We start from the raw sequence: 225,559 nt of genomic DNA on the forward strand, positions 1-225,559 counted from the left end.
CGGTAACTTCGCGGGCCTCGTCCAGCGTGCCGAGCGCGCTGAGGTCGAGGGTACTGGCGGCGGGCTCGGGCATCAACTTGAAGCCCGGCTGGGCGCTGGCCAGTTCGGTCATGACGGGAGCCAGCAGGCCGGTGAGGGCCACGGCGCTGTCCAGTTCGTACCAGGCGTTCTTGCGCACGCAATTGGTCAGTCGCACATGCACCGAAAACTTGAGGAAGTAGGCCAGGTCCGGGTGGTAGAGCGTGCGCACCGAAGACGTGGGGTAGAGTGTCAGACCTTGTGGGCCGAGGTATTCCATCAGCCCTTGCGCCTGCGCACGCTTCACCAGCGGATCGGCGAGGATACGTTTCACCTCCCAGGGGTGGCAGGGGTAGAGGTCATCGCGACCGCAGAGCTGCTGCAGGGTGGCGCGAGGGTCCTCGCCCAGGTGGCGCACCAGCGCCGGGTTGACGCGGAACCAGTGCAGGGCGAAGCAGGCACCGACCTCCGGCGAACAGGCCAGCAGGTCATCGATGGAAACGCCTTCGCGGCTCTTGGGGGTCGGGTGCAGGGCATGGCCCCAGACCTGATGTTGCTCCGAGCGCAGCAGGCTGTCATCCGGCTGCTGGTTGGCGGGCACGGCGTGGCGGAGGAAGGTGCGGGTGATCTGCAGGCTGTTGTCGATCTGTTGTACCAGTTCGCCATGGCGCTCGGCACTGGTCAGCGGGGCGAGCATCAGGCGCGCCAGCTCCAGGGCACCTAGAGAGCGCCAGCCGTGGCCGTTGCCCTTGAAGTAAGGCGTGCTGATGAAGCGGCAACGGCCGAGCACGCTGGTGCGGTCGGCCAGCAGGGCCAGGCGTCCGCCCGGCAGTCGGATGGACACCCGCTGGCCGGCGAGCTGGCGCAGGCTCATGGGCAGGTCGTGGTCCTTGGCGTCGAGGCTTGCCTCGCCTCGGGGCAAGGCGTATTCGCGCAGGTAGCAATTGATCAGGCATTCGATGGCGTGGCGCTGGGCGTCGCCGTCGAGGGCGCGTTCGTGCAGGGAAGCCAGGTTGATCTCGAGGGTCATGCGGTTATCTCCCGTGGAGCGATGAGCAGGGGGCGCGCCAGTACTAGCGCCGCGAAGGCGACCAGGCCGGCGACCAGGAAGGGGGAAGCAATGCCGCAGCTCTGACTGACCAGCCCGGCCGTGACGCCAGCCGCGGCGCCGGCCCACTTGCCGCTGGAGTCGTACCAACCGAACAAGCGCCCAGCGCTGCCGTTGCGGCTGCGCTGGCTGAGGCAGCGGTGCAGGCCGACGAAGCCGAGCAGCATGCCGGTGCCGCTGAGCAGCCGCAGGGCGAACAGCAAGTCGGGCTGGTCGCTCCAGAACTGCAGGGCGTTGGTCAGGGCCAGCAGGCCAAGGCCAGGCAGCAGCAGGTTGGCGGCCTGGCGCTGGGCCCAGGGCAGGGCCACCAGGTAGACCAGGTGCGGCAGGCTGTAGAGCAGGCCGATGAGGGCGTCGTTACCCACGCCCAGGGCTTCGCCGTAGGGCACGAAGTAGGGGAAGGTCACTACCATGGCGAAGCTGAAGAGGAACTGCACGGCGAGCAGCCGTGGCAGGTCGTTCGGCAGCTGGTCGGGCCATTCGTCGCCGTCGCCGTCGCTGGTGCGGGCCTGGCGCCGTGGTGCGTCGGCTGGTAGCGGCAGGATCAGCACGAAGGCCAGCAGCGGCAGCCAGGCCAGCACGCGATAGAGCTCAAGCCCCATGCCGCTGGCGGTGAGCAAGCCGAGCAGGATCGGTCCGCTGATCATCGCCAGGCGTGCCGAATACTGCGTCCAGTTCAATGCGCGGGAGAGGCTGCCGTCCTTGAGCTGGGTGGCCAGGTAGGCATTGGAAGCCGCCATGGCGCCACCGAAAGTGCCCTGGATCATCAGTGCCAGTACGAACACCGTCAGGTTGGGGCTGAAGCCGGCCAGCAGGAAGCCGGCACAGAGCCCGGCGTGGGCGCGCAGCAATGACAGGCGACAGCCGTGGCGGTCTGCCAGGTGGCCCCATAGTGGCGCCGCCAGGGCAGTGCACAGGGTCGGCAGGATGAACAGCACGCCGATGCTCCAGCCCGGCGCATCCGGCGCCAGGTCGGCGAGGATGCGAGGCAGGTATAGCGGAATGCCGAGGGCGGTGAAGGCCGAGAGGTAATGGCCGAGCAGGACGCTGGCGATCAGTCGTTGCGGCATGGTTGTGCCTCCAGCAGGAAGTTCGCTGCGCTGTAGCCATAGAACTTGTTGATGTCCTGGGCACCGGACTGCGCCTTGCTGAACAGGCTGCCGGCACTCAGCAGGTACTTCACCGGCAGCGTCGGACTGTCGAGCAGGAAGCTTCGGGCTTCGGAGCAGTCCAGGCCTTCGCGCTCCAGCTGTTCGAGGCAGCCAGATAGGCGCTGGCGCAGGGTGGCGTAGAGCGTCTCGCGCGGTGCGAGGCTGGCATCGGCGATGGCTTCCAGCGGGGCGACGATGTTCAGTTGCAGGGTGATGGTGCAGAACATCTCCGCCAGCGGCTGGTAGCCGGCCACGCGGATACGCTCATCGCGCAGCTCGTCAGGGCGGGCGGCGAGGTCGGGGCAGGCGTGGACGAAGCGTTCAGGCCAGAGGCGCGCGGCGTCGTTGTCTTTCATCAACAGGCGTAGCGGTTGGCCGGCCTGGTGGATCAGCACGGCGTTCTGCTGGTTGGCTTCCAGGGCGATGCCGTAGCGCAGCCACAGGCGCAGGTGCACATGCAGGAGCAGGTCGAGGTAGTCGGTCAGCCAGGCGTGCAGATTGCCGTCGTGGAACCGCTCGACAACCGCTTCGAGGAACAGCCGGCCATCCGGCATCGGGCTGGCCAGGGCGGCCACCGGCACAAGGGTGGTGGCCGTCAGTTCAGTCGGGTAGCGGCGCACGATGTAGGCCAGGTGCCGCAGTTCGGCAGCATGCCCGCCATGCTGTTCATCGACGTGCAGGTAGCGCTGGCCCAGCGCCGGGTCACGCTCAGCCAGGGCTTGCAGTGTTGTCTGGAACCAATGGCCGTCGTACAGGGTGCTGGGCTTGATCAGCCGCAGGTTACGCGCGCCGAGGGTGCTGACCAGTAGCGGCAGTTTGATGTGGCAATGCGGCTGCTCCACGCACATCACCGTGCGCACGGAAAGCGTCGGCTCCACCAGCAAGGCGCTGCGTGGGGCCTTGATGACGCCCGCCGGCAGGCCATGTTGCTCCAGCATCGGCCAAGTCAGCGGGTGGATCGGCAGCAAGGCGTGGCTGCTGGCCAACCGCTCGTCCAGGCCGACGTCGCTGAAGCTCGGCCAGTGGGCAGGCGGCGGGCTGCTGAGGCTGAGTTTGCCTTGCGGCACGGCCAGCCAGTTGAGGGCGAAGCGCGGGGCGAACTCCGGGGCGTAGCCTTGCAGCGCGGCGGAGTCGAAGCCGCTCTTGGCGCGGGCGGTGGGGTAGAAAGGATGGTCGAGGTAGCTTGCCAGGCGGTCGATGCCGAGTAGCCGCTGGCCCCAGGCCGGTTCATCGAGGACGCCGGCAAGGCGGCGCGCCTGGGCCTGGTAGGCCTCGCGGCAGAGGCCGCGGTGCTGCGCGGCGCAGTTGGCCTCATCGCGATAGGGGGTGAAGAGCGCCAGGCTCTCGGCGTCCAGGCCGTGGCTCAGGTGTTCGAGCCAGCGTGGGTAACCCTGTTCGAAGCGTGTTTCGCCCTGCTGGCAGCAGAGCCAGGTATCGCCCCTCGCGCTCCAGGCTTGCAGCGGGCCACCGCGGCGCAAGGGCAGCCACAGCTCGCCGCTGCCAAGGTGGGTGATGCACAGCCAATCCGGCGCGGGCGCATCTGGCCAGTGCGCGGCCAGCTCAGCCGGCAGGCGGCACACCTGGCCCTGGCTGAGCAGGCCACGAATGTCTTCGCGCAGGCAGCAGTCTATGATTCGTTGGCCGATTGCCGCCTGGTCGGCGCTCATGGTGGCGCGGTTCATGCCAGCACCCAGCGCAGATCGACGAGGGTGGCGGCGAATTGTGCGTCCAGGCTGGTGGCGTCGGGGGCGATCAGGCGCAGGACGCCGATATAGTCCTTGTTGGAGTGGCTGAGTTGGATGTCGTCACCGACCTGACGTAGGGCGCGGTAGTCGCTCCAGTGACCGTCGTGCTCGTGCTGGAAACTGTCGGTCGCCTGTGCGAGACGCCCGGGCTGGCCGGCGACCAGATAATGCACCAGGGCCTCGGCCTTGCCGCTTTCGGCATCGGCCAGCGGCTCGCCCAGATGCAGGGCGAGGATGCGGTCGAACCAGCCTTGCGGGAGCAGGCGGTCGAGGAGAAATTCACGACCGTCGCCGATGCTGCGGTAGTTGATTTCCACCAGCACCGGGCCTTCTTTGGTGAGGATGAACTCGCTGTGGCAGACGCCGAAGTTGATGCCGAAGGCGGCCACCTGGGCGAGCGCGGCAGTACGGTGGGCGCGGCTAAGCGCGCCGTTCCAGCGCGCGGCCAGCTCAACGAAGTGAGGCGGCGGCGAGAGGGTCACGTCGAAGCCGCCGATGGCTTGCAGGCGTTGGCCGTCGCCGAGGGTTTCGAGGGTGAACAGCGGGCCTTCCATATAGGCCTCCAGCAGCAGGGCGCGGTCGGGGTTGTGCTGCCAGAACTGTGCGCAATAGGTGGCCAGTTCGCCGGCGTTGTGGCACAGGCGCACGTCGAGGCTGGCTACGCCTTCACGGGGCTTGGCCACCAGCGGGAAGGGCACATCGGCAGGCACTGCGCTGCCTGCGGTGAGGACGTGGAACCAGGGGCCGGGCAGGCCGAGGCATTGGAGTCGTTCGCGCATGGCGGCCTTGTTCTTGGCGGCGTAGCACAGGTGCCAGTTCTTGCCGGGGCAACCGAAGGTTTCCGCCACCAGGGCGGTGGCGGTCTGCAGGTGGTCGCTGTTGGAGAACACGGCGGCTGGGCGCAGGCCATGGGCGTTGATCAGCTCGACCACAGCGAGCGGGTTGAACACATCGCACTCGAGAATTTCCAGCCCCTCGGCGGGGTGGCCGGCTGCGGCAAGTTCGCGCCTGTGCTGCTGGGCGTGGTCGCTGATCAGCACCACGGGCAGTCCACGCTTGCGCGCAGCGGGCAAAAAGCCCTCGGTGATGGCGGGGTGGGCGATGTGGGTGAGGATCACGAGTGGGCGTTGCATGTAGGGCCTCCTGGGCAGCAGTCGTCCCTCCGCGAGGAGCGGACGCCTGGATATCAATGCGCGTGAGCGCGGGTCAGAAACGGTGGTGGATGCCTTGGGTGAGGACTTGGGGCTTGCTGGCCTTACCCGGCATTTCGTCCTGGTTGGGCATGGGGTGTGAGGGGGAGGTCCCCTTCCACGGTAGCGAGGAAGAGGCTTGGAGTGTTGAGGCTGGGGTGCAAGGCAAGCAGGTTGTTTTTTGTTTTCATCCGGAATACCTCAAAGCATCAATGGGCGATTTGCAGGCTGGCCAGGCGAGCTTTGAGGGCACTGTTCAGCAGGCCGCGGTCTTCGCCGGCCAGATAGCTGCGGATGCCCCTGGCTTGCCAGTGCTGGTGTTGCTCGGAGGTACGCGGATTGGCGCAGAACGGAATTCCAGCGGCCGTGCAGTGCGAGGCCATTTCCTGGAGCGCTTCCCAGACCCGGGGGTGCGTCGCGTCGGGGCCCAGTTGCAGGTCCAGGGCGAGGTCGAGGGCGCCCTCGAGGACCATGCCGATGCCGGGCAAACGGAGAATTTCGGGCAGGGCCCGAAGCCCGGCGGCGCTTTCGATCATTGGCACGATGGGCCGGGCCCGGTTTGCCAGTTCGATGTATTGCGGCAGGGGCAGGCGGCCGAAACCGGTCACGCGGCCCCCGGTGATGCCGCGCCGGCCCAGTGGCGGGAAGAACGCCGCTTCCACGGCGCGGGCGACCTCTTCGGCGCTTTCCACGCGCGGCAGCACGATGGCTTCGGCGCCGGCATCCAGTGCCCGGCCGATCAGTTTGGTGTCGACTTCCGGCACGCGCAGCCAGGGCGAGATGCCGGCCGACTCGCAGGCGCGCAGGCAATGCATCAGCTCATCGCCGGAGCGCAGCAGGTGTTCCATGTCGAGGATGACGAAGTGGTAGCCCGCGAGGGCGATCATTTCGCAGAGCAGGGGGGAGGGAACCGAGTTGAGCAGGCCGTAGGCACTTTCACCTTGATCAAGCCTGGCGATTACAGGTGATGTCCGAATCATTCGCCTCTATCCGTAAGAAAAATCGTTAGCGAATGATAATGATTGTCAATCAAATGTAAACGCATTTTTCTGGGACGCTGGTCTCGGAATGGCCGTCCTTGAGCGGGCGTCAGATCTGGAGGTTGAGGTTCTCCTGCGATACAGGTGAGATCCGGCTCGCCGCAAGGATGCGTCGAGCCGGCCTGCGCGCGCGCCGGGCGCCTAGGTCACCTGCAGTATCCGCATCATCTCGTGGTCTTCGTGGGAGAGGATGTGGCAGTGCCAGACATATTGTCCTCGCTTGTTGAAACGCGCCTTGATCCGCACCACCTGGCCTGTGGGGTTGCCCGACTCAGGTTCGGGGTTGCCGGGAAGGGCCGTGACCATGTCCTTCGGCGCCGCCTGGAAGTATTCCGGGCCGACCGGCGCGGCGGAGAAGTGCTTGATGAAGGAGATTTCCGGTGCCTCACCCATCATGCCGTCGTGCTGCGGAATCATCTGCGAGCCGGTGACCTGATACTCGAACACTTGCCGATCCAGGATCTCGAAGTTGACGAGGTGCAAATGGACCGGGTGGGCGTCGGCGGTGAAGTTGTAGATCTCCCAGACCTCGGTGCCGTCCAGGCTCGGTAACTCGGTTGTTGGTTGGAACCATGCGTAGGCGGTGGCGACGTTCGTGGTGTTGAGGTTGCCGGACTTGACCGTTCCCAGCAGCGGCTGCAGTCGCCCGAACCCGTCATTGCCCTCGAAGAGCGCCACCCTGCGAACGGTGGCGCTACCGGATACGCCTGCGTAGTCGGGCAGGAGCTGGGGTTGGAAGTTATCCGCCACGCCGGACTTGGGCTTGACCACGTCGAAGGCCATGACCCGGTCGGTCTGGCGGTCATCGAACAGATCTTCCGGGGCCAGGTCGGCACCGAAGGCCCCACCGAAGGGTGAATCCCCGCCCAGGTTCTTCATGATCACCCGGCTGCCGAAGGGTACCTGCGAGAAATCGAGTACGAGGTCGTAACGGCCGCCGGGCTCGAAGACCAGCGTGTCGGTCTCGCGTGGTGTGCCAAGGCCCTGGTCGCTGCCGATCACCCAGAAGGGCAATGGCGCGCCGGCACTGGAATGATTGGGGTCGGTGACGTTGGCGGCGACGGCTACGAACTGGAGCACCATGAACCGCGAGTCGCAGCCATTCACCAGGCGCAAGCGATAGTGGCGCGGCTCTACGTTGGCCTTGGGCCAGATCTTGCCGTTGACCACGATGTGGTCGCCGAAGAACTCGGCGAGCGCGGTGGGGCCGCCGTTGGGGAAGTGCTCGGGTGGCAGGATGACGCCTTCGCCAGTGATGAAGTCGTCGTAGAACGGGTCGCCCGGGAAGGCGGGATAGAACAGCGCGCCTTTCTCGGTGAACATGCGGTCCTGGACGAGGTAGGCCAGTTCATAGGGATAGGCGGGAAGGCCCAGGGGGTTGCTGGACAAACCGGTATCGAACTGGTCGCGAATGATGTACTGGCCGGCAAGGCCCGCGTAGACATTGAGGCGGGTAATGCCCAAGGCATGGTCGTGGTACCAGAGCTGGCAGGCCGGCACGGTGTTGTTGTAGCGGAAGTGGTCGGTGAAGCCACCGGGGACGAAGTCCCACTGCGGACCGGTTACCTCGCCACTGGGGCTGTAGAAGAACTCGGGGTTGCCGTCGAACTGGAAATCACTATTGGCGCCGTGGAGGTGGGTACTGATCGGTACGCCGTTGTTCTTGATGCTGAATGCCCGGTAATCGACACCATTGGCCGAGTTATCCCCGTGCAGCGAGTAGCACCAGTGCACGTTGGTATCGAGGGGCAGCAGGTGACTCTTGCTGCGCAGTTCGTTGCTCCAGCGAACCAGCGCCTCTTCCGCTCCCCCCGCCGAACTGTTGACCACCTGGATCGTCTGGCCGGGCCAGCTCACGGTTCTTGAGCCGTAGCCCCAGACCCGCGTCCACAACTTCTTGCGAGTCGATGGTTGTATCAGGCCAGTCTGTTGCTCGGTTTCAGTGATCCGGACGTTGAAGTTCGGGTTCATGGCCGGCTGGCCACCGACACTGAAATCCTTGAACAGAAATGCTGGATCCAGCGCGTTTGGTGCCAACTCGACAAATTTGGGTTGCAGCGCTGGGTCGCTCAGCAAACCGACGTTGGAGAAAAATGCGGCCGCCTGCGCACGGCGCAGAAAGGGATGGCTGGGAAGTATTAGCGCACCTGCGGCAAGCGCGCTGTATTGAAGAACCCGACGCCTTGAGATCATGTTCTGTCCTCCCCAAATTGAGGGATCGGAGGGAAATAGGGGCCCTCTCGAATGGAAGGGCGACTGCACTATCACGCCGCGCCAGCGACCCAAAATTTGATGTAGATCAATCCAGAGGGGCCATGGAGAGCAGCTACCCGATAAGCCCGCGCAATTGTGGGATGGATGGTCTGGATACCCCAGGGAATACGCTCATCCTGCTAAGGGTTTGCGATCAGAAGGGGGCTCACGACCCTGCCAGACCGCCTCGCCGTTCAACGCCTGGGCTTTGCCAGGCCTGGGGGCGTCCGTCGGTATGGCTGTTGCCTGTGCGATCCATGCGCTGGATCGTCGCGACGAGAGTGTCGGTCTTGCGGTCTGGTGGGAGAGGACTGGATGGTGTGCTGACCGAAAGGCTTGGCTGGCCGTAACGGATGGCTACATTTGCCCCGGTCGGGCCTGCGCCACCAGCCAGCCGACCAGCTCTTGCAGTTCCGAGCTGGGGGCGAGGCGGTCAGGGTAGACCAGGAAGTAGGCACCACCGGTAGGTACCTTGAGGTCGAAAGGCGCCACCAGGCGTCCGCTGCTGAGCTCCTCGCCAATCAGTGCCCAATCACCCAGGGCAACGCCGGAGCCCTGGGCGGCGACGGAAAGGGCCAGGTCGAGGGTGTCGAAGTGATGCCCGCCTCCCAGGTTGTCGAGTGTGACGCCTGCGGTCTGCAGCCAGGTTTCCCAGTCCTTCTCGTCGCGCGTGGGGTGTAGCAGCGTGTGCCGTCCAAGGTCGGCCGGCGTGTTCAGTGGTAGTGGGCCGGCGATGAGTTGGGGGGCGCAAACCGGGATCAGTGCCTCATCGAACAGGCGATGGGCCTCGACAGCGCTGCCGGGGTCGTTGCCATAGACCACGGCGGCGTCGAACTCTTCGCGACGGAAGTCCACGCCGTACTGCACAGTTGTGGTGAGCTCGACCGGTACGTCCGGACGTTCCGCCTGCCACTGCATCAGGCGGGGCAGGAGCCAGCGCATGACGCAGGTGGGCGCCTTGAGCTGCAGGGCCTTGCGCTTGGCGCCAACCTGTTCCACGGCCTCGTCGATCAGGCTGAAGACCTGCTGGATCCGCGGGTACAGCTCGCGCCCCTGTGCCGTAAGGCTAAGCCCGCGTGCCTGGCGCTGGAACAGCGGATAACCCAGGTGGCTCTCCAATCCGGCGATCTGTCGGCTGACGGCGCCCTGGGTGATGTGCAGCAGCTCCGCAGCACGCGTGAAATTGCAGCACTGCGCAGTGATCAGGAAAGTGTGCAGGGCAGGCAAGGGCGGGAGACGTTTCATGGGCGCTCAGGTATGAGTTGAGGACATGGCTAGTATGACGAATTTTGCCTTGTCATGGCCGCCGGCGGGCGGGTCCAATTGTGCAATCCGATCCCCCGGTTTCTGTCCCGCGATGCTTTGGGCGCGCAGGTGGCGATGGTGCGGACCTATCAGCTGAACGCATGGAATAACGCAATGCAAAACACGCTTCCGACCTTCAACGATCCGCTCACGGGCGTTTACATCAACGGCCAATGGCTGGCTGGCGGCGAATGCCTGTCGGTCGTCAACCCCACCACCGAGATGCTGCTGGCGAGCGTCGGCAGCGGCGATGCAGGCACAGTCGATCAGGCGGTTCGGGCAGCTGGCGAGGCTTTCCCGGCCTGGGCGGCGCGCTCGGGAGCAGAACGTGCCGCCTGCCTGCGGCGGATCGCCGAGGGCGTGCGTGCGCGCCGCGAGCGGCTGATCCAGTTGCAGTCGTGCAACAACGGCAAGCCGTTGGCCGAAGCGGGGCTGGATGTGGATGACGTGATCGCCACCTTCGAGTACTACGCAGGCCTGGCCGAAGCCCTGGATGCCGCGCAGGACCGCCCGGTGGAGCTGCCCAGCGAGGACTTCGCTGCACGCCTGCGTCGCGAGCCCTGTGGCGTGGTAGGGCTGATCGTGCCGTGGAACTTCCCCATGGTCACCACCGCCTGGAAGCTGGCACCGGCCCTGGCGGCGGGTTGCAGCGTGGTGCTCAAACCCTCCGAGGTGACGCCGCTACCGGAGCTGGAGCTGGCCAGCATCATCCATGACAGCGGCCTGCCGACAGGGGTGTTCAATCTGGTGTGCGGCACTGGCCTCGCGGTCGGCGCGCCGCTGGCCTCCCACCCGCGCGTGGCCAAGGTCTCCTTCACCGGCAGCAACGCCGTCGGCGTGCAGGTGATGCAGCGCGCGGCTGAAACAGTGAAGGGCGTGAGCCTGGAGCTGGGCGGCAAGTCGTCGTTGTTGGTGCTGGCTGATGCGGACCTGGAACTGGCGGTGGAGCTGGCCTGCGGTGGTGCCTTCTTCAACGCCGGGCAGATGTGCTCGGCTACCAGCCGCGTGCTGGTGGCGGAACCCCTGGTGGCGGACTTCCTGGCGCGGGTCAAGGCGCGTGCCGAGGCGATCCGCGTGGGTGATCCCTTCGTGGAAGGCGTCGAGATGGGCGCACTGGTGAACCTGGCGCAATACCAGCGCGTGTGTCGCCATATTGAACGCGGCCTCGAAGCGGGTGCGCGCCTGGTGTGCGGCGGTGAGCGGCCAGAGGGCCTGGAGCAGGGCTACTTCCTGCAGCCAACGGTGTTCGCCGACGTGCCGAGGGACTGCAACCTGTGGAATGAGGAAATCTTCGGGCCGGTACTTTGCGTGCGCAGCTTCGCCAGCGAGGCGGAGGCCATCGAACTGGCCAACGACAGCGAGTTCGGCCTTGTGGCCAGCGTGGTCAGCACGGATGCAGCAACTGCCGAGCGTGTGGCCAATGCCCTGCAGGCGGGCATGGTGTGGATCAACTCGCCGCAGGTGATCTTCCCGCAGACCTCCTGGGGGGGGTACAAGCAGAGCAGCATCGGCCGTGAACTTGGACCCTGGGGGCTGAGCGCCTTCCAGGAAATCAAGCACGTGGTGCGTGCGGTTTGACGGCGTATCCCCTTTCCGGCCAGGAGAGGGGCTGGTACGGGGGGCGCTTTGCTGTGAAGGCGATTTCAATCGCTAAGCAGACCTGCCCGACGGAGCCATGGGGGCGCTGCACGCCGCTTAGCGAATGAGTTCGCCCCCACAAATAACAGCATGAAACCTCCCCAAGCCGCCTTCGGGCGGCTTTGTCATGTCTGGGCATGAAGCCATGCGTTTTGAACATGGCTCCAATGACGATTTTTCGATTGTTGCGGCCACCCGCGGGTCGCAGGATGAGCCCGCCGGGCACCTACCCGCCGCCAAGACATACAAGAACAAGAGGAGTCCTCGATGGGCGATCATGATCTGAGCAGAAGAAACTTCATCAAGACCGTGGGCGTTGCCTCGGTTGCCGCAGCCACCCTGTCCATGCCCTTCATCCGGGCCAGCGCCAGTGATACACGCTTCCAGGGCAAGACGTTGCGCCTGCTCACCTGGTCTGACGACACCGGCCTGGCGGCGCTGCGCAATATTGCCGCGACCTTCGAGGCCAAGACCGGGGCGAAGGTGATTGCCGACCGCACCGGCAGCACCTCCGAGATGGTCGCCAAGCTCAAGGCAGGCGGCGATCGCCCGCAGTACGACATCATCACCCTGGCCGGCGTGGGCGCTGAGGGCCTGGCCAGCGCCGGGCTCTTGGAGAAGCCTGATCTCAACCGCATCCCCAACCTCAAGGACGTCCCGGCGCAGTACCAGACTGGTGCCAATGGCCACGGCATCGGCTACCTGCTGTGGTGCAACAGCCTGGTCTACAACACCCGGACCGTGAAAGAAGTGCCGGACAGTTATGCCGCGCTCTGGGACCCGACCTACGAAGGTCGCCTGTTCCTGCCGCCGCCGAACTGGACCGAGGCCATGGACCTGATCATCATCGCCGCCAAGCTGGCTGGCGGTGACGTGCACAACATCGAGCCGGGCTTCAAGAAGCTGGAGGAGCTGAAGGACCGGGTGATGACCCTTGGGGAAAACCCCAACCAGATCGCTGAACTGTTCCGCACCAACTCGCTGGACATGGGCGGCCTCTATGCCCCGGCCTTCTTCCCCAAGCAGATCCGCGACCCTGCCTACAGCCTGGGCGCCACCTTCGGCATGAAGGAAGGTTTCTACACCGACCTGATGCTCTCGGTGATGCCCAAGCACCGTCCGGGCGACGATGACCTGGCTTACGCCTTCCTCGACCATTCGCTCGACCCACTGGTGCAGGGCAAGATGGCCGAAGACATCTTCAACGGCCCGGTGAACGCCAAGGCGATCATCTCTGCCGAGGCGCGCAAAAGCCCATTCATCCTCACGCCGGAGCAGATTGCGGAGAAGGCGATCATGCACGACAACGCCTTCCTCGCCACGGTCCACGACCAATGGATTCGCCGCTACACGGAAATCTTCTCTTCCTGATGCTGCCACGGCGCACGCCGTGATTCGCCCTGCGCGGACGGCCACTGGCCGCCTGCCAGGGTGCGTGGAATCCCTGTTCTGACGAGACAAGAGATATGGAACACACAGATCTGACCCATCCGGTCGGCGCGGCCCCTGTGCGCGTGGCCAAAGGGGTTTCCCCGACGACACGGGCCTGGCTCTTTCTCACGCCGTCGATGCTGTTCCTCGCAGTGCTGGTGGCGGCAAGCCTGCTGGTGCTGCGCATGAGTATCGGCGTCAAGGGCGCCGAATGGAGCGGCTTCAGCCTGGCCAGCTATGCCCAACTGCTGGAACCCTACTACCTGAAATCCCTGCTGCTGACCCTGCGTCTGGCCTTCTTCAGCGCGCTGATCGCGGTGGCCCTGGCCATTCCGGTGGGCTACTGCATGTCGCGGCTGCAGTCGCCTTTCCTACGTCGGGTATTCCTCGCTGCGGTGCTGTTGCCGCTGCTGGTCAACCTGCTGCTGCAGAGCTACGGCTGGCTGGTGATCCTCGGCCCGGCGGGCATGCTCAACCAGGCGTTGATGGGCCTGGGCCTGATCGATCGACCGGTGATGCTGCTGTATAACCAGACCGGCGTTCTGATGGGCCTGGTGCAGACGGCCTTCCCCCTGGCGGTGCTGCCAATCGCCAGCGCCATGCGCGGTGTGGCGCGCAGCTATGAAGAGGCCGCCGCCACCCTGGGCGCCAGCCGTTTACAGGTGTTCCGCCAGGTGGTGCTGCCGATGAGCCTGCCGGGCATCTTCACCGGCGCCACCCTGGTATTCGCCTACAACGCCAGCAGCTTCGTGGTGCCACTGCTGCTCGGTGGGCGCCGAGTGCCGATGCTGGCGGTGATGGTGCATGACCAGATCGCCCCGCTGATGAACTGGCCAGCCGCTTCCGCCGCGGGCGTGGTGCTGATTGTCACCACCTTGGCGATCATGGCCTTCTCCGAATACGTCACCGGCCGTCGCCGGCGCATGCTGGAGGCTTCGCAATGAGCATTCCATTCCGCTCCCGGGCAGCCCTGCCGGGCGAAACCGGTCGTTTCGTGATGTTCGTCTCCGGCGCTGTCCTGCTGCTGGCGGTGCTGCCGATCCTGACAATGATCGTGATGTCCTTCAGCGGCGCGTCGAACCTGGATTTCCCGCCGTCGAGTTTCAGCCTGCAATGGTACGAGGCGGCCTGGCGCACTTTCGTTTCGCCCGATGCGAGCGATGTGCTGAGCCTCGGCCAGGCGCTCGGCACCAGCCTGCTGGTGGCCTGCCTGACCATGGTGTTGGCAACCCTGATCGCGGTGCCGGCGGCGTACGCGCTGACCCGCTGCGAGTTCCGTGGCAAGGCGGTGGCGCTGCAACTGATGTCGCTGCCACTGGTGTTCCCCATGGTGGTGCTGGGCTTGGCCCTGCTGCTGGTGTTCGACAGCCTGCCGTTCCACATGGATACCTCGCGCTTGGTGATCGCCCACGTGATCCTGGCGCTGCCCTTCGTGGTGAAGAACTGCACCGCGGCCATGGTTTCCATCGGCACCGAAGTGGAGGAGGCCGCGCAGATGCTCGGTGCGCCGCCGCTACGGGCGATCATCGACGTCGTGGTGCCGCTGATGCGCTCGGGGATCCTGGCAGGGATGCTGCTGGCCTTCATCGTCTCGTTCAACGAGTTCACGGTGACCTACTTCCTCTACAACATCGACGTGATGACCGTGCCGATCTGGATGTACAGCCGCACCGTGTCGTCCCTCGACCCCACCGTATTTTCCTTTGCCGTGCTGATTGTGCTGATCGACTTCGCCCTGATCTGGGCGCTGGAGAAACTGGTCGGCGACGGCGGCGTGTCCTTCTGATTTGAGGTGAAGCATGTCTGGACTGATTCTGAAAAACGTCGAAAAACACTACGGTTCCATCTGCGCCGTGAAGGACGTCAACCTGCACCTGCCGGAGGGCAAGCTGGTGTGTTTCCTCGGCCCGTCGGGCTGTGGCAAGACCACGCTGCTGCGCATGATCGCCGGGCTGGAGAGCCTCAGCGCCGGGGAGATCTGTCTGGACGGCCGCGACGTCAGCCATACCCCGGCGCACCAGCGTAACTTCGGCATGGTGTTCCAATCGCTGGCGCTGTTCCCGCACATGACGGTCGGGGAGAACATCGCCTATCCGCTGCGCCTGCGGAATGTACCCAAGGCAGAGCAGCAGGCACGCGTGGCCGAGCTGCTGCAGCTGATCCAGTTGCAGGAAATGGTCGACCGGCCGGTCTCACGTCTCTCCGGTGGCCAGCGTCAGCGCGTGGCAATTGCCCGCGCGATTGCCGCGCACCCCAAGTTGCTGCTGCTCGATGAGCCGCTCTCGGCGCTGGATGCCAAGCTGCGCGAGTCGATGCAGATCGAGATTCGCCAGCTGCAGCAACGTTTGAACATCACCACCATCATGGTCACCCACGACCAGCGTGAGGCCATGACCATGGCCGACCTGGTAGTCGTGCTTGGCGAGCACCGTGTGCAGCAGGTGGGAACGCCGATCGAGATCTACCGCAACCCCGCCAATGAGTTCGTCGCTGACTTCATCGGCACCGGCAATATCTTCCCGGCCACTGCGATGGGCAACGGCCGGGTCAGCCTACCGGGCGGCGCGGCTTTCCAGGCGCCGACCGGCAGCGGCATCCAGCCTGGCGCTCTGATCAAGTTGCTGGTGCGTCCTGAGGACTTGCAGTTGTCCACAGCCCAGGCCAGCGGCGCGAACAGCGTGCCGGGCACGGTGACCTTCGTGCGCGACATAGGCGCGACCATCGAAACTACCGTTGACTGCTCAGGCGTCTCGCTGACCGCCCTGACCACACCTTGCCAAGACATCGGCCTGGCCATCGGCAATTCGGTGTCGGTGACCATTCCGGAGCACGCGTGCCGAGTGATTTCGGCGTGATGGGATGAGCCTTGGTGATTGGCCGTCAGCGATGGTGGGCGCACACTGGCGGGCGAGTCCGCATAGGGAGAATGGAAAATGAACCTTCTATTGGAAAACCGTAGCGCGCTGGTCTGCGGCGGCAGCTCGGGCCTGGGCTTCGGCGTCGCCGAGGCGTTGGCGAAGGAGGGCGTGCGCGTCTGCCTGGTAGCGCGCAACCTGGCCAAGCTGGAAATGGCCGTGGAGCGCATTCGAAAGGCAGGCGGCGATGCCCAGGCGGTGGCAGTGGATCTGAGCGACCTCACCGCGTTGGACATGGCCATCGAACAGGTGGTGGCGGCCATTGGTGCGCCAGACATCCTGGTGGCCAACAACGGAGGCCCGCCACCGGCCGATGCGGTGGACTTCGATCCGCGTCAGTGGCACCAGCAGCTCGACGCCATGCTGCTGGGCACCATGGCGCTGACCAAGGCCTTCCTGCCGGGCATGCGCCAACGCCGCTTCGGCCGCATCCTGATGATTTCCTCCACCAGTGTGGTGGAGCCCATCCCGGGCCTGGTGCTGTCCAGCTCATTGCGGGCGGCCCTGGCGAACTGGGCCAAGACGCTCTCGACGGAGGTTGCTGCCGATGGGGTGACGGTGAACACCTTGATGCCCGGCTCGTTCTGGACCGAACGCACCGAGTCGCTGCTGTTCCGTGCGGCAGAGCGCAGTGGCACGCCGGTGGCGACCTTGATGGCGGAGGAACAGGCGGCGATCCCGGCCGGACGCTACGGCTCCCCCGAGGAGTTCGGAGCGGTGGCGGCCTTCCTCGCCAGCCCGCTGGCCAGCTATGTCACCGGGGCGCTGATTCCGGTGGATGGTGGGGTGCTGAAGGGTTGAGCTTCCAGCGCCCCTCTCCCTCTGGGAGAGGGGCCGGGGGTGAGGGATGTCTCAGGCTTGCTCATACGCGCCAGCCTGAAACCAGTCAGGCATGCCTGCTCTCTGTGGGAGTGAACTCATTCGCAAAGGGCCGCAAAGCGGACCCTTGATCACCAGGCACAGGACGGCTCAAAGCTATCCGCTCGCGCCATGCTCCACATACGCTCGTAGAAGTCCGCCTCGATCTTGTCCTCGAGCAGGTCGCCCGGCTTGAGGAACACGTGGAGCTGGGAAAACAGGCGGATCTCCTTATCCGACACGCGTCGCACCAGATGGCGCGGCTCCAGTTGCGCAGGGTGCTCCAGCCCGGCGGCGGCGAGCATCTCCGCCAGGGCCTTGAGCGTGTTGCGATGGAACTGCTGGACGCGCTGGGCCTTGTCCGGCACCACCAGGGCGCGCTGGCGCAGCTCGTCCTGGGTGGCCACACCTGTCGGGCACTTGTTCGTGTGGCACGACTGGCTCTGGATGCAGCCAATGGCGAACATGAAACCGCGCGCCGAGTTGGCCCAGTCGGCGCCTATGGCCAGCACGCTGGCGATGTCGAAGGCGCTGATGATCTTGCCGCTGGCACCGATCTTGATCTTGTCGCGCAGGTTAAGCCCAACCAGCGTGTTGTGCACGAATAGCAGCCCCTCGCGCAGCGGCACGCCAATGTGGTCGGTAAACTCCAGCGGTGCGGCGCCGGTGCCGCCCTCCTTGCCGTCGACCACGATAAAGTCGGGGAGAATGCCGGTTTCCAGCATGGCCTTGGCGATGCCCATGAATTCCCACGGATGGCCCAGGCAGAACTTGAAACCCACCGGCTTGCCGCCGGACAGCTCACGCAGTTTGGCGATGAACTGCATCATCTCGATGGGTGTGGAGAAGGCGCTGTGGCGCGAAGGGGAGATGCAATCCTCACCCATGGGCACGCCACGGGTCTTGGAGATTTCCTCGGTGACCTTGTGCTTGGGCAGGATGCCACCGTGGCCGGGCTTGGCGCCCTGGCTCAGCTTGATCTCGATCATCCGCACCTGCGGGTTCTGCGCCTGAGCGGCGAAGCGCTCGGGGTCGAACTGGCCGTCGCTCGTGCGGCAGCCGAAGTAGCCACTGCCTAGCTCCCAAACCAGGTCACCACCATTTTCGCGGTGGTACGGGCTGATGCTTCCCTCACCGGTGTCGTGATAGAAGTTGCCCAGCTTGGCGCCGCGATTGAGCGCGCGAATAGCGTTGGCGCTGAGGGAGCCGAAGCTCATTGCCGAGATGTTGAGCACCGAAGCCGAATAGGGTTGTGTGCACTGTGGTCCACCCACGGTCACACGAAAGCTCGATGAGTCGCTCAGCGGAGCAGGGCGCATGGAGTGGCCAATGAATTCGTAGCCGGCCTGGTAGACGTCGATCAGCGTGCCGAACGGCTTGTCGCCGCCCTGGTTCTTGGCTCGCGCATACACCAGCGAACGCTGGGCGCGGGAGAAGGGCAGGCGGTCGTCATCAGCTTCCAGCAGGTACTGGCGGATTTCCGGGCGGATGCCCTCCACCAAGTAGCGAATGTTGCCAAGGATCGGGTAGTTGCGCCGCACTGCGTGGCGGGTCTGCAGCAGATCGAAGACGCCGATCAGGCTGAGCACTCCTGTGAGCAGGGTGAAGGGCCAGACCCATTCATGACCGGTGAACGGGAGGCTGAATAGCGTGAACAGCACGCAGAGGGCGAAAAAGGCATAGCGGCTGAGTAACGACAGGCTCATTCGAACTCCTTGTTTGCAGGTACCGGCACAGCGTAGGCCGAAGTGGCAGGTTATGCCTTGCCACGGCTCAAGGTGGCCAGTTTCGGCGTAGGAATGTGCCGCGTTAAAGCTCCATCTCCCTCTGGACGAGGGCGGGGTGAGGGATGTTTCAGGCTGCTCGAACCATCATAGGCAGGCCTTCGGCCAGCTTAGCGAATGAATTCGCCCCCACAGGTGGTTTCAGCTTCGGCACGGACAACCCCTCTCTCGTTTATGGGAGCGGGTTGGCGTACTGGGGGCGAGCACTGCCCAGGCGCATGCTGCAATCGACCACGGCCTGCTCATCGGCCTGCAAGCGCTCAGGCAGGAAGTCGCGGAGAAACTCCACCCAGGTCCTGATCTTGGCATCGAGAAACTGCCGCGACGGGTAGAGCGCATAGATGCCGAGCGGAAACAGACGGTGGTTGGGCAGCACGCGTACCAGGCTACCGTCCTGTAGCCCGCTGCTTGCCGAGTAGACCGGCACCACGCCGATACCGATGCCGGCCCTGATGGCCTCGGTCATGGCGTCGGCGGTGTTCACCTGGAAAGGCGTCTGATTGACGCTGACTTGCTCCTGGCCATCGGGGCCGTCGAACAGCCACTTGTCCAGCGCCATCACGTTGTTCACCAGGCGCAGGCAGCGGTGCTTGGCGAGGTCCGCGGGCTGGCGGGGAGCGCCGTGTTTTTCGATGTAATCAGGGGACGCGCAGAGCACGCTGTAGGTGGTACCGAGTTGCTTGGAAATGAACCCTGAGTCGGGCAGCTCCTGGGCGATCACCACGGAAATGTCGTAGCCCTCGTCGAGCAGGTCAGTGATGCGGTTGGCCAGGGTCAGGTCGAAGCTGACGTCTGGGTACTTCTCGCTGTACTGGGCGATGGCCTTGATCAGGTAATGCTGGCCGATGCCGGTCATGGCATGGACCTTGAGGTTGCCCACCGGCCGGGCATGGGCCTCGCTGGCCTCGGCCTCGGCTTCTTCGATATAGCCGAGGATCTGCTCGCAGCGCAGCAGATAGCGCTGACCAGCCTCGGTGAGCGCGATGCGGCGCGTGGTGCGGTGCAGCAGGCGGGTGCGCAGGTGGGTCTCCAGGGTGGCGACTGCTCGGGATACATAGGAAGTGGTGAGATCCATGCGCTGGGCAGCGGCGGTGAAACTGCCGGTTTCTGCCACGCAGACGAAGGCGCGCATGTTGAAAAGGATGTCCATGGAGGGTTCCGGCCCGGGAGGGGTGCGAATTTTGTCACGAAGTATGTCAGGGATTATGGCTATTTCAGTACACAATCATTCATCTATTCGTCTGCTTATCCTCGGCTCGGGCTGACCCTAGAATCGCCAGCCTTCCCGGCTCCGTAGCCTTTTCCGGCAGGAGCCGGGCTTCCCCCAGCATTCAGGATCTGCCGCAGTGCTCCGCAATCCCCGGCCCGCCTTCGCCCGTGCCAGCCTGTTCGTCGTTGTTTCGCTCCTCACCGCTTGTATCGATAGTCAGGGCATCGCGCCACAGGCCAACCGCCTGGAGGTGCAGCAACTGGACCCCGCTTCCGCCATCCGCAGCGTCGAGCGCGAGGCGGCCTGGCCAGACGCCCAATGGTGGCGCGTCTACGCTGATCCACAGTTGGATGGCTGGATGGATGAGGCCCTGGCGGATAGTCCCAGCTTGGCCTTGGCGGCCGCTCGGGTACGTCAGGCCCGTGCCCTGGCTGGGACGGTTGAGGCGGCGGAGTCGCCCCAGGTGAATCTGGAGGCCAACCTGCAGCACAAGCGTTGGCCCCATGACTTCTTCTACGGACCCGGCGAGCTGGCCCGTACCACCACCTGGAACAACACCAGCCTGCTGGGTTTCAGCTACGACCTGGACCTCTGGGGGCGTGAGCGCAGCCGCAGCCACCAGGCGCTGGACCTGGTTCGCGTGGCGGTGGCCGAGGCGCGAGTGGCCGCGCTGGAGCTGCAGGGCAACATCATCCGCAGCTACATCCATCTGGCGCTGCTCTTTGCCGAGCAGGACATCGCCCAAGCCAGTCTTGCGCAGCAGGAACAAATCCTCCATCTGGCCGAGCAGCGCCTGCGCGATGGCATCGGCACGCGCCTGGAGATCAGTCGTGCCGAGGCGGCGCTGCCGGAGACTCATCGGCAGATCGATTCACTGAACGAATCCATCGCCCTGGTCCGCCACCAACTGGCGATGCTGGCTGGAAAGGGGCCGGCGGAGGGTGAGCGCCTGCTGCGACCGCGCCTGGCCCTGCAACACTTGCCTGGCCTGCCGGCGCAATTGCCGTTGGAGCTGCTCGGGCGTCGCCCGGACCTGGTGGCCAGTCGCTGGCAAGTGGCAGCCGAGGCCCGTGGCATCGAAGTAGCCAAGGCCGGCTTCTACCCCAACATCAACCTGCTCGGCGGACTGGGCACCAATGCCACCCAGGGCTCCATGCTCGACTTCCTGCGCTACGACAAGATGACCTACGGCCTCGGCCCGGCACTCAGCCTGCCGGTATTCGACGGTGGATTGCGCCGTGGTGAGCTGGGGGCTGCCGCTGCCGGTTATGACCTGGCGGTGGAGCATTACAACCAGACCCTGCTGCGTGCACTGCAGGAAGTGGCCGACGCTCTGGTGCGTCAGGCGTCGTTGCACCAGCAGCAACAGCTTGCCGCCGAAGCGGTAGCGGCTGCGCAAAGGACCTGTGACCTGGCGCTACTGGCCCAGCAGCGTGGGCTCACCAGTTTCGACACCGTGCTGGAGGCGCAGCCGCTGCTGTTCCAGCGCCAGCTCAAACAGCAGCAGGTGCGCGCCGCGCAGCTCAGCGCCCAGGCCGATCTGCTGCTGGCCCTTGGCGGGGGCGTCTTGCCCGAACCCGGCGGCCCGTCGGACGCGAGCCTGGCTCCGCGTGAACCCGCGTTGCGTTTCTTGCCCAAACCCTGAGGACTTCCCATGGCGTCAACCTTCAAGCGCGCGTTGGCCGAGTGGGCGCGCAACGATGGCCTGACCTGGGCCTTCATCTTCAAGACCTTGCTCACGGCCTTCCTCGCCCTGTGGCTGTCCTATCGTCTGGAGCTGCCGCAGCCGGGCACCGTGCTGGTGACGGTGTTCATCGTCATGCAACCGCAGAGCGGCCAGGTCCTGGCCAAAAGCTTCTACCGCATCATCGGCACTCTACTGGGGCTGACGGTGATGGTGGCGTTGATCGCTCTGTTCAATCAGGAGCGGGTGCTGTTCATGCTCAGCCTGGCGATATGGATCGGCCTGTGCACGGCAGGCGCCGCCCGTTACCGCGACTTCCGCGGCTACGCCTGCGTGCTGGCCGGCTATACGGCGGTGATGATCGGCCTGCCGGCCACCCTGCACCCGGAAGGCGCCTTCATGCAGGCGTTGTGGCGGGTACTGGAGATCACCCTGGGGATTCTCTGCACCGGGCTGGTCAATGGCCTGATCCTGCCGCAGTCCACCCGCACTGACCTGCGCAACACTTTGCACGGACGCTTCCGCGATTTCGCCGCCTTTGCCTGCGAGGGGCTGGCCGGGGGCCTCGATACGGCGCGCTTCGACGCTGCCAATGCGCACTTCGCTGCTGCTGCCGTGAGCCTGGAGAACATGCGCAACGCCACCGCCTTCGAAGATCCGCACATGCGCATGCGCAGCGGCCGGCTGGCACGGCTGAACAACGAGTTCATGGTGCTTTCCACGCGCTTTCACGGGCTGCACCAATTGCTCCGTCGTCTGGCCAATGAGACGCCCCGTGCGCCGAGCCCGACTGTACGAGCGAGCTCTGCTCGCGAAAGCGCCGAGCCGCAGGAGTTCGCCAGCAGAGCTGGCTCCTACGAAGAGTCACAGAGCGGAGTTGCAGTGCTCGACGCCCTCGCTCCCTGCCTCGCCGAAGTGGCCCGCCTGCTGGCGCCCCTGCGTGACCGGCTGACTAGCGAGGCTGATGCGTCCGCCCTGGCCCAGCGATTGGAGACTTGCAAGGTGGAACTGATGCAGCTGATCCGCACCGGTCGCGCGCAACTGGTCATGCAACAGCCGAGCGAGGCCCGGGCGCTGGACTTCGACACCGCCGCCGAGCTGCTCTATCGCTTCGTCGATGACCTGCACAACTACGCCCAGACCCACGCTTCACTATTGGAACACCACCATTCCCGCGAACAGTGGAAGGAGAGTTTTCGGCCCCGCGCCAATGCCGTCGCCGCTGCAGTTGCGGGGCTGCGCAGCAGCCTGCTGATCCTCGCCCTGAGTGCGTTTTGGATGGCCACCGCCTGGCCCAGCGGTGGCACCTTCGCCATGACCGTCGGGATGGTCTCGGCGCTGGCGTCGTCGTCGTCCAATCCCCGGCGGCTCTCCGCCCAGCTCGGCCTTGGCGCGCTGGCCGGCGCCTGCCTGGGCTTTGTGATGACCATCTGGGTGCTGCCCTGGCTGGATGGCTTCGCGCTGCTCTGCTGTGCCCTCGCTCCCGTGGTGGCGCTGGGCGCCTTCCTGCTCTCGCGTCCACAGTACGCCGGCGCCGGCCTGGGCCTGCTGGTGTGGTTCTGTATGATTTCGCTGCCGGCCAACCTGACCCTCTACGACCCGCATCGGGTGATCAACGAGTACCTCGCCTCGCTGCTGTCCATGGGGCTGGCCACCGTGGCCGCCGGCGTGTTGCTGCCGCCGAACCGGCGCTGGCTTTGGCGGCGCCTGGAGCGCGATCTGCGCATGTGCGTGGTGCAGGCCGTGAGCGGGCGGATGAAGGGTTTGGTGTCGGGCTTCGAGAGCGGTACCCGCGACCTGCTGAACCAGGCCTATCTGTATTCGGCGGGGCGGCCGGATGTGCAACGCCAACTGCTGCGCTGGATGTTCCTGGTGCAGGAGGTGGGCCATGCGGTGATCGAGCTGCGCCTTGAGCAGGCACGTTTGCCGGCGCTGTCCTGCTATGCAGAGCACATGCACTGGCGCAACGCGATCCGTGCCATGGGCCGGGCGCTGGTGCGGCTGTTCATTCAACCATCAGAAGCCAACCGCCAGCGCGCGTTGGCCGCCGTGGAGCAGGCCATCGACAGCGTGCGGAGCACCGCCGAGCCCTGTGCCCCGCAGTTCGAGACCTCGCCCCTGCGGCGCCTGCAGAGCTACCTGCATTTCATCCGCACCTCACTGCTCGACCCGCAGACCCCGCTGCGCGATGCAGCGGTACCCGCCCATTCGCAAGGATTCGCCCATGCCACGTGAGATCGCCCTGCACGGCGTCTACATGCCGAGCCTGACCCTGCTGTTCCTCTTGGCCCTGGTGCTGGGTTGGGGGCTGGACCGATTGTTCGCCTGGCGCGGCCTGTACCACCATGCCTGGCACCCGGCGTTGCTGCGCGTCGGCCTGTTCACCTGCCTGTACGGCGCCCTGGCGCTGACCATCTACCGTTGAGATTTGCCATGTCCCTGAAACGACTTCTCAGTGTCGGCGTGACCCTGCTGATCCTCGCCCTGGCCGTTTTGCTGGTGCGCACCTTGTGGCTGCACTACATGGATTCACCCTGGACCCGCGACGGTCGCGTGCGGGCGGATGTAATCAATATCGCTCCGGACGTGGCTGGGCTGGTAGTGGAAGTGGCGGTGCGCGACAACCAGCGGGTAGCGGCGGGCGACCTGCTGCTGCGCATCGACCCGTCCCATTATCAGGTGGCGGTGCAAGAGGCCGAGGCGCTGGTGGCGGCGCGCAAGGCGGCGCTGGACATGCGCAAGGTCAACGCTGATCGCCGTGCCGATATGGACGACCTGGTGATCTCCCGTGAAAGCCGCGAGGACGCCGGCCACCTGGCCGCCGCCGCGCTGGCCGAGTACCGCCAGGCCCTGGCCGCGCTGGATGCCGCACGGCTTGATCTCGATCGCACCGAAGTGCGCGCGTCAGTGGCGGGTCACATCACCAACCTCAATGTCTACAAGGGCGACTTCGTCCAGCGCGGCGAAGCCAGCATGGCGCTGGTGGATGGCCAGTCCTTCTATGTCAACGGCTATTTCGAGGAAACCCGCCTGCCGCACATCAAGGTCGGCGATGCGGCCGAGTTGCGACTGATGAGCGGCGAACGTCTAAGAGGCCATGTCGACAGCATTGCCCGGGGTATCTACGACCGCGACAACCCGGAAAGCCGTGAGCTGATCGCCGACGTGAACCCGACCTTCAATTGGGTACGCCTGGCCCAGCGGGTGCCGGTACGTATCCACCTGGACGAAGTGCCCGATGGCGTGCTGCTGGCGGCGGGCATGACCTGCACCGTGGTGATTGGTGAAGCGGGCAACGAGCCGGAAACTTCCGGCTTTCTCAATGGATTGTTGTTCGCCCAGTAAAGAGTCCTTGTTTTGTTTGCGCCTGTTTTCCGATAGAAGCGGAACTTAAAATAGTCCTGCCTCCCACGATGAGGCGACGCTGCCGTAACTTCACCTTGCTTGGGTGTTGCGTTGTACCTTCGGCCAGCTTGTGGAGAGCTGGCCGAAGTTTTAACTGCCTACCATCGGGAATCACTTCAATGAAAGCCTTCGCACTGCTGGCGCTCGCTGGCATGTCTTCGCTCGCCTTCGCCTCAGAGTCGCTGGAAACCGCCGTGGCACAAGGCACCGAAACCGAGAAGTACCATTACGGGATGAAACTGGATGTCGCCAAGGTCATTTCCCGCAGCGACACTTCCACGGCCTGTGGTGTAGTTCCAGCCCATATCACGTATGAAGACCACCAAGGCAGAGTTCATCGCTTGGAATATATGGTCTTTGGTGAGGGTTGCAGTAACGGTTGATATGGTTGTTCGTGAATGAATGCCTGGCTGATTGAAGTCGGGCGTCGTTGTTTATGGGGATGCAATAAGTCGCTGGTGACCTATTGTGGGCGCGCTTCTAATCAAGCTTCCTGCGCCTTGAGGAACAAACTGAACAACTCTGACTGTGATTTGATCCCCAGCTTGCTGTAGATGTGCTTGCGGTGGACCTTCACCGTCTCCGCCGAGATGGCCAGCTTGCGGGCAATCTCCTTGCTGGAGCAGCCGCTGAGCATCAGTTTGCCGACTTCCAGCTCGCGAGTGGTCAGGGTGCTTTCCACTTGCAGGCCGACCGCTTCGAGTTTTTCCTGCCAGGCCGGTGCAGGGGGCGGCGGGCTGGCCATCAGCTCCTGTTCGAAGGCCAGGCGCTGACGCATCAGGCCGGCGACCCAGGGCTGGATCAGCCCGAGCAGAGCGAGTTGGTCCGAAGTGAACGGCTGTTTCGAACCCAAGGACAGGCACAGCGTGCGCTCACCCTCCAGCGGCACATTCAGTTGCACCTCGTCCGCCACCACGTTCAGGCGGAAGTAGCGCTGGTAATAATCGGTCTGCTCGAAGCATTCCGGGGCCACGTCGGCCAGGCGGAACAGGCCGCCGACATGGCGCTCGCGGCTGGCGATGTAGAACGGGTCGAGCTGGAAAAGGCCGCGCAGGTAGTCCTGGAACAGCGGGTCGGGGCCGCCGCCGGCGCCCGGGCATTCGGCGAATACCTGCGGCCGGCTGCTGCTGAAGAGCAGGACCACCCAGCTGTCGAACGGCACGTATTGTTCCAGCAGGCGCACCAGGGCTATCCAGAAACCAGGGCGGTCCAGGCTTTCGATCAGCCGGCCGACGGCCTGGTGCCAGGCGATATCCTGCAAAGTGAGACTCATGCTTCTACCCCCGGTGGGTTACCACGCTCGCGTAATTACCCGCTGGCCGATGGCGCGACATACTCGAACCATCCCAGGGCAGGTGTCGTGCATTGTGACGCCAACTTGCCCGCTGACAAGAACAAGGAGCATCCATGAAGGTCGAACTCGTCCAACTTGCCGGTCGTGACGGCGATACCGCCTACAACCTCGAGCGCACCCTCCAGGCCATTGCCACCTGCGCGCCGGACACCGACCTGGTGGTGTTCCCGGAAACCCAACTGATGGGGTTTCCAACCGCCGGGAACGTCCATGCCGTCGCCGAGCCGCTGGATGGTCCCAGCGTTCAGGCGGTGCAGCGCGCCGCTCGCGAACGCGATGTGGCCGTGGTAGTCGGTGTGGCCGAAAACGATGCGGGCACGTTCTACAACACCACCGTGCTGATCACCCCTGAAGGCATTGCCCTGCGCTACCGCAAGACCCACCTCTGGGCCTCGGATCGCGGGGTGTTCACGCCGGGTGACCGCTATGCCACCGCCCTGTGGAAAGGCATCCGCGTTGGCATCCTGATCTGCTTCGACATCGAATTCCCTGAGACCGCCCGCGCGCTCGGCCAACTGGGTGCCGAGCTGATCATCGTCACCAACGGCAACATGGACCCGTACGGCCCCACCCACCGCACCGCGATCATGGCTCGCGCCCAGGAAAACCAGGCGTTCGCCGTAATGGTGAACCGGGTAGGCGAGGGTGATGACAACCTGATCTTTGCCGGTGGAAGCGCGGTGGTCGATCCCTTCGGGAGTCTGCTTTGCGAGGCCGGGCGCGGAGAGTGCCGGCAGATAGTCGAACTCGACCTCGACCAACTCAAGGCTGCCCGCATGGACTACCGGTACCTCGATGAGCGCCGCTTGAGTCTGCCGGGCGAGCGCATCGAGCACACCGATGGCCGCCGCGAGCTGCTGATCCCTTGACCCCGACGCTTGGCCGCCCGTTCGCAGGGTGGCCGCCTGATGCTTCATGCCGACTTCGGCTCTGCCACAACAACCAATAATTCGGAGTAGCAGTAATGGCTCACCTGCAGCGCACCTTGTCGCTCGGGTCGGTGGTGCTTTTCGGCATCGCCTACATGACCCCGATCATCGTCCTCGGCACCTTCGGTATCCTTGCCGACACCACCGGCGGCTTGGTTCCGGCCGCCTATGTCGCGGCCTCCCTGGCCATGCTTTTCACCGCCCTGAGCTATGCCCGAATGGCCGCTGCCTTCCCGGTCGCCGGTTCGGCGTACAGCTATGTGCGCAAGGCTATCAACCCGAAGCTGGGCTTTCTTGCCGGTTGGGCTGTGCTGCTGGACTACCTGTTCCTACCCATGGCCATCTGGCTGATCGGCGCCGCCTACCTGCATTCGGCGTTTCCGGCAGTGCCCCAAGCCATCTGGGTGCTGGCTTTCATCGGTGTGACCACGGTCATCAATGTGGTCGGGCTGCGTCTGGCGAAGAACATCAATGGCGTGCTGATGGTCGTCCAGTTCCTGGTGCTGATCGCCTTCGTGGGGCTGTGTGTGCATTACGTGCTGGGTGACGCGAGCAAACCGCTGTGGTCGCTGGAGCCCTTCCTCAAGGAGGGGATGCAGCTGCCGCTGATCATGAGCGGCGCAGCCATCGCCTGTTATTCCTTCCTCGGCTTCGATGCGGTGAGCACCCTAACCGAGGAAACCCGCGAGCCGCGCAAGACCATCCCGCGAGCCATCCTCCTGATCACGCTGATCGGTGGGCTGATCTTCATCGCCACGTCCTATTTCGTGCAGCTGGCGCACCCGTCGGTCGAGTTCCAGAGCACGGATTCGGCGGCCTATGAGATCGCCCGCAACATCGGTGGCGATGTGTTCGTGTCGATCTTTCTGATCGGCCTGATCGTCGGTCAATTCACCTCGGGCCTGTCGGCCCAGGCCAGCGCCTCGCGCCTGTTGTTCGCGATGGGCCGTGACGGCGTCCTGCCGCAGTCGGTGTTCGGGCGGCTGAGTGAGCGCTTCGGTACCCCCGTGGGCAGCATCGTGCTGTGCGGCGGGGTGGCCCTGTTGGCGCTGCGAATGGACGTGACCACCTCGACGTCTTTCATCAACTTCGGCGCCTTCCTGGCCTTCACCCTGGTGAACCTGTCGGTGATCTTCCACTACTGGCTGGGTGGCGAGCGACGCGGCCTGCGCGAACGGGTGCAGTTCCTGCTGTTCCCGCTGCTGGGCATGGTCGCGACGTTGTGGCTGATGGTCAGCCTGGATCACTTGGCGATCATCCTCGGCCTGACCTGGCTGGCGCTGGGAGTGATCTACCTCGGCTGGCTCACTGGCGGCTTCCGCCGCCAGCCGCCGGAGCTGAGCTTCGAGGAGGCTTGATCTGTTGATAACCGGGCAGGCCATCGGCCTGCCCGGTGAATGAATTCACCCTCACAAAAGCCGGCGGTTTGCTCGCCGCGCTGCGCTCACTCCTTCCACGTCTTTTCCTGTCCTGTCCAGACGCGTTTACTGCTACCTGGCACGGGGCGATCGCACCCGTTACACAGGCTGCTTCAGGCCTCTCCGATAGTGCCTTTCGGCACTATTGTCGCTCCAGGAGGGGAATCCCAAGATGGCTTCACGCGCCCCATGGTGGGTTGTGTCAAACCTCAACGGATTTCAACAAGGATAAGAACATGAGTGAGTCTGTAGTCGATCAAACGATGTGGGACGGTAGCCTGCATGTGAACCTTCCTGGCACATTTCTCAATCGTCCCCGCATCAAAGCGGATGCCGAGGCGCTTCGCCACGCCGGCGCGAGTGCGGCCTTCGTGGGCTTTCCCTGGGATGGCACCTGCATCAGCCGCACCGGCACCAACTTCGGTCCGCGTGGCTTGCGTGAAGCCAGCGAGCAATTCCTGACCTACAACTTCCAGTCCGGTATGGATTTGGCCGATGAATTCAACATCGTCGATTGCGGCGATGTCCCGATCGTGCCAGGCAACTCCGAACGCACCCAGTCTCGTGCCCAGGAGATGATCGCCGCTCTGCTGGAAGCCGATGTCATGCCAATTATTGGGGGCGGCGATCACTCCATCACCATCGGGCCGGTGCGGGCCTTCACGCAGAAATATCGCCGCTGCGGGATGATCCACTTCGACACCCACCTGGACACTGCCGAGGACGTCGGTGGTGAGACGCTCAATCACTGCTGCCCGATCGCCCGTGCGGTGGATGCCGGCATCGACCCGAAGAACATCGTCACCATCGGCCCGAGTGGCTGGATGAACCCCCGCTCGGAACTGGCCTATGTGCGTGACAAGGGCATCAACCTGTTCACCCTCGAGGACGTCTGGCGCCTCGGGGCGGAAGAGGTTGGCCGGCAGGCGGCCGAGTTGGCTTCAGCGGGAGTCGATGCGGTCTACCTGACCATCGATATCGACGTGATGGACGGCGCCTATGCCCCAGGCACCGGTGTCCCGACCCCCTGCGGCATGACGCCGCGAGAAATCCTCGGAATCATCGCGCAGTTCTCCCGGGCGCCGTTGCGCATGATCGATATCGCCGAGGTTTCTCCGCCCTGGGACCCTTCCGGGATCACTTCGCGCCTGGGCATGCGGATCCTGCTGGATGCCATGGCGGCAGCGGCACTATCCCGTCGCCAGTGAATGCCTGCGGCTCTGGCCCATCGGAGCCTTTATAACAACAAGACAGACCGGCATGGTGTTCCCCATGCCGGCGGGAGCACAACCGTGCCTAGACATGCAGATGTGCAGGAAGGGGCCAACGGCCCAGACGAGGGAAAACTCCTGCGCGAACTGACCCTCTCTTCAACCTTCTCGCTGGCGTTCGCGTTCATCTCGCCGATCGTCGCGCTCTATTCCATTTTCGGCCTCGGCCTGGCTGATGTCGGCCCCGCATTCTGGTGGGGGCTGATAATCGCGATGGCGGGGCAATTTCTGGTTGCCCTGGTATTTGCGATGCTGGTGTCGCGCTTTCCCCTGGAGGGCAGCCTTTACCAATGGTCCAAGCACCTGATCGGGCCTCGCTATGGCTGGTTCGCTGGCTGGACTTACATCTGCACACTGACCATCACGATGGCGGCTGTGGCGCTAGGCGGGGCGAGCTTCCTGGCACAGCTGCTGGGGCTGGACCCGGAGTCCAGGCTGGTCAGCGTCTTTCTGGCGCTTGGCCTGATTGCGTTTGTCACCTGGGGCAATACCAGCGGTCGCAGGATGTTCGCAGCGATCGTCTGGCTTTGTATCGCGGCCGAGGTGATCGGTTCGGTAGGTGTCGGCGTGCTGTTGCTGGTCGAGTTCCAGGTCAATCCACTGAGTTACATCCTGCCGAGCGCGGACCTGTTCGACAGCATGGGCACTGGCCTGGATGGCTTCTTCAGTTCCAAGGCCGCCTTGGCGATTGCCTATTGCGGTTGGGCCTTCCTCGGCTTTGAGAGTGCTGGGGCGGTGGCAGAGGAGGTCAAGCACCCCGAGCGCGCAGTACCGCGTGCGATGCTGCTGTGCATGGCGGCGGTCGGCAGTGTGGTGGCGTTCTCGTGTCTGAGCCTGATCCTGGCGATTCCGTCCTTGCCGATGGCGGACGGTACCGATCCTGTCGCGGGCATCCTGGTGCACCACCTCGGCCCGCTGGCCTATCGGGGAATGCTGGTGCTTTTCGTCATAGGTTTCCTGGCCTGCATGCTGGGCATCCAGGCCTCGGTCTCCCGAGTCATCTGGGCGTTCGGCCGTGATCGGCAATTGCCGCGTGCCGACTGGCTATGCCGTCTGTCCGGGAGCGACCAGTTGCCGGTCAATGCCATCCTGCTCACAGGGGCCTTGTCCACGACCCTGTTCCTGCTTTCGTTCACCAACCTTTATCCGATCCTGCTGAACTTCACCATTTCGGGCTTCTATATCGCCTTTGCGTTTCCCCTGGTCGCCGCGAGCCTGCATGTGCTGAATGGGCAATGGTGCAACGGTCCGTTCAGCCTGGGCCCGCTCAGCGCACCGCTGATCTGCGTGTCGACCGCCTGGGTGCTGTTCGAGACGCTGAATATTGCCTGGCCACGCTACCCGAACATTCCCTGGTATGAGAACTGGGCAGTGCTGCTAATGGTGAGTTTCCTCGGCATCGTGGGCGGCTTGTTGCAGCTGTGCATGCGGCGTAACGTTGCGCCATTGACCGGGGCCGGGCTGCAGACAGGACGCCCGTCTTAGGGCTTATTGGCGAGCAGGCGCATGACGACACCAGCGTGTATCAGGGGGGACGAGGTCGGAGTGGTTGCCCAGATCATCTCGGCGATCGGCAGCGAGTCCTTCTATGAGCGCCTGGTCGGGCTACTGAGCGGATTGATCGATTGCGAGCGACGGCTGGTGGTCAAGTACAGCCGTTTCGCCGCCCCCGAGTTGCTGGTCAACGCGTCGCTGGACGCGGCGGCGATAGAAAACTACCTGAGCAGCCTGTATCGCCTGGACCCGCTGCTCAGGCTCGTCGAGAGCGGCAATGTGCCGGCGGTGACCTCATTCGATGAGATCCGCACCGTGGATCCGGCCAACGCCTTCTTCGATGAGATCTTCAAGTCCGGTGAGATTCTCGACGAACTGGCGATCCTGTTGCCCAGTCCCGGACATGCCTACATTGCCCTGTGCTTCGACCGCCAGGCGCGTTGCTTCACCACCACCGAGCTGGCATGGATGCGCCGGCTTTACCCGATCCTCGTCGACGCCCACGCGGCACATATCCGGTTCGCGATCCAGGGGCGCTTGGGTTCGCTCTTCGGTGATGGTCAGGTTGGGGTGGCGGTCGTTGCCCAAGACGGTGGGTTGGTCTATCGCAACACGAATTGGTCGAGGCTCTGTGGCGAATTGGCCGAACAGCAACTCATCGACACCGCCCTGGCCATGCCGGAGCGCGCGCCGGTGCGGCTGGAGGAGCGCATTCTGCACTGGGAGATGTCGAGCATCGATCATGCGCAGATTCGCGCCTGCCGCATCATCTTTGCCGAGACTGGCAGTGCGGGTTACCTGAAGCGGGACGCCAAGGCACCCCTGCAGGGCTTTTACCAGCGCTATGAGCTGAGCCCCCGCGAGTGCCAGATCGTAGAGAAGGTGATGCGCGGCTACTGCAACAGCAGCATCGCCAAGAAGCTGGGGCTGAGCCCGGGAACTGTGAAGAACTACAAGCAGCGGCTTTATTACAAGCTCGACATCACCAGTGAGCGGGAGATCTTCTCGCTGTTCATGCAGTACCTGTTCGAAGAGAGTGACCCGGTGGCCGCTCCCGTAGGCGCGGCGTCGGGCGATTTCTCCTAGCGCGCCGCACTCACCCCTTCCAGCGTGGCGAACGAGGTGTCCTTGGCGGTGAGCAGGAAGTCGCGCATGAAGGGCGCGTCGAGCATGTCAGAGCGGATGGCGGCGTAGAGCGTGGCGTAAAGGCCTTTCTCGCCAAGGCGCTTGGCGGTCACGTAGCCGCGAGAGCTGTATTCGTGCAGCGCCCAGTTGGGCAGGCAGCAGACGCCACGACCGCTGGCCACCAGTTGCATCATCATCACCGTGAGTTCCGAAGTGCGCACCTGGGCGGGCTCGACGTCGGCGGGTTCGAGGAAGCGGGTGAAAATATCCAGTCGGTCGCGCTCCACTGGGTAGGTGATGAGGATTTCCGTGGCCAGGTCCTCCGGCATCACGTAGGCCTTGCCGGCCAGGCTATGCTGGTTGGCCACTGCCAGCAGCGCTTCGTAGGTGAACAGCGGTACGTAGGTGATGCCAGCCAGGTCGATCGGGTCGGAAGTCACCACCAGGTCGAGGTCGCCACGGGCCAGGGCCGGCAGTGGGGCGAAGGAGAAGCCTGAGGCCAGGTCCAGTTCCACTTCCGGCCAGGCATCGCGGAACTGGTCGATGGTCGGCATCAGCCACTGGAAGCAGCTGTGGCACTCGATGGCCATGTGCAGCCGCCCGGCGGTGCCGCCAGCCAGGCGGGCAATATCGCGCTCGGCGCCGCGAAGCTGCGGCAGCACGCTGTCGGCCAGTTGCAGCAGGCGCAAGCCGGCGCTGGTGAAGCGCACGGGCTTGGTCTTGCGCACGAACAGTTGCATGCCGAGGCGTTCCTCCAGTTCCTTGAACTGGTGGGAGAGGGCGGACTGGGTGAGGTGCAGTCGCTCGGCGGCTTCCACCAGGCTGTCAGCCTCGCGCAGGGCGTGGAGGGTCTTGAGGTGGCGCAGTTCGAGCATTGGAGGTTCTCTATGAATAGAACTTGAGATCAACACGAATATGTTGAGTTTGTCTCAAGTGCCTGCCGCTGTCGACAATGGGCGCCATCACTTGCATGGAGTTTCAAGACATGGCCCTGTCCCATTCCCTCGGTTTCCCACGCATCGGCCGTGACCGTGAACTGAAAAAAGCCCTGGAAGCCTTCTGGAAAGGCGAACTGGACGAGGCCGGCCTGCGCGCCGTGGGTCGTCAGCTGCGCGCCGAGCATTGGCAGTTGCAGAAGGATGCCGGTATCGATTTGCTGCCCGTGGGCGATTTCGCCTGGTACGACCAGGTGCTGACCCACTCGCTGACCTTCGGCGTGATCCCGGAGCGCTTCCGCCCGGACGCCGGCCAACCGACCCTGCAGACCCTGTTCGCTATGGCCCGAGGTGGTGTTGGAACGAAGAGCAGCAATAGCTGCTGTGGCGGTGCCCATGCGCAGCCCCTTCTCGCAGAGGAGCTCACCAAGTGGTTCGATACCAATTACCACTATCTGGTGCCGGAGTTTACGGCTGATCAGTCGTTCTCCCTGAGCTGGCAGCAATTGTTCGAAGAGGTCGAAGAGGCCCATGCGCTGGGCCACAAGGTCAAGCCGGTGCTGATCGGCCCGCTGACTTATCTCTGGCTGGGCAAAGCCAAGGGCCAGGCGTTCGACAAGCTGGACCTGCTGGAGCGCCTGCTGCCGGTGTATGGTGAAATCCTCCAGCGCCTGGCCGCCCTGGGCGTGGAGTGGGTGCAGATCGACGAGCCGATCCTGGTGCTGGACCTGCCGCAGGATTGGAAGAACGCCTTCGAGCGGGCCTACAATCTGCTGCAGCGCGAGCCGGTAAAGAAGCTGATCGCCACTTACTTCGGTGGCCTGGAGGACAACCTTGGCTTGGCCGCGAGCCTGCCGCTTGATGGCCTGCACATCGACCTGGTGCGCGCGCCCGAACAATATCCGACCATCCTGGATCGCCTGCCGGCCTACAAAGTGCTGTCCCTGGGCGTGGTCAATGGCCGCAACGTCTGGCGCTGTGACCTGGACAAGGCCCTGGCGGTGCTGCAACACGCTCACGACCGCCTGGGCGAGCGCCTCTGGGTGGCGCCGTCCTGCTCGCTGCTGCACAGCCCGGTGGACCTCGCTCGTGAAGACCAGCTGGACGCCGATCTGAAAGGTTGGCTGGCCTTTGCCGTGCAGAAGTGCGCGGAGGTGGCCGTGCTAGCCCGCGCCCTGGAACAGCCGGAGTCGCCCGAGGTGCTGGCGGCCCTGGCCGCGAGCCGTGCGGTGCAACAAGATCGCGCTGCCTCGCCGCGTATCCACAAGCCCGAAGTGCAGGCCCGCGTCGCGGCCATCGGCCCACAAGACAGCCAGCGGCCTTCGCCGTTCGCCGAGCGCATCGTCAAGCAGCGCGAGCGCCTGCAATTGCCGGCGTTCCCGACAACGACCATCGGCTCCTTCCCGCAGACCGCGGCGATCCGCCTGGCGCGTCAGGCGTTCAAACAGGGCAAGTTGTCGGAGGCTGAATACATCGAGGCCATGCACAGCGAAATTCGCCATGCGGTGGAGATCCAGGAGCAACTGGACCTGGACGTACTGGTGCATGGTGAAGCCGAGCGCAACGACATGGTCGAGTATTTCGCCGAACAACTGGACGGCTATGCCTTCACCCGCTTCGGCTGGGTGCAGAGCTACGGTTCCCGTTGCGTGAAACCAGCGGTCATCTATGGCGATCTGAGCCGTCCGAAGGCCATGACCGTCGAGTGGGTCCGCTATGCGCAAGGCCTTACCAGCAAGGTGATGAAGGGCATGCTGACGGGCCCGGTGACCATGCTGATGTGGTCTTTCCCGCGCGAAGACGTATCGCGCGAGGTGCAGGCGAAGCAACTGGCGCTGGCCATTCGTGGCGAAGTGGTGGACCTGGAAGCCGCCGGCATCCCCATCGTGCAGATCGATGAAGCCGCCTTCCGTGAGGGCCTGCCGTTACGTCAGGTGCAGTGGAAGCATTACCTGGACTGGGCCACCGAGGCCTTCCGTCTCTGCGCCTCCGGCGTGCGGGACGAAACGCAGATCCACACCCACATGTGCTACAGCGAGTTCAACGATGTGGTCGAGTCCATCGCCGCCATGGATGCGGACGTGATCACCATCGAAACCTCGCGCTCGGACATGGAGTTGCTGGAGGCCTTCGAGGCCTTTGCCTACCCGAATGAGATCGGCCCGGGCGTCTACGACATCCATTCGCCACGCGTGCCGGATAGCGCCGAAATGGCCGGCCTGCTGCGCAAGGCGGCCGAGCGCATTCCCGCCGAGCGGCTTTGGGTCAACCCTGATTGCGGCCTGAAGACCCGCGCCTGGCCGGAGACCGAGGCGGCGCTGGTGAACATGGTGGCCGCGGCGCGACAGTTGCGGGCGGAGTTCAACTGCCGGTGAGGGGGAGGGGCCGCGTTGCGGCCCTTTGCGAATGAACTGGATGCATCTCTTGTAGGAGCGAGCTTGCTCGCGAAAAGGTCGGGTTCGCGAGCAAGAACTCGGCGTCCCCCATGCTCCTACAAGGCTCTCAGCCCCGCCGCGCGCTGCTCGCCAGGTCATCGAGAAACGCCTGGAGGATCGGTGGTGGCGCAAGGCCGCGTCGGGTGATGGCGTCGAAGGACGCCAAGGGGCGCAGGCGGTCGGGCAAGAGTGGGCGCATGTCGCCGGTTTCGACCCAGCGGGCGGCGAAGTGGCAGGGCAGGAAGCCGAGGTAGGCACCGGAAATGATCAGTATCGCCAGGGCTTCGATATTGTCCACGGTGGCTGCAGCCTTGCTGGCACCCACCAGCTCCAGGTCGCTTTGCTGCATGAAGCCACGGGCGACGATGCGTGAGGTGGCGATCTCTTCCAACAGACGCTCAGGCCTGGCCTTGCTCGAATAGAGCGGATGGTGCCGGCCACAGTAGAGCCCGAGCGCCTCTTGGTACTGCGCTGAGTAGTTCAGGCCCGGCACGCGAAAGGGGAAGTGTCCGATGGCCAGGTGCAGACGGCCGTCGAGCACTCGTTCCTCCAGCTCGGACGGCGTGCCGACATAGACGCTCAGATGTACATCGTGCCCGCGCGAAACAAAACGCTGGGTGGTGGCAGGCAACGGCGAGTCTGGGTCGGTGATGGTGGTGTCGATGATGCCCAAATTCAGGGTGCCGCTGATGTTCTGCTTGAGCACATCGGCGTCCATGCAGAAGGCTTCCACCGCCGACAGCAGGCGCTGTGCCGCCTCGTGGATCGCCACGCCCTGCTCGGTGAGGCGAAAGCCACTGCGCCCGCGCTGGCAGAGCTTGACCCCGAGGCGTGCCTCCAGTTGGCTCATCTGCTCGCTGATGGTGGACTGACCGACGTTGAGCGCGGCCTGGGCCGCGGAAAAGCCACCGCACTTGACGATAGTCTCGAAGACCCGGAGCAGTTTCAGGTCGACGTCATAGAGTTGGATCACCGCAACCTCCCGCCTTTTTTATTAATCGGTAATTGCCGATTTTTGTATCTGATATTTTGCATTTTACCCATGTGAAACTGGGGGCATAGTCGTGTCAACGGTAGCCCGATGCAAGGGCTGCCTCGCCGAATCCATAACAACAAATCGGAGGCGCATCATGGTGCCTTGGCATGGCGACACCACCTCTCCCCAATGCGGCCGCGTCGAGCCTCGACCTGCCTGCAGCCCGCTGATTTGTGCGGCATTCCTGCCGACTCCCGATCTCCATTCACGCTTGATCCAACGCCAGTGACGGTCGATCCGACCCTATCTGGCGCGGGAGCGTCTGGCCTGACTTTTCCACCACTCGACGAGTGCACGACCAAGAGAATGACGATGGACACCACAATCAAAAGCTACCTGCAGCAGTACGGCGTATCCGAAGCCACTCAGCGTTTTCTTTCCAAACCCCAGAAGATGTTCATTGGCGGGGCCTGGCTGGATGCTTCCGACGGCGGCACCGCCGAGGTGATCGAGCCTTCCACCGAGGGTGTGCTCGGGCGCATCCCGATGGGCACCGCGGATGATCTGGACCGCGCCGTGCAGGCTGCCCGCGCGCAGTTCGACGGTGGTGCCTGGCGTCTGCTCAAGCCGCTGGAGCGCGAGCGCCTGCTGCATCGCCTGGCCGACCTGATTGAGGCCAATGCCGACGAGCTGGCGGAAATCGAATCGATCGACATGGGCAAGTCCGTGGCCCAGGCACGCGCTGTGGATATCCAGGGCACGATCGACACCTTCCGCTACTTCGCTGGCTGGGCCAGCAAGATCCACGGTCGTACCGTCGAGCCGTCCCTGCCCGGCAACTATCTGGCCTATACGCGCAAGGAGCCGGTGGGCGTGGTCGGCGTCATCGTGCCGTGGAACTTCCCGCTGCAAACCATGGCCTGGAAACTCGGCGCGGCCCTGGCAGTTGGCTGCACTGTGGTGGTGAAGCCAGCCGAGCTGACCTCGCTGTCGGCCCTGCGCTTCGCGGAGCTGGTGCAGGAATCCGGCATTCCGGATGGCGTGGTGAACATCGTCACCGGGCGCGGTAGCGTGGTTGGCGCGGCCATGTCCAGCCATCCGGGCATCGACAAGCTGAGCTTCACCGGCTCGACCCCGGTCGGCTGCACCGTGGGCAAGGCCGCCCTGGACCAGATGAAGCGCCTGACACTGGAACTGGGCGGCAAGTCCCCGGTGATCGTCTTTGCCGATGCCGACCTCAAGGCAGCGGCCCAGGCGGTGGCCAATGGCGTGTTCTTCAACTCCGGACAGGTCTGCGACGCCGGTACTCGCGCCTATATCCACCGCAGCGTCTACGAAGAGTTCCTGCGTGAGCTGGCGGACTACACCGCCAGCCTGAAAATGGCTCCGGGCCTGGACGGAGACTGCTTCATCAGCCCGCTGGTGTCGCGCCAGCAGCAGGAGCGAGTGCAGGCCTACATCGAAACCGGAAAGGCCGAGGGGGCGGAGGTCTACTTCGGCGGAGAGGCTGTCGAGGGCCCGGGCTTCTTCGTCCAGCCGACCATCTTCGCCAACTGTCGCAATGACATGCGCATCGTCCAGGAAGAGATATTCGGCCCGGTGCTGGTGACGGCACCGTTTGATGACGAAGAAGAGGTCGTGGCGCTGGCCAACGATTCACCGTTCGGCCTCGCCGCGGCGATCTATTCCAACGATCTCGGTCGCGTACACAACCTGATTCCGCGCCTGCGCGCAGGCTCCGTGTATGTCAACGCGCACAGCACGATCGACCCGTCGATGCCCTTCGGCGGCTACAAGCAGTCGGGCTACGGCAAGGACCTCGGGTCGGAACAGCTCGAATACCTGCTGGAAACCAAAGCGGTCTGGATCACACTGCCCTGAGGAGCAGGGCGGATACCTGCACCGGCGCCCCGGCGTCGGTGCTCATTGGTTGGGATGCATCGAATTTCAATAACAAGAACCCTCTGAGGTGATGCCCAGATGAACAGCGAGCCCCACATTCAACGCGCGCAAGACCTGGAAAGACGCATACGCGTCTACGAGCAGATGGAGGAAAGCAAGGACTGGCCGGGGGCGTTGAACGCCGTCGACTACACCGCAATGACTCTGATGACGCTTGTGCTGGTCATCGGCTTCTACGTCTGGGGGTACTGAGCCATGGCCAATCACGAACCCGTTAACCACGCCCTGGAAGCGGAGCGGGGTGATACGCCTCTGCTGCCCTCTGAGCGGATGTGGGGCTTCTGGGAGTTCACCTACGCCAACTCGGCCTTGGCCATCGCCACCTGGGCGTTCCTCATCGGTGGCGCGACGGCCCTGTTCGTCGGGCCCAAGGAGGGGATCGCGGCGATCGTCATCGGCAACATCCTTGGCGTGCTACTGGCGACCTTCTCCACCTGCGTGCCTTGTGGCAAGTACGGGACGGAGCAGTTCACCTTCCTGCGCAGCATGTTCGGTGGCAACGGCAGCCGCCTGGTCTATGTGCTGGCCGTGGTGTTCCTGACCATGGGCTGGCTCGCGGTGCTGGGGCTGATGTTCGGCCGTTCCATCGACGGGCTCACCGGGCTGCTTTCAGAGCACAAGACTGATCCCAATGGCTGGATAGTGCTGGCTTCGGGCTTCTTCGCGATCCTGCTGACCGGCATCGTCGTTGCCAAGGGGCCGACCTCGATCAAGGTGTTCAACACCATCGTCGCACCGGCCTTGATCGTGATCATGGGTGTGATGCTCTACATGATCCTCAGCAAGCACTCCTTCGCCGAGCTGATGGCGCTGCCTGCCCTGGATGCGCCCTTCGATGACAAGCGCGTCAACTTCATGATCGCCGTCGAGGTGAACATGGCGGCAGGCTTCTCCTGGTGGCCGTACATCGGCAACCTGGCGCGGCTGTCGAAGGACCAGCGTACGGCGTTCTGGCCGAACATCATTGGTATCTTCGCTGCGGCTTCCCTGGGTGAGGTAGTTGGCCTGCTGGCGGCATCCGCACTCGGCGACAGCGACCCGACGGTGTGGATGACGCACATCGGTGGCCTGACTTTCGGGGTGATAGCCCTGGGCTTCGTGGCCTTCGCCAACGTCACCAGCATGATCAACATCCTCTACACCTCCATCGTCGGCCTGCGCCAGCTCGCCGGTCGGAAGCTGCGGGAGATGAGCTGGGAACTGCTTGTGGTGCTGTTCTGCATTACGCCGATGGCGATCGTGCTGTTCGCGCCGGGTATCTATGACGGGTTCTTCATCTTCCTGGTCTGGACCTCCGCCCTGAACAGTGCCCTGGCCGGCATCGGCATCGCGGATTACTTCTTCCTGCGTCGCCAGCGCCTGAACCTGCGCCACCTGTATGCGTCGGAAGGGGTTTCCCCGTTCCGCTTCTGGAAGGGTTTCAACCCCATCGCCCTGGTGGCGCTGGTAGCGGGATTCGTCATCTACGTGGTGGTGTTCAACCCGCAGACCCTGGCCAATACCACCTTCTTCACCTTCGCCACTGCTTCACTACCCTCTTGCCTGCTGGCGGGTCTGGTCCACTACGGCCTGACCCGTGCTCTGGCGAGCCAACTGGGCTGGGGAGCGTACCCAAAGCGTGATGACAGCAAGAGCGAGGCACTGGGCCTCAATGCAAAGGGTTACAGCAATGAATAAGCGCTACGACTACATCATCATCGGCGCCGGTTCGGCCGGCTGTGTACTGGCCAGCCGCCTGACCGAAGACGCCGGCACCTCCGTACTGGTCCTGGAATTCGGCGGCAGCGACCGCAGTGTGCTGATCCAGATGCCCAGTGCCTTTTCGATCCCCATGAACACCAAGAAGTACAACTGGCGCTACGAAACAGCGGCTGAACCCCATCTCGATGGCCGCCGCCTGCATTGCCCTCGCGGCAAGGTGCTCGGCGGTTCCTCGTCGATCAACGGTCTGGTCTACATTCGCGGCCACGCTTACGACTTCGATGAGTGGGAGTCGCTGGGGGCCAAGGGCTGGGGCTACCGGAACTGCTTGCCGTATTTCAAACGTGCCGAAAACTACAAGTTCGGCGGCGATGACTACCGCGGCGCGGACGGCCCGCTCAGCACCAACAACGGCAACAACATGCAGAACCCGCTGTACGGCGCCTGGGTGGAAGCCGGCGCACAGGCCGGCTACATCAAGACCGACGATTGCAACGGCCATATGCAGGAAGGCTTCGGTGCCATGCACATGACGGTGAAGGACGGCGTACGCTGGTCCACCGCTAATGCCTACCTGCGCCCGGCCATGCAGCGGCCGAACCTGACTGTGGTGACCCACGCCATGACCCGGCGCATCCTCCTCGACGGCAAGCGGACCGTTGGCGTCGAGTATGACTGCGGTGGCCAGACTCACACCGTGTACTGCAACCGCGAGGTACTGGTGTCGTCCGGGCCGATCGGCTCGCCGCACTTGCTGCAACGCTCCGGCATCGGCCCGGCGGCGGTCCTGAAAAAGGCCGGGATCGAGGTCAAGCACGACCTGCCGGGCGTGGGCGAGAATCTGCAGGATCACTCGGAAATCTACATCCAGTACGAATGCAAGGAGCCGGTGACCCTGAACAGCAAGATGGGTCTGTTCGCCAAGGCACTGATCGGCCTGCGCTGGCTACTGTTCAAGGACGGCCTGGGCGCCAGCAACCATTTCGAGGCGGGCGGGTTCATCCGTTCCGAGAAGGGCCTGCGTTGGCCGGACATCCAGTTCCACTTCCTCCCCGCGGCGATGCGCTACGACGGTGACAAGCCGTTCAAGGGGCATGGCTTCATGGTGCTGACTGGCCCGAACAAACCGAAAAGTCGCGGTCATGTGCATGCGTTGTCGGCCGATCCCTACGAGCATCCGGAGATCCGCTTCAACTACCTGGAGAGCGAGGAAGATCGCGAGGGCTTCCGCCGCTGCGTGCGCCTGACCCGGGAGATCATCGGCCAGCCGGCCATGGACCGTTACCGTGGCGTAGAGCTGGCGCCCGGGCCGCAGGTGCAGACAGACGAGGAAATTGACGCCTTTGTCCGCGCCAACATGGAAAGCACCATGCATCCATGTGGCTCCTGCCGCATGGGTGAGGACGACATGGCGGTGGTCGATTCGGAATTACGCGTTCGTGGGCTGCAAGGCCTGCGGGTCATTGACTCTTCGGTGTTCCCCACCGAGCCCAACGGCAACCTCAACGCACCCACCATCATGCTGGCGGAGCGCGCCTCGGACCTGGTCCGTGGACGCCGCACGCTGCAGCCGGAGGATGTGCCCGTCGGTCTTGCGGCCAACTGGGAACACTCGCAGCGGACCAGCGCACCCAAGCGCCAGGTCGGGGTCTGAACCCTACCGGAAGGGAGCCGGCCAATCCTGGTACGGCCCCTTCCGTTGACCTCTGTTGACCGTTCGGCACCCTTCATCAAACTGTCACGGAACTGTGTCAGTGCGAACGCAAGGAATTCATCAGAATCGCACTTTACTGGGGTTTTGCGTTCTGGATTTCCGACATGCGTGTGTTGATCTTGCTCCTCGCGCTCATTTGCGGCCTGCCTTCCTTTGCGTCTGCTCGATGCGACGTGACCACTCCGACCGAGATCGTCGACCTGGGTGAAGTGCGCCTGGCCTACCAGAGTGTGGGTAGCGCCCGGGACCCAGCGCTGCTGATGATCATGGGGCTGGGTGGCCAGCTGATCCATTGGCCCGATGAGGTGGTGGAGCGGCTCTGCGAGAGCGGCTTCCGGGTGATCCGTTTCGACAATCGCGACGTGGGGCTGTCGGCCTGGACCGGTTCGCCACCAGCGGCGAACCTGGCCTACGAAGTGCTGCGCTATCGCCTAGGCCTGCCAGTTGCTGCGCCTTACGGGCTGCGCGACATGGCCCGTGACTCCTTGCGCCTGCTGGATGCGCTGGGTATCGAGCAGGCGCATGTGCTGGGTGCCAGCATGGGCGGCATGATTGCCCAGCACGTGGCGGACCTTGCGCCGGAGCGCGTGCTCAGCCTGACCTTGGTGATGACCAGTTCCGGCGCCCAGGGCCTGCCGGCGCCAAGCCCGGCATTGTTGGAGCTACTGGCACGGCGCGAAGCACCGAGCCGCGAGGTGGCCATCGAGCAGCAGGCCGACCTGCTCGCCGCCCTTGGCAGCCCCGACGTGAGCGACGACCGTGTTTCACTGCGAGAGCAGGCCGCGCGTTCCTACGACCGGTCCTTCAGCCCGGAAGGGGTGCAGCGGCAGTTGTTGGCCATCCTCGCCGAGCCCAGCCGGGTAGAGTTGCTCAACCGCCTCAAGGTGCCGACCCTGGTCGTGCACGGCACTTCCGACCCGCTGCTGCCGGTGATGCATGGCGTGCATGTGGCGGCGCATATCAAGGGCTCGGAACTGAAGCTGATTCCAGGCCTGGCGCACCGCTTTCAGGATGCGTTCAAGGAGCCTTTGCTGTCAGCTGTGCTGCCCCACCTGATGGCTCATCGTCAGCTTGATGGACATTGGGCGCGGCTTTGAAACGGCCGGATCGGCGGCGCTGGCCTTTGTGAATGAACTCGCACCCACAACAAGCGGATTCCCAATTTGCTCGGATTGCTCCCGCTCCCTCTGGGAGGGGCTGGAGTGAGGGCGAGTGGACTGGCCTGCGGTTCGTCAGCCCGGAGGATCACGCTTCACCGATCCACCATCGCGGTTCGGATCAGGGCTTGCGGTTGATGTGAAAAACGATGGCGGCCGGTGCTCTCAGGCCGCATCCGCCCGCGGTCGACGCGGGTACTCATCTTTCAGGTACTGCGCCAGCCGCGCCTTCTGTCCGGCAGTCATGAACAGGCCGAGTTTGGTACGCCGCCAAAGGATGTCGTCGGCGCTGACGGCCCATTCTTCCTGACACAGGTAATCCACTTCGCGGGCATAAAGACCTGCTCCCAGATCCTCGCCGAGGTCCGCCTGTTCGTGAACCCCGCGGAGCAGTTGCCAGGATCGGCTGCCATAGAGGCTGGCCCAGCGACGGAGGAGGCTGGTGGGTAGCCAGCCGAAGCGGGTGCCGAGAGCTTCGACCAGGGCGGCTCGGCTCTCCATGTTTTCCCCGCCAGGCAGGGGCGCCGTTTCCGTCCAGGGGGGCGTGGCATCTGGGAAGTAGGGCGCCAGCTGCAGTAACACGGCCTCGGCCAGCTTGCGGTAGGTGGTGAGCTTGCCGCCAAACACCGAAAGCAGCGGTGCTTCGCCTGGATGGACCGAAAGTGCCAGGGTGTAGTCGCGGGTCACCGCTGACGGGTCTGCGGACTCATCGTCACACAATGGCCGAACGCCCGAGTAGCTGTGGAGGATGTCGCGCTCGCTCAGTTGTTGCTTGAAGTGACGGTTGACCACATCCAGCAGGTAGTGAATTTCCTCCGGTGTGATGGCCACCTTGGCCGGGTCGCCCCGGTATTCCCGGTCGGTGGTGCCAATCAGCGTGAAACGCTCCAGATAGGGGATAGCGAAGACGATGCGCCGATCCTCGTTCTGCAGGATGTAGGCCTCTTCGCCCTCATGCAGGCGCGGCACTACGATGTGGCTACCCTGGATCAGTCGAATGCTGTAGGGCGCTTTTTGCCTGAGGTCGTCCTCGATGAAACGGGAGACCCAGGGGCCAGCGGCATTGACCAGGGCGTGCGCGCGTATGGACAGCAGGCTGCCGTCGGCGCGCTCGAGATGGATATGCCAGAGGCCCTTGCTGCGCCGGGCGCTGATGCAACGGGTTCGGGTGTGGATGTGCGCGCCATGCTCCCGTGCGGCCATAGCGTTGAGTACCACCAGCCGCGCATCGTCGACCCAGCAGTCGGAGTACTCGAAGCCTCGGCTGATATTGGCGTGCAGGGGGCTGCCGGCACCGAATCGCAAGGCTCGGGAGGCTGGCAATTTCCTGCGTTTGCCAAGATGGTCATAAAGGAACAGGCCGACGCGGATCATCCAGGCTGGTCGCAGGTGTGGGCGGTGCGGAAGCACGAAGCGCAGTGGTTTGACGATATGCGGTGCCTTGGCCATCAGTACTTCGCGTTCGGCCAGGGCCTCGCGTACCAGGCGAAATTCGTGGTGCTCCAAATAGCGAAGCCCACCATGGATAAGTTTGCTGCTGGCGGAAGAGGTATGTTCGGCTAGGTCGTGCTGTTCGCAAAGGAATACCGAAAGCCCGCGACCCGCAGCATCGGCGGCGATGCCGACACCATTGATGCCACCGCCCACAATGGCCACGTCATAGACTTCAGCAATGGGCGAAAAGGAGTGGTTATGGTTCATGGCGCGACACCGAGTCGGAAATGAACGTTCAATGTTCGTTTCCGAAAAAAGACTAGCCGAGCTCTCATGTCTTGACCAGCCCGCTGTACCCGCCGACGCCGGACGGTCATGAAAGATTCATCGGTGGTGAGCCAGTGTCAGACTCGCTCGAACTGGACCTTGTTCTCTGCCATCAGGCGAGCCAGGGCAGGGGAGGGTTGGTGGTCGGTGAACAAGCGATCCACCAGCGAAATGGGGCCCAGGCGCACGACGGCGTTGCGCCCGAACTTGCTGGAATCAGCAGCAAGGAACACCTGGCGAGCGTTGTCGATGATGGCCTGGGAGACGCGCACCTCCTGGTAGTCAAAGTCCAGCAGACTGCCGTCTTCATCGATGCCACTGATGCCGACCAGCGCGTAATCCACCTTGAACTGTTGGATGAAGTCCACGGCGGCTTGGCCGACGATCCCCCCGTCGCTGCGTACCGTGCCACCGGCTACCAACACCTCGAAGTCCGACTTGTCACTGAGTTGGGCGGCCACATGCAGGTTGTTGGTGATGACCTTGAGGCCCTTGTGGCCCAGCAGCGCCCGGGCGATGGCCTCGGTGGTGGTGCCGATGTTGATGAACAGCGAGGCGTGGTCGGGGATATGGGCGGCCACAGCTTCGGCGATGCGCTGCTTCTCTTCGCGCATTTGTCCGGCACGCATTACGTAGGCGGTGTTCTGGATGCTCGAGGCTTCGCTTGCCGCCCCGCCGTGGGTGCGACGCAGCAGGCCGCGTTCGGCCAGCTGGTTGATATCGCGGCGGATGGTCTGTGGCGTCACGGCGAACGCTTGGACCAGTTCGTCGATGCTGACGTAGCCTCGATCACGGGCCAGGTCGAGGATATCTTGCTGGCGTGGGCCAAGGTTCATACGCTCTCCCGGTTCTCGCTCTGGCTGGCTGCGCGGCATTATATCGATGGGCTGTGAAGCCACCGATTTTCCGCTAAGGTACGTCAAATCTGTAGCAGGATTTTCACAATCGAACATGACTCCCGCCATCGATCTGCTGAAGAAAGCCAAGGCTGAGCACAAGGTGCACAGTTATACCCATGACCCCAAGGCCCCGTCCTATGGACTGGAGGCTGCGGAAAAGCTCAACCTCGACCCGGCGCGGGTATTCAAGACCCTGCTTGCCGCCACCGAGAAAGGCGAGTTGCTGGTCGCTGTAGTGCCGGTGGCCGGGAGCCTGGACCTCAAGGCGCTGGCCCATGCCGCCGGCGCGAAGAAAGCCGAGATGGCCGACCCTAACCAGGCACAGCGCACCACCGGTTACCTGGTGGGCGGCATCAGCCCGCTGGGGCAGAAGAAGCGCCTGCGGACCTTCATCGACGTTTCCGCCAAGCAGTTTCCGAGCATTCATGTCAGCGCCGGCCGACGTGGCCTGGAACTGGAACTCAGTTCAGAGACCCTGGCGACCTACACCCAGGGCCAGTTCGCCGCCATCGGCCGCGAATGACTCACCCCTCATAACTAGGAAGGTCTCCATGGCCCATTACCTGCTTGCCATCGACCAGGGCACCACCAGCAGCCGTGCCATCGTTTTCAGCGCCCAGGGCCTGCCGGTGGCACGTGCCCAGCAGGAGTTCAAGCAGTACTTCCCGAAGGATGGCTGGGTGGAGCATGACGGTGAGGAAATCTGGTTGACCACCCTCAAGGTCTGTCGCGAGGCCATTGAGCAGAGCGGGTTGAACCCCGCCGATATCGCCGCTATCGGAATCACCAACCAACGCGAGACCACCCTCGTATGGGATGCCGTGACCGGCACGCCGATCCATCCGGCCATCGTCTGGCAGGACCGCCGAACGGCGGATTACTGCACGGATCTCAAGGCTGCGGGGCATGAAGCGGACGTCGCTGCGAGGACCGGATTGCTCATCGACCCCTACTTTTCCGCTACCAAGCTGCGTTGGGTATTGCAGAATGTGCCCGGCGCCCGCGAGCGCGCCGAGCGCGGCGAGCTGCGTTTCGGCACAGTGGACTCTTTCCTGCTCTGGCGCCTGACCGGCGGCAACGTGCATCGCACTGATGCCACCAACGCGTCGCGTACGCTGCTGTTCAATATCCACAGCCAGGAGTGGGACCTAGAGTTGCTGCGACTCTTCGAGATTCCCGTCAGCCTGATGCCGGAAGTGCTGGACTGCGCCGCCGAGTTCGGCCACACGGATCCGGCGCTGCTCGGTGCCAGTATCCCGGTGCGGGGCATGGCGGGCGACCAGCAGGCCGCGCTGATAGGCCAGGCATGCTTCGAAGCGGGCATGGTGAAGAGCACCTACGGCACCGGCTGTTTCATGATCCAGAACACCGGCGAGAGACCTGTGGCCTCGCGTAACCGCTTGCTGACCACCGTCGGCTACCGTCTGGACGGCAAGGTCACCTACGCGGTGGAGGGCAGCATCTTCGTCGCTGGGGCTGCGGTGCAGTGGTTGCGCGACGGGATCAAACTGATCAGCCATGCCCGTGACAGCGAGGCCCTGGCCGAGCAGACCGGTGATGCCTGCGGCGTCTACCTGGTGCCGGCCTTCACCGGCCTCGGTGCGCCTTACTGGGACCCGCGCGCACGGGGCGCCATTTTCGGCCTGACCCGTGATACCGGCATCAAGGAAATCGTCACCGCAGGCTTGCAGTCGGTCTGCTACCAGACCCGCGATCTGCTTGAAGCGATGCGCCAGGATGGCGCCGCCGCGCCCAGCGCCTTGCGCGTGGACGGGGGCATGGTGGAGAACAACTGGGTCATGCAGTTTCTTGCGGACATCCTCGGGGTCTCGGTCGAGCGTCCGGAAGTGACCGAAACCACTGCCTTGGGTGTGGCCTACCTCGCAGGATTGCAGGCCGGTCTCTACCAAGACCTGGACGAAGTTGCCGGCCACTGGCATCGGCAGCACCGATTCTCGCCACGCATGGCGGACACCCATCGGCAGAAGCTCTACGACGGCTGGCTGGATGCCGTGCAGCGAGTGCGCAGCGGCGGTTGAGGGTAAAGCGACGGGCGGGGCGGCAGGCAATGGCTGTCGAGCAGCGGTGTTTACGGGACGCCGCTCTCTGCTTGGCGCTGGCTTGCCTGTGCGCATCTACCTAAGTGCCCGCCCTGCAGCGTTGTTCGAGGCGGGCTTGAAATGCAGGCAGCAGTCAGGCCGGCTGGACTAAGCTGTCTTGTTCGGAAAAGGCACAGACTGTACGGCAGCTGGCCGGGCATGCTCTGACATGATTGGCCGCACACTATCGAGGAGCTGTGACCATGAAGCTCGAATTTCATCAAATCGACGCGTTTACCCAGCGCCCCTTTGCCGGCAACCCGGCCGTGGTCTATCGCCTGGACGCTTGGCTGGACGATGCGCTGATGCAGCGAATCGCCGCCGAACACAACCTTTCCGAAACCGCCTTCCTGGTCAAGGAAGGCGCCGTGTGGCGAATCCGCTGGTTCACCCCGAAAGCCGAGGTGCCACTCTGTGGTCACGCTACCCTGGCCAGCGCCCACGCGTTGTTCGAGGTGTACCAGGAGCCGGGCGAGCGCCTGGAGTTCATCAGCAAGTCGGGTGAGCTGCGGGTTAGCCGTGAGGAGGAGGGGCGTCTGGCCCTGGATTTCCCTGCGCAGGTGCCTCATCCGGTCGCGGTGACCGTAGAGCTGGAGCATGCGCTGGGCATGGCGCCTGTGGCGGCCCTTGGCGCCAACCTGCTGATGGTAGTGCTGGAATCGGAGCAGGCTGTGCGTGAATGCACGCCGGATTTCAAGGCCTTGTCGAAGTTGCCCTGGCAGGGCGTGATTGTGACAGCGGCAGGTATGAAGCACGATTTCGTGTCGCGCTTCTTTGCACCTGTGATCGGCATTGACGAAGATCCGGTGACGGGCGCAGCCCATTGCAGCCTGATCCCCTACTGGGCCGAGCGCCTGGGCAAACGCCTGCTGCGTGCGGAGCAGTGCTCGGCACGCGGCGGAGAACTCTGGTGCCGTCTGGATGGTGAACGGGTGAGCATTGCCGGTCACTCGGTGCTGGTGGCCAGTGGTCGACTCTGGATCTAGCCGAAGTGGAGTGGGAGACCGGGGCCGCAGTGATGCGGCCCTGTGCGTTTCAGACCGCGCTGCTGAAGCGGCGGACGCCGGATTCCGAGGGTGAGAAGTGTGCGGCAACGCTGCCTGGGGCAGGAAACACCACCAGATGGTCAGCGGCTACGCGAATGCCAACGTCTTGGCCCGGCAGGTGGTCGGCATGACTGGGGAAGATCGCTTCCAGTTGGCTCCCAGTGGGTAGCTGCAGACGATACAGGGTCGCAGCGCCCAGGAATGTCTTGCCGATGATGCGTGCCTTCAGCTCGCTTTCAGGGGCCGGCACGATATCGTCCGGACGGAGCAACACGTCCACGGCACAGCCTTGCGGCAGCGTGTAGGCACGGTTACCGCGGATCACCCCGAGTTCGGTTTGCACCGCATCCGCCGAGACCAGTTGGCCGCGAATGAAGTAGCCCTGGCCGACAAAGCTGGCGACAAAGGGCGTGAGCGGCTCGTGGTAAAGGTTGAATGGCGTATCCCATTGCTCGAGGCGGCCGGAGTTGAATACGCCGACATGGTCGCTGACGGCGAAGGCTTCTTCCTGGTCATGGGTGACCAGAATGGCACTGGTGCCGCGGGCCTTGAGGATGTCACGCACCTCATGGCTCAGCCGCCGACGCAACTCGCCGTCGAGGTTGGAGAAGGGCTCGTCGAGCAGCAGCAAACGGGGCTCCGGGGCCAGGGCTCGGGCCAGCGAGACACGCTGCTGCTGGCCGCCGGACAATTCGTGCGGATAGCGCTGGGCCAAGTGATGCAGCTTCACCAGCTCGAGCAATTCCCCGACCTGTTTGTCGCAATTCGGCTGCTTTCGAATGCCAAACGCAACGTTCTCGGCCACTGTCAGGTGAGGGAATAGGGCATAGTCCTGGAACACCATGCCGATTCGACGCTTTTCGGGCGCAAGGGTGAACCCCGCCCGCGAGATGACTTGGTCGGCGAGCTGGATCTCGCCTTCCAGCACCGGCTCGAAGCCAGCGATGGCGCGCAGGGTGGTGGTTTTGCCGCAGCCTGACGGGCCAAGCAGGCAGCCGATATCGCCGGCGTTGAGGTGCAGGTTGAGTCCCTGCACCACGTGCTGTTCCTGATAGCCGCAACTGAGGTTGCGCAAACTGAGCAGCAGTTCGTGATTCATGCGCTATGGGTATGTTCGACCAGCATTTCGAGCAGGGCTTTCTGCGCATGCAGTCGGTTTTCCGCCTGGTCCCAGGCTACCGAGCGAGGATCGTCCAGCAAGTCGACGCTGATTTCCTCGCCCCGATGCGCCGGCAGGCAGTGCATGAACAGCACGTCTTCGGCGGCCAGGTCGAGCAGGGCCTTGTTGACCTGGAAAGGCGCGAACAGGGCCAGGCGCTGAGCAGCTTCTTCTTCCTGGCCCATGGAGGTCCAGACGTCGGTGCTCACCAAGTGGGCTCCGGCGACGGCCTCACGCGGGTCGCGGACGACCTTGACGCGATCACCAGCCTGGGCGAGGAGGGCCGGGCTCGGATCGTAGCCTTCGGGGCAGGCGACCCGGAGCTGGAAGTCGAACTGGATGGCCGCCTCGATGTAGGTGTTGCACATATTGTTGCCATCGCCGATCCAGGCAACGATCTTGCCCTGGATGCTGCCACGGTGCTCCAGGAAGGTCTGCATGTCCGCCAGCAACTGGCAGGGGTGCAGATCGTCAGAGAGGCCGTTGATCACCGGCACTCGGGAATGGGCGGCGAACTCGGTGAGCTTGCTGTGGGCGAAGGTGCGGATCATCACCGCATCGAGCATGCGGGACATGACGATGGCGCAGTCGCTGATCGGCTCGCCACGGCCCAGTTGGGTGTCGCGGGGCGAGAGGAAAATCGCCTGGCCGCCCAGCTGGATCATCCCGGCTTCGAACGAAAGGCGAGTCCGGGTCGAGGCTTTCTCGAAGATCATGCCCAGCACACGGCTCTTGAGGGGCTCATAGCGCACACCTCGATTGCGCAGATCTTTCAGTTCTGTGCCTCGACGGATCAGGCTGTTCAGCTCCTGGGGAGTGCAGTCCATCAGGGAGAGAAAATGCCTAGCGCTCATGGTTACTACCTTTCTTATATGCCACTGGCCGCGTGTCCTGGCCGGGTGATGCGGATAAAAGCAGACGGGACGGCGGATAAACGCCGGAACGATTTTGGGGGAAGGCGCGATCTTATAAGGAAATGTCGCACCATGCCAACAAGAGGCGCATGAGGCGCGGCTTTGCGGGGTGTTGCGGGATTTCCTGAACCGATTTCGTACCAACTTCCTGTTTTCCAGCTTCTGCAGTTCGGTCAAGTCCGACGTGGAGTTGAACTATTTCGCATTGGCGGAAAGCAGCATTTGTACACCGGCCCGGAGCGCCTTGGCAATCGAGTGAAATTCTGCTGATCACATAGGCCCTTATATGGGATTGACCGTGGTGGGCGAAATGGGGGGCGGCAAATCGGCTGGAAGCTCGTGGAGGTAACGAGGGGCCGATAGAGACGTTTCCGGATGGGATTTCGGAATCCATGAACTGATGCTGCGCGGCTCGCGTTGCTAGGGGACTGCGTCTCCCAAAACTGGGCTGGTTCCGGGGACGCGGCATCCGCATAGGGATATCCAGCGGAGCCGGCCATAAATGCAATCGATCCATGGAGATATCGATGAAGAAGTTCCTTATGCCCGCCGCCCTGGTTGCTGCAATCGCGTCCTTCACCGGCTGCAGCAGCGACAACGTCCGTCAACCGACCTCGCCGTTGAATGGCAGCGCCGGAACCGACCTGAAGGCAGATGTTACGGTGGGTGAGACAATCACCGGTCAGTCCCAGGTGAACATCCTGTTCAGCTTCCTGCAGTTTGGCGGTGACTCCAAGTTCGCCGACGGCGTTGCCTACGGCGGCGCTTCGGGTGGCCTTCCCTTCGGGCCGGATCCGATTGCCTCGGTCAAGTCCGCTGCGGCTTAGAAGGCCGTGAAGTCCTCGGGAGCCGACTTGATCGTTGCACCTCGCTATGAGATCAGCGTTCAGGACTATTTCGTGTTCAAGAAAGTCAGCGCCAAGGTGACCGGTAACAAGGGCACCATCAAGTCGATCCGCTAAGGCGACAGACGAATCGGCAGGCGTGATGCCTGCCGATTCATGAAGCTGGCCCTGCTGGCGAACTACGTCAGTAGCCTCCATAGTCTTTTTCTCGCGACCCGACCGGTCGTCTGGACCAAGATCACGAGGCCTGGCCATGACCAAGACCCTTCACCACCGTGCGTGCCATCTCTGCGAGGCCATCTGCGGCCTGACGATTGAGACTGAAGACCAGCCAGACGGAAGCCGTCGCATCCTCTCCATCAAGGGGGATGCTCAGGACAGCTTCAGCCGTGGTCATATCTGCCCCAAGGCCGTGGCCCTGCAGGACATCCAGAATGACCCCGACCGCATTCGTCAGCCCATGCTCCGCGCTGGCAGCGAATGGCTGCCCATCGAGTGGGACGAGGCCTTTGCCCTGGCGGCCGAGCGCCTGGCCGATATTCAGTCGCGCCATGGCAACAACGCTGTAGCTGTCTACCAGGGCAACCCCAGCGTCCACAACTATGGGTTGATGACGCACAGTAACTATTTCCTCGGCCTCTTGAAGACGCGCAGTCGCTTCTCGGCCACCTCCGTGGATCAGTTGCCCCATCACCTGACCAGCTTGCAGATGTATGGCCATGGTCTGTTGATCCCGATTCCTGACATCGACCATACCCAGTTCATGCTGATTCTGGGCGGCAATCCCTTGGCGTCCAACGGCAGCATCATGACCGTGCCTGATGTGGAAAAGCGCCTCAAGGCGCTGCAAGCACGGGGCGGCAAGCTGGTCGTGGTGGACCCGCGTCGCAGCGAGACTGCCGTGATGGCCGACCAGCACCTGTTTGTTCGGCCGGGCCAGGACGCAGCGCTGCTCTTTGGGCTGCTCAATACCCTTTTCGAGGAAAATCTGGGGCGCACCAGTCATCTGCCGACAGAGGGGCTGGAGGTGGTGCGCAAGTCCATCGCCGCGTTTACGCCCGAAGCCATGGAGCGGCGCTGCGGGATTCCAGCGCAGCAGATTCGTCAGCTGGCCCGAGAGTTTGCCGCCGCCGACAGTGCGGTCTGCTATGGCCGCATGGGTGTGTCCACCCAGGTTTTTGGCAGTCTTTGCCAGTGGCTGATCCAGCTGATCAACCTGGTGACCGGGAACCTCGACCGTGTAGGCGGGGCCTTGTGCACGGAACCCGCCGTGGATCTGGTGGCCAGCACTTCAGGTGGGCACTTCAACCGCTGGCAGAGCCGGGTATCCGGCTTGCCCGAATACGGAGGCGAGCTGCCGGTGGCGGCCCTCGCGGAAGAGATGCTGGCGCCTGGCGAGGGGCAGATTCGTGCGCTGGTCACGGTCGCCGGCAACCCCGTGCTGTCCACGCCAAACGGGCGGCAGCTCGAACAGGCCCTCGACGGGTTGGAGTTCATGCTCAGCATTGACCTCTACATCAACGAAACCACGCGGTACGCCGACCTGATCCTCCCGCCGACGGCGCCGCTGGAGCACGAGCATTACGACACCACGTTCAATGTCTTCGCTGTGCGCAACGTCACCCGCTTCAATGAGGCGGTGCTGGCCAAACCGGTGGGCGCTCTTCATGATTGGGAGATATTCGTCGGACTGGCCAAGGCTTTCGCGGCGAAAACGGGGGCCGCGCTCAAGCCCACGTTAGCTCCGGAGCAGATGATCGACCTGGGGCTGCGGGCAGGAGCCTATGGCGATAGGTCCGAGCTCGGGCTTTCGCTGGCGCGCTTGCGCGACTATCCACATGGGATCGACCTTGGTCCGCTGAAGGCCAACCTCGGCGGGCGGCTGAAAACAACTGCTGGCAAGGTTGAAGCAGCGCCGATGATTTTCCTCGATGACCTCCAGCGCTTTTCTGCTCAGGAGATACCGAAGGAGGGCGAACTGGTCCTGATCGGACGCCGCCATGTCCGCAGCAACAACTCCTGGATGCACAACTACCACCGCCTGGTTAAGGGCAAGCCGCGGCACCAGTTGCTGATGAATCCCCGGGATCTGGAGTCTCGTGGCCTGGTCGACGGACAGCGAGTGCGGGTGCGATCACGCGTTGGCACGATCGAGGTCGAGGTGGGCGCCAGCGACGATATGATGCTGGGCGTCGTCAGTCTGCCTCACGGTTGGGGCCATGCGCGGCCCGGTGTGCGCATGGCGATTGCCAGCGAACAGCCCGGGGCCAGCGCCAACGACCTGACCGACGAGCGCCAGCTGGACGCCGTCTCGGGGAACGCGGCGCTCAATGGCGTGCCGGTTGAAGTCGTGGCTGCATGAGATGAGGGAAGACCGAGCGACAGACTCGGCTTTCCGATACAATGCCGCCATCCAGCCGACTCGACAGTCGGAAAGTTCAGCTGAGGTGCCCAATGGATATCATCGAAACCATCAAAGAGCAGATCGCCAACAACACTGTCCTGCTGTACATGAAAGGCTCGCCGAATGCACCGCAGTGCGGCTTTTCCGCCCGCGCCGCGCAAGTCCTGATGGCTTGCGGTGAGAAGTTCGCCTACGTCGACATCCTGCAGAATCCGGAGATTCGTGCGAACCTGCCGAAGTACGGGAACTGGCCGACTTTCCCGCAACTGTGGGTAAGCGGTGAACTGGTTGGCGGCAGCGACATCATGACCGAGATGTTCGAGAAGGGTGAGCTGCAACAACTGATCAAGGATGCCGTGAGCCAGGCCAGCGCCTGATCCGTCCCCTGATTGAAATAGCCTCGCGAAATGCGGGGCTATTTTTTTGTGGGCCTAGGACGAACCGGCGAGGCCGCCTTGACCAATAAGAAGCCCCGCAATAGCGGGGCTTCTTATTGGGGACTGATTCATTCGTCCATCTGCGACTGCAGGTAGTTTTCCAGGCCGACTTTCTCGATCAGGCCCAGTTGGGTTTCCAGCCAGTCGATGTGCTCTTCCTCGGACTCCAGGATCTCTTCCAGCAACTCGCGGCTGCCGTAGTCGCCGACGCTTTCGCAGTAGGCGATGGCGGCTTTCAAGTCAGGCACAGCGTGCTGTTCAAGCTTGAGGTCGCAGGTCAGCATTTCCTTGGTGTTCTCACCGATCAGGAGTTTGCCAAGGTCCTGGAGGTTAGGGAGGCCTTCGAGAAAGAGAATGCGCTTGATCAGCTTGTCCGCATGCTTCATCTCGTCGATGGACTCTTTGTACTCGTGCTCACCCAGCTTGTTCAGACCCCAGTCTTCGTACATGCGGGCGTGCAGGAAGTATTGGTTGATCGCAACAAGCTCGTTCCCGAGGATCTTGTTGAGATGCTGGATGACTTTCTTGTCGCCTTTCATGTGGAGTCCTGCCGTATGGAAGTAGGGAAACCATTGGATTCTGGTAGCCGGTAGTCATCCTGTCAAATCTAAGCTATTGAAATTTAAGTGAATTTGAATGTGAATAAGAACGTTTAAATTCCACATTTGACCAGTAAATAGTTGAAAAATAGGCATAAAAAAACCGGACGCCAAGTCCGGTTTTCGTGTGTGCCGTTGATGTCAGGCGACCGCATAACTCGCTGGATAAGCGAGGGCTGCCTGGCTGCTTTGCACCTCGGCCAGCGTTTCTTTCACCACTTGCTTGGCCAGGCAGGCGCACTTGCCGCACTGAGTGCCTACTTCAAGCGTATTACGCACTTCACGATAGCTGCAGCAGCCCTCGTAGATGGCATCGCGAATTTGACCGTCAGTGACACCTAGACAGAGACAGACGTACATGGCGACTCAAGGCTCGGTAGTGATTTGATGGGAGCGATACTAATAGTAATGAGAATGATTGTCAAAACAATGATGAAAGGCCCGAGTTAGACAGTGCCGAGACGGAACTATCCGGCGGGTTTCAGGCAATGGCCGAGAAGTCGAAAGCGGTGGGCGCTGCCGTAAACGGGAGTGTATGATTGCGGGTCCTTGTGTTCCCGGGTGTCATCGCGTGGCCACATTCAAGGGCCAGGCTTTGTTCCCGACCTTCAACTTATTCCTCATGACAACAGGAGACATGGAATGAGCGTACTCGTAGGCAAGCAGGCTCCGGACTTCACCGTCGCCGCGGTACTGGGCAATGGCGAAATCGTAGAGAACTTCACCCTGTCCTCGGCCATCAAGGGCAAATACGGCCTGGTGTTCTTCTACCCGCTGGACTTCACCTTCGTATGCCCGTCCGAGCTGATCGCTCTGGACCACCGCATCCCCGAGTTCCAGGCCCGCGGCGTGGAAGTGATCGGCGTGTCCATCGACTCCCACTTCACCCACAACGCCTGGCGTAACACCCCGGTGGACAAGGGCGGTATCGGCCCGGTCAAGTACACCCTGGCTGCTGACATGAAGCACGACATCGCCAAGGCCTATGACGTCGAGTCCGAAGGTGGCGTGGCTTACCGCGGTGCTTTCCTGATCGACAAGAACGGCGTGGTGCGTTCCCAGATCGTCAACGACCTGCCGCTGGGCCGTAACATGGATGAGCTGCTGCGTCTGGTCGATGCCCTGCAATTCACCGAAGAGCACGGCGAAGTCTGCCCGGCCAACTGGAAGAAAGGCGATAAAGGCATGACCGCTTCGCCGGAGGGCGTTGCCAAGTATCTGGCCGAGAACGCCAGCAGCCTGTAAGGCTCTGCGTCAACCGCCGAAGAAAAAGCCCGGCTGATGCCGGGCTTTTTCATGTCTGGGTTTTTCCTAGGAGCGAGCTTGCTCGCGAATGTTCGCAGGCAAGCGGGCTCCTACGGAAGACGTGGCGGGATCAGTCGTAATCTTCCATCCAGCCGCCCATCTCCTTCCAACGGTTGACGATGCCGCAGAACAGCTCGGCGGTCTTCTCGGTGTCGTAACGGGCTGAGTGCGCTTCGCGGCCGTCGAACTCGATGCCAGCGGCCTGGCAGGCTTTTGCCAGGACAGTCTGGCCATAGGCGAGACCGGCCAGGGTGGCCGTGTCGAAGCTCGAGAACGGGTGGAACGGGTTGCGCTTGATGCCGGTACGCAGAACTGCTGCGTTGAGGAAGCCGAGGTCGAAACTGCTGTTGTGGCCGACCAGGATCGCCCGCTTGCAGCCGTTGGCCTTGATCGACTTGCGCAGGCCACGGAAGATTTCGGTCAGCGCGTGCTCCTCGGTTACCGCCATGCGCAGCGGATGATCCAGCTTGATACCGGTGAACTCCAGTGCTGCCTGTTCGATGTTGGCGCCTTCGAATGGCTCGATGCGGAAGAAATGCGTGTGATCCGGGTAGAGAAACCCTTGCTCATCCATCGCCACGGTAGTCGCGGCGATCTCCAGCAGGGCATCGGTGGCGGCGTTGAAGCCGCCGGTCTCGACGTCCACCACCACGGGCAGGTAGCCACGGAAGCGCGCAGCCATGGGATGGCGCGGCCCGGCTGGAAAGCTGACGTCGAGTTCGTCTTCGTACAGGTCTTCGCTCACGCTTTGTCCTCCAGCAGGCGCCAGCGCAGCGTCTCGCCAGCGCGCAGCGGAACTACGCTTTGCTCACCGAGGGGCAGGGTGGCGGGAGCGGTCCATTCTTCGCGAATCAGGGTGATGTGGTCGGTATTACGCGGCAAGCCGTAGAAGTCGGGGCCATGCATGCTGGCAAAGGCTTCCAGTTTGTCCAGCGCGTTACGCTGCTCGAAGGCTTCGGCATAGAGCTCGATAGCCGCATAGGCGGTGTAGCAGCCGGCGCAGCCGCAGGCGGCTTCCTTGGCGTGCTTGGCGTGTGGTGCCGAGTCGGTGCCAAGGAAGAACTTCGTGCTGCCACTGGTGGCCGCGGTGAGGAGGGCTTCCTGGTGCACGTTGCGCTTGAGGATCGGCAAGCAGTAGAAGTGTGGGCGAATGCCCCCGACCAGCATGTGGTTGCGGTTGTACAGCAGATGATGGGCGGTGATGGTGGCCGCGACGTTGGCCGAGGCGCCATTTACGAACTGCACCGCATCGCTGGTGGTGATGTGCTCGAACACCACTTTCAGCGTCGGGAAGCGTTCGACCACGCGACGCAGATGCTCGTCGATGAACACCTTCTCACGGTCGAACACGTCGATTTCGCCACGGGTCACTTCGCCGTGCACCAGCAGGAGCATGCCTACTTCGGCCATGGCTTCCAGGGCCGGGAAGATCTTGTCGATGCTGGTGACGCCGGAGTCCGAGTTGGTGGTCGCTCCCGCCGGGTAGAGCTTGGCTGCATGGATGAAGCCAGAGGCCTTGGCCGCGCGGATGTCCTCGGGGCTGGTGCGGTCGGTGAGGTAGAGCACCATCAGCGGTTCGAAGCGGCTGCCGGCGGGGCGGGCGGCAAGTATGCGCTGACGGTAAGCGTCGGCTTCTTCGGCGTTTCGAACAGGGGGCACCAGGTTGGGCATGATGATGGCGCGGCCGAAAGTGCGGGCGGCATCTGCGACGGTATGGGCCAGCACGGCACCATCACGCAGGTGGATGTGCCAGTCGTCGGGACGCAGGAGGGTCAAACGGTCGGACATGAGGGGCTTCCAGGCGGGCAGAACTCGTCGTGCATGCTACCGGAAAAGGCAGGCAGGGGCACGCCACGCTTGCGCCGCCGGGTATTTGGGCCTCAAGTTTTGCCCGTTGGCTCCGATAGCCCTCTGGAGTGCCGATTTTCTCCGTGGAGCCCGCCGTGCGTCAGCGCTACCTCGTCCTGCTCAGCTTGCTCGCCAGCCTGCCGGCCATGGCCATTACGTTCCAGACACGCCTGGAGAAGGTGGAGTGGAAGGTTGAAGGGGACAAGTTCGAGTGCCGCCTGTCGCAGCCCATTGCGGATTTCGGGGCTGGCGAGTTCGTGCGACGCGCCGGTGAGCAGGCGACGTTCCGGCTCAAAGCCCGGGAGCGTTGGCTGGGGGTAGGCTCCGCAACGCTCCTCGCGGCCGCGGCACCCTGGCAGCCCGGGCGAGGTGATATCAATCTGGGTGTCGTCAGCGTGGGTTCCGGCGAGGTGCCGTTCAACAGCTCACAGCAGCAGGCTGGGCGCTTGCTCACCGGTTTGCTGGATGGGCGCAGCCCCGTTGTGCGCCATCGGACGCTGCAGGGCGGCGAGTCCGTTGAGGTTCGCTTGCTGCCAGTGAAGTTCAAGCTGGCCTATCAGGAGTATCTCGCTTGCACGGCCAAGCTGTTGCCGGTCAACTACGACCAGATCAAACAGGCCCAGATCGGTTTTCCGGATGGGGGAGTCGATCTCGATGCCATGGGGCAGGCAAAGCTGGAAATCATCCTCGACTTCATCAAGGCAGACCCCAGCGTGAACCGCATCGAAGTCGACGGGCACTCGGACAATAGCGGCAACCGCCTGACCAATCGCGACCTCTCCCGACGCCGGGCGCTGGCGGTGCTCGACTACCTGAAGGCCAATGGCATTCCTGGCGACCAGATCGTCATGCGCTTCCACGGCGAGCGTTACCCGCTTGCGTCGAACAGTAGCGCGGGCAACCGTGCGAAGAACCGCCGGGTAACCATCCAGCTGTCCCGGGTGGAGGTACCCGCACAAGCGCCGACAGCTGCTACCGAGGCCTCACCGGCACAACCTGCGGCGCCAGCCACTGATGCAGCGGCGGTGCGCGCTGGCGCAGCCCCGACTGCCGTACCAACGGCCGGGGCAGGCGGCTGACTCAAGTCGCGCCCTCGACATAAACTGTCGCCTCGTCGTCATAAGCTGTCGCGCCTCTATAATTTGGCCGCCAGGGTCAGTAGAATCACGGGTTTTTCGTACAACCCCCGTGGAGTTGATGGCATGGCGGACGTAAAGAAGGTTGTCCTGGCTTATTCCGGTGGCCTGGACACCTCGGTGATCCTCAAGTGGCTGCAAGATACCTATAACTGCGAAGTGGTGACCTTCACCGCTGACCTGGGTCAGGGCGAAGAGGTCGAGCCGGCCCGCGCCAAGGCTCAGGCCATGGGCGTCAAGGAAATCTACATTGACGACCTGCGCGAAGAATTCGTCCGCGATTTCGTCTACCCGATGTTCCGCGCCAACACCGTTTACGAAGGCGAGTACCTGCTGGGCACCTCTATTGCCCGTCCGCTGATCGCCAAGCGTCTGATCGAGATCGCCAACGAGACCGGCGCCGATGCCATCTCCCATGGCGCTACCGGCAAGGGTAACGACCAGGTACGTTTCGAGCTCGGCGCCTATGCGCTGAAGCCGGGCGTCAAGGTGATCGCTCCCTGGCGCGAGTGGGACCTGCTGTCCCGCGAGAAGCTCATGGACTACGCCGAAAAGCACGGTATCCCGATCGAGCGTCACGGCAAGAAAAAATCCCCGTACTCCATGGACGCCAACCTGCTGCACATCTCCTATGAAGGCGGCGTGCTGGAAGACACCTGGACCGAGCACGAAGAGGACATGTGGCGCTGGACCAAGTCTCTGGAAGCCGCGCCGAACACCCCGACCTACATCGAGCTGACCTACCGCGCCGGTGACATCGTTGCCATCGACGGCAAGGAAATGACTCCGGCCCAGGTGCTGGCCGAGCTGAACCGCATCGGTGGCGAGAACGGCGTTGGCCGCCTCGACATCGTCGAGAACCGCTATGTCGGCATGAAGTCTCGTGGCTGCTACGAGACCCCCGGCGGCACCATCATGCTCAAGGCCCACCGCGCCATCGAGTCCATCACCCTGGATCGCGAAGTCGCGCACCTGAAAGACGAGCTGATGCCGAAGTACGCCAGCCTGATCTACACCGGTTACTGGTGGAGCCCGGAGCGTCTGATGCTGCAGCAGATGATCGATGCCTCCCAGGCCAACGTGAATGGTGTGGTGCGCCTGAAGCTGTACAAGGGCAACGTCATCGTGGTTGGCCGCAAGTCCGACGACTCTCTGTTCGACGCCAACATCGCTACCTTCGAGGACGATGCCGGCGCCTACAACCAGGCCGATGCCGCGGGCTTCATCAAGCTCAACGCCCTGCGCATGCGCATTGCTGCGAACAAAGGCCGCAAGCTGTTCTGAGCTGACTGATGTAGGAGCGAGTTCCGCTCGCGAAGCTTTTGCTTTTACCCCGGTTCGCGAGCAAGCTCGCTCCTACAGGCACAACCCCGGCCACGAGCCGGGGTTTTTCTTTTAGCCAATGAGGAGAAGAACGATGAGGTTGCTGCATACCATGCTGCGTGTCGGGGATCTGGACAAATCCATCGCGTTCTATACCGAAGTGCTAGGCATGACCCTGTTGCGGCGCAAGGATTACCCGGACGGCCAGTTCACCCTGGCATTCGTCGGCTACGGCGATGAGGCCCACAACAGTGTGATTGAGCTGACCTACAACTGGGGCGTTGACAGCTACGAGCTGGGTACCGGTTACGGCCATATCGCCCTGGAAGTGGCGGACGTCTACAAGGCCTGCGAGGACATCCGTGCGCGCGGTGGCAAGATCACCCGCGAGCCGGGCCCGATGAAGCATGGCAGTAGCATCCTGGCCTTCGTGGAAGACCCGGACGGCTACAAGATCGAACTCCTTTCGCCGTCGCGCCAGGACTGAGCGAACTGCTCACACTGGATAAAGAAAAGCCCCGCGAAGCGGGGCTTTTTATTGTTTCTCGATTACAAGTCGAAATCGTAATCGGAGAGTTGCTTCTGCAAGCGACGTTCTTCGAGGTAGTTGTCGATGATACGGCGCTTGGTCAGGTTAGTCTTGGCGTTTTCCACTGGGGCTTCGCCGTCTTCAGCGTCTTCCGAGACGAAGTCTTCTTCGATCTCGATTTCATCTTTGCCGGTGCTCATCAGGATCACTCCACAATACGAGGCGCTATTGGCGCACCTTATAACGGCAAAGTTGGGGGTGGTAAAAAAGATTTTTTCAATTGCCCGAAGGGTCAAATAAATAAAGATTCAATCGTCCGAGGTCTTTGTCTTGAACTCGCAAAGGTCCTCGATCCGGCAACTGCCGCAGCGGGGCTTGCGTGCCTGGCAAACGTAGCGGCCATGCAGGATCAGCCAGTGGTGTGCATCCAGCAGGAATTCTTTTGGCACAAATTTCACCAACTTCTTTTCCACCTCCAGCACGGTCTTGCCCGGAGCGATGCCGGTGCGGTTGCTGACCCGGAAGATGTGCGTGTCTACGGCCATGGCCGGCTGCCGGAATGCCGTGTTGAGCACCACGTTGGCGGTCTTGCGACCGACACCCGGCAGGGCTTCGAGGTCTTCACGGTTGTCCGGCACCTGGCTGCCGTGCTTCTCGATCAGCAGGCGGCAGGTTTCGATGACGTTCTTCGCCTTGCTGTTGTAGAGGCCGATGGTCTTGATGTACTCCGACAACCCCTCGACGCCGAGGGCGTAAATGGCTTCCGGCGTGTTGGCTACCGGGTAGAGCTTCGCCGTGGCCTTGTTGACCCCGACATCGGTGGCCTGGGCGGAGAGGATTACCGCGATCAGCAGTTCGAAGGGCGTGCTGTAGGCCAATTCGGTTTGAGGGTTGGGATTGTCTTCGTGCAGGCGGCGGAAGATTTCGAGACGTTTTGCGGCGTTCATGGGCGATTGGAGTACGAAGCTGAAAGGGTGCGCCAAATTGCAATCAGGATACCCAGCAGGATAAATCCACCAGGGGCCAAAGCGAACAGCGGAATGCCGTCGGCACCGAAGTTCAATTGCCAGCCGAGGGCGATGGGCCCTAGCAGCCAGTCCAGGTGGGCGAACAATCCGGCGTGGCCGAGCACTTCGCGTAGACAGCCGAGCAGCAGCGCCAGGAGGGCGAAGATACATCCGGCGCGCAAGGTGCTGGAGGGGGCCTGCGCCAGTTGCAGACAGGGGAGTGCGAGCAAGGCCAGGAACGGGCCGAGGCTGCGGTGCAATTCGAACGCCCAGGCTTGCATCAGCAGGTCGATCAGGCTGACCAGCAGGGCCGTCGTCAGCAGCACACCCAGCCAGTAGGCGGGGCCGTCGAGATGGCTGCGCAGCGGAATCAGCAGTAATCCGAACAGCGCGGTCAAGGGCAGGCCGGCCAGGGCCAGGCCAAGGCCCTTCACGGCCAGGTCGCAGGCACCGACCAGCGCTGCCAAGCCCAACAGGCCAAAGCCAGTTTGCCGGGGGGTCATGGCGTGGGCTCCTCGGTGGTAGCCAGCAGCCGATCACGGTTGCGCTCGAAGAACTGCAGCGCGAGCTGGATGGCGGTCACGACTGCGCGGGAAGTGATGGTGGCGCCGGCAATCTCGTCGAATTGGCCCTTGTCGGCCTTCACGCGCCATTCCTGGTTCGGGTAACTGGCAAGGGAGTGGCCGTTGAAACTTCCGAGCCAGCTGCTCCTGGCTGCTTCGATGCGGTCGCCGATGCCGGGCGTTTCGCGGTGGGCTAGCACTTTCACGGCCAGCAAGCGGCCATCTGGGCGAATGGCCAGAAGCAGCTGGATCGGGCCTTCGTAGCCTTTGGCGCGGGCTTTCAAAAGCACGGCGCTGGGCGAGCCTTGCCGGGTAGCAAGCCAGGCAGCAGGCGGCTCGGGACTGCCCAGCAGCTCGGCGGCTTGAATGGCGATGGGGCGGGCCAGTGGGTGGTTGTCGTAGCTGCCGGGCGGCAATAGGTCGAGCAGGGCGCGCTCGGCGGCGGCTTGCCGCTCGGCTTCGATACGCCCACCGAGTGCCTGCTGCAGGCCGATCAGGATTGCCATGCCGAGGATGGCGATCAGCGCGAGGAGGCCAATCTGCCGGGCGCTCATGGCTGCGCTCCAACGGTGCGCGAGGTGGTGCGTTCGAGCAGCGGCACCAGCAGGTTCATCAGCAGCACGGCAAAGGCCACGCCGTCTGGATAGCCGCCCCAGGAACGGATCGCATAGACCAGCGCGCCAACGCCGATGCCGAACAGCAGGCGCGCGCGGTCGTCCGATGGGCTGGTGACAGGCTCGGTGGCGATAAAGAATGCGCCGAGCATGGTAGCCCCGGTGAACAGATGGAACAGCGGTGAGCCATTGGAGTCGGAACCGCTGCCGTTCCAGCACAACAGACTCAGGACGAAGAGGCTGGCCAGCGTGCCGGCGGGGATCTGCCAGCGGATGACCTTGCGCTGCAGGAGCAACAGGCCGCCTGCGAGGAAGGCGAGGTTGACCCATTCGCTGCCGCGTCCACCGATTCCGCCGAAGGCCGGGTGCCCGGCGAAGAGCTCTTCGACCGTCAACCGGTTGTTGTGCTTCAGACTGTCCAGGGCGGTGGCTTGGCTCCAGCCGTCAACCAGGCCGCTTTCAAGGCCGAAGACATGCTGAATCGAGGCCCCCAGCCCCGGATGGTGACCGGGTACCGGCCATTGGCTCATGGTTGCAGGGAAGGCGACCAGTGCGAGCGCGCAACCGAGCATGGCCGGGTTGAAGGGGTTCTGGCCGAAGCCTCCGAACAGCGCCTTGCCGAACAGGATGGCGAAGGCGCAGGTGCAGACCGTCAGCCACCAAGGTGCGTAGGGTGGTAGCGTCAATGCCAGTAGAGCGGCGCTGACCAAGGCGCTGCCCTCGGCCAGCAGTGGCTGGTTGAACAGCGATTGATCGGCCTGGACCGATTGGTGACGTAGACGACGTACCAGCGCCTCGCAAGACACCGCGGTGACGATGGCGATGAGCAGTTGCAACAGGCTGCCCCAGCCGAATTGCCAGAGCAGGGCCAGGAGGCCGGGAAGGCAGGCGAGCAGCACCCACTGCATGCTGGGGCGCGGGTCGAATGCCGACTTAGTCACAGCCACTCTCCGGTCTGTGCATTGGGCCAGAACGCACGATCAGCGCTGTTCACTGAGCTGCCGTTCAGCGGTTGCCAGGCGTTCGCGTGCCTGGGCCAGCAACTGTTCGTCGACATCGGCCTGGCGCTCCAGTTTGCTGACCTCCGCACGGGCGTAGGCCAGCTCGGTTTTCAGCGCTCGCAGTGCAGGGTCGATGGGGCGCTTTTCGATGCGCTGTAGCTGCGGTACGGGTTTTCCACTGGCGTCTTCTGCCGTGTGCAGGGCTTGCTCTGCATCCGCCAGGGCCTGGCGCAGGGCGACCAGCTCCGGCTCGGTGGCGCCACGCTGCTCGGCACTCTTGAGTTCGGCACGGCGGCTGGCCAGGGCGATCTTGGCTTGCTTGAGGCGTGCCTCGCCTTCACTGGGCAAGGCACTGGTCGGTTGGGTAGCTTCCAGGCGTTGCTGGGCCTGGTCGACGATGCGGCGCAGTTCCTCCAATTGAGCCAACTGCTCCGCGGAGGGGGCGTCGCCGTAAGCTGTCTCGGCCTTGCTCAGCTGTGCGCGGGCCATGGCGGCAGCGATTTTTGCCTGCTTATGATGGGCATCGTTGGTGACCGGAGCCGCCAGGGCGGCCTTGAGGGCAGCTTGCGCCTTGTCGTTGGCAGCTCGCAGTTCTGCCACCAGGGTTTCCAATTCAGCGGTGCCGTAGGCTGCCAACTGCTTTTCGGCCTTGGTCAGGGCGACCTGGGCCATGGCGGCTTCGATCTTCAGGCGCTTCTGCTGGTCGCTCAGTGTTGTGCTGGTGGCTTTCTGTGCCTTGACCCGCTCTATGGCAGCCTGCACCGGATCGGCGGGAGCTGCCGCTTGCTGGGTCTGTACCCGGACCGCTCGGTTGGCACGGGCTGCGCGCTCGGCCTGCCTGCGGGCCTCATCTCGCTGCAGGCGTGCATTGTGGGCTTCAAAGCGGGTGCGGAACTGGTCGGCTCGCTGGCGCTGCGCCACGGCTTCCGGCTCGGCTAACGGCAAGATGTCGATGCAATCCACAGGGCAAGGCGCCACACACAGCTCGCAGCCGGTGCATTCGTCTGTGAGGACGGTATGCATCTGCTTGGCTGCGCCGACGATGGCGTCTACCGGGCAGGCCTGGATGCACTTGGTGCAACCGATGCACTCGGCTTCGCGGATGAAGGCGATCTGTGGCGGTACCGGCCCGTTGGGCGCATCCAGGGGCAATATCGGGACGTGCAGCAACTCGGCCAAAGCCTGGATCGTGGCGCTGCCGCCTGGCGGGCACTTGTTGATCGCCTCACCTTGGGCGATGCCTTCGGCGTAGGGCTTGCAACCTGGGTGGCCGCATTTCCCACATTGGGTTTGTGGCAGCAGGGCGTCGATGCTGCGGATCAGGGCTGCGTCATTCATGTAGTGCCGAATCCGTTGAAACCAAGGAAGGCCAGCCCCATGAGTCCAGCGCAGATCAGCAGCATGGGCGTGCCTTTGAAGGGGGCGGGCACATCGGTCTGTTCCACCTGCTCAAGCAGGTCATCGAATAGGGTGAGGGCCAGCCAGAAACCGAGACCGCCACCGATGCCGAGGCCTAGGGCATGCCAGAAGCTGTTGGCGCTGGCCAACAGCATGGCGCCAAGGGTCGCACCGTTGCCCAGCAGTAGTGGCCAGAGGCCGTTACGGGGCAGGGTTGGGCGTAGCTGAGCGAGCAATTGCAGGGCCAGCCAGGCGAGCGGTGCCAGCAGTGGCAGGAAGAGGAACAGGCGCAACGCTCCCAGCTCCAACGGCGCCAGCAACAGGCGATCGAGCAACCAGGCCAGCGGCACGGCCGACACCAGCATGGCCGCGCTGGCCAGTGCCAGGGCCGGGCTGCGCGGGTGGCGCAACGCATCGGCGCCCAGCGGCAAGCCGAGGAGCAGGTTGTTGACCAGCGCTGCGCTGAGCAGCGTGAGGATTAATTCGATCATGGCCGCGCAGGAGCAGGAGCAAGGCCTCGGGGTGAGGCAGGAGGTATGAGGGCAGTCTAGCTCGCAGGAGCGGCGAGGCCGCTCCTGCCGCTTGGCTTACTTCACGCGCTGGCCCGGCTTGGCGCCACTGTCGGGGCTCAGCAGGTAGATTTCTTCGCCTCCAGGGCCGGCCGCCAGGACCATGCCTTCGGAAACGCCGAACTTCATCTTGCGCGCTGCCAGGTTGGCGACATAGAGGGTCAGGCGACCTTCCAGCGTGCTCGGGTCCGGATAGGCGCTCTTGATGCCCGAGAATACGTTGCGCTTGGCATCGCCGATGTCCAGGGTCAGGCGCAGCAGCTTGTCTGCACCCTCGACGAACTCGGCTTTCTCGATCAGGGCGATGCGCAGGTCGACGGCGGCGAAGGTATCGAAGGCGATTTCAGCGGCCAGCGGCTCCTTGGTCAGCTCGCCATTGCCCTGCACGGCGGGGGCGGTGTTCTGGGCGGCGAGGTCTTCCTTGGAGGCAGCAATCATGGCGTCGATCTTCGCGGGCTCGATACGGGTCATCAGCGGGTTGAACGGGTTCAGCTGGTGGTCGGCCAGCAGCGTCTCGTGGTCGGCCCAGGTCAGCGGGGCGACGTTGAGGAAGCCCTCGGCGGCGGCGGCCAGGCTCGGTAGCACCGGCTTGAGGAAAATCACCAGTTGGCGGAACAGGTTGACCCCGGCGGCGCAGACAGCCTGCACCTCGGCCTGCTTGCCTTCCTGCTTGGTCAGGGCCCAGGGCGCCTTGTCGGCGATCCAGGCATTGGCGCGGTCGGCCAGCGCCATGATTTCGCGCATGGCGCGGGCGAAGTCACGGTTCTCGAAGGCGTCGGCAATGCTCGGGGCGGCTGCCTTGAAGTCGGCGAACAGCTCGGGGGCGGCGTTATCCGCCACCAGCTTGCCGGCGTTGCCCTTGTGGATGAAACCGGCGCATCGGCTGGCGATGTTGACCACTTTGCCCACCAGGTCGGAGTTGACCTTCTGTACGAAGTCCTCGAGGTTCAGGTCGAGGTCATCGACGCCACGGCCGAGCTTGGCAGCGTAGTAGTAGCGCAGGTATTCCGGGCTCAGGTGGTCAAGGTAGGTGCGCGCCTTGATGAAGGTGCCGCGCGATTTGGACATCTTCTGGCCGTTCACGGTCAAGTAGCCGTGCACGTTCAGCGCGGTCGGCTTGCGGTAGCCTGCGCCTTCGAGCATGGCCGGCCAGAACAGGGCATGGAAGTTGACGATGTCCTTGCCGATGAAGTGGTACAGCTCGGCGGTCGAGTTCTTGTTCCAGTAGGCGTCGAAGTCCAGCTCCGGGCGGCGTGCGCAAAGGTTCTGGAAGCTGGCCATGTAGCCGATAGGCGCATCCAGCCAGACGTAGAAGTACTTACCAGGCGCATCCGGGATCTCAAAGCCGAAGTAGGGCGCATCACGGCTGATGTCCCACTCTTGCAGGCCGGCGTCCAGCCATTCGGCGATCTTGTTGGCCACCGACTCCTGCAGGGCACCGCTGCGAGTCCACTGCTTCAGCATGGCGTCGAAGTTCGGCAGCTTGAAGAAGTAGTGCAGTGACTCCTTGAGCACCGGGGTGGCGCCGGAAATCGCCGACTTCGGGTTCTTCAACTCGGTGGGCGAGTATGTGGCGCCGCAGGATTCGCAATTGTCGCCGTACTGGTCTTCAGCGCCACATTTCGGGCAGGTGCCCTTGATGAAACGGTCGGCCAGGAACATCTGCTTTTCCGGGTCGAAATACTGAGTGACTGGACGGGTGCCGATGTGGCCGGCTTCACGCAGCTTGGTGTAGATGCTGCTGGAGAGGACGCGGTTCTCTTCCGAGTGGGTCGAGTAGTAGTTGTCGAAGTCCACCAGGAAGTCGGCGAAGTCGGTGGTGTGCTCGGCGCGGACGTTGTCGATCAACTGCTCGGAGCTAATGCCTTCCTTTTCGGCGCGCAGCATGATGGCGGAGCCATGGGCGTCGTCGGCGCAGACGTAAATGGCCTGGTTGCCGCGCATCTTCTGGAAGCGCACCCAGATATCGGTCTGGATGTACTCGACCATATGCCCGAGGTGGATGGACCCGTTGGCATAGGGGAGGGCGCTTGTCACAAGGATTTTGCGGGGCTCGGTCATGGTGCTCGGCTACCGGATACGAAACGAAGGGAAGTCGGCAACTATAAAGGTCCGGCGCGAATTTTTCATCCGTGCGCGTCCCAGGCGTCGGGCGGTCGGTTAGGATAGCCACCTGTTTCCAGGCGGCTTGAAACCGTCGCGAGCGAACGCAAGGCAAGGCAAAAACAACTGAGGAAGCGGAATTTACGTTTGTAAATGAGCATGCCGAGGTTGTTTTTAACGCCGCATCGCCGAGCGCAGCCGGTTTCATGCAGTCTGGTTTGCTCGGTCTTTATCTGGAGTCCCACCATGAGCACCCTTTCCCGCGCCCTGGTCGAAGCTACGCTGCGCCAGTTCACCGATCCCCATCTTGACCAGGACCCAGTCAGCGCCGGTTGCCTGCGAGAGGTCGATATCCAGGGCGGCAAGGTCCGCGTGCGCCTGGAACTGGGCTATGCCGCCGGACTGTTCAAAGCCGGCTGGGCGCAGATGCTGAAGATGTCACTGGAGAACCTCGACGGCGTCGACAGCGCCGAAGTGCAGGTGGACTGCGTGATCGGTGCGCACAAGGCACAGGAGCAGGTGCCGGCCCTGGCCAACGTGAAGAACATCATCGCCGTCGCTTCCGGCAAGGGCGGCGTGGGCAAGTCCACCACCGCCGCGAACCTGGCCCTTGCGCTGGCCCGTGAAGGTGCACGTGTGGGCATCCTCGACGCCGATATCTATGGTCCCAGTCAGGGCATCATGTTCGGCATCCCCGAAGGCACCCGGCCCAAAGTGCGCGACCAGAAGTTCTTCGTACCTATCGAGGCCCATGGTGTCCAGGTGATGTCCATGGCTTTCCTTACCGACGACAACACGCCGGTGGTGTGGCGCGGCCCGATGGTTTCCGGTGCGTTGATCCAACTGATCACCCAGACCGCCTGGGAAGGCCTGGACTACCTGGTGGTGGATATGCCGCCGGGCACTGGCGACATCCAGCTGACCCTGGCGCAGAAAGTGCCGGTGGCCGGCGCGGTGATCGTTACCACCCCGCAGGACCTTGCTTTGCTGGACGCCAAGAAGGGCGTGGAGATGTTCCGCAAGGTGAACATCCCTGTGCTGGGTGTGGTGGAGAACATGGCGGTGCACATCTGTTCCAACTGCGGCCATGCCGAGCACCTGTTCGGTGAGGGCGGCGGCGAGAAGCTGGCCGCCCAATATGGTGTCGATTTGCTGGCATCGCTGCCGCTGTCCATGGCCATCCGAATGCAGTCCGACGGCGGCAAGCCCACCACCATCGCCGACCCGGCAAGCCAGATCGCCATGATCTATCAGCAGATGGCCCGCTGCGTGGGTGCGCGGATCGCGCTTCTCGACCAGGCCGCCACTGCCATGCCGAACATCACGATCAGCGACGACTGACGGCCCGGCCATCCGGCGGGGCCTTTGCCGAGGCTTCTGCCGGACTGTAAGATTCGCCGTCAATTTTCAGCCCCTGACAGGACAGCCGCCATGAGCATCAAATCGGACAAGTGGATTCGCCGCATGGCACAGGAACACGGGATGATCGAGCCGTTCGTCGAGCGCCAGGTGCGCGGCGCGGACGAGAGCCGAGTGATTTCCTATGGGGTGTCCAGCTACGGCTACGACGTGCGCTGTGCCGACGAGTTCAAGGTGTTCACCAATATCTATTCCGCGGTGGTGGATCCGAAGAACTTCGACGAGAAGAGCTTCGTCGACATCAAGAGCGACGTCTGCATTATCCCGCCGAACTCCTTCGCCCTGGCCCGCACGGTCGAGTACTTCCGCATCCCGCGTGATGTGCTGACCATCTGCCTGGGCAAAAGCACCTATGCGCGCTGCGGCATCATCGTCAATGTCACGCCGCTGGAGCCGGAGTGGGAAGGCCACGTGACCCTGGAGTTCTCCAACACCACCAACCTGCCAGCGAAGATTTACGCCAACGAAGGCGTGGCGCAGATGCTGTTCCTGCAATCCGACGAGGCTTGTGAAGTGTCGTACAAGGATCGCGGTGGCAAATATCAGGGGCAGACCGGAGTTACGCTGCCCAAGGCGTGATGCCCCTGTAAAATCAAAAAGCCGGGCTCGATGCCCGGCTTTTTTTGCCTGTTGGTTTCCCTCACCCCCCAGCCTCTCTCCCGGAGGGAGAGGGGCGTTCTATCGTACCGAGTTGGGGTCTGATCTAAGTCTTGCTTCGCATAAGCCGGAAGAACTGACGGGCGTTAGGCACGAGTCACTCCTCTCCGTTCAGAGGGAGGAGCTGGGGAGCGGGCGGATCAGGGCACCAGCGGCAACATGCGCTTGTGCTGGCTGTTGTCGTAGGTGCGTACGATGGTGGCGTAAGCCTCCGGGCTGACGTCATGGCCATGCAGGAAGGCGTCAATCTCGGCGTAGGTGACGCCATGGGCCTCCTCGTCGGGCTTGCCCGGGCGCAATTCTTCCAGGTCGGCGGTGGGCACCTTGTGCACCAGGGTGTCCGGCGCGCCCAGGTGGCGAGAGATGCTGCGCACCTGGTTTTTCACCAGGCCACTGAGGGGGGCCAGGTCGCAGGCGCCGTCGCCGAATTTGGTGAAGAAGCCCATCACCGCCTCGGCCGCGTGGTCGGTGCCGATGACCAGGCCGTTGTTGGCGTTGGCAATGGCGAACTGGGCGACCATGCGAATGCGCGCCTTGATGTTGCCGACCACGAAGTCGCGGCGGGCATCGGTCAGGTGGTTGAGGTGGGTGACCTGCTCGCTGAGGCCGAGCACGCTGTCGGCAATGTTCACCGTCTCTTCCTCATCGGCGCGGATGAAGTCCATCGCGATCTGGGCGTCGTGCTCGTCGTGCTGGACGTTGTAGGGCAGGCGCACGGCGATGAAGCGGTAACCGTTGTCGCCCGTTTCTGCGCGCAGTTCCTCGACGCTTAGCTGGGCCAGGCGCCCGGCGGTGGTCGAGTCGACACCGCCGCTGATGCCCAGCACCAGGACTTTCAGGCCAGAGTTGCGCAGGCAGCCTTTGATGAAGGCCTTGCGGCGTTCGATTTCTGCTACCAGGGTGGCTTCGTCGGCGAAGGGCGGAACCACGTCCAGGGCGGTGGCGATCTCTTGCTGGCGATTGGTGCTCATGTGGGGGTCCTTGCTGGGTGACGCTGACGCGGAAACATGATTCGGATAAGCGATAAAGTGTACGTCGCGGTAATCATGGCCAGGGCAGCCGATGATGAAACGGGAGGATGCGGGAAGGGCTCGACAGGCGCAAGGGCAGCGCGCAGGCGAAAAAATAGGCGCCAGTTGGCGCCCAGGAGCAATGAGCAATGCTTAGGGTCTGAGTCCCTCGTTTCGGCAAAGTTCAATGAGTGATATAGAAAAGCCATCATTGGCTCAGGTCTGCATCCCTGGATGCGCTTGGAGGTGCGAATGAACTCGCCCAGCAGCCCTTTGCGGGCAAAAGAAAAGGCGCCCGAGGGCGCCTTGAAAGTGTGATCTATGGAATAAGTCCACTGGATAGGATCAAAGCGACAGCGGGAAGTTCCGCCGCCACTCGATCATTTCTGTGGAGTCAGCATCAGCCGTTTGGTGCCATAGACGGAATCGAGGTTCTGCGACTGGAAGGGGAACTTCATGTAGCGCGCTTTCAGCCAGGCGTCGATACCGTCGGCATAGTGAGGGCTGGCTGGGTTGCCGGACTGGCCTGAGCTGTTCACGCCGAGCATGGGTTCCGGCTGGCCGAAGTCGACGATGATGCGCATCGCCGGGATCAGCCATGTGTCGAAGTTCTGGCCCCAGTGGTAGGCGGAAACGTTCAAGGTGCTGTGATCGCCGCCGGCCGGATAGGGGCCACGGTCGAGGTAGCCCTTGATGGCACTGATGCTGGCGCGCTGGCTGCTGCTCATGTAGGGCGCCAGGCGGGTGCTCTCGGTGGCCCAGGTGTAGCTGTGCAGTTTGCCCCACTGCCAGGCCTTGCGGTCGGCGCCCAGACGGCCTTCGACAAAGGTCACGGCGGCAGCCAGACTGCGGGCCAGGATGGCTGCCTTGTCTTCCTTCTGCGAGGTGTTCACATCATCCCAGAATGGGCTGTCGATACGGCCCAGCAGGTGGTCGGCCTGGGCCGAGTAGGACAGGTCACCAGCCTGGATCAGGGCGCGCCAGGCTTGACTGGTATCCGGGCCCAGTTCGTCGAGGAAGGTCTGCCGTGCGCTTTCGTGGAGGAAGGCGCTGTAGAGCGCCGCGTCGGCGGAGGTGGGGCTTAGGCGACCGTCGAAGGCCAGCAGCCGGTCCAGCGCTTCGCGGGCTTTGGCCTGTTCTGCTGCCGGCAAGGCGGCTATGGCCGTTTTCAGCGGTTGCGCCATGCCTGGGTCCTGGAACATGGTCTTGAGCTTGGTGGCAAAGACTGTGGTCTGGTCGTATTGCATGGCAATCATGCTTTGCCAGTCGTGCTTGCCGCCGCCAGCCAGCTCGGCGATGCGCTCAGCGCGCTCCGGGTAGTACCAGGAGCTGGACAGCTGCACGCCGTAACCCCCCTGAACGGTGCGGTGGTTGGCAGTGCCCAGCCAGCCTTGCATCGGGTCCTGGTCGTACGGGTGCAGCATGGGGTCTGCGTAGCCGTCCCAATCGTAGCGGCTGTCCCAGCCCGGGGAGGGCAGGAGGCCTCTGCCTTCGCGGCGGTTCGGGTAGCGGCCGGAAACCTGCCAGGCAATATGCTGCGCGTCGGCATAGAGGATGTTCAGGCCAACGGCGCGGATCGCGCGCGTGGCCTCGTGCGCTTGCTCGACGGATTGTGCGCGGGACAGTGCGAAGAAGGCGTCCAGCGATTGGTCCGTTTCGAATTGGCTGGTTTGCAGCGCGATGCCCAGCCCGCTTTTGACCTCCAACGGCTGCAGCGGGTGCTTGCGTTGGCCAAGTACCGAGTTGAGCAGCGGACCGTGGCGGGTCTCGTAGATGACCTCGCGTACTGGCCGCTGGCCCTTGATGAAAAAGGTTTCCACGCGCTCGACAGTGGGTTGCCATTTACCATCGGCGAGGTAGTAAAGACGATTGCCCTGGCGCTGCAATTTCTCCAGGAACAGGTCCTGGTTGTCGCCCATGACCATGGTCATGCCCCAGGCCAGTTTGCCGTTGTAGCCAGCGACGATGGCGGGTACCCCGGCAATGGACACGCCGGCGGCCTGGTATTTCGGCGAACGGATCTGCACGAAGTTCCACATCGACGGCATGGAGAGCGGCAGATGGGTGTCGTTGGCCAGGACGCTGCGGCCTGTGCGGCTCTTCTGCGGGGAGATTGCCCAATTGTTGGAGGCAGCGACGCCCAACATGTTGAGCGCGGCGATCTGCCCGGTGGTGTCGCTGACAGCGGCCAGGCCGGGGATCTGGCCATCTAGTGGCAGTCCCTTGAGCTTTTCCGCTTCCTCGAAAGGCAGCGGCTCATCCGGGTAGATCGGAGTCAGCCAGGCGAGCTTGTCGGCACCGACTTTCTGCGCCATCACCAGGGCGGCGATCTCTTCCTGCAAGTTCACAGACAGGCCAAAGTTCAGCAGGGTGAACACGAGCACGGAGTCTTCAGGCTTCCAGTAGGCCGGGCGGTAGCCGGATTCAGCCAGATCCATCGGAAGATTGTCGCGGTAGCGGAATAGGTAGGCGTTCACGCCGCGCGCATAGACCGCGAAGAACTCCTTCAGGCGAGGCGAGGCGTTCTTGTAGAGGATGTCTGCGCTCTTACGCAGGTTGACGGCGCGCATGAAACGGTCAATTTCCAGGGCGCCAGGGCCGACCATCTCCGACAGGCGCCCCTCCGCCATCAGCCGCAGCCCAGCCATTTGGCTGAGACGGTCCGATGCGTGAACGTAGCCAAGGGTGAAAAGCGCGTCGTGGAATGTGGTGGTCTCGATCAGCGGCATTCCCAGCGGGTTGCGGCGGATCGATACGCTTTGCGCCAGCCCCTTGACCGGCTGGAAGCCACTGGTTGGAGGCAGGCTGCTGGAATAGCGGCTGTCCAGCCAGGACTGGCAGCCGCTGAGCCCTATCATGGTGCCAGCAATGGCGGCGACGCAAAACCGGGAAATAAGGCGCTTGAGGGCTGGCGAAGCCATGGAACGGACTCTCCTGAGAGGGCGCAAAGGTTGAAGCGCGCTACGTTAGTGAGCCGCCCCGCGCCGCGCAAGCGCCGTCCGGCTTACTTTTTCGTGGCTGCCGGGTTCACCTGGGCGATGAGGTCGTAGGCACGTACGGTCGCAGGGCGTGCCTGGATCGCTGTGAACCAGCGCTTGAGATCGGGGAAGTCATCCAGGTTCTGCTCCTGCCACTGGTGCGGGACGATCCAGGGGTAGATCGCCATGTCGGCGATGCTGTACTGCTCACCCGCTGCGAATGGACGATCGGCCAGGCGTTTGTCGAGCACGCCATAGAGGCGCGCGGTTTCTTTCACGTAGCGCTGGATGGCGTAGGGGATCTTCTCCGGGGCGAAGCGGTTGAAGTGGTGGTTCTGACCAGCCATCGGGCCCAGGCCACCCATCTGCCAGAACAGCCATTGCAGGCATTGCTGGCGGCCACGCAGCTCCTGCGGGATGAAGCGGCCGGTCTTCTCGGCCAGGTAAAGCAGGATGGCGCCGGACTCGAACAGGGAAATCGGTTCGCCGCCATCGATGGGCTCGTTGTCGATGATCGCCGGGATGCGGTTGTTCGGGGCGACCTCCAGAAAGTGTGGCTGGAACTGCTCGTCCTTGCCGATGTTGATCGGGTGGATACGGTAGGGCAGGCCAGCCTCTTCAAGGAACAGGGTGATCTTGTGGCCGTTGGGAGTAGTCCAGTAGTACAGATCGATCATCGATGAGGCTCCTGGTTTGTGCCATCCGAAAACGAACAGGCCCGCACGCGGCGGGCCTGGTGAAGGTCAGGGCACTCAGGCGCCGTGGCACTTCTTGAATTTTTTCTGGCTACCGCAGGGGCAGGGGTCGTTGCGGCCCACTTCCTTCAGCGGATTGCGCACCGGTTCCTGGTGGCCGTGATTGCAGTGAGGGCCGTGTACGTGGTGATCATGGCCGTGGTCGTGGTTGCAATCGGGGCCGTGGACGTGGGGTTCTTGACTCATGAGGGTATTACTCCGGAATGTAACTGCCGGGGATTATCTCGCCATTGCGCGTCAGGTGCACGCTCTTGCCGAACATCAAGCCCGTCTTCACCTCGCCCTCGAGGCGATACTTGATGGGCTGGTCGGGCTTTTCCAGCAACTTGACGATTTGCTTCATATGGCGCCAGAGGTTGGTGCGCACAGGCACGTCGAACGTCTGGTGACCGTGGGCAGGCACGGTGAACCAGGTGCTGGACTCGCCCGAGGCGAGCTTGATGTCATTCAGATGGACCGTGTAGGCGAGGCCACGGACTGGGAGATTGACATCGTTCGGGTTGTCGATGCGAAAGCGCAGCACGAATTGTTGTTCGAGCAGTTTGGCCCTGATGACGTCGACCTTCACGAGGCGGACCTCCGGGTCCTGAAAGCTGCCAGTGACCCAGGTAGAGCAACCGCTGAGGCCCGAAAGAGGAAGGGCAAAGAATAACATTAGGCTGAGAATTCTTATCATTTGCGCCTGGTAAAGCATTGCAATACTCCAAGTGAGGCTCAAGTGTAACAAGCAACTGCTCGGCTGCAATGGGTTGTGAGCCGAAAAAAACCTGCGCCATACTGCTGAGCCATTCGGACAGGAGTGTGACTATGGGCCGTTTCGAAATCGCATTCTCCGGGCAATTGATGGCTGGAGCCCAGTTGGAGTTGGTGCAGGCCAACCTGGCCAAGCTTTTTCAAGCGGATGCCCAGCGCATTGCTCAGTTGTTCTCCGGTCGGTGCGTGATCTTGAAGAACAATCTGGACGCGGAGACGGCTGAAAAGTATCGCGCTGCCCTGGCTCGTGCTGGCGCTGTGGCTGAAGTCCGGTTGATGATGCCCGAGATCGAAGAGGTGGAGTTGGCCCCGCCGCCGGAGCCCGAGCCCGAGCGTCCAGCCGTGGTGCCGGAGGCCGCACCTGCGCGGTTGCAGGTAACCCCTCGCGATGAATACATGGCGGCGTTCGTTGGCGTGGATGCGCCTGACTTCGGTCTGGCCCCGGTAGGGGCCGATCTGCAGGACGCCAAAGCGGCTACGCCGACGCCAAAGTTGGATCTTTCCGGGATCAGCCTGGCACCGCCGGGCAGCGACCTGGGGCAGCTGAAGGAGCCACCGGCGGGGCCGCCGCCGGATGTCACGTCTTTGCGGCTCGAGGAGCTGAAGTAGCAGGAGGCCCACATCGCGTGGGCCCCTTCGGTTATCGGGCGAGCGATGCTCGAGAGTGCTATGGCGGCTGACGAGCCAGTCGAATCGCTGGAGTTACAGATAGTTGGCGCAGCACTTCTTGAACTTCTGGCCGCTTCCGCAGATGCAGGGGTCGTTGCGGCCGATTTTCAGCTCCACCGTCGGGTCGATGAAATACCAGCGGCTCCCAGTCTGGACGAAAGCGGAGCGCTCGCGGTGACTGTGTTCACCGCCCTGGTCGTGCCAGCGCGCTGTGAAGGTAACGAAGGCATGTTCGGGTTGCCCGCCGATGACTTCATGGCTTTCCACTTCCAGCCCAAGCCAATCGCTCTGCAAGCTCCAGGCGCGAATGGCTTCGCGATCCAGCCCTTGCTGCTGTGCTGGGAGGGTCGTGTCCACTAGGTAATCCACCAATCCCAACACATAAGCGCTGTATCGAGATCGCATGAGGGCTTCGGCACTGGCTGCAGGGTGGCCCGAGTGGTAGCGTCCACAGCAGACTTCAAGCGGATCGCCGCTGCCGCAAGGGCAGGTTGCCGTGCTCATGAATTCACCACCAGTACTTGCCAAAGTTTTCAGGGTTGGCCCAGAACTTGGCGTTGAGCCAGTCCGGTACTTGTTTGTATTCGCGCAGGTCGTAGGTGAACAGTGTCAGTGTCTGTTCTCCTCGGCGGAAGCGTTCGCTAGCTTGCAGTGCAAGGGCAAAGAAATCGGTGTCCTGCCAGCCGCAGGCCGTGAGGTCGACCAGGACGGCCAGGCGGCTTGCATTGAGGTTGCGAATGCCCCCGAGCAGTTCCAGTCCAGTGCGCTTGGGCAGATGCTCCAGGCAATCCGCCAGCAGAGCCAGGTCATAGCGCCGGGCTGATGACTCGGGCGGCAACGGCCCGGCATCTACCTGGACAACTTCGCTTTGCGGATGTGCCTGGATGAATGCCTCGAGCGCAGGCAAGGGGCTGTTGCCAACCATCAATAGATTGTCTGGAGCATAGCGTTCCAGAAGTGCCGCGAGCGCCTGCTGCGGAGTGCGCGAAGAAAAGCTGTCAGTCATCGAAAATCCTCGAACAAGGCCGCCAAGACTAGCTTGAAGGTCGCCAATGGCATAGTGCTGGCGGTTTTCTAGGCGGGCGTCTTTACTCCGTAGTTGTCGGGATGGGCCGATTCTAAGAGGAGACTTGCTTATGAGCATTACACGGACAGCTGTACCCCTGATACTGGTGACCAGTTTGCTGACCGGTTGCGCCGGCCTGCAGAAGACCGACTGGCCCAAGTGTGCCGCCGTGGGAGGTGTAACCGGTGCAGGGCTGGGTGCAATCGAAAGCAGCACCTGGGCGGGCTGGGGCGCATTGATTGGCGCGGGCACCGCTGCGGCCTATTGCTGGGTTCACGGTGATGGCGATGAAGATGGCGATGGCGTACCCGATAGCCGCGACAAGTGTCCAGGCACCCCGCGCGGCGTGCAGGTCGATGCCGATGGCTGCCCGCCCAAGGAAGAGCCGGTGGTTGAAGCACCGCCACCCGTCGAGTATGAAACCATCGTGGTCCGGGACCTGCTTTTCGAGTTCGACTCGGCCAAGCTGACTGCAGCCGATGAGGCCAAGCTTGATTCCGTCGCTTCCCGCCTGAAGAACGAAGCGCCGACAGCCAAGCTGACCGTTACCGGCCACACTGACAGCGTGGGATCTGATGCGTACAACCAGAAGCTGTCGGAAAGACGTGCCCAATCGGTAACCGATTACCTGATTCGTTCAGGCGTGCCAGCAGGTAACTTCGTCGGTGTGACCGGCGCGGGTGAAAGCCAGCCCGTTGCGGATAACGCCACCAAGGACGGCCGTTCCCAAAACCGTCGGGTAGAAATCCAGATCGATCGCTAGTCGCACTTGGGTAACCCCGGCACACGCCTTGTGTGCCGCGGGGCCCGGGTCTTTACTCCTCTGGTACCGGCCTTGCCGGTGGCACAGGAGATCCTGATATGAGCAACCGTATCCTTCGGGTTGCAGCACCCCTTCTTCTGGTCAGCAGTATCCTTTCTGGTTGCGCGTCCACCTCGAGCAGTGGCGATGCGGTATTGAACCAGGGGAATTGGCCCCTTTGCAGTCTCATCGGTGGATTGGCCGGCGGCGGGTTGGGCTCTATCGAGAGTTCCGCCTGGGCGGCTGGCGGGGCGGCGCTTGGCGCTATCGCTGGGGGCCTGATCTGCTATGCGCAGGATGGTGACGAGGACAGTGATGGTGTCTTCGATCGGCGTGACACCTGCCCGAATACCCCGTCCGGAAAAACGGTTGGCGTCAACGGTTGTCCTGCACCGAGCTATCCGCAGGTGGCACAGAGCGCGCCTCCCGCAGCGCAAGATGAAGTCATCGTGCTGAGCGATCAGGGCGAAGTCTTGTTCGCCTTCGACTCAGCTGAGCTGACGCCGGCAGCCCAGTCGGCATTGGCCGAGGTTGCCGGGCGCCTGAGCGGTGCGAGCATGGTGAGCGTCAAGGTCGTCGGACACACTGACAGCGTCGGTTCTGAGGACTACAACCAAAGGTTGTCGGAGCGCAGGGCGAAGAGTGTTGCGGGCTACCTGGCCAGTCAGGGGGTGCCTCGCGACAAGCTGAGTACCGAGGGATTCGGCGAAAGCCAACCGGTTGCCGATAACGGTAGCGAAGAAGGACGAGCCAAGAACCGCCGGGTGGAGATACACGTCGATCGTTGAGTGGGATGCGGGCCCCGGGACAGGGGCCTTCGCCCTGCACATGATTTTCCGATGGCCTCTCTGGTGCGATCTGGAGCTTAGGCGTATGTTCGGCAAAAACAACAACAATGCTGGGGGGAGGCATGCGGTTATTCCTGGGGCTGGGCAAAGTGGTTGCCCTGTTGTTCTGGTTGACTGTTACCGTCAATTTGTTCGTTCCATTCGCGGCACCATTCGATGTTCTGCTCAATGGGGCAGGTGCACTGCTTCTGCTGGTGCATCTCGGTGAGGTGCTGCTGTTCAACCCGCTGCTGCAAAGGCAGGCCAGACCTTGGTTGGATCGGCTGCAGTTACTCCTGTTCGGCGTCTTTCACTTGCTTGGCCTATCGCGTCGCGCGGCACAGGAGCATAGCCATGCGTAACCTGTGCTTGCTGTTGGCCCTGGCCGCGCCCCTGGCGCTGGCGGAAGGACAAGTGCGGGTGGAGGCACATAACCTGCTGAAGCTACCGGCCCGCACGGGCAGCCTGGTTCTGGAGCGCGTAGACGTCGCTGATCATGCAACGTTGCTGATACCGGCGGGCATCACGCTGTTGCGTATCGAGACGTTGCGCATGGGCCAGGGTTCGCGTCTTGGAATCGCTCCCAGTGAACAGCCGCTCCGACTCGAGGTCGTGCAGGGCGACGTGGGGGCGGGAAGCCATATCACCGCTTCCGGCCTGGCCGGAAGCATGCAGAAGGCTGCAAGCGCGGGGCGCGACCTCAGCCTGCGCCTGGAGAATGTTCAAGTCGCAGATATGACCCTGGATGTTCGAGGTGGCATCGGCGCACCTGGTTACCAGGGTTTGGCGGGGGCCGATGGTGACACTGCCGGCTGCCTCTGGGGTGAGGCCAGCAAGGGCTGGGACGGTCAGGCTGGTGGTGATGGCCAATCTGGCGGTGCCGGTGGGCGCGTTCGTCTGGAGGTGCCTCAAGCATTCCCAGTCGAAGCTCTTCGCGTACGCCTCGAAGGCGGTGCTGGTGGCGCTGCGGGTGAGGGCGGTGAAGGTGGTCGCGGCGGGGAGGGCAAGGGTTGCCTGGTCTATAAGGCCGAGGCAGCGCGGGATGGTCGCCCTGGCCAGCCGGGCCGCGCCGGGGCTCCCGGAAACAATGGCAGCCTCGACGTGGTGCGCTTCTAACGATTACGGGCGCAAGGACGCGCCTGCTCAGAAACTCGGCCGTGCGGCGACGATCGCAATCAGCATCATGCCGAGCAGAAGGTTGAACCCCACCACGCGGCGGATGCGACCGAGCACCGCGCCGCCGGCTGGCCAGTCCTGCTTCGAAACGGCAGCCCGCAGCTGCGGCAACAGCAGAGCGCTGACCCGCAGGAACAGCGCGAGCATTGCGATGTACAGGCCGATCATCATGTGCACGTAACGAGGGGCTGCCTCCAGGCTGGCATACCCCATGTGCAACATACCCGCGCCCGAGAAGGGCAGGACCAGCACGGCGACCCAGACCCATACGAAGAAGCGGCGAAACACCTCGACCCAAAGTTTGAGTCGTGCCGGGGGCTCGAGCGTCTCGATGGCTGCAGGACGCAGGACCATCCAGGCGAAGAACATGCCGCCAACCCAGATCAGGGCAGCGAGCAGGTGTATGGCGTACAGGGCGGCGTGGGGTGTCATCCGATGATCTCCAGTCGGCGGGGAAAAGAAGGCGCGCTATCATAGCCGGCCTGTTAAAGTACTGAAAATTTATCCAGCGTTCCGGCCCCGCCATTGTCCATGCTCAGCACCGAACTCAAGTCCCAGATCCAGGGCGCCTATACCCGCTTCCTCGAAGCCAAGGGGCTGAAGGCCCGCTACGGGCAACGCCTGATGATTGCCGAGGTGGCGAAAGTCCTGGGTGCCATTCCGGTCGACGAAGAGGGCCATCGCGAAGGCGAGCCAGCGGTCGTGGCGGTCGAGGCCGGCACCGGTACCGGTAAGACCGTGGCCTACAGTCTGGCGGCGATTCCTGCGGCCAAGGCGGCCGGCAAGCGGCTGGTGATCGCCACCGCCACGGTCGCCTTGCAGGAGCAGATCGTGCACAAAGACCTGCCCGATCTGATCCGCAACAGCGGCCTCAATTTCAGCTTCGCCCTGGCCAAGGGTCGCGGCCGCTATCTCTGCCTGTCGAAGCTTGACATGCTGCTGCAGGAAGGTCAGGCACAAAGCGCCACCGCCCAGTTGTTCGCGGATGAAGGCTTCAACATCGATGTCGACGAGAGAAGCCAGAAGCTCCTCAACCAGATGATCGAGCGCTTGGCGGGCAATCGCTGGGACGGCGATCGCGATTCCTGGCCGGAAGCCATCGAGGATCAGGACTGGGCGCGGGTCACCACCGATCACAGCCAGTGCACCAAGCGGCATTGCCCCAATTTCCAGCAATGCGCCTTCTATAAGGCGCGTGAAGGCATGACCAAGGTCGATGTCATCGTCACCAACCACGACATGGTCCTGGCCGACCTTGCCCTGGGCGGCGGTGCAGTTCTGCCGGACCCGCGCGAGACAATCTACGTCTTTGACGAGGGGCATCACCTGCCGGACAAGGCCATTGGCCATTTCGCCCATTTCACTCGCCTGCGCTCCACCGCCGACTGGCTGGAGCAGGTGGCGAAGAACCTGACCAAGCTTCTGGCCCAGCACCCCATGCCAGGTGATTTCGGTCGTCTTGTGGAAGGCGTGCCGGAGCTCGCGCGCGAAATTCGCACCCAGCAGCAGTTCATGTTCACGGCGTGTGAGGAGCTTGCAGACTTCCGCGCCGGCGAGGATATGGAGGGGCGCGAGCGACCGCGTCATCGTTTCGAGGCGGGCGTAGTGCCCGAGCATCTCCGTGAGCTTGGGATCGAGCTGAAAAAAGGCTTCTCCCGACTCAACGACGTCTTCACCCGCTTGACCGAGTTGCTCAAGGAAGCCATGGACGGAGAGGCGAGCGCAGGCATCGCCAGCCACCAGGCGGAGGAGTGGTACCCATTGTTCGGCAGCCTCTCTTCTCGTGCCCAGGGCAACTGGGAGCTGTGGACGGCTTTCACCACCGAAGACCCGGAGGACAGCCCGCCGATGGCGCGCTGGCTGACGCTTGCCGAAAGTGGAGCGTTCCATGACATCGAGGTCAACGCCAGCCCCATCCTGGCCGCAGAAACACTACGCAGGAACCTGTGGAATGTCGCTTACGGCGCACTGGTCACTTCCGCAACCTTGACCGCACTGGGCACTTTCGACCGCTTCCGCATGCGGGCTGGGCTACCCAGGAAATCCGTCACCGCCATCGTCCCCAGCCCCTTCCACCATGCCGATGCCGGCCTGCTGCGGGTACCTGACCTCAAAGCCGACCCGCGTGACGCCGCCGCCCATACCGCGGCCATCGTGCGCGAACTGCCCGGGCTGGTGGAGGGCGCGCGCGGCACCTTGGTGCTGTTCGCCTCGCGGCGGCAGATGCAGGATGTGTTCGACGGACTCGAGCGTGACTGGCGCAAGCGCGTGCTGATCCAGGGCAACCTGTCCAAGCAGGAAACCCTCAACAAGCACAAGGTGCGGGTAGATGATGGAGAGCCCAGCGTGCTTTTCGGCCTTGCCAGCTTCGCCGAAGGCGTCGATTTGCCAGGGGCCTACTGCGAGCACGTGGTAATCGCCAAGATTCCCTTTGCGGTGCCGGACGATCCGGTGGAAGCCGCGCTGTCCGACTGGATCGAGGCTCGCGGTGGCAATCCCTTCATGGAGATCGCCGTACCGGATGCATCATTGCGCCTGGTGCAGGCTTGCGGCCGGCTGCTGCGCACCGAGTCCGATCGCGGCACCATCACGTTGCTCGACCGGCGCGTGGTTAGTCAGCGCTATGGTCGGGCGATCCTGGATGCCTTGCCGCCATTCCGTCGCGAGATCGCCTGACGCTGGGTCACCCTTGACGTCGTGTGGCTCGATTCTGCGATGATGCGCGCGCCTGTCCGCTTCGTTTTGTCGCACTTCTGGTGACATTTGACCATTTCATGGTCTATGCACTGAATTCTCTTGGGGTAATCGGTCTGATGCTTTCGACTCCTAAACGCGCGCTACTTTTCCCCATCCTGCTAGGGCTATCGGGTGCTCCGCTGATTGCGCAAGCTGAGACCCTGTTCAATTTCGTGCGGCCTCTGGACACCGTGCAGGTCTCGACCCAGGACGCCAACCTGCCGAGCCTGACGGCGGAATCCACGCCTGAGGGCGAGATTCTTCGTCGCCTCACGTTCAATCCGGCTGAGCGCCCGAGTGTGCGCCTTACGCCACAGGGGAGCAGTTGGGACTGGTCGAACTCCGAAGCCATGAGCTTGCGCCTTCAGAGCGCACAGGATTGGGCGATTACTCTGAATGTAACGATCGAAAGCTCGGACGGTAAAGTGTTGACCACCCAGGTGGCGCTCCCGGCCGGTCCGGCGCAGACGCTTCTGGTTCCGCTTGCTGCCACCTCGCCCAACGCCCGCGGCATGCGCGCGGCACCCCCGCAGCCCTGGAGCCGGGATGGCCAACGCTGGCTGCTTGCCGCTGGCGTGTCCGGCGAGCTGGACCGCAGCAAGGTGACAGCCGTTACGCTCTCCCTGAGCCAGCCCAAAGCCGCACAAAGCATCCTGCTGGGTCGTTTCGGCACCGCGGAGGATGATCAGCAGGACGCGTTCTACGAAGGCCTAATGGATGCCTACGGACAGTTCAGTCGTGGCGATTGGCCGGAGAAGGTGAAAAGCGACGAGCAGCTCAAGACTGCCGCTGAGAAAGAGCAGAAACAGCTCGCCGACTGGACCGCCAAGCTGCCGCAGCAGGACACTTATGGCGGCCTGCTGGGCGGTGAATCGTTCGACGCCAGCGGCTTCTTCCGGACCGAAAAGCGCAACGGGCGCTGGTACCTGGTAAGCCCGGAAGGTCATCCGTTCTTCTCACTCGGCGTCAACGCCGTCACGCTCGGGCAGAGTCAGACCTATGTCGAAGGCCGCGAGTCGATGTTCAAGGCTCTGCCCAAAGAGGGAGAGGCATTGGCCGCTTATCTGGGCCAGGGCGACAATCGTGACGAAACCGGGGCTAATCAGGGCAGAGCCTTTAATCATGGGCGCTGGTTCGATTTCTACGGTGCCAACCTAGAGCGCACATACGGTGCGAAAGACATGCAACGCTGGGTCGGGCAGAGCATCGATCGCCTGAAAGCCTGGGGCTTCAATACGCTGGGTAACTGGAGCGAGCCCGATTTCAGTGTCAGCAAGCGCATGCCATATACCCTGCCACTGTCGATCCAGGGTGACTTCGCGGTCATCAAGACCGGCCTCGACTGGTGGGGCGGCATGCCTGACCCATTCGATCCGCGCTTTGCCATGGCGGCCGAACGTACCATTGCCATTACCGCGCGCGACCATCGCGACGACCCTTGGCTGCTCGGCTACTTCGCCGATAACGAGCTGGCCTGGGGTGGTCACAGTGATGATCCCAAGGTTCGCTATGCGTTGGCGTATGGCACCCTGCGCCTGACCACCGACGTTCCGGCCAAGCGTGCGTTCCTCAAGCTACTGCGCGACAAGTACCGCAACCAGCAGGGCCTCTCCAAGGCCTGGGGTATCGATCTGCAGGCCTGGGAACTGATGGAGGATCCAGGATTCGAGCCTCCGCTGCCCAGTCCCGAGCATCCGGCGATCGAGGAAGACTTCAAGCGCTTCCAGCGCTACTTTGCCGACACCTACTTCAAGACCATCGCAGATTCGCTGAAGTGGCACTCCCCCAATCACCTCATGCTGGGTGGTCGCTTTGCGGCCACGGTGCCGGAGGCTTTGGAGTCGTGCGCGCAGTACTGCGACGTGATCAGCTTCAACCGGTATACCCCTGAGCCGCAGCAAGGGCTGGACATGGACCTGTTGCACCAGTTGGACAAGCCGGTCCTGATCAGCGAGTTCCATTTCGGCTCGCGGGATCGCGGCCCGTTCTGGGGGGGAGTAGCTGAGGTCTACAAGGAAGAGGAGCGTGGCCCGGCTTACGCCAATTTCCTTAAGAAGGCTGCGCAAGAGCCGCTGATTGTTGGCGCTCACTGGTTCCAGTATCTCGACCAGCCTGCGACTGGCCGCTTGCTCGATGGAGAAAATGGCCACCTTGGCCTGGTTGCAATTACCGATCGCCCCTGGCAGGGCTTTGTTGGTGCGGTACGCAAGGCGAACCTTGAACTGGCTGGCGTAATCGCGGCCCCTGCGGAGAAAGCCAAGAACGCCGAGCCTGAGCATAAACGCTAGCCAGACTTCGGTACGGTTCACACGGGGCGGCGAGGCTGAAACAATGCCGCCCTTTACTTCAAACAGGAGCATGCCGGTGCAGATCCAGGGATATTTCGACTTGCGCTTCGAAGCGGCGAAGGAAGCTTTTGCCGCCTTGTTCGATGACCCGCAGGAGCGCGGCGCAGCCCTTTGCGTACAAGTGGGTGGCGAGACCGTCCTCGATCTATGGGCCGGTATTTCCGACAAGGACGGTCAGCAGGCCTGGGACAGCGACACCATCCTGAACCTGTTCTCCTGTACCAAGACCTTCACTGCGGTAACGCTCCTGCAGTTGGTCGGTGAGGGCAAGGTCGACCTCGACGCTCCAGTGGCGCGCTACTGGCCTGAGTTCGCGGCTGCCGGCAAGGCCCGTATCACGGTGCGCCAATTGCTTTGCCATCGGGCCGGGTTGCCCGCCATCCGCGCCGCGTTGCCAGCCGAAGCGCTCTACGACTGGTCGACCATGGTTGAGGCGCTGGCCAACGAGGAACCCTGGTGGACGCCAGGCGAGGCCCATGGCTATGCGCCTATCACCTACGGCTGGCTGGTGGGGGAGATCCTCCGCCGTGTCGACGGTTGTGGTCCGGGGGAGTCCATCGTTGCCCGAGTGGTCAAACCCCTGGGGCTGGATTTCCACGTGGGCCTGGCTGACAGCGAGTTTCACCGGGTTGCACATATCGCCAGGGCGAAGGGCAATCTTGGTGATGCGGCGGCGCAACGACTGCTCAAGTGCATGATGACCGATCCAACGTCCCTCAGTACGCGGGCCTTTACCAATCCCCCGTCGATCATGACCAGCACTAACAAGCCGGAGTGGCGCCGCATGCAACAGCCTGCGGCCAATGGGCATGGCAATGCCCGCAGCCTGGCTGGCTTCTACGCCGGTTTGCTGGACGGACAGTTGCTCGACTCGGAGCTGCTTGGCGAACTGACCCGTGAGCACAGCCGGGGGGAGGATCTGACGCTGCTGACACAAACGCGATTCGGCTTGGGCTGCATGCTGGAGCAGGAAAATGTGCCCAATGCCAGTTACGGGCTTGGTCGTTACGCCTTCGGCCATCCAGGTGCCGGCGGTTCGACAGGGTTTGCCGACCCCGAGCGCGACCTGGCGTTCGGCTTCGTCACCAACACGCTCGGCCCCTATGTGCTGATGGACCCGCGTGCCCAGAAATTGGCGGCTGTAGTGAAGGCTTGCCTGGAGTGAGCCACTCGTCAGTCCGCTGGATTTTTCCTAGGCGGATGAATAGGTTGCGGCCAAAATTTAAGCACTGGTGTGAAATTGAAGTGCCACCATTCCTGGCCGGCGCGTGACACCCTGTAAATACGGTATTTCGACGATGAAAGTGCTCAAGACCTCCACCTTGCTCCTCTGTTTCGCAGTCTCCGGCTGCAGCATGCTCGACCACGACAAGGGGAGTGCACCGGCCAAGTCCGAGAAAGTTGCCAGCGGTAGTTCGTGGTGGCCGTTCGGCGGTAGTGACAAGGCCAAGGCGCCGAAAGCCGCCAAGGTAGACGTGAAAATGACGCAGGCCTGGCTTGATCAGTACGAGCCGCGCCTGCATGAGGCCGTCAAGGGCAGCAAGTTCGAAGTCGAGCGTCGCGAAAACACCCTGGTTGTCACCGCTCCAGTGGATGGCTCATTCAACCCGGACCGCCCCAGCATGCTGCTGCCGATCACTTTAGGTCCGCTGACCCGCGTCGCCAAGCTGGTCGAGGGGGATGCGAAGACCGCCGTGCTCGTGCTGGGCCATGCTGACAGCTCTGGCAAGGATGACGTCAATCGCAAGCTCAGCCAGGAACGTGCCCAGGCCATTGCGGCCATCTTCCGTCTGAGCGGGCTTGAGCGGGATCGACTGTACCTGAAGGGGTTGGGGTCGGATATGCCGCGCGCTGCCAACGACAGCCAGCAGGGCCGAGCCCTGAATCGCCGCGTGGAGATTCTCCTTACGCCCCAGGAAACCCTGGTTGCCTTGATCGCCAAGTACAGCAAGCCGGTCCTGCCAGCGAAGGTGGTTGCGGCAGATCAAACCAAATGAGTCGGCCTTGGGTAAGCTAGGGGCTTTCCGTTAACAGGATCGCCGACTATGACCCAGACCCTGGCCGACATGCGCCGTGATTACACCCGCGACGGGCTCAGCGAGGAGATAGCCCCCGCCGAGCCTTTCAGCCTGTTCCAGACCTGGTTTTCCGACGCAGTGAGGACCGAGCAACTGCCGGTCGAGCCCAATGCCATGACGCTGGCCACGGTCGATCCCTTGGGCCGCCCCCATTGCCGGGTTCTGCTGCTCAAGGGGCTGGATGAGCGCGGCTTCACCTTCTTTACTAATTACGACAGCGACAAGGGCCAGCAGTTGGCGGCAAACCCCTATGCCGCGATGACCTTTTTCTGGCCCGCCCTTGAGCGCCAGGTGCGCATCGAAGGGCAAGTGGAGCGGGTTACGCCTGCCGAGTCGGACTCTTATTTCCAGGTGCGCCCTTTGGGTAGCCGCTTGGGCGCTTGGGCTTCACCGCAAAGCCAGGTGATCGCCGATCGTGGTGAGTTGGAGTCGCTGCTGGCGGACACCGAGCGCCGTTTCCTTGACCAGGCTCCGCACTGTCCACCGCATTGGGGAGGATATCGCTTGTTGGCCGAACGCATCGAATTCTGGCAGGGCCGGCCAAGCCGCCTTCATGACCGCCTGAACTACCGCCTCCAGCACGGGGCGTGGATCCGGGAGCGACTCGCTCCCTGAGCCTCGCCCCTATCTCGTTGCCCGGAGCAGGGCAGTATGAGCGAGGTGGCTGGTTCAGCTGTCCGATCGAGCATATTGCTCCGCCGCCTGGCGGAGCCAGGCGGGCAGTTGGCGGCGCTTGATGCCGCGGGCCCGTGCACTGGCCAGCTGTTCCAGCATGTAGGTCTGTTTGGCTTTGTCCCCTTCGGCGAGCGACAAGGCCAGGTCGCGATCCATCCAGCGTTTGATGCGAACGTAGATCCACCAGTGAAAGTACAGACCTGCGGCGGTAGTCACGACGATGATGAAGTAATCCATAGGCTAACCTTTGAAATTGCAGGGACGGATACGCCCAATTCTGCTCGGTGAATCAGGAAGCTGTCTGTTTCCTGAATGAACTCGAAGTTAATGGGCGGCTCTGGTGACAGCTACACTTGAGCAGAGTCTAATGGACAAGAACTCAATCCTTGGAGGAAATGCTATGCGTAAACCCGTTCTGCTGGTGGCCTCGTTGACGGCAGTGGCACTGGCGTTGGGCGGCTGTCAGTCGAGCCTGACCGGCGACACCTATTCGCGCGACGAGGCCCGTCAGGTGCAGACCGTGCGCATGGGCACCATTCAGGCACTGCGTCCAGTGAAGATTGAGGGCACCAAGACGCCCATCGGTGCAGGGGCGGGTGCTGTGGCAGGAGGCATCGGCGGTAGCACTATCGGTCATGGTCGTGGAAGCGCGGTAGCTGCGGTGATCGGCGCAGTTGCCGGTGGCCTGATTGGCGCCGCTGCGGAAGAGGGTGTGACCCGGACCCAGGGCGTGGAAGTCACCGTGCGCGAGGACGATGGCTCGATGCGTGCCTACGTGCAGGAAGTCCAGCCCAACGAAGTCTTCCGGGTTGGCGAGCGCGTGCGCATCATGACGGTCAACGGCACGAGCCGAGTCAGCCACTGACAACATGGCCGCCCCAATGGGGCGGCTCATTCGCTCGTCTGCACTTTCCTTCATTTCTACCTTCCCTTGGAGTACGACTCATGCAGTTCGACCTCCAAGGGTGGCGTGCTTTCGCTTGGTTCTGCCAGTTTTTGAAATAATTCAATCTATTGAGCTTGATCGATAGTAATGGATAATCGCCAGGATTCTGTCCTGCCATCTGTCCTGCCTTGGTGAGGATGGCGTTGACCTTGGGGAGTAATGGATGCTGTTGGCGCTTATCGTTGCGCTGCCCTTTCTAGGGGCTCTTCTTCCACCATTGGCCGAGCGCCATGGCCGTACGCTGTGCGCCGCTGTCGCTGCTCTGGCACCACTGGCCGGCCTGATCCTGCTGCTGACCCAGGCAGGGGTCGTGTTCTCTGGGGCTACCCTCAAGCTGATGCTGCCCTGGTTGCCGGGTTTTGGCCTTGGTTTCAACCTACGTCTGGATGGCCTCGGTTTCCTGTTTGCGTTGCTGATTCTCGGGATTGGCCTGCTGGTCATCCTCTACGCACGTTATTACCTGTCCAAGCAGGAGCCAATGGGGCGTTTCTTCGCATTCCTGCTGCTGTTCATGGGGGCGATGCTGGGTGTCGTGCTCTCGGAGAACCTGCTGCTGATGCTGGTGTTCTGGGAGCTGACCAGCCTGTCGTCGTTCCTGCTAATCGGCTTCTGGGGGCAGCGTTCCGATGCACGCAAAGGCGCTCGCATGGCGCTGGCGGTCACAGGCGGCGGCGGCTTGGCGCTGCTTGCCGGCATCCTGCTGATCGGCCAGATCGTTGGTAGTTACGAGCTGACTGAGGTGCTCGCTTCGGGGGAACTGATTCGTGCCCATGCGTTTTACCCGGTCGCGCTGATGCTGGTGCTGCTGGGAGTCTTCACCAAGTCAGCGCAGTTTCCTTTCCACTTCTGGCTACCCCACGCGATGGCCGCACCCACGCCGGTGTCGGCCTACCTCCACTCGGCAACCATGGTCAAGGCAGGCGTGTTCCTGCTGGCGCGCCTGTACCCGGCACTGGCGGGTTCTGACCTGTGGTTCTATTTCGTCAGCCTGACTGGCCTGGCAACCTTGCTGATCGGCGCAGGAATGGCGCTGTTCCAGCATGACCTCAAAGGGCTGCTCGCCTACTCGACCATCAGCCACCTCGGCCTGATCACGCTGCTGTTCGGCCTCGACTCCCAGCTGTCCAACGTCGCCGCGGTGTTCCATATCATCAACCATGCCACGTTCAAGGCATCTCTTTTCATGGCCGCCGGGATCATCGACCACGAGACCGGCAGCCGCGACATGCGCTTGGTCAACGGCATGTGGAAGTACTTGCCACACACGGCCGTCCTGGCCATGGTCGCGTCCTTGGCGATGGCTGGTGTGCCGTTGCTCAATGGTTTTCTGAGCAAGGAGATGTTCTTCGGCGAAACCTTGCAGCAGCACCTTCTGGGCAGTTTCAGCTGGGTGGTGCCGGCGGCGGCGACCCTTGCTGGGGTTTTCTCAGTGGCTTATTCGCTGCGCTTCGTCCACGACGTATTCTTCAATGGCGAGCCGGTAGCCCTGCCGAAATTTCCGCCCCACGAGCCGCCGCGCTATATGAAAGTGCCGGTCGAGATCCTGGTGTTCCTCTGCCTGTTGGTCGGGATGTTGCCGGGCTACACTGTCGCGCCTCTGCTAGCGGCTGCCGCTTCGGCCAGCCTAGGCGGCGAGTTGCCCGAATACAGTCTGTCCATCTGGCATGGATTCAATCTGCCGCTGGCGATGAGTGTGGTGGCGCTGGTTGGCGGTGTGCTGGTCTACGTGCTGCGCCAGCCCTTGTTCCGTTGGTACGCGGGCCTACCGGATATCGATGCCAAGCTGGTTTTCGAGCGACAGGTGCAGCGCGTAGTGGCGGTGGCTTCGTGGGTGACCGAGCGCCTGGAGAACGGTTCGCTTCAGCGCTATCTGGCCTGGCTCCTGGGCAGCGCCCTGCTGTTGGTCGCCGCGGCGTTGGCACCCTTGGAGCAACTCACCGGCAGCCGCAGCCTGACGACGGTAGACGGCATTACCGGACTCGGTCTGGTGATGCTGGGGGCCAGTGGCGTGATCACGGCGATCTACCATCGCCAACGACTGACGGCCTTGTTGATCCTCAGTGTGGCCGGGTTGCTGGTGGCCCTGGCCTTCGCCCGGTTCTCTGCGCCTGACCTTGCCCTCACTCAGTTGGTGGTTGAGGTAGTGACCATCGTCCTGCTGATGCTGGCGCTCTACTACTTGCCGTCGCGCACGCCGGAAGAGAGCTCGAGTCTGCGGGGCTTGCGCGATTTCGTGCTGGCCGGCGGCGTGGGCGTGATGGTGGCGCTGCTAGCGTTCGCCGTATTGACCCGGCCTTACTCGGGCATCGCTGATTTCTTCCTCGCCAACAGCTTGTCCGGTGGTGGCGGAACCAACGTGGTGAACGTGATCCTGGTCGATTTCCGCGGCTTCGACACCTTGGGCGAAATCACAGTGCTGGCGATTGCCGGGGTTGGCATCTACGCCATGCTGTCCGGTTTCCAGTTGCAGAACCCCACCTGCGATCCCCAGGGGCGCAACTGGGCCCATGCCAAGCACCCGCTGATCCTCGAGACCTTATCCCGCTTGTTGTTGCCGCTAGCGCTGCTGATTTCCGTGTTCATCTTCCTACGTGGCCACAACCAGCCTGGCGGGGGCTTCATTGCCGGGTTGATCACGTCGGTAGCATTGATCCTGCAGTACATCGCCAGTGGCGTGGCCTGGGTGGAGCAGCGCCGCCCCCTCAACTACCAGCGCATGGCGGGTGCCGGCATCACCGTCGCTGGTTTGACTGGCCTCGGGAGCTGGTACTTCGGTCGTCCGTTCCTGACGTCTGCTTTCGGCCACTTCGAACTGTCCTTGGTGGGGGAGTTCGAGTTGGCGACGGCTATGTTGTTTGACCTCGGCGTTTACCTGACTGTGGTTGGAGCCACCCAGCTGATTCTGGTGAACCTGGGCCGGCTCAGCCTGGCCCCTGCCGCGAGCGAGGAGATTCATTGATGGAGGCGCTGTTCGCCATAACCCTCGGGCTACTGGCTGCCAGTGGCGTCTACCTGTTGCTGCGTGCCCGGACTTTCCCGGTGGTGCTGGGGCTCACCCTGATTTCCTATGCAGTGAACCTCTTCCTGTTTTCCATGGGCCGGCTCACGGGCGATGCGGCAGTGCTTGGCAGCGGGACAACCTACGCCGACCCTGTGCCGCAGGCACTGGTGCTGACGGCCATCGTCATCGGTTTTGCCATGACCGCCTTTGTCGTCGTGCTGGCATTACGAGGTGTTGGCGACCTTGGCAGCGACCATGTCGACGGATGTGCCACGGAGGAGGAGCAGACGCCATGAGTCACCTGCCGATCCTGCCTGTTCTGATTCCGCTCTTCGCCGGCGGATTGCTGTTGATGTTGCCCTCCCACGAGCGCTTGAAGCGGTCCTTTTCCCTGCTCTCGACCCTTGCGCTGGTGCCGCTGGCCCTGCTGCTGATGGCAGAGGCGGATGATGGCCTGCTCCGGGTGTACGCCCTCGGCGGCTGGCAGCCACCGTTTGGCATCGTGCTGGTGCTGGACCGCCTGGCCGCGCTGATGCTGCTCGCCACCGCAGTGTTGGCCAGTGCGGCCGTGCTTTATGCAATGCGCGGGGACGATCGTTCGGGGCCTCGTTTCCACGCGCTGTTCCAGTTCCAGTTGCTGGGCATCAATGGTGCTTTCCTAACGGGCGACCTGTTCAACCTGTTCGTGTTCTTCGAGATCCTGCTGATCGCGTCCTACGCGCTGCTGCTGCATGGCGGCGGAGCGGAGCGGGTGAGGGCGGGCTTACACTACGTGATCCTCAATCTGGCGGGCTCGGCGCTGTTTCTGCTCGCCCTGGGGACGCTTTACGGCATCAGCGGCACCTTGAACATGGCCGATATGGCGCGCTTCGTCGCGGCGGCCGATGCAGACAAGGCGCCGATCCTGGGTGCGGCCGGGCTGCTCCTGCTGCTGGTGTTCGCACTCAAGGCCGCGCTGCTGCCCCTGTACTTCTGGCTGCCGCGGGCCTATTCCGCGGCAAGCGCGCCGGTCGCAGCCTTGTTCGCGATCATGACCAAAGTCGGGATCTATTCCATCCTGCGTGTCCATAGTCTGGTATTCGGCCCAGGGGCGGGCGAGTTGGCTAATCTGGCCCAGGCCTGGCTCTGGCCGCTGGCGCTGCTGACGGTCCTGCTCGGAGCGCTGGGTGCCCTGGCGGCGCGGAGCCTCCAGGCACTGCTGGCCTACCTGGTGGTGGTCTCCGCTGGTACGTTGCTCGCCGCCCTTGCCCTGGGAGGGCCTGGGGCACAGGCAGCGGCCCTGTTCTATCTGCTCCACAGCACCTGGGTTGCCGGGGCCTTGTTCCTGCTTGCCGACCTGGTCAGCCGGCAGCGCGGCGATAAGCATTGCCAGCTGGTCCAGGGGCCAGCCTTGATGAATCCACGCATCCTGGGGGCTGCGTTCTTTTTCGGTGCCATTGCAGTGGCCGGGCTTCCGCCGTTGTCCGGATTCTTCGCTAAGTTACTGCTGCTCCAGGCCGCATCTGAAGGTCAGGCGGCGCTGGCGCTGTGGAGCGTGCTGCTGATTGGGGGCTTCTTTGTGCTCGTGGCCCTTAGCCGTGCCGGCAGCACCTTGTTTTGGCGCACCGGCCCGACCCAACTGGGCAGTGCAGAACTGGACGGTGGTCGACTGTTCGCGACTCTCTTGCTGCTGGCCTGTAGCGTAGCCCTAGTGGTGTTCGCCCAGCCGTTGCTGGAGTACGCCCAGGCAAGCGCTGCACAGTTGAACGATCTGCAGCTTTACCGCGCGATCGTCAAGGAGAGCGGAACATGATTCGTCGCCTGTTACCGCATCCGGCCGAGAGCTTTTTGTTATTGGCTGTCTGGCTGTTGCTTGTGGGCTCGGTGAGCTTTGGCCATCTGTTGCTTGGAGCCTTCCTCAGTATCGTGATTCCGTTGCTCGTGCAGCCCTTGCTGATTGAGCGTCCGTATCGCTGGCATCCGCTCAGGTTGTTGCGCTTCCTGCTGATGGTGATGGGGGACATCCTGGTTGCCAACTTCCAGGTGGCGCGTCTGACCTTGGGGCCGATCGAGCGCCTGCAGCCAGTGTTCGTCGAAGTGCCCATCGAGTTGGACAATGAATTGGCGATCAGCGTACTGGTGAGCGTGGTGTCCCTGACGCCCGGGTCGCTTTCAGCCGACTTGAGCACGGACCGCCGAACGTTGCTGGTTCATGGCCTTCACGTCGAGGACAAGGTGGCCATGGTGGCCGAGATCAAGGGCCGCTATGAGGCCCCGTTGAAGGAGATCTTCGAATGCTTGCCTACGTGATTCCCTTGTGCCTGATTTTTCTCGGCCTTGCGCTGCTGCTGACCCTGGCGCGCCTGATCAAGGGGCCGTGTCTGCCGGATCGAGCCCTGGCACTGGATACCCTCTACATTAATGCGATCGCGCTGCTGACCCTCTTCGGCATCTGGAAGGGCAGCGCGCTGTACTTCGAGGTGGCGCTGCTGATCGCAGTTCTGGGCTTCGTCGGGACGGTGGCGGTGGCCAAATACATGTTGCGTGGAGACATCATCGAATGAGTGCCCAACCCATGGCCCTATGGCAGGAAATCATCGTCTCGCTGCTGCTCATCCTCGGTAGTCTGTTCGTGCTGATTGGCGCCTTCGGCCTCTATCGCTTGCCAGACTTCTTCATGCGACTGCATGGCCCGACCAAGGCGACCACGCTGGGCGTGGGCTCCATGGTGGTTGCATCGCTGGTGTACTTCTGCGCGGTAGGAGATGGACTCAGCCTGCATGAGTTGCTGATCAGCCTGTTCCTGTTCATCAGCGCACCGGTCAGCGCCTACATGCTGGCCAAGGCTGCGGTACAGCAGCGCCTGCCCCTGGCCCCCAAGACCCGCGGCAAGCCCTGGGAGCAGTGAGACGCTGCAGAGTCACAGTTTCCACATGCTGCTGTGTCTGTTGAAGACATCATCTGCGACCTAAAATCCGATCTTTTCGGAGATGGGCGATGAAACAGCATGGACGCGTGGTGGCGGTATTCTGCCTGGTGCTGGCCATGGCGATCTGGGGCAGCTCCTTTATCGCCTTGAAACTGGCTTTTCTCGAAGTGGCTCCGCATTGGGTGATCTTCGCTCGGATGGCGCTGGGCAGTGTGGTCTTCCTCCTGGCCTGGCGCTGGCGTGGCCGTATCGATGCCCGCCCCGGCGATTGGAAATACCTGCTTGGCCTCGCGGCTTGCGAACCTTGTCTCTACTTCATATTCGAGGCGCTTGCGTTGCAGCACACCAGCGCGTCCCAGGCTGGAATGATCACGGCCTTGCTGCCAATGCTGGTGGCAGTCGGCGCCTTTACCTTTCTCAAGGAACGCATCAGCCGCGGCACGCTGGCCGGGTTCCTGCTGGCCTTTGTCGGTGCCATATGGCTCAGCCTGGCCAGCGAATCCGACCGCCATGCGCCGCAGCCGCTGCTGGGCAACTTCTACGAGTTGTTGGCGATGCTCTGTGCTACTGGCTACACGCTGTTGCTCAAGCACCTGTCGGCCCGTTACTCGGTGTTCTTCCTGACCGCTTTGCAGGCCTTCGTCGGCAGCTTGTTCTTTCTGCCCCTGGCGTGGCTGGCTTCGCCGTTACCTCCGGCTGTCAGCCCTCAGGGCTTGGGCGCCATGGTTTATCTGGGCATCGCAGTCACGGTTGGGGCTTATGGGCTCTACAACTTTGGCGTTTCGCGCTTGCCGGCCAGCCAGGCGACCGGGTTCATCAATCTGATTCCGGTCTTCACCTTGGTGTTCGCGATGATCTTCCTGGGTGAACGCCTGGCCACCATGCAGTTGCTGGCCGCGGCGCTGGTATTCGCTGGCGTTGCACTCAGCCAATGGGGTAGTACCGCGCCCGCTCCGGCCGGTGTGCTGGATTAGCCGCTCAATGAGCTGAGCCTGCCCAATGCTCTCCGGCACGCTGCGCATTGCCCTGTTGGGCTTCGCAGGCTCAGCGCCAACCTTGTATCTACGGGGTCAGCCAGGCGAGCACTACGTCCAGCATGCGGTTGGCAAAGGCCCATTCGTTGTCATACCAGGCCAGCACCTTGACCAGCTCGCCCTGTACGCGGGTGTGGTTGAGATCAACTACGCAGGATACCGGGTAGCCATTGAAGTCCCGGGATACCAAAGGGAGCGCATTGCACTCCATCACCCCAGCCGGAAGCTCGCGGGCACCGGTTTCGATCAGGGCATTGAGGGCCTCCCGGCTGACGGGTAGCCCGGCGACGACCGTCAGGTCGAGTAGCGACACGTTGGGCGTCGGAACCCGAATGGCCAAGCCGTCCAGACGGCCGGCCAGGTCCGGCAGGACCAATCCGATGGTCTTGGCCGCGCCGGTGCTGGTGGGAATCATCGACAGCGTGGCGGCGCGGGCGCGGTAGAGGTCGTTGTGGCTCCTGTCCAGCAGGCTCTGGTCATTCGTGTAGGCGTGCACCGTGGTGACCAGACCGCTGCGGATGCCCACGGCCTGGTGCAGCACCATGGCCAGCGGGGCCAGGCAGTTGGTGGTGCAGGAGGCATTGGAGACGATCTGCTGGTTCCCAAGCAGTTCATGATTCACCCCGTAGACCACGGTCAGGTCGGCGCTGTCCAGCGGATGCGAGAGCAACACGCGCGGAGCCCCAGCGGTAAGGTGTTGCTCCACCTGGCCGCGCACTTTCATCTTGCCAGAGCACTCCAGAACGAGATCCACGCCGAGCTGGTCCCAGGGCAGGTTGACCGGATCACGCTCGCGTAGCAGGCGAATCGTCTGGCCGTTGATCTGCAGATGGTCGTCGTGCAGGGCGACGTGGCCTGGAAAACGGCCGAAGGTGGAATCGAAGCGGGTTAGGTGGGCCCGCGAGTCGAAATCATCGAGATCGTTGATGGCTTCTATGCGCAGGCGCTGATCCAGGCCTCGCTCGAACAGTGCTCGGACCAGGGCGCGACCTATACGCCCGTATCCATTGAGAGCGATTCGCAGCATGGCGGTCTCCTTCCTGTTGTCCTGTCTTCAGCTTAGCGAGGTACGGACGGAAGGAGAGGATCCAAGGGGGGGGCGGCCGGATCAGTCCGCGCGTGCACCGCCGAAATAGGCACAGCCGCGTTGCAGTTGGCCATTCAGGCGAAGTTCGGCGCTGAGATGCTGAACGGCTCCGCTCATGCTGTCGATGCAGCGCTGTGGTGCAATCCAGAGTTCCAGGCGTTGGCCATTGGCCTCGCTGGTGAGATTGAAACGGCCTTCCGGCAGCTGCTCTTCCATGTAAGGAAGGGCAAGGGGCGGTTGGCCCGGTCGGTCGAGCACCAGGCCCTTGTCGCTGACATTCAGGCTCCAGTCCGGCTCGTGGCCGCTGGCGCGCAGCAGCAGTTGCTTGAAGTTCACGTCCTGGCAACCATGGCCTTCACGCTGCAGTCGATAGAGTTTCTGGACATCCAGCCGGCCATCGCTGCCGTTGGCCTGATTAGCGCCGAGGTTACCGGCGAGGTCGGCGAACAGGTTGCCGGGGCCGTCGGCCGAGAGATTGCTCGACTCGGGCGCCAGCCCCGTGCCGCCGCGGTCGACAACGGTAAAACGACGTTGCTCGCCACAGGGGCGGAACATGATCTGGCCAGCGTCTACGCTGAGTTCACCCTGTAGGCGCACCAGATTGGTGACGGGTGCCTCCTTCGAAGAGTCGGCCAACATCTGGCAAGCGCCAAACAACGGCAACAAACTGAACAGCAGTGGGCGGGCAAGGCGCATCAAACGTCTCCTGGTGGGAGGGGCAACGTTACCGGGGCGTGACGCCCAGCTCAAGTGGAGGGTGGGGACATGATCCAATGCAAACGTGTCTATGACGCGGTGGAGGAGCGGGATGGCCAGCGCGTTCTTGTCGACCGGCTGTGGCCGCGCGGATGCCGCAAGGAGTCGCTGAAACTGGCTGATTGGTTGCGCGACTTGGCACCTTCGGACAGGTTACGCAAGGATTTCTGCCACGATCCGGCCCTGTTCGACGAGTTCCGCTTGCTCTATCGGACCGAGTTGGCCGCCCACCCGGAGCATTGGCAAGCGCTGCTGGACATTGCTCGCCGAGGCACACTGACGCTGCTTTACGCCGCCCGTCAGGAGCACTACAACAATGCGCGGGTGCTGGCGGAGTTCCTTGAGGAGGAACTGGACCGCCAAGGCCCGTCCAGCTCGCCAGTGTGTTATGCCGGCGAGCTGTAGCCGAGGGGCTGTTACCAGACGTGATAGACCTGGCCGGTCTGCGCGCCTTCTGCGCTCTTGGCGTAGGCCAGCGCCGCCAGGGCCGCCGGTACTGCCTTGTAGCCGCGGAAGTAGGGGGCGTAGGCGGGCAGGGCTTCTTCGATTACCGTCGGACTTACGCTGTTGATGCGCATTGCGCGGGGCAGCTCGAGGGCGGCACTGCGCACGAACGAATCGATCGCACCATTGACCATGCTGGCTGAGGCGCCGTAGCGGATTGGGTCGTCGCTGAGCACGCCGGAGGTCAGGGTGAATGATGCGCCGTCGTTGGCGAACTCACGGCCAATCAGCACCAGGTTCACCTGTCCCATCAGCTTGTCCTTCAGTCCCACTGCGAACTCCGCCTCGCTCATCTCGGCCAGCGCACCGAAATGGACCTTGCCGACGGCGCTGATCAGGGCGTCGAAAGGGCCAGCTTGCTCGAACATGCTGCGTATGGACGCCGAGTCGGTGATGTTCACGCGCAACTCACCGCTCTTGTGGCCAACGCGGATTATTTCGTGGCGTGCTTTCAGCTCGTTGTCGATCGCTCTGCCGATGGTGCCGCTGGCACCGATAAGAAGGATTTTCATGGCCTGACTCCTGGGTTATGGGGAGATACCCGGTCAGTGTAGAGTGACCTTTGTGGTCGATAATCCATGCAATTGGAAAACGTTGGTTTTCAAATGGAAACAATCAAAGCATGAGCGAGATGGCGGATCTGGCAGCCTTTGCAGCATTGCTGGAGGCGGGTAGCTTCACCCGTGCGGCGGAGCGCCTGGGTTGTAGCAAGGGACAGCTTTCCAAGCGGATTCGCGCGTTGGAGCAGGATCTCGGTGCCGCCTTACTGCACCGCACCACGCGCCGGCTCAGCCTGACGGCAGCGGGGGCGGCCCTGCTGCCTGAGGCGCAGGCGTTGGTGGCCCAGGGCGAACGTGCGCGCCAGGCGGTACAGCGGCTGCAGGAGGAGCTGGCGGGCTGCGTGCGGCTTACTGTGCCGGTGTCCCTTGGCGAGACCTTCTTCGATGCGCTGTTGCTGGACTTCACTCGCCGCTACCCACAATTACGTGTCGAACTGGATCTGCATAATGGCTATCGCGACCTGGTGGCGGATGGCTTCGACCTGGGTATCCGCTCGGGCATCGATATGGACGAGCGACTGGTCGCCAAGCCGCTGTTCTCCTTGCAGGAAATCACCTGTGCCACGCCTGCGTATCTCCATGCCCACGGCGAGCCCCTGCATCCCGCCGATCTCGCGGGACACCAATGCCTGTTGAATACTCATTACAGTGGATTTGAGGAGTGGCTCTATCACCGCCAGCACCAATTGGAGCGGGTCAAGGTCGCAGGGGCGCTGGCAAGCAATCACTACAGCCTGCTGAAAAAGGCTGCATTGGCTGGGGCTGGAATCGCTCGACTGCCGTCCTACATGGTGTATGACGAACTGGCCGACGGGCGACTGATCTGGTTGCTCCGTGACTACCAGACACGCCAGGTGCCGGTTTTCCTGATCCACCCCTGGCAGGGTGGATTGCCCAAGCGCACCCAGGTCCTGGCGGATTACCTGCTGGACTGGTTCGAGCGTAGCCGGCGGATGTTGGACGAGATTGCGATGGGGCGTGATGACGACGAGCGTTTCTAACCCGGCTCTGGTCGGGTGGAGGGGGCAGGGCTCCGAGGGCAAACCGCCGGCCTGTATTGCCAATGAACTCGCACCCACAAGAAAACGGCCCCATGAGGGGCCGTTTTCATCAGGCGGGAGCGTCAGCCGCCGAGGTAGGCGTCGCGCACCTTCGGGTCGTTGAGCAGGGCATCACCGCTGCCTTGCATGACGATCCGCCCGTTTTCCAGCACGTAGCCGCGGTCGGCCAGCTTGAGCGCCTGGTTGGCGTTCTGCTCGACCAGAAACACGGTCACACCATCACGACGCAGCTGTTCGATGATGTCGAAGATCTGCTGGATGATGATGGGCGCCAGGCCAAGCGAAGGCTCGTCTAGCAGCAGCAACTTGGGCTTGCTCATCAGCGCTCGGCCGATGGCGAGCATCTGCTGCTCGCCGCCCGACATGGTGCCGGCGCGTTGCTCGAAACGCTCCTTCAGGCGCGGGAATAGGTGCAGGACCTTGTCCATCTGCTCCTGATAGTCGCCCTTGGCGGTGAAGAAGCCGCCCATGGCCAGGTTCTCTTCGACGGTCAGGCGCGCGAACACGCGGCGACCTTCCGGCACGACGGCGATGCTCTTGCGCATGATGTCGCAGGACTCTTGGCCCACCAGCTCCTCGCCCTCATAGCGAATGCTGCCGCTGGCCGCCCGCGGGGAGCCGCAGAGGGTCATCAGCAGGGTCGACTTGCCGGCGCCGTTGGCACCGATAAGGGTGACGATCTCGCCTTTCTTCACTTCCAAGCTGACGCCGTGTAGCGCCTGGATCTTGCCGTAGAAAGTGGAAACCTTGTCGAAACTAAGCATGGCTCAGGTCTCCCCCAGATAGGCTTTGATCACGTCGGGGTTGCTGCGGATCTGCTCCGGCGTGCCGTCGGCCAGGGGGCTGCCCTGGTTGATCACATAGATGTGGTCGGAAATGCTCATCACCAGCTTCATGTCGTGCTCGATCAGCAGCACAGTCACGTTGTGCTCGTTGCGCAGCATGGCGATCAGCGCCTTGAGGTCGTCGGTCTCTCGCGGGTTGAGGCCGGCGGCCGGCTCGTCGAGCATGAGGATGCGCGGGCGCGTCATCATGCAGCGGGCGATTTCCAGGCGACGCTGCTGACCATAGGCCAGGGTGCCGGCGGGACGATTGGCGACCTCGGTTAGGTTGACCTTCTCCAGCCAGTGGGCGGCATAGTCCATGGCCTCGCGCTCACTCTTGCGGAAGCCCGGAGTCTTCAGCAGGCCGGCGAGGAAGTTGGTGTTGAGGTGGCGATGCTGGGCGACCAGCAGGTTTTCCACCGCGGTCATTTCCTTGAACAGGCGGACGTTCTGGAAGGTCCTCACCACACCCTTGTGAGCGATCTTGTGGCCCGGCAGAGCCTCGATCTGCTCGCCATCCAGGCGGATGCTGCCGGAGGTCGGCTGGTAGAAGCCGGTCAGGCAGTTGAAGACAGTGGTCTTGCCGGCGCCATTCGGGCCGATCATGGAGACCACTTGTTTTTCTTGCACGGTCAGGCCCACCCCGTTGACGGCCAGCAGGCCGCCGAAGCGCATGGTGAGGCCGCTTACTTCAAGAATCGCGCGGCTCATTGTTTCAGCTCCAGGTGGGGACGTTGCATCGGCAGCAGGCCTTGCGGGCGCCAGATCATCATCAGCACCATCAGGGCGCCGAACATCAGCATGCGGTACTCACTGAATTCACGCATGAGTTCCGGCAGCAGGATCATCACCACTGCAGCGAGGATCACGCCCAGCTGGGAACCCAGGCCACCCAGCACGACGATGGCGAGGATGGTCGCCGATTCGATGAAGGTGAAGGACTCGGGCGTTACCAGGCCCTGGCGCGCGGCGAAGAAGCTGCCGGCGAAGCCCGCGAAGCAGGCGCCCAGGGTGAAGGCGGAGAGCTTGATGATGGTCGGGTTGAGACCCAGCGCGCGGCAGGCGATCTCGTCTTCGCGCAGGGCTTCCCAGGCACGACCCAGGGGCATGCGCAGCAGTCGATTGATCACGAACAGGGCGAGCAGGGCCAGCAACAGGGCGACCAGGTAGAGGAAGATCACCTTGTTCACCGAGTTGTAGGCAAAGCCGAAGTACTCATGAAAGGTCTGCAGGCCTTCTTCGGCGCGGCGCTCGAAGGACAGGCCGAACAGGGTTGGCTTGTCGATGTTGCTGATGCCATTAGGGCCGCCGGTGAGCCAGGTGAGGTTACGCAGCAGGATGCGGATGATCTCGCCGAAGCCCAGGGTCACGATAGCCAGATAGTCACCGCGCAGGCGCAGCACTGGGAAACCGAGGATGAAGCCGAAGAATGCCGCCATCAGGCCTGCGATCGGCAAGCAAACCCAGAAACCCAGGCCGTAGTAGTGCGAGAGCAGGGCATAGCTGTAGGCGCCGACGGCGTAGAAGCCGACATAACCCAGGTCCAGCAGGCCCGCCAGGCCGACCACGATGTTCAGGCCGAGGCCGAGCAGCACGTAGATCAGGATCAGGGTGGCGATGTCCACGGCGCCGCGGGAGCCGAAGAATGGCCAGACCAGAGCGACCATGATCAGGCCGAGGATGACCCAGCGCTGGGTGGACGGCAGGGTGAGGAAGTTGCTGGTCTTCTTCGACATGCCCGGCAGCTTGGGCGCGGCAGCCCAGGCGCCCTGGACTTTTTCGCGCATCAGTTGCCAGAAGAACATGGCCACGGCGCAGGCCGCGATGGCCAGCAGGGTGGGGGTATCGGCACCGGTGACTACCAGGCCCACGCCGACGACGCTGAGTTTGAGGCCGAGGATGGGGTAGGCGACGGCCAGTACCAGGAGGGCGCTGAAAAACGCCGTTTTGAGTCGAGTATTCATACCTTCTCCACCTCCGGACGGCCAAGGATGCCGGTCGGGCGGAACAGCAGGACCAGGACCAGCAGGCTGAAAGCCACGACGTCCTTGTACTGGTCACCGAAGATGTCGGCACCGAAGGCTTCGGCGACGCCCAGCACCAGGCCGCCGAGCATGGCGCCCGGAATGCTGCCGATGCCACCCAGCACCGCGGCAGTGAACGCCTTGATGCCGGCAAGGAAGCCGATATGCGGGTTTATCACGCCGTATTGCATACCCAGCAACACCGCGGCCACTGCGGCAAGTGTGGCGCCGATGACGAAGGTCAGGGCGATGATGTTGTTGGTATTGATACCCAGCAGGTTGGCCATGCGAATATCTTCGGCACAAGCGCGGCAGGCACGGCCCAGGCGCGAGCGGGAGATGAACAGCGTGAGGCCGTACATGACCAGGAACGTGACCACGAAGATCAGGATCTGCATGTAGGAGATCACCACGCCGTTCATGGTGCTCTCGCCGAACACGAGGTTGCCCGGAATCAGGTTGGGGATCGCCTTGTCCTTGGAGTCCTGAGTCAGCAGTACTTCGTTCTGCAGGAAGATCGACATGCCGATCGCGGAGATCAGCGGGATGAGCCGGTTGCTGCCGCGAAGGGGGCGGTAGGCGACCCGTTCGATGCTGTAACCGTAGGCACTGGCGACGATGATGCTGGCGGCGAATGCCGCGACGATGACGATCGGCAGGCTTTCCAGGCCGAGCATGGTGAGCCCGGCGATTACGATGAAGGCTACGTACGAGCCAATCATGTAAACCTCGCCATGGGCGAAGTTGATCATGCCGATGATGCCGTAGACCATGGTGTAGCCAATGGCAATCAGGGCATAGGTGCTGCCAACGGTAAGCCCGTTAACCAGCTGTTGCAGGTAGTGATAGAGATCAGGCATTCCCTAACTCCTCGGGCATCACGAAAAGCGGCGCTTGTGGCGCAGCGGAGCCCGTAAAACACGGATAAACAAAGCCCACTGCTAGCGCAGTGGGCTTTGCGTTCAGGCGGGAAGCTTATTTAGCTTCGGTCTTGGTGCCGTCTTTGTGCCACTCGTACACCACGAAGCTGAAGTCCTTCAGGTCGCCCTTGTCGTCGAAGGCCAGGGTGCCGGTCGGAGTTTCGAAGCTGTTGGCGCGCAGCGCGGCAGCAACCTTGCTGGTGTCGTCTTCGCCGGCTTTCTTGATGCCTTCGGCGATGACTTGTACCGCGGCGTAGGCCGGGAACACGAACGGACCAGTCGGGTCTTCGTTCTTGGCCTTGAAGGCCGCTACCAGAGCCTGGTTCTTCGGATCCTGGTCGAACGACTTCGGCAGGGTAACCAGCAGGCCTTCGGAAGCCGGGCCAGCGATGGCGGACAGCTCTTTGTTGCCTACGCCTTCCGGCCCCATGAAGCGAACTTTCAGACCTTTCTCAGCAGATTGGCGCAGCAGCAGGCCGAGTTCCGGGTGGTAGCCGCCGTAGTAGACGAAGTCCACGCCAGCCTGCTTCAACTTGGAAACGATGGTGGAGAAGTCCTTGTCGCCGGCGTTGATGCCTTCGAACAGGGCCACTTTCACGCCTTTGCTTTCCAGGGTCTGCTTCACTGCAGTGGCGATACCTTCGCCGTACTGCTGCTTGTCGTGGATGACAGCAACGGTCTTAGGCTTGATCTTGTCTGCGATGAAGTTGCCGGCGGTCGGGCCTTGCAGGCTGTCCAGACCGATGGTGCGGAATACCAGCTGGTAGCCACGGGAGGTGATGTCCGGGCTGGTGGAGGCCGCGGTGATCATCAGGATGCCTTCGTCTTCGTAGATGTCGGACGCGGGCTGGGTGGAGCTGGAGCAGAGGTGACCAACGACGTAATGGACGCCGTCGTTGACGATCTTGTTGGCTACGGCAACGGCCTGTTTCGGATCGCAAGCGTCGTCGTAAACCACGCCTTCGAGCTGGGCGCCGTTGACGCCCCCCGCCTTGTTGATCTGCTCGATCGCCATCTTGGCGCCAATGAACTGCATCTCACCGTACTGGGCGACCGCACCGGTCACCGGGCCAGCCAGGGCGATCTTGATGGTGTCGGCGGCTACGGAGTAGCTGGCAACACCGGCGAGAGCCATGGCGGCGAACAGTTTGGAAATCTGCTTGGTAGCCTTATTCATAGTGCTCCACTCTTATGTTTTTCGTTGTTTTTGTCCTGGGTTGCCGAAGCGGCAGGGCAGGAAATTGCATCCCGTCAAGACTCGCCGGCAACTGTACCGGAACAGTGTAGATTGCTGGTTTACGGCTTGAAAAGTCGGCTAGTGATAGCGGAATGATCTTGTGTCGCTTATCTGAAACAAACGTATAGAAAAACGGCGTGCCTTGTGTGCGGTTATAAACGTCAGGCCGGGCTTGTATGAATGTTGACCGACGCTATCATTGCGCCCCCAATCCATTCGTTACCAACCAACACAAAACAAGCCATGAACGAAGACGTTAGCACCCTCTATGCCAAGCTGCTTGGTGAAACCGCGGAAATCACCTGGCAGGAATTGCAGCCCTTCTTCGCCAGGGGGGCATTGCTCTGGGTCGAAGGTGACGAGGACCTCGTGGCGGTTGCATTGGCCGTTGCCGAGGACGACAAGGTCAAGGTGGCGGAATTGCTCACTGCCGGCAAAATGAGCAAGGTGGAGTCGGCGCGCGCTGAAGAACTGCTGGCCCGCGACCCGCAACTCTGGGCCGTGGTGGTGGCACCGTGGGTGCTGATCCAGGAGCGGGCTCAGGCGCCCGCATTGCACTGACACAGCGCAACGGCAAACGCGAAAAGCCGAACTAGACTCAGGCTATTTGGTTCCCAGCGATCATTTGGAGGGTCAACATGTTCGAGCCAGGTCACGTCCATCGCGCCAATGTGCCCGGTATTCCGGGAATGCAGGAATTCTCCATTGATGTCTACTACGAAGCGCGGCCCAATGCGACGGAAGGGACCATGCTGCACGTCCGCATGGTCGGCGAGATCGAGGGTAGGCATTTCGAAGAGGAGTTCGAAATGCATCGAGATACCGCCTTCAACTTCGCCAGCGTGATATCCAAGGTTGCGGTCAAGAATGGCCTGAGCGCCAACAGCACGCTGATCATGCGCAACCACAAGGAATACGACCTGATGTTCGAGGATATCCGTCGAATCCTGGGGGCCAAGCCGGGCGAGCAGGTCAACTTCGATCACCTGGACAAGGACGGCTTCTAGTTCCTTGCAGTACAGGTTGGGCTGAGCCGCAGGCAGGGCCCAACAATGTCGGTTGCTCCGAGAGGTGCGGGTTCGGTAGCCAGATCACTGGGCTACGTTCCGCACCAACCTGGATTACCTGCACGGCCTCACGCGCTGACCCAGCGTTGTCGCATCCATCCGCTCAATGCATCCACACCCAGTACCAGGATCAGCATGGCCAGGATCACGCTGGCCGCTTGTGCTTCCTGGAACAGGCTGAGGCTGACGTAGAGCATCTGCCCCAGACCGCCGGCGCCGACGAAGCCCAGTACGCTGGCCATGCGGATGTTGTTTTCCCAACGATACAGGGAGTAGGCCACCAGTTGTGGCCAGACGCCCGGCAAGGTGCCGTAGCAGAAGGCGGTGACCCGTCCTCCGCCGCTCAGGCGGATCGCGTCGGCAGGTTCGACCGGCGTATTTTCCAGGGCCTCGGCGAACAGCCGGCCCAGCACGCCGGCGGTGTGCAGCGCGAGGGCCAAGGTGCCGGCATTCGGTCCAAGGCCCGCAGCCAGCACCATCAGGGCCGCCCAGACCAGTTCCGGCACGGCACGCAGGGTGTTGAGCAGCAGGCGTGCTGCGCCTTGTGCCACAACCCCGAAACGACCGGCAGCAGGAAGTGCGAAGAGCATCCCGAGTAGGGCTGCCAACAGTGTCCCGAGCGCTGACATAGCCAGCGTCTCCAGGGTGCCTTGGCCGATGGCCTGCACATGCTGGGAGGAAAGGTCCGGCTTGAGGAAGCGTGCGGCGTACCTCGCCATCTGTTCCAGGCTATCTCCGGCGAGCAGCGCTCCTAGATCGATACCGAGCCAGAGGAACGAGGTCGCGACTGCTGCCAGGAGAGCGAGCAGCAACGCCAGATTACCCAGCCGTCTCACGCAAACCTCCCGCGCAGCAGGCGGCTGATCTGGTCCGCGAACAGTACGAGAATCAGGAACGTCAGCAGCATGCTGGCGACCTCGCCCCCTGCGAACATGCGCATCGACAGGTCGATCTGCTGGCCAAGGCCTCCCGCGCCGACAAAGCCCATCACCACTGAAGCGCGTACTGCGCACTCCCAGCGATAGACGGTGTAGGAGAGCATCTCCGCTGCCGCATTAGGCAATACGCCGTAGGCGAAGGCCGCCAGCCTCGGGCTGCCGCCGGCGATCAGAGCTCTTGCTGGCCGCGCATCCACCGACTCGAAAATTTCCGCATAGACCTTTCCGAGCATGCCACTGTAGGTGATGGCAATAGCCAGCACACCGGCGGTAGGGCCGAGCCCGACGGCACGGACGAACAGCAGTGCCCAGACAATCTCCGGAACACTGCGCAAGAAAATCAGCAGACCACGCACCGGCCAGCGTAGAGCTTGTGCCCACCAGGCTGGACGGCCACCACGGGGCAGGGCGGAGATCGACAGTGCTCGGCTGGCCCAGAGTGCCGCAGGTATGGCGATCAGTAGCGCCAGGCTCATGCCGGCGGTGGCGATGGCCAGCGTTTCCAGAGTGGCGTGCCCCAGCAGCAGGAGAAACTCCTCGCCGTGCTCGGGCGGCCAGAAGGCACCGAGGAACTGGCCCATGGTACGTGCGTTGTCACTGTGCAGCAGCACGCCAGGATTCAACTCGCTGAGTTTGAGCCCAGGCCAAAGCAACGCCAGCGCCAACAGGGTCAACAGCAAGCGCGGCAGCGCGGCGGGGTCGCGCGGAGAGGCTTTCAGCATCGCGGGATGTGCAGGATATGAGCGGGCACAGGCGGGGAGAGAGGCGCGCTGGCGTTCAGTTGTTCGTTGGCGTACAGCGCGTCCAGGTCCGCCTGGCTGACGTCGGTCGTTTGCCGGTCGAATGCGATCTGGCCATCGCGCACGCCGACTATGCGGGAAAAGTGCGCCAAGGCCAGTTCCACCGCGTGGAGGCTGGCCAGCAGCGTGACGCCACGGGCACAGGCATCGGCACAGAGCACGTTCAGTGTGTGGTCGGCGAGCACCGGGTCCATGGCTGAAACCGGCTCATCGGCAAGGACCAGTTCCGGGGCCTGATACAGTACCCGTGCAATACCGACCCGCTGCAGTTGCCCACCGGAGAGCTCGTCACAGCGTTGGAACAGCTTGTCGGTGAGGTCGAGCCGCGCCAGAGCCTCGGTCGCCCCGTCCAGGTCCGTCGGGTGGAGCAGGCTCGCCAGACTTTTCAGCAGAGACCACTGGCCCAGCCGGCCGGCCAGCACGGCTGTGACCACGCGCTGGCGGGGTGGTAAGGGCGGTGCCTGGTGGACCAGGCCAATGCGCGCACGTAGACGCTGTCGGGCGCTGCCGGGCAGCGACCAGGGCGATTCGCCGAGCAGTTCAAGGCTCCCCCTGGTGGGCTTCAGGCTGGTGGCCAGCAGCCGTAGCAGGCTGGTCTTGCCCGCGCCGGACGGGCCGATGATGGCGACCCGCTCGCCGCGCACAACGTGCAGATCGATCGAGCGGAGCGCGACCAAGCCATTGGCGTGGACCAGGTCCACGCCTTGTAGGCTTACGGTCACTTCAATAGGCCAGCGGAGCGAGCGGCTTCCTCGATGCCCTTGTAGTTTTCCGGCTTGGTCTCGATGAAACGACTGGCTGCCTGGAGGTCGAGAATCGCCTTGTGCTCGGGATTGGCTGGATCAAGGGCGAGGAAGGCCTTCTTGATCTTCTCGGCCAGGGCCGGGTCCAGGGTTCCGCGCACAGTCCAGTTGTAGTCGTAATAGGTCGGGGTTGTGGCGAAAACCTTGACCTTGGCAGTGTCAACCTTGCCTGCATCCACCAGCTTCTGCCAGACGCTGGCATTGAGCACGCCGCCGTCGACCTTGCCGGCCTGCACCCACGCCACCGTTGCATCGTGGGCACCGGAGTAGGCAACGCGGGAGAAGAACTGCTCAGGCACGATGCCGTCCTTCTGCATGAAGTAACGCGGCATCAGGCTACCGGACGTCGACGACACCGAGCCGAAGGCGAAGGTCTTGCCTTTCAGGTCTTGCAGCGACTTCACCGCCGGGTCGGCACTGATGAACTTGCTGGTGAACTTCTCGTCCTGCTCGCGTTGCACCAGAGGAATCGCATTGCCGGTCTTCAGGCGCGTCTGCACGAAGGTGAAACCACCCAGCCAGGCCATGTCCAGACGGTCGGCGGCCAGCGATTCGACAACGGCCGCGTAGTCGGCCACGGGCACGAACTCCACCTTCATACCCAGTTCTTTCTCCAGGTAAGCGCCGAGCGGCTTGAACTTGCGCAGCAGCTCGGTGGGGGCCTCATCAGGGATCGCCGAGACTTTCAGGGTTTCGGCAGCTTGGGAAATAACGGCGGACAGCGACAGAGCAATGCCGGCCGCGAAGGCCAGGGAGCGTTTGAACATGGGATTCTCCGGTTCAATAGCGGAAAAGGCACGCGGATTATAGTGGCCGCGCGATCGCATGGAAGCGCTATATGCATGACCTGAGGTTAATATGCGGCTTCGACCAACTGCCCAGGAGTCCCGGGATGACCGCTACGCTGCCCTCCATTGCTTTCGCCGGCATCGGCCTGATGGGCCTGCCCATGACCCGTCGCCTGCTGGCCGCCGGTTACCCGCTCACGGTGTGGAACCGTTCCCCCGAGAAATGCGCCCCGCTGGTAGCACTGGGGGCACGCCGCGTGAACACCCCGGCCGAGCTCTGCGCCGAGGCAGACATTGTCATGCTTTGCCTGGCCGATACCCGGGTGGTGCGCAAGGTCGTATTTGGTGAGGAAGGTGTAGTGGAGGGCGCCAAGCCGGGCCAGTTGCTGGTTGATTTTTCCAGCTTGGAACCGGACGCCACCCGTGAGATGGCGGCCGACCTGGAAGCGCGCAGCGGCATGCGCTGGGTCGATGCACCGGTTTCCGGTGGCACGCTTGGTGCCGAGTCCGGGACCTTGACTATCATGGCCGGCGGGCATGAGTCCGATGTCGAGCATGTACGCCCCATCCTCATGAACCTGGGCCAACGCCTCACGCGCATGGGTGGCGTGGGGTCTGGGCAGGTGACCAAGGTGTGCAACCAGATGATCGTGGCCTGCAATGCCCTGGTGATTGCCGAGGTCGTGGCCCTGGCGGAGAAAGCCGGGGTTGATGCCCGTCTGATCGCACCGGCCCTTGCGGGCGGGTTCGCCGACTCCAAGCCCTTGCAGATCCTGGGGCCGCAAATGGCCGACAGCCACTTCGAACCCATCAAGTGGCATGTGCGTACCTTGCTCAAGGACCTGGATACCGCAGTGCGCCTCTCCCGCGAACACGATTCGGCCACCCCCCTTAGCGGCCTTGCCGCCCAGTTGATGCGTTTGCACGGCAGCCAGGGCAACCTGGAGCGCGATCCGGCTACGCTGGTGGAGATGTTCCGGGAGAATTCACGATGAAGATTGCCGCCAACCTGTCCATGTTGTTCACCGATCGTCCATTGATAGAGCGGGTGATCGCCGCCCGCGTTGCAGGTTTCGATGGGGTCGAGATTCAGTTTCCCTATGAACTGCCAGCGATTCGCCTGAAGGAAGTACTGGAGGCCGCCGGGTTGCCGTTGTTGCTGATCAACCTGCCTGCAGGCGACTTGATGAGCGGCGGCCCAGGTCTTGCTGCCGTGCCGGAGCGACAGGAAGAGTTCGATGTCGGCCTGGAGCAAGCCCTCAGTTATGCCGCAATGACCCGGCCGCGCTTCGTCAATGTGTTGGCGGGCCGACTGGCGGACGGTGTCCCACGCGATCAGGCGATGGCATGTCTGGTTAATAATTTGCGCAAGGTCGCAGAGGCGTTCGCCGTGCTGCGGATCGGCGTCCTCTGCGAGGCGATCAATCCCCTGGATATGCCGGGCTTCCTGATCAGCACCCCCGAGCAATTGAGCGACTTGCTGCACCGAGTCGATCACCCCAACCTGCAGGCGCAGTACGATCTCTACCACATGGCTCGTCAGGGCGTTGACCTGGCGGCGGGTGCGCGTCTGCTGGCTGGACGGATTGGCCATGTCCAGTTTGCCGATTGCCCGGGCCGCGGTGAGCCGGGCACTGGGACCCTGGATTTTGCCTCAGCGATCCGCGCCCTGCGGGACAATGGTTACGAAGGCTGGCTAGGCGCCGAGTACAAGCCCACGGCGCCTACCGCCGAAACCCTGGATTGGCTGGCGCAGTGGCGCAGTTTCTAGGGCAAGTGCCCCTAGAAGAGTGGATGCCGCTTTTCAAATCCACTGTCAGAGACTCGGTACGACCGCGGAGGTGGATCGGTGAGGCGTAATCCACGCGACGGGCTGCAGCTCCAATAGCGGGTTTTGATGGTGGTCCTGACGGGTCGTTCCTGCAGGTGCTGCCACCTTTGATAGAATCCGCGACCTGTCGAAATTCCTAGTGAGTGAGCCATGAGCGAACCCATCCGCCTGACCCAGTACAGCCACGGCGCTGGCTGCGGCTGCAAGATTTCCCCTAAGGTGCTGGACGTGATCCTCGCTGGGAGTGGTGCGCAGAACCTCGACCCGCGACTCTGGGTAGGTAATGCGTCGCGTGACGATGCAGCTGTCTATGCCCTGGACGACGAGCGGGGTGTGGTATCGACCACCGATTTCTTCATGCCGATTGTCGACGATCCCTTCGACTTCGGCCGGATCGCCGCGACCAACGCCATCAGCGATATCTACGCCATGGGCGGGGACCCGCTGATGGCCATCGCCATCCTTGGCTGGCCGGTCAATGTGCTGCCGCCGGAGGTGGCGCGCGAAGTGGTGCGGGGCGGTCGCTCCATCTGCGACGAGGCGGGCATTCCTTTGGCTGGCGGGCACTCGATCGATGCCCCGGAGCCCATCTTCGGTCTGGCCGTTACCGGTGTCGTGCAGAAGCGCCACATGAAGCGCAATGACACCGCCACGGTCGGCTGCAAGCTCTACCTGACCAAGCCGCTAGGGATCGGCATCCTCACCACCGCGGAGAAGAAGAGCAAGCTGCGCGCCGGCGACATGGGCCTGGCCCGTGATTGGATGTGCACACTGAACAAGCCTGGCAGCCGATTCGGCAAGCTGGAAGGGGTCAAGGCCATGACGGACGTAACCGGCTTCGGCTTGCTTGGCCACCTGGTGGAAATGGCTGACGGTAGCGGCCTGACGGCGCGCATCGACTACGCCAAAGTGCCCAGCCTGCCAGGCGTCGAGTATTACCTGGAGCAGGGCTGCGTGCCAGGCGGCACGCTGCGCAACTTCGAGAGCTACGGTGAGCGCATCGCTCCGTTGCCGGAAGTGCAGAAGCTATTGCTTTGCGATCCTCAGACCAGCGGTGGGCTGCTGGTAGCGGTCACTCCGGAAGGCGAAGCGGAGTTCCTTGCAGTGGCCGACGAACTGAAGCTGCAACTGGCTCCCATCGGCCAGCTGTTCGAGCGACAGAGCCACGCGGTCGAGGTGGCCTGATGCGCAGCGACACCGCGAACTACCGCGAAATCTTCCTCAACGACCTGCCGATGATGGACGCACGCGCGCCCGTCGAGTTCGCCAAGGGCGCATTCCCGTACACGGTAAACCTTCCGCTGATGACTGACATCGAGCGGCAGAAAGTCGGCACTTGCTACAAACAGCATGGCCAGGAAGCTGCCATTGCACTCGGCCACCAGCTGGTCAGTGGTGACGTCAAGGCCGCGCGGGTCGAGGCTTGGGTCGCATTCGCCCAGGCCAATCCGCAGGGATACCTCTACTGTTTTCGTGGTGGCCTGCGTTCGCAGATCGTCCAGCAATGGTTGAAGGAAGCCGGCATCGACTACCCGCGGGTCAAGGGTGGTTACAAGGCGATGCGGACATTTCTCATGGAAACGACCCAGGACGCGGTGGCTCAGTGCGACTTCGTCCTGGTCGGTGGCCTGACCGGTACCGGTAAGACCGAGGTGATCGCTGCGCTGGCCAACAGCCTCGACCTTGAGGGGCATGCCAATCACCGTGGCTCAAGCTTCGGCAAACGGGCCACGCCGCAACCACCACAGATCGAGTTCGAGAATCGTCTGGCCATCGACATTCTGAAGAAGCGCGCTGCTGGCTTCGATCAGTTCGTGCTCGAGGACGAGGGGCGCATCGTCGGAAGCTGCTCGGTACCGCTGGAGCTTTACCAGGGGATGCAGCAGTACCCGCTAGTGTGGCTGGAAGACAGCTTCGAGAGTCGCGTCGAGCGCATCCGGCGCGACTACGTGGTCGACCTGTGTGCCGAGTTCATCGTCACCCACGGCGAGGAGCAGGGCTTTCCGCTGTTTGCCCAACGCTTGCGCCAGAGTTTGTCGAACATCGTCAAGCGCCTGGGCGGGGAGCGCTATCAGCGCATGGCTGCCCTGCTGGATCAGGCGCTCGATGAACAGGCCCGCAGCGGCGCCGTGGACCTTCATCGGGAGTGGATTAGCGGCCTGCTCAGCGAGTACTACGACCCGATGTACGCCTTCCAGCGCGACAGCAAGGCGGAGCGTGTGGAGTTCGCTGGCGACCAGGCGGCTGTGTTGCAGTACCTGCGCGAACGTCGGTCGGCGCAGCGCTAGGTCGAGCCGGCAGGAAGTTTGAGCAAGGTGCGAGCCGCGTCATGTCGACGGAAGAAGGTAAACAGCGGCACCGTTGCCAGGCTCGATCCGAGTGCAATCGCTACCGATAAGAGGAAGTGAGTTGGCTCGTAGTAAATCGTTGCCTCGCTTCTCATGGCGGCGACGCCGAGGTCATGCATGGCCGCGAGGCCAAGGACAATGGCGAGCGTGGACGAAGCGTAATGATGGAAACGCAGGCGTGGGGTGGCTAAGGGCAGCATGCCCAGGAGGGAGGCAGCCAGGATCACCAGCAGAGGTAGCGCCGTGGTCGGGACGTCGTAGTTGATTTTAATGGGAGCCTCGAAGGCCAGCATGGCGATGTAGTGCATCGCCCAGACTCCACCGCCCAAGCAACAAGCGCTCAGCCAGCACCAACGCCAACGGGTCTCGCGCTGGCGTGAGCCAGCTATCCGTTCTGCCATGTTGAACACGCAATAGCCGGCGCCTGAAGCTACCAGGTAGGCCACGAGGATCAGCCCGGTGTTGTGCGTGCATGTCAGGAGGAGAAATCCGTCGCCCGCAGGCGGTTCGGCAGCAAAGCGCAAGCCCAGCCAGCCCATTACGACTTCCCCAGATAGTCGGATCAGCTCCGGAGAAGGGTGGATGGCACTATGAGATCGGTACAGTCGATCGCACACAATAATTGGCACCATGGTGCCTTGTTTGCGGGTGACGATACTGAAGGGATAGTCGAACGGACCTTAGCGCTTTTGCAGCATCGGGTTACATAAACGCCACGAATCATCGCAGACAGTCACATGCCGCTGGCCATAGATTGCACCACTATCAGTCTGGCGCTTGGTTCGCTGGGTGCCGCATAACAAAAATGAGACCGATCCATGCAACATTCCCCTCAAGCCGCTAATGCCTGGCGAGTCCTGTTCCTGCTGTTTCTGGCCAACCTGTTCAACTTCTTCGACCGGACCATTCCGGCGATCATCATCGAGCCAGTACGTCATGAGTGGAGTCTCAGCGACTTCCAGCTGGGACTGATCGGGACCGCCTTCACCCTGATCTATGCGATTGCCGGTGTCCCCTTGGGGCGTATGGCGGATACCGGCGCACGACGGAAGATCATGGGCTGGGGCCTCGCTGTGTGGAGCGGGCTGACGGCGGTCAACGGCCTGGCCTGGAACTTCTGGAGCTTCCTGCTGGTGCGCATGGGCGTCGGTATTGGCGAAGCCAGTTACGCACCAGCAGCCAACTCGCTGATCGGTGACCTGTTTCCGGCCCACAAGCGCGCCCGCGCCATGGGGATCTTCATGCTCGGCCTGCCGCTCGGGCTGTTGCTGGCCTTCTTCACCATCGGCTCCATGGTCAAGGCGTTCGACAGCTGGCGCGCGCCATTCTTCATCGCGGCGATTCCCGGCCTGATCCTGGCGCTCTTCATGTTCTTCATCAAGGAGCCGACTCGGGGCGCAGCGGAGAGCGTCAAGATCCAGACGACACCGCTGGACCGCCCGTTGCGCAGGGTCCTGTCGATTCGCACCTTCTGGTGGCTGACCGTGGCCGGGCTGACCTACAACTTCGCTACCTATGCCTGCAACTCGTTCATGGTGCCTATGCTCCAGCGTTATTTCCTGCTGCCGCTGGAGCAAGCCGCCATCGCCACCGGGATTATCACTGGCCTTACCGGTCTGTTTGGTTTGACCCTGGGAGGTTGGCTGGCGGACCGTGCTCATCAGAAGTCCGAACGCGGTCGTTTGCTGCTGGCCTCATTCAGCATGCTGATGGCCGCCTTGTGCACGGGCTATGCGTTGCTTTCTGGAAAGCTCGAGATCGGCGTCTTCGTAGCGGTGTTCAGTGTGGGTTGGCTGTTTGCCTACAACTTCTATCCCTGCGTCTACACAGCAATCCAGGATGTAGTGGAGCCGCGTCTGCGCGCCACGGCCATGGCGCTGTTCTTCGCCGGCCTCTACCTGCTGGGAGGTGGCCTTGGTCCGGTAGTCGTGGGAATCCTTTCCGACCATTATTCCCAGATGGCGATGCTGGCCGCCGGGGCGAGCGAGATGACCGAGGCGTTCAAGGCAGTAGGCTTGCACAACGCCATGTACCTGATTCCGGCGGCCCTGATCCTGACCATGCTGGCGCTCTTCCAGGCTGCACGCTGTTTCGTTCGTGATGCAACGACCATGCGCGAAGGGATGTTGGCGGCGGCTGCTTGAGTCGAACGCCGGATACGACAAGGCCCGCATTAGCGGGCCTTGTTTCTATAGCTTGGGCTTTGCTCCGCCCAGCCATCCGGGAGCCCCGTCAGCCAGCTACCAGCACCCTGATCGACTCCAGGCGCAGGGCCGCTTTCTCCAGCAGCGCCAGGCCTTCCTCGCGCTGATGGCGCAGAGCCTCCAACTCGCTGTCACGCACGCTTGGGTTCACGGCTTTCAACGCGGTCATGCGGGCCAGTTCCTCGTCCAGTTCTGCAACCAGGCGGCGCTGGGCTTCGGCTACGCGTTCGGCATGGCGCGGCGCGATCTTGGCCTCGGCGGCGTTGATCTGGGCCGAGAGCACATCGCGCTGGGCCTGCACGAACTTGTTGGCACTGCCACGCGGGACGCTTTCCAGCTGGTCGTTGAGGGTGTCGAACCCGACCTTCGAGGCCAGGTCGTTGCCATTGGCATCCAGTAGGCAACGCAATGCCTTGGGCGGCAGGAAGCGGCCGAGTTGCAGGGCACGCGGTGCCACTACCTCACTCACATAGAGCAGTTCAAGCAGAACCGTGCCGGGCTTGAGCGCCTTGTTCTTGATCAGCGCCACGGCAGTGTTGCCCATGGAGCCGGACAGCACCAGGTCCATGCCGCCTTGCACCATGGGGTGTTCCCAGGTGAGGAATTGCATGTCCTCGCGGGCCAGCGCCTGGTTGCGGTCGTAGGTGACGGTGACGCCTTCATCGTCGCCCAGAGGGAAGCCGGCATCCAGCATCTTCTCGCCAGGCTTGAGCACGAGGGCATTTTCCGAGTGGTCCTCGCTGTCGATGCCGAACGCTTCGAACAGGGCTTCCATGTAGATCGGCAAGGCGAACTGGTCATCCTGGTCGAGGATTTCCTCGACCAGGCGCTCACCTTCGCCGGCGCCACCGGAGTTGAGCTCCAGCAAGCGGTCACGGCCGTTGTGGAGTTCACCTTCCAGGCGTTTGCGCTCGCTCTCGGCCTCGGCGACCAGCGTTTCCCAGGCACCATCATTGCCGGCTTCCAGCAACGGAAGCAGGCGCGGGCCAAACTGATGCTGCAGGGCGTTGCCGGTGGGGCAGGTGGCCAGGAACGAATTGAGCGCCTGGTGGTACCACTGGAACAGGCGTTCCTGTGGGCTGCCTTCCAGGTAGGGCACATGCAGCTGGATGGTGTGCTTCTGGCCGATCCGGTCGAGACGGCCGATACGCTGTTCCAGCAGGTCCGGGTGGGCCGGCAGGTCGAACAGCACCAGGTGGTGGGCAAACTGGAAGTTGCGGCCTTCACTGCCGATTTCCGAGCAGATCAGCACCTGGGCACCGAACTCTTCGTCGGCGAAGTAGGCGGCCGCGCGGTCGCGCTCGAGAATGCTCATGCCTTCGTGGAACACGGTAGCCGGAATGCCAGAGCGCACGCGCAGCGCGTCTTCCAGATCCAGCGCGGTTTCCGCGTGTGCGCAAATCACCAGCACCTTGAACTTCTTGAGCATCTTCAGGGTGTCGATCAGCCAGTCGACGCGCGGGTCGAAACGCCACCAGCGCTCGGCCTCATCGCCGTCTTCCTGTTGCGACTGGAAGCTGACTTCCGGGTACAGGTCAGGGTGATCGCCAATGGGCAGCTCCATGTACTCCGATGGGTTCGGCAGCGGGTACGGGTGCAGTTGGCGCTCGGGGAAGCCTTGAACGGCTGCGCGGGTATTGCGGAACAGCACGCGACCAGTACCGTGGCGGTCCAGCAGTTCGCGGACTAGCCGCGGAGACGCCTCGGTATCGCCGGCGTCCAGGGCTTCGAGCAGACTTTCGCCTTCGTCGCCCAGGAAGCCCTTGATGGTTTTCTGCGCGGTTGCGCTCAAACGGCCCTGATCCAGCAGCTCCTGTACCGCTTCGGCAACAGGGCGGTAGTTGGCACTTTCGGCACGGAAGGCATCCAGGTCATGGAAGCGGCTCGGGTCGAGGAGGCGCAGGCGGGCGAAGTGGCTTTCCAGGCCCAACTGCTCAGGGGTCGCGGTCAGCAGAAGCACGCCGGGGATGACCTCGGCCAGCTGCTCGACCAGTTGGTATTCAGGGCTCGCCTGTTCCGGGTGCCAGACCAGGTGGTGGGCTTCGTCCACCACCAGCAAATCCCAACCAGCGGCAAAGGCTGCGTCCTGCGCACGTTCGCTGCTCTTCAGCCACTCCAGGGACACCAGCGCCAGCTGGCTGTCCTCGAAGGGGTTGTCGGCATCGCTCTCGAGGAAGCGCTCGGCGTCGAACAGGGCCACCTGCAGGTTGAAACGGCGGCGCATTTCCACCAGCCACTGATGCTGGAGGTTCTCCGGAACTAGGATGAGCACGCGGCTGGCGCGGCCCGACAGCAGCTGGCGGTGGATCACCAGGCCCGCCTCGATGGTCTTGCCCAGGCCCACTTCGTCGGCCAGCAACACGCGTGGCGCAACACGGTCGGCAACTTCGCGGGCAATGTGCAACTGGTGCGCGATCGGTTGCGCACGCGCGCCACCCAGACCCCAGAGCGGCGCCTGCAGCAGGCGCGAACGATGCTCCAGGCTGTGGTAGCGCAGGGCGAACCAGTTCAGCGGGTCGATCTGGCCGGCGAACAGTCGATCACTGGCCAGGCGGAACTGGATGAAGTTGGACAGCTGGGTTTCCGGGACGGTGCGCGGGTCGTTCTGGGCGGTGATGCCGTGATAGACCAGCAGCCCGTCGATATCCTCGACTTCCTGCACGCTCAACTTCCAGCCGTCGAAGTGGGTGATCTCGTCCCCTGGGGCGAAACGCACCCGCGTCAGCGGGGCATTGCGCAGCGCGTACTGGCGAGTATCGCCAGTGGCCGGGTAGAGCACAGTGAGCAGGCGCCCATCCGTTGCCAGGATGGTTCCGAGCCCAAGCTCCGCTTCGCTGTCACTGATCCAGCGTTGCCCCGGTTGATACTGCTGCGCCATGCGTGTCTCCCCTGCTGTGAAAAAAGCCGACTATGTTAACGGAACGCCGAGCGCAGGGCGACGAGCCTGCGGGCCGTATGTCCGCAAAAGTTTAGCGAGCGACTTTAAAGTCGCTGCCGGAACGGCCGACAGACTGACCAAAGGAGGGCGCCGAATGTTGCCACCGATTCCCCAAGGCCTGGTGCCGGTCACTGCCCAGCAGGATGTGGTCAAGTCGCGCCCGGACATTCCTCCGGTCACCCCGGTACAGGAAGGTACCAGGGAAAGCGAGGTCGGCCTCGACCGGCGGCACCCCCAGGAGGCGGAAGAGATGTTGCGTGAGGAGCAGCGGCGTCGCCAGCGGCGTGGCTACACGCCCCAGGAGCTGGCTGATTTGTTGGTGAGTGAGGAGGATCAGGCTGAACTCCGGGATCTTCCACGCCAGGGACTCTGGGTGGATGTGGAGGTCTGAGGCGAGCAGAATGGGCCGTCTCCTTTATCGAGTCACATCGTGGTGGAACTGTTCAGCGATATTCCCTTGACCTTGCCTGACGCTGAGTTGCGCTATGAGCCGAACTTCCTGGCGCCCGAAGAGGCAAACGGCTGGATGGAACGCTTGTGCGCGGAAACGCCCTGGGAGCAACCGCAAGTGTTTTTGCATGGCCGCCATTATCCGGTGCCGCGCCTGGTGACCTGGTACGGGGACCCTGAGGCCAGCTACCGTTATGCCGGCCTGACTCACCAGCCACTGCCCTGGACCCCGCTGCTGGAGATAGTGCGCGATAGGGTGCAGGGAGCTGTCGGACAGTCGTTCAATGGTGTGCTGCTCAACTATTACCGCGATGGCCAGGACTCCATGGGCTGGCACAGCGACGATGAGCCTGAGTTGGGGCCAAACCCTGTGGTTGCCTCGTTGAACCTCGGGGGCACGCGCCGCTTCGACCTTCGCCGCAAGGGCTCCGGCCGCATCGAACACTCCCTGGACCTCGCCAATGGCTCGCTGCTGGTCATGGGCGGGCCGACGCAGCATTATTGGCAGCATCAGGTGGCGAAAACCCGGAGTGTCTGCGCGCCACGCCTCAACCTCACTTTCCGTTGGATACGTAAATGAGCAATGACGAGAATCTAATCGACTTCGGCGCCGAGCGCGACAAACGCATCCATGATCTGCATGAGCGCCGCCTCAACGACGTGCGCAAGGCTTTCGAGCAGGCGATGCCGCTGGCCAAGGGCAAGAAGAAATCGGCCAAGAAGCCGAAGAAGCGCTGACGGTCATCTGAGCCCTAATCCCCCTGCAGGGGAGGGCGGTGGAAGGTCGGGCAGTTCTGCGGCCTGCTTGGCCAATGAATTTGCCTCACAAGTCTTGCGCCATTGTCGAGATTGATCGCCCATAGGTTGGGCAGAGCCGAGTGGCGAAGTCCAACGATTGCTAGTTCCGAAACCCTGATCGTTGGGCTCGATTGCGCTCAGCCCAACTGCTGATCGCCGCGAATGTACTCGCGCCCCCCAGCTCTCGAGCCCCCATAAAAATTGACCTGTGTCAGTGTCCTGGCAGCCTTCGCCGTGGCGCTCTGCGGCCATTGACCCAGATCAATTTCCCATCGCTGCCGCGCGGCTAACTTGAACCCATCGAAGCAACAACGCTAAAGAAGGAGACAGGTCATGTTCGTCGATGCAGTGGTTCTGGCCGGTATTGGCACCGTCGGTCTCATGGTCGCCTTCTTCGTAGGCGTCGGTTACTTCATCTGGAAAGACTCGCATAAGCGCAAGCCACGCTGAGTTCCCCAGGTTTACAGGCACGCAAGGCACCTCGGGCGACTTCGGTCGCCCCTTTTTTTTGATTTCTCGTCTTCCAGCGTCCCAGCTGCACTTGTCACGATCAGGTTTCAGTCCAGTCGTTTGTGCACTCTTGCCACGGCAAAGCCCAACATCGCCAAAGTAAACGCCCCCAGCACCGCCAGTTCCAGCCAGAGGTCGGCCAGCCCGGCGCTGCGCAGCATGATGCCGCGTGTCAGGCGGAGAAAGTGCGTCAGCGGCAGGATTTCAGCGATCCATTGGGCTGCCTTTGGCATGCCGGCGAACGGAAACATGAAGCCCGAGAGCAGGATCTGCGGCAGAAAGGTGAAGAAGGCCATCTGCATGGCTTGGAACTGGCTGCGCGCCAGGGTCGAGATGAATACGCCCAGAGTCAGGCTGGCGAGGATGAACAGTAGTGCCGCGGCATAGAGCGCCCAGAGCGAACCGCGTACGGGAACTTCAAACAAGAGCCGGCCTACCAGTAGCACCACTGTCACCTGAACCAGGCCGATCCCGACGAAGGGCAGAACCTTGCCCAGGGTTAGTTCCCAAGGGGAAAGCGGTGTGGTGATCAGCATTTCCATATTGCCGCGCTCGCGTTCACGTACCAAGGCGATGGCGGTGAACAGCACCATGGTCATGGTCAGGATCACTCCGATCAGCCCTGGGACGGTATTGACCGGTGCGAGGCGCTCCGGGTTATAGAAGTTCACCAGCTGGATGCCGGTCAGGTGCGGCCAGCCCGGCAGAGGGTAGGTCGCCAACTGGCGGGCGGATGCCTGTATCACCTGGTCTGAGCCGTCTACCACCAGTTGCAATGGCGGGCGGTCACGTCGCTGGAGCCGTGCTTCGAAGTCCGACGGTATCACCAGGGCCGCGCTGATTCTGCCTTCACGCAGCAGGCGGTCGAGCTCCTGGGGGTTGGCCAGGTGGTAGCGGAAGTCCAGTACCTGGCTGGCGCCGATCTCTGCCACGACTTCGCGGGACTGGGCCGTGTTCGCCTGGTCCAGCACGGCGGCGTGCAGGCCGCGCACGTCCATGTTGATGGCGTAGCCAAACAGCACCAACTGCATGACCGGGATGCCGACGATCATCGCGAAGGTCAGGCGGTCGCGGCGGAGCTGGCGCAACTCCTTGAGCACGATGGCGCCGAGGCGTCGCAGGTTCATGCGTGGGCTCCGGCATGCGTTTGAGGGTGGTGGGTCACGGCGACGAAGACATCCTCCAGATTGGCCTCGGTCTCTTGCACGTGCGCCTCGATGCCTTGGATGGCCAGCCGCCGAGAGATGCGCTCGCGGGCGTCAGCCACCGCGCTGAGCACGCGCAACGAGTTGCCGATCTGGGCCATGGCGATTACCTCCGCGGCACCTTGCAGGGCGCGTTGCGCGTTGCGTGGTTGGAGACATTCCACCAGTAGCGGGCGGCCGGGTAGGGCGGCCATCAGCTCTGCCGGGCTGCCGTCGGCCACCAGCCTCCCGGCATCGAGGATGCCCAGGCGCGTGCAGCGTTCGGCCTCATCCATATAGTGGGTAGAAACCAGCAGGGTGGTTCCGGCCTCGGCCAGCTCGAACAGCGAGTCCCAGAACTCCCGTCGTGATTGCGGATCGACAGCGCTGGTGGGCTCATCCAGCAACAGCAGGTCTGGTTTGTGTAGCACGGCCCCCGCCAACGCCAAGCGCTGCTTCTGGCCGCCGCTCAAGGTGCCGGCCAGCTGCGTGCGGCGGTCCGTCAGCCAGTAGCGATCCAGCAGCTCCTCGATGCGTTGGCGCCCATCGCGCTTGGGGAGTCCTTGGACGGTGGCGAGAAAGTCCAGGTTTTCGCCTACGGTCAAGTCTTCATAAAGGGAGAACTTCTGGGTCATATAGCCGATCCGCCGCTTCAGCGCTTCGGCATCGCGGGGTATCTGGCAACCGAGAACTTCGATCTCCCCGGCGCTGGGCAGCAGTAATCCGCAGAGCATGCGGATGGTGGTGGACTTGCCACAGCCATTGGGCCCCAGGAAGCCAAATACTTCGGCACGATCAACTCGCAGGTCCAGCCTGTCGACGGCGGTGAGCTGGCCAAAGCGCTTGGTCAGCCCTCGGGCCAGGATGACCGGCTCAGCGCTGTTCATTTTCGGGAACCATGGCTTGAACCGGCAGGCCGGCGGGGAGTTGCCGGGCCGCTTCACCTTCCAGCAACAGTTCGGCGCGGTAGACAAGGCGGCTGGCGTCATCGCCAGTCAGGGCGAAGTACGGGGTGAAACTGGACTCGCTGGCGATGCTGCGAATCCGTGCGTTGAAGGCGTCGTCCACGCCTTCAACCTGCACGCGCAAGCGATCACCGATGGTGAAGTGCGGCCGCACCGAGGCAGGGATGTAAACCCGTGCATAGGGCGCATCTCCCACCAGCAGGCTGACCAGTTCGGCGTTCTGCGGCGGTTGGTCACCGGGTTTGAATGGTAAGGCGTCCACTCTGCCGGCACGCGGCGCGCGCAGGCTCAGGTGTTCGCGGCTGACTTCCAGTTGTGCTAAGCGGCCCTGGCTGGCTTGGAGCAGGGCGGTCGCCTGCTCGATCTGTTCAGGGCGTGTCCCGTTGGTCAGTTCTCGCAGTTGAGCGTCGGTATTGCTGACTGCCGCCCGGGCTTGATCGCGGTTGGCGCGGGCGCGATCCAGTTCGGCAATGGCGACCTGCCGGCGCTGGTAGAGAGCTTCGATGCGCTGATAAGTGCGTTCGGCATCGACGAGTGCGGCTCGATTTCGATTGAGGGAGGCCCGTGCTGCATCCACGGTTTCGGTCCGTGCGCCGTTGTTGAGTTCATCCAGGCGTGCCTGGACCTGGGCGACATCGCCCTTGGCCTCGAGGAGGCGCGCATCGAGTCGGCGCGGATCCAGTTCCAGCAGCAACTGCCCGGCCTGGACCCGATCGCCTTCGTTCACGCGCCAGGCGAGGATGGTTTCTGAAGCTTCAGCCGGCAGTCCGATGCGGTCCCACTCCAGAGTGCCGAGCAGCGGAGCCTGGCTCGTGTCATCACAACCTGCGAGCAAGGCGAACAACAGCAGGCAGGGCAGGGGGCGAATACTCATGGCTTGGCCTCCAGGCCACGCTCGATCAGGGCCAGCGTGTGTCGGAGCATGGCTTCGTCGCCGAGCTCCGGGTTAGCAAAAATGCCGCGCCAGATGGGCGCGGCAGCGTAGGGCAGCATGGTCATGCCAATCAGGGACACCACCAGCAGCCGCGGGTCCAGATCGGGATTGAGCTGGCCGGCGGCCTGGGCCTCGGCGAAGCGTTGGGCGAGTTGCATTGGCACCATCGGTGCGAAGCGGGTGGTCAGTTGGTCGCGCAGAGCGCCACCTTCGCATAGCACCTCGCGCACCCAGAGCGGCGGTAGCCAGGGATTGCGTCGGAGGTTGGCGCTCAGGGCCGTCACGAAGCCCGTAACCAGTTCGCGCGGATCGGTGCCAATCTGCTGAAGTTGCTCAGCCATGCCCTTGAATAGCGGCAACAGGCGCTCCTCCACCAGGGCCTCGACAAGCCGTTCCTTATTGCCGAAGTAGTAATTGACCAGTGCCGGGGTCACACCGGCTTGCTGAGCAATGCTGCGCAGGCTGGCGGCCTGGATACCCTGATGGGCGAAAGCGTCGACAGCGGCATCCAGCAGGCGCTCCCGTTGCAACGGGGAATCGCCGGTGGGTCTGCCGGGGGAGCGGTTGTGAGTCACTGCGGGACTCCCTGAGTGCAAGTGAGCGATACGCAAAATTTAAATATATATTTAATTAATTTGCAATTCTCAGCCGACAAGCGAGCAGCCCTCTGGACGGCAATAAGATAGCTAGCTAATAATAAGTATTACTCATTGCCTGTCTTTTCCGGCACGCTATCTTCAGATGAAATTCTTATGGACTCGGTCAGTGCGCGACTCATTGCGTGCCTTCCTGGCGCCCGACATTCCGGCGCTGCAATTTGCCATCAAGACGCTGCTCGGCGGCGGCCTGGCGCTTTGGTGCGCCATGCGCTTCGGGCTCGAGCAACCGCAGTGGGCCTTGATGACAGCCTTCATCGTCGCGCAACCGCTGTCCGGCATGGTGATCCAGAAGGGCATGGCGCGCCTGCTCGGCACCTTGGTTGGTACGGCCATGTCGGTCGTCTTCATGGGGATGTTCGCCCAGGCGCCCTGGCTGTTCCTGCTCGCCTTGGGGGCTTGGCTTGGGCTCTGTACCGCCTCGTCGACCTTGCTGCGCAGCGCCTGGTCCTACTCGTTCGTGCTGGCGGGCTACACGGTGGCGATCATCGGCCTGCCGGCCATCGCCCACCCGCTCACGGTATTCGACCAGGCGGTGGCGCGCTGCACCGAGATATCCCTCGGAATAATCTGCGCCACCTTCACCAGCGCCCTACTCTGGCCGCAGCGAGTCGAGCGCCAGCTCGCCAGACAGGCGAAGGATGCCTGGGAGTTTGGTATCCAGACGGCACGCTCGGCACTTAAGGGCGGGCGGCAGGAACGCCAAGGCCTGGTAGGCGTGTTGGGGCGCATCGTTGCGGTGGATGCCCAGCGCGAGCATGCCTGGTTCGAGGGCAACCGCGGGCGGCAAAGGGCGGTGGCTTTGCGGGTGTTGAGTCATGATCTGCTCAGCTTGTTGCGCCTGGCACGAGGGGTGGCCAGACAATGGAGCCAGCTGAGCGAGGATGAGGTGCATCAGTTAGCGCCCCGGTTGAGTCAGGTCGATCAGGCGTTGGCCGACCCCGATTCCCAGCGACTGGCCGAGTTGCTCGGTCAATTGATCGAGGATTCGGCCGCTGAAGACCTGTCGGCGGTACAGCAGTATTGCCTGGCGCGCCTGGCCGTCCTGGTACGCCAGGCGGGGGCGGCACTGGCTTCGCTGCAGGCCGTGGAGCGGGGTCAGGCGCCAGACGTCGCGCCATCGGCGCTGTCCTGGCATCGAGACCTGCAGACGGCCACTATTTATGGGCTGCGCAGCGCGTTGGCGTTCCTTGCCCTGTCCGCGTTCTGGCTGGCGACTGGATGGACGGCCGCCGCTGGTGCGCTGACGCTGACCTGCGTGGTGTGCAGCCTGTTTGCCAGTCGGGAGAACGCTGATCAGATCGGTTTCATGTTCCTGCGCGGAATCTTCTACGCCTTGCCTGTGGCGTTCTTCGTCGGACAGGTGCTGCTGCCGCAACTCAGCGGCTTTGCCATGCTTTGTCTGGCGCTCGGGACGCCATTGTTCTTCGGAACCCTAGGCATGGCCAAGCCTGCATTGGGCGCCACCGCTACTTCTTTCTGCCTGCATTTCATCGTGCTGTGCGCCCCGCAGAACACCATGCGTTATGACGTTGCATTCTTTCTCAACGAGGCCATCGCCATGGTCCTGGGTGTCGGATTTGCCGTTCTGGCATTTCGCCTGATTGTGGTTCGCAATCCGGCCTGGCTCAGTCGGCGCCTGCTCAAGGCTACGCTGGTCGACCTCTCGCGCCTGGCTAGGCAACCTTTGGCCAGTGCGGAAAACTGGTTCGGTGGTCGCATGGCGGACCGCATCCTCCAACTCGCGCGCCATGCCCCGATATTGCCGGAGCCGGTCCGGTCTCATTGGGCCGATGGCTTGGCCAGCCTGGATCTGGGCGATGAGCTCCTGCACTTGCGTCGCTGCCTGGCCGCCGGTGATAAGCCTGTGGGGCGTTCTGAGCAACAATTTCTGCGCCGCCTGGAAAAGGTTTTTCTGCAAGGCCCCGCGCCGCTTCATCGCCAGGCTCTGGATGAGCCGGTCGATGAATTGTTGAAGGCATTGCGCGCAGCCGGGAGCAGTATCGACAGGCGTTTGGCCCAGGCAGCTGTGCTGCAGTTGCAGCACAGCTGGCGGCAATGGTGCGAACAACAGGAGGCGAGCCATGAGCTTGCGTGAGTGGTCCCTGGGCGGCGTATTGCTCAGCCCATTTTTGATTTATGCATTGCTGGCGCTGTTGGTGACCGGTGTGCTGCGGTTTGGCCTGGAGCGCGTCGGCATGGCGCGCTGGATCTGGCATGAGGCGCTGTTCGATTGTGCGTTGTATGTTTGCGTGCTGGCTGCCCTGGTGGCGCTGACCGGGCGCTGGTGAAGGAGAAGAAGATGCATTCGATGTTGCGTGTGGCGGTCACCTTGTTGCTGGTGGTGGCGGCTTTGATCGCAGGCTATGGCCTCTGGCAGCACTACATGCTTTCACCCTGGACCCGTGATGCACGAATTCGCGCCGACGTGGTGGTCATCGCTCCGGACGTGTCGGGCTGGGTCACGGATCTCAAGGTTCGCGACAACCAGCAAGTGAAGGCAGGGGATCAGCTCCTGGAAATCGACCGCGAACGCTATCAGGCTGCGCTGGAAAAGGCTCGGGCGGTTGCTGATACGCGCCAGCAGCAATTGCGACTGCGTGAGCACGAGGCGTCCCGGCGTGCCAGTCTGGGTCCGCAGGCGATCAGCGCCGAGCTGCGTGAGAACGCTCAGATCAATGCCGATATTGCCCGCGGTGAGTCCCGCGAAGCTCAGGCCGAGGTCAAGGTCGCCGAACTGAACCTGGCGCGTAGCGAGCTACGCGCCCCGCGCGGTGGCCAGATCACCAACCTGCGGCTGGCCCAGGGTAATTTCGTGAGTGCTGGCGAACCGGTGATGGCGCTGGTGGATGACAGTTCGTTCTATGTGCAGGCCTATTTTGAAGAGACCAAGTTGCCGCGCATCAAGGTAGGCGCTCCGGCGGAGGTCTGGTTGATGAGCGCGGGACAACCGTTGCGCGGTACGGTGGAAAGCATCAGTCGCGGGATCACCGATCGTAATGCCAATCCGGATGCGCAGTTATTGGCGAATGTGGAGCCCACGTTCAACTGGGTGCGATTGGCGCAGCGGATTCCGGTGCGGATCAGGCTGGACCAGGTGCCGGAGGATGTTCAGCTGAGTGCCGGGATGACGGCGAGTGTGACGGTGGAGGAGGAGTGAGGGGCGAGGGCTCACCACAGATTGCCTGTCTGATGTGAGCAGCCATCAGCCCGACTATCCCGCACGACCAAAAGCCCGGATCCAATCCGGGCTTTTCGCTTCAGCCGCAGACGGCGTCTCAGCCGATGGTGATCGGCGGCAGTTCCGGCAGCTCGACGGACAGTTGCTGCTTGGGCGCCAGCACCTCGGCTTCACCATCCACCACTTGCTCGGCATTCTGGTTGAACACACGAGTCGCAATGCGCACACGATTCTTCGGCAGCTTCTCGAGGATCTCCAGTTCGACGGTCAGGCGGTCGCCCAGCTTCACCGGGCGGGTGAAGCGCAGTTGCTGGCCGAGGTAGATGGAGCCCGGGCCTGGCATTTCGCAGGCAATGGCCGCGCTGATCAGGGCGCCGGTGAACATGCCGTGGGCGATGCGCTCCTTGAACATCGTGCCAGCGGCGTACTCGGCGTCCAGGTGCACGGGGTTGCGGTCGCCGGATACGGCGGCGAAGAGTTGGATGTCACGCTCTTCGACAGTCTTGGCAAAGCTGGCTTTCTGTCCCACTTCGAGGGCGTCGTAGGGGATGTTAGTGACCTGGCTCATGCGGTCTCCTTGGCTTGCGGTTGAAGGGAGCGACGGTGGGCAAGCGATTGCTCCAGCCAGTCGATCAAGAATGCGGTCACCTCGTTCCGATTGCTCTCGTTGAGCAGTTCGTGACGGGCGCCCGGATAGAGTTTCAATTGCACGTTCCTGATTCCGGCCAGGCGTAAGGCGTCAGCCAGGTCCTGCAGGCGCCGGCCCTCACTGACCGGGTCGCGCTCGCCGCCGATCACCAGCAACGGCAGGTCGGGGTCGATCTGGGTCAACTGGCTGGGCGGTGTGATGCTCTGAAGCCCGCTCAGCAGGTCGAGCCACAATTGATTAGTGCAGCGGAAGCCGCAAAGCGGATCGCTGACGTATTTGTCGACTTCCTGCGGGTCGCGGCTCAACCAGTCGAAAGTCGTGCGATTGGGCTTGAATGCCTTGTTGAACGAGCCGAAAGATAGAAAATCGATCAATGCACTGCGGCCTTCAAGACCTTGTCGCCAGCGCTCGAAGCGAGCCACGAGTCTGGCCACGCGATACAGTGCGACAGGTTGGTAGTTGGAACCGGAAAGGATGGCGCCCTGCAGGCTGCAGCTATGTCGCATCAGGTACGCCTGGCCGATGTAGCTGCCCATGCTGTGGCCCAGCAGGAAGATCGGGGCCTGTGGGTGCTGCTGGCGGATATGGTGGTTCAGGCTTGCCAGATCGTCCACCACCTTGGCCCAGCCATCCTGTTCGGCATATAGGCCGAGGGTGCCGTGCTCGGCGCTCCTGCCATGGCCTCGTTGATCGTGCGCATAGAGTTCGAAGCCGGCTGCCACCAATGCTTCGCCAAGGCGCGCATAGCGCCCGCTGTGTTCGGCCATGCCGTGGCTGAGCATGATCACTGCCCTTGGCGGACCTTCGCCAGCCCAGTGGTTGACGTACAGGGGGACTGCATCGCTGGCGTCGAGCCAGAAGGCGTCATGGCGCATGGCCGATCCTTATGCCGGGGGGTCGACGCATTGTGCACGGGTGGCCCGCCGGCGCAAAGTCCGGCGGCGGCCACTGGCGAGCGGTAATACGTGAGGGGCAAGATTCACGTGGTCAATGACGGGGCTCGACTATTTGCGTGGTGCCGGGGAGCTGCTAATTTCCGAGCAGCCCCGCAGCGCGGGCCAGACACTTTCAGGGCAGAGAGGACAAGAACAAATGCAACCTGATTTCTGGAGCGACAAACGCCCGGCCGGCGTACCTAATACTGTCGATCTGACTGCCTACAAGTCGGTGATCGAAGTATTCGAGCGGTCCTGCAAAAAATTCGCTGACCGCCCGGCTTTCAGCAACCTGGGGGTGACCCTGACTTACGCCGAGCTGGATCGCCATTCCGCTGCTTTTGCTGCCTATCTGCAGAAACACACCGACCTCAATCCCGGCGACCGCATCGCCGTGCAGATGCCCAACGTCCTGCAGTACCCCATTGCGGTATTTGGCGCCTTGCGGGCCGGGCTCATCGTGGTGAACACCAACCCACTGTACACGGCTCGCGAGATGCGTCACCAGTTCAAGGACGCCGGCGTGCGCGCACTGGTGTACATCAACCTGTTTGGCAAACTGGTCGAGGAGGTGTTGCCGGACACCGAGATCGAATACCTGATCGAGGCGCGCATGGGAGACATGTTGCCAAGCCTCAAGGGGTGGCTGGTCAACGCTCTGGTGAAGAAGGTGAAGAAGATGGTTCCCGACTTCCATCTGCCCCAGGCAGTGTCCTTCAAGGATGCGCTCAAGCACGGCCAAGGGCACGCGCTGCGACCGGTCAGGGTCGGCCTCGATGATATCGCCGTGCTGCAGTACACCGGAGGCACGACGGGAGTGGCCAAGGGCGCCATGCTCACCCACGGCAACCTGGTGGCGAACATGCAGCAGGTGGATGCCTGCCTGTCGCAGCTCGGGCCAAATGGGGCACCGCTGATGAAGCAGGGCCAGGAGATCATGATCGCGCCGCTGCCGCTTTACCACATCTATGCTTTCACGGCGAATTGCATGTGCATGATGGTAAACGGCAACCACAACATCCTCATCACTAACCCGCGAGACATCCCCGGTTTCATCAAGGAACTCAAGAAGTGGCGCTTCTCGGCGCTTCTTGGCCTCAACACGCTTTTTGTCGCGCTGATGGACCATCCGGAATTCAAGAGTCTGGACTTCTCCAATCTCAAGGTCACCAACTCGGGCGGCACGGCCCTGGTCAAGGCCACGGCCGAACGATGGCAGGCGATGACTGGTTGCTCGGTCGTCGAGGGCTACGGTCTTACCGAAACCTCTCCCGTAGCCAGCACCAACCCATATGGCGACCAGGCGCGCCTGGGTACCGTGGGCATCCCGGTGCCGGGTACGGCATTCAAAACCATCGATGACAATGGCAGCGAACTGCCGTTGGGCGAGCGCGGGGAGCTGTGCATCAGGGGGCCGCAGGTGATGAAGGGTTATTGGCAGCGCCCGGAGGCCACGGCCGAAGTGCTCGACGATGATGGCTGGCTGCGAACCGGCGACATCGCGGTGATCGACCCGGACGGCTACGTGCGCATCGTCGATCGCAAGAAGGACCTGATCATCGTTTCCGGTTTCAACGTCTACCCGAACGAGATCGAAGACGTGGTCATGGCCCATCCAATGGTGGCCAGCTGCGCGGCTATCGGCGTGCCGGACGACAAGTCCGGCGAGGCAGTGAAACTGTTCGTGGTGCCGCGCGAGGGGGGGGTCAGCGTCGAGGAGCTTAAGGCCTACTGCAAGGAGAATTTCACCGGCTACAAGGTGCCCAAGCACATCGTGCTCAAGGCGGCCCTGCCGATGACTCCAGTTGGCAAGATCCTGCGTCGCGAGCTACGCGATATCGCGTGAGGAAGACGGGCAGGGCGGGCAACCCGCCCTGCCGCAGCGGCATGCTCCTTAACTTGGCAACCCTGCCTTGCGCGCAGGATTTCCACCTTGCGTCCCCTCGCGACTTGGGTTGTAGCGGCTCTGAGGCCCCGGTTTTCGCCGTTTATCGGCGACTTAGAGTCGGAACTCCAAAAGTGACCAATATATAATTGGTGGTCATTAATGTGACTGGCTGGGGCAGGTTTGGTACTAGTGAGGCTCTGGCAAAGCTGCTACTCTCGGCGCGCTTTTTGCCCTGCCTGGGGTAAAAAGTTGCATACAACACAACAAACAACTGCCTGAGGGCAGTGAAGATCAGCTGTTGCTTAGGAGTGGGCCTCCATGACCGAAAACTTCTGGAAGGACAAATATCCAGCAGGCGTTCCTGCTGAGATCAATGCCGATCAGTACGCCAATATCCAGGCGGTATTGAAACAGTCCTGCCAACGCTTTGCCGACAAGCCCGCTTTCAGCAACCTGGGCAAGACCCTGACCTACGGCGAGCTGTACGAGCTCTCCGGAGCCTTCGCCGCCTACCTGCAGAACCATACCGACCTCAAGCCAGGCGATCGCATCGCCGTGCAGATGCCGAACATCCTGCAGTATCCGGTCGTTGTGTTCGGCGCTATGCGCGCCGGCCTGATCGTGGTCAATACCAACCCGCTGTACACTGCGCGGGAGATGGAGCATCAGTTCAATGACGCCGGGGCAAAGGCCTTGGTGTGCCTGGCCAACATGGCCCACCTGGCCCAGGAAGTCCTGCCCAAGACGGGCATCCGCCACGTGATCGTCACTGAAGTTGGCGACCTGCTGCCGACCTTCAAGCGCCTGCTGGTCAATGCCGTGATCAAGCACGTGAAGAAAATGGTCCCGCCCTATAGCCTGCCCCAGGCGGTCAAGCTCAACGATGCCCTGGCCAAGGGCCGCGGCCGCGCTTTCACGGAGGCCAGCCCGCACAGTGGTGATATCGCCGTGCTGCAGTACACCGGCGGCACCACTGGCGTGGCCAAGGGCGCGATGCTGACCCATCGTAACCTGGTGGCCAACATGCTCCAGGTCAAGGCGTTGATGGGGGCCAATATGAGCGATGGCAGGGAGATTCTCATCGCTCCGCTACCGCTCTATCACATCTATGCTTTTACCTTTCATTGCATGGCGATGATGCTGATCGGCGGCCACAACATCCTGATCACCAACCCTCGCGATCTGCCGAGCATGGTCAAGGAGCTTTCCCAGTGGAAGTTCACCGGCTTCGTGGGGCTCAACACTCTGTTTGTCGCCCTGTGCAACAACGAGGAGTTCCGCAAGCTGGACTTCTCTTCCCTCAAGGCAACCTTCTCCGGTGGCATGGCGCTGCAGCAAGCCACTGCGGAACGCTGGAATGACGTCACCGGCTGTGCCATCTGCGAAGGCTTCGGCATGACCGAAACCAGCCCCGTTGTGTCGGTGAACACCTTCGAGAAGAACGAGATTGGCACTATCGGCATCCCCGTCCCCTCAACCTTGTGCAAGGTAATCGACGATGCCGGCAACGAGTTGCCCCTGGGCTCCGTGGGCGAGCTGTGCGTCAAGGGTCCGCAAGTCATGAAGGGCTACTGGCAGCGCCAGGAAGCCACCGACGAAATCCTCGACGCTGATGGTTGGCTGAAGACCGGCGACATCGCAGTGATCCAGGAAGATGGCTACATGCGCATCGTCGACCGCAAGAAAGACATGATCCTGGTGTCCGGTTTCAATGTGTATCCGAACGAGTTGGAAGATGTCCTCGCCACCCTGCCGGGCGTGCTGCAATGTGCGGCCATTGGCATCCCGGATGAGAAATCCGGCGAGGCGATCAAGATCTTCGTGGTCGCCAAGCCGGGTGCGAGCCTGACCAAGGAACAGGTGATGGAGCACATGCGCAGCAACGTCACTGGTTACAAGATGCCCAAGGCCGTCGAGTTCCGCGATGCGCTGCCGACGACCAACGTAGGCAAGATACTGCGCCGTGAGCTGCGTGATGAAGAGCTGAAAAAGCTTGCCGCGAAGAAGGAGCAGATCAAGGCCTGATACCTTCGCGCGCTGCACCCAAGGCCCCGCAATGCGGGGCCTTTTCGTTTGACGGAGAGTCCATTGCGCAGCGCTGCAGGCTGGCAGCTACAAGGTAGGTCGCGCTCCACCGGGCCACTGTCGACGCCGCGTTTGGATGCGATGATCGATGTAATAAGCGTCATCCAACCCTGTGCGCGACGGGGCGCCGCCATTGGGCGAAATCTGCGACAATCCCGTCCTTGCCGAACAGACCTGCCAGACCGAACGGACCCGATGACCGCGCAATCCCCTAGCCCCGAACAACTCCTGCAGCGACTTGACCTGGTCATGTGTGGTGATCGCCATCGCCTGCGCCGCCAACTCCACGAACTGCGCAAGCACCCGGACGAGACGAAGCTGGCGCAGTGGGTGGAGCGCTTCCAGGCATCCGCGGCGAGGGTTGAGGCGCGGCGCACCAGTGTCCCGAAGATGCGCTATGACGATGCTCTGCCCATTGCCGCCAAGCGCGACGAGATCAAGGCGGCGCTGGAAAAGCATCAGGTTCTGGTGGTCGCGGGTGAAACCGGCTCGGGCAAGACCACCCAGCTGCCGAAAATCTGCCTGGAGATCGGCCGCGGCACCCAAGGCTTGATCGGACACACCCAGCCGCGTCGGCTGGCTGCTCGCAGTGTGGCGACCCGCGTGGCCGAGGAAATTGGCAGCCCTCTGGGCGAGCTGGTGGGCTACCAGGTGCGCTTCGAGGACCAGTCCAACGAACGCAGTCTGATCAAGCTGATGACCGACGGCATCCTGCTGGCCGAAACCCAGCATGACCGCTACCTCGAGCGCTACGACACGATCATCGTCGACGAGGCCCACGAACGAAGCCTCAATATCGACTTCCTCCTCGGCTACCTGAAGACGCTACTGCCGCGCCGGCCCGACCTCAAGCTGATCATCACCTCCGCCACCATCGACCTGGAGCGCTTCTCCAAACACTTCAGTGATGCCCCTATCATCGAGGTGTCCGGGCGCACCTACCCGGTGGACACCTGGTACCGCCCGCTTGCGGCCGAGGTGGATGAGGACGGCGAGGCGCTGTTCGACGACCTGTCCGTCGACCAGGGCATCCTCCGCGCACTCGACGAGATCGCCAGCCATGAACGCGAAGTGGACAAGCGTCCCGGCGACGTGCTGGTGTTCCTGCCCGGCGAGCGGGAGATCCGTGACTGCGCTGAGGTGCTACGCAAGGCCAACTTGCGGCACACCGAAGTACTGCCGCTCTATGCGCGGCTGACCCCGGCCGAACAGCAGAAAATCTTCCAGCCGATGCCGGGCCGCAAGATCGTCCTGGCCACCAACGTGGCGGAAACCTCGCTCACGGTGCCTGGCATCCGCTATGTGATCGACAGCGGCACCGCGCGTATCAGCCGCTACAGCTACCGCGCCAAGGTTCAGCGCCTCCCTGTGGAGGCCGTCTCGCAAGCCAGTGCCAACCAACGCAAGGGCCGCTGCGGTCGGGTCGAACCCGGCATCTGCATACGCCTGTACAGTGAAGAAGACTTCCTCTCCCGCCCGGCCTTTACCGACCCCGAGATCCTGCGCACCAACCTGGCAGCGGTGATCCTGCAGATGCTCCATTTGCGACTGGGCGATATCGAGGCCTTCCCCTTCATCGAGCCGCCGGACAGCAAGGCCATCAAGGACGGCTTCACCCTGCTGCAGGAACTCTCGGCCGTAAACCGCGAGGGCCAACTGACGCCGATTGGTCGACAACTCGCACGGTTGCCCATCGATCCGCGCCTTGGTCGCATGGTTCTGGAAGGCGTACGCCTGGGCAGCCTCGACGAAGTGTTGATCGTCGCCAGTGCGCTGTCCGTGCAGGACCCGCGCGAGCGTCCGATGGACCGCCAGCAGGCCGCCGACCAGGCCCATGCGCAATGGAAGGATGTCGATTCCGACTTCGCCGCACTGATCAATCTCTGGCGCGGCTTCGAAGAGCAACGCCAGGCGCTGGGCTCCAATGCCCTGCGCACCTGGTGCCGGAAGAACTTCCTCAACTACCTGCGCCTGCGCGAATGGCGCGATGCGCATCGCCAGTTGGTGTTGATCTGCCGAGAGTTGAAACTGTTCCCGGAAAACTCCCCACGTAGGAGCGAGCTTGCTCGCGAAGCAGACTCCTCGGCGCAGAAGGTCTTCAGCGGCAGAGAAATTCGCCAGCAAGCTGACCCCGGCAAGGGAGGGGAGGTTCCCGGGCGCACTATCGACTACGCCAAGGTCCACAAGGCCATCCTCTGCGGCCTGCTTAGCCAGATCGGCCAGAAGAGCGAGGAGGGTGACTACCTCGGCGCACGCCAGCGCCGTTTCTGGATTCACCCAGGCACGGCCATTTCCAAGAAGCGCCCGCAATGGATCATGGCGGCCGAACTGGTGGAGACCACCAAACTGTTCGCGCGTATGGTGGCCAAGATCGAACCCGACTGGCTGGAGCCGCTGGCCGGCCACCTGGTGAAGAAAAATCATCTGGAGCCGCATTGGGAGAAACGCCGTGGCCAGGTGGTGGCCTATGAGCAGGTCACGCTCTACGGACTGATCATTGTCGGCCGTCGAGCGGTGCACTACGGCCCAATTGACCCAGAAGTCTCCCGTGAGCTGTTCATCCGCGAGGGCCTGGTGCGTGGTGAAATCCACAGCAAGGCCAAATGCCTGTCGGCCAACCGTCAGCTACTGGAAAAGCTCGACGAACTGGAGGCCAAGGCTCGTCGCCGCGACATCCTGGCCGACGAGGAAACCCTGTTCGGCTATTACGCGGCGCGATTGCCGGCGGACATCTACCAGACCGCTAGCTTCGAGAAGTGGTATGAACGCGAGCGTGCCGGCAATCCTCAGCTGTTGATCATGCGCGAGGAAGACGTGCTGGCTCGGGAGGCCAGTGAAGTGACCGCTGCGCAGTACCCGGACAAGCTGCGCCTGGGCGAGTTGGAACTGCCGCTGAGCTATCACTTCGAGCCCGGCCATGTGCGCGATGGCGTGACCCTGCGTGTACCCGCACCGCTGCTACCGCAACTGCCACCCGAGCGGCTGGAGTGGCTGGTGCCTGGCCTGCTGGAGGCCAAGTGCGTGGCCTTGGTGCGCAACCTGCCCAAATCGATTCGCAAGAACTTCGTGCCCGTGCCGGATTTCGTCAAGGCGGCCCTGGCCAAGCTGGTGTTCGCTCAGGGCTCGTTACCTGAGGCGCTGGGCCGTGAGCTGCAGCGCATGACTGGCGCCCGCGTGCCGGAGGATGCCTGGCCGGAAGCAACGGCACAGTTGGACAGCCACCTGAAGATGAACCTGGAAGTGGTCGACGCTCGCGGCAAGTTCCTCGGCGAGGGCCGTGACCTGGTGGAAATCACTGCACGCTTTGCCGAGGCCAGCCAGGCTGCGCTCGCTATCCCGCAGACGCAGAAAGAACAGAAACCGGTCGAGGCCAAGGGATTTACCGCATTGGCGGAAAAAACCCAGCAGAAGGTCGCGGGCCTATCCATGACCGTTTACCCGGCGCTGGTTGAGGAGGGTGGTGCGGTGAAGGAGGGGCGGTTCCCGACCCAGGCCGAAGCAGAATGGCAGCACCGTCGTGCTTTGCAGCGCCTGCTCCTGCAGCAGTTGGCGGAAACGGCCAAGTTCCTGCGCAGCAAGCTGCCGGGCCTGACCGAGCTGGGCCTGCTTTATCGCGACATGGGGCGCGTCGATGCGTTAGTGGAGGACATCCTCCTGGCCAGCCTCGATACCTGCATCCTCGAAGACGAAGCAAGGCTGCCACGCGATGGTGCGGCCCTGGCCTCCCTGGCGGAAAAGAAGCGCGGTGCCTGGGCTGAGCATGCTGAGCGGCTTGCCCGGCTGACCCTGGACATCCTCAAGCTCTGGCACGGCCTGCAAAAGCGCTTCAAGGGCCGTATAGACCTGGCCCAGGCTGTGGCCTTGAACGATATCAAGGCGCAACTCGGCAACCTGGTCTATCCGGGTTTTGTTCGCGAAACGCCGGCGGAGTGGCTCAAGGAAATCCCGCGCTACCTCAAGGCCATCGAGCAGCGCTTCGACAAGATCGCTGCGCAATTGCAGCGCGACCGAGTCTGGTCCGGCGAACTGGCTGGCTATTGGGAGCAGTACAAGGCACGCCTGGCCAAGCATGCGCAGGAGGGCAAGCGTGATCCCAACCTGGTGCTCTATCGCTGGATGCTGGAGGAGTACCGCGTGTCCCTGTTTGCCCAGCAACTGGGAACCAAGCTGCCAGTCTCGGACAAGCGCCTGTCCAAGCATTGGGCGACGGTAGAGCCCTGATCCGGATGTGAGTGCGAATTCATTTGGACTTGTGAAATAAGGCTCTTAGGGGCATCAGTCACTGGCTCTGCCTGTGACGATTGAAATGTGCCGACTAGCAGGATGAAGTCGGGATTCTGTGTAGCAGCGAGCTTGCTCGCGAAAGATCGCGCTCGGGCTGTTCGCGAGCAAGAACTCTGCGTCCCCCTTGTTCCTACAGGTTCAGCTGTGAGTCTGAGCGCGAAGATTGGTTCCGGCCCCTTCCAGGGGGCAAAAAGCAAGTTCATGTTCCAGGAAGGTGGATATTTACTCGCAAAGCAGGCCCACGGCCGTAGGTTGAGTGGAGCGAAGCGATACCCAACAGAGGTGATGCAGATGCCGGAAATCCCTCACCCCCGGTCTGACTCCCAGCGGGCGAGGGGGATCAGTGCTCCACCTGCCACCAACTGGGCAACAGCCGCCGCACTTCCGGCTGAGCGAAACGGTCGTCCATCAGATGCACCACGCCCTGGTCCTCGGTAGTGCGGATGACCCGGCCCGCCGCCTGCACCACTTTCTGCAGGCCGGGGTAAAGGTACGTGTAGTCGTAGCCGGTGCCAAAGAGCATGGCCATACGCTGGCGTATTTGCTCGTTTACCGGATTCAGCTGCGGTAGGCCGAGGGTGGCGACGAAAGCACCGATCAGGCGCTCGCCCGGTAGGTCGATCCCCTCACCGAACGCGCCGCCGAGCACGGCGAAACCAATGCCCTGGCTGCCGGCTTCGAAACGCTGGATAAAGGTCTGCCGCTCGGTTTCATCCATCTGCCGTGCCTGGAGCCACGTCGGTACTTGCGGATGCTCACGGCCGAACAGAGCGGCCACTTGCTGCAGGTAGTCGTAGCTGCTGAAAAAGGCGAGGTAATTACCTGGCCGCCCGGCGTATTGCCGCGCCATCAGTTCGACGATGGCGGCGAGCGAGCGGGCGCGATGCTGATAGCGGGTGGAAATGCCTTGAGCGACATGCACCTGTAGCTGCTGGGCGCTGAAGGGCGAGTCCACTTCCAGCCAGGGCGTGTTTGGGGCCAGGCCCAGGAGGTCACTGTAGTAATGACGAGGGTTCAGCGTGGCGGAGAACAGCACGGTAGAACGGCTGGTCGCAAAGCGTGGGGCGAGGAAGGGCGCTGGCACCAGGTTGCGCAGGCAGATGCGCGACAGGCTGCGCCCGGTCTTGGTGGGGCGCTTGGCGATGTCGAACAACGAGTGCCGGTCGAACTGCTCGGCCATCCGGCCGAACTGCAGGGCCTGAAAATAGAACTCCTGCAAGGTGCTGTCGACCGCAGCCGGATTGTCGGTGAGATAGTCGGTGATGGCTGAGACCGCATTCTGCAAGGCGCCGAGCAGCTTCTGCGGTGGCAGGTCGTAGGCCGCGTAGTCTTCGTCCTGTTCCTTGTTCAGGGCATTCCAGCAACGCTCGATGCGATCCAGCGGTTTCTTCAGCACGGCGGGGGCGCTTTTACGCAACGCCTTGAACCCGAACTGGTCGAGTTCGACCGAGTACATCTTGCGTGCCCGTTCCACCAGATTGTGGGCTTCGTCCACCAGCACGGCCACGCGCCATTGATTGGCGCTCGCCAGGCCATGGAGCAAGGCGCTGGAGTCGAAGTAGTAGTTGTAGTCACCGACGGTTACATCGCTCCAGCGTGCCAGTTCCTGGGCGAGGTAGTAGGGGCAAACCTGGTGCGCCAAGGCGACTTCACGCAGGGCTTGGCGGTCCAGCCAGCGTTGCTCGACGGCAGCGTGGCGGGCGGCGGGCAGGCGGTCGTAGAACCCCATCGCGAGAGGGCAGGACTCGCCGTGACAGGCTTTGTCCGGGTGTTCGCAGGCCTTGTCGCGGGCGACCAGTTCGAGCACCCGCAGCGGAATGGATGACTCGACCGGGCTCAGCTTGCGCAGCGAATCCAGCGCCAGTTGGCGGCCAGGGGTCTTGGCGGCGAGGAAGAACAGCTTATCTAGCTGCTGGCGCTCGAAGGCCTTGAGCAGCGGGAAGAGGGTACCGAGGGTCTTGCCGATTCCTGTTGGCGCCTGGGCCAGGAGGCAGCAGCCGGTGCTCACGGCCTTGTAGGCGGCTTCGGCGAGTTGGCGCTGGCCCTGTCGGAATGTCGGGTGTGGGAATGTGAGGGCATCCAGGGCAGCGTTGCGTTCGCCCGCGTGGGTGAGCTCCTGCTCAGCCCAGGCGAGAAAGCGCTGGCAGTGTTCCTCAAAGAAAGCGCGGAGACTGCAGGCCGTGTGGCGTTCGGCGAACAGGGTTTCCTGTTGGCTGCTGATATCGAAGTACACCAGCGCCAGTTCGATATCGCTCAACCCCTCCTTCTGGCAGAGCAGCCAGCCGTAGATCTTCACCTGCGCCCAGTGCAGTTCGCGGTGGTTGGCCGGCTGGCGCTGCAGGTCGCCCCGGTAGGTTTTCACTTCCTCCAGGCGGTTCGATGCCTGATCGTAGCCGTCTGCGCGTCCGCGTACCTGCAAGGGGCCGAACTCGCCGCTCAGCGCGACTTCAGGCTGGTAACCGTCGCCACGACGAGCGGCCACCAAAGTGTGTCCGGCGATGCCTTCTTGGGCGGTGGGAGCGGGGGTGAAGCGCAGGTCCAGGTCGCCGCGCTTGGCGGTGAACTCGCAGAGCGCACGTACGGCAATGTGGTAAGCCACGCTCAGGCGTCCGCCCATTGTACGTAGCAGACTTCCACGGGGATGCCGTGCTGGGTGCAGTACTCCAGCCAGCGCAGTTGATTGTCCTGCAGGCGATCGCCCGGGCCTTTCACTTCGATCAGGCGATATCGCTGCTCGTCTGGCCAGAACTGGATCAGGTCTGGCAGGCCGGATCGGTTCGCCTTGATGTGGGCCAGGATACGCAGGAAGCAGGCCTTGAGGTGGGCTGCCGGCAGGCAAGCCAGGGCCTGTCCCAGCAGCTCCTCGCTGAGGTTTCCCCAATGGACGAAGGGCGATAGCAGGCCCATCTTGGCGACATAGGTGTGACGGATGCTGGCTTTGTATTCGCCGCTGTCCAGTTGCGCGAGGCGGGCGCTGAACAGCTCTGCACGGCGCAGGGCGAAATCCGGGCTGAGCAGGTCTGCGGGGCCACTGTGGAAGGGGTGGAAGAACGCCCCGGGCAGGGCGCTGAAGATCACGTCCCAGCACAACAAACCAAACAGCGAGTTGAGCAGAGTGTTCTCGACGTAATGCACGGGCGCTCGCTCTTCCTGTAAGTGCAGCAGCACAGCGTGCTCGACAGATAGCGGCTCCGATGGCAGGGGTAGGGTCAGGTCCAGGCGGCGGATTGGCGCGCGCTCGGCCGGCAGTGTCCTGGGCAACCCGAGCCTGCGTCGCAGGCGCAGGAGGATGCGCGTGAGCTGCTGCTGCTCCTCCTCGCTTTCCGGCTGCTCGCTGGCGGCCTGCGCCAGGTCGAAGGCGTCGGCGTAGGCCGCGTACCTCTCCAGTACGCGAATGCGGCGTACCCGTGCGCCGGCGTACTCGCAGGTCGAATAAAGCTCCAGGGCCGGCCCGAACTGTCCGCAGCGTTCACAGTGCTGGGCGATCTGAAACAACAACTTGCGCCGTCGGGCATCCAGCCAGGGGTTGGTGTGGGGCTTGCGGGGGATGGCGGTCAGCACTTCGTCCAGATCGTCTCCGGCCTCGAAGCGTTCACGGCAACGGTGGAGGTGCAGGTAGTACTCGAGGTCGGCACGTTCGCGGAAGCCGCGCGCGGTGGCGTCGATCTCGACCTTTTCGTACTGGTAGATGCCCAGGTCGGCCAGGACGAACTCCGACCAGTCCTGATAGAGGTTGCCGAAGAACATCAAGCGCAGCCGGTCGCAGAGGTCCATCAGCGTCAGGGCGTAAACGCGATCGCGGCTGGCTGGCGCCCAATCGGCGAAGGTGCGCGGTTGCGGATGTTGATCCCGCAGGGCTTCGAGGCGCTCGGCCTTGCGCCCCTGAGCCTTGCCGAAGCAGGCATCCACTTCGGCCAGGGTCAGCAGCCCGAAGAGCTGTGCCAGTTCAAGCTGCGGTGCTTCATCGACCCAGCCGAGTTCCGCCAGCGGTGCGGCGGCTTTGAGAGTGTCGCCAATTTCCGCGTAATTCAGCTTGCTGGCGCGAAACAGTGTGCCCTTGCGCATCACCATGCGCACCAGCAGCGCCTGGGAGCCACGAGGCAGGGCGGAAAAACATTCGATGAAGCTTTGCTCCTCGACCTCGAGCAGGTCGCTGTAGCGCTCGCTGATCCAGCCCAGCAGGGTGTGGAAGTTGTTCAGGTAGTAAAAAGGGTCGTCGAGGGCGGCGGGCATGGTGGGGTTGAAGGCCGAATATCACTGTTGATTCATACAGATATCAGGCCTGCCCCTGAGGCGGCAATTGGAATTCGATGAGAGGGTTCAGCCCACTCGGCGCTCGGCCCTCACTTGCTTGCGCGCGGCGAGCAGATAGCAATCGGTATCCAGGCCGCCTCCCTGGCAGCATTGGCCGACCAGGGTGGTGCCGATGCGCAGGTTGCCGGAGCACAGGATGGGCGTGCGCTGGAGGCTGAGGCGGCCGGCTGGGCCATCGGTGCTGGGATTCAGGGCAGTGGCAGGTGCATTTATCTCACGAATTCACTTCGCGGCAGGAAAATTAGACCGATTCTGCGGGCGCCGTGGGGTTCGAGAAATTATTTATTTTGTCGCTCCTGAAATTAAAAAGACCTTTATTCAAAGCCTTCTGCCACGCGGGCCCCGCGCTTTCCGTGCGGGCAGCTTTTTCCTAGCCAGCGACTACAAAAATCATAATTTCGCGAATCCTTCGCTCTGAACAGAATGCGGCCAACACCCCCACAGTTATCCGCAACAGCAGAACAACACTGATCAGAATCAGAGGAGGCAAGCCATGACCGACCTGAATCAAACCGCGTTTCAGAAGTACGCGGACAGGGCAGTTGAAAACATAGAAATAGATACGCTTGTCGTTGGCGCCGGTCAGGCCGGCGTGGCTATGAGTGAGCACCTGAGCAAACTCGGGGTACCGCACCTCGTCCTGGAGCGCAATCGTATTGCCGAAGCCTGGCGCACGGGGCGCTGGGACTCGCTGGTTGCTAATGGTCCGGCCTGGCACGATCGCTTCCCAGGCCTGGAGTTCGACGGTCTCGACCCCGACGCCTTTGCGCCGAAAGAGCAGGTTGCGGCTTACTTCGAGGCCTACGCCAAGAAGTTCAACGCCCCCGTTCGCACGGGCGTGGAAGTGAAGAAGGTGGTCCGCAATGCTGACCGTCCCGGTTTCACCATTGAAACCTCCAAGGGAGTGATCCAGGCAAACCGAGTGGTTTCTGCAACCGGGCCTTTCCAGCGGCCAATTATCCCGCCGATCGCTCCTAAGGATGAGACGCTCATACAGATCCACTCTGCCGAGTACCGTAATCCGGGGCAATTGCCCGATGGTGCCGTCCTGGTAGTGGGCGCCGGGTCGTCGGGGGTACAGATTGCCGATGAACTGCAACGTGCCGGCAAGAAGGTTTACCTCTCGGTTGGACCGCACGATCGTCCCCCGCGTGCCTATCGCAACCGTGATTTCTGCTGGTGGCTGGGCGTGCTGGGCGAATGGGATGCGGAGGCCGCCAGGCCCGGCAAGGAGCACGTCACCATTGCAGTGAGCGGTGCTCGTGGCGGTCATACCGTGGACTTCCGTGGCTTGGCGCATCAGGGGATCACGCTTGTTGGTCTGACGAAGTCGTTCGATGACGGTGTCGTGGCCTTTCAATCGGATCTTGCAGACAACCTTGCTCGCGGCGATGAGAACTATCTGTCATTGCTTGATGCTGCTGACGCTTATATCGCCCGCAATGGTCTTGATTTGCCGGAAGAGCCTGAAGCCCGCGCTACGTTCCCGGATCCGGAGTGTGTGACCAATCCCATTCTTGAGCTCGATCTGGCCGAGGCTGGGGTGACCTCAATCGTCTGGGCAACCGGTTATGCAGTTGATTTCAGCTGGCTGAATGTCAACGCCTTCGACGCAAACGGTAAGCCGCAGCACCAGCGCGGCGTCTCCACCGAGCCTGGCGTTTATTTTCTGGGCCTGCCGTGGTTGTCGCGTCGTGGCTCTACGTTCATCTGGGGCGTTTGGCACGATGCCAAGCACATTGCTGACCATATCGCCACGCAGCGCAAGTACCTCGCCTATCGCGATTCATCGCAACGCCGCTCAGCAGACTGATCGACAGGAAAGTCCTGATGGCACGTGCCCTGATTCGCAGGTTCAAAAAGTCAGAATAATGGAAGCAAGTTGATGCCTACTCATACCCGCATTCGCATGTTCAACACCAAAGATACGTACCCAAACCAGACGCTGGACAACGACCTCTGCCAGGCCGTGCGCGCTGGCAACACCGTCTATGTTCGCGGCCAGGTCGGCACCGACTTCGAAGGCCGCCTGGTCGGGCTCGGCGACCCGCGCGCCCAGACCGAACAGGCAATGAAGAACGTCAAACAGCTGCTGGAAGAGGCCGGTAGCGACCTGTCGCACATCGTGAAAACCACCACTTACTTGATCGACCCACGCTATCGCGAGCCGGTTTACCAGGAGGTCGGCAAGTGGCTCAAGGGTGTGTTCCCGATCTCCACTGGCCTGGTGGTATCTGCCCTGGGGCAGCCACAGTGGCTGATGGAGATCGATGTGATCGCGGTGATCCCGGACGACTGGAAGTCGGCGCAGGCATAAGGAGCAGGGCATGACATTCTCCATCGTTGGTCGTTGCCCGGAAACGGGGCAGCTCGGCATCGCCATCAGCTCCTCCAGTATCGCCGTCGGTGCCCGCTGCCCCTGGCTACGGGCTGGGGTTGGTGCGGTAGCGACCCAGAACGTGACCTTGCCGGCGCTGGGGCCGCAGATCCTCGATCTGCTCGACGGCCAACAGATGGAGCCGGCTGCAGCCCTGGAGCGTGCCCTGAGCAGCAATGGCTGGAGCCAGTATCGCCAGGTGACCGTGATCGACGGCCAGGGTCGCTCTGCTCTGTTCAGCGGTAGCGAGGCGCTTGGTCTCCATAACGCCGTGGCCGGAGAGCAGTGCGTGGCGGCCGGCAACTTGTTGTCCAGTCCCCAGGTCATCGAGGCCATGGTGCATGCTTTCGAGGCGGCTCCAGGTCAATTGGCTGACCGCTTGCTGGCTGCCATGCAGGCGGCGATGGCGGCCGGCGGGGAAGCCGGGCCAGTGCACTCGGCAGCATTGAAAGTGGTGGGAGATCTGACTTGGCCGATCGTCGACCTGCGCGTCGACTGGGCTGATGAGGACCCGATCGGCCAGTTGGGCGATCTCTGGCACGCCTACAAGCCGCAGATGCAGGACTATCTGACCCGCGCGCTGGATCCGACGGCTGCACCCAGCTACGGAGTGCCCGGCGATGAGTGAGCCGCGCAGCCAGGCCCTGCTGGCGCGTCTGGTAGGCTTTGCCACCGTCAGCCGGGATTCCAATCTGGAGCTGATCGAGTTCATTCGCGACTACCTGGCCGGGTTAGGGGTGGCGAGCGAGCTGTTCTATAACGCCGAGCGCACCAAGGCCAACCTGTTCGCCACCCTCGGTCCGAGTGACCGGGGTGGCATTGTGTTATCCGGGCATACGGACGTGGTGCCGGTGGACGGGCAGGCCTGGACCGTGGATCCATTCAAGCTGACGGAAAGGGAGGGGCGGCTATACGGGCGTGGCACCGCCGATATGAAAGGCTTCATCGCATCGGTCCTGGCCGCGGTGCCGGGCCTGCTCGCGAAACCGTTACGGATGCCGGTGCACTTGGCTTTCTCCTATGACGAGGAAGTGGGTTGCTTGGGTGTCAGGCCCATGCTGGCCGAGTTGGAAAAACGACCGAACAAGCCACGCTTGTGCCTGATCGGCGAGCCGACTGAGCTCAAACCGGTCCTCGGCCACAAGGGAAAACTCGCGATGCGCTGTCAGGTCCAGGGTGCCGCTTGCCATTCGGCCTACGCCCCCTACGGCGTCAACGCCATCGAGTACGCGGCGCGGCTGATCGGCAAGCTGGGCGAAATAGGCGCCGAGCTGGCGCAGCCAGAGCGGCACGATGAACGTTTCGACCCGCCTTTCTCCACGGTGCAAACCGGCACTATCAAGGGGGGGAGGGCGCTTAATATCGTGCCAGCCGAGTGCGAGTTCGATTTTGAAGTACGAGCCTTGCCTGACTTCGACGCCCAGCAGGTAGCGGAAGAATTGCAGCGCTTCGCCGAGCATGAACTGCTGCCGCGAATGCAGAGCGTCCAGCCCGACACGGGTATTCGCCTGCGACCGCTGAGCGCCTATCCTGGCCTGGCAACAGGCCCGGGCAGTGAGGCGGCGCAGCTGCTGGCGCACCTGAGCGATTCGACGGAGTTCGGTACGGTGGCATACGGAACCGAAGGCGGGCTGTTCGACCAAGCCGGTATTCCCGCTGTGGTGTGTGGCCCGGGGAGCATGGACCAGGGACACAAGCCGGATGAGTTTGTCAGTTGCGAGCAACTGGCTGGCTGCGATGCCATGCTGGACCGCCTCGCTGCCTTCCTTCAGGAGAAAGCCGACCGGTCGTCAGAATGCCCCTGAACGGCTTGGCGCATCCCTGTACGCAATTGACGCAGCAAGCCCCGGTTGCTACCATTCCAGCCCTTATATTGGCTCGATTCCTTCGTTAGGAAGGCTGTAAGCTAATATCAACGCCGCAATTTTGCGTCGCTGTCGGTAGGTGCCGACAGCGGTGTTGATGAAGTTACGCAGAATACCAGCTTCGATTCTGCGTCCTTCTTTTGATGACTTGACCGCATTGGCTGGTAATGCGGAATCGGGCCGCTAATGGCCTTTGACTACAGGTATGAACATGAGCGAAAGCTTTGCAGAACTTTTTGAAGAAAGCCTGAAATCCCTCGACATGCAGCCGGGTGCGATCATCACCGGCATCGTTGTCGACATCGATGGTGACTGGGTCACCGTCCATGCCGGCCTGAAATCCGAGGGCGTCATCCCGGTCGAGCAGTTCTACAACGAACAAGGCGAGCTGACCATCAAGGTGGGTGACGAGGTCCACGTAGCGCTCGACGCGGTGGAAGACGGCTTCGGTGAAACCAAGCTGTCCCGCGAGAAAGCCAAGCGTGCCGAATCCTGGCTGGTTCTGGAAGCTGCTTTCAACGCCGAAGAAGTGGTCAAGGGCGTTATCAACGGCAAGGTCAAAGGCGGCTTCACCGTCGACGTCAGTGGCATTCGCGCGTTCCTGCCGGGCTCCCTGGTGGATGTACGCCCTGTGCGCGACACCACTCACCTGGAAGGCAAGGAGCTCGAGTTCAAGGTCATCAAGCTGGACCAGAAGCGCAACAACGTTGTCGTTTCCCGTCGCAGTGTTCTGGAAGCCGAGAACAGCGCCGAGCGCGAAGCTCTGCTGGAATCCCTGCAAGAAGGCCAGCAAGTCAAAGGTATCGTCAAGAACCTCACCGACTACGGTGCGTTCGTTGATCTGGGCGGCGTAGACGGCCTCCTGCACATCACCGACATGGCTTGGAAGCGTATCAAGCATCCGTCCGAAATCGTCAACGTTGGCGACGAGATCGACGTGAAAGTCCTGAAGTTCGACCGCGAACGCAACCGCGTCTCGCTGGGTCTGAAGCAGCTGGGCGAAGACCCATGGGTCGCCATCAAGGCGCGTTACCCGGAAGGCACCCGCGTTACTGCCCGCGTTACCAACCTCACCGACTACGGCTGCTTCGCCGAGCTGGAAGAGGGCGTGGAAGGCCTGGTGCACGTTTCCGAAATGGACTGGACCAACAAGAACATTCATCCGTCGAAAGTCGTTCAGGTTGGCGACGAAGTGGAAGTTCAGGTTCTGGACATTGACGAAGAGCGTCGTCGTATCTCCCTGGGTATCAAGCAGTGCAAATCCAACCCGTGGGAAGATTTCTCCAGCCGCTTCAACAAGGGCGACAAGATCTCCGGCACCATCAAGTCGATCACTGATTTCGGTATCTTCATCGGCCTGGAAGGTGGTATCGACGGTCTGGTTCACCTGTCCGACATCTCCTGGAACGAAGTTGGCGAAGAAGCCGTTCGCCGCTTCAAGAAGGGCGACGAGCTGGAAACCGTCATCCTCTCCGTTGATCCGGAGCGTGAACGCATCTCCCTGGGCATCAAGCAGCTGGAAGATGATCCGTTCTCCAACTATGCCTCGATGCACGAGAAGGGCAGCATCGTTCGCGGCATCGTGAAAGAAGTTGATGCCAAAGGCGCTGTAATCAGCCTGGGCGACGAGATCGAAGGTGTACTGAAAGCCTCCGAGATCAGTCGTGACCGCGTTGAAGATGCGCGCAACGTGCTGAAGGAAGGTGATGAAGTCGAAGCCAAGATCATCAGCATCGACCGTAAGAGCCGCGTTATCAGCCTGTCCGTTAAGTCCAAGGACGTTGATGACGAGAAAGACGCCATGAAGGAACTGCGTAAGCAGGAAGTCGAGTCCACTGGCCCGACCACCATTGGCGATCTGATCCGTGCTCAGATGGAGAATCAGGGCTAATAACCCTGCTTCGCCAAGCAAAAAGGGTGGCTTAGGCCACCCTTTTTGTTGTCTGCGACTCTCGCCCGGGCTTTGGGCTGTTCAAAGCCCTGTGGTCATGCTAAAACCTTTTAGAGCTGATCTAGCCGCTTGATATAGAAGGGAAAACCATGACCAAGTCGGAGTTGATCGAACGAATTGTTACTCATCAGGGGCAGCTGTCGTCCAAGGACGTTGAGCTTGCAATCAAAACGATGCTTGAGCAGATGTCCCAGGCGTTGGCAACAGGGGATCGCATCGAGATTCGTGGCTTTGGTAGCTTTTCCCTTCACTTTCGCGCGCCTCGAGTGGGGCGAAATCCTAAGACAGGCGAGTCGGTGAGGCTGGACGGGAAGTTTGTGCCGCATTTCAAGCCAGGAAAGGAATTGCGGGATCGTGTAAACGATTAGCGTTTAGCTTGGGGTTTCCTGCAGGTGTGATCATTAGTCTGCTGTGAATATTGGCAGTTCTGTTTTATGAGTTTCTGTGGGGATTGCCGTGGTCTCCTCGAGCTGGATGTGCGTAGGTCTGGGTTGGATGTATCGATGGGCGATGCTTGCAATCTCCTGAGCACTTGGCAGAATGTGCGGGTTTTCGCTTTCTAGCTTCGTGGGTGCAGCTAAGGCTGTGGCGAGCTATCTATATAAACAATTCAGAATAGAGATGGGTTTTTAGTGAACGATAGCGTTAGTCCCGCAAGTGTTCAGCAGTATAACGAAATCGATCTTATCGAACTTGTTCAGTCGATCTGGAAGAATAAGTTTTTAATAGCCTTGGCTGCAATAGTTGGCGGTCTTTGTGGTGGCGGATATGCGTTTTTTAGTTCGCCAGTATATGAAGCTAAAGTTTCTTTTCTGCCTCCGTCTTTGAGCGATATCGCCTCCTTGAGTGCGGGGCGTAATGAAATGGGGTTGACTCCTTTTACTGTTGATGATGTGTATTCGGTCTTTACCCGAAACCTCGAGTCCGATGACTCGCTCCGGAAGTTTTTCGAGTCGGTTTACTTGCCGTCACTGAGCCAGTCAGAGCGCGACGGGGTTTCGCGTGGGAAGCTCTATCGGCGCTTTATGAAAGAGTTCAGGGTGGTAGCTCCCGATCGGCTTCACCCTGATCGTTATTCCTTGATGGCGGAGGGTAAGGACCCTAGTCAATTAGCCCGGTGGATCACGGTCTACGTCGATCAGGTGGCGTCACGTTCGCTGGAGCAAGCGGCTGAGAATGCTCGGCGAGAGGTGGATGTCGTAGCTAATAATCTCCAGCAGCAGATCGCCTCGATGCGGGCGACAGCCAAGAATCGGCGCCAGGACCGCATCGTTCAGCTGAAAGAAGCCCTCCGGGTCTCGGAGGCTGTAGGGCTCAGTAATCCACCTGTATTCAGTGGTCAGACTAGCGATCAGCTTACGGCTGTGATGGAGGGTAACCTGATGTACATGCGAGGCTCCAAGGCTTTGAGGGCTGAATTGAACGCTCTTGAGTCTCGGGTGTCAGATGATGCCTTCATCCCCGGTCTCCGCACCTTGGAAGAAAAGCACGAGCTTTACGCCAGTATCAGGGCTGCCGAGCTGGAAGTCGGGGTGTTCCGGCAGGATGGCGATGTTTTGATACCTGATGAACCGATTCGGCCCAAGAAGTCGCTGATCATTTTCCTGGGCGTAGCTTTCGGGGGATTGCTTGGCGGCCTATTCGCTGTCGTCAGGGCGGTACAGAAGAGACGGGCTTCTTATGCCTGATTGTCCTTCTGGCGGCGAAGAATGACACACTTGGCTGAGATAGCGTTTTTTCCTGTCTGCAAGGCCTGTGCTGGTGTGGTTCCGAGTTTGTTGGAGTCAGATGCTGTTTCAGTCGGCAATATCTGTTCTGATCTTGAATTCTAATGTTCTGGAGTTTTACCTGATGTCGGGCATCAAGCAGGAAAGTGTCGCAAGATTTAAGAAAAAAGAAGCTGTTATTGGTATTGTCGGCCTTGGCTATGTAGGCCTTCCGCTAATGCTTCGTTATAACGCAATCGGTTTTCGGGTCTTGGGCATCGATATCGACGAAAGCAAGGTCGTCAAGTTGAATGCCGGCCAGAGCTATATTGAGCACATTCCTGGCGAAAAGATCGCCCTGGCTCGAAAGACAGGCTTCGAGGCGACTTCGGACTTTTCCCGAGCGTCCGAATGTGATGCCCTGATTCTCTGTGTGCCAACGCCGCTGAACAAGTATCGGGAACCGGACATGAGCTTCGTGATCAACACCACGGATGCGATCAAGCCCTACCTGCGCAAGGGACAGGTCGTTTCCCTGGAAAGCACGACCTATCCCGGCACGACCGAAGAAGAATTGCTTCCCCGCGTTCAGGAAGGTGGCTTGCAAGTTGGCGAGGATATCTTCCTCGTCTACTCACCGGAGCGCGAAGATCCGGGCAACCCCAACTTTGAAACTCGCACCATTCCGAAGGTGATTGGCGGTCACACGCCGAATTGCCTGGAGGTTGGCGTCGCGCTCTATGAGCAGGCGATTGATCAGGTCGTTTGCGTGAGTTCTACCAAAGCGGCCGAAATGACCAAGCTGCTGGAGAACATCCATCGTGCCGTGAACATCGGCCTGGTCAATGAAATGAAGGTCGTGGCCGACCGGATGGGCATCGACATCTTCGAGGTGGTGGACGCGGCGGCGACCAAGCCGTTCGGCTTCACGCCCTATTACCCTGGACCTGGTCTGGGTGGCCACTGCATCCCGATCGACCCCTTCTACCTTACATGGAAGGCGCGTGAGTATGGCCTGCACACCCGCTTCATCGAGCTGTCGGGTGAGGTCAACCAGGCAATGCCAGAATATGTGGTCAGCAAACTGATGGATGGCCTGAATGAGCGCGGTCGCGCGCTGAAGGGGAGCCGCGTGCTGGTCCTGGGCATTGCCTACAAGAAGAATGTCGACGATATGCGCGAGTCGCCGTCGGTGGAGATCATGGAGTTGATCCAGGCCAAGGGCGGCATCGTCGCCTACAGCGATCCGCATGTGCCGGTCTTCCCGAAAATGCGCGAGCACCACTTCGAACTGTCCAGTGAGCCGCTGACCCCGGAGAGCCTCGCCAGCTTCGATGCTGTGGTCCTGGCCACCGACCACGACCGCTTCGACTACGACGCGATCAGCCAGCACGCCAGCCTGTTGGTCGATAGTCGCGGCAAGTATCGCGCGCCCCAGGCGCACATCATCAAGGCCTGATTTGCCTGGAGAATCGAATTTGAAACGTTTTGCCCTGATTGGTGCTGCCGGTTACATTGCTCCCCGGCACATGCGTGCGATCAAGGACACTGGCAACGAGCTGGTCTCCGCTTATGACATCAACGACTCCGTCGGCATCATCGACAGCATTTCACCGCAGAGTGAGTTCTTCACCGAATTCGAGCGCTTCTATGAGCACGCCTGGGGCCTGAAGCGCCAGCCGGAAACAGCGCTGGACTACGTCGCTATATGCTCACCCAATTACCTGCACCAGCCCCATATCGCGGCCGGCCTGCGTCTGGGTTGCGACGTGATTTGCGAGAAGCCGCTGGTGCCGACCCCCGAGGCCCTGGACGAGCTGGCACTGGTGGAGCGCGAGACCGGTCGGCGGCTCTACAATATCCTGCAGCTTCGCCATCATCAGGCCATCCTCGCCCTCAAGGAAAAGGTGAACAGCACCCGCAGCGAGCACAAGTACGACGTCGAACTGACCTACATCACCTCCCGTGGCAAATGGTACATGGAGAGCTGGAAAGGCGATCCACGCAAATCCTTCGGCGTGGCGACCAACATCGGTGTTCATTTCTACGACATGCTGCACTTCATCTTCGGCAAGCTTCAGCGCAACGTCGTGCATTACACCGATGCTTACAAGGCCGCGGGCTATCTGGAGTACGAAAAGGCACGGGTGCGCTGGTTCCTGTCGATCGATGCTCACGACCTGCCTGATGCGGTGAAGGGCAAGAAGCCCACTTACCGGTCTATCACCGTGAACGGCGAGGAAATCGAGTTCTCCGAGGGCTTCACCGACCTGCACACAGTCAGCTACCAGGAAATCCTCGCAGGGCGTGGTTTCGGTATCGCGGATGCCCGTCACTGTGTCGAAACGGTCAACACCATCCGTTCGGCAGCCCTGAGCACTCCCCAGAACGACGAGGGGCACCCGTTCCTCAAGACTCTTTCCCGCTGAGATCGCCATGAACTATCAGGTACATTCCAGCGCCATCGTTGACGATGGCGCGGTGATTGGCGAGGGCTCCCGGGTCTGGCACTTCGTGCACGTTTGCGCTGGAGCTCGGATCGGGCGCGAGTGCTCGCTTGGCCAGAACGTTTTCGTCGGCAACAAGGTCGTGATTGGCGACAAGGTCAAGATCCAGAACAACGTGTCCGTCTACGACAACGTCACCCTCGAGGATGGGGTGTTCTGCGGGCCGAGCATGGTTTTCACCAACGTCTACAACCCCCGTTCGCTGATCGAGCGCAAGAGCGAATACCGCAACACACTGGTCAAGCGTGGTGCGACCCTGGGGGCCAATTGCACGGTCGTCTGTGGGGTCACCATTGGCGAGTATGCGTTTGTCGGCGCGGGCGCAGTAGTCAACAAAGACGTCCCCGCCTATGCGCTGGTAGTAGGGGTGCCGGCACGCCAGATAGGCTGGATGAGCGAGTTTGGCGAGCAACTGGAATTGCCTGTGGCGGGTGAAGGCGAGGCCCGCTGCCAGCACACCGGCGCCCGCTACCTCCTCAATGGACAGCAAGTCAGCAAACTGGATGCATGAGACATGATCGAGTTCATCGACCTGAAGGCCCAGCAGGCCCGTATCAAGGACAAGATAGACGCCGGTATCCAGCGGGTCCTGGCCCATGGGCAGTACATCCTCGGCCCCGAAGTGGCCGAGCTAGAAGAACAGCTGGCGGCCTTCGTTGGCGCCAAACACTGTATTTCCTGCGCCAACGGTACCGACGCGCTGCAGATCGCCCAGATGGCGCTGGGAATAGGGCCAGGCGATGAAGTTATCACTCCGGGCTTCACCTACATCGCCACGGCGGAAACCGTGGCGCTGCTGGGTGCCAAGCCGGTCTATGTCGACGTCGACCCTCGCACCTATAATCTCGATCCGCAATTGCTCGAGGCGGCTATCACCCCACAGACCAAAGCGATCGTTCCGGTCTCGCTGTATGGGCAGTGCGCAGATTTCGACGCGATCAATGCCATTGCAGCCAAGCACGGAATTCCAGTGATCGAGGATGCGGCGCAGAGCTTTGGGGCCAGCTACAAGGGTCGTCGCTCGTGCAACCTCAGTACCATCGCCTGCACCAGCTTCTTCCCGAGCAAGCCGCTGGGCTGCTACGGCGACGGCGGCGCGATCTTCACCAATGACGACGAGCTGGCCAAGGTCATCCGCCAGATCGCCCGTCATGGGCAGGATCGCCGCTACCACCACATCCGTGTAGGCGTGAACAGCCGCCTGGATACCCTGCAAGCCGCGATCCTGTTGCCGAAGCTAGAAATCTTCGAAGAGGAGATCGCCCTGCGCCAGAAGGTTGCCCGCCAGTACGACGAGCAACTGGGCGCTGCCGGAGTGACCACCACGCCATTCATCGAGGCGCACAACATCAGCGCCTTCGCCCAGTACACCGTGCGTGTGCAGGATCGCCCCGCCGTGCAGGAGCGCCTGAAAGCGTTGGGCGTACCGACAGCCGTGCACTATCCCATACCTCTGAACAAGCAGCCTGCCGTGGCTGACGCCCGGGTTCATTTGCCGGTGGGCGATGCCGTGGCCGAGCAGGTCATCAGCCTGCCAATGCACCCGTACCTCAACGACGAGGATATACGCCTCGTGGTCAGCGGGTTCATTGGTAATGAGGGATGAGTCTGACCCGTTTGAAGGAGCGGTTGGCCAACAACCGCTTTCTGACGGGGGTTTTGACCCTCGCATCGGCAACGGCGGCTGGCCAGCTCATTCTGGTGCTGGCCACACCTCTGCTGACACGTCTCTACACGCCCGAAGAGTTCGGCCTGTTGGCCGTGTTCATGGCGGTCATGGCTGTGGTCCTGGTGGTCTCGAGCCTGCGCTACGAGTTCGCGATTCCACTGCCGCGCAATGCTGGTAGCGCTCGCCAGCTGTTGTATCTCGCCTTGGCCATCAACCTCGCCATGGCGGTGCTGTCGCTTCTGGCGGTAGTACTGTTTCGGGACGATATTGCACGTTTGGTGAAGGCCCCGCAGCTTTCCACCTATCTGTGGCTGCTGCCGCTGGGGATTCTGTTCGCGGGTACCTATAAGGCGTTGAGTTACTGGGCGATCCGGAACAAGGACTACCCGGTGATCGCCCGGACCAAGATCGTGCAGAGCCTGGCGAACGTCGCGACGCAGGTGCTGGCAGGGCTCGCGGGCCTCGGCGCGTTCGGCTTGATGCTCGGGCAGGTGGTCGGTCAGACCGCGGGGGCCGCGCGCCTGGCCACCGGCGCGCGCCTGCGTGGCGTATTCTCGCTGGAGCGGTTGAACAGCCTTCGTTCGAGGGCTATGCTGCGGCGCCACCGGCATTTTCCCAAGTATGACGCGCCGGCCGCCACGGTCGACGTTTTGAGCGTGCAGTTGCCCAACCTGATGCTGGCGGGTCTGTTCAGCCCTATGGTGGCTGGCCTCTACATGCTGGCCGAGAGGGTTCTATCGGCACCGATGGGATTGCTGGGACAAGCAGTAGGGCAGGTATTGTTCGGCAGCAGCCGAGACGCCATCCAGCAGGGCACCCTGGATCGACTGGCGATCAGGATCATCGCCAGCCTGTCGGCGATGATCCTGTTGCCGGCCATTGTTGTCTTCTTCTGGGCTGGCGACCTGTTCGCCTGGATCTTCGGCGATGTGTGGCGAGAGGCGGGCTTGTACGCCAGCTGGATGATTCTGGGGCTGTCGGTGCAGTTCCTCTATTCGCCCATTTCGATGGTGCTGATGGCAACCAACGGACAGAAGATCAACCTGTTCATCCATCTGTTCATGCTCCTGGCCAAGGCTGGCGCCGTCATCTTCGGTTACTACCTAGGTAGCCCGCTTGCAGCGGTCATCGGCTTCTCCGTGGTAGGGGTGGTCGGTTATGCCGGCGCGATACTCATAATCCTGGCGCATGCACGGAAGTACCGCGTCAGTTCCTGATTCTTATTGGATTTGTTGGGTCAATTATGTGCGGGATCGTCGGTGGCTTCTGGAAAGGAGCCGAGCAGGGCTTGGAGGGACGGCTGGAGGCAGCGCTACTGGCCATGCGTCATCGTGGGCCTGATGACAAGGGATTTGAGCTGACCCAGGTGTCTGGCGGCGTGGTCGCGCTTGGTCACACTCGGCTGTCCATCATTGATCTGAGCGCCGGCGGGCACCAGCCGATGTACTCGCCCGACGGTCGCTATGCGCTGGTGTTCAACGGCGAAATCTACAACTACCGGGAATTGCGCACGCAACTCCAGGCCAAAGGGATCCGGTTCCGGTCGGACTCCGATACCGAGGTCCTGCTGCATGCCTGGATCACTTGGGGGCAGAGTTGCCTGGAACGGTTCCAGGGCATGTTCGCCTTCGTCCTTCACGATCGCCAGGCCGAGACCCTTACCTGCGCGCGTGATGCCTTTGGCATCAAGCCGTTCTTCTACAGCTTCCAGGCCGGCCGCTTCGCCTTTGCGTCGGAGCTTCCGGCGCTGAAGGTGATGCAGCCTGGCAAGCCGCGTGTGGACTGGCAGCGCAGTTACGATTATCTGGTCAATGCAGACTACGACAGCCAGCCGCGCACTTTCATCGAGGGCATCCTGCACCTGCCGCCCGCTCACTGGATGGTGGTCGATCTCAAGGCCGGCACGCTGAGCGCGCCCAGTCCCTGGTGGAGGCCACGGGTGCGCGAGAACGCTCCAGTCAATTTTGCGCAGGCGGTGGAGGCCGTTCGCGAGCAGTTCCTGGACAACATCCGACTGCATCTGCGCAGTGACGTGCCCTTGGGCGCAGCGCTGTCCGGCGGTATCGATTCTTCGGCGGTGGTATGCGCCATGCGCTATGTGGATCGTGAAAGTCCAATTCACACATTCAGCTTCATCGCAGCCGGCAGCCCTCTTTCGGAGGAGCACTGGGTCGACCAGGTGAATGCCCATGTTGGGGCAACTGCGCACAAGTTCGTGGCATCAGGCGAAGAGTTGGCGCGTGACCTCGATGACATGATCCGGGTGCAGGGTGAGCCGTTCGGCAGCACCAGCATCTACGCCCAGTACCGTGTTTTTCAGCAGGCCAAGGAAGCGGGCATCACCGTGACCCTGGACGGGCAGGGGGCTGATGAGCTGTTGGCGGGTTACAGCGGTTACCCTGGGTTGCGCCTGAAGAGTCTGGTGGAGCGAGGCCAAATCCTTCAGGCGCTCCAGTTCGCGCGCAATTGGAGCCAATGGCCAGGCCGTAGCCAGCGTCATGCCTGGATGCATCTGGCGCAGTTGATGATCCCGGGCTCCCTGAACGAGGCGGCCAAGCGTGCCATTGGCCGCGAGACGACCCCGGCTTGGCTGAAGGCTGACGTCCTGAGTGATTCCGGAGTGACCTTCAAGGAGTTCGTGCACCCGATGACTACGGAAGGCTGTGGTCGCAGGGTTGTCGAGCGCCTGGGAAGCTCCTTGCAGTCGCGTGGCTTGCCGGAACTGCTGCGGCACGCGGACCGCAACTCCATGCGTTTCTCCGTCGAGAGTCGCGTGCCGTTCCTCACTTTGCCCATGGCTGACCTGCTGCTCGGCCTACCCGAGGATTACCTGATTTCTCCCAAGGGCGAGACCAAGAGTGTGTTCCGTGCTGCAATGCGTGGAATCGTTCCGGATCACATTCTGGATCGCAAGGACAAGATCGGCTTCGCCACCCCCGAGCGCGAGTGGCTGGTTGATATCGCGCCGAAGCTCCGTGAATGGCTGCGGGCCAGCGAGGACATCCCGTTCCTGCATGCCGGTCGGTTGTTGCAGAATTTCGACGAGATAATGGTCGGCAAGCGCCCGTTCACCTGGCAGGTTTGGCGTTGGGTCAACTTCTGCCGCTGGTACGGGATGATGGGGTAGGGCCTGATGCGGGTGATTCAAGTCCAGAGAAGCACAGAGGTTTGATGTCCACCAGTACGCTGTTCAAGTACGTTCGCGCCCAGTACGCCGCGCTTCTGTTCGCCTTGGCCCTTCTTGCGGGCTACGGCGGCATGGGCTTGGTTGGTTACTATGAAAGCGGTAACGCCTATTACCTCGATCTGGCGTTCCTGGCGTTGCTCGCGTCCGGTACTGTGGTTGTCTTTTCGCAGATATCGTTGATTCGCGAGACCATCATCACGCCAAGGGTCGTGATCGGTGTTGGTGTCTTGTTCTTCATAGTGTTCGGTGTTTTCGCTTGTTTCGCGCTATTGGTACTCGCCACCGCCGAAGCTATTCCCTTGCTGGCATGGGTCAGTGGAGCAGACCCGGAAACCCTCGTCCTGCTGCGGGAAAAATTCCTGAAGGCCCGGGAGGGATGGCAGGCGGTCTTTCCCTACATCAACGGCTTGTTCACCGGTGCCTTGATCCCGTACTGCCTGGCCTATTTCTTCCTCGAGCGCTATCGCTGGCGCTGGCTCGCCTTTGGTGCGTTCCTGCTGTACTGCATCGTATTCATCGAGAAGGTGTTCTTCCTCAAGGCCATGCTGCCGCTGCTGTATGTAGCGTTCTGCGTGCGGGAAGGTCGAGCATCGACCTTTCTGTTGGTGATCGGGCTGTGTCTGGGGATCCTGTTCTTCCTGGGGGTCGTTTCGGGGTTTGGAACAAGTGTGGTCGAAACCAGCGTACCGTTCTTTTCCAATGAGTATCGTCCCTCCGGCACCTTCAATTTTCTGGCGTGGCGAGCAATCGCGGTACCCGTATTCACGGCTGCGGATGCATTGGCCTACTTTGCCGAGGGCCTCCATTCGAACCATCTGATGGGGGCCACCAGCTCCCTCCTGGCGGCATTGTTCGGCCTGGAGCGTGTGGATTTCGAGCGTCTGGTGTTCGCCTACCAGTGGGGACAGACGGAAACGGGGACCGGGTCCGCCAATTCGGTGTACTTCGTGGATGCCTATGTCAATTTCGGTATCTGGGGTGTCATTTTTTTCTCGGCCATCATTGGTGTGCTGTTCCGCATGATTGCCCGGAGTCGTGATCAGGCCTTGCACGCAATCTGGCCGCTGTTCGCTTTTGGCCTCTATGTTTCTGGGTTGGTGGGCAACCTGGCGAGTAACGGATTTCTGCTGGTTTTCGTTTTTTGTGGCATGACGCAAATTCGAAGTGCCATCAAGGCCAAATCGCCCGGTGCAGAGGCCGCGCATAATTTCGCCTCTTGCGCGGATGCAACGGGTTTTCCGGGGCGAAGTTGATTACTGTCGCCGGCGAATCGGGCTCCTTGCTCATCGCCGGCATTGGAAATTGTCTTATTTAAAGGTTTGCCGAGGTACATGTGAAAATCCTGACCATCGTTGGGGCCCGTCCCCAGTTCATCAAGGCGGCTACTGTCAGCCGGGTCATCAGTCGGACCGAGGGCCTTGTCGAGGTCATGGTTCACACTGGCCAGCATTTCGATGCGAATATGTCCGATGTGTTCTTTCACGAGTTGGACATCCCGCGCCCCGCTTACAACCTGGGTGTAGGCGGCGGTACCCATGGGCAGAACACCGGGCGCATGTTGGAGGGGATAGAGGCCGTGATGCTGAAGGAGCATCCGGATGCGATCTTGGTCTATGGCGATACTGACTCGACATTGGCCGGCGCCCTGGCTGCGGCGAAGATCCATATCCCGGTCGTGCATGTCGAGGCCGGTCTTCGCTCGTTCAACAGGCGCATGCCGGAAGAGGTCAACCGCCAACTGACTGACCACATCAGTGCACTCCTGCTGACACCCAACGATGTAGCGGTGGCGAACCTGGCCAAAGAGGGTATCCAGGGCGAGCAGGTTCAGAACGTGGGGGATGTCATGTACGACGCCGCCCTGTTCTTCGGTCAGAAAGCCGAGGAAACCAGCCAGGTCCTGTCGCGCTTGGCGCTTGACTCGAAGGGCTACGTGCTGGCCACTGTCCATCGCCAGGAGAATACCGACGATCCCAAACGCCTTCAGCGCATTCTCGATGGCTTCTCGCGCCTGGAGCGCCCCGTTGTGCTCCCGTTGCACCCGCGGACTCGTCAGCGCATCGCGTCCTTCGGCTTCACGATTCCGGCCAATGTGCAGATCGTTGATCCACTGGGTTACATCGACATGGTGATGCTGGAGAAACACGCCTGCCTGGTCGCCACCGACTCCGGCGGTGTGCAGAAGGAGGCCTATTTCCATGGTGTACCCTGCCTGACCCTGCGGGACGAAACCGAGTGGGTGGAGCTGGTGCAATTGGGCTGGAACACTCTGCTGTCTCCAGCTGACGAGGATTTCCTCGATAAGATCGCTGTCGTGCCTGCGCCCGGCGTAACCGGGCAGTTCCCGTACGGCAACGGCAAAGCGGCTGAACAGGTGATCGATGCCATTGTCAAGGCCTTTGGTTGATCACCGCCTGCAAGGAAGATCACGCTTAATGAATATCCTCGTTATTTCGAGTTATTTCGGGCCAGAAACCTCGGTTGGGGTCCTCCGGATCAACGCTTTTGTCAAGTACTGGTCCAAGCTCGGCCATCAGGTGCACGTGGTAACCATGCCCTACGCGGGCGAGCTGCCGACTGGTCTGCGGGACAACCCGAATGTGACTGTGCATCAGGTAGCTCCTTTCCTGATCGGTGGTCGTCAGTCTGGGGGCGTCCAGGGGTACTCGAAAGGAGCCAAGGGGAAGCTCAGGAAGCTCATCAACTTCCAGTACTGGATCAAACGCAAGTTCCTGTCCAATTACCTGGACCCTCGCGTCCTCTGGTGGCCGCGCGCAGCGAACTTCGTCTGCAAGCAGCTCACTCCGTCGATCAAGTTCGACTTCTTGATCTCTACCGTGCCTTCCTACACGGCCCATTCTGCGGCTGCGGCCGTGAAGTTCTTCAACAAGGACATTCGCTGGGTGGCCGATTATCGCGACCTGTGGTCCGGCAACCCGATTTTCCCGGGGTGCGGTCCTGTACGTGTGTTCGAGCGCGCTCACGAGCGCCTCGTGTTGAGTCAGGCGGATTTGATTGTTTCGATCAACGAGCCGCTGATCTCCGAGCTGACCGAGTTGCATGGTCGCAACCGTCGCTACCTGACTGTCCCGAACGGCTTCGACGATGGTGAAGTGGATGTGTTCCGTGCCATTGAGGTACAGCGTCAGGACGACGAGCTGAGCATTGTCTACGCCGGAAGCATCCTGCCGGGTCTCCAGGATCCGACCCCGTTGCTGCAGGCCTTCAAAGAGTTGGCGATGGAAGGGAAGATCAAGCCAGGCGATCTGTCGCTTCGCTTCTACGGGGATTATTCGGCCCTCGAGAACTTCCCGCTAGCCTCAGATCCGGTGGTCCAGGACTACGTGAAACTATGTGGCAAGGTTCCACGGCAGGAAATCTTGCAGGTCCAGCGCAACGCCGATTTTCTGCTATTCCTCGGCTCCAAGCCGGTGGCGAGCAATGTAGGCTCCACCACTGGCGTGGTGAGCGGGAAGATCTTCGAGTACCTGATTTCCGGTACCGAGGTCATGGCGGTAGGCGTCACCGATGACATGCTGGTCGCCGAGATGCTGCAGAAATCCGCCTCGGGCGCCCACTATGGTTTCGATGTCGCCAAGTTGAAGCAACGCCTTCTCGACTCAATGGCGTCGGGGGGGGAGAAGGTGGAGCCGAATATGAGCTATCTCGATCAGTTCCGCCGTAGCGTCCAGGCTGAGAGCCTGATCAACCAAGTCAAGAACCTGATGTAGTGGGTCAACGTGAAGCTATTGCTCGTATCCCAGTACTTCTGGCCGGAAACTTTCATCATCAATGACCTCGTGCGCAAGTTGTCGGAGCAGGGACATGAGGTGGTAGTGGCGACCGGAAAGCCCAATTACCCGGGTGGGGATGTCTTCGACGGCTACACGGCTGGCGGTGTGCAGCGTGAGCATTTCGCCGGCGATGTCGAGGTGATCCGCGTCCCGCTATGGCCGCGAGGGCAGGGCGGTGCCCGTAACTTGATCCTGAACTACCTCTCCTTCGTCGCCACGGGCCTTGCACTGTTGCCGTGGCTGCTTCGGGGGCGCAAGTTCGATGCGATCCTGGTGTTCGCGCCATCGCCGATCACGCAGGTCATTCCGGCCATCCTTTTGAAATGGCTGAAGCGCTCTCACCTGGCGGTCTGGGTGCAGGACCTCTGGCCGGAAAGCCTGGCCGCGACGGGTTTTGTGCGCAATCCTCGCCTTCTTCGCATGGTGGGCTGGATGGTGCGCGGGATCTACGCCTGCTGCGACACGCTGCTTCTTCAATCGCGCGCGTTTGCTGATCCGGTCGCGCGCTATGCTAGCCGTGGCAAGTTGGTCTATTACCCCAACTCCATCGCGTTACCGGCCGAGACGACAGCGCCGATCAAGGTACCGTCTGAACTCCTCGATGAGATGGAGCGCAATTTCAGCCTGGTGTTCGCCGGCAATATCGGCACTGCCCAGGCCATTGAAACTGTGGTCGAAGCGGCAGGGCAGCTGAAGCACGAGCCCGGCCTCAAGCTCGTGCTGGTCGGCAGTGGTAGCCGGCTCGACTGGGTGCGCGAGCGCAAGGAGGCGCTGGGACTGGACAACCTGATCCTGGCGGGGCGCTTTCCGATGGAGGCGATGCCGCAGATATTCGAGCGCTCGTCGGCCCTGCTGGTCTCGCTAAAGGACGAAGAGATCTTCGCCTATACCATTCCCAGTAAGGTGCAGGCCTACCTGGCCGCAGGGAAACCGGTCATCGCCTCGTTGCGAGGAGAGGGCGCTCGCGTTGTCGAAGAGGCCGGAGCCGGGAAAAGCTGTGAGCCAGAGAACGCCGAGGCGCTTGTGGCGAGCATCCTTGCCCTCAAGGGAATGTCATCCGCTGAACGCGAGGAGGCAGGTGCCGCCGGTCGGCGTTATTTCAGTGAACATTTCGACATGGACCGCCAGGTGGATCGCCTGGTGGATATCCTTGAGTCGAGAGCCAAGAAAAAAGGGGGTGTTTGAGCGATGCGGGTATTGATTTTGGGTGTGACCGGCATGCTTGGGCATGACGTTTTCAAAGTACTGAGTGCGTCCACCACGCTGGAAGTGTGGGGGACTCTGCGCAGCCCAGCGGGGCTGCGCCATGTCAGTGATGACCAGCAGGCGCGTCTGCTCGCGGGGGTCGATGTGCTCGACCTGGACGCGCTGACCGCTGCCCTGGCGCGCGTACGCCCCGATGTGGTGGTCAACTGCGTGGGCCTGATCAAGCAGCTTGCCGATGCCAACGATCCGCTGGCCGCGCTGCCGATCAATGCCATGCTGCCGCATCGCTTGGCCAACCTCTGCGCGCTGGGCGGGGCGCGCCTGATCCACATCAGCACCGACTGCGTGTTCTCCGGCAGCAAGGGGCTCTATGTGGAGTCGGACCTGTCCGATGCCGAGGACCTTTACGGCAAGTCGAAGTACATTGGCGAACTGCACGATTTGCCGCATGCGATCACGCTGCGAACGTCGATCATTGGTCACGAGCTTGGTAGCAACTACGCTCTGGTGGATTGGTTCCTGTCCCAGCAAGGGCGCGTCAAGGGCTATCGCAAGGCGATTTTCTCCGGCCTGCCGACCGTCGAGCTGGCTCGGGTGATCCGTGACCATGTGATTCCTGCACCGGAACTGCACGGTCTCTACCATGTATCGGTCGATCCGATCGACAAGTACACCCTGCTCAGTCTGGTGGCAGAGGTCTATGGCAAGGACATCGAGATCGTTCCGGACGATCAGATGGTGATCGACCGGTCACTCGACTCCAGCCGCTTCCGTCGCGACGCCCGCTACACGCCGCCAACCTGGCGAGCACTCATTGAGCAGATGCGCGATCAGCGCTGAACGATCCCAAATTTGAAACTGGTGGCAGATATGTTTGATGACAAGGTCCTGATGATTACCGGTGGTACCGGATCGTTCGGCAATACCGTGCTGAAGCGTTTCCTGGATACCAACGTCAAGGAAATCCGTGTTTTCAGTCGCGACGAGAAGAAGCAGGAAGACATGCGCATCGCGCTGGCCAACGACAAGGTTAAATTCTTCATCGGCGATGTGCGTGACTACGACAGCCTGTCCAACGCCATGGTCGGAGTCGACTACATCTTCCATGCAGCGGCGTTGAAGCAGGTGCCGTCCTGCGAGTTCTATCCGATGGAAGCGGTAAAGACCAATGTCATCGGAACCGAGAACGTGCTCAATGCGGCCATTGCTGCGGGTGTGAAGCGCGTAGTCGTGCTCTCCACTGACAAGGCCGTCTATCCGATCAACGCCATGGGTATCTCCAAGGCAATGGCCGAAAAGCTCATGGTCGCCAAGTCCCGCCTCATTCCCGAGAGCGGCCCAGTCATCTGTGCGACCCGGTACGGCAACGTGATGGCCTCGCGGGGCTCGGTGATCCCGCTGTTCATCGATCAGCTCAAAGGCGGCGAGCCTCTGACCGTCACTGACCCGAACATGACCCGCTTCCTGATGTCTCTGGAAGACTCGGTTGATCTGGTGCTGCATGCCTTCGAGCACGCTGAGCAGGGCGACATCTTCGTCCAGAAGGCGCCGGCTTCCACCGTGGCCGATCTTGCCCAGGCGCTCAAGGAGCTGTTCGCGCGTGACAACCTAGTCAAGGTGATCGGCACGCGCCATGGCGAGAAGCTCTACGAATCGCTGATCTCCCGCGAGGAGATGGCCAAGGCCGAGGATATGGGCCGCTACTACCGCATTCCTGCGGACAATCGCGACCTCAATTACAAGAAGTATTTTGTCGAAGGGGAGACCCATATCTCCGAACTTGACGACTACACCTCGCACAATACCGAGCGCCTGGATGTCCCTGGCATCAAGGAACTGCTGCTTAAGCTGGATTACATCCAGGGAGAACTCAATGCTTAAGGTGATGACCCTGGTCGGTACCCGGCCCGAGCTGATCAAGATGAGCCGCGTGATTGTCGAGCTCGACAAGCAGGTCAACCATGTCCTGGTCCACTCGGGCCAGAACTACGACTATGAACTGAATCAGGTCTTCTTCGATGACCTGGAGATCCGCAAGCCCGACCATTTCCTGGGGGCAGCTGGCGAGACCGCTGCCAAAACCATCGCCGAAGTGATCTCCAAGGCCGACGAGGTGCTGGACCTGGAGAAACCCGATGCGCTGCTGCTGTACGGCGATACCAACACCTGTCTCGCCGTGATCGCCGCCAAACGCCGCAAGATCCCGGTCTTCCACATGGAAGCCGGCAACCGCTGCTTCGACCAGCGTGTGCCCGAAGAGCTCAATCGCAAGGTGCTGGATCATTTGAGCGACATCAACATGGTGTTGACCGAGCATGCGCGCCGATACCTGATTGCGGAAGGCATCCGCCCTGAGACAATTATCAAGACTGGCTCGCACATGGAGGAAGTACTCGACTACTACATGCCGCGTATCCAGGCCTCGACTGTGTTGTCCAGAGAAAAGCTCGAGGAAGGCAAATTCTTCATCGTCAGCACCCACCGCGAAGAGAACGTGGACACCCCGGAGAATCTGCGGGACCTTCTGGCAACTTTGCGCGCGCTGGCTGATACCTACCAGTACCCGATCATAGTTTCGACGCATCCGCGAACTCGCAAGCGCCTGGAAGCGTTGGGTGAGTCGCTGGACCATCCGTTGATCCGTTTCGTCAAACCCTTTGGGTTGCTTGATTACATAAAGCTCCAGATGTCTGCGTTCTGCGTGCTGTCAGATAGCGGCACCATTACCGAAGAGGCTTCGCTGTTGAATCTGCCGGCCATCACAATCCGCAACGCCCACGAGCGACCGGAAGGTATGGATGAGGGGACACTGATCATGAGCGGCCTGAAAGCCGAGCGGGTTCTGGATGCGGTACGAGTTATCACCAGCCAGTACGATCGCCACGCGCGGGTCATTCCGGTGGTCAGGGACTATCAAGCGGGGCCAGTCTCCAAGCAGGTAGTCAGGGTTGTCTTGAGTTATACGGACTATATCAACCGCACGGTCTGGTCCAAGGGCTCGCTGTAGAGGTGCTCGAATGCGTGTTTTGTTGACCGGAGCGACGGGTTTTGTCGGGCGCGCGGTTCTGGAACGACTGGCCTCGGCACAAGATGTCCATCTCGTTGCTGCCTTGCGGCGGCCGGTTCCAGGTCTGCCCGGCGTTGTTTCTACCGCGACGATAGCAGGAATAGATGGCAATACGGACTGGCGCCAAGCCCTCGACGGCGTGAGTGTTGTCATTCACGCGGCCGCGCGCGTCCATGTCATGAACGAGATTGCGGCTGATCCGATAAACGAGTTTCGCAAGGTCAACGTCGAGGGAACCCTCACGCTCGCTCGACAGGCGGCGGAAGCCGGCGTTCGCCGCTTCATCTTTATCAGTTCGATCAAGGTCAATGGTGAAGGTACGTCTCCATCCAGGCCCTACCAAGCCGATGACCAACCTGCACCGGCGGATCCTTATGGTGTCTCCAAACTCGAGGCTGAGATCCAGCTCAAATCGCTGGCGGAGGCAACGGGCATGGAGGTAGTTATCATTCGCCCGCCGCTTGTGTACGGACCCGGCGTCAGGGCCAATTTCCTGAGCATGATGCGATGGTTGCAGAAAGGCATTCCATTGCCTCTTGGAGCTATTAATAACCGACGTAGTCTTGTTGCGCTGGACAACCTCGTTGATCTGATTGTGACTTGCATCGATCACCCGGGCGCGGCGAACGAGATATTTCTCGTGAGTGACGGAGAAGACCTCTCTACCAGTGAACTCCTTCGGCGCATGGGCAAGGCGATGGGAAAATCTGCCAGGTTGCTGCCGGTGCCGGTCTGGGTGCTTGAATTGGGAGCAGCAGCTTTGGGGAAGCGGGCGTTTTCCCACCGGCTCTGTGGCTCTTTGCAGGTCGATATCTACAAAGCGCGCGCTCTTCTAGGGTGGACTCCGCCATTTGGTGTCGATGAGTCCCTCCAGAAGGCCGCTCAGCATTTCTTGGAACATCAAGCGAAATGACAATTTGGTGGTTACTGCCCGCCGTAATTCTCGGCTCTCTCATCTTGACTGGCGGACTGCGTCGCTACGCTCTGGCCCGACGTTTAATGGACGTCCCCAACTCACGTAGTTCACATTCCGTCCCGACGCCCAGAGGTGGGGGGATAGCAATTGTGGTCTGCTTTCTTGTTTCCCTGCCGCTGCTTTTCCTGACTCAGGGGCTGAGTGGCACAGCGATGTGGGCACTGCTGGGGGGAGGGGCTTGGGTTGCTCTGGTCGGTTTTCTGGATGACCATGGACATATCGCTGCTCGTTGGCGACTGCTGGCGCATTTCATCGGTGCCGGATGGGTGCTCTGGCTAGTGGGAGGCATTCCGGAACTGCAGTTTTTCGGAGTTGTTCTAGATTTGGGTCTGTTCGGCTACCTATTGGGTGCCCTTTTTCTCGTCTGGCTGTTGAATCTTTACAACTTCATGGATGGTATTGACGGCATTGCTAGTGTGGAGGCGATCTCTGTCTGCCTGGGGGGGGCGTTGCTTTACTACCTTCTTGGGCAATCACATCTCATGCTGCTCCCGTTGTTACTAGGGGCTGCTGTCAGTGGCTTCTTGTTCTGGAACTTCCCTCCCGCAAAGATTTTCATGGGCGATGCCGGAAGCGGCTTTTTGGGCATTACCCTGGGTGCGCTTTCCCTGCAGGCAGCCTGGGTAGATCCTCAGTTGCTTTGGTGCTGGCTGATTTTGTTGGGTGTTTTCATCGTGGACGCCACATGGACACTCTTACGTCGCCTATTGCGAGGGGATAAGGTGTACGAAGCTCATCGTAGTCATGCCTATCAACATGCTTCGCGGTTGTTTGGACGCCATCTGCCGGTGACGCTGGTTGTGGGGGCTATCAACATATTCTGGCTGGTGCCTTTGGCCTGCTGGGTAGCGGTGGGCGGTATCGATGGCGTACTGGGGCTTCTGTTGGCCTACGCTCCGCTGGCGATGTTGGCAGTCAGGTTCAATGCGGGTAAGCAAGAGATTCCGGCATAGCGGTTCCGAGCATTCGTTTGAATATTGAGTGCTGTGTTTTATGTCAACGCGCCAGAGATGCAGTGTTGAATTGCCTCGTTTTTGAGGCTTGTTCATTGAGAGGCCCAGGTTGGTCTAGATGAATTTGGGATAAGGAACCTTGAAGATGTTGCGCGAGTGGTTGTTGCGGCTTCCGCGTCGATACAAGCGGCTTTTGCAAGTTGCAGTCGACGTGTTCCTCGTCTGGGGTGCGCTGTGGTTCGCTTTTGTCGTCCGTCTGGGGGGCGATGAACTAGTCCATCCCTTCGGCGGGCACTCTTGGTTGTTCATCGTCGCCCCTTTGCTGTCGATTCCGCTCTTCATTCGATTCGGAATGTATAGGGCTGTAATGCGATATTTCGGCAATGATGCCCTGATAGCGATCGCAAAGGCTGTAACCTTGTCCGCGCTTCTTCTGGCGCTGGCTATTTATTGGTACCGAGATGCGCCGGAAGTGATTCCTCGGTCTCTGGTTTTCAACTATTGGTGGTTGAGCCTGGTGATGGTAGGCGGGCTTCGTCTGGTGATGCGTCAGTATTTTCTGGGCGACTGGTTCTCAGCAACACTCCAGGCGCCGTTTGTCAGTACGGCCGACGGTTTCCCGCGTGTCGCTATCTACGGCGCAGGGGCTGCAGGGAATCAACTGGTTGCTGCGTTGCGCATGGGGCGTTCAATGCGACCGGTGGCATTCATCGACGATGACAGCAATATTGCCACGCGCATTATCGCCGGCTTGCAAGTCTACAAGCCCAAGCACATTCAGCAGATGATTGAGCAAACCGGGGCCCAGGAAGTCCTGCTGGCAGTTCCCTCCGCTTCCCGGGAGCGTCGTAGGGAAATTCTGGCTGAACTGGAGCGCTACCCGCTGCACGTTCGCAGCATCCCTGGATTCATGGACCTCGCCAGCGGTAGAGTCAAGGTGGACGATATCCAGGAGGTCGACATTGCTGACCTGCTGGGGCGTGACGCTGTTCCTCCACGTAAAGAGCTTTTCGAACGTTGCATCCGTGGCAAAGTGGTCATGGTGACCGGTGCCGGTGGTTCGATCGGTTCTGAGCTGTGCCGCCAGATTTTAGGAAGCGGACCCAGGACCTTGCTGTTGTTCGAGCACAGCGAGTTCAACCTGTACAACATACAGATCGAGCTTGAGCAGCGAATGTCCCGTGAGGCGCACAACGTGCATCTTGTACCCATTCTCGGGTCGGTCCGGAACATGTCCAGGTTGCAGGATGTAATGCGTACGTGGAACGTCGACACGGTCTACCATGCTGCGGCATACAAGCATGTGCCGATCGTTGAACACAATATCGCCGAGGGTGTCGTCAACAACGTGATGGGGACGCTTTATACGGCGCAAGCAGCTATTCAGGCGGGGGTTGATAACTTTGTATTGATCTCCACTGACAAGGCTGTCCGCCCTACCAACGTCATGGGCGGTACGAAGCGTCTCTCGGAGATGGTGCTGCAAGCGCTCAGTCTGGAGTCTGCTCCGGTGCTGATGGGGGATGACCCTTCGTTGCATCGGGTCAACAAGACCCGTTTTACCATGGTCCGATTCGGCAACGTTCTTGGTTCCTCTGGTTCAGTGATTCCACTTTTCCGCGAGCAAATCAAGCGTGGGGGGCCGGTCACGGTAACGCATCCGAACATCACCCGTTATTTCATGACCATTCCTGAGGCCGCACAGTTGGTCATTCAGGCTGGCTCGATGGGGCAGGGCGGGGACGTTTTCGTTCTAGACATGGGGCAGCCAGTAAAGATCGCCGAGCTGGCAGAGAAGATGGTTCACCTGTCTGGCCTTACTGTTCGTTCTGCGAGTAACCCCAAGGGGGATATCGCGATTGAGTTCAGCGGCCTGCGTCCAGGGGAGAAACTCTACGAGGAACTCCTCATCGGAGATAACGTCAGTCCTACCGAGCACCCGATGATTATGCGGGCTAACGAGGAGCACTTGGCTTGGGATGCCTTCAAGCACGTGCTTGCGGACTTGTTCAAGGCAGTCGAGGCTGATGATTACCTGAAGGTGCGTCAAATCCTACGAGAAACTGTTAACGGCTACACGCCAGAAGAAGAAATTGTTGACTGGATTCATCAGCAACGTCGCATTGAGGCTGCAAGCTCCCGAAGCTAGCTTGTGGTACGGCGGCATAGGCCGTCCTTCCATTGTTAGACAAGGAGCGTTTGAGATGTTACGTATCAGGATTGCTTCGCTGGTTTTCTCGCTGGCAGCGATATTCGCGGGTGTGGTACCTGCAGCAATGGCTGCCAAGGAACCGGTTGCGGAGGTGGCGGTTGCGACTACCGCTGAGTCGGCCCGAATCAACCTCAACTCGGCAGATGTTGCTGCGTTGCAGGCGGGGCTCATAGGGATTGGGGAGACGAAAGCTAAGGCGATTGTTCAGTATCGCGATGAAAATGGCCCTTTTGCTTCGGTGGACGATTTGCTGGAAGTTAAGGGGATCGGAGCGAAGACGCTGGAGAAGAACCGCGACAGGTTGCGCATCGATTAATAGTACGTGCACGGAAAAGCCGGCCTTTGAGGCCGGCTTTTTTGTTTGCAACACCGTTTTGGTCTGGGACTGATTCCGCCGGTATCGATGGTGCAGGACGAGCGCGCCAGTGTGGCCCAAGGAGTCCCTAGGGAGAGTCCCAGAGCTCCAAATAAAAAGCCCCCAGCAAATGCTGAGGGCTTTCTAATTTGGCTCCGCGACCTGGACTCGAACCAGGGACCCAATGATTAACAGTCATTTGCTCTACCGACTGAGCTATCGCGGATCTGATGCGCGTATCTTACTGATTAGAAAGGAGAAGTCAAGCGCCTGGCTTGAGCTTCTCCTCGCTTTTTTTCAGAGCACCTGGGCGATGGCGCGAGTGACGCTTTCCAGGTTGTTGTTGTTCAGCGCGGCGACACAGATACGACCGGTGCTGACAGCGTAGATACCGAACTCGTTCTTGAGCCGTTCAACCTGCTCGGCGGTGAGGCCGGAGTAGGAAAACATGCCGCGTTGGCGGGCGACGAAGCTGAAATCGCGTTTGGCACCGTTGGTGGCAAGTTGCTCGACCATGGCTAGGCGCATACTGTGGATGCGATGACGCATTTCACCCAGTTCTTCCTCCCACATGGCGCGCAGTTCCGGGCTGTTCAGCACGGAGGCAACCACGGTGGCACCGTGGGTGGGCGGGTTGGAGTAGTTGGTGCGGATGACGCGCTTGACTTGGGACAGCACGCGGCCAGCTTCTTCCTTCGAGCCAGTGACCACGGACAGCGCGCCGACGCGCTCACCATAGAGCGAGAAGGACTTGGAGAAGGAACTGGAGACGAAGAAGGGCAGGCCGGACTGCGCGAACAGGCGAACGGCTTCGGCGTCCTGGTCAATGCCAGCACCGAAACCCTGGTAGGCGATATCGAGGAACGGAACGTGCTCGCGCTCGCGCAGGACTTCCAGGACGGCTTTCCAGTCGTCCATGGTCAGGTCGACGCCGGTCGGGTTGTGGCAGCAAGCGTGCAGTACCACGACGGAACGTGCTGGCAGGCTCTTCAGATCCTCCAGCAGGCCGGCGCGGTTTACGCCATTGGTCGCGGCATCGTAGTAGCGATAGTTCTGGACCGGGAAGCCAGCAGCTTCGAACAGGGCACGGTGGTTTTCCCAACTCGGGTCGCTGATGGCGACAACTGCGTTAGGCAGCAGGCGCTTGAGGAAGTCGGCGCCGCTTTTCAGTGCGCCGGTACCACCAATGGCCTGGGTGGTGACGACTCGGCCCTGGGCCAGCAATTCGGAGTCAGCACCGAACAGCAGTTTCTGTACCGCCTGGTCATAGGCCGCGATACCCTCGATTGGCAGATAGCCACGCGGAGCGTGGGCCTCGATGCGGGCCTTCTCGGCTTCAGCTACAGCGCGCAGAAGCGGGATGCGGCCCTGCTCGTTGTAGTAGACGCCTACACCCAGGTTGACTTTGGTCGTCCGGGTATCGGCGTTGAATGCTTCGTTAAGGCCCAGGATGGGATCGCGCGGAGCCATTTCGACGGCAGAAAAGAGACTCATGATGCGGCAGCTCGGAGGAGAAAAGTGAGGTAGGAATGCAACCCCGAGCGAAGTGCGCTAGGGGTTGCGCAATCGGGCCGGTATTATAGCGGCCCAGGTCGCCTGCGGCGATAACGCTTGCAAGCTTTTCGCTAGGTATGACGCCGGTTGCGCGCAGGTGTCACATCCAATTGTCGAGGTCAGCATGTCGGAGTTCCAACTGGTCACCCGCTTCCAGCCTGCTGGCGACCAACCCGAGGCCATCCGTCAGATGGTGGAAGGGCTTGAGGCAGGTCTGTCACACCAGACCCTGCTGGGTGTGACGGGTTCGGGCAAGACCTTCAGCATTGCCAATGTCATCTCCCAGGTTCAGCGCCCCACGTTGGTGCTGGCACCGAATAAAACTCTGGCTGCGCAGCTGTATGGAGAGTTCCGTTCTTTCTTCCCGAACAACTCGGTCGAGTACTTTGTTTCGTACTATGACTACTACCAGCCAGAAGCTTACGTACCTTCTTCTGATACCTATATCGAGAAGGACGCGTCGATCAACGACCATATCGAGCAGATGCGACTCTCAGCGACCAAGGCGCTCCTGGAACGGCCTGATGCAATCATCGTCGCCACTGTTTCTTCCATTTACGGCCTTGGCGACCCCGCTTCCTACCTGAAGATGGTGTTGCATCTGGATCGCGGCGATCGAATCGATCAGCGGACGCTGCTGCGTCGCCTTGCCGAACTGCAGTACACCCGCAATGACATGGACTTCGCTCGGGCGACCTTCCGAGTGCGGGGGGATGTGATCGACATCTTTCCTGCTGAATCCGACCTCGAGGCCATCCGTGTCGAGTTGTTCGACGACGAAGTGGAGAACCTTGCGGCGTTTGATCCACTTACCGGGGAGGTCATACGCAAGCTGCCCCGTTTCACCTTCTACCCCAAGAGCCACTACGTAACTCCTCGCGAAGTCCTGCTGGATGCGGTCGAGAAGATCAAGGATGAGCTCAAGGATCGCCTCGAGCAGCTGCGTAATGCCAACAAACTGGTGGAGGCACAGCGCCTGGAGCAGCGCACGCGGTTCGATCTGGAGATGATTCTGGAACTGGGGTACTGCAACGGGATCGAGAACTACTCGCGCTACTTGTCCGGTCGTGAGGCAGGTGCACCGCCGCCGACCTTGTACGACTACCTGCCGGCCAATTCCCTGCTCGTTATCGATGAGTCCCACGTCACGGTTCCCCAGGTGGGTGCCATGTTCAAGGGCGACCGTTCCCGTAAGGAGACGTTGGTGGAGTACGGCTTCCGGCTGCCGTCAGCGTTGGATAACCGGCCGTTGCGTTTTGATGAGTGGGAGGCGATCAGTCCGCAAACCATCTTCGTTTCGGCGACGCCTGGCCCTTACGAAGCCGCACACGCTGGGCGGGTAATTGAGCAGGTGGTACGGCCGACGGGCCTGGTGGACCCGGAGGTGGAGGTGCGGCCGGCGACTACGCAGGTGGACGACCTGTTGTCCGAGATTCGCAAACGCGTTGCTATGCAAGAGCGGGTTCTAGTCACGACCCTCACCAAGCGAATGGCCGAGGACCTGACGGATTACCTGGCTGACCACGACGTCAAAGTGCGCTATCTGCACTCTGACATCGATACCGTCGAGCGGGTCGAGATCATTCGGGATCTGCGCGTTGGGGCTTTCGATGTGCTGGTTGGAATCAACCTGCTGCGCGAAGGCCTGGATATGCCCGAGGTATCCCTGGTGGCGATTCTGGATGCCGACAAGGAGGGCTTCCTGCGCTCCGAGCGCTCCCTGATCCAGACCATTGGCCGCGCGGCGCGCAACCTGAACGGCAGGGCAATCCTGTATGCGGACAATGTCACAGGATCGATGCAGAGGGCCCTCGACGAGACCGAGCGACGGAGGATCAAGCAGGTAGCCTTCAATGAAGCCCACGGCATCGTGCCGAAAGGGGTAAAGAAGGACATCCAGGACATCCTCGAGGGCGCCACCGTTCCCGGTTCGCGCAGCAACAAGCGCAAGGCCATGGCCATGGCGGCAGAAGAAAGCGCACGCTACGAAAACGAGTTGCGCTCGCCGAGCGAGATCACTAAGCGCATTCGCCAGATGGAAGAGAAGATGTTCCAACTGGCGCGCGATCTGGAGTTCGAAGCGGCCGCGCAACTGCGAGATGAGATCCAGAAGCTGCGTGAGCGGCTATTGAAGGTCTGACGCATGCACGTTCCCGGCGGGACAAGCAGCGTTCTTCTTGCGTGGGTAGCATTCCCGTAGGAGCCAGCTTGCTGGCGAAGATGACCGCATTCGCCAGCAAGCTGGCCCCTGCAAAAAACACTGCCTCTCGCCCCCGCTAGGGATGCGCGCCTCGGCTAAACCGTGTTTGATGGCGCAAAAACCCAAACGCGGCGATCTTCAGATGTAAATGGCATTACCGTCGGCTTCAGCTGTTCAATGCGCGGCGGCGCTGGCGTTGGCGACGTTGCTCGCCGGCAGGGAGCGGGTGAGCAGCACAGCAAGCATGCTTATGCCGAGGGCGATGCCGATAAAGTGGAACGCGTCGTTGTAGGCCATGATACTGGCTTGTTGATGTGTCATCTCACTGAGCTTGCCTAAGGCTGCCTGCTCGCTGCCAAGTTTTTCGGTCAGCAATGCCAGGCGTTCGGCCACCTGCGGATTAGTCGGCACCAAGGACTCGCGCAGGTAGTCGAGGTAGATCTTGGCGCGGCTGTCGAGCAGGGTGGCGAGCAGCGCGATGCCGATTGCCCCGCCCAGGTTTCGCAGGATGTTGAACAGACTCGAGGCGGAACCGGCGTCCTGTGGCTGTATGTAGGCAGTGGCGATCAGCGAGATGGTCACCATCACCAGCGGCTGGCCCAGGGCGCGAATGATCTGGATCTGATTGAACTGCGGGCCGGCGAAGTCGGGGTTGAGCACTCCGGATGCGAAGCTGGCATAGCCGAACAGGCCGAAACCCAGGGCGCATAGAAGTTTGGGCGGCACCACTTTCATCAGCCTGGGCACCAGCGGAATGAGAAAGAGCTGAGGAACGCCCATCCACATGATGACTTCGCCAATCTGCAGCGCGTTGTACCCCTGAATCTGCGCCAGATAGAGTGGAAGCACATAGATCGAGCCATACAGCCCCATCCCCAGTCCGATGCTGGAAATGCTCGACAGGCCGAAATTGCGGTTACGCAGTATCCCCAGGTTGATCAGCGGGTTGGGGCGCGATACCTGCAGGATGACAAACAGGATCAGACTGACCAGCGCAACACTGCCGAGCCCAACGATCAGCGATGACTCCAGCCAGTCCTTTCGGTGCCCCTCTTCGAGGAAAACCTGAAGGCAGCCAAGTCCCAGGCCGAGGGTGACGATCCCGGCGTAGTCAGTGCGTTTCAGCAATTCCCAGTGCGGTGCCTTTTTCTCGAGTCCGTACATCAGCCCGGCGATCATCAGCAGGCCCGGGGGCACGTTGATGTAGAAGATGTATTCCCAGCCGAAATTCTCGGTCAGCCAGCCGCCGAGCGTAGGGCCGATGGACGGGGCGAAGGTGGCGGTGATGGCAAATAGCGCCATGCCCTTGGCTCGATGATGCTCTGGTAGCTTGATCAGAGTCAGAGTGAACGCCAGGGGAATCAGCGCGCCACCGGTGAAGCCTTGCATGGCGCGGAATACGATCATGCTTTCCAGGCTCCAGGCCAGGGAACAAAGCAGGGAAGAGGCGAGGAAGCCTATGGACACCCAGACCGCCAGGCGCCGCGCCGAGAGTAGCTGCACCAGCCAGGCGGTGAGGGGAATCATGATTATTTCCGCCACCAGATAGGAGGTAGAAATCCACGAGCCTTCCTCCAGGGTCGCGGATAGAGCTCCTTGGATGTCCTTGAGCGAGGAGTTGGTAATCTGGATATCCAGCACTGCCATGAAGGCGCCGAGCATGGCACTCATCACGGCGATCCAGTCGCGTCGGCTTGGCTCACCGGTCGCGCGGATCAGGGCATCAGCCGCCATGGATTTCGGCCTTGAGGCTCACCTTGACCGTGACGGACATGCCTGGGCGAATGCGGCCCTTGAGCGGGTTATCGGCGGCGAATGTCAGCTTAACCGGGATGCGCTGGACCACTTTGGTGAAGTTGCCGGTGGCGTTATCTGGTGGCAGCAGGCTGAACTGGGCGCCGGATGCAGCAAAGAGGCTATCCACGCGGCCTTCGATCGGGGTGTCAGGGAAGCTGTCGAAGATCAGTTCAGCCTTCTGGCCTTCCTGCATATGGCTGATCTGAGTTTCCTTGAAGTTGGCCTGGACCCAGATGTCTTCATTTGGCACCAGCGACAGGAGATGGGCGCCAACTTGTATATATTGGCCGTTTCGGGCGGCACGTTGACCCACACGAGCATCGATTGGTGAGCGGATTTCGGTGCGGGCCAGGTTCAGCGCTGCCTGAGCCACGTCCGTGCGCGCGTTGGCGATCTGCGCCTGCAGGCGCTTGACCTCGGCATTCAACGCGTCCACCTGCTGACGTTGTGCCTTGAGGTCTGCTTCGGCCTTGGCGACTTGCGAGCGGGCCACGCGGGAGTCGGCGGAGAGGGTGGTAACGCGCTCCTCGGAAACGAATCCCGGCTTGCGCAAGGCCTGGGCGCGAGACAGATCGATTTGGGCGCGCCCCAGCGTGGCCTGACTGGCAGCGACATCAGCCTGGCTGGCGGCGATGGTGCTGGCCTGCTGTACTAGCTTGCTCTGCGCCTGGGCCAGTTCCGCCTCGCGGGTGGCGAGCAGCGCGCGGGCACGCTCCAGGGCCAGTTTGAAGTCGTCGGCTTCCAGTCGGACCAGCAGGTCGCCTTCCTTGACCGTCTGATTGTCGCTCACCAGGACTTGGTCGATGCGCGCGCCGAGCTGGCTGGAGATGCGGGTGATTTCGCCCTGCACGTAGGCGTTGTCAGTGCTCTCGACGAAACGACCGATCAACAACCAGTGGAGGAAGAGGCCGGTAGCGACCATCGTCACCAATGCCATGAAGATGAACAGGCGGCGTTGCAATTTGGCGGGCATGGCGAAATCAGGCTCGAACTCTTTTCAGAATGTTGCGAATCTAGCAGTGTTCCTTGCCCGCAAGTAGCCAGTACACTTCGGAAACTTTGTTGCTTATGGGGAACAATAATGGGGCTTGATGATGCGCTGATCTTCACTCGCGTGGTGGAGTGCCACAGCTTCACCCTGGCAGCGCAGAGCTTGGGCATGCAGAAATCCACCGTGAGCCGGCGCATCGCCCTGCTTGAGGAGCGCCTGGGCGTTCGCCTGCTCAATCGGACTACCCGCAAGTTGCGCCTGACGGAAGTGGGGCAGGCTTATTACGAGCGCTGTCGGCAGATCATGCTCGACTTTGCCGAGGCCGAGCAGGCAGTGATGCAGTTGCAGCAGGAACCTTCAGGTCTGTTGCGGGTGACGGCGCCGATCGAGTTCGGCCAGTTGTTCCTGGGCAAGGTGCTGGGCACCTTCATGCGGCAGTACCCGCAGATCACGGCAGAGGTAGAGATCACCTCGCGTAACGTAGATCCGCTGGAGGAGGGCGTGGATATCGCCATCATGATCGGGCAGCCGCAGGACTCAACGCTGATTGCGCGCAAGCTATTCGAGAGCGGGCGCCGGCTTTGCGCCAGCCCCGCATATCTGGCTGCCCACGGCACGCCACGAACAGTGGAAGCCCTCGCGGGTCATCGTGCTGTGTTGCTGCCGCAGGACTCGCAGCGCTACTGGTCCATTCAGGGCGTCAGCGTCCCGTGCCAGCGCGTGCTGTTCTGCAACAACATCACCTTCGCCCGTGAGGCGGTGCTGGCAGGGGCCGGGATTGCGGCGCTACCGCTGATGTTCACCGACTCTGCCGTGCAGCGTGGGGAGTTGGTCGAGTTACTTCCCGAAGCCCGCCTACCTAGCGGCGAAGTCTATGCTGTGTACCCGTCCAGGCGCTTTCAGGCGATGAAGGTCAAGGCCTTCCTCGACTTCCTCATGCGCAGTCTGCCCGTCCAGGAAGGCCACTTGCTGGAGCCGGAAGCGGCCAGCCTGATAAGATCGCGCCTTTGATCGATCCTCAGTTTCGAGAGTAACCATGACCACCGTCCGTACCCGTATCGCGCCGTCGCCCACCGGCGATCCGCACGTGGGCACCGCCTACATCGCTTTGTTCAACCTGTGTTTCGCGCGCCAGCACGGCGGTCAATTCATCCTGCGGATCGAAGATACCGACCAGCTGCGCTCCACCCGTGAGTCGGAGCAGCAGATTTATGATGCCTTGCGCTGGCTCGGGATAGAGTGGGATGAAGGCCCGGACGTCGGTGGCCCGCACGGTCCTTACCGGCAGAGCGAGCGCGGTGAAATCTACAAGCAGTACTCCAAGGAGCTGGTCGACAAGGGCCACGCCTTCCATTGCTTCTGCACGCCTGAGCGCCTCGACAAGCTGCGTGCGGAGCAGACTGAGCGCAAGGAAACTCCGCGCTACGACGGCCACTGCATGCATCTGCCGCAAACTGAGGTCGAGCAGCGCATTGCCGCTGGTGAGCCCAATGTTGTGCGCATGAAAGTGCCCAGCGAAGGTGTCTGTGTGGTGCCGGACATGCTTCGTGGCGATGTCGAGATCCCATGGGATCGCATGGACATGCAGGTGCTGATGAAGACCGATGGCCTGCCTACCTACTTCCTCGCCAACGTGGTCGACGACCATCTGATGGGCATCACCCATGTGTTGCGTGGTGAAGAGTGGCTGCCGTCCGCTCCCAAGCTGATCAAGCTCTATGAATACTTCGGCTGGGAGCAGCCCAAGCTTTGCTACATGCCGCTGCTGCGTAACCCGGACAAGAGCAAGCTGTCCAAGCGCAAGAACCCGACCTCGATCACGTTCTACGAGCGTATGGGCTATCTGCCGGAAGCCATGCTCAACTACCTGGGTCGGATGGGCTGGTCGATGCCCGATGAGCGCGAGAAGTTCTCCCTGGCGGAGATGGTCGAGTACTTCGACCTGTCGCGCGTGTCGCTGGGTGGGCCGATCTTCGATCTTGAGAAGCTCTCCTGGCTCAATGGCCAATGGCTGCGTGAGCTGCCGGTAGAGCGCTTTGCTGCTCAAGTGCAGAAGTGGGCGCTCAACCCCGAGTACCTGATGAAGATTGCACCCCACGTGCAGGGGAGAGTGGAAACCTTCAGTCAGATCGCTCCGCTGGCTGGGTTCTTCTTCTCCGGCGGCGTTCAACTGGATGCGAAACTGTTCGAGCACAAGAAGCTCAGCCCTGATCAGGTACGCCAGGTCATGCAGTTGGTGCTCTGGAAGCTCGAGTCGCTGCGTCAGTGGGAAAAGGACCGCATCACTGGGTGCATCCAGGCTGTTGCCGAACATCTGGAGATCAAGCTGCGTGACGTCATGCCGCTGATGTTTCCGGCCATCACTGGACAGGCGAGCTCGGTTTCCGTGTTGGATGCGATGGAAATCCTCGGTGCCGACCTCAGTCGCTTCCGTCTGCGCCAGGCCATCGAGCTGCTGGGTGGCGTTTCGAAGAAGGAAACCAAGGAATGGGAGAAGCTGCTCGCTTCAATCGCCTGATGGTTGTGCGGCCGGGGTGTTAAGGCCTCGTTCCGGTCGCAGTGGGTAAGTGGTTGTTCTTTCAAATAAAAAAGTTCGACCTGTAGGAAAAATATTGTTGACAGCGGGATGGGGCGCCCCTAATATGCGCCCCGTCCTCGTGACGGGGCTATAGCTCAGCTGGGAGAGCGCTTGCATGGCATGCAAGAGGTCGACGGTTCGATCCCGTCTAGCTCCACCACTCCTTCATGGGGTGGGTCATGAAAAGGTATGAAGGTTTCGTCCCCTTCGTCTAGTGGCCTAGGACACCGCCCTTTCACGGCGGTAACAGGGGTTCGAGTCCCCTAGGGGACGCCATATTCCAGTCGCACGGACTCTGTCCTGTGCAGCCGAAAGCAATTCGGGGCTATAGCTCAGCTGGGAGAGCGCTTGCATGGCATGCAAGAGGTCGACGGTTCGATCCCGTCTAGCTCCACCAAATTCGATGCGCCACGCATCACAATGGGGCGGCTGAGTGCTGCACCTGTTGTTAGAAGGTTTCGTCCCCTTCGTCTAGTGGCCTAGGACACCGCCCTTTCACGGCGGTAACAGGGGTTCGAGTCCCCTAGGGGACGCCATATTCCAGTCGCACGGACTCTGTTCTGTGCAGCCGAAGCAATTCGGGGCTATAGCTCAGCTGGGAGAGCGCTTGCATGGCATGCAAGAGGTCGACGGTTCGATCCCGTCTAGCTCCACCAAATTCGATGCGCCACGCATCACAATGGGTCGGCTGAGTGCTGCACCTATTGTTAGAAGGTTTCGTCCCCTTCGTCTAGTGGCCTAGGACACCGCCCTTTCACGGCGGTAACAGGGGTTCGAGTCCCCTAGGGGACGCCATATTCTGATTTCCCGCACTGCGGGCTTTTTAAGGGTCATTCCGTCATGGGGTGGCCCTTTTGTTTATCCCCTGCTTTTTCTATTCGGTTCCGATTGTCGGTTGGCGACGGGCGGTTGTCATATGCCTTGTTAATTTGTATTACGTGCGTAATATTACTATCGAAATACTAAGGGCGTGATCATGAAGGATAAGAAAGCTCTGACGCGTGAACGAATATTCCAGGCTGCAGCTTCTGCGCTACTACTACGGGGGCCGCAACAGCCTGGCGTTGCAGAGGTCATGGATGCTGCCGGCCTTACCGTGGGTGGCTTCTACGCTCACTTCACGAGCCGGGATGCGCTGATGCTGGAGGTTTTCGACCAGCTCCTGCGTAAGCGTCGCGACCTGATGGCGCTTATCGACCCGGCCCTGTCCGGCTCCGAGCGCCGCACCTTGGCCGCCAGCTTCTATCTGTCGCGCAAGCACCGTGATGCCACTGATGCGGGTTGTCCGTTGCCCAGCACCCTGGGCGCCTTGCCACAGCTGTCGGATACCTACCGAGCCTTGTTGGCTGAGCACCTCGAAATACTGAGCGCGCAGATGTGCGACCGGCCCGAGGATGCCGACAAGGCCTTGGCAGATCTTGCCCTCATGGTAGGGGGATTGGCCCTGGCCCGAGCCCTGGGGGCGGGCGATTTGTCTGATCGAGTGCTGCGTGCCGCCAAGTCGGCGGTCATCTGAGGAGCAGAGTGATGAATAGTCTGAGTCTGGTGAGAGGGGTCAATGCCACGTTGGGACGCTTGGCGCCGCAAGTCATTGCTCGGCGCATGCGCCGCCAGTTCATGACGCCGCGAAACTTTCCACCCAAGGACTGGGAGGCACCCTGGTTGGGCAGCGCCGAGCGCATTACGTTGCGCTTCGGTATCTCGGCTTTGCGGTGGGGGAGCGGGCCAACGGTTCTGCTGATGCATGGATGGGAGGGGCGGCCGACCCAGTTTGCCAGGCTGATCGAGGCGCTGGTGGGGGCAGGATACGGCGTGGTAGCGCTGGATGGCCCAGCCCATGGTCGGTCGCCAGGGCAAGAGGCCAATGTCGTGCTCTTTGCTCGGGCATTGCTTGAGGCTGCGGCGGAGCTGCCATCGCTGCAGGCGGTGATTGGTCACTCGATGGGGGGAGCTAGTGCGTTGCTGGCGACTCAAATGGGATTGCACGCCAGGGCTCTGGTCACCATTTCGGCACCGAGTCGTATCCTTGGTCCTTTGTGCAGCTTCGCCAACTTCATGGGACTTCCTGCTCGTGCTCGAGCCCATTTCATCCGTCTGGTCGAGCGCCGTGCAGGAATTCCGGCTGCCCATCTCGATGTCCAGCGTTATGATCTGGCGGTCCCGGGTCTGGTGGTGCATGCCGCGGACGACGTCGTTGTGCCGGCCAGCGAGGCGAAGGTGATACACGAGGCTTGGTTCGACAGTCAGTTGCTGCACCTTGAAACGGGTGGTCATCAGCGCCTGCTCGCCGATCCGCGCCTGATTGAGGCGGTCCTTTCCATGCTGTCTGATGTCCGGGCGCCAGCCTGTCTGGGTGGGGAGCCCGAAGCGAGCCCCGCTCCAGTTTGAGCTTGGGAGCGATAAGCTCTCGCTCATTGCGACAATGCCTGCATGTTAGAGACGATATGCGCCGACTTTATCGGTCGCGCCACCTTGCTGGAGGGCCGGCCGGCGACGGGAACTCGCTGCCGGGTGACTTGGCGTGGATGGCTCGCTTCCAAGTCCGACAGGCCTCCGGTGCGAGTTCGATTGTCGTATAGGAAAGGATTGCGAGACGCGGGTAGCTTGGATTGGGAGAGCTGATATGAGCCTGACGATGGATGTGGTATTGGAGCGGGCGCGACCGGTTTTGCCCGTGCTGGTGATCGAGGATACCGGGCTCGCTCTGGACTTGGCGGGGGCGCTGCACGCCGGCGGTGTGGAAGTGCTGGAGGTAACCCTGCGCACTCCGCGCGCTCTGGACGCCCTGGCGGTGATCCGCAAGGCGTTCCCCGATCTGTTGGTTGGCGCGGGAACGCTCATTCATGCCGAGCAGTTCCTGGAGGCGCGTGACGCCGGGGCACACTTTGCGGTCAGTCCGGGCTGCACCGAGCGTCTTGCCGCGGCGGCTGAAGACTCCGGCCTGCCCTATCTGCCTGGGGTCATGACCCCTTCTGAAGTGCTGCTCGCGCTGGAGTACGGCTACCGATCGCTGAAGCTGTTCCCGGCCAATGGCAATGCGAGCGTGAAGATGCTCAAGAGCCTGAAGGGGCCGTTCACTGGCATCCGCTTCTGCCCAACGGGTGGCGTGACGCCGGATAATCTGCTGAGCTTTTTGCGCCTGCCTAATGTCGCCTGTGTCGGAGGGACCTGGATTGCCCCGTCCAGTCTGATCCGTGCTCGCGCCTGGGACCAGATCACCCAATTGGCCAGCGAAACGTGCGAGCTGGCCAGCAGCCTGGAGCCTCATTCATGAGCTGGGATCTACCGACTCCCTTCGTCATCGACCTTCGCGTAGAAGCCGATGATATCGATGGGCTGGGCCACGCCAATAATGCCGTCTATGTCAGTTGGCTGGAGCGCTGTGCCTGGCGGCACTCCCAAAGCCTGGGCCTGGATCTGGCCGAGTATCGCCGCCTGGATCGTGCCATGGCGGTTCTGCGCCATGAAATCGATTACCTGGCCGCCGCCTATGAAGGTCAGGAATTGCAAGTTGGCACGTGGATTGTCGAGTCTGATCAACGCCTCAAGATGGAGCGGCGTTTCCAGCTGGTGCGACCCGAGGACGGCACCACCTTGCTGCGCGCCAAGACCATTTTCGTCTGCATCGAACTGTCGAGCGGCAAGCCCAGGCGCATGCCGGTCGAGTTCGTAGAGGGGTATGGAAGGGCTCTACAGGAGCCTTTTCCTTTGGAGCTCTAGCCGAGCCTCAATCTACCGACGGGGCGAGGAGCACTTCGCCCTGTCCCTGCACAATCCGCAAGTGGCGGACTTCGCCAGGTGCAATGGTGGCTGACTGGTTGGCAAACACTTTGTGTTTGCAGCGTTCCGAGCCGTACTGAACCAATCGAAATTCGATCTTGCCGGCAGGCACTTGAATGCTCACGGATTGCCCAGGGGCAATTTGGGTGACCTCTTCGCTCTGGATGTAGAGCGCAATATTGCAGGTGTTTCGGGCGTCCTCATCACGACTGATCTGGACTTCACCGATAGCCCCGGTCGGATACGGCGGTGGGGCAACAAAGGGATCAGTTGTGGCGACGGCGTTTGTGCTTGAGGTTGTCAGAAGGGCGAGCAGCACGTAAGGCAGCTTCATCTCAGGTACCTCGTTTCCTAACCTTGTACTGCTTTGACTGCTGGGCTTGGCCGTTGCTCCCTGTGTAAATTCGTCGTTTGCTTTCATGTTCGGGCTGCTAGCTGCGTAAAATGCGCGCCTTTATCCATGTGAGCCTTTGATCCATGCAAATCGCTCTGGCCCCGATGGAGGGGCTGGTCGACGAAATCCTTCGCGATGTCCTGACCCGGGTGGGGGGCGTTGACTGGTGCGTGACCGAATTTATCCGTGTCTGTGACCGCCTGCTGGCGGCCAGCACGTTCCAGAAGCTGGCGCCTGAGTTGGAGCTCGGAGCGCGCACCCGCGCCGGCACGCCTGTGCGTGTGCAGTTGCTCGGGTCCGATCCGGTCTGCCTGGCCGAGAACGCTGCCTTTGCCTGTGAATTGGGCGCCCCGGTGATCGATCTCAACTTCGGTTGTCCGGCCAAGACAGTGAACCGCTCGCGAGGCGGGGCAGTGCTGCTCAAGGAGCCAGAGCTCCTGCATTCGATCTTGCGCGAGGTTCGTCGTGCGGTGCCGGCAGCCATTCCCGTGACGGCGAAAATGCGACTGGGCTTCGATAGCCCGGATGGCGCCCTGGATTGCGCACGCGCGCTGGCTGACGGCGGTGCGGAGCAGATCGTGGTGCATGCGCGGACCAAGGTGGAAGGTTACAAGCCGCCCGCTCACTGGGAGTGGGTGGCACTTGTTCAGGAAGCGGTGAAGGTGCCCGTGTTCGCCAATGGCGAGGTGTGGACGCTCGATGACTGGCGCCGCTGCCGGGAGGTCAGTGGAGTAGAGGACATCATGCTTGGGCGTGGCTTGGTGTCTCGGCCTGACCTGGCTCGGCAGATAGCCGCGGCTCGCGCTGGTCGGCAGGTGCAGGATATGGGTTGGAGCGAGTTTCTTCCGCTGCTGCAGGACTTCTGGATCCAGGCTCGGCGCAAGCTGGCGCCGCGTTACGCGCCGGGGCGGCTCAAGCAATGGCTGGCCATGCTGACCCGCAGTTATCCCGAGGCTGTGGTGCTGTTCGCAGAGATCCGGCGGGAGGGCGACTGCGGACGCATTGATGCGTTGCTTGGTGTGCCAAGTCTGGAGCGAGAGTGGGCGGCGGCCGTTTAGTTGAGGGGCCGGTGTTCAGGCCTCATCTCCGCTTCCAGTCACTCTAGGTCTTGAAAAGCTTTCGACTGTCCCTATCTAGGGTTCTGCGGGATGCCGAAGTCGGGTCCCGCACGCGAAACACTTGCTGAATTTCAGGAGAACACCATGAGTACTGCATTTTCCCTCGCTCCACTTTTCCGTCATTCCGTAGGCTTTGACCGCTTCAATGATCTGTTCGAGTCTGCTCTGCGTAACGAGGGCGGCAGCTCCTACCCGCCCTACAACGTCGAGAAGCATGGTGACGATTCCTACCGCATCGTGATCGCGGTGGCCGGTTTCCAAGAGGAGGACCTGGACCTGCAAGTCGAGCGTGGTGTGCTGACAGTCAGCGGCGGCAAGCGCGAACGAAGTGACGAAAGTATCACCTTCCTGCATCAGGGGATTGCCCAGCGCGCGTTCAAGCTGTCATTCCGTCTGGCCGACCATATCGAGGTCAGGAACGCTGGTCTGCAGAATGGCTTGCTGAACATCGATCTGGTGCGCATCGTGCCGGAAGAGGCAAAGGCCAAGCGGATCCCGATCAATGGGCAGCGTGCCGCACTGGAAAACTGATTTCCCGGCCATGCCGGTCGAAGAGGGCGCCTACGGGCGCCCTTTGCTTTTCAGGATGGTCATTGCTGGGCCAGTTCAGTGCGTTGCCGACTGTTGGCGAGCAGGGTGCGGAACTCGGCCAAAGGCAGTGGCTTGCTGAATAGATAGCCCTGGTACAGGTGACAGCCCTGCTGTTCGAGGAAAACAAGTTGGTCGCTTCGCTCCACGCCCTCGGCAATCGTCTCCAATCCAAGGCTGCGAGCGATGGCCACGATTGCGCGAATGATCTCGGCATCGTTCGAGTCATGGGTCGCTTCGCGAACGAAGGACTGGTCGATCTTCAGTGCGTCCACCGGGAGGCGTTTGAGGTAGGTCAGCGAGGAGTAACCAGTTCCGAAGTCGTCCATTGCGAAGCTGACACCCAGTTTCTTGAGGCGGCGCATCTTGCCGATGGTGTCGTCGAGGTTCTGGATCACAATGCCCTCGGTGATTTCCAGCTTCAGCATGGAGGCTGGTAGCCGACTATCGCTGAGCGTACGGGTCACGCGTTCGACAAAGTCACTCTGGCGGAACTGCCGGGGGCTGATGTTTACGCAGAGGCTGAACTGTTCCGCACTGACGAGGCCATCGCCAAGCAAGGATTTGCAAGCGCGGCAAGACTCGGCCAGGGCCCAGTCTCCCACCTCGAGGATAAGTCCGCTCTCTTCCAGTACCTGGATGAACTCCCCGGGGGACTGCGGCCCAAGAGTTGGGTGCTGCCAGCGCAGCAAGGCTTCAGCTCCAACCACGCGGCTGTCGCGTGCATCCACCTGGGGTTGGAAGTTCAGTTCGAACTCGCCGCGTGAAAGCGCCAGGCGCAGATCGTTTTCCAGTCGCAGGCGCTCGCTGGCAGCATCCTGCATGGTGCGGCGAAACATCTGGATTGCGTTGCGCCCGGAGTCTTTGGCTCGGTAGAGCGCAATATCGACGCGTTTGAGCAGGTCGGCCGGAGTTTCCCCGTGGTCCGGTATCAAGGCGATGCCAATGCTCGGGGTGACCTGGAGCCGATGACCGTCGAGTTGCATCGGCTCGGCCAGCAGGTTGCGTAGCTTTTCGGCAATCTGTCGGACCTGCCGGGTGACCTCCGCGCGTGTACCGTCGAGGCTGGTCAACAGCACGACGAACTCGTCACCACCGAGGCGGGCGACGGTATCTTCCAGTCGCACACTGGCTTCCAGGCGCGCGGTGACCATCTTCAGCACGGCGTCGCCGACGGGGTGGCCGAGCGAGTCGTTGATGTGTTTGAAATGATCCAGGTCGAGGAACAGCAGCGCACCGCGTAGCCCATGGCGCTTGAGCAGGGCAATCTGCTGGTGCAGGCGGTCCATCAGTAACGCCCGATTAGGCAGATTGGTAAGCGAGTCGTGGTAAGCCAGGTGCTGGATCTGAGCCTGGGCGTCCTTCAGTGCACTGATATCGCGCGCAGTCAGTAGCAGACAAGGGACATTGTTGAGCTCGATCTGCTCCACGGATACTTCAACCGTCTTGCAGTTGCCGTCGCGGTGCTGGCCCAGCATTTCCAGATGGTGGACCCGACCATCGCGTCTGAGCATGTCGAGCATCTGCTGGCGCTCAGCCGGATCGGCCCAGATGTTCATCTCATAAGCAGTGCGCCCAATGACTTCGTCGGCCCGGTAGCCGGTGAGGCGGCAGAACCCGTCGTTTACTTCGATGTAACGGCCGGTGTCGCGCTCCGTGATGGTGATGGCGTCGGGGCTGGAGTGGAACGCCTTGGCGAACTTCTCCTGGCTGGCCTTGAGGGCCGCTTCTGCCTGCAGGCGGGTGGTGACATCACGGAAGGTGGTGGTGATGCAGAGTTGGCGCTCGACGCGGATGAACCGGCTGGCAATCACGCAGGTCAATTGCTGTCCATCCTGTCTATTGAAGCAGGCCTCGGCGTTGTCGAGGCCCTGGTCGCGCATCAACTCGGCGAACAGGCGAGAGCGTTGTGCCTGATCTGCCCAGAAGCCGACGTCCTGGGCATTTCGGCCGACGATCTGCTCCGGTTGCCAGCCGAACACTTCGCAGAAGCTTGGGTTTACCTCGATGAATACGCCGTCGCGAATGCGCGAGACGCAAATCGGATCGGGGCTGGCCTGGAAGAGGGTGACGAATTTCTCTTCGGAGGCTGCCAGGCGCTGCTCGCGGCGTACCCGGTCACTGATGTCGATGACGATGCCCGTCATGCGTTGCGGACTGCCATCTTCAGTGCGGTAGAGCTTGGCCGTGCTTTCCAGGTAATGTAATTCGCCGTCGCTGAAGCGCGAGCGGTAGGTGACCTGATACTCCTGCGTACGACCTTCCACAAGGTCGCGGAAGGCCTGGCGCATGCACTGTTGGTCCTCTTCAGGGACACAGAGGAAGAAATCGTCGAAGTTGCCATGGAATGGTTCTTCGGCCAGGCCATGCAGCTTCGAGGTGCGGGCGGAGCCGTAGAGCGTCCCGGAGGGAATGTGCCAGTCCCAAGTGCCAAGGTGGGCGGATTCCAGCGCCAGGCTCAAACGCTCCTGGCTTTCTTCAAGAGCCTTTGCTTGGGCGTGTTGCTGGGTTACTTCGCGAACCACGCCGACCATTCGGCGACGACCATCGGGCCAAGGCTGCAGGCTGCCGGTGATTTCCAGCCAGTGCAGGCTGCCATCCGGCCAGACCACTCGGTGGCGAAGCACGCGTTCCTCGAACTGCCCGGTGAGCGCTTCGTGTAACAGGCGCACAACCCGCTCCCTGTCGGCTTCGAAAATGAGGTCGAAGTAATCGAGCCGCTCCGGCATGGGTTGGCTCAGTGCGATGCCGAACAAGGCTCTGGCTCCACGCGACCAACTGACCTTGCCACTGTCGATGTCCCAAGACCAGGCACCCAGATGTGCACCGTTCAAGGCCGCCAGGAGACTTGGTGCGTCTTGCCAGGACTGCTCGAACTCTACCGGGTCGAGGGTGGGAATATGCGGCGATGGAGCATTCGATTCGCTGTCTCTGCGCATGCTCGCCCCTGCCGGCAGATGGAAGATGCTGGGGGGAGCGCTGACTCGCAGTTCCTTCGCCACCCCTCTTGCTGTTGTCCGGGCAACTGTGCCTTCGCCGATCGACCTAGGCAAGGCCGTCGCGCTGGGCGTCGAGGAGCGCCATGAATGCTTTCGCTGCGTTCGACAAGGTCCGCTCGGTATGCAGGATGTAACCCAGGTTACGGGTGAGTTGAATGTCCTGGAGGGGCAGCCGCACGACCTGGTCATCGAGCATGGTGCGCGGCAGCACGCTCCAGGCGATGCCGATCGATACCATCATCTTGATGGTCTCCAGGTAGTTCGTGCTCATGGCGATGTTCGGCGTCAGCCCTTCGGCCTCGAACAAGCGCCGAACGATGTGGTGGGTAAAGGTGTTGCCGCCGGGGAATACCGCCGGATGTCGTGCCACATCGGCGAGGAAGATGGTCCTGTCCCGAGCCAGCGGGTGTTCCGGTGCGGCGACGAAGTCCAGCGGGTCGTTCCAGACCGGGACAGCCTGTACCGGTAGGGCGGTTTCCGGTGCCAGGGTTATCACCGCCAGTTCCACGCGGCCATGGAGGATTTCCTCGTACGCCACTTCGGAGTCAAGGAATTGAATATCCAGCGCCACTTGCGGGTAAGCGCGGGTGAAAGCACGCAACAGCGGCGGCAGACGATGCAGGCCGATATGGTGGCTGGTGGCCAGAGTCAGGCGGCCGGTGATGTCGCCGGAGAGATTACTCAAAGCCCGGCGGGTATCGTCGAGCACGTTAAGAATCTGGTACGCCCGCGGCAGCAAGGCCCTGCCAGCTTCGGTCAGGCTGACTTCGCGGCCCAGCCGGTCGAACAGGCGGACGCTCAGCTGCTGTTCCAGCGAAGCAATGCGCTTGCTGACGGCGGGCTGAGTCAGGTGCAGGCGCTCTCCTGCCTCCGAGAAGCTGCCGGTTTCAGCGATAGCGATAAAGGCGTTGAGGCTGGCCAGGTCCATGATCAGGCTCCGAGGGTTGGACGGGCAGAATAGCACTGCATTCCCAAGTGGAATGGTTTAAATAAAAAATATGAATTTGAGTTATTCATGGCAAGCCCCTACGATCGTCCTCACAAGCAAAAGGGGCATTCGCCGTGATCGACCCCTGCGCATGGAAACACGCTGATGAGGACACACTGATGGCCGGCAAGACGCTCTACGACAAGCTCTGGGATGCACACGAGGTGAAGCGCCGCGATGATGGTTCGTCGTTGATCTACATCGACCGTCACATCCTCCATGAAGTGACCTCGCCGCAGGCCTTCGAAGGGCTGCGCCTGGCCGGTCGCAAACCCTGGCGCATCGATGCCAACATCGCCACGCCTGACCATAACGTGCCAACCACCCGCGCCGAGCGTCAGGGTGGCCTCGAAGCGATCGCCGACGAAGTGTCGCGCATCCAGGTCAAGACCCTGGACGAAAACTGCGACGACTTCGGCATTCTCGAGTTCAAGATGAACGACGTTCGCCAGGGCATCGTCCATGTTGTTGGTCCGGAGCAGGGCGCTACCCTGCCGGGAATGACCGTCGTCTGTGGCGACTCGCATACGTCCACCCACGGTGCTTTTGGTGCCTTGGCCCATGGCATCGGCACTTCTGAAGTCGAGCACGTGCTGGCAACCCAGTGCCTGGTGGCGAAGAAGATGAAGAACATGCAGGTTCGCGTCGAAGGCAAATTGCCGGCCGGCGTGACTGCCAAGGACATCGTGCTGGCCATCATCGGCAAGATCGGCACTGCAGGCGGCAACGGCCATGCCCTGGAGTTCGCCGGTAGCGCCATCCGTGACCTTTCCATGGAAGGCCGCATGACCATCTGCAACATGGCCATCGAGGCCGGTGCCCGCGTCGGCCTGGTGGCGGTCGATGAGAAAACCGTCGAGTACGTCAAGGGCCGTCCCTTCGCACCCAAAGCCGCCGACTGGGACAAGGCTGTTGCCGTATGGTCCGACCTGGTATCCGACGCCGATGCACGCTTCGATACCGTGGTCGAACTCAGGGCAGAAGACATCAAGCCGCAGGTCAGCTGGGGCACCTCGCCAGAAATGGTGCTTGCCGTCGATCAGCGCGTGCCGGACCCTGCCGCCGAAAGCGACCCGGTCAAGCGTGGTTCCATCGAGCGAGCCTTGAAGTACATGGGCCTGGCCGCCAATCAGGCGATCACCGATATCCAGCTGGACCGTGTGTTCATCGGCTCCTGCACCAACTCGCGGATCGAAGACCTGCGCGCTGCCGCCGAGGTTGCCAAGGGTCGCAAGGTTGCAGCCACCGTCAAGCAGGCGCTGGTGGTGCCGGGCTCGGGTTTGGTCAAGCAGCAGGCCGAGCAGGAAGGGCTGGATAAGATCTTCATCGAAGCCGGTTTCGAATGGCGTGAACCAGGCTGCTCCATGTGTCTGGCGATGAACCCGGATCGCCTGGAGAGTGGTGAGCACTGTGCCTCGACCTCCAACCGCAACTTCGAAGGACGCCAGGGGGCTGGTGGCCGTACCCATCTGGTCAGTCCGGCAATGGCTGCCGCTGCTGCGGTGACCGGTCGCTTCGTCGATGTTCGCGAGTTGCTCAAGTAAGGAGATTCGAGATGAAAGCCTTTACCCAACACACCGGTCTCGTCGCTCCGCTGGATCGCGCCAACGTCGATACGGACCAGATCATTCCCAAGCAATTCCTCAAGTCGATCAAGCGCACCGGCTTCGGCCCCAACCTGTTCGACGAGTGGCGCTACCTGGATGTCGGCCAGCCGAACCAGGACAACTCCAAGCGTCCGCTGAACAAGGACTTCGTGCTGAACTTCCCCCGCTACCAGGGTGCCAGTGTGCTCCTGGCGCGTGAGAACTTCGGCTGCGGCTCCAGCCGCGAGCATGCGCCCTGGGCGCTGGACGAATATGGCTTCCGTGCAGTAATCGCTCCGAGCTATGCCGACATCTTCTTCAACAACAGCTTCAAGAACGGCTTGCTGCCGATCATCCTGAAAGAAGAGGAAGTCGATGAACTGTTCCAACAGGTCGAGACGACTGAGGGCTATCAGCTCACCGTCGACCTGGCGGCCCAGACCGTCACTCGTCCGGACGGCAAGCAGTACAGCTTTGAGGTGGATGCCTTCCGCAAACACTGCCTCCTCAACGGCCTCGACGATATCGGCCTGACCTTGCAGGATGCGGAGGCGATTCGCACCTTCGAAGCGGGTTACCGTCAGCGCCAGCCGTGGCTGTTTCGGGATGCCTGAAGGCGTCCATCGGAGGATGTGATGAGCGACAAAGCCCATGAGCAAGTGGTCCAGCGCCAGTTCGGCGAGCAGGCCAATGCCTACCTGAGCAGTGCGGTGCACGCCCAGGGAACCGAGTTCGCGCTGTTGCAGGCGGCGGTGCAAGGGAATGGTGCTGCCCGTGCACTCGATCTCGGTTGCGGCGCGGGGCATGTCAGCTTCCACATCGCCCCGTTGGTCGGTGAAGTGGTGGCCTACGACCTTTCCGAGCAGATGCTCGATGTCGTGGCCAGCGCTGCCGACCAGCGCGGCTTGACCAACGTGCGCACTGAGCGCGGAGCGGCAGAGCGGTTGCCCTTTGCCGATGCGAGTTTCGACTACGTTTTCAGTCGCTATTCTGCGCATCACTGGAGCGACCTCGGGCTGGCATTGCGGGAAGTCCGCCGGGTCTTGAAACCCGGTGGCGTGGCGGCGTTCATCGACGTGGCCTCGCCCGGTAGTCCGTTACTCGATACCTACCTGCAAGCGGTGGAAGTGCTACGCGATACCAGCCATGTGCGCGATTATTCCGTGGGCGAGTGGCTGCGGCAGGTCAGCGAGGCGGGGTTGTTCGTCAACAGTCACACGCGCCAGCGTCTGCGCCTGGAGTTTGCCTCCTGGATCGAGCGTATGCGCACGCCGGAGGTTTTCCGTGACGCGATCCTTGCCCTGCAGCAGGCAGTGGGCGAGGAGGTTCGCGAGTATTTTGAAGTTGCTGCAGACGGCTCGTTCAGCACCGATGTGCTGGTGCTCTGGGCCGAGCGTTGAGAATGTACATGGCGCCTCTGGCGCCTAACGAGAGGAAAGCATGAGCAAACAGATTCTGATTCTACCGGGCGACGGCATTGGCCCGGAAATCATGGCCGAAGCCGTCAAGGTGCTGCAGGTGGCCAACGACAAGTACCAATTGGGCTTCGAGCTGACCGAAGACGTCATCGGTGGCGCTGCCATCGACAAGCATGGCGTGCCGCTGGCCGACGAGACCTTGGAACGCGCACGCAAGGCCGATGCCGTGCTGCTAGGCGCTGTTGGCGGCCCCAAGTGGGACAGGCTTGAGCGTGACATTCGCCCAGAGCGCGGGCTGCTGAAGATCCGCTCGCAACTCGGCCTCTTCGCCAACCTGCGCCCGGCCATCCTCTACCCGCAGCTGGCCGATGCTTCCAGCCTCAAGCCAGAAATCGTCGCGGGGTTGGATATCCTTATCGTCCGTGAGCTGACGGGCGGTATCTACTTCGGCGCGCCGCGTGGCACCCGTACGCTGGAAAATGGCGAACGGCAGGCCTATGACACGCTGCCCTACAGCGAGAGCGAAATTCGCCGCATCGCCCGTGTCGGTTTCGACATGGCCCGCGTGCGTGGCAAGAAGCTGTGTTCGGTAGACAAGGCCAACGTGCTGGCCTCCAGCCAGCTCTGGCGCGAAGTAGTGGAAGAGGTCGCCAAGGATTATCCGGACGTCGAGCTCAGCCACATGTACGTCGACAACGCTTCCATGCAGCTGGTGCGTGCGCCGAAGCAGTTCGATGTGATGGTGACCGACAACATGTTCGGCGACATCCTGTCGGATGAGGCTTCCATGCTTACCGGTTCCATCGGCATGCTGCCTTCGGCCTCGCTGGACGCCAACAGCAAGGGCATGTACGAGCCGTGCCACGGCTCGGCACCGGACATCGCGGGGCAGGGGATTGCCAACCCGTTGGCGACCATACTGTCCGTATCGATGATGCTGCGTTACAGCTTCAACCAGACAGTCGCTGCGGACGCCATCGAGCAGGCCGTCAGCCTGGTTCTCGATCAGGGATTGCGCACGGGCGACATCTTCTCTGCAGGGGCTACCAAGGTCGGTACCCGCGAGATGGGCGATGCAGTGGTCGCGGCCCTGCGGAATCTGTAATCTGAAGGGCTCGCTGGTACGCCAGCGACCCACTTTTTCTTGAAAGGTGTAGTTGTCATGAAGCGTGTAGGTCTGATCGGTTGGCGCGGCATGGTGGGTTCCGTGCTCATGCAGCGAATGCTGGAAGAGCGGGATTTCGACCTGATCGAGCCGGTGTTCTTCACTACTTCCAACGTGGGTGGCCAAGGGCCTGCGGTCGGCAAGGAGATTGCCCCGCTGAAGGATGCCTACAGCATCGAGGAGCTGAAGACCCTCGACGTGATCCTGACCTGCCAGGGTGGCGACTACACCAACGAGGTGTTCCCCAAGCTGCGCGAAGCCGGCTGGAACGGCTACTGGATCGATGCGGCCTCCAGCCTGCGCATGCAGGATGACGCTGTCATTGTCCTCGACCCGGTGAACCGCAAGGTGATCGACCAGTCGCTTGAAGGCGGCGTGAAGAATTACATCGGCGGCAACTGCACGGTCAGCCTGATGCTGATGGCCCTGGGCGGCCTGTTCGAGGCCGGTCTGGTCGAGTGGATGAGCGCCATGACCTATCAGGCGGCATCCGGCGCAGGCGCGCAGAACATGCGCGAGTTGATCAAGCAGATGGGCGCGATCAACGGCGCCGTCGCTGACGATCTGGCCAATCCGGCCAGTGCAATCCTCGACATCGATCGCAAGGTCGCCGAGGCCATGCGTAGCGAAGACTTCCCCACCGAGAACTTCGGAGTACCGCTGTCTGGTAGCCTGATTCCGTGGATCGACAAGGAGCTGCCGAACGGCCAGAGCCGCGAAGAGTGGAAAGGCCAGGCCGAAACCAACAAGATCCTCGGCCGGTTCAAGAGCCCGATTCCTGTGGATGGCATCTGCGTGCGCATCGGCGCCATGCGTTGCCACAGCCAGGCGCTTACCATCAAGCTGAACAAGGATGTGCCGATCGCCGATATCGAAGGCATGATCAGCCAGCACAATCCCTGGGTGAAGCTGGTGCCGAACCAGCGCGAAATCAGCATGCGCGAACTGACTCCGACTGCCGTGACCGGTACTCTCAGCGTTCCGGTGGGTCGTCTGCGCAAGCTCAATATGGGGTCGCAATACCTGGGGGCCTTCACCGTCGGTGACCAGCTCCTGTGGGGTGCCGCCGAGCCCTTGCGCCGGATGCTGCGCATCCTGCTGGAGCGTTGATGGCCGGGGGTACCGATGAGGCTCGTCGGTACCCTGCGGTCCTTGATTGCCTGCATGCGGGGCGGCGGTTAAAGTGCCGCTCCCCGCAGCGCCAGAGGTAGTCCCCCATGAGCCAGTCCTTTGATATCGCCGTAATCGGCGCCACCGGCACCGTCGGCGAGACCCTCGTCCAGCTCCTCGAAGAGCGGGATTTTCCAGTCGATAGTCTTTATCTGCTTGCCAGCAGCGAGTCTGCTGGCAGTTCCGTGCCGTTCAAGGGGCGTAACCTGCGTGTGCGGGATGTCGCTGATTTCGATTTTTCACAGGTGACGTTGGCGTTCTTCGCTGCCGGCGAAGCGGTCACCCGCAGCTTTGCGGAGCGCGCACAGGCGGCAGGCTGCTCGCTGATCGATCTGTCAGGTGCACTGGCCCTGGATAAAGCGCCTTGCCTGGTGCCCGAAGCCAATGCGGACGCGCTTCAAGGACTAACCCGGCCCTATTCCCTGACCAGCCCTTCTGCGTCTGCTGTGGCACTCGCTTGTGTTCTGGCCCCACTAGCAAACCAGTTGGGTTTGCGACATGTTACGGTCACTGCCTGTCTGGCGGTTTCCAGTCTTGGCCGGCAGGGTGTTAAAGAGCTGGCTCGTCAAACGGCTGAGTTGCTTAATGCTCGCCCGTTGGAGTCCCGTTTCTTTGATCGGCAGATTGCTTTCAACCTGCTGGCGCAGTCCGGTGATCCGGATTCCGAGGGGCACGTTGCGCTTGAGCGGCGCATGGCTGCTGAAATCAAGCAACTGCTGGGGCAGCCCGGCTTGTCGGTTGCTGCGACCTGCGCATTGGCCCCCGTGTTTTTTGGCGATAGCTTCAGCGTCTCATTGCAGGTCGAGAGTGATGTGGACCTGCCGGCAGTGCTGGAGCTCCTGCGCACGGCCCCCGGTGTCGAGCTGGTCGAAGAGGGCGATTATCCGACGGCGGTTGGTGATGCTGTTGGCCAGGATGCGGTCTATGTCGGAAGGGTGCGGCGGGGAATTGATGGTCCGCGCGAGCTCAATTTGTGGATTGCTTCAGATAATGTGAGAAAAGGCGCTGCGCTCAATGCCGTGCAGTCTGCCGAGTTGTTGATAAAACACTATCTGTAAAAGATACTTACCTGAAAGTTTGAAGAACTATTCTAGCTTGCTGATACTGGCTTGGCTTTGTCGTTGATGGGGAATCGCCGTCCGGGCGCATACAGGCAGCGACTTAAGACCTTCCTCCCGCATCACGGGAAAAAGAAAATACAAGGGAATCACTCTATGGTTCGGGTTCGCAAACTGGTGCTGGCAATTGCGGCTGCATCCGCGCTGACTTCCGGTATGGCACATGCGCTTGGGCTCGGGGAGGTTACCCTGCGGTCCTCGCTGAACCAGCCGCTGGTCGCGGAAATCGAGCTGCTGGAGGTTCGTGACCTCGCTTCCGCAGAGGTCAAGCCAGGCCTGGCACCGGCCGAGGAGTTCTCCAAGGCAGGTGTGGACCGCCAGTATTTTCTTTCCGATCTCAAGTTCACGTCGGTGATCAAGCCTAACGGCCGAAGCGTTATCCGGGTGACGTCCACGAAGCCGGTGCGCGAGCCTTATTTGAACTTCCTTGTCGAGGTGCTCTGGCCCAATGGCCGGCTGCTCCGCGAATACACCCTGCTGCTGGATCCGCCGCTGTACTCGCCACAGACTGCTGTTGCTGCGGCTCCGCAAATTCCGGTAGCCGCTGCTGCTCCCGTGCCTCGCCCAGTGGTAGAGGCGGCGCCTGTAAGGACTGCGCCAGTGGCACCTGCCGCACTGCGCCCAGCCGCGCCTGCGCCGGCAGCTCCTCCAGCAAGAAAGGCCGAGACCGACCAGTACCGCACTACCTCGCGTGACACCCTTTGGGATATCGCGCAGCGCACACGCTCTGGCGGTTCCGTGCATCAGGCAATGCTCGCCATTCAGGACCTCAATCCGGATGCCTTCATCGGTGGCAACATCAATCGACTGAAGAGTGGTCAGGTGCTTCGACTGCCCGATGACCAACAGATCGCTAGCCGTTCGCAGGCAGAGGCCATTGCTCAGGTTGCCGCGCAGAATACCGCCTGGCGGGAAAGCCGCAGTCTGGCAGGCGAGGGCAAGCGTCAAGTGGATGCAACCAAGCGTGCAAGCGCCGGTGATGCGCCGTCCGAGGTCGAAAATAAAGACAGCCTGCGCCTGGTTTCTGCCGAAAGTGGCAAAGCTTCAAGCGGCAGTGACAAAGGTGGGGACGGTGAAAGCAAGGCGCTCAACGACAAGCTGGCTGTTACCCAGGAAAGCCTCGATTCCAGTCGTCGCGAAAACGATGAGCTGAAGAGTCGCGTCAGCGACTTGCAGAGCCAGATGGACAAGCTGCAGCGGCTTATTCAGCTCAAGGACGACCAATTGGCGAAGCTGCAGGCCGATATGTCGGCCGTTGGCAGTCAGACGCCTGCACCGACATCCGCGGCGGCGCCAGTTGCTGCTGAGGCCAAGCCACAAGTAGTAAAGGATCCGGTTGAACCGCCTGTAGTTGCTCCTGCCGCAGCTCCAGAGGCGGCGTCACAACAACCGGCCGACCTGGAGGCTCAGGCACAGACGCCGATCGCCTCCGAGCCGTCCCAGTCAGCTGCTCCGGCTGCCCCGGTAGTGTCGGAGCCGCCCGTGCAAGCCGCTCCAGCAGTGGCTCCGGCACCTGCCTCGGCGCCTATGGAGGAGCAGGGCGGTAACCTGATCGACGACCTGCTGGCCAATCCGATGCTTCTGGGGATTGCCGGTGGGAGTGCGCTGGTCGCGCTTCTTGTATTGCTGATGATTCTTTCCCGTCGCAATGCCCTTAAGGAAAGTGAGCTGCAGAGCAGCCTTGCGGCTCAGGACGACGAGAGCATCTTCGATACCGATCTGGATCTGAAAGACGATAGCTTCGCGGGATTTGCTGGCGCCGAGCTGGAGTCAGCAGTGGTCGAATCGCCTCCGGCGAGCACCGCCAAGACCGAGGACAAGATCACGGCCCAGACGAGCGATGTGATCAGTGAGGCGGATATCTACATCGCCTACGGTCGCTTCAGTCAGGCAGCCGAGCTGTTGCAAGGTGCCATCAATGAAGAGCCTCAGCGCGCCGACCTGCGCCTCAAGCTGATGGAAGTCTATGCCGAGCTGGGGGATCGAGAGGGCTTTGCTCGCCAGGAGCGCGACTTGAACGAGATCGGGCGCTCGGCCGCGGAGATTGATCAGCTCAAGGCCAAGTATCCGGCAATCGTCATGGCAGCCGCGGGAGCGGTTGGTCTGGCCGCGATCGACGATATCGACAGCTTCGGCCTGGATGACCTGAAGCTCGATGAGGCCGCACCGGCAGCGACCGTTGCTCCAGGGGAGGACCTTGACGACGCGTTCGATCTTAGTCTGGATGACCTTGATTTGGACCTGGAAACCGAGTTGGCAGGCGACAAGCCAGTTCGGACCGAGCCGGCCGAGCCAAGCCTGGAATTGTCGGATACAGTCGAGCTCGACGCGCCTGCCAAGCCAGTCAGTGACCTTGACTTCGATCTGAGTTTCGGTGGTGACGACAAGGCACTGCCGCAGGGTGAAGGGGCGATCGACCTGAGTGACGAACTGGCTGGCTTCAGCCTCGACCTTGAGCCGTCCGCCCAGTCGCTCGTGGACGAAGATGACTTCCTGCTCAGTCTCGACGAGGATCTGGACGTTCCGGCTGTTGCAGTCGAAGGGGTGGCCCCCCCTGTTGCCGGGCTTCCGGACGTCGGAGCCCAGGACCTGCCAGCGGACTTCGATCTGTCCCAGTCCAACGAGCTCGGGATAGAGCCGCTTGCCGACAACGACAGTTTCGCAGCCCAGCTAGACGAAGTGAGCGCCGATCTGGATCAGTTGTCCGAGCGCTTGCAGCAGCAGGATGTTTTGACCGCTCGTGAGCCAGCAGCGCCTGCACTGGCCGAAATGGCGCCGGAGGAGGATGACGATTTCGACTTCCTCTCCGGCACCGATGAAACCGCGACCAAACTGGACTTGGCTCGTGCCTATATCGATATGGGTGACACTGAAGGTGCTCGCGACATCCTCGACGAGGTTCTGTCCGAGGGCAGTGATACCCAGCAAGAGGAAGCGCGCGAACTGATCGCCCGTCTCAGCTGACAGATGACCCAAGCAGTACCCGCAGCGGCAGCCCCTTCGGCTGCCGCTGTCGGTTCAGCAAGGCGTTAATTCCGCCACTTCCAGTCCGCCGATTTCCGCAACTTTTCCCGCCATTTCCGCAACCCCGTGGCTATTTCACGGGGTTCACGACCTTGCCCACCCGCCGATAAACCCGCTTGGTAATGTCCTGCTTGGTGTGTCCGAGCAGGTCGGAGGCGTCCTCCAGGCTGACGATTTCCGACGCGGCCTTCGGGCGGATGTCACGGAACTGGAACTGCATGATCGCCGCCGCCAGATCCGGGTCACCGTTCTCCTGAGCCTTGTCGGCGGCCTGCTTGCGCGCCGGTTCGAAGCGCTGGCGCAGCATCGGCTCGCTGAGCTGTTTGCCGTCAGCCGTGGTGACCAGGTGCGGGCGTGAGCGGTCCAGCTCGTCGAGCAGTCGACCCAGGCCCGTGCGCAACCCGTCGATGTGCAGGCGGATGCGCAGCTTCGTGGCGGTCTTGCCCTGGCCCACCAGCAGGAAGTCGTCGGTCACCTCAGCCCAGCGCATCTTGCGCACATCGGAAGGCCGCTGGCCGGTCAGGTAGGCAATGTCCATTGCCACCTGCAGCTCGCGCGGCGCCTCGCTGTACACCGCCTGCCACACCTCGTCCGTGACATACACGTCGCGCGGCGCCTCCTTGTTGCGCCTGACGCCGCGCGTTGGGTTGTCCTTGCTGTAAATCCCCCATTCCCTGGCCATGTTGAACGCATGGGAGAGCAGGGCGATCTCGCGGTTCGCGCGCACGGGCGCCGTCCGGGCGTCCCGGTACTGCGCGATAATCTGCGGGGTGATTGCCTCCAGCGGCGCCGTCTCGAAGGCACGGAACAGGTGCACCAAGCACTTGCGGTTGTCCTTCTGCGTCTTCACCCCTTTCCCCGGAATTACATCGCGGTCATAGCGCCGGAGCAGGTCGCCGACGGTCTTGGTCGTCAGCGGTACCTTGGTCCGCTCCAGCTGAGCCCACTTCACCCGGGCCTCGTCGGGGTCCGTCCCGAGCGGGATCTCCTTGCGGTTGCCTTCCTCGTCGCGGCCGGCGTAGTAGTAGCCGACCCACACCTGGCCCGATTTCAGCTTGCGCACCCGGCGGATCATTCTTGGCGGCAGGTCTCGGTTGGCTGGCTTCTTCGGGCGCATTGTTACCCCACGCGGGAAAGGTCCAACGCCCAGGGCTCGGCCACGGCGTTGGAGGTTGAAGGCTTCACCCCGGCCAGTTTGAGCCGGGCATACACACGACCAACCACGGGGCGCCGAGCCCCGGTTAGGGCGTGCTGCCAGCCGTTGTTGATGAGCCACTTGATCTGAAGTGAAGGTAGACGGTAGCCAGTGATCGAGACCAGCTCTTCGTCGCTCAGGGTTTCGGATGGAGTTTCCATGGGTTACCTCGCTGGTCAGCGCCAGGGCTTGGGCTCGCGTTTGTAAGGGATGACGTTCTCCAGCACCTGGCGTACTCCGCCGGAGTCCTTGAACTCCTTCAAGAGGCCTAGATGGGCCGGGCAGTAATGAAGGTTTGGGGCCACCTCATGGGCGTGGCTGGCGCAGAGCGGCAGATCACAGGTCTTGCCATCGCCCACGGGGTAGTCGCACAGGTAGTCGGAGCTCGCCGCACATGCAGCGCAGTGCGGGCCCAGGTCGCCGCACAGGAACATCGTTCCGCCCGACTTCGTCTTCTCGATGTAGCAGGGCATGGCAATACCTCTCCGCCGGCTCTCGCCGGCAGCTGGTGGGTTTATGCGTTTTGGGAGCGGGGGAGGGACTCCAAGGACCCTAGTGCTAGCCTCTGTTGAGTGCTGTGCAACAGGCGTCCGTAGGAAGTCTCCCCAGCGAGGGCATTTCAGTGGAACAGACCAAGAGGTACACCTGCTTCAAGTGCGGAAGAGTGTTCGGTTCTGAACGTGAATCCGCTTGGCGTGCCCACATGATCACTTGCAAAGTGCGGCATCGAAGCGATGTGGTTAAGGTTCGCCGCGATGAGGCTGTAGCGACGGATAAAGCGGAAGAGTTGCTTTCGGAGTACCGATCGTCGAAGTCGACAAGTAAGTTGATTGTTCCTGACGGTTTTTGTCCGCAGTGCGGGGGTAATGGCGGAGCGATGGGAAACTGTCCACGATGCGGAGGAAGTGGCTTCGTAGAGGCCTCCGTTGAGACTTTATCGGGGCCGGATGCCTCATCTGAGCAGTTCGTTATCAAATTCGATGATGATTGATTCGCCCGCCATGGCGTGTTCGTGTGGGGCTCAGTTCACGTCGTTACTCATGGGCAGAGTTCTATCAACGGGTGGGTGAGGAAGTTCAGCAGTCCCACGGCGACAAGGACGACAAGCCCCAGGTCGATGGCTTCGAGAAGGGCTTTCAGCATGACTGCTGCTCGTTCCGCTCATAGGCGGCGATGAATTCGGATACCTCGGCGCTGAGGTCCATGGCTCTGATGCTGTTGCTGGCGCTCAGGAAGGGCTTCATTCGCTTCAGGTAGGCGATGGCCTGGGCCAGAGGATGGTCGGTAAGCAGGCTCTCGGTGAGCTTCTGCCGGGCGGATATGTCGAGGCTCATGCTGGCTCTCGTTCCTTGGCGAACAGGTAGTCGATGAACTCGGCGGCGCTGGGCAGCAGGTCGCTCGAGCGGAAGACCGGGAGGCGCATCTCGTCGGCCCGGGCGATCTCGGCCAGGGTGCCGGCGGAGCGGTCCCAGCCGTCGATCAGCACCACGGCATCACAGCGCTCCATCAGCTCCATGGTTCCGCGGAGCCAGAAGGCATCGCCAAGGTCGGGCAGGTCGGCGTCCATGTGGGCTGAGTTCATGTGCGGGCAGAGCGGGAACCATCCCAGGGTGCAGGCGTAGAGCGCCAAGCGGCGGGCGGCCTCGATGTTCGCGGCAATGGCTTCCCTGTCCGGCCCGCGGTACGGGCCGGCGACGTAGATGATCGGTTGCATTGAAGAGCCTCCCTGGCGGGTGTGGCGGGTCGATGGGATGGATCAGGACTTGGGTGGAACGGGGATGCAGCGGAGGCAGCCGCATGGGGCAGGGCGCCCGGAGCTGCGGCAGAAGATGATTCGACTCATGCGGCGGCGGCCTGCTGGTGCTGCGTCAGGGCCTGCTGGACTGCCGCGACGATCCTGCACAGGTACTGGCGTTTCGGGTGCGGTACGAACGCCTTATTGCTGACCGTGTAGTGCCACTCCTCGCCGAAGAGCCTGGTCAGCAGATCGGATGCCTCACCGCTGTGCCACAGGCCTTCCGTGGATTCGAAGTTGGACAGGTCGTCGGCATCGTCGAATAGCTCGCGGGCCTCCTCCTTATCGAGCGGCCCGCACTCCCATTCAGCGGTTCGCCCACGGCGGCAATCGATGATGCAGCGCTTGGCGGACTGCTCCAGGGCATTGCCGTCGAACACCTCTCTGTCGATCTCAGAGCTCCGGGCGAGACAGCCCACCAGGTAGTCCACGTTGCAGTCGGTGAAGAACTGCGCGACGGTGCGCGGCCCCATCCCTCCCCAGTAGGCCGACCAGGACTCTCCGAAGCACTCGATCGTGATCTTGCCGGATCGGGTCACGTAGTTCGGGTTGTGCTCCAGCGCTATGGTGCGGCCGCCGAAGTCCTCCAGGAACACGGAGACGGGATCGAGGCGATCGGCACCGGTGATGGTCAACTTGGTGACCATGGTGGACTCGACCTTCATGGATTGGTTTTCTTCAGGCATAGGGGATTCCTTCCTTCGCCGTAGTGGCGCTATGGCATGGAGTGGGGTAGGTTCGCGGACCTGGCATATGGTCCGCGGAGAAAGAAGATGAGAAAGGAGTTGGGGCTTTCTGGGCGCTGCGGGTTTGCTCTGCTGGCAGTGGCCGTGATTGGTCTACCAATTGCGACGTTTGCTGGCGGAATTGATCTGGCAACGTTTGGAGCGGTGTCTGTCGTTTGGTTGCTTGTTTCCGCGATGCTTATTCTTGGTGAGAGCATCACTGAGGTGACGCTGTGGAAAGCCTCGATTAAGCGGGACGTCACCGCTGCTCAAACCGCTCGCGCCGAAGCCGAGGCTATCCGGGATCAAATGCGCCAAATGTGCAGGGTGATCGTTGAAAACAATTACCTGCTCTCGTGCGTTTCTGAGCTTGCAAAGAATCCAGGTCCAGCAACCCAGAGGCTCACGGACAACATTAATGCGTTAGAGGCATTCGTCGAACCAGACGCCGAAAAGGCAACTGAATGGCGGAAAAGTGTGCGGGCTCTCTTTCATGACCCCAGCCTCTATCAGTGATATCGGCGAGGGTGCCGCCCTCACGCCACCCTGCAATGCCACGACTGCGTATAGGCCACCCCGTCGATAGGAGCAGGCTATGCTCGGTGGTGGCGTTTTGGCACTGCCTAGGCTATTCCTTCTGCTCCCCCTCCCGGCCGCCGCATCGGGCAAGGATGCTGGCCGGGTAGGGTGGGTTAGGCTTCGAGCTGCTGCTGGATCCGCCGCCCAATCCAGCGAACCACAGGAATCGCCTTACTGTTGCCGATGGCCTTGTAGCGCGGCCCGTCCGGGCATTCCTCCGCAGGCTTCCCGCGCCAGGGGATCAGCGTGTAGTCGTCGGGCATTCCCTGGAGGCGCTCGCACTCGCGCGGGGTAAGTCGGCGAACCGCAGGGCCGATCATGGCCGCCGCATATCCCTGACCAGGTTTCCCGCCATGGCCTTTCACGGTGCAGGCCACGTCATGGGTCGTTACCTCGGCGCGCTGGTTCTCGTGAAAGGCAGCCACTATCGGCTGGCCTCGCCCGGTGCCATCTTCGCTGGCATCGAAGCCCTCGGCCTTCAGCGTGTGGGTGATGTCACCAGTGATGCAGACCGCGACCTGGCCGCCGGCGTTGGCGTGACTGCCATCGTGGCCCATTGCGCGCAGCGTCGGCGCCAGTTCACCAGCGTCCGCACCGTAGTCCTTGCAGCTGAAGGCGAGTACGGCGTTCTCCTGGCCGTGGTTGCCGCCCAGCGTGTGCGCCTGGTCTACCAGCATGCAAGGATCCTGCGTTCCGTGAACAACCAGGTTCGTCGGCACGCAGTCATTACCCGCCGGGATACCTCCGTTCTTGCCGTAGGAGGTTGTGAGCGTCGCCGCAACGTAGGCTTCCGAATCCGCGCGGTGGCTGGAGTTTCCCTGGGCGCGAAGTGCTGGAGCGACGACGAACGTCTCCAGGTCAAGATCGTAACGACCGCCAGGATGAGCCGTGACCGCCGTGCTTACATCAGTGAGGTTGCAGTTCTTTCCTCCGCCAAATGCTTTGGCTGAGGCCCCCCCTTCTTCCTCCCGTCCGGTGTCTGTGAAGTTTCCTTCAGGGCGGCTAGAAGCGCTGTCGGCAGATTCTTTCCCCTGGCCTCGGCGCGGCGGAGAATCCCGGCGCAGGCCGTCGAGCTCAAAAAGTACCGCTGCGGGATCAAATCCTGCTCGAGCACTTGCGACAACGAACACACGGCGGCGTCGTTGGGCCAGGCCGAAATATTGGGCATCCAGCACCCGCCATGCGGCTGTTCGCGTGGGTCCATACACACAACCAGCGTCCGTCCATTTGCCCCCTGCCGGCTGGAGCGCATCGGATTCGCCCACCAGGGCGCCGAGGAAGCAGCCGAACGCGTTGCCTTTGTCGGAGAGGACGCCGGGGACGTTTTCCCAGACGACGATGGAGGCAGGTTTACCTGCGCGGGTTCTAACAAGGTCAGCTGCATCTGCGAGCTCCACATATTTGATGGTGAGGGCGCCGCGCGGGTCGGCCAGGCCTTCGCGCATGCCGGCCACGCTGAATGCCTGGCAGGGCGTGCCGCCGATCAGTACATCCGGGGCGGGGATGGCGCTGACCAGTACCCGGCGCGCGAGTTTGGTCATGTCGCCCAGGTTTGGTACCGCCGGCCAGCGGTGAGCTAGCACGGCGGAGGGAAACGGCTCGATCTCGGCGAACCACTCAGCACGCCATCCCAGCGGGTGCCAGGCCACACTTGCGGCCTCGATGCCGCTGCACACGGATCCGTATGTGGTCATTTGCAGTCTCCTTCTTGTGTGGAGGCGACGATGTCTGCCGTAGCGGTGCTTTGGCGTTGATTGGTCTATTCCTTCTGCTCCCTCTCCCGGCCACCGCATCGGCCATGGTTCCGTCCCCGATTTATCTTTTTCGCCGCTGCAGGCTGAGCTTTTCTCGTCGGCGTAACGCCGCTTCCTGTACTCGCCGTCCTCTATGAAGCGTGGCAATTGAGCGGTCATTCGGGCCATCAGCCGTGCCATAGACAGCACCTCGCCGCCCAGCACTGAGCGCCTGGAGTGTTTCGGGTGGTGGTTTGGGAGGGCGACATTTGCTGGTAGCTATCTACTTCGCGCGACTATGGGTGGCGATAGTGAAGAGCCAAAAGCTGCCTGATCAAAAATGCTCAAGGGTCTCTGTAAAGCTGGCTGCTATCAAAGCAGTGTTACATCCACTTAACACAAAAGTGTGCAGCTGTTCACTATTTGCGTTGCTCTCGATTTTAAGAAAAAGCAGAGCTGAGCAAGCCGCCTACAATTCATGCCATGACAACTAATAGAGGGGTTAATAGCCAATGGCTATATGTGTAGAAAAGTAGGTGTCCAATTAGTTGGAGGAGAAAAGGATGAGGCTTTCTAAGGATTTTTACTGGGTTGGAGAAGGTGGGAAGAGTGGGCCTACGTTTTTCGGGACTACCAAGAAGACGTTAGAACAGAAAATGATGGCGAACGGAAGGGTGAAGATTCACTCAGATCAGCCGTATTTTAGATGTATATATTGTGATCTGGATAATTCTCTTTCTGGGCTGGGTGAAAGTCGCCGATTTCACCCGGCTCATCTTGTTCAGTTTGATCATATAACTCCGTGGGCGAGTATTGTTAGTAATTTTGGTGCGTACTATGGAAGTGAGGATAAGGAATATTTGATTCAGCTTGGGCATATTGCAAATCCTGCGTTTGGGAGTCCGGATGCCTGGAGTTTGAGTAATTTAAAGGTTAGGGATTTGTTGTATAACGATCTGGATAATTTGCATATTGTTTGTACTGGGCATAATCAGAATAAGGCGAATCAGGAAGTCTATCTGGGCAAGTCGGCTTCAGATATCAAGAAGATTTATTCAGAAAGCTATTAATCTCTGTCGCAGAGAGAAGGAGTTTGAAATGGGCTCTATCACGAAAATGCTAAAGGATATTTCGGGTGCGACAGAGGATGAAAAGGAGCAGAAAGAGCGGCTGGAACTAATATTGATGCTCGCGAAGTCAAAGATTCAGAGCTACAAAGATGAACTTAATATGATGTTCATGAATCCTGCGGAGGTTAACAAGATTCAAGTTCCGGGGAATCGAGCAATCCGCTATATAGAGCAGTATCATGTGGCGGTTTCTCAGAGCTTCAGTCAGACATGTGGCGACCATATGAGCGCTGCAATTGATGCATTTTTTTCGTTGGGCGAGAAGGGCGGAAACGACAAGCAAAGTATCAAGAATGGTGTCCAGGCACTGATTTCAACTGCACTAGATGGGTTCATTGGGAGTACAGAGGTTGGTGAGTCTGAGGAGCGGGTATACGTTGTCATACCCGAGAATAATGCCTTTGTCAGAGTGGATATTGCATGCTGGAAATATCACTTTGAGCAGCACAAAATTATAGATCAGTCAGACACGGCTGTTGCGTATGTGCTTTGTAAATCAGTCGTCAATCATGATGATCTAAGTATTGATGAGTTAATTTACCTTGCCTCCGATGCACTGTCGTCTCGGTATGAGATGGAGCATCCCACTTTTGATAAAAACAAGATTGAGGAGGAGATTAAGAAGGTATGTGATGTTGATCAACCAACGCCAGCATTTACGGCGGCATTGGCCAATGCTGCCAAGAAGCCTGTTCTGCTGCAGAACTATGGTGCAGATGCTACTGCTAAATCGGCTGAGCAAAAAAGGATAAACAAACTAATTTACGGTGCCGAGGTGGAGGATAGCCAGCTGACTGACACTCAGAAGTCTGTTGTTGTTAAGCGCTATGAAGTTGGCGCAAGTGGGGGTGGTGTTAATTATGATAATTTCAAAGACTTTTACGCGGCCGGTGGAATGGTCGACTACAGGTGGGTGGAAAAGGACGCTGAAAATAAAGATGTTAAGAAATGGTTGCCTTATGCAATTCTTGGGCGTGCCATAGATGTTAACTCCGCAACAAAATCGAGCCCTCCGGGTATTGCAGTTGTAGAGGGTTACATTGAAGAGCTGATCAGGGTTTGGAATAAATTGAGTAACGAACGAAAAACCATGAGCCATTGATCCATTCTTGATTGATAAGGCGGAGTTGCAATTTACCGATCAGAGGAGGTGGACGGCCAGTAGTTGGAGTCGTTGAAGATGTCGAACTGGGCTATGCCGCGCTTCTTGCAGGATGGGCGGCATAGGGCCTCCATCCGACCTTCTGGGCGCCTGTCTTCTTGTTGATGAGTGGATTTCCTAACGCATCGGTGAGTGGCACGCGGCACTTGATGTGCATGTCTCTGCATTTCAAGGTGCGCCGTGCAATGGATATGAAATCCTCTGCGTACTGAGGTGCGTCGAAGAGCGGGCTGAGCTGCTTGGTCTTTGCTCCCGCCATTGTCTCGTCGGCCCGCTTCTCGCAAAGCTGGAGCCACTCACTCATTGGAATGGCGACTTCACCCTGGGGAGTCTTGCGGGTGATCTTCACTTTCTTGCGGGCATCAGCGAGGGCTACGTCTCGCGTCATGCCAAACACGGCGAAGGTGCTCATGGCTTTCTCCAGGTCAAGCGATGCCGTGCCGCTGGTGCGGCTGGCGGGTGGGGTGGGGTTTCATTCAGATGAATGAGGGCGGCGATATCAGGGAGCCATTACAATTCGCGCAACGTGATCTACGGGGGATCAATTCGCATGAATCGTTTACGGATGGCCCTGATGGGCATTGGCCTTGGACTGGCCGGGGCGGTTGCGCAAGCGGAGCCGATGTGCGACTGCAGCAAGGTCGTTGGGCAATGCGCGGCCTCGATCAAGATGAAGTCGCTGACGGGGTCGAAGCCGTCATTCACAGCCAACTACACAATCACCTCGACGACAGCGACCTGCTCCAAGGTTTCCTACTACATCGATGGCACGCCGTACTTCAATGTGCTGGCGAACACCAATACGGTGGAAGACAGCACGTTTGGCACCTCACCGATTTCCATGAAGAGCTTCTCCGGCCTGAAGTGCGAGGTTTGTGCATCGAATACCGCTCAACTACCGCAGCAGGGAGGCGTAGGGGCACAGCCCGTCGGAAGTTCTGGCGCTAGCACCGCCTCAGCTCGCGAACAATTCAATGGGGCCTGGCGTACTGATCTCTACGTTCTTCGCATTAGCAATGCATCGGCTCAGCCGCAGATTGGATACCACTTCGATAGGACGGAATCTGGTGAGCAGGGGAGTGCCGATGGCGGCAAGTTCGAAGGCGACGTCTTGGTGTACTCATGGTCCATGGGACTTTTCGGACGGAACAGCTGCCGTTTTCGGGTGACAGGCTCGGATACTGCCGTTGCGAGTTGCAGCAATTTCACGGGCAGTCACGTCAAGAACTTCACACGCATGTAGCGTCTATCCTCGCCGAGCCCATTGCTCGCCGGTCAGCGCTCTGCCGTGTCTAGGTGTCGCGCTAGGCGGGCTCCTTCGTTGTAGAGTTCGTGCGCCACGTTTTCCGATAGCGTGATTTCGTGGCGCGGAACTGAAAGCGCTGGCGCTGATCTTTCCGGGCCTAGGGCGTGGGTATTCATGATCAGCAGTTGGATGGCTTCTGCCTGCTCATCTATGCCATGCCAGGCCATCAGGTCGGCCAGCTGCTGCTTGGTCCCCGGCCTGACCCGGTGGCGGAGTTCCTCTTCGCCAAGGCGCTTGCGCTTCTCAGCTGCTGCCTGGTCGCGTTGCTGCTGGTCCTTGGCCATGATCAGGCCTCCATCGCCATGCGTGCGCCGCGCTCGATGTTGAACTCATCGAGAACCCGCAGGACGGTGGGCTTGCTGCATTCGGCTGCGGCAGCCATCTCGGCGATGGTCAGGCCGCGAGCGGCGAGTGCGCCGATCTTGATTGCCAGTTTCTCGCGTCGGCGGCGGCCGGCATCGGATACGGCCTGGCGGGCTTTCTCACCGAGATGGCGAGGCTGGTTGCTGTAGACCTTGCCGATGGTGATGCCGTACTGCTCAGCAATGCGCTGGATCCGGCGGTTGTCGATGCGGAGGTGCATTCTGATGGCGGTGATGCCGGCGCCACGGTCGGCCAGTTCGCGGATCTGCTGGGCCAGGGCAGCTTCGCGGTTTTCGGCTTGGGTGTTCTGGCTGCTGCCGGGCAGAACCAGATCGTCACGGTTCCAGGCGTGCTTGCCCACCGGATGAAACTCCACGATCGGCATGACCTGAATCTTGCCGCCGGCAGCGGTGAAGGCTTCTACGGCCGCCGCGATCTTGGCTCGTTCGGCTGCCTTGGACTGGATGATGGAGAGTTCGTTGCTAACCATGGCGGTGTCCTTATTACCTGGCTGCCGTGTACGGCGTGGTGGATGGCTGTTCGGCGGTGATCTTCCCAGCCCAGGCGTTGGCACCGATCCAGGCGGTAAAGGTGACCAGTGCCAGCGTGTAGCCGATCCAGAAGTTCTTGCGCTTGGCGCGCTGGTAGCGGCTAGCCATGCTTCACCTCACGCAACCGCTTACCGGCTGCCACCAGGTCGCCCTGGGTGTGGATGCCTTTCTTGGCCAGCGCCTCGATTGCAGCGCGCAGGGAGAGGAAACGGACGTTGCTCATGGGAGCCTCCAGCGGTATGGGTAAGAGGTAATCCGGCTCTGTCGCCACTGGCGCCGGTACCAGCTACACGGGAACTCCGCCATTCAGCGGCCACCTGGCTTACGGTTTATGCGGACAGGAGCGCGCTTTGGTCCGGCCGGGCCTAGGAGTCGGCTGACCTGCGTCCGATAGCGGGACGCGCTAACGCTGCTGCATGCCGAACCGTCACGGCGGGAGGGATTGATTGTTGCCCCTGATCGCCATGGCGGGGCGTTCCATTCGTTGCCGCGCTCGGCGTCATGCGTTGCGCGGTGGCGCCCCGTGTCGTTACTGCGGGGGTTACTGTGCGCGCTCGATTTTGCTCAGCGCGTCATGCCGCTCTTTCATCACGGCCATCAACTCAAGGCGCTCCTGTTCATTGCCGGAAAGCAGGAACAGTTCAAGCGCAACGGCCGCCATAGAGCCGGCCATCTCGATCGTGGAGTTCTCCCTCCACGCCTTCAGTTTCGCTGTGCCTACTGGCCGCTTTGCCATTCCGCAATCCTTGGTTGGTGTGCATCCCAATGCGCCCTGTCGCCAAGGCGCATCAGTGATGCTTTCCGTGTTGCTCCGCGGTCGCCTAACTGGGCTTCTACAACCCGCGGGTGGTGCTTCTGGATTCCTGTTCAACCGCGTCGTCGGCATGCCGGGCGCTGCAGTCGTGTTGCTCTGGCACTGTTATCCGCCACCTGTGCCTGGGCGATGACTTTTCTCCTCAACGCAAGCGCTTTCGGCGCCTGTCCGCTGTGCCGGTGGTGAGGCCCGTTCTGAGGGCGCCCGGCAGGGAGCGTTAGCGAAGCAACCCTCGGCGCGTCACCTCCAGATGCGGTGTCGCTTCTTCGAGCAGGCCGGTAACCAGAGCCGGCATGGTGGTTTCAGTTGTTAAAGAGCGTTTAGGTCGAGGCCAGGGCATCGCTGCCGTCTTGTTGCCGGTGTTGGCTGGCGTTGATGCAAAAGTAAGCCAATGCCTAATGAGTGTAAATAGGTAATGACTAATTTTTAAGTTTGCGCGCAAAGCAACTCAAAGGGGTGGCGGCCAGGAGATAGAGGGACTTGCTTCTATTAGGCGTCTGCTAATACTGTATATGCATACAGCAAAAGGAGAGGCGCTCATGGCCAAGCAGAAAACCCCGAAGCAACCCGAACGCCGCGAGCTCACCAGCTTGGAAAAGCTCGGGTTACGGGTCTCGACGATGATCAATTCGCCCAAGGCGCAGCTGGACCGTTGCGTGACGATTCACCGTCTGGACACGGACGACGACGAGGCCTGGGAGGGGGTGATGGAATTGCTGGCCGAGACGGACGGCCTGGAGATGACCTTCAACGACGACGGCACGGTGACGCTACGCTGGCACCTGCAGGGCGATGGCGACCATCAGACAGGCGACGGGGATCTGGCGCCTCTGGAAGAGCCAGAAGAGGAAGCGGCACCGTTCTGATCGGTACCGCCTTGGGTATGGGGGAGTAATGCGGTTTCAGGTAACGCGAATGCGGGAGAGGGGGAGGGCGTTGGATCAGGGACGACTGCATCGGGTTCAACCCGTTGTTGGTGATGTCCTGATCGCCCACCGTCACTGCCAGGAGATGGGGCGCTCCGCCAACGTGGCTAGGCTGTCAGTCGGACTTCCGCAGGATCAAGACCCTATCCCGCCGCTGATCGATGCCCAGCTGCTGTGGATGGCGCCAGGTGGCTTCGTGATCTCTGGCGTCGAGCTGGTCGATGGCGTGGCTTATGCCCAGTCCTGGTGGTGTCGGTCGGAGTGAGGCGCGAGCTGGGGCCGGGTCGCGTTAGACTGCGGCTTCACTTATCAGCCAGAGGCTCTCATGTCCTACAACCTCGCCAGCAAGCCGCAAGACGAACGCCAAGCGCAAGAAGACGATAAGGCACGACTGTTCGAGTTCTGGCAGCAGCACCTGGAGAAGGCGAAGGTCGACGCCGGCCGCATCTGGGCCGAGAAGGACAAGCGCAAAGCCAAATGGAAGGACTGGGCGCACGAGCAGATCGATGGGTTGAATCCGCCGGAGTATCAGAGCCTGGTGAAGCGCGAGCTGGAGCGGATGGGCTGAGCTTCTGTGTAATTTCACCAACACAACCACCCGCTTCCTTGCGGGGTGATCAGTACATGCCGTAGTAACAACTGGCAGCAGGCCGACCCACAGCCGCCGGTCGCAACAGACAGCAACCGGCCAGAAGTGGACATCTACGCCGTCATTGGTCTCGCCTCGAATACACTCATGCGTCGCCCAATAAATTACCGATAATTTTGTAGCGGCCACGCCCAAGCAATGGGCGATTCATGAGTACGATTAGCCAGAATAACCAAAGGAAGAAGGATATGGGGCTCAAAGAGGATCAAGAATTTGCGCTTGCTGCCTGTAAGCGTCTAGTAGATGAGTTTCCAGCGAAGCTCATAAAGAAAGAGTCTTCAATCGCAGACCGCCTTGTAAAGGCAAAATTATCGCCCTTGAAGAAGCTAGAAGCCATCTACGAGCTTCTTGGTGAGGTAAATGCATACTTCGCTCCTTCCACTCCCTGTAGAAAAGGATGCTCATCCTGTTGCCACTTCGCGGTCTCCGTATCAGAGGTTGAGGTGCAGTACATTGAGGCACGCACCAAGTACAAGCGGCTGAATCGGTTGCTACCCACGGAGGACTACCACGGCAAGGCCTGCCCTTTCCTCAAAAACAACTCCTGCGGCATCTACTCGGCACGGCCATTCGTTTGCCGCCGGCACCATTCGCTGGCGCCGACCGCTGAATGGTGCGCTCCCGAAAGATCCTTCGCCGGTGAGTTTCCTCAGATCAAATCCAGTGAGCTAGAAAAAGCTTTCGACGCCCTTCGGGTGAGTAGCCCGGTTTGGGATATCCGCCAAGTTTTCGGAGCGTAGTAACCTAGCTTGAGTAAATACCCATCCAGCGTGCTTAGGTTACAAATAAGCTGAGCTGACAGCCAATCCCTAGCTGGGCATTATTCCTGTTATGACCTCACTTCAAAATATTAAGATCGGCGGTAGAGAAGCACAGCCTCACAAATCCGTGAGAAGCCCTAACTTTCAATCTCGCACCGTATTAACCAGAAACCCTTGGCAATTCGTCGAGCTATGGCTGAAAAGGGAGGGTAAGAAGGAGGCTCTTTTCTACTGGAGCCAAGCGAGCGAGTTTGGGAAGGCATCCATTGGGCTTCCAACCCAGTCCGCGCCACTGCTGCACTACTACTCCTTTATGAATGCGACAAAGGCTCTGCTGTCAGCAAAGGGGTTAACGTTTAGCCCTATGCACGGCGTCAGAGCGCACAATATGAATGGCGCGAGCTCAAAAATCAGTATAGTTAACGAAGGTGTGCGTATTCTAAACAATGGAATTGTGCCCGCGCTCTCTAACTATTATGGAGAGCAGGAAGTCGATACGACCCACAGCCTACAGGATCTTCTTTTTAATCTACCTCATGTCCACCGAACTTTCTGCCTAACATACCCAAACCAGACGGAGATGTTTATACCAATTAAAGAGCCAAAATTTCTTTTCGATGCAACGAATAGGGTTGTCAGGTTACATGCGCGCATATCAAAAAACTTTCAGTCAAGTCACGTACTAAGGAGAATGGCGCCGACTTTCATATCGGACCCTACAGCCCCGGCAAACTCCTATGAGATAGTGTCTTCAGCAAGCAGGCCGTTTACTCGCCCTCTTAAGCCGACGCTTGCTGACTTGGCCTCTCTCCAGTCACTTCAAGAAGAGCTTAGAAAGAGTGTTTTTTACATAAATGGCAGCGAAACGCTCTGGTACGTACGATCCAACGTCGCCGGTGGTAAAACTCTATCGAGAATGCCTGCAACAATGACCCTTGCTGCCATGCATAGACTAAGTGAGCTTTGCCGATACAAACCTGTTGAGCTGGCTTCATTCTTAGGCGGCCAAAAAAACTGGTTAATATCTGAGTTCATACAGCAATCTCCAGAGCAGTTCATTGATGAAATTGCTTCGGAGATGACAGGTCATCAGATTATGGCTCCAAACGTTCGAGCGGCGAATTAATTTGAAAATCTACCTTGCCAGTGCGTTAACCCACGTCCCGGAGCAGGAGTTCTCTAACTACACATCAATGCTCCATAGGCTTGCCAGTGCCTTAGATGATCAAGGTCAAAATCAAGTTAGATACGCATTGATGAATAGCGATCCACAGCTTGCCAAAAAACCGCCGCGAGATAAGCCAACGCTCTGTTATCTCTGGGATAGAGCTATGGTTGAAGAGGCAGATTTAGTGGTTGCGGAAGCCTCCTATCCTTCCATTGGATTAGGCATAGAGCTTCAGATAGCGGAAGCAAAGGGTATTCCTCTAATCATATGCTATGAAAGAACTGAGGCAAAAAGAAGCCAAATCAAGTTCTATGAAAATCCCGATCACAAACGGCATGAGCTCCAGATTGGAGATGGATTCGTCTCCTTGATGGCATTGGGCCTACCTAATTTGCTATCAGTGTTGCCGTACTCTGAAGAGAAGGAGTTCATGGCTGAGATACTGCGTCTTGTAAAGACGCTGCATGAAGTAGAGGCGTAGTTGGTCGCTCAATAGAATCGTTCCATTTGTTTAGACGATCAGTGGTAGCTTCTGGCCGGTCTCTGCCGGTCGTGAGGGGCAGAAATCGGCCAAAAGCTGCCGGAAAAGACTCATTCGTCAGCTGCTTTATTATTCACCCACAGCAGTCAATCACTAGCGGCCAAGTACATCAAAATTCATGGAGAGTCTTTCAATCATGTACGAGAAGTTTATAACCAGACTGGGGGGCTTTGCCGTTTCCGCGCTGTTCCTCGGTGCAGGTAACTGCGTCGCCGGGGATGATGCAGAAAACGGGGTCAGGGCTGTCGTGGACGCGGCTATCCGGCCGGTTATGCAGGAACATGCCATTCCTGGCATGGCGGTGGCGGTAACACTCAATGGGGAGCCGTATTACTTTAACTACGGCGTCGCCTCCAAGGAGAGTGGGCAGATGGTCACCGAGGACACGATTTTCGAGATCGGCTCGGTCAGTAAAACCTTCACGGCGACCCTCGCATCCTACGCGCAGGAAAGCGGAACGCTCTCCCTGTCTGACCACGCAAGCCAATATCTGCCTTCGCTACGTGGCAGCAGTTTCGACAGCATCAGCCTGCTCGATCTTGGAACCTACACGCCCGGCGGCCTGCCGCTGCAGTTTCCGGACGATGTGGATAGTCACGAAAAGATGATCGGTTATTACAACAACTGGAAACCGACCTATGCCGCCGGAACACACAGGCTCTACTCGAACCCGAGCATCGGCCTGTTCGGCTTTCTAACCGCCGAAAGCATGGGTGAGCCTTTCGAAGATCTACTGGAAAAGAAGCTGTTCCCGAAGCTCGGCCTGAAGCAGAGCTACATCAGGGTTCCACAAGAGCAGATGAGCCATTACGCGTATGGCTATAGCAGAGAGGACAAACCGATCAGGGTGGGCCCGGGCGTTCTGGATGCCGAGGCTTATGGCGTGAAATCCAGCTCGGCCGACATGATTCATTTCGTCGAGGCAAACATGCAGGCGGCGGATTTGGATGAGCCGCTGCGACGTGCGATCGCCGCAACGCATAGGGGCTACTACAAGGTCGGCGACATGACGCAGGGGCTGGGATGGGAGTTTTACCCCTACCCGATAGAACTCGACCGCTTGCTTGCGGGCAACTCGTCCAAAATTATCCTTGAAGCGAATGAAATTACTCGACTCAACCCTCCGCTGCCACCGCAGGACAACGTGCTCATTAACAAGACAGGCTCGACGAGCGGTTTTGGTGCTTACGTGGCCTTTGTTCCAACCAAGGGTATCGGCATCGTGATGCTGGCGAACAAGAACTACCCCATCCCTGCGAGGGTGAAAGCCGCCCACGAAGTATTGACGGCCCTGGATGCTCGGATTGGATCGAGTGCACGTCATTGAGCGCTTGAAACTCTACGCACGTTAACGAAGTAATCTGGACGAGCATTGGTGGACAATGCTTTTTCGTTCACCCACTTCAGCGACTGACCGGAATGGGTCGACTTCTGCCGGTCGCGACAGGCCGGAGTCGGCCAAAAGCGGCCAATGCATCCGGCCACTTTCGATCCACAACGGACTCTAATGGGGCAGCTGCCAGTGCAGCTGACTCGCGCGGCCTGGAAGTCAGAGGTAGTGTAATAGGCCCGCGTGATGATCTCTGACGGGTAAGTCCGCACCATAGGGTTGTTTTCGGCCAGGGGCTAACCTCAAGGCTTCTAACCTAAAGCTCGTCGGAGCCCTAACCAAATCAATAGAGCCATATAACTATTGGCGGCAAAAGAAATGAGCAAGACTAGGGATAATCATTTTGTAGCTCAGTGGTATCAGAAAGGCTTCATGCATGAGCGGGACAGCCAACTCTGCTATCTAACACGCCGAGATATAGACCTAAAGAACGGTGAAATCAAGACTATTTACTCCAAGAGATGGCATACGCCGGCTCAACAGTTCTATAAGATAGATCTATATTCGACATTCTTAGGTGAGGAACTTAATGATGATATTGAGCAAAAACTTTTTGGGCCGATTGACGATAACGGCTCAAGAGCCGTGCGAGCATTTATAACCGATGACCAATCTCAATGGCACCAAAACTTTCACGACTTATTTATATATATTGACGCCCAAAAATTAAGAACGCCCAAAGGCTTAGCTTGGATTGAAAGCAAGTACCCAAAACTAAGCCAGCCGCAATTGATGGTGGAAATGCAATCACTGCGTACAATGCATTGCGTTTTGTGGGCTGAAGGCGTACGAGAATTAGTCTCCGCTGAAGACTCAGAAGTAAAATTTATAATTTCCGACCACCCTGTCACGATTTACAATTACGCATGCCCTCCTGGAACAGAGCTATGCGAGTTCCCTAATGACCCTGATATTTCACTAAAGGGTTCGCAGACAATATTCCCCCTAAACAAAGATCGTTGTTTGATTCTAACCAATCTTGAATATGCTCAAGACCCTGACAATGTAAATCCACTTGAGCAAAGAACCAATGCCGTCCGAATTCGTAATAGCATGGTTAATACCATTGAGTTTATTAACTCACGCAAGCTTACAGCAGGAGACATTGCCAAAATCAACCATGTCATAAAAAGCAGATCCCAATCATCAGTAGCTGCTGGTAAAGAGGAATGGCTTTGCCCTGAGATTGATTTAAACTGTAGCTGGGCCGATATACGAAAAGTTCTCCTTCCACCAATCGATGGGCTTTATAGGTTTGGAGGGGAAATGTTTGCAAAGTTCGATGACGGCTCTGTTCACTATCAAGATGCATTTGGTCGAACAACGCCTCAGAGCGAATACCTAAAAAAGCACATAGATGAAACCAAAATTGGTCGCAACGATTTTTGCGGTTGTGGCAGTGGCAAAAAGTATAAAAATTGCTGCCGAGACATTCCCAGTGGCCTTAGAACCACATGGAAGGTGGCAAGTATACGAGAGCGAAATCTAGCGTTCTGCAAATGCATTCGCGATGTTCTTGGTCTCGATAGTGGTAAAACTTGGGTAGATGTTAGGCGCGAACTATCAGAAGATCAGATATCAAGGATTTATGGTTTTTATTCTGTTTTATGGCCTCGTGATACCGATATTTATTCATTGCTGCCTAAGCCTGATGGACGGTTTCGAGGGCTTTACACAGGAATATTAGATGTTCGGACTATTAGTGAGAACGCCTTGATCGTGGCATCTATTTTTGACGACTTTCTAATAGAGACGCCAATAGTCAATCCAAATAATGTTAAGCCTGAATTTAGCCCGGTTAAATCGCCAGAAAAGTACAAATATCAGGCATTAAAAGATTTTCTCTTTATGCTTGAGATGGAACCATTCATTGGGCGCGGCCTAGTAAACCTTATCCCAGATCCAACTGAATTCGATCTCGCTCTAATGAAGGGCATGATGGAAATGGCTACAGATCGATCCCAGTATCGCACTAAAGAAATGTTCTGCGAGGAAGACCTAGAATTGCACTACAGGTTGGCCACTGAGGACTTGCTGAACGCTATGGCAATGATGCCTAGTATCGCAAAAAGGCAAGCATTAATACATCAGTTTGGGTTGACTGAGGAAAAGGCCGCGGAAGCAGTCTCCGAATTAGAACGTCATGTCGAGGCATCTCCACTAACTATGCTGCAAAACATGTCCATTGGTGAGGGAGGTCAGTTTTTTCAATTCAGAATGGGGCCAAATTATGAGATGTCACTTTTCTTGGCTCAAGTCACAGGTTCGGTACTGGTTACCGATAGCGGTTGTAGATGGCGAGAATTGATTCCATCACAGCACCGAACTCAAGGGATTGTCAATTATCCATGGGCTTATGCTTTGGAGAAAATAACATCCATCCCTATGGATTATAAATTTATGGAAACACTCCAGAGATCTCAGGGTCAATTTGCTGCGCTCAGAGAGATCTTGAAATCGGTAGATAACATGGTTTTGGGTAATGACCGAGATACTGATAAATTAAATCGCCTAACTGATCAGGTAATGCGCTTTATTAGTCAAGTTTGGTCAACTATAGATCCAAAGTCGACCAAAGCATTAACAATACTAAGCCCTGATGGCGGGCTCTATGACCCTCACGTCCAAAGATTATTAGCACTATCCGGCTGTCAACAATATGACAACAAAGTTAGGTCGATTTATGGGGTTTCGCTTGAAAATTAAAATCGCAACAACCAGCATGCCCCAACAGCCAGAGAGGCAGGTTTCTGTGTGAATTTTGCCGGAGCAGCTGCCCTGTTCCTGCTTGAGGAGTTTAAGTCTAGTCAAGACTAAGTGCTCCAGGTTTTGTAAGTGCTCAATGGCTGCTTTTGGCCGCTTTCGGCCCGTCGCTTCTCCGGCGGGTATTGGCCTTGGAACGGTGGTCAGTGTGAATGAATACGGGTGGCCACGTGGGACGCAAATTCGCAACCTATTCCCAGTCGTTCGGTCGCTTGTCTTTGCTGGGCGCGTTGTTGCTCATGCGCTTTACGTCCGGAGCTGGAACCGTTTCCGGCGGTTTGCTGGGGCGTTGGGGCTTCGGATCGGGAGTGCGGACATTGGGGTCTGTGCTCATGGCGTGAACCTCCACCTGATCGGCTCTCAATTTAAGCGCAGCACATGGCGCGGGATGGCGTTGTTCACCTAGACGAGAGGATGGCCGATCGGCTCGATCAAGTCGGGCCGGTCATTGCGTACGTTCCCTACATCCTTGCTGACCGGGAACCACTCGAAGATTTCGGACCGCTCACCCTGATGCAGGATCATCGCCTCGGCGCGCTCCTTGGGCGTGGCAGGGTCCAGCCATTCCTGGGCGAGATCCGGAGCGAACACCACCGGCCGGCGGTCGTGGATGTCCACCATGCCGCCCTGGCTGTCGGCGGTGATGATCACGAAGCCGTCGTGCTCGCTGGGCTCATGGCCGCCACCCGGGTACTGGCCGATGCTCGCGCAGAAGCTCGGCGCGCCATCCCGCCTGCGGATGAAGTAGGGTTGCTTCTTCGGCCCGTCCTCATTCACCCATTCGAACCACCCATCAATAGGGCAGAGCGCTCGGTGCGGCCAGATCGCGCGAAAGAACGGGCCATGCGCGACCTTCTCGGCCCGGGCATTGATTGGTGCTGGCTTGTCGGTGGCCCAATGAGGCCGCCAACCCCACCGCACTCGCTGGGCTACCAGGTCATGACCCTCGACATTCAGCAGCCGCGCTTGCGCTGTCGGTGGCAGGTTGTAGCGAGGCGGGGCTTCCTCGGGCTCCGGATACGGACTCGGCCAGCCGGTCAGCAGATCGACGATCTCGCGGAAGGGACCGAATTGGGCAATGCGGCCGCACATGACCATGTCCTCTCCAAGGTGGAGGGGAAAGGGTAGCCCAGAAACGACGAAGCCCGCACAGGGCAGGCTTTGTCGATGGGGCTGATCCTTCAGCTGGCGGTCATTCTATATTCGGCTGATGACGGTTTTGTGATGATGACACACTAGCCCTTGGCCTGATCGAATTCGCCTGCGGTCCACTTCTGCTCGAACTCTCTTTTGGCGCGTAGTTTGTGGTTCTGGCATTCGACCATGTGTTCGATCGCTGCTACCCGCACGTAGTACAGGATGAGAGCAGTGATGATGGTGCCGATCAGGCCAAGGGCCCACGCTTGGAAGGATTGGGGCGGCGTCGTGCCATGAAAGCGTTCCGTTCGGTGGCGGCGCAATGCTATCTAGTGGGGCGGCAGAAGGGAAGGGCAAACCCAGAAACGAAAAGCCCCACGTTATGCGGGGCTTGCCTCTACTTGGCAGGTTGGGTTCGGGCTAGGTCTTAGGTCCGATGTATCCCAGTTGATCCAATGTGCGGTGGCGCGCATGTGCCCAGGAATCGGGATAAAGTGCTCGGATCTTTCATCGCCGTCAAACATGGCGCAGATAACGTCGTTTCGAGCCATTAGCTCTAGAACTGGCAAGGCCGGAGGTTCGTCACCTTCGATCCGCCTGATCTTAGCCCACAGCTTCCGCCGCGGCTCTGCATCAAGCCACCCCGCAGTATCTAGCTCCTCTTCAATCTCCAGGTAGCAACGGCGGAGATCATTGTGAAGTGCTGCGCGCTGGCTGGTGCCGACGATCAAGTCTATCGCCGAGGCAATAGTCACTAGGACTGCAAAAACTGCAGTTACTTCCGCCGGTGCCTTGGCCATTAGAGTGGCCGCCGCGGCAGAGCCGAACAGGACCCCTAGGAATGCAGTCAACCTGCTCCACTTGGTGAAGAAGGCAAAGCGGCGTAGGTGATAGCGGATGTTCCGCCTCACGTAGAAGCGCAGCTCGTGCAGTTCGTCTTGGTCCTGTTCGCTCTCGCTCATCTCTTTGGTCTCGGGGGAACTGGCCTGCTCTCGGAGATTGTATTCGGCCCCCCACCACTGTCTCGATGAATAATCTTTCCGCCATCTTGCGGTCGCGGAGCAGGACGCGGCGGTAGAGGTGGTGGCTGTCGGGTCTTGTCGTTCATCCTAGCATTCTCCTTCCAGGCAGGCGTTTTGGTTCTTCCTACACCTTCTTAGCATTCCAGACCAAAAGCACCTTGGCATGGATGGTCACCTCTTCCATCGGCACCACGCGGTCCTTGTGCTTGGGGTTATCAGAGATCAGGTCGAAGTGATCGGCGTCCGCTTTCTGCAGGCGCTTGATATAGAGGTGGTCGTCCCAGGTCAGGACGTAGACCCCGTCGCCGGCGAACTCAGTGACGCCGCGGTCGACGATCACTGGATCCTTGTCGTTGATCGTCCCCTCCATCGACTGGCCCCAGCCGGTGATGATCGAGAGGTGCGCGGGGGAGGTGTACTCCAGCCCCAGCTTTTCCAGCTGCGGGCCGCTGACCACCACGTTGCGGACGAACTCGGCATAGTCAGCCGGCACCTGGCCGTGTCCCATGCTAGCGCGCACGTCGTATTGGGGAATCAGGATGTCGCCGTCTGTAAGGCGGGCAGGTCGGGAGAAGTCGCCGGGTATGACGTTGCCGACGCGCTTGGCGGGAGCCTGGTCGGCTTCTTCCTCTGCTGCCAGCATGAGGCGGTCGCGGGCAGCCTCAGAGAGCGCCTTTCCGGCTTTCGTAGCAAGCATCGCGCGGAGCAGGGCCACGGTACTCAAAGTCTTACCGGAACCCGTGGACATCACGATTGGCGTCCTATCGGTCTTTTCGCTACTCGCCTGAGAAACTTCCACTTCCGTCTTCGCGTCTTGGTTTCCCAAGGCTGCGTTGTATCCCTCGGGAAGACCCCAGTGGCTGGCATCCACAACATCGCTGAAATAGGCGAGAAGTTCGAACAGCCTCGACTTGTCAATGCGGCCATTCTTAACCCAGCCCTGAACAGAAGGCGGCTTTACGCCGAAGTCTTCTGCGAGCTTCTTCTTGGTGATGCCTTTTTTGGCCACAGCGGCTTCAATCGCTGCGCCGAGTTCCGGTCCTGTAAGCATTGCCTAATTTACGCTGATGCCTCGTTGATTAGGCAATAGCTTGTCAAGAATTAGCTAATGCCTTACCTTTGCTCCGTAACTCTACGGAGACGCCCCATGAAACCAGCAGAAGCAGTGCGTGAAGCAGCCACGATCCTGGGTAGTCAGGCGGAGCTAGCTCGGCAGCTGCACATCACCACCCCGACAGTCAGCCAGTGGTGCTCAGGCGCACGCCCAATTCCCGCAGTTAGAGCGCTCCAGATTGAGGCGCTCACAGGCGGGAAGGTGAGGCGTGATGAGCTGTGTCCTTCATTTCCATGGAAGAACTTGGCCGCCTAACCGCCAGCGAAATCGCTGCGCGTTCGAACCCGGCCGCGCCAGCTTCACCGAGTTGATCGCGGACCAGGTCCGCACGGTTTTCGAAGGCTGCCGGTAAGCGTAGCCGGGCACCAGAGGGCAGTACCTGGATCAGGGCGGCCACGTAGCAACGAAGGGCGAGTAGCTCGCCGCGTAATTCAGGAAGGTCGGTCGGCATCGGTGTGACTCCCTGCCGGTTGATCGAGTGATGACAGGTTGCCCGTCACAGGACCAGGGCGCCACGGAAATAGACCGGGAGGTTTTCCAATGGAAGCGTTTCTCAGGATGATCCACGAAGCCGTCAAGGAGGAGGGCGCCAAGACCTTCTATGCCAAGGCCGGCTTCAAGACCCAGATCGGGCTTCTGCAACACACCAATCCTGACGACGAGTCGCACAACCTCAAGCTCACCAACTTCCTGCTGATCCTGGAGAACCTGCCCGAGCAGAGCCGCTACCGCGTGCTGCGCGAGCTGGTGGCGTCGTTTGGCTACGAGCTGGATGGCAAGGACAAGGTTGAAGCCCAGAGCCTGACCAGCGCACTGCTGCACATGTCGGCCGAGGTGGCGGACGTCACCCGCGCCTGCGCGGACGCCTTGGAGGACAAGCGCATCAGCCAGACCGAGAAGGCATTGATCCGCCGTGAGATCGGACACGCTCGCGCCAGCCTGGATGTGCTGGAAGCGTCCGTGAAAGTGGCCTGAGCCAGAAAAGAAGAACCCCGGCGGAGTGGGGACTCGAGACCGGGGTTGACAACAGGAGGAAGTATGCACATGCAGAGCACGGCCATCAATCCCGCGCCACGTTTTCCAGCTTCGCAAAACGTGGCGCAGCAATCCAGCGCTGAACAGGCTGCCAGCCACAACGGGGGCGACCTGTGAGCACCGTGATCATGTCGGCCTGCTGGCCGCTCCAGGGCATGACCTCCACCCAGAAAGCGGTGCTGATCTCCCTGGCTGACAATGCCAATGACGACGGGGTCTGCTGGCCCTCGGTTTCCAATATCGCGCTCCGCACCTGCCTATCTGAGCGGGCGGTGCAGGGGGCCATCAAATCGCTGTGCTCGACCGGCGCGTTGCAGACTTCGGACCGCACTGGTCGGTCCACGATCTACAAGGTGACCCCCGAAGCATATTCACCCCCGCAGCAGCTGCACCCCCGCACGACGTGCACCCCCGAAGCAGATGCGGGGTCACCCCCGCAGATGGTGCGGGAGGCCCCCGCAGCTGGTGCACCCCACCCCCGCAGCAGCTGCACCCAGAACCGTAATAGAACCATCAGTGAACCGTCAGAAGAACCGCAATCTTCTTTGCCGGCCGTCCCGGCCGCCCAGCCGAAGAAGCGGTCTGCCAAGTCGAGGAGGGTCGATGTCCAGGGGGAGGAGCAACGCCAGGAGGCCTGCCGTGCAATCTGGAATGCCTACTCGGCGGCCTACGAGCAGCGGTACAGGACGAAGCCGATCCGCAACGCCAAGGTGAACACCCAGGTCAACGACCTGCTCAAGCGTCTGGGTGCCGAGGCGCCACAGGTGGCCGAGTACTTCCTGAGCATCGAGGACGCCTACCTGATCCGGGTGTACCACGAGTTCGGCCAACTGCTGGCGAAGGCGGAGGCGTACCGCACTGCTTGGGCAACAGCGGGGCGAGCCACATCGGACTGGACTGATCAGGAGGTCGTGCTGTGAACGCACCCATTCACGCTGGCGACATCGCTCGGAATCTGGGGCACGCTCCCGCCGTGCACCACATGCCGGCCAAGGTCGTGAAGGTTGACCCGCAGACCAAGGCCGTGGTTGACGACCTGTTCGAACGCCTCAAAGGCATCTTCCCCGCCTGGCGCCAGGCGTGGCCGACCGAGGCCGAGTTCAATCAGGGCAAGCGCGAATGGATCGCCGAGTTCATGCGGGCCGGAATCTGCTCCATGGGCCAGATCCAGATGGGTGTGCGCATGGCCTCCCAGCTGCGCGAGAAGTTCGTGCCCTCGGCCGGCATGTTCGTCGGCTGGTGCTGCTCGCCTGAGGCCTTCGGTTTGCCTCCGCTCGATCGAGCGTATGCCCAGGCTATGCGTAACACGCATCCCGCTCAGGCTGGCCATGCGCGCTGGTCGCATCCGGCGATTTACCACGCTGCCGTAGCGGCTGGGTACTACACGCTGCAGCGCCTGGAGCGCTCGCTGGGTATGAAGCGCTTCGAGGAGAAGTACCTGGAGCAGTGCCGGAAGCTGGGCCGTGGGGAGGCGCTGGCACCGGCGCCGGTGGCGGCTCTGCCTGAGCACGCCGGCCCGCGCACGCCCGAGGTGGGCAAGGCAGCGCTGGAGAACATTCGCAATCGACTGGGAGGTCGCCGTGGCTGATCAACCGAAGTGGAGAGAGAAACGCGATCGCGACGGTAAGGTCATTCCGGGCTGCTGGGTTACCGATGGCGGGTACACCGTCGCTCTGTGCCGCCTGCCCGATCACCGCTACACCATCACCCGTCCGGGCGGCTCCGCGCCGTTCGCCTACACCGGCAAGCGCGAGGACATCGTGCCGCTGATTCAGGCGGACATGAGCGCCAGTGAGGTGCCGGCATGATGCAGGGGAGGGCAGTAACCAAGGAGCAGCAGCGCTGGCACGATCTGCTGTGCAGCGTGGTGGGCTGCATTGCATGCCGGGTTGGCCGGGGCCAGTTCAACGACTATTGCAGCATCCACCACGTCGACGGGCGCTCCAAGCCACATGCCCACTGGTACGTGCTGCCGCTCTGCGGTCCGCACCACCAGACCGGTGGGGAAGGGGTGGCCCTGCACCACAACAAGGCTCGCTTCGAGGACAAATTCGGTACCCAGGACGATCTGCTGGCGAGGTGCGCCAAGGTCATCGCCGAGGCTGGCCATGACATCCCGGCAGGCTTCCTGGCCTGGCTGGACGGATCGGGAGTCGAAGCATGACGCGCCGTTGGCAAAACCTTGCAGCCAGGCACCGGAGCCATCCGGACGGCTGGAGCATGAACCTGAGATTCGGTACCGAAGTCGAAGTGCTGGGCTTCCAGCGGAACGGCGAGCACCAGGTGCGTAACGCGGAGGGCTACACGATCACTGCAACCTTCGGCCGCCAGGATGGCTTTGCGTGCTGGAAGTACCGCACGGGCACGCCGGCCGGCAAGACGCTGGGGGACTTTCCGAGTGCTCTCGGCGCAGCACGCTGGATCGAGAGGGAGCTGGCCAAGGCGGAGGTGTCCCATGGTTGAAACCGTCGCCTACCAGCGCACCGGCCCGCGTCGAACTGCCCGCCGTCCTGCCATGGACTATGAAGGCACCGAGCAAGCCATGTTGTTCAAGTGGCTGCAGCTCAAGCATCCCAAAGCCGCACGTCTGGCTTACCACGTCCCGAACGGTGGTCATCGGGTGAAGGCGGTGGCCAGCAAGCTCAAGGCCCAGGGCGTGAAGGCCGGCGTCAGCGACATCGTCCTGCCCATGGCGCGCGGCGGGTACTTCGGCCTGTACATCGAGTTCAAGGCCACGCCTCCTCACGATTCGACGGTGAGCGACAGCCAGACGGCTTTCCTGATGGCGGTTGAGCTTGAGGGGTACATGGCCATCGTTTGCCGGGGTGTGAACGAAGCCATGCAGGTCATCGAGGGTTATCTGGCGCTGGCGCCGACTCAGGTGGTGCGCGCGTGATCCCAAAGCGTCACGGCCCATCCCGGCGCATTGCGGTGCGCGCCTTGGGCACCTGCGAGCACTGCAAGGGGGAGGGCATCACCAAGGGCATTTTCCACGAGATGGCCTGCTATGCGTGCCACGGCTCGGGGATCGTGGATCGAGAGACGGGCGCAGCGATTGAGCTAGGGGAACTGGTGCTGCAACTGCGGATGCGGTTGACCCGGGTGAATACCGAGAACAAGGCGCTGCGGGAGCAACTGGAGAGGGCCGGCATCGTGCCCGGGCCGGCTCAGGACTATGCGGGAAAGAAGAACCGTCGCGGCATTGGCGGCGGACATTGGACTGGGGATTGAGGGGGCAGTCATGGCCAAGCAGATGGATACGGTTTACCTGCTGCAGGAAT

213 protein-coding genes, 7 tRNA genes and 2 pseudogenes (2 of these 222 only partly in view) are annotated in these 225,559 nt (G+C 61.4%); 139 read left to right on the forward strand and 83 right to left on the reverse strand.

Annotated elements, in window-relative coordinates; all coding sequences use genetic code 11:
* From OXH74_RS16110 to OXH74_RS16140, 7 genes are all read right to left on the reverse strand, one after another.
* Positions 1 to 1,048, reverse strand: partial view of an IucA/IucC family protein gene (locus OXH74_RS16110; RefSeq protein ID WP_375737872.1) — the 5' portion only. The gene continues 704 nt to the left of window position 1, outside the view; the window shows 1,048 of its 1,752 coding nt (coding positions 1–1,048); it begins with the start codon at positions 1,046 to 1,048; the stop codon falls past the left edge of the window.
* Positions 1,045 to 2,196, reverse strand: coding sequence for an MFS transporter (locus OXH74_RS16115; protein WP_375737873.1), 1,152 nt, complete (start codon positions 2,194 to 2,196; stop codon positions 1,045 to 1,047). Before OXH74_RS16115 ends, OXH74_RS16110 begins: the two co-directional genes overlap by 4 nt.
* Positions 2,181 to 3,959: an IucA/IucC family protein gene (locus OXH74_RS16120; protein WP_375737874.1), complete on the reverse strand. Its 1,779-nt coding sequence runs from the start codon at positions 3,957 to 3,959 to the stop codon at positions 2,181 to 2,183. The genes OXH74_RS16115 and OXH74_RS16120 overlap by 16 nt, the downstream gene beginning before the upstream one ends.
* Positions 3,956 to 5,155, reverse strand: coding sequence for an acetyl-CoA carboxylase biotin carboxylase subunit family protein (locus OXH74_RS16125; RefSeq protein WP_375737875.1), 1,200 nt, complete (start codon positions 5,153 to 5,155; stop codon positions 3,956 to 3,958). The genes OXH74_RS16120 and OXH74_RS16125 overlap by 4 nt, the downstream gene beginning before the upstream one ends.
* Positions 5,156 to 5,421: 266 nt before the next feature.
* Positions 5,422 to 6,192 carry an HpcH/HpaI aldolase/citrate lyase family protein gene (locus OXH74_RS16130; protein ID WP_375737876.1) on the reverse strand — a complete coding sequence of 257 codons (771 nt, stop codon included), beginning with the start codon at positions 6,190 to 6,192 and terminating at the stop codon, positions 5,422 to 5,424.
* 201 nt (positions 6,193 to 6,393) lie between these two features.
* Positions 6,394 to 8,445, reverse strand: a complete 2,052-nt coding sequence (locus OXH74_RS16135) for a multicopper oxidase family protein (protein ID WP_375737877.1) — start codon at positions 8,443 to 8,445, stop codon at positions 6,394 to 6,396.
* Positions 8,446 to 8,862: 417 nt separating this feature from the next.
* Positions 8,863 to 9,750 (reverse strand): LysR substrate-binding domain-containing protein, encoded by an 888-nt coding sequence (locus OXH74_RS16140; protein WP_375737878.1) that lies wholly within the window; start codon positions 9,748 to 9,750, stop codon positions 8,863 to 8,865.
* Positions 9,751 to 9,924: 174 nt separating this feature from the next.
* On the opposite strand from OXH74_RS16140, the gene OXH74_RS16145 reads away from it, so the two are divergent.
* The 6 genes from OXH74_RS16145 to OXH74_RS16170 all read left to right on the forward strand — a co-directional run bounded on the left by OXH74_RS16145 (position 9,925) and on the right by OXH74_RS16170 (position 16,595).
* Complete coding sequence (locus tag OXH74_RS16145; RefSeq protein ID WP_375737879.1) at positions 9,925 to 11,388, forward strand: aldehyde dehydrogenase family protein; 1,464 nt, start codon at positions 9,925 to 9,927, stop codon at positions 11,386 to 11,388.
* A gap of 327 nt (positions 11,389 to 11,715) precedes the next feature.
* On the forward strand, positions 11,716 to 12,819 hold the full coding sequence (locus tag OXH74_RS16150; protein ID WP_215368436.1) for a PotD/PotF family extracellular solute-binding protein: 1,104 nt from the start codon (positions 11,716 to 11,718) through the stop codon (positions 12,817 to 12,819).
* 95 nt (positions 12,820 to 12,914) lie between these two features.
* Positions 12,915 to 13,823: an ABC transporter permease gene (locus OXH74_RS16155; protein WP_375737880.1), complete on the forward strand. Its 909-nt coding sequence runs from the start codon at positions 12,915 to 12,917 to the stop codon at positions 13,821 to 13,823.
* The gene (locus tag OXH74_RS16160) at positions 13,820 to 14,665 is read left to right on the forward strand and encodes an ABC transporter permease (protein WP_375737881.1); all 846 of its coding nucleotides are present in this window, start codon (positions 13,820 to 13,822) and stop codon (positions 14,663 to 14,665) included. Before OXH74_RS16155 ends, OXH74_RS16160 begins: the two co-directional genes overlap by 4 nt.
* Positions 14,666 to 14,678: 13 nt before the next feature.
* Positions 14,679 to 15,734 carry an ABC transporter ATP-binding protein gene (locus OXH74_RS16165; RefSeq protein WP_375737882.1) on the forward strand — a complete coding sequence of 352 codons (1,056 nt, stop codon included), beginning with the start codon at positions 14,679 to 14,681 and terminating at the stop codon, positions 15,732 to 15,734.
* A gap of 78 nt (positions 15,735 to 15,812) precedes the next feature.
* Complete coding sequence (locus OXH74_RS16170) at positions 15,813 to 16,595, forward strand: SDR family oxidoreductase (protein ID WP_375737883.1); 783 nt, start codon at positions 15,813 to 15,815, stop codon at positions 16,593 to 16,595.
* A 149-nt stretch (positions 16,596 to 16,744) separates the two neighbouring features.
* Here the strand turns inward: OXH74_RS16170 and OXH74_RS16175 are convergent, their stop codons facing one another.
* A complete protein-coding gene (locus OXH74_RS16175) occupies positions 16,745 to 18,358 on the reverse strand; it encodes an FMN-binding glutamate synthase family protein (protein ID WP_375737884.1) in 1,614 nt (537 codons plus the stop codon).
* 250 nt (positions 18,359 to 18,608) lie between these two features.
* A complete protein-coding gene (locus OXH74_RS16180) occupies positions 18,609 to 19,586 on the reverse strand; it encodes a LysR substrate-binding domain-containing protein (protein WP_375737885.1) in 978 nt (325 codons plus the stop codon).
* A 196-nt stretch (positions 19,587 to 19,782) separates the two neighbouring features.
* Between OXH74_RS16180 and OXH74_RS16185 the strand changes: the two genes are divergently transcribed.
* The 5 genes from OXH74_RS16185 to OXH74_RS16205 all read left to right on the forward strand — a co-directional run bounded on the left by OXH74_RS16185 (position 19,783) and on the right by OXH74_RS16205 (position 25,118).
* On the forward strand, positions 19,783 to 21,291 hold the full coding sequence (locus tag OXH74_RS16185) for an efflux transporter outer membrane subunit (RefSeq protein WP_375737886.1): 1,509 nt from the start codon (positions 19,783 to 19,785) through the stop codon (positions 21,289 to 21,291).
* A 9-nt stretch (positions 21,292 to 21,300) separates the two neighbouring features.
* Positions 21,301 to 23,565 (forward strand): FUSC family protein, encoded by a 2,265-nt coding sequence (locus OXH74_RS16190; RefSeq protein ID WP_375737887.1) that lies wholly within the window; start codon positions 21,301 to 21,303, stop codon positions 23,563 to 23,565.
* Complete coding sequence (locus OXH74_RS16195) at positions 23,555 to 23,755, forward strand: DUF1656 domain-containing protein (protein ID WP_375737888.1); 201 nt, start codon at positions 23,555 to 23,557, stop codon at positions 23,753 to 23,755. The genes OXH74_RS16190 and OXH74_RS16195 overlap by 11 nt, the downstream gene beginning before the upstream one ends.
* A gap of 8 nt (positions 23,756 to 23,763) precedes the next feature.
* Positions 23,764 to 24,675, forward strand: a complete 912-nt coding sequence (locus OXH74_RS16200; RefSeq protein WP_375737889.1) for an efflux RND transporter periplasmic adaptor subunit — start codon at positions 23,764 to 23,766, stop codon at positions 24,673 to 24,675.
* A gap of 179 nt (positions 24,676 to 24,854) precedes the next feature.
* Positions 24,855 to 25,118 carry a DUF2790 domain-containing protein gene (locus OXH74_RS16205; protein WP_375737890.1) on the forward strand — a complete coding sequence of 88 codons (264 nt, stop codon included), beginning with the start codon at positions 24,855 to 24,857 and terminating at the stop codon, positions 25,116 to 25,118.
* Between the two features lie 101 nt (positions 25,119 to 25,219).
* On the opposite strand, the gene OXH74_RS16210 is transcribed toward OXH74_RS16205, so the two are convergent.
* On the reverse strand, positions 25,220 to 26,008 hold the full coding sequence (locus tag OXH74_RS16210) for a response regulator transcription factor (protein ID WP_375737891.1): 789 nt from the start codon (positions 26,006 to 26,008) through the stop codon (positions 25,220 to 25,222).
* Positions 26,009 to 26,142: 134 nt separating this feature from the next.
* Here OXH74_RS16210 and OXH74_RS16215 point away from each other — a divergent pair, with 134 nt between their 5' ends.
* The 5 genes from OXH74_RS16215 (at position 26,143) to OXH74_RS16235 (ending at position 32,287) form a co-directional block, all read left to right on the forward strand.
* Positions 26,143 to 26,958: a carbon-nitrogen hydrolase family protein gene (locus OXH74_RS16215; protein WP_375737892.1), complete on the forward strand. Its 816-nt coding sequence runs from the start codon at positions 26,143 to 26,145 to the stop codon at positions 26,956 to 26,958.
* Between the two features lie 95 nt (positions 26,959 to 27,053).
* A complete protein-coding gene (locus OXH74_RS16220; RefSeq protein WP_375737893.1) occupies positions 27,054 to 28,376 on the forward strand; it encodes an APC family permease in 1,323 nt (440 codons plus the stop codon).
* Positions 28,377 to 28,672: 296 nt separating this feature from the next.
* A complete protein-coding gene (locus tag OXH74_RS16225) occupies positions 28,673 to 29,644 on the forward strand; it encodes an agmatinase family protein (protein ID WP_375737894.1) in 972 nt (323 codons plus the stop codon).
* Positions 29,645 to 29,728: 84 nt separating this feature from the next.
* Positions 29,729 to 31,192, forward strand: coding sequence for an APC family permease (locus OXH74_RS16230; RefSeq protein ID WP_375737895.1), 1,464 nt, complete (start codon positions 29,729 to 29,731; stop codon positions 31,190 to 31,192).
* Between the two features lie 60 nt (positions 31,193 to 31,252).
* On the forward strand, positions 31,253 to 32,287 hold the full coding sequence (locus OXH74_RS16235) for a LuxR C-terminal-related transcriptional regulator (protein ID WP_375737896.1): 1,035 nt from the start codon (positions 31,253 to 31,255) through the stop codon (positions 32,285 to 32,287).
* On the opposite strand, the gene metR is transcribed toward OXH74_RS16235, so the two are convergent.
* Positions 32,284 to 33,201, reverse strand: a complete 918-nt coding sequence (gene metR, locus OXH74_RS16240; RefSeq protein WP_375737897.1) for a transcriptional regulator MetR — start codon at positions 33,199 to 33,201, stop codon at positions 32,284 to 32,286. The two genes, OXH74_RS16235 and metR, sit on opposite strands and share 4 nt — an antisense overlap.
* Positions 33,202 to 33,311: 110 nt before the next feature.
* On the opposite strand from metR, the gene metE reads away from it, so the two are divergent.
* On the forward strand, positions 33,312 to 35,636 hold the full coding sequence (gene metE / locus OXH74_RS16245) for a 5-methyltetrahydropteroyltriglutamate--homocysteine S-methyltransferase (RefSeq protein ID WP_375737898.1): 2,325 nt from the start codon (positions 33,312 to 33,314) through the stop codon (positions 35,634 to 35,636).
* A gap of 127 nt (positions 35,637 to 35,763) precedes the next feature.
* On the opposite strand, the gene OXH74_RS16250 is transcribed toward metE, so the two are convergent.
* Positions 35,764 to 36,669: a LysR family transcriptional regulator gene (locus OXH74_RS16250; protein ID WP_215368512.1), complete on the reverse strand. Its 906-nt coding sequence runs from the start codon at positions 36,667 to 36,669 to the stop codon at positions 35,764 to 35,766.
* Between the two features lie 375 nt (positions 36,670 to 37,044).
* On the opposite strand from OXH74_RS16250, the gene OXH74_RS16255 reads away from it, so the two are divergent.
* From OXH74_RS16255 to OXH74_RS16275, 5 genes are all read left to right on the forward strand, one after another.
* On the forward strand, positions 37,045 to 38,553 hold the full coding sequence (locus OXH74_RS16255) for an aldehyde dehydrogenase family protein (protein WP_375737899.1): 1,509 nt from the start codon (positions 37,045 to 37,047) through the stop codon (positions 38,551 to 38,553).
* A 99-nt stretch (positions 38,554 to 38,652) separates the two neighbouring features.
* Complete coding sequence (locus tag OXH74_RS16260; RefSeq protein ID WP_375737900.1) at positions 38,653 to 38,826, forward strand: hypothetical protein; 174 nt, start codon at positions 38,653 to 38,655, stop codon at positions 38,824 to 38,826.
* Between the two features lie 3 nt (positions 38,827 to 38,829).
* The gene (locus tag OXH74_RS16265; RefSeq protein ID WP_375737901.1) at positions 38,830 to 40,311 is read left to right on the forward strand and encodes a purine-cytosine permease family protein; all 1,482 of its coding nucleotides are present in this window, start codon (positions 38,830 to 38,832) and stop codon (positions 40,309 to 40,311) included.
* Positions 40,304 to 41,989 carry a choline dehydrogenase gene (betA, locus tag OXH74_RS16270; protein ID WP_375737902.1) on the forward strand — a complete coding sequence of 562 codons (1,686 nt, stop codon included), beginning with the start codon at positions 40,304 to 40,306 and terminating at the stop codon, positions 41,987 to 41,989. Before OXH74_RS16265 ends, betA begins: the two co-directional genes overlap by 8 nt.
* Before the next feature lie 164 nt (positions 41,990 to 42,153).
* Positions 42,154 to 43,146, forward strand: a complete 993-nt coding sequence (locus tag OXH74_RS16275; RefSeq protein WP_375737903.1) for an alpha/beta fold hydrolase — start codon at positions 42,154 to 42,156, stop codon at positions 43,144 to 43,146.
* A 225-nt stretch (positions 43,147 to 43,371) separates the two neighbouring features.
* Here the strand turns inward: OXH74_RS16275 and glpD are convergent, their stop codons facing one another.
* Together glpD and OXH74_RS16285 are read right to left on the reverse strand one after the other, a co-directional pair.
* Positions 43,372 to 44,907: a glycerol-3-phosphate dehydrogenase gene (glpD, locus tag OXH74_RS16280; RefSeq protein WP_375737904.1), complete on the reverse strand. Its 1,536-nt coding sequence runs from the start codon at positions 44,905 to 44,907 to the stop codon at positions 43,372 to 43,374.
* Between the two features lie 137 nt (positions 44,908 to 45,044).
* Complete coding sequence (locus OXH74_RS16285; protein ID WP_375737905.1) at positions 45,045 to 45,803, reverse strand: DeoR/GlpR family DNA-binding transcription regulator; 759 nt, start codon at positions 45,801 to 45,803, stop codon at positions 45,045 to 45,047.
* Between the two features lie 115 nt (positions 45,804 to 45,918).
* On the opposite strand from OXH74_RS16285, the gene ybaK reads away from it, so the two are divergent.
* The 3 genes from ybaK to OXH74_RS16300 all read left to right on the forward strand — a co-directional run bounded on the left by ybaK (position 45,919) and on the right by OXH74_RS16300 (position 48,951).
* Positions 45,919 to 46,389 carry a Cys-tRNA(Pro) deacylase gene (gene ybaK, locus OXH74_RS16290; RefSeq protein ID WP_375737906.1) on the forward strand — a complete coding sequence of 157 codons (471 nt, stop codon included), beginning with the start codon at positions 45,919 to 45,921 and terminating at the stop codon, positions 46,387 to 46,389.
* Positions 46,390 to 46,417: 28 nt separating this feature from the next.
* Entirely contained in the window at positions 46,418 to 47,905 is a 1,488-nt protein-coding gene (glpK, locus tag OXH74_RS16295) for a glycerol kinase GlpK (protein WP_375737907.1), read from the forward strand.
* Between the two features lie 263 nt (positions 47,906 to 48,168).
* Positions 48,169 to 48,951 (forward strand): PhzF family phenazine biosynthesis protein, encoded by a 783-nt coding sequence (locus OXH74_RS16300; RefSeq protein WP_375737908.1) that lies wholly within the window; start codon positions 48,169 to 48,171, stop codon positions 48,949 to 48,951.
* A gap of 49 nt (positions 48,952 to 49,000) precedes the next feature.
* On the opposite strand, the gene OXH74_RS16305 is transcribed toward OXH74_RS16300, so the two are convergent.
* A complete protein-coding gene (locus tag OXH74_RS16305; protein ID WP_375737909.1) occupies positions 49,001 to 50,110 on the reverse strand; it encodes an ABC transporter ATP-binding protein in 1,110 nt (369 codons plus the stop codon).
* A complete protein-coding gene (gene argF, locus OXH74_RS16310) occupies positions 50,107 to 51,024 on the reverse strand; it encodes an ornithine carbamoyltransferase (protein WP_375737910.1) in 918 nt (305 codons plus the stop codon). The genes OXH74_RS16305 and argF overlap by 4 nt, the downstream gene beginning before the upstream one ends.
* Positions 51,025 to 51,611: 587 nt before the next feature.
* Here argF and OXH74_RS16315 point away from each other — a divergent pair.
* From OXH74_RS16315 to grxD, 3 genes and pseudogenes are all read left to right on the forward strand, one after another.
* A pseudogene (locus tag OXH74_RS16315) lies at positions 51,612 to 52,046 on the forward strand (hypothetical protein).
* 136 nt (positions 52,047 to 52,182) lie between these two features.
* A complete protein-coding gene (locus OXH74_RS16320; RefSeq protein WP_375737911.1) occupies positions 52,183 to 54,291 on the forward strand; it encodes a molybdopterin oxidoreductase family protein in 2,109 nt (702 codons plus the stop codon).
* 92 nt (positions 54,292 to 54,383) lie between these two features.
* Complete coding sequence (grxD, locus tag OXH74_RS16325; RefSeq protein ID WP_215368550.1) at positions 54,384 to 54,710, forward strand: Grx4 family monothiol glutaredoxin; 327 nt, start codon at positions 54,384 to 54,386, stop codon at positions 54,708 to 54,710.
* A gap of 128 nt (positions 54,711 to 54,838) precedes the next feature.
* On the opposite strand, the gene bfr is transcribed toward grxD, so the two are convergent.
* The gene (gene bfr / locus OXH74_RS16330) at positions 54,839 to 55,309 is read right to left on the reverse strand and encodes a bacterioferritin (RefSeq protein ID WP_375737912.1); all 471 of its coding nucleotides are present in this window, start codon (positions 55,307 to 55,309) and stop codon (positions 54,839 to 54,841) included.
* Positions 55,310 to 55,510: 201 nt separating this feature from the next.
* Positions 55,511 to 55,729, reverse strand: coding sequence for a bacterioferritin-associated ferredoxin (locus OXH74_RS16335; RefSeq protein WP_215368554.1), 219 nt, complete (start codon positions 55,727 to 55,729; stop codon positions 55,511 to 55,513).
* 282 nt (positions 55,730 to 56,011) lie between these two features.
* Here OXH74_RS16335 and OXH74_RS16340 point away from each other — a divergent pair, with 282 nt between their 5' ends.
* Positions 56,012 to 56,614: a peroxiredoxin gene (locus tag OXH74_RS16340; RefSeq protein ID WP_215368556.1), complete on the forward strand. Its 603-nt coding sequence runs from the start codon at positions 56,012 to 56,014 to the stop codon at positions 56,612 to 56,614.
* Positions 56,615 to 56,744: 130 nt separating this feature from the next.
* On the opposite strand, the gene rnt is transcribed toward OXH74_RS16340, so the two are convergent.
* Together rnt and pyrC are read right to left on the reverse strand one after the other, a co-directional pair.
* A complete protein-coding gene (gene rnt / locus OXH74_RS16345; protein WP_375737913.1) occupies positions 56,745 to 57,419 on the reverse strand; it encodes a ribonuclease T in 675 nt (224 codons plus the stop codon).
* A complete protein-coding gene (gene pyrC, locus OXH74_RS16350; RefSeq protein ID WP_375737914.1) occupies positions 57,416 to 58,462 on the reverse strand; it encodes a dihydroorotase in 1,047 nt (348 codons plus the stop codon). The genes rnt and pyrC overlap by 4 nt, the downstream gene beginning before the upstream one ends.
* Positions 58,463 to 58,617: 155 nt before the next feature.
* Here pyrC and OXH74_RS16355 point away from each other — a divergent pair, with 155 nt between their 5' ends.
* The 3 genes from OXH74_RS16355 (at position 58,618) to gloA (ending at position 61,468) form a co-directional block, all read left to right on the forward strand.
* Positions 58,618 to 59,601 carry an OmpA family protein gene (locus OXH74_RS16355; protein WP_375737915.1) on the forward strand — a complete coding sequence of 328 codons (984 nt, stop codon included), beginning with the start codon at positions 58,618 to 58,620 and terminating at the stop codon, positions 59,599 to 59,601.
* Between the two features lie 123 nt (positions 59,602 to 59,724).
* Positions 59,725 to 60,942, forward strand: a complete 1,218-nt coding sequence (locus tag OXH74_RS16360; RefSeq protein ID WP_375737916.1) for an argininosuccinate synthase — start codon at positions 59,725 to 59,727, stop codon at positions 60,940 to 60,942.
* A gap of 133 nt (positions 60,943 to 61,075) precedes the next feature.
* Positions 61,076 to 61,468, forward strand: coding sequence for a lactoylglutathione lyase (gene gloA / locus OXH74_RS16365; RefSeq protein ID WP_215368566.1), 393 nt, complete (start codon positions 61,076 to 61,078; stop codon positions 61,466 to 61,468).
* A 62-nt stretch (positions 61,469 to 61,530) separates the two neighbouring features.
* On the opposite strand, the gene OXH74_RS16370 is transcribed toward gloA, so the two are convergent.
* The 8 genes from OXH74_RS16370 to metG all read right to left on the reverse strand — a co-directional run bounded on the left by OXH74_RS16370 (position 61,531) and on the right by metG (position 68,723).
* A complete protein-coding gene (locus tag OXH74_RS16370) occupies positions 61,531 to 61,710 on the reverse strand; it encodes a PA3496 family putative envelope integrity protein (RefSeq protein ID WP_215368567.1) in 180 nt (59 codons plus the stop codon).
* Between the two features lie 108 nt (positions 61,711 to 61,818).
* Positions 61,819 to 62,457: an endonuclease III gene (nth, locus tag OXH74_RS16375; RefSeq protein WP_375737917.1), complete on the reverse strand. Its 639-nt coding sequence runs from the start codon at positions 62,455 to 62,457 to the stop codon at positions 61,819 to 61,821.
* Complete coding sequence (locus OXH74_RS16380; protein ID WP_375737919.1) at positions 62,454 to 63,020, reverse strand: Rnf-Nqr domain containing protein; 567 nt, start codon at positions 63,018 to 63,020, stop codon at positions 62,454 to 62,456. Before OXH74_RS16380 ends, nth begins: the two co-directional genes overlap by 4 nt.
* A complete protein-coding gene (locus OXH74_RS16385) occupies positions 63,017 to 63,634 on the reverse strand; it encodes an RnfABCDGE type electron transport complex subunit G (protein ID WP_375737920.1) in 618 nt (205 codons plus the stop codon). Before OXH74_RS16385 ends, OXH74_RS16380 begins: the two co-directional genes overlap by 4 nt.
* Entirely contained in the window at positions 63,631 to 64,602 is a 972-nt protein-coding gene (locus OXH74_RS16390) for an RnfABCDGE type electron transport complex subunit D (RefSeq protein ID WP_375741633.1), read from the reverse strand. The genes OXH74_RS16385 and OXH74_RS16390 overlap by 4 nt, the downstream gene beginning before the upstream one ends.
* A 72-nt stretch (positions 64,603 to 64,674) precedes the next feature.
* Positions 64,675 to 66,033 carry an electron transport complex subunit RsxB gene (gene rsxB, locus OXH74_RS16395; protein WP_375737921.1) on the reverse strand — a complete coding sequence of 453 codons (1,359 nt, stop codon included), beginning with the start codon at positions 66,031 to 66,033 and terminating at the stop codon, positions 64,675 to 64,677.
* A complete protein-coding gene (locus tag OXH74_RS16400) occupies positions 66,030 to 66,584 on the reverse strand; it encodes an Rnf-Nqr domain containing protein (RefSeq protein WP_375737922.1) in 555 nt (184 codons plus the stop codon). Before OXH74_RS16400 ends, rsxB begins: the two co-directional genes overlap by 4 nt.
* A gap of 96 nt (positions 66,585 to 66,680) precedes the next feature.
* Positions 66,681 to 68,723: a methionine--tRNA ligase gene (gene metG, locus OXH74_RS16405; RefSeq protein ID WP_375737923.1), complete on the reverse strand. Its 2,043-nt coding sequence runs from the start codon at positions 68,721 to 68,723 to the stop codon at positions 66,681 to 66,683.
* A gap of 288 nt (positions 68,724 to 69,011) precedes the next feature.
* Here metG and apbC point away from each other — a divergent pair, with 288 nt between their 5' ends.
* Both apbC and dcd read left to right on the forward strand, forming a co-directional pair.
* Positions 69,012 to 70,106, forward strand: a complete 1,095-nt coding sequence (gene apbC, locus OXH74_RS16410) for an iron-sulfur cluster carrier protein ApbC (protein ID WP_375737924.1) — start codon at positions 69,012 to 69,014, stop codon at positions 70,104 to 70,106.
* A 90-nt stretch (positions 70,107 to 70,196) separates the two neighbouring features.
* Entirely contained in the window at positions 70,197 to 70,763 is a 567-nt protein-coding gene (dcd, locus tag OXH74_RS16415; protein WP_215368579.1) for a dCTP deaminase, read from the forward strand.
* 218 nt (positions 70,764 to 70,981) lie between these two features.
* Here the strand turns inward: dcd and nadE are convergent, their stop codons facing one another.
* From nadE to OXH74_RS16440, 5 genes are all read right to left on the reverse strand, one after another.
* Complete coding sequence (gene nadE, locus OXH74_RS16420; protein WP_375737925.1) at positions 70,982 to 71,812, reverse strand: ammonia-dependent NAD(+) synthetase; 831 nt, start codon at positions 71,810 to 71,812, stop codon at positions 70,982 to 70,984.
* Positions 71,813 to 72,231: 419 nt separating this feature from the next.
* The gene (locus OXH74_RS16425; RefSeq protein WP_375737926.1) at positions 72,232 to 74,772 is read right to left on the reverse strand and encodes a penicillin acylase family protein; all 2,541 of its coding nucleotides are present in this window, start codon (positions 74,770 to 74,772) and stop codon (positions 72,232 to 72,234) included.
* An 83-nt stretch (positions 74,773 to 74,855) separates the two neighbouring features.
* Positions 74,856 to 75,506, reverse strand: coding sequence for a glutathione binding-like protein (locus tag OXH74_RS16430; protein WP_375737927.1), 651 nt, complete (start codon positions 75,504 to 75,506; stop codon positions 74,856 to 74,858).
* Positions 75,507 to 75,581: 75 nt separating this feature from the next.
* Positions 75,582 to 75,770 (reverse strand): SEC-C metal-binding domain-containing protein, encoded by a 189-nt coding sequence (locus OXH74_RS16435; RefSeq protein ID WP_215368589.1) that lies wholly within the window; start codon positions 75,768 to 75,770, stop codon positions 75,582 to 75,584.
* A gap of 7 nt (positions 75,771 to 75,777) precedes the next feature.
* Positions 75,778 to 76,278, reverse strand: coding sequence for an LEA type 2 family protein (locus OXH74_RS16440; RefSeq protein WP_375737928.1), 501 nt, complete (start codon positions 76,276 to 76,278; stop codon positions 75,778 to 75,780).
* 113 nt (positions 76,279 to 76,391) lie between these two features.
* Here OXH74_RS16440 and OXH74_RS16445 point away from each other — a divergent pair, with 113 nt between their 5' ends.
* The gene (locus OXH74_RS16445) at positions 76,392 to 76,946 is read left to right on the forward strand and encodes a hypothetical protein (protein WP_375737929.1); all 555 of its coding nucleotides are present in this window, start codon (positions 76,392 to 76,394) and stop codon (positions 76,944 to 76,946) included.
* 93 nt (positions 76,947 to 77,039) lie between these two features.
* Here OXH74_RS16445 and OXH74_RS16450 read toward each other — a convergent pair whose 3' ends face one another.
* Positions 77,040 to 77,510: a YchJ family protein gene (locus tag OXH74_RS16450; protein ID WP_375737930.1), complete on the reverse strand. Its 471-nt coding sequence runs from the start codon at positions 77,508 to 77,510 to the stop codon at positions 77,040 to 77,042.
* 4 nt (positions 77,511 to 77,514) lie between these two features.
* Complete coding sequence (locus OXH74_RS16455) at positions 77,515 to 78,012, reverse strand: DUF6231 family protein (protein ID WP_375737931.1); 498 nt, start codon at positions 78,010 to 78,012, stop codon at positions 77,515 to 77,517.
* Between the two features lie 130 nt (positions 78,013 to 78,142).
* Here OXH74_RS16455 and OXH74_RS16460 point away from each other — a divergent pair, with 130 nt between their 5' ends.
* The 4 genes from OXH74_RS16460 (at position 78,143) to OXH74_RS16475 (ending at position 80,817) form a co-directional block, all read left to right on the forward strand.
* The gene (locus OXH74_RS16460) at positions 78,143 to 78,835 is read left to right on the forward strand and encodes an OmpA family protein (protein WP_375737932.1); all 693 of its coding nucleotides are present in this window, start codon (positions 78,143 to 78,145) and stop codon (positions 78,833 to 78,835) included.
* A 98-nt stretch (positions 78,836 to 78,933) separates the two neighbouring features.
* Positions 78,934 to 79,662 (forward strand): OmpA family protein, encoded by a 729-nt coding sequence (locus OXH74_RS16465; RefSeq protein ID WP_375737933.1) that lies wholly within the window; start codon positions 78,934 to 78,936, stop codon positions 79,660 to 79,662.
* Between the two features lie 122 nt (positions 79,663 to 79,784).
* Positions 79,785 to 80,063, forward strand: a complete 279-nt coding sequence (locus OXH74_RS16470) for a DUF1145 domain-containing protein (protein WP_375737934.1) — start codon at positions 79,785 to 79,787, stop codon at positions 80,061 to 80,063.
* Positions 80,056 to 80,817: a collagen-like protein gene (locus OXH74_RS16475; protein ID WP_215368604.1), complete on the forward strand. Its 762-nt coding sequence runs from the start codon at positions 80,056 to 80,058 to the stop codon at positions 80,815 to 80,817. Before OXH74_RS16470 ends, OXH74_RS16475 begins: the two co-directional genes overlap by 8 nt.
* Before the next feature lie 27 nt (positions 80,818 to 80,844).
* Here the strand turns inward: OXH74_RS16475 and OXH74_RS16480 are convergent, their stop codons facing one another.
* Positions 80,845 to 81,309, reverse strand: a complete 465-nt coding sequence (locus OXH74_RS16480) for a CopD family protein (protein WP_375737935.1) — start codon at positions 81,307 to 81,309, stop codon at positions 80,845 to 80,847.
* 99 nt (positions 81,310 to 81,408) lie between these two features.
* Here OXH74_RS16480 and dinG point away from each other — a divergent pair, with 99 nt between their 5' ends.
* The 5 genes and pseudogenes from dinG (at position 81,409) to pdxH (ending at position 88,654) form a co-directional block, all read left to right on the forward strand.
* Positions 81,409 to 83,553, forward strand: a complete 2,145-nt coding sequence (dinG, locus tag OXH74_RS16485) for an ATP-dependent DNA helicase DinG (protein WP_375737936.1) — start codon at positions 81,409 to 81,411, stop codon at positions 83,551 to 83,553.
* A 137-nt stretch (positions 83,554 to 83,690) separates the two neighbouring features.
* Complete coding sequence (locus tag OXH74_RS16490) at positions 83,691 to 85,901, forward strand: beta-galactosidase (protein WP_375737937.1); 2,211 nt, start codon at positions 83,691 to 83,693, stop codon at positions 85,899 to 85,901.
* Between the two features lie 76 nt (positions 85,902 to 85,977).
* Positions 85,978 to 87,126: a serine hydrolase domain-containing protein gene (locus OXH74_RS16495; RefSeq protein WP_375737938.1), complete on the forward strand. Its 1,149-nt coding sequence runs from the start codon at positions 85,978 to 85,980 to the stop codon at positions 87,124 to 87,126.
* Positions 87,127 to 87,259: 133 nt separating this feature from the next.
* A pseudogene (locus tag OXH74_RS16500) lies at positions 87,260 to 87,955 on the forward strand (OmpA family protein); the annotation flags it as partial.
* Positions 87,956 to 88,006: 51 nt separating this feature from the next.
* A complete protein-coding gene (pdxH, locus tag OXH74_RS16505) occupies positions 88,007 to 88,654 on the forward strand; it encodes a pyridoxamine 5'-phosphate oxidase (RefSeq protein WP_375737939.1) in 648 nt (215 codons plus the stop codon).
* A 54-nt stretch (positions 88,655 to 88,708) separates the two neighbouring features.
* On the opposite strand, the gene OXH74_RS16510 is transcribed toward pdxH, so the two are convergent.
* Positions 88,709 to 88,951, reverse strand: coding sequence for a hypothetical protein (locus OXH74_RS16510; protein WP_215368617.1), 243 nt, complete (start codon positions 88,949 to 88,951; stop codon positions 88,709 to 88,711).
* 163 nt (positions 88,952 to 89,114) lie between these two features.
* Here OXH74_RS16510 and OXH74_RS16515 point away from each other — a divergent pair, with 163 nt between their 5' ends.
* From OXH74_RS16515 to OXH74_RS16550, 8 genes are all read left to right on the forward strand, one after another.
* Positions 89,115 to 89,579, forward strand: coding sequence for a glycine zipper 2TM domain-containing protein (locus OXH74_RS16515; RefSeq protein WP_375737940.1), 465 nt, complete (start codon positions 89,115 to 89,117; stop codon positions 89,577 to 89,579).
* 244 nt (positions 89,580 to 89,823) lie between these two features.
* A complete protein-coding gene (locus OXH74_RS16520) occupies positions 89,824 to 92,619 on the forward strand; it encodes a monovalent cation/H+ antiporter subunit A (protein ID WP_375737941.1) in 2,796 nt (931 codons plus the stop codon).
* Positions 92,619 to 92,957, forward strand: a complete 339-nt coding sequence (locus OXH74_RS16525; RefSeq protein ID WP_375737942.1) for a Na+/H+ antiporter subunit C — start codon at positions 92,619 to 92,621, stop codon at positions 92,955 to 92,957. Before OXH74_RS16520 ends, OXH74_RS16525 begins: the two co-directional genes overlap by 1 nt.
* Positions 92,954 to 94,453, forward strand: a complete 1,500-nt coding sequence (locus tag OXH74_RS16530; protein WP_375737943.1) for a monovalent cation/H+ antiporter subunit D — start codon at positions 92,954 to 92,956, stop codon at positions 94,451 to 94,453. Before OXH74_RS16525 ends, OXH74_RS16530 begins: the two co-directional genes overlap by 4 nt.
* Positions 94,450 to 94,950: a Na+/H+ antiporter subunit E gene (locus tag OXH74_RS16535; RefSeq protein ID WP_375737944.1), complete on the forward strand. Its 501-nt coding sequence runs from the start codon at positions 94,450 to 94,452 to the stop codon at positions 94,948 to 94,950. The genes OXH74_RS16530 and OXH74_RS16535 overlap by 4 nt, the downstream gene beginning before the upstream one ends.
* Positions 94,935 to 95,204: a K+/H+ antiporter subunit F gene (locus tag OXH74_RS16540; RefSeq protein ID WP_375737945.1), complete on the forward strand. Its 270-nt coding sequence runs from the start codon at positions 94,935 to 94,937 to the stop codon at positions 95,202 to 95,204. Before OXH74_RS16535 ends, OXH74_RS16540 begins: the two co-directional genes overlap by 16 nt.
* Entirely contained in the window at positions 95,201 to 95,548 is a 348-nt protein-coding gene (locus OXH74_RS16545; RefSeq protein ID WP_375737946.1) for a Na+/H+ antiporter subunit G, read from the forward strand. The genes OXH74_RS16540 and OXH74_RS16545 overlap by 4 nt, the downstream gene beginning before the upstream one ends.
* Positions 95,549 to 95,637: 89 nt before the next feature.
* Positions 95,638 to 96,543, forward strand: coding sequence for a DMT family transporter (locus OXH74_RS16550; RefSeq protein WP_375737947.1), 906 nt, complete (start codon positions 95,638 to 95,640; stop codon positions 96,541 to 96,543).
* 88 nt (positions 96,544 to 96,631) lie between these two features.
* Here the strand turns inward: OXH74_RS16550 and OXH74_RS16555 are convergent, their stop codons facing one another.
* Entirely contained in the window at positions 96,632 to 97,630 is a 999-nt protein-coding gene (locus tag OXH74_RS16555) for a type I glyceraldehyde-3-phosphate dehydrogenase (RefSeq protein WP_375737948.1), read from the reverse strand.
* Positions 97,631 to 97,711: 81 nt separating this feature from the next.
* Positions 97,712 to 98,386 (reverse strand): COG3650 family protein, encoded by a 675-nt coding sequence (locus tag OXH74_RS16560; RefSeq protein WP_375737949.1) that lies wholly within the window; start codon positions 98,384 to 98,386, stop codon positions 97,712 to 97,714.
* Positions 98,387 to 98,455: 69 nt separating this feature from the next.
* Between OXH74_RS16560 and OXH74_RS16565 the strand changes: the two genes are divergently transcribed.
* Positions 98,456 to 98,851, forward strand: coding sequence for a DUF488 domain-containing protein (locus tag OXH74_RS16565; RefSeq protein WP_375737950.1), 396 nt, complete (start codon positions 98,456 to 98,458; stop codon positions 98,849 to 98,851).
* A gap of 11 nt (positions 98,852 to 98,862) precedes the next feature.
* Here the strand turns inward: OXH74_RS16565 and OXH74_RS16570 are convergent, their stop codons facing one another.
* The gene (locus OXH74_RS16570; protein WP_375737951.1) at positions 98,863 to 99,462 is read right to left on the reverse strand and encodes a short chain dehydrogenase; all 600 of its coding nucleotides are present in this window, start codon (positions 99,460 to 99,462) and stop codon (positions 98,863 to 98,865) included.
* A gap of 110 nt (positions 99,463 to 99,572) precedes the next feature.
* Between OXH74_RS16570 and OXH74_RS16575 the strand changes: the two genes are divergently transcribed.
* A complete protein-coding gene (locus OXH74_RS16575; protein ID WP_375737952.1) occupies positions 99,573 to 100,511 on the forward strand; it encodes a LysR family transcriptional regulator in 939 nt (312 codons plus the stop codon).
* A gap of 122 nt (positions 100,512 to 100,633) precedes the next feature.
* On the opposite strand, the gene OXH74_RS16580 is transcribed toward OXH74_RS16575, so the two are convergent.
* The 5 genes from OXH74_RS16580 to OXH74_RS16600 form a co-directional block, all read right to left on the reverse strand.
* On the reverse strand, positions 100,634 to 101,335 hold the full coding sequence (locus OXH74_RS16580; RefSeq protein ID WP_375737953.1) for an ABC transporter ATP-binding protein: 702 nt from the start codon (positions 101,333 to 101,335) through the stop codon (positions 100,634 to 100,636).
* Positions 101,336 to 101,338: 3 nt separating this feature from the next.
* Positions 101,339 to 102,106, reverse strand: a complete 768-nt coding sequence (livG, locus tag OXH74_RS16585) for a high-affinity branched-chain amino acid ABC transporter ATP-binding protein LivG (RefSeq protein ID WP_375737954.1) — start codon at positions 102,104 to 102,106, stop codon at positions 101,339 to 101,341.
* Complete coding sequence (locus OXH74_RS16590) at positions 102,103 to 103,359, reverse strand: high-affinity branched-chain amino acid ABC transporter permease LivM (RefSeq protein ID WP_375737955.1); 1,257 nt, start codon at positions 103,357 to 103,359, stop codon at positions 102,103 to 102,105. The genes livG and OXH74_RS16590 overlap by 4 nt, the downstream gene beginning before the upstream one ends.
* Positions 103,356 to 104,279, reverse strand: coding sequence for a high-affinity branched-chain amino acid ABC transporter permease LivH (gene livH / locus OXH74_RS16595; protein ID WP_215368650.1), 924 nt, complete (start codon positions 104,277 to 104,279; stop codon positions 103,356 to 103,358). Before livH ends, OXH74_RS16590 begins: the two co-directional genes overlap by 4 nt.
* Positions 104,280 to 104,394: 115 nt before the next feature.
* Complete coding sequence (locus tag OXH74_RS16600) at positions 104,395 to 105,516, reverse strand: branched-chain amino acid ABC transporter substrate-binding protein (RefSeq protein WP_215368651.1); 1,122 nt, start codon at positions 105,514 to 105,516, stop codon at positions 104,395 to 104,397.
* A 303-nt stretch (positions 105,517 to 105,819) separates the two neighbouring features.
* Here OXH74_RS16600 and OXH74_RS16605 point away from each other — a divergent pair, with 303 nt between their 5' ends.
* Both OXH74_RS16605 and OXH74_RS16610 read left to right on the forward strand, forming a co-directional pair.
* Positions 105,820 to 106,137 (forward strand): DUF2288 domain-containing protein, encoded by a 318-nt coding sequence (locus OXH74_RS16605; RefSeq protein WP_375737956.1) that lies wholly within the window; start codon positions 105,820 to 105,822, stop codon positions 106,135 to 106,137.
* A 77-nt stretch (positions 106,138 to 106,214) separates the two neighbouring features.
* Entirely contained in the window at positions 106,215 to 106,583 is a 369-nt protein-coding gene (locus OXH74_RS16610) for a DUF5064 family protein (protein WP_215368654.1), read from the forward strand.
* A 128-nt stretch (positions 106,584 to 106,711) separates the two neighbouring features.
* Here the strand turns inward: OXH74_RS16610 and phnE are convergent, their stop codons facing one another.
* From phnE to OXH74_RS16630, 4 genes are read right to left on the reverse strand one after another with little or no spacing between them, the layout of a single operon-like run.
* Positions 106,712 to 107,479 (reverse strand): phosphonate ABC transporter, permease protein PhnE, encoded by a 768-nt coding sequence (phnE, locus tag OXH74_RS16615; protein WP_375737957.1) that lies wholly within the window; start codon positions 107,477 to 107,479, stop codon positions 106,712 to 106,714.
* A complete protein-coding gene (locus tag OXH74_RS16620) occupies positions 107,476 to 108,303 on the reverse strand; it encodes a PhnE/PtxC family ABC transporter permease (protein ID WP_375737958.1) in 828 nt (275 codons plus the stop codon). Before OXH74_RS16620 ends, phnE begins: the two co-directional genes overlap by 4 nt.
* Positions 108,297 to 109,103: a phosphonate ABC transporter ATP-binding protein gene (locus OXH74_RS16625; protein WP_375737959.1), complete on the reverse strand. Its 807-nt coding sequence runs from the start codon at positions 109,101 to 109,103 to the stop codon at positions 108,297 to 108,299. The genes OXH74_RS16620 and OXH74_RS16625 overlap by 7 nt, the downstream gene beginning before the upstream one ends.
* Positions 109,100 to 109,951 carry a putative selenate ABC transporter substrate-binding protein gene (locus tag OXH74_RS16630; protein ID WP_215368660.1) on the reverse strand — a complete coding sequence of 284 codons (852 nt, stop codon included), beginning with the start codon at positions 109,949 to 109,951 and terminating at the stop codon, positions 109,100 to 109,102. Before OXH74_RS16630 ends, OXH74_RS16625 begins: the two co-directional genes overlap by 4 nt.
* 125 nt (positions 109,952 to 110,076) lie before the next feature.
* On the opposite strand from OXH74_RS16630, the gene OXH74_RS16635 reads away from it, so the two are divergent.
* The 4 genes from OXH74_RS16635 (at position 110,077) to mnmH (ending at position 114,091) form a co-directional block, all read left to right on the forward strand.
* Positions 110,077 to 110,967, forward strand: a complete 891-nt coding sequence (locus OXH74_RS16635; RefSeq protein WP_375737960.1) for an NAD(P)-dependent oxidoreductase — start codon at positions 110,077 to 110,079, stop codon at positions 110,965 to 110,967.
* Positions 110,964 to 111,743: a hydroxypyruvate isomerase family protein gene (locus tag OXH74_RS16640; protein WP_375737961.1), complete on the forward strand. Its 780-nt coding sequence runs from the start codon at positions 110,964 to 110,966 to the stop codon at positions 111,741 to 111,743. Before OXH74_RS16635 ends, OXH74_RS16640 begins: the two co-directional genes overlap by 4 nt.
* 210 nt (positions 111,744 to 111,953) lie before the next feature.
* Positions 111,954 to 112,988: a selenide, water dikinase SelD gene (gene selD / locus OXH74_RS16645; protein WP_375737962.1), complete on the forward strand. Its 1,035-nt coding sequence runs from the start codon at positions 111,954 to 111,956 to the stop codon at positions 112,986 to 112,988.
* On the forward strand, positions 112,988 to 114,091 hold the full coding sequence (gene mnmH / locus OXH74_RS16650; RefSeq protein ID WP_375737963.1) for a tRNA 2-selenouridine(34) synthase MnmH: 1,104 nt from the start codon (positions 112,988 to 112,990) through the stop codon (positions 114,089 to 114,091). The genes selD and mnmH overlap by 1 nt, the downstream gene beginning before the upstream one ends.
* Here mnmH and OXH74_RS16655 read toward each other — a convergent pair.
* The gene (locus OXH74_RS16655) at positions 114,088 to 114,690 is read right to left on the reverse strand and encodes an MHYT domain-containing protein (RefSeq protein WP_375737964.1); all 603 of its coding nucleotides are present in this window, start codon (positions 114,688 to 114,690) and stop codon (positions 114,088 to 114,090) included. The two genes, mnmH and OXH74_RS16655, sit on opposite strands and share 4 nt — an antisense overlap.
* Positions 114,691 to 114,969: 279 nt before the next feature.
* On the opposite strand from OXH74_RS16655, the gene OXH74_RS16660 reads away from it, so the two are divergent.
* Positions 114,970 to 116,295 (forward strand): spinster family MFS transporter, encoded by a 1,326-nt coding sequence (locus OXH74_RS16660; RefSeq protein WP_375737965.1) that lies wholly within the window; start codon positions 114,970 to 114,972, stop codon positions 116,293 to 116,295.
* Positions 116,296 to 116,383: 88 nt separating this feature from the next.
* Here the strand turns inward: OXH74_RS16660 and rapA are convergent, their stop codons facing one another.
* Complete coding sequence (gene rapA / locus OXH74_RS16665) at positions 116,384 to 119,233, reverse strand: RNA polymerase-associated protein RapA (protein ID WP_375737966.1); 2,850 nt, start codon at positions 119,231 to 119,233, stop codon at positions 116,384 to 116,386.
* Positions 119,234 to 119,387: 154 nt separating this feature from the next.
* Here rapA and OXH74_RS16670 point away from each other — a divergent pair, with 154 nt between their 5' ends.
* From OXH74_RS16670 to ccoM, 4 genes are all read left to right on the forward strand, one after another.
* Positions 119,388 to 119,684 (forward strand): aspartate-semialdehyde dehydrogenase, encoded by a 297-nt coding sequence (locus OXH74_RS16670; RefSeq protein ID WP_375737967.1) that lies wholly within the window; start codon positions 119,388 to 119,390, stop codon positions 119,682 to 119,684.
* 42 nt (positions 119,685 to 119,726) lie between these two features.
* Positions 119,727 to 120,323 carry an alpha-ketoglutarate-dependent dioxygenase AlkB gene (locus tag OXH74_RS16675; RefSeq protein WP_375741634.1) on the forward strand — a complete coding sequence of 199 codons (597 nt, stop codon included), beginning with the start codon at positions 119,727 to 119,729 and terminating at the stop codon, positions 120,321 to 120,323.
* Entirely contained in the window at positions 120,320 to 120,481 is a 162-nt protein-coding gene (locus tag OXH74_RS16680; protein WP_375737968.1) for a hypothetical protein, read from the forward strand. Before OXH74_RS16675 ends, OXH74_RS16680 begins: the two co-directional genes overlap by 4 nt.
* A 393-nt stretch (positions 120,482 to 120,874) precedes the next feature.
* Complete coding sequence (gene ccoM, locus OXH74_RS16685; protein ID WP_285899516.1) at positions 120,875 to 120,991, forward strand: cytochrome c oxidase subunit CcoM; 117 nt, start codon at positions 120,875 to 120,877, stop codon at positions 120,989 to 120,991.
* Between the two features lie 107 nt (positions 120,992 to 121,098).
* Here ccoM and OXH74_RS16690 read toward each other — a convergent pair whose 3' ends face one another.
* The 4 genes from OXH74_RS16690 to OXH74_RS16705 are packed head-to-tail and all read right to left on the reverse strand — an operon-like array spanning position 121,099 to position 124,709.
* Positions 121,099 to 122,178 carry an ABC transporter permease gene (locus OXH74_RS16690; protein ID WP_375737969.1) on the reverse strand — a complete coding sequence of 360 codons (1,080 nt, stop codon included), beginning with the start codon at positions 122,176 to 122,178 and terminating at the stop codon, positions 121,099 to 121,101.
* On the reverse strand, positions 122,175 to 123,122 hold the full coding sequence (locus OXH74_RS16695) for an ABC transporter ATP-binding protein (RefSeq protein WP_375737970.1): 948 nt from the start codon (positions 123,120 to 123,122) through the stop codon (positions 122,175 to 122,177). Before OXH74_RS16695 ends, OXH74_RS16690 begins: the two co-directional genes overlap by 4 nt.
* Complete coding sequence (locus tag OXH74_RS16700; RefSeq protein WP_375737971.1) at positions 123,109 to 124,074, reverse strand: HlyD family secretion protein; 966 nt, start codon at positions 124,072 to 124,074, stop codon at positions 123,109 to 123,111. The genes OXH74_RS16695 and OXH74_RS16700 overlap by 14 nt, the downstream gene beginning before the upstream one ends.
* Positions 124,071 to 124,709, reverse strand: a complete 639-nt coding sequence (locus OXH74_RS16705) for a TetR/AcrR family transcriptional regulator (protein WP_375737972.1) — start codon at positions 124,707 to 124,709, stop codon at positions 124,071 to 124,073. Before OXH74_RS16705 ends, OXH74_RS16700 begins: the two co-directional genes overlap by 4 nt.
* Positions 124,710 to 124,875: 166 nt before the next feature.
* Between OXH74_RS16705 and OXH74_RS16710 the strand changes: the two genes are divergently transcribed.
* Genes OXH74_RS16710 through OXH74_RS16720 form a run of 3 tightly spaced genes read left to right on the forward strand, consistent with a single transcriptional unit; the run spans position 124,876 to position 127,950 of the window.
* Positions 124,876 to 126,888 carry an FUSC family protein gene (locus tag OXH74_RS16710; protein WP_375737973.1) on the forward strand — a complete coding sequence of 671 codons (2,013 nt, stop codon included), beginning with the start codon at positions 124,876 to 124,878 and terminating at the stop codon, positions 126,886 to 126,888.
* Positions 126,875 to 127,081, forward strand: a complete 207-nt coding sequence (locus OXH74_RS16715; RefSeq protein ID WP_375737974.1) for a DUF1656 domain-containing protein — start codon at positions 126,875 to 126,877, stop codon at positions 127,079 to 127,081. The genes OXH74_RS16710 and OXH74_RS16715 overlap by 14 nt, the downstream gene beginning before the upstream one ends.
* An 11-nt stretch (positions 127,082 to 127,092) precedes the next feature.
* Positions 127,093 to 127,950 (forward strand): efflux RND transporter periplasmic adaptor subunit, encoded by an 858-nt coding sequence (locus tag OXH74_RS16720; RefSeq protein WP_375737975.1) that lies wholly within the window; start codon positions 127,093 to 127,095, stop codon positions 127,948 to 127,950.
* A 118-nt stretch (positions 127,951 to 128,068) separates the two neighbouring features.
* Here the strand turns inward: OXH74_RS16720 and OXH74_RS16725 are convergent, their stop codons facing one another.
* Positions 128,069 to 128,539, reverse strand: a complete 471-nt coding sequence (locus tag OXH74_RS16725; protein WP_375737976.1) for a MaoC family dehydratase — start codon at positions 128,537 to 128,539, stop codon at positions 128,069 to 128,071.
* Positions 128,536 to 129,495 carry an alpha/beta hydrolase gene (locus tag OXH74_RS16730; RefSeq protein WP_375737977.1) on the reverse strand — a complete coding sequence of 320 codons (960 nt, stop codon included), beginning with the start codon at positions 129,493 to 129,495 and terminating at the stop codon, positions 128,536 to 128,538. Before OXH74_RS16730 ends, OXH74_RS16725 begins: the two co-directional genes overlap by 4 nt.
* A gap of 217 nt (positions 129,496 to 129,712) precedes the next feature.
* On the opposite strand from OXH74_RS16730, the gene fadD2 reads away from it, so the two are divergent.
* The 3 genes from fadD2 (at position 129,713) to hrpA (ending at position 137,749) form a co-directional block, all read left to right on the forward strand.
* Positions 129,713 to 131,401: a long-chain-fatty-acid--CoA ligase FadD2 gene (fadD2, locus tag OXH74_RS16735; protein WP_375737978.1), complete on the forward strand. Its 1,689-nt coding sequence runs from the start codon at positions 129,713 to 129,715 to the stop codon at positions 131,399 to 131,401.
* Positions 131,402 to 131,761: 360 nt separating this feature from the next.
* Positions 131,762 to 133,468, forward strand: a complete 1,707-nt coding sequence (fadD1, locus tag OXH74_RS16740; RefSeq protein ID WP_375737979.1) for a long-chain-fatty-acid--CoA ligase FadD1 — start codon at positions 131,762 to 131,764, stop codon at positions 133,466 to 133,468.
* A gap of 255 nt (positions 133,469 to 133,723) precedes the next feature.
* Complete coding sequence (gene hrpA, locus OXH74_RS16745) at positions 133,724 to 137,749, forward strand: ATP-dependent RNA helicase HrpA (RefSeq protein WP_375737980.1); 4,026 nt, start codon at positions 133,724 to 133,726, stop codon at positions 137,747 to 137,749.
* A gap of 403 nt (positions 137,750 to 138,152) precedes the next feature.
* On the opposite strand, the gene OXH74_RS16750 is transcribed toward hrpA, so the two are convergent.
* Both OXH74_RS16750 and OXH74_RS16755 read right to left on the reverse strand, forming a co-directional pair.
* Entirely contained in the window at positions 138,153 to 140,429 is a 2,277-nt protein-coding gene (locus OXH74_RS16750) for an ATP-dependent DNA helicase (RefSeq protein WP_375737981.1), read from the reverse strand.
* Positions 140,414 to 142,045, reverse strand: coding sequence for a VRR-NUC domain-containing protein (locus tag OXH74_RS16755; protein WP_375737982.1), 1,632 nt, complete (start codon positions 142,043 to 142,045; stop codon positions 140,414 to 140,416). The genes OXH74_RS16750 and OXH74_RS16755 overlap by 16 nt, the downstream gene beginning before the upstream one ends.
* 574 nt (positions 142,046 to 142,619) lie before the next feature.
* On the opposite strand from OXH74_RS16755, the gene OXH74_RS16760 reads away from it, so the two are divergent.
* From OXH74_RS16760 to OXH74_RS16875, 24 genes are all read left to right on the forward strand, one after another.
* A complete protein-coding gene (locus OXH74_RS16760) occupies positions 142,620 to 143,939 on the forward strand; it encodes a flavin-containing monooxygenase (RefSeq protein WP_375737983.1) in 1,320 nt (439 codons plus the stop codon).
* A gap of 72 nt (positions 143,940 to 144,011) precedes the next feature.
* The gene (locus OXH74_RS16765; RefSeq protein ID WP_215368805.1) at positions 144,012 to 144,443 is read left to right on the forward strand and encodes a RidA family protein; all 432 of its coding nucleotides are present in this window, start codon (positions 144,012 to 144,014) and stop codon (positions 144,441 to 144,443) included.
* Positions 144,444 to 144,453: 10 nt separating this feature from the next.
* Positions 144,454 to 145,131 carry a DUF1028 domain-containing protein gene (locus tag OXH74_RS16770; protein ID WP_375737984.1) on the forward strand — a complete coding sequence of 226 codons (678 nt, stop codon included), beginning with the start codon at positions 144,454 to 144,456 and terminating at the stop codon, positions 145,129 to 145,131.
* Complete coding sequence (gene argE, locus OXH74_RS16775; protein ID WP_375737985.1) at positions 145,124 to 146,308, forward strand: acetylornithine deacetylase; 1,185 nt, start codon at positions 145,124 to 145,126, stop codon at positions 146,306 to 146,308. The genes OXH74_RS16770 and argE overlap by 8 nt, the downstream gene beginning before the upstream one ends.
* Before the next feature lie 271 nt (positions 146,309 to 146,579).
* Positions 146,580 to 148,259 carry a 30S ribosomal protein S1 gene (rpsA, locus tag OXH74_RS16780; RefSeq protein WP_375737986.1) on the forward strand — a complete coding sequence of 560 codons (1,680 nt, stop codon included), beginning with the start codon at positions 146,580 to 146,582 and terminating at the stop codon, positions 148,257 to 148,259.
* Between the two features lie 149 nt (positions 148,260 to 148,408).
* Complete coding sequence (gene ihfB / locus OXH74_RS16785; protein ID WP_165674937.1) at positions 148,409 to 148,687, forward strand: integration host factor subunit beta; 279 nt, start codon at positions 148,409 to 148,411, stop codon at positions 148,685 to 148,687.
* Between the two features lie 264 nt (positions 148,688 to 148,951).
* Positions 148,952 to 150,007, forward strand: a complete 1,056-nt coding sequence (locus OXH74_RS16790) for an LPS O-antigen chain length determinant protein WzzB (protein WP_375737987.1) — start codon at positions 148,952 to 148,954, stop codon at positions 150,005 to 150,007.
* Between the two features lie 163 nt (positions 150,008 to 150,170).
* Entirely contained in the window at positions 150,171 to 151,484 is a 1,314-nt protein-coding gene (gene wbpA / locus OXH74_RS16795; protein ID WP_375741635.1) for a UDP-N-acetyl-D-glucosamine 6-dehydrogenase, read from the forward strand.
* Between the two features lie 19 nt (positions 151,485 to 151,503).
* Positions 151,504 to 152,454, forward strand: a complete 951-nt coding sequence (gene wbpB, locus OXH74_RS16800; protein WP_375737988.1) for a UDP-N-acetyl-2-amino-2-deoxy-D-glucuronate oxidase — start codon at positions 151,504 to 151,506, stop codon at positions 152,452 to 152,454.
* A gap of 7 nt (positions 152,455 to 152,461) precedes the next feature.
* Complete coding sequence (gene wbpD, locus OXH74_RS16805) at positions 152,462 to 153,043, forward strand: UDP-2-acetamido-3-amino-2,3-dideoxy-D-glucuronate N-acetyltransferase (protein WP_375737989.1); 582 nt, start codon at positions 152,462 to 152,464, stop codon at positions 153,041 to 153,043.
* A gap of 3 nt (positions 153,044 to 153,046) precedes the next feature.
* A complete protein-coding gene (locus OXH74_RS16810; protein WP_375737990.1) occupies positions 153,047 to 154,138 on the forward strand; it encodes a DegT/DnrJ/EryC1/StrS family aminotransferase in 1,092 nt (363 codons plus the stop codon).
* Between the two features lie 23 nt (positions 154,139 to 154,161).
* Positions 154,162 to 155,418, forward strand: a complete 1,257-nt coding sequence (locus OXH74_RS16815) for a lipopolysaccharide biosynthesis protein (RefSeq protein WP_375737991.1) — start codon at positions 154,162 to 154,164, stop codon at positions 155,416 to 155,418.
* 26 nt (positions 155,419 to 155,444) lie between these two features.
* On the forward strand, positions 155,445 to 157,328 hold the full coding sequence (gene asnB, locus OXH74_RS16820; protein WP_375737992.1) for an asparagine synthase (glutamine-hydrolyzing): 1,884 nt from the start codon (positions 155,445 to 155,447) through the stop codon (positions 157,326 to 157,328).
* A 44-nt stretch (positions 157,329 to 157,372) separates the two neighbouring features.
* Positions 157,373 to 158,641: a hypothetical protein gene (locus tag OXH74_RS16825; protein ID WP_375737993.1), complete on the forward strand. Its 1,269-nt coding sequence runs from the start codon at positions 157,373 to 157,375 to the stop codon at positions 158,639 to 158,641.
* Positions 158,642 to 158,721: 80 nt separating this feature from the next.
* Complete coding sequence (gene wecB, locus OXH74_RS16830) at positions 158,722 to 159,795, forward strand: non-hydrolyzing UDP-N-acetylglucosamine 2-epimerase (protein WP_375737994.1); 1,074 nt, start codon at positions 158,722 to 158,724, stop codon at positions 159,793 to 159,795.
* Between the two features lie 28 nt (positions 159,796 to 159,823).
* The gene (locus tag OXH74_RS16835; RefSeq protein ID WP_375737995.1) at positions 159,824 to 161,119 is read left to right on the forward strand and encodes a glycosyltransferase; all 1,296 of its coding nucleotides are present in this window, start codon (positions 159,824 to 159,826) and stop codon (positions 161,117 to 161,119) included.
* Positions 161,120 to 161,224: 105 nt separating this feature from the next.
* Complete coding sequence (locus OXH74_RS16840) at positions 161,225 to 162,367, forward strand: glycosyltransferase family 4 protein (RefSeq protein WP_375737996.1); 1,143 nt, start codon at positions 161,225 to 161,227, stop codon at positions 162,365 to 162,367.
* Between the two features lie 3 nt (positions 162,368 to 162,370).
* Positions 162,371 to 163,228 (forward strand): dTDP-4-dehydrorhamnose reductase family protein, encoded by an 858-nt coding sequence (locus tag OXH74_RS16845; protein ID WP_375737997.1) that lies wholly within the window; start codon positions 162,371 to 162,373, stop codon positions 163,226 to 163,228.
* 30 nt (positions 163,229 to 163,258) lie between these two features.
* On the forward strand, positions 163,259 to 164,269 hold the full coding sequence (locus OXH74_RS16850) for a polysaccharide biosynthesis protein (RefSeq protein WP_375737998.1): 1,011 nt from the start codon (positions 163,259 to 163,261) through the stop codon (positions 164,267 to 164,269).
* Positions 164,262 to 165,395, forward strand: a complete 1,134-nt coding sequence (wecB, locus tag OXH74_RS16855; protein WP_375737999.1) for a non-hydrolyzing UDP-N-acetylglucosamine 2-epimerase — start codon at positions 164,262 to 164,264, stop codon at positions 165,393 to 165,395. Before OXH74_RS16850 ends, wecB (OXH74_RS16855) begins: the two co-directional genes overlap by 8 nt.
* A gap of 10 nt (positions 165,396 to 165,405) precedes the next feature.
* The gene (locus tag OXH74_RS16860) at positions 165,406 to 166,368 is read left to right on the forward strand and encodes a UDP-glucose 4-epimerase family protein (RefSeq protein ID WP_375738000.1); all 963 of its coding nucleotides are present in this window, start codon (positions 165,406 to 165,408) and stop codon (positions 166,366 to 166,368) included.
* Positions 166,365 to 167,384: a glycosyltransferase family 4 protein gene (locus tag OXH74_RS16865; protein WP_375738001.1), complete on the forward strand. Its 1,020-nt coding sequence runs from the start codon at positions 166,365 to 166,367 to the stop codon at positions 167,382 to 167,384. Before OXH74_RS16860 ends, OXH74_RS16865 begins: the two co-directional genes overlap by 4 nt.
* A 145-nt stretch (positions 167,385 to 167,529) precedes the next feature.
* Positions 167,530 to 169,533: a polysaccharide biosynthesis protein gene (locus OXH74_RS16870; protein ID WP_375738002.1), complete on the forward strand. Its 2,004-nt coding sequence runs from the start codon at positions 167,530 to 167,532 to the stop codon at positions 169,531 to 169,533.
* Between the two features lie 55 nt (positions 169,534 to 169,588).
* Positions 169,589 to 169,912 (forward strand): ComEA family DNA-binding protein, encoded by a 324-nt coding sequence (locus OXH74_RS16875; RefSeq protein ID WP_375738003.1) that lies wholly within the window; start codon positions 169,589 to 169,591, stop codon positions 169,910 to 169,912.
* Positions 169,913 to 170,101: 189 nt separating this feature from the next.
* Here the strand turns inward: OXH74_RS16875 and OXH74_RS16880 are convergent.
* Positions 170,102 to 170,177, reverse strand: a tRNA-Asn gene (locus tag OXH74_RS16880).
* A 71-nt stretch (positions 170,178 to 170,248) separates the two neighbouring features.
* Positions 170,249 to 171,445, reverse strand: a complete 1,197-nt coding sequence (locus tag OXH74_RS16885; RefSeq protein WP_375738004.1) for an amino acid aminotransferase — start codon at positions 171,443 to 171,445, stop codon at positions 170,249 to 170,251.
* A gap of 184 nt (positions 171,446 to 171,629) precedes the next feature.
* Here OXH74_RS16885 and uvrB point away from each other — a divergent pair, with 184 nt between their 5' ends.
* The gene (gene uvrB / locus OXH74_RS16890; RefSeq protein WP_375738005.1) at positions 171,630 to 173,645 is read left to right on the forward strand and encodes an excinuclease ABC subunit UvrB; all 2,016 of its coding nucleotides are present in this window, start codon (positions 171,630 to 171,632) and stop codon (positions 173,643 to 173,645) included.
* A gap of 234 nt (positions 173,646 to 173,879) precedes the next feature.
* Here uvrB and OXH74_RS16895 read toward each other — a convergent pair whose 3' ends face one another.
* Together OXH74_RS16895 and OXH74_RS16900 are read right to left on the reverse strand one after the other, a co-directional pair.
* The gene (locus OXH74_RS16895; RefSeq protein ID WP_375741636.1) at positions 173,880 to 175,379 is read right to left on the reverse strand and encodes an MDR family MFS transporter; all 1,500 of its coding nucleotides are present in this window, start codon (positions 175,377 to 175,379) and stop codon (positions 173,880 to 173,882) included.
* A 49-nt stretch (positions 175,380 to 175,428) separates the two neighbouring features.
* A complete protein-coding gene (locus OXH74_RS16900; protein WP_375738006.1) occupies positions 175,429 to 176,475 on the reverse strand; it encodes an HlyD family secretion protein in 1,047 nt (348 codons plus the stop codon).
* 108 nt (positions 176,476 to 176,583) lie between these two features.
* Here OXH74_RS16900 and OXH74_RS16905 point away from each other — a divergent pair, with 108 nt between their 5' ends.
* From OXH74_RS16905 to OXH74_RS16960, 12 genes are all read left to right on the forward strand, one after another.
* Positions 176,584 to 177,504, forward strand: a complete 921-nt coding sequence (locus tag OXH74_RS16905) for a LysR family transcriptional regulator (RefSeq protein ID WP_375738007.1) — start codon at positions 176,584 to 176,586, stop codon at positions 177,502 to 177,504.
* A 25-nt stretch (positions 177,505 to 177,529) separates the two neighbouring features.
* A complete protein-coding gene (gltX, locus tag OXH74_RS16910) occupies positions 177,530 to 179,011 on the forward strand; it encodes a glutamate--tRNA ligase (protein WP_375738008.1) in 1,482 nt (493 codons plus the stop codon).
* Between the two features lie 144 nt (positions 179,012 to 179,155).
* Positions 179,156 to 179,231, forward strand: a tRNA-Ala gene (locus tag OXH74_RS16915).
* Between the two features lie 40 nt (positions 179,232 to 179,271).
* Positions 179,272 to 179,347, forward strand: a tRNA-Glu gene (locus OXH74_RS16920).
* A 45-nt stretch (positions 179,348 to 179,392) separates the two neighbouring features.
* A tRNA-Ala gene (locus tag OXH74_RS16925) sits at positions 179,393 to 179,468 on the forward strand.
* Positions 179,469 to 179,531: 63 nt separating this feature from the next.
* Positions 179,532 to 179,607: transfer RNA gene (locus tag OXH74_RS16930), tRNA-Glu, on the forward strand.
* A 44-nt stretch (positions 179,608 to 179,651) separates the two neighbouring features.
* A tRNA-Ala gene (locus OXH74_RS16935) sits at positions 179,652 to 179,727 on the forward strand.
* A gap of 63 nt (positions 179,728 to 179,790) precedes the next feature.
* A tRNA-Glu gene (locus tag OXH74_RS16940) sits at positions 179,791 to 179,866 on the forward strand.
* Positions 179,867 to 180,047: 181 nt separating this feature from the next.
* Positions 180,048 to 180,587 (forward strand): TetR/AcrR family transcriptional regulator, encoded by a 540-nt coding sequence (locus OXH74_RS16945; RefSeq protein ID WP_375738009.1) that lies wholly within the window; start codon positions 180,048 to 180,050, stop codon positions 180,585 to 180,587.
* A gap of 11 nt (positions 180,588 to 180,598) precedes the next feature.
* On the forward strand, positions 180,599 to 181,459 hold the full coding sequence (locus OXH74_RS16950; protein ID WP_375738010.1) for an alpha/beta hydrolase: 861 nt from the start codon (positions 180,599 to 180,601) through the stop codon (positions 181,457 to 181,459).
* 235 nt (positions 181,460 to 181,694) lie between these two features.
* Positions 181,695 to 182,345, forward strand: coding sequence for a bifunctional 4-hydroxy-2-oxoglutarate aldolase/2-dehydro-3-deoxy-phosphogluconate aldolase (locus tag OXH74_RS16955; protein ID WP_375738011.1), 651 nt, complete (start codon positions 181,695 to 181,697; stop codon positions 182,343 to 182,345).
* Positions 182,342 to 182,791, forward strand: a complete 450-nt coding sequence (locus OXH74_RS16960; RefSeq protein WP_375738012.1) for an acyl-CoA thioesterase — start codon at positions 182,342 to 182,344, stop codon at positions 182,789 to 182,791. The genes OXH74_RS16955 and OXH74_RS16960 overlap by 4 nt, the downstream gene beginning before the upstream one ends.
* 7 nt (positions 182,792 to 182,798) lie before the next feature.
* On the opposite strand, the gene OXH74_RS16965 is transcribed toward OXH74_RS16960, so the two are convergent.
* Positions 182,799 to 183,272, reverse strand: a complete 474-nt coding sequence (locus OXH74_RS16965) for a hypothetical protein (RefSeq protein ID WP_375738013.1) — start codon at positions 183,270 to 183,272, stop codon at positions 182,799 to 182,801.
* 56 nt (positions 183,273 to 183,328) lie between these two features.
* On the opposite strand from OXH74_RS16965, the gene OXH74_RS16970 reads away from it, so the two are divergent.
* Both OXH74_RS16970 and OXH74_RS16975 read left to right on the forward strand, forming a co-directional pair.
* A complete protein-coding gene (locus OXH74_RS16970; protein ID WP_375738014.1) occupies positions 183,329 to 184,303 on the forward strand; it encodes a tRNA dihydrouridine synthase in 975 nt (324 codons plus the stop codon).
* Between the two features lie 144 nt (positions 184,304 to 184,447).
* Entirely contained in the window at positions 184,448 to 184,894 is a 447-nt protein-coding gene (locus OXH74_RS16975) for an Hsp20 family protein (protein ID WP_375738015.1), read from the forward strand.
* A 59-nt stretch (positions 184,895 to 184,953) separates the two neighbouring features.
* On the opposite strand, the gene OXH74_RS16980 is transcribed toward OXH74_RS16975, so the two are convergent.
* Together OXH74_RS16980 and OXH74_RS16985 are read right to left on the reverse strand one after the other, a co-directional pair.
* Positions 184,954 to 187,890 (reverse strand): EAL domain-containing protein, encoded by a 2,937-nt coding sequence (locus OXH74_RS16980; RefSeq protein ID WP_375738016.1) that lies wholly within the window; start codon positions 187,888 to 187,890, stop codon positions 184,954 to 184,956.
* 106 nt (positions 187,891 to 187,996) lie between these two features.
* On the reverse strand, positions 187,997 to 188,878 hold the full coding sequence (locus OXH74_RS16985) for a LysR family transcriptional regulator (protein WP_215368960.1): 882 nt from the start codon (positions 188,876 to 188,878) through the stop codon (positions 187,997 to 187,999).
* Between the two features lie 179 nt (positions 188,879 to 189,057).
* On the opposite strand from OXH74_RS16985, the gene leuC reads away from it, so the two are divergent.
* The 7 genes from leuC (at position 189,058) to OXH74_RS17020 (ending at position 198,359) form a co-directional block, all read left to right on the forward strand.
* Positions 189,058 to 190,482 (forward strand): 3-isopropylmalate dehydratase large subunit, encoded by a 1,425-nt coding sequence (gene leuC, locus OXH74_RS16990; protein ID WP_375741637.1) that lies wholly within the window; start codon positions 189,058 to 189,060, stop codon positions 190,480 to 190,482.
* A gap of 11 nt (positions 190,483 to 190,493) precedes the next feature.
* Positions 190,494 to 191,138 (forward strand): 3-isopropylmalate dehydratase small subunit, encoded by a 645-nt coding sequence (leuD, locus tag OXH74_RS16995; protein WP_215368962.1) that lies wholly within the window; start codon positions 190,494 to 190,496, stop codon positions 191,136 to 191,138.
* A gap of 21 nt (positions 191,139 to 191,159) precedes the next feature.
* Positions 191,160 to 191,924, forward strand: a complete 765-nt coding sequence (locus OXH74_RS17000) for a class I SAM-dependent methyltransferase (protein WP_375738017.1) — start codon at positions 191,160 to 191,162, stop codon at positions 191,922 to 191,924.
* Between the two features lie 40 nt (positions 191,925 to 191,964).
* Complete coding sequence (gene leuB / locus OXH74_RS17005) at positions 191,965 to 193,047, forward strand: 3-isopropylmalate dehydrogenase (RefSeq protein ID WP_375738018.1); 1,083 nt, start codon at positions 191,965 to 191,967, stop codon at positions 193,045 to 193,047.
* A 57-nt stretch (positions 193,048 to 193,104) separates the two neighbouring features.
* The gene (asd, locus tag OXH74_RS17010; protein ID WP_215368979.1) at positions 193,105 to 194,217 is read left to right on the forward strand and encodes an aspartate-semialdehyde dehydrogenase; all 1,113 of its coding nucleotides are present in this window, start codon (positions 193,105 to 193,107) and stop codon (positions 194,215 to 194,217) included.
* Positions 194,218 to 194,324: 107 nt separating this feature from the next.
* The gene (locus tag OXH74_RS17015) at positions 194,325 to 195,335 is read left to right on the forward strand and encodes an aspartate-semialdehyde dehydrogenase (protein ID WP_375738019.1); all 1,011 of its coding nucleotides are present in this window, start codon (positions 194,325 to 194,327) and stop codon (positions 195,333 to 195,335) included.
* A gap of 156 nt (positions 195,336 to 195,491) precedes the next feature.
* Positions 195,492 to 198,359, forward strand: coding sequence for a FimV/HubP family polar landmark protein (locus tag OXH74_RS17020; protein WP_375738020.1), 2,868 nt, complete (start codon positions 195,492 to 195,494; stop codon positions 198,357 to 198,359).
* 130 nt (positions 198,360 to 198,489) lie between these two features.
* Here the strand turns inward: OXH74_RS17020 and OXH74_RS17025 are convergent, their stop codons facing one another.
* The 6 genes from OXH74_RS17025 to OXH74_RS17050 form a co-directional block, all read right to left on the reverse strand.
* Positions 198,490 to 199,536 carry a tyrosine-type recombinase/integrase gene (locus OXH74_RS17025; protein ID WP_375738021.1) on the reverse strand — a complete coding sequence of 349 codons (1,047 nt, stop codon included), beginning with the start codon at positions 199,534 to 199,536 and terminating at the stop codon, positions 198,490 to 198,492.
* 2 nt (positions 199,537 to 199,538) lie between these two features.
* The gene (locus tag OXH74_RS17030) at positions 199,539 to 199,775 is read right to left on the reverse strand and encodes a DUF4224 domain-containing protein (protein WP_375738022.1); all 237 of its coding nucleotides are present in this window, start codon (positions 199,773 to 199,775) and stop codon (positions 199,539 to 199,541) included.
* Between the two features lie 15 nt (positions 199,776 to 199,790).
* Positions 199,791 to 200,087: a hypothetical protein gene (locus OXH74_RS17035; RefSeq protein WP_375738023.1), complete on the reverse strand. Its 297-nt coding sequence runs from the start codon at positions 200,085 to 200,087 to the stop codon at positions 199,791 to 199,793.
* A 663-nt stretch (positions 200,088 to 200,750) separates the two neighbouring features.
* Entirely contained in the window at positions 200,751 to 200,948 is a 198-nt protein-coding gene (locus OXH74_RS17040) for a hypothetical protein (RefSeq protein WP_375738024.1), read from the reverse strand.
* Positions 200,945 to 201,328, reverse strand: a complete 384-nt coding sequence (locus OXH74_RS17045; RefSeq protein ID WP_375738025.1) for a DUF1937 family protein — start codon at positions 201,326 to 201,328, stop codon at positions 200,945 to 200,947. Before OXH74_RS17045 ends, OXH74_RS17040 begins: the two co-directional genes overlap by 4 nt.
* A 125-nt stretch (positions 201,329 to 201,453) precedes the next feature.
* Positions 201,454 to 202,095: a hypothetical protein gene (locus OXH74_RS17050; protein ID WP_375738026.1), complete on the reverse strand. Its 642-nt coding sequence runs from the start codon at positions 202,093 to 202,095 to the stop codon at positions 201,454 to 201,456.
* A gap of 87 nt (positions 202,096 to 202,182) precedes the next feature.
* On the opposite strand from OXH74_RS17050, the gene OXH74_RS17055 reads away from it, so the two are divergent.
* The gene (locus OXH74_RS17055; protein ID WP_375738027.1) at positions 202,183 to 202,650 is read left to right on the forward strand and encodes a hypothetical protein; all 468 of its coding nucleotides are present in this window, start codon (positions 202,183 to 202,185) and stop codon (positions 202,648 to 202,650) included.
* A 176-nt stretch (positions 202,651 to 202,826) separates the two neighbouring features.
* On the opposite strand, the gene OXH74_RS17060 is transcribed toward OXH74_RS17055, so the two are convergent.
* On the reverse strand, positions 202,827 to 204,407 hold the full coding sequence (locus tag OXH74_RS17060) for a DNA cytosine methyltransferase (protein WP_375738028.1): 1,581 nt from the start codon (positions 204,405 to 204,407) through the stop codon (positions 202,827 to 202,829).
* A 602-nt stretch (positions 204,408 to 205,009) separates the two neighbouring features.
* Here OXH74_RS17060 and OXH74_RS17065 point away from each other — a divergent pair.
* Complete coding sequence (locus OXH74_RS17065) at positions 205,010 to 205,516, forward strand: hypothetical protein (protein WP_375738029.1); 507 nt, start codon at positions 205,010 to 205,012, stop codon at positions 205,514 to 205,516.
* 28 nt (positions 205,517 to 205,544) lie between these two features.
* A complete protein-coding gene (locus tag OXH74_RS17070; protein WP_375738030.1) occupies positions 205,545 to 206,678 on the forward strand; it encodes a hypothetical protein in 1,134 nt (377 codons plus the stop codon).
* Between the two features lie 91 nt (positions 206,679 to 206,769).
* Here the strand turns inward: OXH74_RS17070 and OXH74_RS17075 are convergent, their stop codons facing one another.
* Positions 206,770 to 207,150 carry a hypothetical protein gene (locus tag OXH74_RS17075; protein WP_375738031.1) on the reverse strand — a complete coding sequence of 127 codons (381 nt, stop codon included), beginning with the start codon at positions 207,148 to 207,150 and terminating at the stop codon, positions 206,770 to 206,772.
* A 138-nt stretch (positions 207,151 to 207,288) separates the two neighbouring features.
* On the opposite strand from OXH74_RS17075, the gene OXH74_RS17080 reads away from it, so the two are divergent.
* The gene (locus OXH74_RS17080; protein ID WP_375738032.1) at positions 207,289 to 207,981 is read left to right on the forward strand and encodes a hypothetical protein; all 693 of its coding nucleotides are present in this window, start codon (positions 207,289 to 207,291) and stop codon (positions 207,979 to 207,981) included.
* 32 nt (positions 207,982 to 208,013) lie between these two features.
* Here the strand turns inward: OXH74_RS17080 and OXH74_RS17085 are convergent, their stop codons facing one another.
* From OXH74_RS17085 to OXH74_RS17105, 5 genes are all read right to left on the reverse strand, one after another.
* Complete coding sequence (locus OXH74_RS17085; RefSeq protein WP_375738033.1) at positions 208,014 to 208,328, reverse strand: hypothetical protein; 315 nt, start codon at positions 208,326 to 208,328, stop codon at positions 208,014 to 208,016.
* A 2-nt stretch (positions 208,329 to 208,330) separates the two neighbouring features.
* Complete coding sequence (locus OXH74_RS17090; RefSeq protein WP_375738034.1) at positions 208,331 to 208,897, reverse strand: hypothetical protein; 567 nt, start codon at positions 208,895 to 208,897, stop codon at positions 208,331 to 208,333.
* Between the two features lie 13 nt (positions 208,898 to 208,910).
* On the reverse strand, positions 208,911 to 209,066 hold the full coding sequence (locus tag OXH74_RS17095) for a hypothetical protein (protein ID WP_375738035.1): 156 nt from the start codon (positions 209,064 to 209,066) through the stop codon (positions 208,911 to 208,913).
* Positions 209,059 to 209,181, reverse strand: a complete 123-nt coding sequence (locus OXH74_RS17100; RefSeq protein WP_375738036.1) for a hypothetical protein — start codon at positions 209,179 to 209,181, stop codon at positions 209,059 to 209,061. The genes OXH74_RS17095 and OXH74_RS17100 overlap by 8 nt, the downstream gene beginning before the upstream one ends.
* A 318-nt stretch (positions 209,182 to 209,499) precedes the next feature.
* Positions 209,500 to 209,694 (reverse strand): hypothetical protein, encoded by a 195-nt coding sequence (locus OXH74_RS17105; RefSeq protein ID WP_375738037.1) that lies wholly within the window; start codon positions 209,692 to 209,694, stop codon positions 209,500 to 209,502.
* 617 nt (positions 209,695 to 210,311) lie between these two features.
* On the opposite strand from OXH74_RS17105, the gene OXH74_RS17110 reads away from it, so the two are divergent.
* The 8 genes from OXH74_RS17110 (at position 210,312) to OXH74_RS17145 (ending at position 217,913) form a co-directional block, all read left to right on the forward strand.
* A complete protein-coding gene (locus OXH74_RS17110; RefSeq protein WP_375738038.1) occupies positions 210,312 to 210,638 on the forward strand; it encodes a DUF1654 domain-containing protein in 327 nt (108 codons plus the stop codon).
* Between the two features lie 70 nt (positions 210,639 to 210,708).
* Positions 210,709 to 210,963: a hypothetical protein gene (locus OXH74_RS17115; protein ID WP_375738039.1), complete on the forward strand. Its 255-nt coding sequence runs from the start codon at positions 210,709 to 210,711 to the stop codon at positions 210,961 to 210,963.
* Positions 210,964 to 211,023: 60 nt separating this feature from the next.
* Positions 211,024 to 211,266: a hypothetical protein gene (locus OXH74_RS17120; RefSeq protein WP_375738040.1), complete on the forward strand. Its 243-nt coding sequence runs from the start codon at positions 211,024 to 211,026 to the stop codon at positions 211,264 to 211,266.
* A gap of 230 nt (positions 211,267 to 211,496) precedes the next feature.
* Entirely contained in the window at positions 211,497 to 212,087 is a 591-nt protein-coding gene (locus tag OXH74_RS17125; RefSeq protein ID WP_375738041.1) for a YkgJ family cysteine cluster protein, read from the forward strand.
* Positions 212,088 to 212,178: 91 nt separating this feature from the next.
* On the forward strand, positions 212,179 to 213,234 hold the full coding sequence (locus tag OXH74_RS17130) for a YaaC family protein (protein WP_375738042.1): 1,056 nt from the start codon (positions 212,179 to 212,181) through the stop codon (positions 213,232 to 213,234).
* A gap of 1 nt (position 213,235) precedes the next feature.
* Complete coding sequence (locus tag OXH74_RS17135) at positions 213,236 to 213,757, forward strand: hypothetical protein (RefSeq protein ID WP_375738043.1); 522 nt, start codon at positions 213,236 to 213,238, stop codon at positions 213,755 to 213,757.
* Positions 213,758 to 213,953: 196 nt separating this feature from the next.
* Complete coding sequence (gene ampC / locus OXH74_RS17140) at positions 213,954 to 215,144, forward strand: class C beta-lactamase (RefSeq protein WP_375738044.1); 1,191 nt, start codon at positions 213,954 to 213,956, stop codon at positions 215,142 to 215,144.
* Between the two features lie 381 nt (positions 215,145 to 215,525).
* A complete protein-coding gene (locus OXH74_RS17145) occupies positions 215,526 to 217,913 on the forward strand; it encodes a hypothetical protein (RefSeq protein ID WP_375738045.1) in 2,388 nt (795 codons plus the stop codon).
* 459 nt (positions 217,914 to 218,372) lie between these two features.
* Here OXH74_RS17145 and OXH74_RS17150 read toward each other — a convergent pair whose 3' ends face one another.
* The 4 genes from OXH74_RS17150 to OXH74_RS17165 all read right to left on the reverse strand — a co-directional run bounded on the left by OXH74_RS17150 (position 218,373) and on the right by OXH74_RS17165 (position 221,180).
* Positions 218,373 to 219,062, reverse strand: coding sequence for an SOS response-associated peptidase (locus tag OXH74_RS17150; protein ID WP_375738046.1), 690 nt, complete (start codon positions 219,060 to 219,062; stop codon positions 218,373 to 218,375).
* Between the two features lie 143 nt (positions 219,063 to 219,205).
* Positions 219,206 to 219,430, reverse strand: a complete 225-nt coding sequence (locus OXH74_RS17155; protein ID WP_375738047.1) for a hypothetical protein — start codon at positions 219,428 to 219,430, stop codon at positions 219,206 to 219,208.
* A gap of 57 nt (positions 219,431 to 219,487) precedes the next feature.
* Entirely contained in the window at positions 219,488 to 220,069 is a 582-nt protein-coding gene (locus tag OXH74_RS17160) for a hypothetical protein (protein ID WP_375738048.1), read from the reverse strand.
* Positions 220,070 to 220,253: 184 nt separating this feature from the next.
* On the reverse strand, positions 220,254 to 221,180 hold the full coding sequence (locus tag OXH74_RS17165) for a helix-turn-helix transcriptional regulator (protein ID WP_375738049.1): 927 nt from the start codon (positions 221,178 to 221,180) through the stop codon (positions 220,254 to 220,256).
* A 96-nt stretch (positions 221,181 to 221,276) separates the two neighbouring features.
* On the opposite strand from OXH74_RS17165, the gene OXH74_RS17170 reads away from it, so the two are divergent.
* The 10 genes from OXH74_RS17170 to OXH74_RS17215 all read left to right on the forward strand — a co-directional run.
* Complete coding sequence (locus tag OXH74_RS17170; protein ID WP_375738050.1) at positions 221,277 to 221,498, forward strand: transcriptional regulator; 222 nt, start codon at positions 221,277 to 221,279, stop codon at positions 221,496 to 221,498.
* A 285-nt stretch (positions 221,499 to 221,783) separates the two neighbouring features.
* Positions 221,784 to 222,218 carry a phage regulatory CII family protein gene (locus OXH74_RS17175; protein ID WP_375738051.1) on the forward strand — a complete coding sequence of 145 codons (435 nt, stop codon included), beginning with the start codon at positions 221,784 to 221,786 and terminating at the stop codon, positions 222,216 to 222,218.
* Between the two features lie 173 nt (positions 222,219 to 222,391).
* Complete coding sequence (locus tag OXH74_RS17180; protein WP_375738052.1) at positions 222,392 to 223,198, forward strand: helix-turn-helix domain-containing protein; 807 nt, start codon at positions 222,392 to 222,394, stop codon at positions 223,196 to 223,198.
* Positions 223,195 to 223,866, forward strand: a complete 672-nt coding sequence (locus OXH74_RS17185) for a replication protein P (RefSeq protein ID WP_375738053.1) — start codon at positions 223,195 to 223,197, stop codon at positions 223,864 to 223,866. The genes OXH74_RS17180 and OXH74_RS17185 overlap by 4 nt, the downstream gene beginning before the upstream one ends.
* The gene (locus OXH74_RS17190) at positions 223,859 to 224,086 is read left to right on the forward strand and encodes a hypothetical protein (RefSeq protein WP_375738054.1); all 228 of its coding nucleotides are present in this window, start codon (positions 223,859 to 223,861) and stop codon (positions 224,084 to 224,086) included. Before OXH74_RS17185 ends, OXH74_RS17190 begins: the two co-directional genes overlap by 8 nt.
* Positions 224,083 to 224,442: a Ref family recombination enhancement nuclease gene (locus tag OXH74_RS17195; protein WP_375738055.1), complete on the forward strand. Its 360-nt coding sequence runs from the start codon at positions 224,083 to 224,085 to the stop codon at positions 224,440 to 224,442. The genes OXH74_RS17190 and OXH74_RS17195 overlap by 4 nt, the downstream gene beginning before the upstream one ends.
* Positions 224,443 to 224,498: 56 nt before the next feature.
* Positions 224,499 to 224,741 (forward strand): hypothetical protein, encoded by a 243-nt coding sequence (locus OXH74_RS17200; RefSeq protein ID WP_375738056.1) that lies wholly within the window; start codon positions 224,499 to 224,501, stop codon positions 224,739 to 224,741.
* A complete protein-coding gene (locus OXH74_RS17205; protein WP_375738057.1) occupies positions 224,734 to 225,174 on the forward strand; it encodes a VRR-NUC domain-containing protein in 441 nt (146 codons plus the stop codon). The genes OXH74_RS17200 and OXH74_RS17205 overlap by 8 nt, the downstream gene beginning before the upstream one ends.
* On the forward strand, positions 225,171 to 225,509 hold the full coding sequence (locus OXH74_RS17210) for a hypothetical protein (protein ID WP_375738058.1): 339 nt from the start codon (positions 225,171 to 225,173) through the stop codon (positions 225,507 to 225,509). Before OXH74_RS17205 ends, OXH74_RS17210 begins: the two co-directional genes overlap by 4 nt.
* A gap of 10 nt (positions 225,510 to 225,519) precedes the next feature.
* Positions 225,520 to 225,559, forward strand: partial view of an antiterminator Q family protein gene (locus tag OXH74_RS17215; RefSeq protein WP_375738059.1) — the 5' end (the start) only. The gene runs 329 nt beyond the window's last position; 40 of the gene's 369 nt are visible here — the first part of the coding sequence; the start codon lies at positions 225,520 to 225,522; its stop codon lies beyond the right edge, outside the window.

This window comes from Metapseudomonas boanensis (genome assembly GCF_042232855.1).
In the GTDB taxonomy this organism is placed as follows: domain Bacteria; phylum Pseudomonadota; class Gammaproteobacteria; order Pseudomonadales; family Pseudomonadaceae; genus Metapseudomonas; species Metapseudomonas boanensis.

Coding starts and splice junctions, on each gene's coding strand:
- pdxH (WP_375737939.1), top strand. CDS start 88,007: ATGACCCAGACCCTGGCCGACATGCGCCGTGATTACACCCGCGACGGG.
- livG (WP_375737954.1), bottom strand. CDS start 102,106: ATGAGCCGCGCGATTCTTGAAGTAAGCGGCCTCACCATGCGCTTCGGC.
- OXH74_RS16145 (WP_375737879.1), top strand. CDS start 9,925: ATGCAAAACACGCTTCCGACCTTCAACGATCCGCTCACGGGCGTTTAC.
- dinG (WP_375737936.1), top strand. CDS start 81,409: ATGCTCAGCACCGAACTCAAGTCCCAGATCCAGGGCGCCTATACCCGC.
- glpD (WP_375737904.1), bottom strand. CDS start 44,907: ATGAACCATAACCACTCCTTTTCGCCCATTGCTGAAGTCTATGACGTG.
- OXH74_RS16715 (WP_375737974.1), top strand. CDS start 126,875: ATGAGCTTGCGTGAGTGGTCCCTGGGCGGCGTATTGCTCAGCCCATTT.
- OXH74_RS16680 (WP_375737968.1), top strand. CDS start 120,320: ATGAGCAATGACGAGAATCTAATCGACTTCGGCGCCGAGCGCGACAAA.
- OXH74_RS17045 (WP_375738025.1), bottom strand. CDS start 201,328: ATGCAACCGATCATCTACGTCGCCGGCCCGTACCGCGGGCCGGACAGG.
- dcd (WP_215368579.1), top strand. CDS start 70,197: ATGAGCATCAAATCGGACAAGTGGATTCGCCGCATGGCACAGGAACAC.
- OXH74_RS16945 (WP_375738009.1), top strand. CDS start 180,048: ATGAAGGATAAGAAAGCTCTGACGCGTGAACGAATATTCCAGGCTGCA.
- OXH74_RS16180 (WP_375737885.1), bottom strand. CDS start 19,586: ATGGACATCCTTTTCAACATGCGCGCCTTCGTCTGCGTGGCAGAAACC.
- OXH74_RS16200 (WP_375737889.1), top strand. CDS start 23,764: ATGTCCCTGAAACGACTTCTCAGTGTCGGCGTGACCCTGCTGATCCTC.
- OXH74_RS16215 (WP_375737892.1), top strand. CDS start 26,143: ATGAAGGTCGAACTCGTCCAACTTGCCGGTCGTGACGGCGATACCGCC.
- OXH74_RS16750 (WP_375737981.1), bottom strand. CDS start 140,429: ATGGGCGGACGCCTGAGCGTGGCTTACCACATTGCCGTACGTGCGCTC.
- OXH74_RS17195 (WP_375738055.1), top strand. CDS start 224,083: ATGATGCAGGGGAGGGCAGTAACCAAGGAGCAGCAGCGCTGGCACGAT.
- OXH74_RS16265 (WP_375737901.1), top strand. CDS start 38,830: ATGGCCAATCACGAACCCGTTAACCACGCCCTGGAAGCGGAGCGGGGT.
- OXH74_RS16390 (WP_375741633.1), bottom strand. CDS start 64,602: ATGCAGTGGGTGCTGCTCGCCTGCCTTCCCGGCCTCCTGGCCCTGCTC.
- OXH74_RS16380 (WP_375737919.1), bottom strand. CDS start 63,020: ATGACCCCCCGGCAAACTGGCTTTGGCCTGTTGGGCTTGGCAGCGCTG.
- argE (WP_375737985.1), top strand. CDS start 145,124: ATGAGTGAGCCGCGCAGCCAGGCCCTGCTGGCGCGTCTGGTAGGCTTT.
- OXH74_RS17170 (WP_375738050.1), top strand. CDS start 221,277: ATGAAACCAGCAGAAGCAGTGCGTGAAGCAGCCACGATCCTGGGTAGT.
- metG (WP_375737923.1), bottom strand. CDS start 68,723: ATGACCGAGCCCCGCAAAATCCTTGTGACAAGCGCCCTCCCCTATGCC.
- OXH74_RS16610 (WP_215368654.1), top strand. CDS start 106,215: ATGTTCGAGCCAGGTCACGTCCATCGCGCCAATGTGCCCGGTATTCCG.
- grxD (WP_215368550.1), top strand. CDS start 54,384: ATGGATATCATCGAAACCATCAAAGAGCAGATCGCCAACAACACTGTC.
- OXH74_RS16540 (WP_375737945.1), top strand. CDS start 94,935: ATGCTTGCCTACGTGATTCCCTTGTGCCTGATTTTTCTCGGCCTTGCG.
- OXH74_RS16450 (WP_375737930.1), bottom strand. CDS start 77,510: ATGAGCACGGCAACCTGCCCTTGCGGCAGCGGCGATCCGCTTGAAGTC.
- ihfB (WP_165674937.1), top strand. CDS start 148,409: ATGACCAAGTCGGAGTTGATCGAACGAATTGTTACTCATCAGGGGCAG.
- OXH74_RS17105 (WP_375738037.1), bottom strand. CDS start 209,694: ATGGCAAAGCGGCCAGTAGGCACAGCGAAACTGAAGGCGTGGAGGGAG.
- leuD (WP_215368962.1), top strand. CDS start 190,494: ATGAAAGCCTTTACCCAACACACCGGTCTCGTCGCTCCGCTGGATCGC.
- bfr (WP_375737912.1), bottom strand. CDS start 55,309: ATGAAAGGCGACAAGAAAGTCATCCAGCATCTCAACAAGATCCTCGGG.
- ccoM (WP_285899516.1), top strand. CDS start 120,875: ATGTTCGTCGATGCAGTGGTTCTGGCCGGTATTGGCACCGTCGGTCTC.
- OXH74_RS16900 (WP_375738006.1), bottom strand. CDS start 176,475: ATGCCCGCCAAATTGCAACGCCGCCTGTTCATCTTCATGGCATTGGTG.
- nth (WP_375737917.1), bottom strand. CDS start 62,457: ATGAACGCCGCAAAACGTCTCGAAATCTTCCGCCGCCTGCACGAAGAC.
- OXH74_RS16430 (WP_375737927.1), bottom strand. CDS start 75,506: ATGATCGATCTGTACTACTGGACTACTCCCAACGGCCACAAGATCACC.
- OXH74_RS16480 (WP_375737935.1), bottom strand. CDS start 81,309: ATGACACCCCACGCCGCCCTGTACGCCATACACCTGCTCGCTGCCCTG.
- OXH74_RS17065 (WP_375738029.1), top strand. CDS start 205,010: ATGAGGCTTTCTAAGGATTTTTACTGGGTTGGAGAAGGTGGGAAGAGT.
- OXH74_RS16905 (WP_375738007.1), top strand. CDS start 176,584: ATGGGGCTTGATGATGCGCTGATCTTCACTCGCGTGGTGGAGTGCCAC.
- OXH74_RS16655 (WP_375737964.1), bottom strand. CDS start 114,690: ATGGGCTGGCTGGGCTTGCGCTTTGCTGCCGAACCGCCTGCGGGCGAC.
- nadE (WP_375737925.1), bottom strand. CDS start 71,812: ATGAGCACCAATCGCCAGCAAGAGATCGCCACCGCCCTGGACGTGGTT.
- OXH74_RS16965 (WP_375738013.1), bottom strand. CDS start 183,272: ATGAAAGCAAACGACGAATTTACACAGGGAGCAACGGCCAAGCCCAGC.
- OXH74_RS16210 (WP_375737891.1), bottom strand. CDS start 26,008: ATGAGTCTCACTTTGCAGGATATCGCCTGGCACCAGGCCGTCGGCCGG.
- OXH74_RS16535 (WP_375737944.1), top strand. CDS start 94,450: ATGATTCGTCGCCTGTTACCGCATCCGGCCGAGAGCTTTTTGTTATTG.
- OXH74_RS16425 (WP_375737926.1), bottom strand. CDS start 74,772: ATGGCTTCGCCAGCCCTCAAGCGCCTTATTTCCCGGTTTTGCGTCGCC.
- OXH74_RS16260 (WP_375737900.1), top strand. CDS start 38,653: ATGAACAGCGAGCCCCACATTCAACGCGCGCAAGACCTGGAAAGACGC.
- OXH74_RS17175 (WP_375738051.1), top strand. CDS start 221,784: ATGGAAGCGTTTCTCAGGATGATCCACGAAGCCGTCAAGGAGGAGGGC.
- OXH74_RS16875 (WP_375738003.1), top strand. CDS start 169,589: ATGTTACGTATCAGGATTGCTTCGCTGGTTTTCTCGCTGGCAGCGATA.
- OXH74_RS17100 (WP_375738036.1), bottom strand. CDS start 209,181: ATGAGCAACGTCCGTTTCCTCTCCCTGCGCGCTGCAATCGAGGCGCTG.
- OXH74_RS16465 (WP_375737933.1), top strand. CDS start 78,934: ATGAGCAACCGTATCCTTCGGGTTGCAGCACCCCTTCTTCTGGTCAGC.
- pyrC (WP_375737914.1), bottom strand. CDS start 58,462: ATGTCCGACCGTTTGACCCTCCTGCGTCCCGACGACTGGCACATCCAC.
- OXH74_RS16320 (WP_375737911.1), top strand. CDS start 52,183: ATGACCAAGACCCTTCACCACCGTGCGTGCCATCTCTGCGAGGCCATC.
- livH (WP_215368650.1), bottom strand. CDS start 104,279: ATGCCTGATCTCTATCACTACCTGCAACAGCTGGTTAACGGGCTTACC.
- OXH74_RS16190 (WP_375737887.1), top strand. CDS start 21,301: ATGGCGTCAACCTTCAAGCGCGCGTTGGCCGAGTGGGCGCGCAACGAT.
- OXH74_RS16755 (WP_375737982.1), bottom strand. CDS start 142,045: ATGCCCGCCGCCCTCGACGACCCTTTTTACTACCTGAACAACTTCCAC.
- rsxB (WP_375737921.1), bottom strand. CDS start 66,033: ATGAATGACGCAGCCCTGATCCGCAGCATCGACGCCCTGCTGCCACAA.
- OXH74_RS16975 (WP_375738015.1), top strand. CDS start 184,448: ATGAGTACTGCATTTTCCCTCGCTCCACTTTTCCGTCATTCCGTAGGC.
- OXH74_RS17095 (WP_375738035.1), bottom strand. CDS start 209,066: ATGGCTAGCCGCTACCAGCGCGCCAAGCGCAAGAACTTCTGGATCGGC.
- OXH74_RS16870 (WP_375738002.1), top strand. CDS start 167,530: ATGTTGCGCGAGTGGTTGTTGCGGCTTCCGCGTCGATACAAGCGGCTT.
- uvrB (WP_375738005.1), top strand. CDS start 171,630: ATGTCGGAGTTCCAACTGGTCACCCGCTTCCAGCCTGCTGGCGACCAA.
- OXH74_RS17165 (WP_375738049.1), bottom strand. CDS start 221,180: ATGCTTACAGGACCGGAACTCGGCGCAGCGATTGAAGCCGCTGTGGCC.
- OXH74_RS16460 (WP_375737932.1), top strand. CDS start 78,143: ATGAGCATTACACGGACAGCTGTACCCCTGATACTGGTGACCAGTTTG.
- OXH74_RS16810 (WP_375737990.1), top strand. CDS start 153,047: ATGATCGAGTTCATCGACCTGAAGGCCCAGCAGGCCCGTATCAAGGAC.
- OXH74_RS17015 (WP_375738019.1), top strand. CDS start 194,325: ATGAGCCAGTCCTTTGATATCGCCGTAATCGGCGCCACCGGCACCGTC.
- OXH74_RS17125 (WP_375738041.1), top strand. CDS start 211,497: ATGAGTACGATTAGCCAGAATAACCAAAGGAAGAAGGATATGGGGCTC.
- OXH74_RS16385 (WP_375737920.1), bottom strand. CDS start 63,634: ATGAGCGCCCGGCAGATTGGCCTCCTCGCGCTGATCGCCATCCTCGGC.
- OXH74_RS16630 (WP_215368660.1), bottom strand. CDS start 109,951: ATGTTCAAACGCTCCCTGGCCTTCGCGGCCGGCATTGCTCTGTCGCTG.
- OXH74_RS17030 (WP_375738022.1), bottom strand. CDS start 199,775: ATGGAAACTCCATCCGAAACCCTGAGCGACGAAGAGCTGGTCTCGATC.
- OXH74_RS16985 (WP_215368960.1), bottom strand. CDS start 188,878: ATGGACCTGGCCAGCCTCAACGCCTTTATCGCTATCGCTGAAACCGGC.
- OXH74_RS16120 (WP_375737874.1), bottom strand. CDS start 3,959: ATGAACCGCGCCACCATGAGCGCCGACCAGGCGGCAATCGGCCAACGA.
- gloA (WP_215368566.1), top strand. CDS start 61,076: ATGAGGTTGCTGCATACCATGCTGCGTGTCGGGGATCTGGACAAATCC.
- OXH74_RS16760 (WP_375737983.1), top strand. CDS start 142,620: ATGACCGACCTGAATCAAACCGCGTTTCAGAAGTACGCGGACAGGGCA.
- OXH74_RS16845 (WP_375737997.1), top strand. CDS start 162,371: ATGCGGGTATTGATTTTGGGTGTGACCGGCATGCTTGGGCATGACGTT.
- OXH74_RS17080 (WP_375738032.1), top strand. CDS start 207,289: ATGAATCGTTTACGGATGGCCCTGATGGGCATTGGCCTTGGACTGGCC.
- OXH74_RS17025 (WP_375738021.1), bottom strand. CDS start 199,536: ATGCGCCCGAAGAAGCCAGCCAACCGAGACCTGCCGCCAAGAATGATC.
- OXH74_RS17090 (WP_375738034.1), bottom strand. CDS start 208,897: ATGGTTAGCAACGAACTCTCCATCATCCAGTCCAAGGCAGCCGAACGA.
- OXH74_RS16960 (WP_375738012.1), top strand. CDS start 182,342: ATGAGCTGGGATCTACCGACTCCCTTCGTCATCGACCTTCGCGTAGAA.
- OXH74_RS16865 (WP_375738001.1), top strand. CDS start 166,365: ATGACAATTTGGTGGTTACTGCCCGCCGTAATTCTCGGCTCTCTCATC.
- OXH74_RS16275 (WP_375737903.1), top strand. CDS start 42,154: ATGCGTGTGTTGATCTTGCTCCTCGCGCTCATTTGCGGCCTGCCTTCC.
- OXH74_RS16440 (WP_375737928.1), bottom strand. CDS start 76,278: ATGCTTTACCAGGCGCAAATGATAAGAATTCTCAGCCTAATGTTATTC.
- OXH74_RS16300 (WP_375737908.1), top strand. CDS start 48,169: ATGAAGCTCGAATTTCATCAAATCGACGCGTTTACCCAGCGCCCCTTT.
- asd (WP_215368979.1), top strand. CDS start 193,105: ATGAAGCGTGTAGGTCTGATCGGTTGGCGCGGCATGGTGGGTTCCGTG.
- OXH74_RS16700 (WP_375737971.1), bottom strand. CDS start 124,074: ATGAGTATTCGCCCCCTGCCCTGCCTGCTGTTGTTCGCCTTGCTCGCA.
- OXH74_RS16340 (WP_215368556.1), top strand. CDS start 56,012: ATGAGCGTACTCGTAGGCAAGCAGGCTCCGGACTTCACCGTCGCCGCG.
- ybaK (WP_375737906.1), top strand. CDS start 45,919: ATGACTCCCGCCATCGATCTGCTGAAGAAAGCCAAGGCTGAGCACAAG.
- OXH74_RS16305 (WP_375737909.1), bottom strand. CDS start 50,110: ATGAATCACGAACTGCTGCTCAGTTTGCGCAACCTCAGTTGCGGCTAT.
- OXH74_RS16135 (WP_375737877.1), bottom strand. CDS start 8,445: ATGATCTCAAGGCGTCGGGTTCTTCAATACAGCGCGCTTGCCGCAGGT.
- glpK (WP_375737907.1), top strand. CDS start 46,418: ATGGCCCATTACCTGCTTGCCATCGACCAGGGCACCACCAGCAGCCGT.
- OXH74_RS16225 (WP_375737894.1), top strand. CDS start 28,673: ATGAGTGAGTCTGTAGTCGATCAAACGATGTGGGACGGTAGCCTGCAT.
- OXH74_RS16765 (WP_215368805.1), top strand. CDS start 144,012: ATGCCTACTCATACCCGCATTCGCATGTTCAACACCAAAGATACGTAC.
- metR (WP_375737897.1), bottom strand. CDS start 33,201: ATGCTCGAACTGCGCCACCTCAAGACCCTCCACGCCCTGCGCGAGGCT.
- OXH74_RS17130 (WP_375738042.1), top strand. CDS start 212,179: ATGACCTCACTTCAAAATATTAAGATCGGCGGTAGAGAAGCACAGCCT.
- apbC (WP_375737924.1), top strand. CDS start 69,012: ATGAGCACCCTTTCCCGCGCCCTGGTCGAAGCTACGCTGCGCCAGTTC.
- OXH74_RS16335 (WP_215368554.1), bottom strand. CDS start 55,729: ATGTACGTCTGTCTCTGTCTAGGTGTCACTGACGGTCAAATTCGCGAT.
- wbpD (WP_375737989.1), top strand. CDS start 152,462: ATGAACTATCAGGTACATTCCAGCGCCATCGTTGACGATGGCGCGGTG.
- OXH74_RS17205 (WP_375738057.1), top strand. CDS start 224,734: ATGGTTGAAACCGTCGCCTACCAGCGCACCGGCCCGCGTCGAACTGCC.
- OXH74_RS16670 (WP_375737967.1), top strand. CDS start 119,388: ATGTTGCCACCGATTCCCCAAGGCCTGGTGCCGGTCACTGCCCAGCAG.
- OXH74_RS17040 (WP_375738024.1), bottom strand. CDS start 200,948: ATGAGCCTCGACATATCCGCCCGGCAGAAGCTCACCGAGAGCCTGCTT.
- OXH74_RS16475 (WP_215368604.1), top strand. CDS start 80,056: ATGCGTAACCTGTGCTTGCTGTTGGCCCTGGCCGCGCCCCTGGCGCTG.
- OXH74_RS16860 (WP_375738000.1), top strand. CDS start 165,406: ATGCGTGTTTTGTTGACCGGAGCGACGGGTTTTGTCGGGCGCGCGGTT.
- OXH74_RS16605 (WP_375737956.1), top strand. CDS start 105,820: ATGAACGAAGACGTTAGCACCCTCTATGCCAAGCTGCTTGGTGAAACC.
- OXH74_RS16530 (WP_375737943.1), top strand. CDS start 92,954: ATGAGTCACCTGCCGATCCTGCCTGTTCTGATTCCGCTCTTCGCCGGC.
- OXH74_RS16130 (WP_375737876.1), bottom strand. CDS start 6,192: ATGATTCGGACATCACCTGTAATCGCCAGGCTTGATCAAGGTGAAAGT.
- asnB (WP_375737992.1), top strand. CDS start 155,445: ATGTGCGGGATCGTCGGTGGCTTCTGGAAAGGAGCCGAGCAGGGCTTG.
- OXH74_RS16525 (WP_375737942.1), top strand. CDS start 92,619: ATGGAGGCGCTGTTCGCCATAACCCTCGGGCTACTGGCTGCCAGTGGC.
- OXH74_RS17060 (WP_375738028.1), bottom strand. CDS start 204,407: ATGACCACATACGGATCCGTGTGCAGCGGCATCGAGGCCGCAAGTGTG.
- OXH74_RS16175 (WP_375737884.1), bottom strand. CDS start 18,358: ATGAGCCTGTCGTTACTCAGCCGCTATGCCTTTTTCGCCCTCTGCGTG.
- gltX (WP_375738008.1), top strand. CDS start 177,530: ATGACCACCGTCCGTACCCGTATCGCGCCGTCGCCCACCGGCGATCCG.
- rapA (WP_375737966.1), bottom strand. CDS start 119,233: ATGGCGCAGCAGTATCAACCGGGGCAACGCTGGATCAGTGACAGCGAA.
- OXH74_RS16640 (WP_375737961.1), top strand. CDS start 110,964: ATGAAGATTGCCGCCAACCTGTCCATGTTGTTCACCGATCGTCCATTG.
- OXH74_RS16590 (WP_375737955.1), bottom strand. CDS start 103,359: ATGAATACTCGACTCAAAACGGCGTTTTTCAGCGCCCTCCTGGTACTG.
- OXH74_RS16455 (WP_375737931.1), bottom strand. CDS start 78,012: ATGACTGACAGCTTTTCTTCGCGCACTCCGCAGCAGGCGCTCGCGGCA.
- hrpA (WP_375737980.1), top strand. CDS start 133,724: ATGACCGCGCAATCCCCTAGCCCCGAACAACTCCTGCAGCGACTTGAC.
- OXH74_RS16710 (WP_375737973.1), top strand. CDS start 124,876: ATGAAATTCTTATGGACTCGGTCAGTGCGCGACTCATTGCGTGCCTTC.
- wbpA (WP_375741635.1), top strand. CDS start 150,171: ATGTCGGGCATCAAGCAGGAAAGTGTCGCAAGATTTAAGAAAAAAGAA.
- OXH74_RS16285 (WP_375737905.1), bottom strand. CDS start 45,803: ATGAACCTTGGCCCACGCCAGCAAGATATCCTCGACCTGGCCCGTGAT.
- OXH74_RS16950 (WP_375738010.1), top strand. CDS start 180,599: ATGAATAGTCTGAGTCTGGTGAGAGGGGTCAATGCCACGTTGGGACGC.
- OXH74_RS16825 (WP_375737993.1), top strand. CDS start 157,373: ATGTCCACCAGTACGCTGTTCAAGTACGTTCGCGCCCAGTACGCCGCG.
- OXH74_RS16970 (WP_375738014.1), top strand. CDS start 183,329: ATGCAAATCGCTCTGGCCCCGATGGAGGGGCTGGTCGACGAAATCCTT.
- wecB (WP_375737999.1), top strand. CDS start 164,262: ATGCTTAAGGTGATGACCCTGGTCGGTACCCGGCCCGAGCTGATCAAG.
- OXH74_RS16370 (WP_215368567.1), bottom strand. CDS start 61,710: ATGAGCACCGGCAAAGATGAAATCGAGATCGAAGAAGACTTCGTCTCG.
- OXH74_RS16400 (WP_375737922.1), bottom strand. CDS start 66,584: ATGATCGAATTAATCCTCACGCTGCTCAGCGCAGCGCTGGTCAACAAC.
- OXH74_RS16980 (WP_375738016.1), bottom strand. CDS start 187,890: ATGCGCAGAGACAGCGAATCGAATGCTCCATCGCCGCATATTCCCACC.
- OXH74_RS16570 (WP_375737951.1), bottom strand. CDS start 99,462: ATGAAAATCCTTCTTATCGGTGCCAGCGGCACCATCGGCAGAGCGATC.
- OXH74_RS16885 (WP_375738004.1), bottom strand. CDS start 171,445: ATGAGTCTCTTTTCTGCCGTCGAAATGGCTCCGCGCGATCCCATCCTG.
- ampC (WP_375738044.1), top strand. CDS start 213,954: ATGTACGAGAAGTTTATAACCAGACTGGGGGGCTTTGCCGTTTCCGCG.
- OXH74_RS16575 (WP_375737952.1), top strand. CDS start 99,573: ATGAGCGAGATGGCGGATCTGGCAGCCTTTGCAGCATTGCTGGAGGCG.
- OXH74_RS16600 (WP_215368651.1), bottom strand. CDS start 105,516: ATGAATAAGGCTACCAAGCAGATTTCCAAACTGTTCGCCGCCATGGCT.
- OXH74_RS16220 (WP_375737893.1), top strand. CDS start 27,054: ATGGCTCACCTGCAGCGCACCTTGTCGCTCGGGTCGGTGGTGCTTTTC.
- OXH74_RS16195 (WP_375737888.1), top strand. CDS start 23,555: ATGCCACGTGAGATCGCCCTGCACGGCGTCTACATGCCGAGCCTGACC.
- OXH74_RS16360 (WP_375737916.1), top strand. CDS start 59,725: ATGGCGGACGTAAAGAAGGTTGTCCTGGCTTATTCCGGTGGCCTGGAC.
- mnmH (WP_375737963.1), top strand. CDS start 112,988: ATGCGCAGCGACACCGCGAACTACCGCGAAATCTTCCTCAACGACCTG.
- OXH74_RS16470 (WP_375737934.1), top strand. CDS start 79,785: ATGCGGTTATTCCTGGGGCTGGGCAAAGTGGTTGCCCTGTTGTTCTGG.
- OXH74_RS16150 (WP_215368436.1), top strand. CDS start 11,716: ATGGGCGATCATGATCTGAGCAGAAGAAACTTCATCAAGACCGTGGGC.
- leuC (WP_375741637.1), top strand. CDS start 189,058: ATGGCCGGCAAGACGCTCTACGACAAGCTCTGGGATGCACACGAGGTG.
- OXH74_RS17035 (WP_375738023.1), bottom strand. CDS start 200,087: ATGCCCTGCTACATCGAGAAGACGAAGTCGGGCGGAACGATGTTCCTG.
- OXH74_RS16565 (WP_375737950.1), top strand. CDS start 98,456: ATGATCCAATGCAAACGTGTCTATGACGCGGTGGAGGAGCGGGATGGC.
- OXH74_RS16165 (WP_375737882.1), top strand. CDS start 14,679: ATGTCTGGACTGATTCTGAAAAACGTCGAAAAACACTACGGTTCCATC.
- OXH74_RS17050 (WP_375738026.1), bottom strand. CDS start 202,095: ATGCCTGAAGAAAACCAATCCATGAAGGTCGAGTCCACCATGGTCACC.
- OXH74_RS16490 (WP_375737937.1), top strand. CDS start 83,691: ATGCTTTCGACTCCTAAACGCGCGCTACTTTTCCCCATCCTGCTAGGG.
- OXH74_RS16550 (WP_375737947.1), top strand. CDS start 95,638: ATGAAACAGCATGGACGCGTGGTGGCGGTATTCTGCCTGGTGCTGGCC.
- OXH74_RS16205 (WP_375737890.1), top strand. CDS start 24,855: ATGAAAGCCTTCGCACTGCTGGCGCTCGCTGGCATGTCTTCGCTCGCC.
- OXH74_RS17120 (WP_375738040.1), top strand. CDS start 211,024: ATGTCCTACAACCTCGCCAGCAAGCCGCAAGACGAACGCCAAGCGCAA.
- OXH74_RS17110 (WP_375738038.1), top strand. CDS start 210,312: ATGGCCAAGCAGAAAACCCCGAAGCAACCCGAACGCCGCGAGCTCACC.
- OXH74_RS17075 (WP_375738031.1), bottom strand. CDS start 207,150: ATGAGCACCTTCGCCGTGTTTGGCATGACGCGAGACGTAGCCCTCGCT.
- OXH74_RS16125 (WP_375737875.1), bottom strand. CDS start 5,155: ATGCAACGCCCACTCGTGATCCTCACCCACATCGCCCACCCCGCCATC.
- OXH74_RS16140 (WP_375737878.1), bottom strand. CDS start 9,750: ATGAAACGTCTCCCGCCCTTGCCTGCCCTGCACACTTTCCTGATCACT.
- OXH74_RS16520 (WP_375737941.1), top strand. CDS start 89,824: ATGCTGTTGGCGCTTATCGTTGCGCTGCCCTTTCTAGGGGCTCTTCTT.
- OXH74_RS17055 (WP_375738027.1), top strand. CDS start 202,183: ATGAGAAAGGAGTTGGGGCTTTCTGGGCGCTGCGGGTTTGCTCTGCTG.
- fadD1 (WP_375737979.1), top strand. CDS start 131,762: ATGACCGAAAACTTCTGGAAGGACAAATATCCAGCAGGCGTTCCTGCT.
- OXH74_RS16435 (WP_215368589.1), bottom strand. CDS start 75,770: ATGAGTCAAGAACCCCACGTCCACGGCCCCGATTGCAACCACGACCAC.
- OXH74_RS16835 (WP_375737995.1), top strand. CDS start 159,824: ATGAATATCCTCGTTATTTCGAGTTATTTCGGGCCAGAAACCTCGGTT.
- OXH74_RS16515 (WP_375737940.1), top strand. CDS start 89,115: ATGCGTAAACCCGTTCTGCTGGTGGCCTCGTTGACGGCAGTGGCACTG.
- OXH74_RS16690 (WP_375737969.1), bottom strand. CDS start 122,178: ATGAACCTGCGACGCCTCGGCGCCATCGTGCTCAAGGAGTTGCGCCAG.
- OXH74_RS17160 (WP_375738048.1), bottom strand. CDS start 220,069: ATGAGCGAGAGCGAACAGGACCAAGACGAACTGCACGAGCTGCGCTTC.
- OXH74_RS16155 (WP_375737880.1), top strand. CDS start 12,915: ATGGAACACACAGATCTGACCCATCCGGTCGGCGCGGCCCCTGTGCGC.
- OXH74_RS16720 (WP_375737975.1), top strand. CDS start 127,093: ATGCATTCGATGTTGCGTGTGGCGGTCACCTTGTTGCTGGTGGTGGCG.
- OXH74_RS17000 (WP_375738017.1), top strand. CDS start 191,160: ATGAGCGACAAAGCCCATGAGCAAGTGGTCCAGCGCCAGTTCGGCGAG.
- OXH74_RS16445 (WP_375737929.1), top strand. CDS start 76,392: ATGGGCCGTTTCGAAATCGCATTCTCCGGGCAATTGATGGCTGGAGCC.
- OXH74_RS16160 (WP_375737881.1), top strand. CDS start 13,820: ATGAGCATTCCATTCCGCTCCCGGGCAGCCCTGCCGGGCGAAACCGGT.
- OXH74_RS16660 (WP_375737965.1), top strand. CDS start 114,970: ATGCAACATTCCCCTCAAGCCGCTAATGCCTGGCGAGTCCTGTTCCTG.
- OXH74_RS16580 (WP_375737953.1), bottom strand. CDS start 101,335: ATGCTTAGTTTCGACAAGGTTTCCACTTTCTACGGCAAGATCCAGGCG.
- OXH74_RS16545 (WP_375737946.1), top strand. CDS start 95,201: ATGAGTGCCCAACCCATGGCCCTATGGCAGGAAATCATCGTCTCGCTG.
- OXH74_RS16170 (WP_375737883.1), top strand. CDS start 15,813: ATGAACCTTCTATTGGAAAACCGTAGCGCGCTGGTCTGCGGCGGCAGC.
- metE (WP_375737898.1), top strand. CDS start 33,312: ATGGCCCTGTCCCATTCCCTCGGTTTCCCACGCATCGGCCGTGACCGT.
- betA (WP_375737902.1), top strand. CDS start 40,304: ATGAATAAGCGCTACGACTACATCATCATCGGCGCCGGTTCGGCCGGC.
- OXH74_RS16850 (WP_375737998.1), top strand. CDS start 163,259: ATGTTTGATGACAAGGTCCTGATGATTACCGGTGGTACCGGATCGTTC.
- leuB (WP_375738018.1), top strand. CDS start 191,965: ATGAGCAAACAGATTCTGATTCTACCGGGCGACGGCATTGGCCCGGAA.
- OXH74_RS16255 (WP_375737899.1), top strand. CDS start 37,045: ATGGACACCACAATCAAAAGCTACCTGCAGCAGTACGGCGTATCCGAA.
- fadD2 (WP_375737978.1), top strand. CDS start 129,713: ATGCAACCTGATTTCTGGAGCGACAAACGCCCGGCCGGCGTACCTAAT.
- OXH74_RS16560 (WP_375737949.1), bottom strand. CDS start 98,386: ATGCGCCTTGCCCGCCCACTGCTGTTCAGTTTGTTGCCGTTGTTTGGC.
- OXH74_RS16115 (WP_375737873.1), bottom strand. CDS start 2,196: ATGCCGCAACGACTGATCGCCAGCGTCCTGCTCGGCCATTACCTCTCG.
- OXH74_RS17150 (WP_375738046.1), bottom strand. CDS start 219,062: ATGTGCGGCCGCATTGCCCAATTCGGTCCCTTCCGCGAGATCGTCGAT.
- OXH74_RS16770 (WP_375737984.1), top strand. CDS start 144,454: ATGACATTCTCCATCGTTGGTCGTTGCCCGGAAACGGGGCAGCTCGGC.
- OXH74_RS17070 (WP_375738030.1), top strand. CDS start 205,545: ATGGGCTCTATCACGAAAATGCTAAAGGATATTTCGGGTGCGACAGAG.
- OXH74_RS16510 (WP_215368617.1), bottom strand. CDS start 88,951: ATGGATTACTTCATCATCGTCGTGACTACCGCCGCAGGTCTGTACTTT.
- OXH74_RS16635 (WP_375737960.1), top strand. CDS start 110,077: ATGACCGCTACGCTGCCCTCCATTGCTTTCGCCGGCATCGGCCTGATG.
- OXH74_RS16725 (WP_375737976.1), bottom strand. CDS start 128,539: ATGAGCCAGGTCACTAACATCCCCTACGACGCCCTCGAAGTGGGACAG.
- OXH74_RS16730 (WP_375737977.1), bottom strand. CDS start 129,495: ATGCGCCATGACGCCTTCTGGCTCGACGCCAGCGATGCAGTCCCCCTG.
- OXH74_RS17145 (WP_375738045.1), top strand. CDS start 215,526: ATGAGCAAGACTAGGGATAATCATTTTGTAGCTCAGTGGTATCAGAAA.
- OXH74_RS16555 (WP_375737948.1), bottom strand. CDS start 97,630: ATGCTGCGAATCGCTCTCAATGGATACGGGCGTATAGGTCGCGCCCTG.
- OXH74_RS17200 (WP_375738056.1), top strand. CDS start 224,499: ATGAACCTGAGATTCGGTACCGAAGTCGAAGTGCTGGGCTTCCAGCGG.
- OXH74_RS17020 (WP_375738020.1), top strand. CDS start 195,492: ATGGTTCGGGTTCGCAAACTGGTGCTGGCAATTGCGGCTGCATCCGCG.
- OXH74_RS16955 (WP_375738011.1), top strand. CDS start 181,695: ATGAGCCTGACGATGGATGTGGTATTGGAGCGGGCGCGACCGGTTTTG.
- argF (WP_375737910.1), bottom strand. CDS start 51,024: ATGAGCGCTAGGCATTTTCTCTCCCTGATGGACTGCACTCCCCAGGAG.
- OXH74_RS17085 (WP_375738033.1), bottom strand. CDS start 208,328: ATGGCCAAGGACCAGCAGCAACGCGACCAGGCAGCAGCTGAGAAGCGC.
- OXH74_RS16620 (WP_375737958.1), bottom strand. CDS start 108,303: ATGCTGAAAGCCTCTCCGCGCGACCCCGCCGCGCTGCCGCGCTTGCTG.
- selD (WP_375737962.1), top strand. CDS start 111,954: ATGAGCGAACCCATCCGCCTGACCCAGTACAGCCACGGCGCTGGCTGC.
- OXH74_RS16695 (WP_375737970.1), bottom strand. CDS start 123,122: ATGAACAGCGCTGAGCCGGTCATCCTGGCCCGAGGGCTGACCAAGCGC.
- rpsA (WP_375737986.1), top strand. CDS start 146,580: ATGAGCGAAAGCTTTGCAGAACTTTTTGAAGAAAGCCTGAAATCCCTC.